The 220,779-nt window shown below is 64.7% G+C and carries 236 protein-coding genes, 3 tRNA genes and 2 pseudogenes (1 of these 241 only partly in view); 137 read left to right on the forward strand and 104 right to left on the reverse strand.

What is annotated here, in order from left to right; genetic code table 11:
* Both map and sfsA read right to left on the reverse strand, forming a co-directional pair.
* Positions 1-121, reverse strand: the start of a protein-coding gene (map, locus tag BOO69_RS01105; RefSeq protein ID WP_071969532.1) for a type I methionyl aminopeptidase. Its footprint begins 707 nt before the window's first position; the window shows 121 of its 828 coding nt (coding positions 1-121); it begins with the start codon at positions 119-121; its stop codon lies off the left edge, out of view.
* Positions 122-149: 28 nt separating this feature from the next.
* Positions 150-863, reverse strand: a complete 714-nt coding sequence (gene sfsA, locus BOO69_RS01110; protein WP_071969534.1) for a DNA/RNA nuclease SfsA — start codon at positions 861-863, stop codon at positions 150-152.
* A 46-nt stretch (positions 864-909) separates the two neighbouring features.
* Here sfsA and BOO69_RS01115 point away from each other — a divergent pair, with 46 nt between their 5' ends.
* Genes BOO69_RS01115 through BOO69_RS01130 form a run of 4 tightly spaced genes read left to right on the forward strand, consistent with a single transcriptional unit; the run spans position 910 to position 3,849 of the window.
* Positions 910-1,629, forward strand: a complete 720-nt coding sequence (locus BOO69_RS01115) for a competence/damage-inducible protein A (protein ID WP_071969536.1) — start codon at positions 910-912, stop codon at positions 1,627-1,629.
* Complete coding sequence (locus tag BOO69_RS01120; RefSeq protein ID WP_083545417.1) at positions 1,626-2,345, forward strand: GNAT family N-acetyltransferase; 720 nt, start codon at positions 1,626-1,628, stop codon at positions 2,343-2,345. Before BOO69_RS01115 ends, BOO69_RS01120 begins: the two co-directional genes overlap by 4 nt.
* An 11-nt stretch (positions 2,346-2,356) precedes the next feature.
* On the forward strand, positions 2,357-2,926 hold the full coding sequence (locus BOO69_RS01125) for a peroxidase-related enzyme (protein WP_418361299.1): 570 nt from the start codon (positions 2,357-2,359) through the stop codon (positions 2,924-2,926).
* Positions 2,923-3,849, forward strand: coding sequence for an OmpA family protein (locus tag BOO69_RS01130; protein ID WP_071969538.1), 927 nt, complete (start codon positions 2,923-2,925; stop codon positions 3,847-3,849). Before BOO69_RS01125 ends, BOO69_RS01130 begins: the two co-directional genes overlap by 4 nt.
* An 82-nt stretch (positions 3,850-3,931) precedes the next feature.
* On the opposite strand, the gene BOO69_RS01135 is transcribed toward BOO69_RS01130, so the two are convergent.
* From BOO69_RS01135 to BOO69_RS01145, 3 genes are all read right to left on the reverse strand, one after another.
* Entirely contained in the window at positions 3,932-4,837 is a 906-nt protein-coding gene (locus BOO69_RS01135) for a LysR family transcriptional regulator (protein WP_071969540.1), read from the reverse strand.
* A 146-nt stretch (positions 4,838-4,983) separates the two neighbouring features.
* Positions 4,984-5,925, reverse strand: coding sequence for a zinc transporter ZntB (locus BOO69_RS01140; protein WP_071969542.1), 942 nt, complete (start codon positions 5,923-5,925; stop codon positions 4,984-4,986).
* A gap of 85 nt (positions 5,926-6,010) precedes the next feature.
* On the reverse strand, positions 6,011-8,038 hold the full coding sequence (locus BOO69_RS01145) for an NADPH-dependent 2,4-dienoyl-CoA reductase (protein WP_071969544.1): 2,028 nt from the start codon (positions 8,036-8,038) through the stop codon (positions 6,011-6,013).
* Positions 8,039-8,156: 118 nt separating this feature from the next.
* Between BOO69_RS01145 and BOO69_RS01150 the strand changes: the two genes are divergently transcribed.
* The 3 genes from BOO69_RS01150 to BOO69_RS01160 are packed head-to-tail and all read left to right on the forward strand — an operon-like array spanning position 8,157 to position 9,573.
* Positions 8,157-8,618, forward strand: a complete 462-nt coding sequence (locus BOO69_RS01150; RefSeq protein ID WP_071969546.1) for a GNAT family N-acetyltransferase — start codon at positions 8,157-8,159, stop codon at positions 8,616-8,618.
* Positions 8,615-9,097: an RNA pyrophosphohydrolase gene (locus BOO69_RS01155; protein WP_071969548.1), complete on the forward strand. Its 483-nt coding sequence runs from the start codon at positions 8,615-8,617 to the stop codon at positions 9,095-9,097. The genes BOO69_RS01150 and BOO69_RS01155 overlap by 4 nt, the downstream gene beginning before the upstream one ends.
* Positions 9,097-9,573: a hypothetical protein gene (locus tag BOO69_RS01160; protein WP_083545419.1), complete on the forward strand. Its 477-nt coding sequence runs from the start codon at positions 9,097-9,099 to the stop codon at positions 9,571-9,573. Before BOO69_RS01155 ends, BOO69_RS01160 begins: the two co-directional genes overlap by 1 nt.
* Before the next feature lie 13 nt (positions 9,574-9,586).
* On the opposite strand, the gene BOO69_RS01165 is transcribed toward BOO69_RS01160, so the two are convergent.
* The 3 genes from BOO69_RS01165 to nth are packed head-to-tail and all read right to left on the reverse strand — an operon-like array spanning position 9,587 to position 11,817.
* Positions 9,587-10,183 carry a GNAT family N-acetyltransferase gene (locus BOO69_RS01165; protein WP_071969550.1) on the reverse strand — a complete coding sequence of 199 codons (597 nt, stop codon included), beginning with the start codon at positions 10,181-10,183 and terminating at the stop codon, positions 9,587-9,589.
* 3 nt (positions 10,184-10,186) lie between these two features.
* On the reverse strand, positions 10,187-11,176 hold the full coding sequence (locus BOO69_RS01170; RefSeq protein WP_071969552.1) for an adenosine kinase: 990 nt from the start codon (positions 11,174-11,176) through the stop codon (positions 10,187-10,189).
* Complete coding sequence (nth, locus tag BOO69_RS01175; protein ID WP_071973577.1) at positions 11,173-11,817, reverse strand: endonuclease III; 645 nt, start codon at positions 11,815-11,817, stop codon at positions 11,173-11,175. Before nth ends, BOO69_RS01170 begins: the two co-directional genes overlap by 4 nt.
* A 101-nt stretch (positions 11,818-11,918) precedes the next feature.
* Between nth and BOO69_RS01180 the strand changes: the two genes are divergently transcribed.
* From BOO69_RS01180 to BOO69_RS01195, 4 genes are all read left to right on the forward strand, one after another.
* Complete coding sequence (locus BOO69_RS01180) at positions 11,919-12,779, forward strand: methylated-DNA--[protein]-cysteine S-methyltransferase (RefSeq protein WP_071969554.1); 861 nt, start codon at positions 11,919-11,921, stop codon at positions 12,777-12,779.
* Positions 12,780-12,908: 129 nt separating this feature from the next.
* Entirely contained in the window at positions 12,909-13,580 is a 672-nt protein-coding gene (locus tag BOO69_RS01185; protein WP_071969556.1) for a YiaD family glycine zipper/OmpA-like lipoprotein, read from the forward strand.
* 137 nt (positions 13,581-13,717) lie between these two features.
* A complete protein-coding gene (locus tag BOO69_RS01190; RefSeq protein ID WP_071969558.1) occupies positions 13,718-14,254 on the forward strand; it encodes an NADPH-dependent FMN reductase in 537 nt (178 codons plus the stop codon).
* 50 nt (positions 14,255-14,304) lie between these two features.
* Positions 14,305-15,111 carry an HTD2 family dehydratase gene (locus tag BOO69_RS01195; RefSeq protein ID WP_071969560.1) on the forward strand — a complete coding sequence of 269 codons (807 nt, stop codon included), beginning with the start codon at positions 14,305-14,307 and terminating at the stop codon, positions 15,109-15,111.
* On the opposite strand, the gene BOO69_RS01200 is transcribed toward BOO69_RS01195, so the two are convergent.
* Positions 15,108-16,145 carry an NAD(P)/FAD-dependent oxidoreductase gene (locus BOO69_RS01200; protein ID WP_172839478.1) on the reverse strand — a complete coding sequence of 346 codons (1,038 nt, stop codon included), beginning with the start codon at positions 16,143-16,145 and terminating at the stop codon, positions 15,108-15,110. The genes BOO69_RS01195 and BOO69_RS01200 overlap by 4 nt on opposite strands.
* A gap of 51 nt (positions 16,146-16,196) precedes the next feature.
* Between BOO69_RS01200 and mnmC2 the strand changes: the two genes are divergently transcribed.
* Both mnmC2 and BOO69_RS01210 read left to right on the forward strand, forming a co-directional pair.
* Positions 16,197-16,871 carry a tRNA (5-methylaminomethyl-2-thiouridine)(34)-methyltransferase MnmC2 gene (mnmC2, locus tag BOO69_RS01205; protein WP_071969562.1) on the forward strand — a complete coding sequence of 225 codons (675 nt, stop codon included), beginning with the start codon at positions 16,197-16,199 and terminating at the stop codon, positions 16,869-16,871.
* Complete coding sequence (locus tag BOO69_RS01210; RefSeq protein ID WP_071969563.1) at positions 16,868-17,755, forward strand: DMT family transporter; 888 nt, start codon at positions 16,868-16,870, stop codon at positions 17,753-17,755. The genes mnmC2 and BOO69_RS01210 overlap by 4 nt, the downstream gene beginning before the upstream one ends.
* Here BOO69_RS01210 and BOO69_RS01215 read toward each other — a convergent pair.
* Positions 17,702-19,669, reverse strand: a complete 1,968-nt coding sequence (locus tag BOO69_RS01215) for a lytic transglycosylase domain-containing protein (protein ID WP_071969565.1) — start codon at positions 19,667-19,669, stop codon at positions 17,702-17,704. The two genes, BOO69_RS01210 and BOO69_RS01215, sit on opposite strands and share 54 nt — an antisense overlap.
* Positions 19,670-19,806: 137 nt before the next feature.
* Between BOO69_RS01215 and dapA the strand changes: the two genes are divergently transcribed.
* Positions 19,807-20,682, forward strand: coding sequence for a 4-hydroxy-tetrahydrodipicolinate synthase (gene dapA, locus BOO69_RS01220; protein WP_071969568.1), 876 nt, complete (start codon positions 19,807-19,809; stop codon positions 20,680-20,682).
* Positions 20,683-20,772: 90 nt separating this feature from the next.
* The gene (locus tag BOO69_RS01225) at positions 20,773-21,942 is read left to right on the forward strand and encodes a M20 aminoacylase family protein (RefSeq protein WP_071969570.1); all 1,170 of its coding nucleotides are present in this window, start codon (positions 20,773-20,775) and stop codon (positions 21,940-21,942) included.
* 15 nt (positions 21,943-21,957) lie between these two features.
* On the opposite strand, the gene BOO69_RS01230 is transcribed toward BOO69_RS01225, so the two are convergent.
* The 11 genes from BOO69_RS01230 to BOO69_RS22925 all read right to left on the reverse strand — a co-directional run bounded on the left by BOO69_RS01230 (position 21,958) and on the right by BOO69_RS22925 (position 35,607).
* The gene (locus tag BOO69_RS01230) at positions 21,958-22,830 is read right to left on the reverse strand and encodes a dimethyl sulfoxide reductase anchor subunit family protein (RefSeq protein ID WP_071969572.1); all 873 of its coding nucleotides are present in this window, start codon (positions 22,828-22,830) and stop codon (positions 21,958-21,960) included.
* Positions 22,830-23,576 carry a 4Fe-4S dicluster domain-containing protein gene (locus tag BOO69_RS01235; protein WP_071969574.1) on the reverse strand — a complete coding sequence of 249 codons (747 nt, stop codon included), beginning with the start codon at positions 23,574-23,576 and terminating at the stop codon, positions 22,830-22,832. Before BOO69_RS01235 ends, BOO69_RS01230 begins: the two co-directional genes overlap by 1 nt.
* 73 nt (positions 23,577-23,649) lie before the next feature.
* Positions 23,650-26,463: a molybdopterin oxidoreductase family protein gene (locus BOO69_RS01240; RefSeq protein ID WP_071969576.1), complete on the reverse strand. Its 2,814-nt coding sequence runs from the start codon at positions 26,461-26,463 to the stop codon at positions 23,650-23,652.
* A 19-nt stretch (positions 26,464-26,482) separates the two neighbouring features.
* Entirely contained in the window at positions 26,483-27,241 is a 759-nt protein-coding gene (locus tag BOO69_RS01245; protein WP_237267534.1) for a sulfite exporter TauE/SafE family protein, read from the reverse strand.
* Positions 27,234-28,238, reverse strand: a complete 1,005-nt coding sequence (gene pta / locus BOO69_RS01250; RefSeq protein WP_071969578.1) for a phosphate acetyltransferase — start codon at positions 28,236-28,238, stop codon at positions 27,234-27,236. The genes BOO69_RS01245 and pta overlap by 8 nt, the downstream gene beginning before the upstream one ends.
* A gap of 37 nt (positions 28,239-28,275) precedes the next feature.
* Entirely contained in the window at positions 28,276-30,057 is a 1,782-nt protein-coding gene (gene xsc, locus BOO69_RS01255; protein WP_071969580.1) for a sulfoacetaldehyde acetyltransferase, read from the reverse strand.
* Positions 30,058-30,170: 113 nt separating this feature from the next.
* Entirely contained in the window at positions 30,171-31,634 is a 1,464-nt protein-coding gene (pdxR, locus tag BOO69_RS01260; protein WP_071969582.1) for a MocR-like pyridoxine biosynthesis transcription factor PdxR, read from the reverse strand.
* A gap of 253 nt (positions 31,635-31,887) precedes the next feature.
* Positions 31,888-32,151 (reverse strand): glycine zipper 2TM domain-containing protein, encoded by a 264-nt coding sequence (locus BOO69_RS01265; protein WP_071969584.1) that lies wholly within the window; start codon positions 32,149-32,151, stop codon positions 31,888-31,890.
* Between the two features lie 214 nt (positions 32,152-32,365).
* On the reverse strand, positions 32,366-33,757 hold the full coding sequence (locus tag BOO69_RS01270) for an aminotransferase family protein (RefSeq protein WP_071969586.1): 1,392 nt from the start codon (positions 33,755-33,757) through the stop codon (positions 32,366-32,368).
* A gap of 154 nt (positions 33,758-33,911) precedes the next feature.
* Entirely contained in the window at positions 33,912-35,255 is a 1,344-nt protein-coding gene (locus BOO69_RS01275) for a calcium-binding protein (protein WP_071969588.1), read from the reverse strand.
* 112 nt (positions 35,256-35,367) lie between these two features.
* On the reverse strand, positions 35,368-35,607 hold the full coding sequence (locus tag BOO69_RS22925; RefSeq protein ID WP_156874838.1) for a hypothetical protein: 240 nt from the start codon (positions 35,605-35,607) through the stop codon (positions 35,368-35,370).
* Positions 35,608-35,685: 78 nt separating this feature from the next.
* On the opposite strand from BOO69_RS22925, the gene BOO69_RS01280 reads away from it, so the two are divergent.
* The 3 genes from BOO69_RS01280 (at position 35,686) to BOO69_RS01290 (ending at position 38,898) form a co-directional block, all read left to right on the forward strand.
* Entirely contained in the window at positions 35,686-36,705 is a 1,020-nt protein-coding gene (locus BOO69_RS01280; protein WP_071969590.1) for a taurine ABC transporter substrate-binding protein, read from the forward strand.
* A gap of 115 nt (positions 36,706-36,820) precedes the next feature.
* Entirely contained in the window at positions 36,821-37,627 is an 807-nt protein-coding gene (locus BOO69_RS01285; protein ID WP_071969592.1) for a taurine ABC transporter ATP-binding protein, read from the forward strand.
* A 5-nt stretch (positions 37,628-37,632) separates the two neighbouring features.
* Complete coding sequence (locus BOO69_RS01290; protein WP_156874972.1) at positions 37,633-38,898, forward strand: ABC transporter permease; 1,266 nt, start codon at positions 37,633-37,635, stop codon at positions 38,896-38,898.
* 141 nt (positions 38,899-39,039) lie between these two features.
* Here the strand turns inward: BOO69_RS01290 and BOO69_RS01295 are convergent, their stop codons facing one another.
* Both BOO69_RS01295 and BOO69_RS01300 read right to left on the reverse strand, forming a co-directional pair.
* Positions 39,040-40,836 (reverse strand): c-type cytochrome, encoded by a 1,797-nt coding sequence (locus tag BOO69_RS01295; protein WP_071969596.1) that lies wholly within the window; start codon positions 40,834-40,836, stop codon positions 39,040-39,042.
* A gap of 111 nt (positions 40,837-40,947) precedes the next feature.
* Complete coding sequence (locus BOO69_RS01300; RefSeq protein ID WP_071969598.1) at positions 40,948-43,065, reverse strand: DEAD/DEAH box helicase; 2,118 nt, start codon at positions 43,063-43,065, stop codon at positions 40,948-40,950.
* 198 nt (positions 43,066-43,263) lie between these two features.
* Between BOO69_RS01300 and BOO69_RS01305 the strand changes: the two genes are divergently transcribed.
* The 5 genes from BOO69_RS01305 to selD all read left to right on the forward strand — a co-directional run bounded on the left by BOO69_RS01305 (position 43,264) and on the right by selD (position 51,811).
* Positions 43,264-43,785 carry a MarR family winged helix-turn-helix transcriptional regulator gene (locus BOO69_RS01305; RefSeq protein ID WP_071969600.1) on the forward strand — a complete coding sequence of 174 codons (522 nt, stop codon included), beginning with the start codon at positions 43,264-43,266 and terminating at the stop codon, positions 43,783-43,785.
* 97 nt (positions 43,786-43,882) lie between these two features.
* Entirely contained in the window at positions 43,883-44,617 is a 735-nt protein-coding gene (locus BOO69_RS01310; RefSeq protein WP_071973580.1) for an ImuA family protein, read from the forward strand.
* Entirely contained in the window at positions 44,508-46,052 is a 1,545-nt protein-coding gene (locus BOO69_RS01315) for a Y-family DNA polymerase (RefSeq protein ID WP_071969602.1), read from the forward strand. Before BOO69_RS01310 ends, BOO69_RS01315 begins: the two co-directional genes overlap by 110 nt.
* A 155-nt stretch (positions 46,053-46,207) precedes the next feature.
* Positions 46,208-49,519: an error-prone DNA polymerase gene (locus tag BOO69_RS01320; RefSeq protein ID WP_071969604.1), complete on the forward strand. Its 3,312-nt coding sequence runs from the start codon at positions 46,208-46,210 to the stop codon at positions 49,517-49,519.
* Positions 49,520-49,648: 129 nt separating this feature from the next.
* Positions 49,649-51,811, forward strand: a complete 2,163-nt coding sequence (gene selD / locus BOO69_RS01325; protein ID WP_071969606.1) for a selenide, water dikinase SelD — start codon at positions 49,649-49,651, stop codon at positions 51,809-51,811.
* Here selD and mnmH read toward each other — a convergent pair.
* From mnmH to BOO69_RS01345, 4 genes are all read right to left on the reverse strand, one after another.
* Positions 51,804-52,850: a tRNA 2-selenouridine(34) synthase MnmH gene (mnmH, locus tag BOO69_RS01330; RefSeq protein WP_071969607.1), complete on the reverse strand. Its 1,047-nt coding sequence runs from the start codon at positions 52,848-52,850 to the stop codon at positions 51,804-51,806. The genes selD and mnmH overlap by 8 nt on opposite strands.
* A 75-nt stretch (positions 52,851-52,925) precedes the next feature.
* Positions 52,926-53,558, reverse strand: coding sequence for a LysE family translocator (locus BOO69_RS01335; protein ID WP_071973581.1), 633 nt, complete (start codon positions 53,556-53,558; stop codon positions 52,926-52,928).
* A gap of 192 nt (positions 53,559-53,750) precedes the next feature.
* A tRNA-Ala gene (locus BOO69_RS01340) sits at positions 53,751-53,826 on the reverse strand.
* Positions 53,827-53,927: 101 nt separating this feature from the next.
* Positions 53,928-54,254, reverse strand: coding sequence for a TIGR02300 family protein (locus BOO69_RS01345; protein WP_071969609.1), 327 nt, complete (start codon positions 54,252-54,254; stop codon positions 53,928-53,930).
* Positions 54,255-54,365: 111 nt separating this feature from the next.
* On the opposite strand from BOO69_RS01345, the gene BOO69_RS01350 reads away from it, so the two are divergent.
* The 4 genes from BOO69_RS01350 (at position 54,366) to BOO69_RS01365 (ending at position 56,766) form a co-directional block, all read left to right on the forward strand.
* Positions 54,366-55,058, forward strand: a complete 693-nt coding sequence (locus tag BOO69_RS01350; protein WP_071969610.1) for a M48 family metallopeptidase — start codon at positions 54,366-54,368, stop codon at positions 55,056-55,058.
* 46 nt (positions 55,059-55,104) lie between these two features.
* On the forward strand, positions 55,105-55,446 hold the full coding sequence (locus tag BOO69_RS01355) for a DUF3140 domain-containing protein (RefSeq protein WP_071969612.1): 342 nt from the start codon (positions 55,105-55,107) through the stop codon (positions 55,444-55,446).
* 43 nt (positions 55,447-55,489) lie between these two features.
* Positions 55,490-56,140 carry a GntR family transcriptional regulator gene (locus BOO69_RS01360; RefSeq protein ID WP_071969614.1) on the forward strand — a complete coding sequence of 217 codons (651 nt, stop codon included), beginning with the start codon at positions 55,490-55,492 and terminating at the stop codon, positions 56,138-56,140.
* A 179-nt stretch (positions 56,141-56,319) separates the two neighbouring features.
* Complete coding sequence (locus BOO69_RS01365) at positions 56,320-56,766, forward strand: GNAT family N-acetyltransferase (RefSeq protein WP_071969616.1); 447 nt, start codon at positions 56,320-56,322, stop codon at positions 56,764-56,766.
* Positions 56,767-56,772: 6 nt separating this feature from the next.
* Here the strand turns inward: BOO69_RS01365 and BOO69_RS01370 are convergent, their stop codons facing one another.
* Entirely contained in the window at positions 56,773-57,735 is a 963-nt protein-coding gene (locus BOO69_RS01370) for an acetyl-CoA carboxylase carboxyltransferase subunit alpha (protein WP_071969618.1), read from the reverse strand.
* A 248-nt stretch (positions 57,736-57,983) separates the two neighbouring features.
* Between BOO69_RS01370 and BOO69_RS23535 the strand changes: the two genes are divergently transcribed.
* Positions 57,984-58,115 (forward strand): hypothetical protein, encoded by a 132-nt coding sequence (locus tag BOO69_RS23535; RefSeq protein WP_257786724.1) that lies wholly within the window; start codon positions 57,984-57,986, stop codon positions 58,113-58,115.
* 34 nt (positions 58,116-58,149) lie between these two features.
* Here BOO69_RS23535 and BOO69_RS01375 read toward each other — a convergent pair whose 3' ends face one another.
* On the reverse strand, positions 58,150-59,109 hold the full coding sequence (locus BOO69_RS01375; RefSeq protein ID WP_071969620.1) for an L-malyl-CoA/beta-methylmalyl-CoA lyase: 960 nt from the start codon (positions 59,107-59,109) through the stop codon (positions 58,150-58,152).
* Between the two features lie 251 nt (positions 59,110-59,360).
* On the opposite strand from BOO69_RS01375, the gene dgcN reads away from it, so the two are divergent.
* From dgcN to BOO69_RS01395, 4 genes are read left to right on the forward strand one after another with little or no spacing between them, the layout of a single operon-like run.
* Positions 59,361-60,362 carry an N-acetyltransferase DgcN gene (gene dgcN / locus BOO69_RS01380; RefSeq protein ID WP_071969622.1) on the forward strand — a complete coding sequence of 334 codons (1,002 nt, stop codon included), beginning with the start codon at positions 59,361-59,363 and terminating at the stop codon, positions 60,360-60,362.
* Between the two features lie 44 nt (positions 60,363-60,406).
* Positions 60,407-61,372 (forward strand): N-acetyl-D-Glu racemase DgcA, encoded by a 966-nt coding sequence (gene dgcA, locus BOO69_RS01385; protein WP_071969624.1) that lies wholly within the window; start codon positions 60,407-60,409, stop codon positions 61,370-61,372.
* Between the two features lie 2 nt (positions 61,373-61,374).
* Positions 61,375-62,001, forward strand: coding sequence for a 3'-5' exonuclease family protein (locus BOO69_RS01390; protein WP_071969626.1), 627 nt, complete (start codon positions 61,375-61,377; stop codon positions 61,999-62,001).
* Positions 62,002-62,012: 11 nt separating this feature from the next.
* Positions 62,013-62,873, forward strand: a complete 861-nt coding sequence (locus tag BOO69_RS01395; protein WP_071969627.1) for a D-amino-acid transaminase — start codon at positions 62,013-62,015, stop codon at positions 62,871-62,873.
* A gap of 7 nt (positions 62,874-62,880) precedes the next feature.
* Here BOO69_RS01395 and BOO69_RS01400 read toward each other — a convergent pair whose 3' ends face one another.
* Together BOO69_RS01400 and BOO69_RS01405 are read right to left on the reverse strand one after the other, a co-directional pair.
* Positions 62,881-63,945 (reverse strand): calcium-binding protein, encoded by a 1,065-nt coding sequence (locus BOO69_RS01400; protein ID WP_071969630.1) that lies wholly within the window; start codon positions 63,943-63,945, stop codon positions 62,881-62,883.
* 203 nt (positions 63,946-64,148) lie between these two features.
* Positions 64,149-65,831 carry an ABC transporter substrate-binding protein gene (locus BOO69_RS01405; RefSeq protein WP_071969631.1) on the reverse strand — a complete coding sequence of 561 codons (1,683 nt, stop codon included), beginning with the start codon at positions 65,829-65,831 and terminating at the stop codon, positions 64,149-64,151.
* A gap of 545 nt (positions 65,832-66,376) precedes the next feature.
* Here BOO69_RS01405 and BOO69_RS01410 point away from each other — a divergent pair.
* From BOO69_RS01410 to BOO69_RS01425, 4 genes are all read left to right on the forward strand, one after another.
* Entirely contained in the window at positions 66,377-67,276 is a 900-nt protein-coding gene (locus BOO69_RS01410; protein ID WP_071969633.1) for a DMT family transporter, read from the forward strand.
* Positions 67,277-67,525: 249 nt separating this feature from the next.
* Positions 67,526-67,912: a 50S ribosomal protein L19 gene (gene rplS, locus BOO69_RS01415; protein ID WP_071969635.1), complete on the forward strand. Its 387-nt coding sequence runs from the start codon at positions 67,526-67,528 to the stop codon at positions 67,910-67,912.
* Between the two features lie 11 nt (positions 67,913-67,923).
* A complete protein-coding gene (rpmE, locus tag BOO69_RS01420; RefSeq protein ID WP_071969636.1) occupies positions 67,924-68,145 on the forward strand; it encodes a 50S ribosomal protein L31 in 222 nt (73 codons plus the stop codon).
* Between the two features lie 193 nt (positions 68,146-68,338).
* Positions 68,339-69,160, forward strand: a complete 822-nt coding sequence (locus tag BOO69_RS01425) for a hypothetical protein (RefSeq protein ID WP_071969639.1) — start codon at positions 68,339-68,341, stop codon at positions 69,158-69,160.
* A gap of 9 nt (positions 69,161-69,169) precedes the next feature.
* On the opposite strand, the gene BOO69_RS01430 is transcribed toward BOO69_RS01425, so the two are convergent.
* Positions 69,170-69,850, reverse strand: a complete 681-nt coding sequence (locus BOO69_RS01430) for a hypothetical protein (protein ID WP_071969641.1) — start codon at positions 69,848-69,850, stop codon at positions 69,170-69,172.
* A gap of 237 nt (positions 69,851-70,087) precedes the next feature.
* Here BOO69_RS01430 and BOO69_RS01435 point away from each other — a divergent pair, with 237 nt between their 5' ends.
* Positions 70,088-70,897, forward strand: a complete 810-nt coding sequence (locus BOO69_RS01435) for a division plane positioning ATPase MipZ (protein WP_071969643.1) — start codon at positions 70,088-70,090, stop codon at positions 70,895-70,897.
* Here the strand turns inward: BOO69_RS01435 and trmD are convergent.
* The 10 genes from trmD to BOO69_RS01480 form a co-directional block, all read right to left on the reverse strand.
* Positions 70,894-71,679 (reverse strand): tRNA (guanosine(37)-N1)-methyltransferase TrmD, encoded by a 786-nt coding sequence (gene trmD, locus BOO69_RS01440; protein WP_071969645.1) that lies wholly within the window; start codon positions 71,677-71,679, stop codon positions 70,894-70,896. The genes BOO69_RS01435 and trmD overlap by 4 nt on opposite strands.
* Positions 71,676-72,458: a hypothetical protein gene (locus BOO69_RS01445; RefSeq protein WP_071969647.1), complete on the reverse strand. Its 783-nt coding sequence runs from the start codon at positions 72,456-72,458 to the stop codon at positions 71,676-71,678. The genes trmD and BOO69_RS01445 overlap by 4 nt, the downstream gene beginning before the upstream one ends.
* Entirely contained in the window at positions 72,458-72,976 is a 519-nt protein-coding gene (gene rimM / locus BOO69_RS01450; protein ID WP_071969649.1) for a ribosome maturation factor RimM, read from the reverse strand. Before rimM ends, BOO69_RS01445 begins: the two co-directional genes overlap by 1 nt.
* The gene (locus tag BOO69_RS23165) at positions 72,973-73,122 is read right to left on the reverse strand and encodes a hypothetical protein (protein ID WP_172839479.1); all 150 of its coding nucleotides are present in this window, start codon (positions 73,120-73,122) and stop codon (positions 72,973-72,975) included. The genes rimM and BOO69_RS23165 overlap by 4 nt, the downstream gene beginning before the upstream one ends.
* Complete coding sequence (bluB, locus tag BOO69_RS01455; protein WP_071969650.1) at positions 73,122-73,751, reverse strand: 5,6-dimethylbenzimidazole synthase; 630 nt, start codon at positions 73,749-73,751, stop codon at positions 73,122-73,124. The genes BOO69_RS23165 and bluB overlap by 1 nt, the downstream gene beginning before the upstream one ends.
* Before the next feature lie 15 nt (positions 73,752-73,766).
* A complete protein-coding gene (rpsP, locus tag BOO69_RS01460) occupies positions 73,767-74,171 on the reverse strand; it encodes a 30S ribosomal protein S16 (protein ID WP_071969652.1) in 405 nt (134 codons plus the stop codon).
* 47 nt (positions 74,172-74,218) lie between these two features.
* Positions 74,219-74,515: a chorismate mutase gene (locus BOO69_RS01465; RefSeq protein ID WP_071969654.1), complete on the reverse strand. Its 297-nt coding sequence runs from the start codon at positions 74,513-74,515 to the stop codon at positions 74,219-74,221.
* Positions 74,516-74,636: 121 nt separating this feature from the next.
* Positions 74,637-76,133 (reverse strand): signal recognition particle protein, encoded by a 1,497-nt coding sequence (gene ffh / locus BOO69_RS01470; RefSeq protein ID WP_071969656.1) that lies wholly within the window; start codon positions 76,131-76,133, stop codon positions 74,637-74,639.
* Positions 76,134-76,322: 189 nt separating this feature from the next.
* On the reverse strand, positions 76,323-78,110 hold the full coding sequence (locus tag BOO69_RS01475) for an SLC13 family permease (protein WP_071969658.1): 1,788 nt from the start codon (positions 78,108-78,110) through the stop codon (positions 76,323-76,325).
* 160 nt (positions 78,111-78,270) lie between these two features.
* Complete coding sequence (locus BOO69_RS01480; RefSeq protein WP_071969660.1) at positions 78,271-78,849, reverse strand: FMN-dependent NADH-azoreductase; 579 nt, start codon at positions 78,847-78,849, stop codon at positions 78,271-78,273.
* Between the two features lie 119 nt (positions 78,850-78,968).
* Between BOO69_RS01480 and BOO69_RS01485 the strand changes: the two genes are divergently transcribed.
* Both BOO69_RS01485 and BOO69_RS01490 read left to right on the forward strand, forming a co-directional pair.
* Positions 78,969-79,847: a LysR family transcriptional regulator gene (locus BOO69_RS01485; protein ID WP_071969663.1), complete on the forward strand. Its 879-nt coding sequence runs from the start codon at positions 78,969-78,971 to the stop codon at positions 79,845-79,847.
* Complete coding sequence (locus BOO69_RS01490; RefSeq protein ID WP_237267536.1) at positions 79,844-80,737, forward strand: DMT family transporter; 894 nt, start codon at positions 79,844-79,846, stop codon at positions 80,735-80,737. Before BOO69_RS01485 ends, BOO69_RS01490 begins: the two co-directional genes overlap by 4 nt.
* A gap of 245 nt (positions 80,738-80,982) precedes the next feature.
* Here BOO69_RS01490 and BOO69_RS01495 read toward each other — a convergent pair whose 3' ends face one another.
* Both BOO69_RS01495 and BOO69_RS01500 read right to left on the reverse strand, forming a co-directional pair.
* Positions 80,983-81,336: an ArsR/SmtB family transcription factor gene (locus BOO69_RS01495; RefSeq protein WP_071969666.1), complete on the reverse strand. Its 354-nt coding sequence runs from the start codon at positions 81,334-81,336 to the stop codon at positions 80,983-80,985.
* A gap of 40 nt (positions 81,337-81,376) precedes the next feature.
* Positions 81,377-81,607, reverse strand: coding sequence for a hypothetical protein (locus BOO69_RS01500; protein ID WP_071969667.1), 231 nt, complete (start codon positions 81,605-81,607; stop codon positions 81,377-81,379).
* A gap of 101 nt (positions 81,608-81,708) precedes the next feature.
* Between BOO69_RS01500 and BOO69_RS01505 the strand changes: the two genes are divergently transcribed.
* From BOO69_RS01505 to BOO69_RS01530, 6 genes are all read left to right on the forward strand, one after another.
* Entirely contained in the window at positions 81,709-82,620 is a 912-nt protein-coding gene (locus BOO69_RS01505) for a LysR substrate-binding domain-containing protein (protein ID WP_071969669.1), read from the forward strand.
* 174 nt (positions 82,621-82,794) lie between these two features.
* Positions 82,795-83,145: an AtpZ/AtpI family protein gene (locus tag BOO69_RS01510; protein ID WP_071969671.1), complete on the forward strand. Its 351-nt coding sequence runs from the start codon at positions 82,795-82,797 to the stop codon at positions 83,143-83,145.
* Between the two features lies 1 nt (position 83,146).
* Complete coding sequence (locus BOO69_RS01515; RefSeq protein WP_071969674.1) at positions 83,147-83,905, forward strand: F0F1 ATP synthase subunit A; 759 nt, start codon at positions 83,147-83,149, stop codon at positions 83,903-83,905.
* 68 nt (positions 83,906-83,973) lie between these two features.
* Positions 83,974-84,198, forward strand: coding sequence for a F0F1 ATP synthase subunit C (locus tag BOO69_RS01520; protein ID WP_011567586.1), 225 nt, complete (start codon positions 83,974-83,976; stop codon positions 84,196-84,198).
* A gap of 84 nt (positions 84,199-84,282) precedes the next feature.
* On the forward strand, positions 84,283-84,834 hold the full coding sequence (locus BOO69_RS01525) for a F0F1 ATP synthase subunit B' (RefSeq protein WP_071969676.1): 552 nt from the start codon (positions 84,283-84,285) through the stop codon (positions 84,832-84,834).
* Positions 84,835-84,837: 3 nt separating this feature from the next.
* Positions 84,838-85,401: a F0F1 ATP synthase subunit B gene (locus BOO69_RS01530; RefSeq protein ID WP_071969678.1), complete on the forward strand. Its 564-nt coding sequence runs from the start codon at positions 84,838-84,840 to the stop codon at positions 85,399-85,401.
* A gap of 69 nt (positions 85,402-85,470) precedes the next feature.
* Here the strand turns inward: BOO69_RS01530 and BOO69_RS01535 are convergent, their stop codons facing one another.
* A complete protein-coding gene (locus BOO69_RS01535) occupies positions 85,471-86,238 on the reverse strand; it encodes an FCD domain-containing protein (RefSeq protein ID WP_071969680.1) in 768 nt (255 codons plus the stop codon).
* 127 nt (positions 86,239-86,365) lie between these two features.
* Between BOO69_RS01535 and BOO69_RS01540 the strand changes: the two genes are divergently transcribed.
* A complete protein-coding gene (locus tag BOO69_RS01540; RefSeq protein ID WP_071969682.1) occupies positions 86,366-86,770 on the forward strand; it encodes a hypothetical protein in 405 nt (134 codons plus the stop codon).
* A gap of 118 nt (positions 86,771-86,888) precedes the next feature.
* On the forward strand, positions 86,889-90,344 hold the full coding sequence (gene smc / locus BOO69_RS01545; RefSeq protein ID WP_071969684.1) for a chromosome segregation protein SMC: 3,456 nt from the start codon (positions 86,889-86,891) through the stop codon (positions 90,342-90,344).
* Positions 90,345-90,424: 80 nt separating this feature from the next.
* Here the strand turns inward: smc and BOO69_RS01550 are convergent, their stop codons facing one another.
* From BOO69_RS01550 to BOO69_RS01565, 4 genes are read right to left on the reverse strand one after another with little or no spacing between them, the layout of a single operon-like run.
* A complete protein-coding gene (locus BOO69_RS01550; protein ID WP_071969686.1) occupies positions 90,425-90,820 on the reverse strand; it encodes a rhodanese-like domain-containing protein in 396 nt (131 codons plus the stop codon).
* 16 nt (positions 90,821-90,836) lie between these two features.
* Positions 90,837-92,009, reverse strand: coding sequence for a lytic murein transglycosylase (locus BOO69_RS01555; RefSeq protein WP_071969688.1), 1,173 nt, complete (start codon positions 92,007-92,009; stop codon positions 90,837-90,839).
* A 9-nt stretch (positions 92,010-92,018) separates the two neighbouring features.
* Positions 92,019-92,930 carry an adenosylcobinamide-phosphate synthase CbiB gene (cbiB, locus tag BOO69_RS01560; protein ID WP_071969690.1) on the reverse strand — a complete coding sequence of 304 codons (912 nt, stop codon included), beginning with the start codon at positions 92,928-92,930 and terminating at the stop codon, positions 92,019-92,021.
* The gene (locus tag BOO69_RS01565) at positions 92,927-93,883 is read right to left on the reverse strand and encodes a threonine-phosphate decarboxylase (protein WP_071969692.1); all 957 of its coding nucleotides are present in this window, start codon (positions 93,881-93,883) and stop codon (positions 92,927-92,929) included. The genes cbiB and BOO69_RS01565 overlap by 4 nt, the downstream gene beginning before the upstream one ends.
* A 172-nt stretch (positions 93,884-94,055) precedes the next feature.
* Here BOO69_RS01565 and BOO69_RS01570 point away from each other — a divergent pair, with 172 nt between their 5' ends.
* Positions 94,056-94,427 (forward strand): response regulator transcription factor, encoded by a 372-nt coding sequence (locus BOO69_RS01570; protein ID WP_071969694.1) that lies wholly within the window; start codon positions 94,056-94,058, stop codon positions 94,425-94,427.
* Positions 94,428-94,435: 8 nt separating this feature from the next.
* On the opposite strand, the gene BOO69_RS01575 is transcribed toward BOO69_RS01570, so the two are convergent.
* Complete coding sequence (locus tag BOO69_RS01575; protein WP_071969695.1) at positions 94,436-95,410, reverse strand: glutathione S-transferase family protein; 975 nt, start codon at positions 95,408-95,410, stop codon at positions 94,436-94,438.
* A 175-nt stretch (positions 95,411-95,585) separates the two neighbouring features.
* Between BOO69_RS01575 and BOO69_RS01580 the strand changes: the two genes are divergently transcribed.
* Positions 95,586-95,942 carry a hypothetical protein gene (locus tag BOO69_RS01580; RefSeq protein WP_071969697.1) on the forward strand — a complete coding sequence of 119 codons (357 nt, stop codon included), beginning with the start codon at positions 95,586-95,588 and terminating at the stop codon, positions 95,940-95,942.
* Between the two features lie 9 nt (positions 95,943-95,951).
* On the opposite strand, the gene BOO69_RS01585 is transcribed toward BOO69_RS01580, so the two are convergent.
* Positions 95,952-97,121, reverse strand: coding sequence for a MalY/PatB family protein (locus tag BOO69_RS01585; RefSeq protein WP_071969699.1), 1,170 nt, complete (start codon positions 97,119-97,121; stop codon positions 95,952-95,954).
* 96 nt (positions 97,122-97,217) lie between these two features.
* Between BOO69_RS01585 and def (BOO69_RS01590) the strand changes: the two genes are divergently transcribed.
* The 5 genes from def (BOO69_RS01590) to BOO69_RS01610 are packed head-to-tail and all read left to right on the forward strand — an operon-like array spanning position 97,218 to position 99,893.
* The gene (gene def, locus BOO69_RS01590) at positions 97,218-97,736 is read left to right on the forward strand and encodes a peptide deformylase (RefSeq protein WP_071969701.1); all 519 of its coding nucleotides are present in this window, start codon (positions 97,218-97,220) and stop codon (positions 97,734-97,736) included.
* Positions 97,733-98,230, forward strand: coding sequence for a peptide deformylase (gene def / locus BOO69_RS01595; protein ID WP_071969703.1), 498 nt, complete (start codon positions 97,733-97,735; stop codon positions 98,228-98,230). The genes def (BOO69_RS01590) and def (BOO69_RS01595) overlap by 4 nt, the downstream gene beginning before the upstream one ends.
* Positions 98,227-98,724 carry a peptide deformylase gene (gene def / locus BOO69_RS01600; RefSeq protein ID WP_071969705.1) on the forward strand — a complete coding sequence of 166 codons (498 nt, stop codon included), beginning with the start codon at positions 98,227-98,229 and terminating at the stop codon, positions 98,722-98,724. Before def (BOO69_RS01595) ends, def (BOO69_RS01600) begins: the two co-directional genes overlap by 4 nt.
* Positions 98,725-98,738: 14 nt before the next feature.
* A complete protein-coding gene (gene fmt / locus BOO69_RS01605) occupies positions 98,739-99,653 on the forward strand; it encodes a methionyl-tRNA formyltransferase (protein WP_071969707.1) in 915 nt (304 codons plus the stop codon).
* 3 nt (positions 99,654-99,656) lie between these two features.
* Positions 99,657-99,893: a hypothetical protein gene (locus BOO69_RS01610; RefSeq protein WP_071969709.1), complete on the forward strand. Its 237-nt coding sequence runs from the start codon at positions 99,657-99,659 to the stop codon at positions 99,891-99,893.
* A 7-nt stretch (positions 99,894-99,900) separates the two neighbouring features.
* Here the strand turns inward: BOO69_RS01610 and BOO69_RS01615 are convergent, their stop codons facing one another.
* From BOO69_RS01615 to BOO69_RS01650, 8 genes are all read right to left on the reverse strand, one after another.
* Positions 99,901-100,524, reverse strand: coding sequence for a trimeric intracellular cation channel family protein (locus tag BOO69_RS01615; RefSeq protein ID WP_071969711.1), 624 nt, complete (start codon positions 100,522-100,524; stop codon positions 99,901-99,903).
* Positions 100,521-100,973, reverse strand: a complete 453-nt coding sequence (gene rnhA, locus BOO69_RS01620; RefSeq protein WP_071969713.1) for a ribonuclease HI — start codon at positions 100,971-100,973, stop codon at positions 100,521-100,523. The genes BOO69_RS01615 and rnhA overlap by 4 nt, the downstream gene beginning before the upstream one ends.
* The gene (locus BOO69_RS01625; protein ID WP_071969715.1) at positions 100,966-101,559 is read right to left on the reverse strand and encodes a class I SAM-dependent methyltransferase; all 594 of its coding nucleotides are present in this window, start codon (positions 101,557-101,559) and stop codon (positions 100,966-100,968) included. Before BOO69_RS01625 ends, rnhA begins: the two co-directional genes overlap by 8 nt.
* On the reverse strand, positions 101,556-102,008 hold the full coding sequence (locus BOO69_RS01630) for a DUF3429 domain-containing protein (protein ID WP_071969717.1): 453 nt from the start codon (positions 102,006-102,008) through the stop codon (positions 101,556-101,558). Before BOO69_RS01630 ends, BOO69_RS01625 begins: the two co-directional genes overlap by 4 nt.
* Before the next feature lie 21 nt (positions 102,009-102,029).
* Complete coding sequence (locus BOO69_RS01635) at positions 102,030-102,644, reverse strand: LysE family translocator (protein WP_071969718.1); 615 nt, start codon at positions 102,642-102,644, stop codon at positions 102,030-102,032.
* 64 nt (positions 102,645-102,708) lie between these two features.
* A complete protein-coding gene (gene ispH / locus BOO69_RS01640; protein WP_071969720.1) occupies positions 102,709-103,659 on the reverse strand; it encodes a 4-hydroxy-3-methylbut-2-enyl diphosphate reductase in 951 nt (316 codons plus the stop codon).
* A gap of 66 nt (positions 103,660-103,725) precedes the next feature.
* Positions 103,726-104,487: a helix-turn-helix transcriptional regulator gene (locus BOO69_RS01645; protein WP_071969722.1), complete on the reverse strand. Its 762-nt coding sequence runs from the start codon at positions 104,485-104,487 to the stop codon at positions 103,726-103,728.
* Positions 104,488-104,651: 164 nt separating this feature from the next.
* Positions 104,652-105,197 carry a LabA-like NYN domain-containing protein gene (locus BOO69_RS01650; RefSeq protein ID WP_071969724.1) on the reverse strand — a complete coding sequence of 182 codons (546 nt, stop codon included), beginning with the start codon at positions 105,195-105,197 and terminating at the stop codon, positions 104,652-104,654.
* A gap of 129 nt (positions 105,198-105,326) precedes the next feature.
* Here BOO69_RS01650 and folK point away from each other — a divergent pair, with 129 nt between their 5' ends.
* From folK to recO, 12 genes are all read left to right on the forward strand, one after another.
* Positions 105,327-105,938 carry a 2-amino-4-hydroxy-6-hydroxymethyldihydropteridine diphosphokinase gene (folK, locus tag BOO69_RS01655; protein ID WP_237267537.1) on the forward strand — a complete coding sequence of 204 codons (612 nt, stop codon included), beginning with the start codon at positions 105,327-105,329 and terminating at the stop codon, positions 105,936-105,938.
* Between the two features lie 71 nt (positions 105,939-106,009).
* Positions 106,010-106,363, forward strand: coding sequence for a DNA-directed RNA polymerase subunit omega (rpoZ, locus tag BOO69_RS01660; RefSeq protein WP_071969726.1), 354 nt, complete (start codon positions 106,010-106,012; stop codon positions 106,361-106,363).
* 29 nt (positions 106,364-106,392) lie between these two features.
* Positions 106,393-108,564, forward strand: a complete 2,172-nt coding sequence (locus BOO69_RS01665; RefSeq protein ID WP_071969728.1) for a RelA/SpoT family protein — start codon at positions 106,393-106,395, stop codon at positions 108,562-108,564.
* Positions 108,565-108,592: 28 nt separating this feature from the next.
* Positions 108,593-109,249 carry a DUF2062 domain-containing protein gene (locus BOO69_RS01670; RefSeq protein ID WP_071969730.1) on the forward strand — a complete coding sequence of 219 codons (657 nt, stop codon included), beginning with the start codon at positions 108,593-108,595 and terminating at the stop codon, positions 109,247-109,249.
* A gap of 31 nt (positions 109,250-109,280) precedes the next feature.
* Positions 109,281-110,030 carry a pyridoxine 5'-phosphate synthase gene (locus BOO69_RS01675; protein WP_071969732.1) on the forward strand — a complete coding sequence of 250 codons (750 nt, stop codon included), beginning with the start codon at positions 109,281-109,283 and terminating at the stop codon, positions 110,028-110,030.
* Positions 110,027-110,482 (forward strand): hypothetical protein, encoded by a 456-nt coding sequence (locus BOO69_RS01680; RefSeq protein ID WP_083545420.1) that lies wholly within the window; start codon positions 110,027-110,029, stop codon positions 110,480-110,482. The genes BOO69_RS01675 and BOO69_RS01680 overlap by 4 nt, the downstream gene beginning before the upstream one ends.
* 12 nt (positions 110,483-110,494) lie before the next feature.
* Complete coding sequence (gene acpS, locus BOO69_RS01685) at positions 110,495-110,896, forward strand: holo-ACP synthase (protein ID WP_071969734.1); 402 nt, start codon at positions 110,495-110,497, stop codon at positions 110,894-110,896.
* 88 nt (positions 110,897-110,984) lie between these two features.
* Positions 110,985-111,821, forward strand: coding sequence for a signal peptidase I (gene lepB, locus BOO69_RS01690; protein ID WP_071969736.1), 837 nt, complete (start codon positions 110,985-110,987; stop codon positions 111,819-111,821).
* Complete coding sequence (rnc, locus tag BOO69_RS01695; protein WP_071969738.1) at positions 111,818-112,504, forward strand: ribonuclease III; 687 nt, start codon at positions 111,818-111,820, stop codon at positions 112,502-112,504. The genes lepB and rnc overlap by 4 nt, the downstream gene beginning before the upstream one ends.
* The gene (gene era, locus BOO69_RS01700; protein ID WP_071969740.1) at positions 112,501-113,409 is read left to right on the forward strand and encodes a GTPase Era; all 909 of its coding nucleotides are present in this window, start codon (positions 112,501-112,503) and stop codon (positions 113,407-113,409) included. Before rnc ends, era begins: the two co-directional genes overlap by 4 nt.
* Before the next feature lie 60 nt (positions 113,410-113,469).
* Positions 113,470-113,799 carry a DUF1491 family protein gene (locus BOO69_RS01705; protein WP_071969742.1) on the forward strand — a complete coding sequence of 110 codons (330 nt, stop codon included), beginning with the start codon at positions 113,470-113,472 and terminating at the stop codon, positions 113,797-113,799.
* A complete protein-coding gene (gene recO, locus BOO69_RS01710; RefSeq protein ID WP_071969744.1) occupies positions 113,799-114,524 on the forward strand; it encodes a DNA repair protein RecO in 726 nt (241 codons plus the stop codon). The genes BOO69_RS01705 and recO overlap by 1 nt, the downstream gene beginning before the upstream one ends.
* Here the strand turns inward: recO and BOO69_RS01715 are convergent.
* Both BOO69_RS01715 and BOO69_RS01720 read right to left on the reverse strand, forming a co-directional pair.
* Entirely contained in the window at positions 114,508-114,906 is a 399-nt protein-coding gene (locus BOO69_RS01715) for an META domain-containing protein (protein WP_071969746.1), read from the reverse strand. The two genes, recO and BOO69_RS01715, sit on opposite strands and share 17 nt — an antisense overlap.
* Complete coding sequence (locus BOO69_RS01720) at positions 114,903-115,430, reverse strand: TetR/AcrR family transcriptional regulator (RefSeq protein ID WP_071969748.1); 528 nt, start codon at positions 115,428-115,430, stop codon at positions 114,903-114,905. The genes BOO69_RS01715 and BOO69_RS01720 overlap by 4 nt, the downstream gene beginning before the upstream one ends.
* A 142-nt stretch (positions 115,431-115,572) precedes the next feature.
* On the opposite strand from BOO69_RS01720, the gene BOO69_RS23355 reads away from it, so the two are divergent.
* Together BOO69_RS23355 and BOO69_RS23360 are read left to right on the forward strand one after the other, a co-directional pair.
* The gene (locus BOO69_RS23355; protein WP_237267539.1) at positions 115,573-116,208 is read left to right on the forward strand and encodes an MFS transporter; all 636 of its coding nucleotides are present in this window, start codon (positions 115,573-115,575) and stop codon (positions 116,206-116,208) included.
* A 44-nt stretch (positions 116,209-116,252) separates the two neighbouring features.
* Entirely contained in the window at positions 116,253-116,765 is a 513-nt protein-coding gene (locus tag BOO69_RS23360) for a hypothetical protein (RefSeq protein ID WP_237267540.1), read from the forward strand.
* Positions 116,766-116,783: 18 nt separating this feature from the next.
* Here BOO69_RS23360 and BOO69_RS01730 read toward each other — a convergent pair whose 3' ends face one another.
* Together BOO69_RS01730 and BOO69_RS01735 are read right to left on the reverse strand one after the other, a co-directional pair.
* Positions 116,784-118,472: an acyl-CoA dehydrogenase family protein gene (locus tag BOO69_RS01730; RefSeq protein ID WP_071969750.1), complete on the reverse strand. Its 1,689-nt coding sequence runs from the start codon at positions 118,470-118,472 to the stop codon at positions 116,784-116,786.
* Positions 118,473-118,744: 272 nt separating this feature from the next.
* A complete protein-coding gene (locus tag BOO69_RS01735; protein ID WP_257786725.1) occupies positions 118,745-119,128 on the reverse strand; it encodes a helix-turn-helix domain-containing protein in 384 nt (127 codons plus the stop codon).
* Between the two features lie 102 nt (positions 119,129-119,230).
* Between BOO69_RS01735 and BOO69_RS01740 the strand changes: the two genes are divergently transcribed.
* Both BOO69_RS01740 and BOO69_RS01745 read left to right on the forward strand, forming a co-directional pair.
* Complete coding sequence (locus tag BOO69_RS01740) at positions 119,231-120,211, forward strand: helix-turn-helix domain-containing protein (protein ID WP_237267542.1); 981 nt, start codon at positions 119,231-119,233, stop codon at positions 120,209-120,211.
* Positions 120,212-120,312: 101 nt separating this feature from the next.
* Positions 120,313-121,020 (forward strand): hypothetical protein, encoded by a 708-nt coding sequence (locus tag BOO69_RS01745; protein ID WP_071969754.1) that lies wholly within the window; start codon positions 120,313-120,315, stop codon positions 121,018-121,020.
* A 107-nt stretch (positions 121,021-121,127) separates the two neighbouring features.
* Here BOO69_RS01745 and BOO69_RS01750 read toward each other — a convergent pair whose 3' ends face one another.
* Positions 121,128-122,726 carry a phosphoenolpyruvate carboxykinase gene (locus tag BOO69_RS01750; RefSeq protein WP_071969756.1) on the reverse strand — a complete coding sequence of 533 codons (1,599 nt, stop codon included), beginning with the start codon at positions 122,724-122,726 and terminating at the stop codon, positions 121,128-121,130.
* 381 nt (positions 122,727-123,107) lie between these two features.
* On the opposite strand from BOO69_RS01750, the gene BOO69_RS01755 reads away from it, so the two are divergent.
* The 7 genes from BOO69_RS01755 to BOO69_RS01785 all read left to right on the forward strand — a co-directional run bounded on the left by BOO69_RS01755 (position 123,108) and on the right by BOO69_RS01785 (position 128,484).
* A complete protein-coding gene (locus tag BOO69_RS01755; protein ID WP_071969758.1) occupies positions 123,108-123,809 on the forward strand; it encodes a response regulator transcription factor in 702 nt (233 codons plus the stop codon).
* A 33-nt stretch (positions 123,810-123,842) separates the two neighbouring features.
* Positions 123,843-125,534 carry a sensor histidine kinase gene (locus BOO69_RS01760; protein ID WP_071973585.1) on the forward strand — a complete coding sequence of 564 codons (1,692 nt, stop codon included), beginning with the start codon at positions 123,843-123,845 and terminating at the stop codon, positions 125,532-125,534.
* A gap of 38 nt (positions 125,535-125,572) precedes the next feature.
* The gene (locus tag BOO69_RS01765) at positions 125,573-125,962 is read left to right on the forward strand and encodes an HPr kinase/phosphorylase (RefSeq protein WP_237267543.1); all 390 of its coding nucleotides are present in this window, start codon (positions 125,573-125,575) and stop codon (positions 125,960-125,962) included.
* The gene (gene rapZ / locus BOO69_RS01770) at positions 125,959-126,876 is read left to right on the forward strand and encodes an RNase adapter RapZ (RefSeq protein ID WP_071969762.1); all 918 of its coding nucleotides are present in this window, start codon (positions 125,959-125,961) and stop codon (positions 126,874-126,876) included. The genes BOO69_RS01765 and rapZ overlap by 4 nt, the downstream gene beginning before the upstream one ends.
* Positions 126,873-127,265, forward strand: a complete 393-nt coding sequence (locus BOO69_RS01775) for a PTS sugar transporter subunit IIA (protein WP_071969764.1) — start codon at positions 126,873-126,875, stop codon at positions 127,263-127,265. The genes rapZ and BOO69_RS01775 overlap by 4 nt, the downstream gene beginning before the upstream one ends.
* Positions 127,266-127,282: 17 nt before the next feature.
* On the forward strand, positions 127,283-127,552 hold the full coding sequence (locus BOO69_RS01780) for an HPr family phosphocarrier protein (RefSeq protein WP_071969766.1): 270 nt from the start codon (positions 127,283-127,285) through the stop codon (positions 127,550-127,552).
* A 77-nt stretch (positions 127,553-127,629) separates the two neighbouring features.
* Positions 127,630-128,484, forward strand: a complete 855-nt coding sequence (locus tag BOO69_RS01785) for a lysophospholipid acyltransferase family protein (RefSeq protein WP_335743930.1) — start codon at positions 127,630-127,632, stop codon at positions 128,482-128,484.
* A 45-nt stretch (positions 128,485-128,529) separates the two neighbouring features.
* Here the strand turns inward: BOO69_RS01785 and BOO69_RS01790 are convergent, their stop codons facing one another.
* On the reverse strand, positions 128,530-129,405 hold the full coding sequence (locus tag BOO69_RS01790; RefSeq protein ID WP_071969770.1) for a 3-hydroxybutyryl-CoA dehydrogenase: 876 nt from the start codon (positions 129,403-129,405) through the stop codon (positions 128,530-128,532).
* A gap of 159 nt (positions 129,406-129,564) precedes the next feature.
* On the opposite strand from BOO69_RS01790, the gene BOO69_RS01795 reads away from it, so the two are divergent.
* Positions 129,565-130,395 (forward strand): DUF6473 family protein, encoded by an 831-nt coding sequence (locus BOO69_RS01795; protein WP_071973586.1) that lies wholly within the window; start codon positions 129,565-129,567, stop codon positions 130,393-130,395.
* A gap of 68 nt (positions 130,396-130,463) precedes the next feature.
* Here BOO69_RS01795 and BOO69_RS01800 read toward each other — a convergent pair whose 3' ends face one another.
* The 6 genes from BOO69_RS01800 to BOO69_RS01825 all read right to left on the reverse strand — a co-directional run bounded on the left by BOO69_RS01800 (position 130,464) and on the right by BOO69_RS01825 (position 134,722).
* Complete coding sequence (locus tag BOO69_RS01800; protein WP_071969772.1) at positions 130,464-131,390, reverse strand: electron transfer flavoprotein subunit alpha/FixB family protein; 927 nt, start codon at positions 131,388-131,390, stop codon at positions 130,464-130,466.
* Complete coding sequence (locus BOO69_RS01805) at positions 131,390-132,148, reverse strand: electron transfer flavoprotein subunit beta/FixA family protein (protein ID WP_071969774.1); 759 nt, start codon at positions 132,146-132,148, stop codon at positions 131,390-131,392. The genes BOO69_RS01800 and BOO69_RS01805 overlap by 1 nt, the downstream gene beginning before the upstream one ends.
* Before the next feature lie 167 nt (positions 132,149-132,315).
* Complete coding sequence (locus BOO69_RS01810) at positions 132,316-132,891, reverse strand: cob(I)yrinic acid a,c-diamide adenosyltransferase (RefSeq protein WP_071969776.1); 576 nt, start codon at positions 132,889-132,891, stop codon at positions 132,316-132,318.
* Positions 132,891-133,097: a twin transmembrane helix small protein gene (locus BOO69_RS01815; protein WP_071969778.1), complete on the reverse strand. Its 207-nt coding sequence runs from the start codon at positions 133,095-133,097 to the stop codon at positions 132,891-132,893. The genes BOO69_RS01810 and BOO69_RS01815 overlap by 1 nt, the downstream gene beginning before the upstream one ends.
* A complete protein-coding gene (locus tag BOO69_RS01820; protein WP_071973587.1) occupies positions 133,090-133,983 on the reverse strand; it encodes an SDR family oxidoreductase in 894 nt (297 codons plus the stop codon). Before BOO69_RS01820 ends, BOO69_RS01815 begins: the two co-directional genes overlap by 8 nt.
* 61 nt (positions 133,984-134,044) lie before the next feature.
* The gene (locus BOO69_RS01825) at positions 134,045-134,722 is read right to left on the reverse strand and encodes an SH3 domain-containing protein (protein WP_071969780.1); all 678 of its coding nucleotides are present in this window, start codon (positions 134,720-134,722) and stop codon (positions 134,045-134,047) included.
* A 181-nt stretch (positions 134,723-134,903) separates the two neighbouring features.
* Here BOO69_RS01825 and BOO69_RS01830 point away from each other — a divergent pair, with 181 nt between their 5' ends.
* The 3 genes from BOO69_RS01830 to BOO69_RS01840 all read left to right on the forward strand — a co-directional run bounded on the left by BOO69_RS01830 (position 134,904) and on the right by BOO69_RS01840 (position 139,660).
* A complete protein-coding gene (locus tag BOO69_RS01830; RefSeq protein WP_071969782.1) occupies positions 134,904-137,222 on the forward strand; it encodes a DNA topoisomerase IV subunit A in 2,319 nt (772 codons plus the stop codon).
* 93 nt (positions 137,223-137,315) lie between these two features.
* The gene (locus BOO69_RS01835) at positions 137,316-138,569 is read left to right on the forward strand and encodes a DUF898 family protein (RefSeq protein ID WP_071973588.1); all 1,254 of its coding nucleotides are present in this window, start codon (positions 137,316-137,318) and stop codon (positions 138,567-138,569) included.
* On the forward strand, positions 138,566-139,660 hold the full coding sequence (locus tag BOO69_RS01840) for a M48 family metallopeptidase (protein ID WP_071969784.1): 1,095 nt from the start codon (positions 138,566-138,568) through the stop codon (positions 139,658-139,660). The genes BOO69_RS01835 and BOO69_RS01840 overlap by 4 nt, the downstream gene beginning before the upstream one ends.
* 13 nt (positions 139,661-139,673) lie before the next feature.
* On the opposite strand, the gene BOO69_RS01845 is transcribed toward BOO69_RS01840, so the two are convergent.
* Both BOO69_RS01845 and BOO69_RS01850 read right to left on the reverse strand, forming a co-directional pair.
* Positions 139,674-142,163 (reverse strand): tetratricopeptide repeat protein, encoded by a 2,490-nt coding sequence (locus BOO69_RS01845; RefSeq protein WP_071969786.1) that lies wholly within the window; start codon positions 142,161-142,163, stop codon positions 139,674-139,676.
* Positions 142,164-142,239: 76 nt separating this feature from the next.
* The gene (locus BOO69_RS01850) at positions 142,240-143,607 is read right to left on the reverse strand and encodes a cytochrome P450 (protein WP_071969788.1); all 1,368 of its coding nucleotides are present in this window, start codon (positions 143,605-143,607) and stop codon (positions 142,240-142,242) included.
* A 130-nt stretch (positions 143,608-143,737) separates the two neighbouring features.
* Here BOO69_RS01850 and BOO69_RS01855 point away from each other — a divergent pair, with 130 nt between their 5' ends.
* The 3 genes from BOO69_RS01855 (at position 143,738) to BOO69_RS01865 (ending at position 146,503) form a co-directional block, all read left to right on the forward strand.
* On the forward strand, positions 143,738-144,316 hold the full coding sequence (locus BOO69_RS01855; RefSeq protein WP_237267545.1) for a hypothetical protein: 579 nt from the start codon (positions 143,738-143,740) through the stop codon (positions 144,314-144,316).
* Positions 144,317-144,432: 116 nt separating this feature from the next.
* Positions 144,433-145,608 carry an elongation factor Tu gene (tuf, locus tag BOO69_RS01860; RefSeq protein WP_071969790.1) on the forward strand — a complete coding sequence of 392 codons (1,176 nt, stop codon included), beginning with the start codon at positions 144,433-144,435 and terminating at the stop codon, positions 145,606-145,608.
* A gap of 214 nt (positions 145,609-145,822) precedes the next feature.
* Positions 145,823-146,503, forward strand: a complete 681-nt coding sequence (locus tag BOO69_RS01865; protein WP_083545421.1) for a CatB-related O-acetyltransferase — start codon at positions 145,823-145,825, stop codon at positions 146,501-146,503.
* Positions 146,504-146,509: 6 nt separating this feature from the next.
* Here BOO69_RS01865 and BOO69_RS01870 read toward each other — a convergent pair whose 3' ends face one another.
* Positions 146,510-147,007: a DUF892 family protein gene (locus BOO69_RS01870; RefSeq protein ID WP_071969792.1), complete on the reverse strand. Its 498-nt coding sequence runs from the start codon at positions 147,005-147,007 to the stop codon at positions 146,510-146,512.
* A gap of 143 nt (positions 147,008-147,150) precedes the next feature.
* Here BOO69_RS01870 and BOO69_RS01875 point away from each other — a divergent pair.
* The 13 genes from BOO69_RS01875 to BOO69_RS01935 all read left to right on the forward strand — a co-directional run bounded on the left by BOO69_RS01875 (position 147,151) and on the right by BOO69_RS01935 (position 163,860).
* Positions 147,151-147,226 (forward strand) — tRNA-Trp (locus BOO69_RS01875).
* A gap of 116 nt (positions 147,227-147,342) precedes the next feature.
* A complete protein-coding gene (locus BOO69_RS01880; protein ID WP_156874841.1) occupies positions 147,343-148,092 on the forward strand; it encodes a hypothetical protein in 750 nt (249 codons plus the stop codon).
* 86 nt (positions 148,093-148,178) lie between these two features.
* Positions 148,179-148,376 carry a preprotein translocase subunit SecE gene (secE, locus tag BOO69_RS01885; protein WP_071969797.1) on the forward strand — a complete coding sequence of 66 codons (198 nt, stop codon included), beginning with the start codon at positions 148,179-148,181 and terminating at the stop codon, positions 148,374-148,376.
* 216 nt (positions 148,377-148,592) lie between these two features.
* A complete protein-coding gene (gene nusG, locus BOO69_RS01890) occupies positions 148,593-149,126 on the forward strand; it encodes a transcription termination/antitermination protein NusG (protein ID WP_071969799.1) in 534 nt (177 codons plus the stop codon).
* Complete coding sequence (locus BOO69_RS01895) at positions 149,123-150,337, forward strand: hypothetical protein (RefSeq protein ID WP_071969801.1); 1,215 nt, start codon at positions 149,123-149,125, stop codon at positions 150,335-150,337. Before nusG ends, BOO69_RS01895 begins: the two co-directional genes overlap by 4 nt.
* 159 nt (positions 150,338-150,496) lie before the next feature.
* Positions 150,497-150,922 (forward strand): 50S ribosomal protein L11, encoded by a 426-nt coding sequence (gene rplK / locus BOO69_RS01900; protein WP_067267940.1) that lies wholly within the window; start codon positions 150,497-150,499, stop codon positions 150,920-150,922.
* Position 150,923: 1 nt separating this feature from the next.
* Complete coding sequence (rplA, locus tag BOO69_RS01905; RefSeq protein WP_071969803.1) at positions 150,924-151,628, forward strand: 50S ribosomal protein L1; 705 nt, start codon at positions 150,924-150,926, stop codon at positions 151,626-151,628.
* Between the two features lie 200 nt (positions 151,629-151,828).
* A complete protein-coding gene (locus BOO69_RS01910) occupies positions 151,829-152,770 on the forward strand; it encodes a glycosyltransferase family 2 protein (protein ID WP_071969805.1) in 942 nt (313 codons plus the stop codon).
* Positions 152,771-153,118: 348 nt separating this feature from the next.
* The gene (gene rplJ, locus BOO69_RS01915; RefSeq protein ID WP_071969807.1) at positions 153,119-153,631 is read left to right on the forward strand and encodes a 50S ribosomal protein L10; all 513 of its coding nucleotides are present in this window, start codon (positions 153,119-153,121) and stop codon (positions 153,629-153,631) included.
* A gap of 74 nt (positions 153,632-153,705) precedes the next feature.
* The gene (gene rplL / locus BOO69_RS01920) at positions 153,706-154,080 is read left to right on the forward strand and encodes a 50S ribosomal protein L7/L12 (protein WP_071969810.1); all 375 of its coding nucleotides are present in this window, start codon (positions 153,706-153,708) and stop codon (positions 154,078-154,080) included.
* Between the two features lie 285 nt (positions 154,081-154,365).
* On the forward strand, positions 154,366-158,505 hold the full coding sequence (gene rpoB, locus BOO69_RS01925) for a DNA-directed RNA polymerase subunit beta (protein ID WP_071969812.1): 4,140 nt from the start codon (positions 154,366-154,368) through the stop codon (positions 158,503-158,505).
* A 94-nt stretch (positions 158,506-158,599) separates the two neighbouring features.
* Positions 158,600-162,844, forward strand: coding sequence for a DNA-directed RNA polymerase subunit beta' (gene rpoC / locus BOO69_RS01930; RefSeq protein WP_071969814.1), 4,245 nt, complete (start codon positions 158,600-158,602; stop codon positions 162,842-162,844).
* A 149-nt stretch (positions 162,845-162,993) separates the two neighbouring features.
* Positions 162,994-163,860 carry a DMT family transporter gene (locus tag BOO69_RS01935; RefSeq protein WP_071969816.1) on the forward strand — a complete coding sequence of 289 codons (867 nt, stop codon included), beginning with the start codon at positions 162,994-162,996 and terminating at the stop codon, positions 163,858-163,860.
* Here BOO69_RS01935 and BOO69_RS01940 read toward each other — a convergent pair.
* On the reverse strand, positions 163,849-164,655 hold the full coding sequence (locus BOO69_RS01940) for a putative rhamnosyl transferase (RefSeq protein WP_071969817.1): 807 nt from the start codon (positions 164,653-164,655) through the stop codon (positions 163,849-163,851). The two genes, BOO69_RS01935 and BOO69_RS01940, sit on opposite strands and share 12 nt — an antisense overlap.
* A 354-nt stretch (positions 164,656-165,009) precedes the next feature.
* Here BOO69_RS01940 and rpsL point away from each other — a divergent pair, with 354 nt between their 5' ends.
* From rpsL to tuf (BOO69_RS01960), 4 genes are all read left to right on the forward strand, one after another.
* Positions 165,010-165,381 carry a 30S ribosomal protein S12 gene (gene rpsL / locus BOO69_RS01945; protein WP_025063456.1) on the forward strand — a complete coding sequence of 124 codons (372 nt, stop codon included), beginning with the start codon at positions 165,010-165,012 and terminating at the stop codon, positions 165,379-165,381.
* A gap of 93 nt (positions 165,382-165,474) precedes the next feature.
* Positions 165,475-165,945 (forward strand): 30S ribosomal protein S7, encoded by a 471-nt coding sequence (gene rpsG / locus BOO69_RS01950; RefSeq protein WP_067928015.1) that lies wholly within the window; start codon positions 165,475-165,477, stop codon positions 165,943-165,945.
* Between the two features lie 76 nt (positions 165,946-166,021).
* The gene (fusA, locus tag BOO69_RS01955) at positions 166,022-168,145 is read left to right on the forward strand and encodes an elongation factor G (protein WP_071969819.1); all 2,124 of its coding nucleotides are present in this window, start codon (positions 166,022-166,024) and stop codon (positions 168,143-168,145) included.
* A gap of 96 nt (positions 168,146-168,241) precedes the next feature.
* Positions 168,242-169,417, forward strand: a complete 1,176-nt coding sequence (gene tuf, locus BOO69_RS01960) for an elongation factor Tu (RefSeq protein WP_071969790.1) — start codon at positions 168,242-168,244, stop codon at positions 169,415-169,417.
* Between the two features lie 219 nt (positions 169,418-169,636).
* On the opposite strand, the gene BOO69_RS01965 is transcribed toward tuf (BOO69_RS01960), so the two are convergent.
* The 11 genes from BOO69_RS01965 to BOO69_RS02015 form a co-directional block, all read right to left on the reverse strand.
* The gene (locus BOO69_RS01965) at positions 169,637-169,981 is read right to left on the reverse strand and encodes a type II toxin-antitoxin system death-on-curing family toxin (RefSeq protein WP_071969821.1); all 345 of its coding nucleotides are present in this window, start codon (positions 169,979-169,981) and stop codon (positions 169,637-169,639) included.
* 365 nt (positions 169,982-170,346) lie between these two features.
* Positions 170,347-170,760, reverse strand: a complete 414-nt coding sequence (rplP, locus tag BOO69_RS01970) for a 50S ribosomal protein L16 (RefSeq protein ID WP_071969823.1) — start codon at positions 170,758-170,760, stop codon at positions 170,347-170,349.
* 11 nt (positions 170,761-170,771) lie between these two features.
* Positions 170,772-171,479 carry a 30S ribosomal protein S3 gene (gene rpsC / locus BOO69_RS01975; RefSeq protein ID WP_071969825.1) on the reverse strand — a complete coding sequence of 236 codons (708 nt, stop codon included), beginning with the start codon at positions 171,477-171,479 and terminating at the stop codon, positions 170,772-170,774.
* Positions 171,479-171,859: a 50S ribosomal protein L22 gene (gene rplV / locus BOO69_RS01980; protein WP_071969827.1), complete on the reverse strand. Its 381-nt coding sequence runs from the start codon at positions 171,857-171,859 to the stop codon at positions 171,479-171,481. The genes rpsC and rplV overlap by 1 nt, the downstream gene beginning before the upstream one ends.
* 3 nt (positions 171,860-171,862) lie before the next feature.
* The gene (gene rpsS, locus BOO69_RS01985) at positions 171,863-172,141 is read right to left on the reverse strand and encodes a 30S ribosomal protein S19 (RefSeq protein ID WP_071969830.1); all 279 of its coding nucleotides are present in this window, start codon (positions 172,139-172,141) and stop codon (positions 171,863-171,865) included.
* 2 nt (positions 172,142-172,143) lie between these two features.
* Positions 172,144-172,986 carry a 50S ribosomal protein L2 gene (gene rplB / locus BOO69_RS01990; RefSeq protein ID WP_071969832.1) on the reverse strand — a complete coding sequence of 281 codons (843 nt, stop codon included), beginning with the start codon at positions 172,984-172,986 and terminating at the stop codon, positions 172,144-172,146.
* Between the two features lie 364 nt (positions 172,987-173,350).
* Complete coding sequence (locus BOO69_RS01995; protein WP_071969834.1) at positions 173,351-173,647, reverse strand: 50S ribosomal protein L23; 297 nt, start codon at positions 173,645-173,647, stop codon at positions 173,351-173,353.
* Positions 173,644-174,261 (reverse strand): 50S ribosomal protein L4, encoded by a 618-nt coding sequence (gene rplD, locus BOO69_RS02000; protein ID WP_071969835.1) that lies wholly within the window; start codon positions 174,259-174,261, stop codon positions 173,644-173,646. The genes BOO69_RS01995 and rplD overlap by 4 nt, the downstream gene beginning before the upstream one ends.
* Positions 174,258-175,130: a 50S ribosomal protein L3 gene (rplC, locus tag BOO69_RS02005; protein WP_083545422.1), complete on the reverse strand. Its 873-nt coding sequence runs from the start codon at positions 175,128-175,130 to the stop codon at positions 174,258-174,260. The genes rplD and rplC overlap by 4 nt, the downstream gene beginning before the upstream one ends.
* Before the next feature lie 13 nt (positions 175,131-175,143).
* On the reverse strand, positions 175,144-175,461 hold the full coding sequence (gene rpsJ / locus BOO69_RS02010) for a 30S ribosomal protein S10 (RefSeq protein WP_025050499.1): 318 nt from the start codon (positions 175,459-175,461) through the stop codon (positions 175,144-175,146).
* Positions 175,462-175,659: 198 nt separating this feature from the next.
* Positions 175,660-176,229 (reverse strand): hypothetical protein, encoded by a 570-nt coding sequence (locus BOO69_RS02015; protein WP_237267546.1) that lies wholly within the window; start codon positions 176,227-176,229, stop codon positions 175,660-175,662.
* Between the two features lie 211 nt (positions 176,230-176,440).
* On the opposite strand from BOO69_RS02015, the gene BOO69_RS02020 reads away from it, so the two are divergent.
* Positions 176,441-178,114: a coiled-coil domain-containing protein gene (locus BOO69_RS02020; protein WP_071969838.1), complete on the forward strand. Its 1,674-nt coding sequence runs from the start codon at positions 176,441-176,443 to the stop codon at positions 178,112-178,114.
* Positions 178,115-178,189: 75 nt separating this feature from the next.
* On the opposite strand, the gene BOO69_RS02025 is transcribed toward BOO69_RS02020, so the two are convergent.
* Positions 178,190-178,810 (reverse strand): 2OG-Fe(II) oxygenase family protein, encoded by a 621-nt coding sequence (locus BOO69_RS02025; protein WP_071969839.1) that lies wholly within the window; start codon positions 178,808-178,810, stop codon positions 178,190-178,192.
* 182 nt (positions 178,811-178,992) lie between these two features.
* On the opposite strand from BOO69_RS02025, the gene rpmC reads away from it, so the two are divergent.
* The 11 genes from rpmC (at position 178,993) to rpmD (ending at position 183,333) form a co-directional block, all read left to right on the forward strand.
* Positions 178,993-179,196, forward strand: coding sequence for a 50S ribosomal protein L29 (gene rpmC / locus BOO69_RS02030; protein ID WP_071969841.1), 204 nt, complete (start codon positions 178,993-178,995; stop codon positions 179,194-179,196).
* A gap of 11 nt (positions 179,197-179,207) precedes the next feature.
* The gene (rpsQ, locus tag BOO69_RS02035; protein WP_071969843.1) at positions 179,208-179,447 is read left to right on the forward strand and encodes a 30S ribosomal protein S17; all 240 of its coding nucleotides are present in this window, start codon (positions 179,208-179,210) and stop codon (positions 179,445-179,447) included.
* Between the two features lie 69 nt (positions 179,448-179,516).
* A complete protein-coding gene (gene rplN / locus BOO69_RS02040) occupies positions 179,517-179,885 on the forward strand; it encodes a 50S ribosomal protein L14 (protein WP_067296687.1) in 369 nt (122 codons plus the stop codon).
* Positions 179,885-180,196, forward strand: coding sequence for a 50S ribosomal protein L24 (rplX, locus tag BOO69_RS02045; protein ID WP_071969845.1), 312 nt, complete (start codon positions 179,885-179,887; stop codon positions 180,194-180,196). The genes rplN and rplX overlap by 1 nt, the downstream gene beginning before the upstream one ends.
* Positions 180,189-180,752, forward strand: a complete 564-nt coding sequence (gene rplE, locus BOO69_RS02050) for a 50S ribosomal protein L5 (protein WP_071969847.1) — start codon at positions 180,189-180,191, stop codon at positions 180,750-180,752. The genes rplX and rplE overlap by 8 nt, the downstream gene beginning before the upstream one ends.
* 19 nt (positions 180,753-180,771) lie before the next feature.
* Positions 180,772-181,077 carry a 30S ribosomal protein S14 gene (gene rpsN, locus BOO69_RS02055; RefSeq protein WP_071969849.1) on the forward strand — a complete coding sequence of 102 codons (306 nt, stop codon included), beginning with the start codon at positions 180,772-180,774 and terminating at the stop codon, positions 181,075-181,077.
* 12 nt (positions 181,078-181,089) lie between these two features.
* Positions 181,090-181,482 carry a 30S ribosomal protein S8 gene (rpsH, locus tag BOO69_RS02060; RefSeq protein ID WP_071969851.1) on the forward strand — a complete coding sequence of 131 codons (393 nt, stop codon included), beginning with the start codon at positions 181,090-181,092 and terminating at the stop codon, positions 181,480-181,482.
* A gap of 10 nt (positions 181,483-181,492) precedes the next feature.
* Positions 181,493-182,026, forward strand: coding sequence for a 50S ribosomal protein L6 (gene rplF / locus BOO69_RS02065; RefSeq protein WP_071969853.1), 534 nt, complete (start codon positions 181,493-181,495; stop codon positions 182,024-182,026).
* A gap of 11 nt (positions 182,027-182,037) precedes the next feature.
* Positions 182,038-182,397 (forward strand): 50S ribosomal protein L18, encoded by a 360-nt coding sequence (rplR, locus tag BOO69_RS02070; RefSeq protein WP_071969855.1) that lies wholly within the window; start codon positions 182,038-182,040, stop codon positions 182,395-182,397.
* 162 nt (positions 182,398-182,559) lie between these two features.
* Positions 182,560-183,141 carry a 30S ribosomal protein S5 gene (gene rpsE, locus BOO69_RS02075; protein WP_071969857.1) on the forward strand — a complete coding sequence of 194 codons (582 nt, stop codon included), beginning with the start codon at positions 182,560-182,562 and terminating at the stop codon, positions 183,139-183,141.
* Positions 183,142-183,144: 3 nt separating this feature from the next.
* Positions 183,145-183,333, forward strand: a complete 189-nt coding sequence (gene rpmD, locus BOO69_RS02080) for a 50S ribosomal protein L30 (RefSeq protein ID WP_067296706.1) — start codon at positions 183,145-183,147, stop codon at positions 183,331-183,333.
* Positions 183,334-183,445: 112 nt separating this feature from the next.
* On the opposite strand, the pseudogene BOO69_RS02085 reads toward rpmD, so the two are convergent.
* Positions 183,446-184,896: pseudogene (locus tag BOO69_RS02085) on the reverse strand (aldehyde dehydrogenase family protein).
* 66 nt (positions 184,897-184,962) lie between these two features.
* Positions 184,963-185,853: a LysR family transcriptional regulator gene (locus BOO69_RS02090; RefSeq protein ID WP_071969859.1), complete on the reverse strand. Its 891-nt coding sequence runs from the start codon at positions 185,851-185,853 to the stop codon at positions 184,963-184,965.
* Positions 185,854-185,946: 93 nt separating this feature from the next.
* Between BOO69_RS02090 and BOO69_RS02095 the strand changes: the two genes are divergently transcribed.
* The 18 genes and pseudogenes from BOO69_RS02095 (at position 185,947) to BOO69_RS02180 (ending at position 202,413) form a co-directional block, all read left to right on the forward strand.
* On the forward strand, positions 185,947-186,570 hold the full coding sequence (locus tag BOO69_RS02095) for a class I SAM-dependent methyltransferase (protein ID WP_071969861.1): 624 nt from the start codon (positions 185,947-185,949) through the stop codon (positions 186,568-186,570).
* A 157-nt stretch (positions 186,571-186,727) separates the two neighbouring features.
* A complete protein-coding gene (gene rplO, locus BOO69_RS02100; RefSeq protein WP_071969863.1) occupies positions 186,728-187,210 on the forward strand; it encodes a 50S ribosomal protein L15 in 483 nt (160 codons plus the stop codon).
* 122 nt (positions 187,211-187,332) lie between these two features.
* Positions 187,333-188,706, forward strand: a complete 1,374-nt coding sequence (secY, locus tag BOO69_RS02105; protein WP_071969865.1) for a preprotein translocase subunit SecY — start codon at positions 187,333-187,335, stop codon at positions 188,704-188,706.
* Positions 188,703-189,281 (forward strand): adenylate kinase, encoded by a 579-nt coding sequence (locus tag BOO69_RS02110; protein WP_071969867.1) that lies wholly within the window; start codon positions 188,703-188,705, stop codon positions 189,279-189,281. The genes secY and BOO69_RS02110 overlap by 4 nt, the downstream gene beginning before the upstream one ends.
* A gap of 264 nt (positions 189,282-189,545) precedes the next feature.
* Entirely contained in the window at positions 189,546-189,914 is a 369-nt protein-coding gene (gene rpsM, locus BOO69_RS02115) for a 30S ribosomal protein S13 (RefSeq protein WP_071969869.1), read from the forward strand.
* Positions 189,915-189,929: 15 nt separating this feature from the next.
* On the forward strand, positions 189,930-190,319 hold the full coding sequence (gene rpsK, locus BOO69_RS02120; protein WP_071969871.1) for a 30S ribosomal protein S11: 390 nt from the start codon (positions 189,930-189,932) through the stop codon (positions 190,317-190,319).
* A 112-nt stretch (positions 190,320-190,431) separates the two neighbouring features.
* Positions 190,432-191,448 (forward strand): DNA-directed RNA polymerase subunit alpha, encoded by a 1,017-nt coding sequence (locus tag BOO69_RS02125; RefSeq protein ID WP_071969872.1) that lies wholly within the window; start codon positions 190,432-190,434, stop codon positions 191,446-191,448.
* A gap of 157 nt (positions 191,449-191,605) precedes the next feature.
* Positions 191,606-192,022 (forward strand): 50S ribosomal protein L17, encoded by a 417-nt coding sequence (rplQ, locus tag BOO69_RS02130; RefSeq protein WP_071969874.1) that lies wholly within the window; start codon positions 191,606-191,608, stop codon positions 192,020-192,022.
* A gap of 130 nt (positions 192,023-192,152) precedes the next feature.
* Positions 192,153-193,529 (forward strand): trypsin-like peptidase domain-containing protein, encoded by a 1,377-nt coding sequence (locus BOO69_RS02135; protein WP_071969876.1) that lies wholly within the window; start codon positions 192,153-192,155, stop codon positions 193,527-193,529.
* A 2-nt stretch (positions 193,530-193,531) separates the two neighbouring features.
* Positions 193,532-194,851, forward strand: a complete 1,320-nt coding sequence (locus BOO69_RS02140) for a replication-associated recombination protein A (RefSeq protein ID WP_071969878.1) — start codon at positions 193,532-193,534, stop codon at positions 194,849-194,851.
* A gap of 90 nt (positions 194,852-194,941) precedes the next feature.
* Positions 194,942-195,322 (forward strand): fluoride efflux transporter CrcB, encoded by a 381-nt coding sequence (gene crcB / locus BOO69_RS02145; protein ID WP_071969880.1) that lies wholly within the window; start codon positions 194,942-194,944, stop codon positions 195,320-195,322.
* Positions 195,319-196,368, forward strand: coding sequence for an RluA family pseudouridine synthase (locus BOO69_RS02150; protein WP_071969882.1), 1,050 nt, complete (start codon positions 195,319-195,321; stop codon positions 196,366-196,368). The genes crcB and BOO69_RS02150 overlap by 4 nt, the downstream gene beginning before the upstream one ends.
* Positions 196,365-197,051: an HAD-IA family hydrolase gene (locus tag BOO69_RS02155; RefSeq protein WP_071969884.1), complete on the forward strand. Its 687-nt coding sequence runs from the start codon at positions 196,365-196,367 to the stop codon at positions 197,049-197,051. The genes BOO69_RS02150 and BOO69_RS02155 overlap by 4 nt, the downstream gene beginning before the upstream one ends.
* Entirely contained in the window at positions 197,048-197,761 is a 714-nt protein-coding gene (locus BOO69_RS02160; protein WP_071969886.1) for an ATP12 family chaperone protein, read from the forward strand. Before BOO69_RS02155 ends, BOO69_RS02160 begins: the two co-directional genes overlap by 4 nt.
* Before the next feature lie 195 nt (positions 197,762-197,956).
* On the forward strand, positions 197,957-198,973 hold the full coding sequence (locus BOO69_RS02165) for an amino acid ABC transporter substrate-binding protein (protein WP_071969888.1): 1,017 nt from the start codon (positions 197,957-197,959) through the stop codon (positions 198,971-198,973).
* A gap of 144 nt (positions 198,974-199,117) precedes the next feature.
* Complete coding sequence (locus BOO69_RS02170; protein ID WP_071969889.1) at positions 199,118-200,332, forward strand: amino acid ABC transporter permease; 1,215 nt, start codon at positions 199,118-199,120, stop codon at positions 200,330-200,332.
* 1 nt (position 200,333) lies between these two features.
* Positions 200,334-201,631, forward strand: a pseudogene (locus tag BOO69_RS02175) (amino acid ABC transporter permease).
* 14 nt (positions 201,632-201,645) lie between these two features.
* Positions 201,646-202,413: an amino acid ABC transporter ATP-binding protein gene (locus tag BOO69_RS02180; RefSeq protein ID WP_071969891.1), complete on the forward strand. Its 768-nt coding sequence runs from the start codon at positions 201,646-201,648 to the stop codon at positions 202,411-202,413.
* Positions 202,414-202,470: 57 nt separating this feature from the next.
* On the opposite strand, the gene BOO69_RS02185 is transcribed toward BOO69_RS02180, so the two are convergent.
* The 8 genes from BOO69_RS02185 to ttcA all read right to left on the reverse strand — a co-directional run bounded on the left by BOO69_RS02185 (position 202,471) and on the right by ttcA (position 210,385).
* Entirely contained in the window at positions 202,471-202,962 is a 492-nt protein-coding gene (locus BOO69_RS02185; protein ID WP_071969893.1) for a SixA phosphatase family protein, read from the reverse strand.
* Between the two features lies 1 nt (position 202,963).
* The gene (locus BOO69_RS02190) at positions 202,964-203,617 is read right to left on the reverse strand and encodes a ferredoxin (protein ID WP_071969895.1); all 654 of its coding nucleotides are present in this window, start codon (positions 203,615-203,617) and stop codon (positions 202,964-202,966) included.
* A complete protein-coding gene (gene argB / locus BOO69_RS02195; RefSeq protein ID WP_172839481.1) occupies positions 203,614-204,477 on the reverse strand; it encodes an acetylglutamate kinase in 864 nt (287 codons plus the stop codon). Before argB ends, BOO69_RS02190 begins: the two co-directional genes overlap by 4 nt.
* A 28-nt stretch (positions 204,478-204,505) precedes the next feature.
* Positions 204,506-205,156, reverse strand: coding sequence for a ribosome biogenesis GTP-binding protein YihA/YsxC (gene yihA / locus BOO69_RS02200; protein ID WP_071969899.1), 651 nt, complete (start codon positions 205,154-205,156; stop codon positions 204,506-204,508).
* A complete protein-coding gene (locus tag BOO69_RS02205; protein ID WP_071969901.1) occupies positions 205,156-205,896 on the reverse strand; it encodes an MOSC domain-containing protein in 741 nt (246 codons plus the stop codon). The genes yihA and BOO69_RS02205 overlap by 1 nt, the downstream gene beginning before the upstream one ends.
* Positions 205,893-207,722 carry a membrane protein insertase YidC gene (yidC, locus tag BOO69_RS02210; protein ID WP_071969903.1) on the reverse strand — a complete coding sequence of 610 codons (1,830 nt, stop codon included), beginning with the start codon at positions 207,720-207,722 and terminating at the stop codon, positions 205,893-205,895. Before yidC ends, BOO69_RS02205 begins: the two co-directional genes overlap by 4 nt.
* Before the next feature lie 160 nt (positions 207,723-207,882).
* Positions 207,883-209,421, reverse strand: coding sequence for a putative bifunctional diguanylate cyclase/phosphodiesterase (locus BOO69_RS02215; protein ID WP_071969905.1), 1,539 nt, complete (start codon positions 209,419-209,421; stop codon positions 207,883-207,885).
* 100 nt (positions 209,422-209,521) lie between these two features.
* Entirely contained in the window at positions 209,522-210,385 is an 864-nt protein-coding gene (gene ttcA / locus BOO69_RS02220) for a tRNA 2-thiocytidine(32) synthetase TtcA (RefSeq protein ID WP_071973593.1), read from the reverse strand.
* Between the two features lie 133 nt (positions 210,386-210,518).
* Between ttcA and BOO69_RS02225 the strand changes: the two genes are divergently transcribed.
* The gene (locus tag BOO69_RS02225; RefSeq protein ID WP_071969908.1) at positions 210,519-211,421 is read left to right on the forward strand and encodes an alpha/beta fold hydrolase; all 903 of its coding nucleotides are present in this window, start codon (positions 210,519-210,521) and stop codon (positions 211,419-211,421) included.
* A gap of 28 nt (positions 211,422-211,449) precedes the next feature.
* Here the strand turns inward: BOO69_RS02225 and yidD are convergent, their stop codons facing one another.
* From yidD to rpmH, 3 genes are read right to left on the reverse strand one after another with little or no spacing between them, the layout of a single operon-like run.
* Complete coding sequence (gene yidD, locus BOO69_RS02230) at positions 211,450-211,674, reverse strand: membrane protein insertion efficiency factor YidD (protein WP_071969911.1); 225 nt, start codon at positions 211,672-211,674, stop codon at positions 211,450-211,452.
* On the reverse strand, positions 211,671-212,096 hold the full coding sequence (rnpA, locus tag BOO69_RS02235) for a ribonuclease P protein component (RefSeq protein WP_071969913.1): 426 nt from the start codon (positions 212,094-212,096) through the stop codon (positions 211,671-211,673). The genes yidD and rnpA overlap by 4 nt, the downstream gene beginning before the upstream one ends.
* 21 nt (positions 212,097-212,117) lie before the next feature.
* A complete protein-coding gene (gene rpmH / locus BOO69_RS02240) occupies positions 212,118-212,252 on the reverse strand; it encodes a 50S ribosomal protein L34 (protein WP_037911188.1) in 135 nt (44 codons plus the stop codon).
* 304 nt (positions 212,253-212,556) lie between these two features.
* Between rpmH and BOO69_RS02245 the strand changes: the two genes are divergently transcribed.
* The 4 genes from BOO69_RS02245 (at position 212,557) to BOO69_RS02260 (ending at position 216,306) form a co-directional block, all read left to right on the forward strand.
* Positions 212,557-213,288 (forward strand): TVP38/TMEM64 family protein, encoded by a 732-nt coding sequence (locus tag BOO69_RS02245; RefSeq protein WP_172839482.1) that lies wholly within the window; start codon positions 212,557-212,559, stop codon positions 213,286-213,288.
* The gene (locus tag BOO69_RS02250) at positions 213,285-214,703 is read left to right on the forward strand and encodes a dihydrolipoyl dehydrogenase family protein (RefSeq protein WP_071969915.1); all 1,419 of its coding nucleotides are present in this window, start codon (positions 213,285-213,287) and stop codon (positions 214,701-214,703) included. The genes BOO69_RS02245 and BOO69_RS02250 overlap by 4 nt, the downstream gene beginning before the upstream one ends.
* Positions 214,704-214,766: 63 nt before the next feature.
* Entirely contained in the window at positions 214,767-216,152 is a 1,386-nt protein-coding gene (locus tag BOO69_RS02255) for a sensor histidine kinase (RefSeq protein ID WP_071969917.1), read from the forward strand.
* 77 nt (positions 216,153-216,229) lie between these two features.
* Positions 216,230-216,306 (forward strand) — tRNA-Arg (locus tag BOO69_RS02260).
* Positions 216,307-216,701: 395 nt separating this feature from the next.
* Here the strand turns inward: BOO69_RS02260 and BOO69_RS02265 are convergent.
* Genes BOO69_RS02265 through BOO69_RS22935 form a run of 4 tightly spaced genes read right to left on the reverse strand, consistent with a single transcriptional unit; the run spans position 216,702 to position 220,244 of the window.
* Entirely contained in the window at positions 216,702-217,454 is a 753-nt protein-coding gene (locus BOO69_RS02265; protein WP_071969919.1) for an iron ABC transporter ATP-binding protein, read from the reverse strand.
* The gene (locus BOO69_RS02270) at positions 217,451-218,395 is read right to left on the reverse strand and encodes an iron chelate uptake ABC transporter family permease subunit (RefSeq protein ID WP_071969921.1); all 945 of its coding nucleotides are present in this window, start codon (positions 218,393-218,395) and stop codon (positions 217,451-217,453) included. Before BOO69_RS02270 ends, BOO69_RS02265 begins: the two co-directional genes overlap by 4 nt.
* The gene (locus tag BOO69_RS22930; RefSeq protein ID WP_071973595.1) at positions 218,385-219,335 is read right to left on the reverse strand and encodes an ABC transporter permease; all 951 of its coding nucleotides are present in this window, start codon (positions 219,333-219,335) and stop codon (positions 218,385-218,387) included. The genes BOO69_RS02270 and BOO69_RS22930 overlap by 11 nt, the downstream gene beginning before the upstream one ends.
* An 18-nt stretch (positions 219,336-219,353) precedes the next feature.
* On the reverse strand, positions 219,354-220,244 hold the full coding sequence (locus BOO69_RS22935; RefSeq protein WP_071969923.1) for a siderophore ABC transporter substrate-binding protein: 891 nt from the start codon (positions 220,242-220,244) through the stop codon (positions 219,354-219,356).
* 124 nt (positions 220,245-220,368) lie between these two features.
* Between BOO69_RS22935 and BOO69_RS02285 the strand changes: the two genes are divergently transcribed.
* The gene (locus tag BOO69_RS02285) at positions 220,369-220,650 is read left to right on the forward strand and encodes a DUF2218 domain-containing protein (RefSeq protein WP_071969925.1); all 282 of its coding nucleotides are present in this window, start codon (positions 220,369-220,371) and stop codon (positions 220,648-220,650) included.
* Positions 220,651-220,779: the final 129 nt, after the last annotated feature.

A 220,779-nucleotide genomic window follows, 5' to 3' on the forward strand; every position in this document is an offset into this window, starting at 1 on the left:
CGAGGATCGTCGCGGCCAGCCGGCCAGCCGCGTGCATTCCCGCAAAATCGGACGGGTCGTAGATGCGGATGCCGTCCTTGGTTACGCGGCCACGGTGCTGTTCGTTCACCGGCTTCTCCATGAATTCACCATATCGTTCAGGCGGATGTTTAGCGCGGGGTGCCCTGCAATGCCAGAGGGGCGGCCAAAGTGACGCATTCAGGTGTTATATGGGTGCCCAGACAGCGGGTTTCCACCCCGGCGTCGGTTGCCGCCGCATGTGCCTCCGCATAGGCGGGATCGATGTCGCGGGCCATGGCGACAGAGGTGCAGTCGGTTCGTTGAACGAGATAGAGCAGAACGGCGCGATGTCCCGCCTGTGCCATCCGCATCAGGTCGCGCAGGTGGCGCGCGCCCCGAGCGGTCACGCTGTCGGGAAACTCGGCCAGTCCGGGTGCACGGCAGAGGGTCACCGATTTCACTTCGACATAGCAATCGGGCCGGTCCGACCCGGACAGGAGAAAATCGACGCGGGATTTCTCGGCATAGCGCACTTCGGCCCGCACCGTGTCGTACCCCCTCAGCGCCGCGATCTCGCCGGCCTCGAGCGCCGACCCGATCAGCCGGTTCGGCAGGGCGGTATCGACGCCCGTTAAATGGCCGTTCTCGTGATCCACGAGGCGCCAGCCGAACTTGAGCTTCTTCCTGGGGTCGTCGTTGGGTTCCAGCCACACCAGCGTGCCGGGTTCGGCCAGCCCCATCATCGAGCCGGGGTTGGCACAATGCGCCGTCACCTCGCGCCCGTCCGACAGCCTGCAATCGGCGAGGAACCTCTTGTATCGGCGGATCAGCCGGGCGGGAACAAGTTGGGTTTGAAAGCGCATGGGCCGCGGCCTATACCGAACGTCGGAATGCCTCAAGGAGAACCCGATGCCAAATCCTACCGCCGCCATGATTGTCATCGGAGACGAAATTCTGTCGGGCCGCACCCGTGACAGCAACATGCACCACCTCGCAGGCAAGCTGGCGGAGGTGGGGATCGATCTGAAGGAAGCCCGCATGATCAGCGACGATCGGGACGCGATCATCGACGCCGTGCGGGAGCTGTCGCGGCGCCACGATCACGTCTTTACCAGCGGCGGTATCGGCCCCACGCACGATGACATCACCGCCGACAGCATCGCCGCTGCGTTCGATCGCAGCATCGACGTCCGGAAAGATGCCCGCGCGCTGCTTGTCGCGCACTATGCCAAAACCGGCACCGAGCTCAATCCGTCACGCCTGCGGATGGCGCGTATCCCGGAAGGTGCCGAACTGATCGAAAACCCGGTTTCCGCCGCGCCGGGTTTCCGGGTGGAAAACGTCCATGTCATGGCCGGTGTACCCAGCGTTTTTCACGCAATGGTCGCCTCCGTCCTGCCCGGACTGACCGGAGGCGCGCCGCTGTACAGCAAGACGCTGCGCATCGACCGGGGCGAAGGGGATATCGCCGAACCTCTGGGCACCTTGGCCAAGGCCTATCCGGCGCTGTCCATGGGATCGTATCCCTTTCAGAAAGACGGCCGATACGGGGCGCACGTGGTGATCCGGGGCAGTGACGCCGCCGCCGTGGACGCGGCGCTGGCGGAACTGCAGGTGGCATTTTCGTGAGTATTGCAGCCACACGGCTTTACGAGGTCTGCGACCGGACATGGCCGGCCGCGCGTCGCTTCGAACACGGTACGTGGACACTCCGCGAGGGTCAGGGCGGCGGCAAACGCGTGTCGGCTGCGACCGCGAGCGGCCCCGTGGACAGTGCCGATATCGATCTCGCGGAACAGGAGATGCGTGCGCTGGGTCAGACGCCGTTGTTCATGATCCGCGAGGGCGATGAGGCGCTCGACGCCTTGCTGGAGGCACGCGGCTACGACATCGTCGATCCGGTCGTCATGTATACCATCCCGACCGATCGGCTGACCGACCGGCCGATCCCACGTGTGACGGCCTTCGAGATCTGGGAGCCGCTGGCGATCATGCGCGAGATCTGGGCGCAAGGCGGTGTCGGTCCCGCGCGGATCGCGGTGATGGAACGGGCCGCTGAAAAGACGGCGATCCTCTCGCGCTGGAAGGAAAAGCCGGGTGGCGTCGCCTTTGCCGCCCTGCACGACAGGATCTGCATGGTCCACGCCGTCGAAGTGCTGCCGCACCAGCGCCGCCAGGGCGTGGCCGGTTGGATGATGCGGCGGGCGGCCTTCTGGGCGCAGGCGAGGGGCGCAACCCATCTTGCGGTTCTCTGCGTGGAACAGAATGCGGCGGCGAATGCGCTGTACCAGGCTATGGGCTTCACCGAACAGGGGCGCTACCATTATCGACAAATTCCGACCTAGAGGAGACCTTCGTGACCGACGATTCCCCCACCGCCCTTGATCTGCCGATGGTCGATCCGCTGCCCGAACCGACGCAAAAGTATTTCGATGTCTGCATGGACAAGCTGGGCATGATCCCCAACGTCCTGCGGGCCTATGCGTTTGACATCGACAAGCTGAACGCCTTCACCGCCATGTACAACGACCTGATGCTGGGGGACAGCGCGCTCAGCAAGCTCGAGCGCGAAATGATCGCGGTGGCCGTGTCTTCGGTGAACAAATGCTACTATTGCCTCGTGGCCCACGGGGCGGCGGTGCGCCAGTTGTCAGGCGATCCGCAACTGGGCGAGGCTCTCGTGATGAATTACAAGGTCGCCAAGATCGACGCGCGGCAGATGGCGATGCTGGATTTCGCGGTCAAGCTGACCCGCGAAAGTGCCGCGGTGGTCGAAGCCGACCGCGAGGCCCTTCGACAGCACGGCTTCACGGATCGCGACATCTTCGACATCGCCAGTGTCGCGGGCTTTTTCAACATGACCAACCGGGTGGCAAGCGGCACCGACATGCGGCCCAACACCGAATATCACGCACAGGCCAGATGATCCTGCGGGCGCTGGTTCTGGGGTGCGTGCTGGCCACACCCGCGGCCGCGTTGGACCTGTTGCTTCCCGCCGCCGCGCGGCTCACGGCGGAACGCAACACCGGGCCCGACAGGTACTCCGCACCGGCCGGTGTCTTTCGCAACGGTCAGGTGGTCACCCTTGAAGTCGAGGGGCAGGTGCGCCGCGCGGCGTGGCGGTTGAGCCAGCAGGGGCTGACCCCCCTGCAACTGATCCGCCCCCTCCGCCGCCAGCTTGTGGATGCCGGGTTCGAAATCCTGCTGGACTGCGCCGCGGAAAGCTGCGGCGGTTTCGATTTCCGGTTCGCGACCGAAACGCTGCCGGGCCCCAACATGTACGTGAACATCCGCGCCTACCATTTCATCACCGCTGTCCGGCCTTCCGTGACGGCGCCACAGGAAGTCCTGACGATCCTCGCGAGTACGGCCGCCAATTCGGCTTTCATCCAGGTGATCCAGGCCGGCGAAGTGACCGAGAACCAGGTGGTGACAGAGGCACCGGTGCCGATCTCTCCGGCGACCCAGGTAGAGGGTGGGATCGGCACCCGACTGATACAGCAGGGGCACGCGGTGCTACGCGATCTCGAATTCGAGACCGGCGCCTCGGAACTGAGCGACGGCAGCTACGAGTCCCTGCGGAGCCTTGCGGAAGTGCTGGAAGCCCGCCCCGATCTGCGAATTGCCCTGGTCGGTCATACGGACACGGTCGGCGCGCTGGAGGGCAACATCACCCTCAGTCGGCGGCGGGCGCAGTCCGTGCGCCAGCGCATGATCGACAGTTACGGTATCGACGGCACCCGTATGGAGGCCGACGGCATGGGATACCTCGCCCCGATTGCCAGCAACCTCGAAGCGGCAGGGCGCGAAGAGAACCGCCGGGTCGAGGTGGTCGTTCTGGCGGAATGACGGGCACGAAAAGACCCCGGTACCTGAAAGGCACCGGGGGAAGGTCACCGAGGGAGGTTGGTGATCTCGAAGCAGGCAGGCCCTACCAGTCGTTCGGGCCCTTGTCGGCAAAGGCATGAACCAGGAAGTCGATGAAGGCGCGCACCTTGGGCTGGGTGAAACGGCCCGGCGGATAGACCGCGTAGATGCCCTGGGTTTCCAGCGGAAGATCGGGGATCGCGTCTTCGATCAAACCCTTTTCCATCGCGTCCGCATAAAGGAAGCTGGGCAGGTAGGCGATACCGAGGCCCGAGATCGCGGCGTTCAGCAGGCTTTGTCCATCGTTTACGGACAGCCATCCAGCCGTGCGGACCTGGCGCTTCTCACCCGACGGGGCGGTCAGCTTCCACACGTTGCCGCTTGACTGGTTGGAGTAGTGCAGCAGCTTGTGATCGTTCAGGTCGTCGATCTTTTCGGGGCGGCCGTAAAGCTCGAAGTACTTCGGGCTCGCGATCATGCGCTTCGTGGTTTCGGTCAGCTTGCGGGCGCGCAGGGTACTGTCTTCCAGTTCGCCGATACGCACGGCCATGTCAAAGCCTTCGCTGATCAGTTCCACGTACCGGTTGTTGAGAACCATGTTCACGGTGATGTCCGGGAAATCCTTCAGGAAATCGGAAAGCGCCGGCGACAGGTGGTTCACGCCAAAGTCGGTGGCCACGGAAATGCGCAGGAGGCCCGAAGGTGCGGATTGCATGGAGGTGACCAGCGCGTCCGCTTCGCCCGCGTCGTTCAGCACCCGGCGGGCCCGGTCGTAGTAGGCGAGGCCGATTTCCGTGGGCGACACGCGGCGGGTCGTGCGATTCAGCAGGCGCGCGCCCAGCCGGGCTTCCAGCGAGGACACGTGTTTGGAAACCGCGGACTTGGAAATGCCCATCTTCTTGGCGGCATCGGTAAACCCACCCTGATCCACCACGGTGGCGAATGCTTCCATCTCTGTTAGGCGGTCCATGCGGGTCCCTCGTCAACTTTGTGTTTCGAGGTCCGGATATGATCTTCAAATTAGGCGAGATCGCGGCAGGGATTGGACAGTTGCAAGGTCTTTGCATGAATCGTTGAAAATCGCGAAACGGCGGAAGGCGCCGTTGCGACCGCCGTCTAGAGCCAGCGCACCAGCTTGAGCAGGATCACCATCAGCGCGCTCAGGCCCAACATGGACAGGCACAGGACGGCGAAGGCATTGGGAGAGTCCACGCCCGGCATGCCGGCGACGTTGACGCCGAAAAGGCCGGTCAGGAAGCCAAGGGGCAAGAAGATGGCAGCGGCAAGCGACAGGACGTAACCGTGTCGCGCCTGCCGCTGCGCGATGTTGGCGTCGTGTTCTTCCTGGACCGAGATCAGCCGCCCCTGAAGCTCGTCCAGTTCCTCCACGTCGATGGCCGCGCGGTTGGCGAGTTCGCGCAAGGACAGCGCGACGGCCTCGGGGATCATGGGCAGGTCCAGCGTGGAAAGCTTGCTCAGGGCGGCGCGCTGCGGCTCGAGGTATCGGCGCAGGCGGATCACGGCGCGACGATTGTCGGGCAGGTCGCGCGGCATCGGGGTGTCCTTGTCCTCCAGCGCGATTTCGTAGTGATCCGTGCGCTCGTCGATGGTGGCCACGTGCTGGTCCACCCGATCGGTCAGCCCCGTGATCAGATGTTCCAGAAATTCCGCGGTGCTCGGGGGGGCGGAGCCCGCTTCTGCCAGGCGGCGTATCGCGTCGATGGCGAAGACCTTGTTGCGCCGCACGGTCACCAGCACGTCCTCGTCCGCATAGATCCGGACGGAGATCATCTCGTCCGCGTCCTCTCCCACGTTGAGGTTGATGCCGCGAAGGTTCAGGATCAGCCCGCCTTCGAAACGGTCGCACCGCGGCCGGGTCTTGGGCTGGACCAAGGCACCGCCGGCGATCGGATGCAGATGCTGCTCGGCCCACGGGACCAGCATCGGGTCGGCGAGGTCGAAATGCCACCATCGGTAGACCCCGTCACCGGTCAAGTTGGTGTCGTTCGGAACGGATGTCGTCCCGTCCCCGGCAACATCGAAAACGCAAATCGGCATGGGCAGGCCCCTCGTTACTCGCCGCGAAGTCTGCACGCCGCAGCCATCCGCCGCAAGCGGTTCTCTTGGCTCCTGGACCTGTGGATCAGAGGGTTGCGGCCAGCCGCGTCCCCTGGTTGATCGCGCGTTTTGCGTCCAGCTCGGCGGCGACATCGGCCCCGCCGATGACGTGGCAGGTCTTGCCCTTTGCCTCCAGCGCGTCGGCCAGCGACCGCTCCGACAACTGCCCGGCGCAAAGCACGATCGTGTCCGCCTCGATCACGGTCGGATTCGCGCGTGCCTCTCCGAAGGTGATGTGCAGGCCATCGTCGTCGATCTTCTCGTAATTCACGCCGGCGATCATCTCGACCTCCTTCATGGTGAGAGAGGCGCGGTGGATCCAGCCGGTGGTCTTGCCCAGCCCCTTGCCCGGCTTGCTCGTCTTGCGTTGCAGCATGGTGACCTTGCGGGCGGGGGCGTGCGGCTGCGGCCCCTCCGGTGCGAGGCCGGACCGGTGCGCCTCGGGGTCGGTGACGCCCCATTCGCGCATCCATTCGGGCAGGTTCAGCGTCGTGCTGTCGCCGTCGTGAACGAGGTGTTCGGAGACGTCGAAGCCGATTCCGCCCGCACCGATGACCGCAACCCGCTTGCCCACTTGCGCCGTGCCGTTCAGGGCATCGATGTAGCTGATCACGTTGTCGCGGTTCTGGCCCGGAATCTGCGGATCGCGCGGAACGACGCCGGTGGCGATGATGACCTCGTCGAAATCATCCAGATCGTTGGCCGATACCTCGGTCTCCAGCTTCACGGTGATGTCATGAACCGCCAGCATCGTGCGGTACCAGTCCACGAAACCCCAGAACTCTTCCTTGCCGGCGACCTGCTTGGCGAGGTTCAGCTGGCCCCCGATCTCCGATGCGCGGTCGAACACCGTGACGCGGTGCCCGCGTTCCGCCGCCGCGATCGCGGCGGAAAGGCCCGCCGGACCGGCGCCGACGACGGCGATCGCCTTGGGCGTCTCGACCGGCTCCAGCGTCAGCTCGGTCTCGTAACAGGCGCGGGGATTGACGAGGCAGCTCGAAATCTTGCCGCCGAAGGTATGGTCAAGACAGGCCTGGTTGCAGGCGATGCAGGGGGCGATACGGTCCGACTGACCGTCCATCGCCTTCCTGACGAAATCCGCATCCGCCAGCATCGGGCGCGCGAGGCTGACCATGTCCGCGCAGCCGTCCGCCAGCACCTGCTCGGCGACCTCGGGCGTGTTGATGCGGTTGGAGGTGATGAGAGGGATACCCACCTTGCCCATCAGCTTGCGGGTCACCCAGGCAAAGGCGGCCCGTGGCACGGAGGTCGCGATGGTGGGAATCCGCGCTTCGTGCCAGCCGATGCCGGTGTTGATGATCGTGGCCCCGGCCCGTTCGATTTCCTGCGCCAGCTGCACCACTTCCCCGTAGGTCGACCCATTGGGAACGAGGTCGATCATCGACAGTCGGTAAATCAGGATGAAGTCCGGCCCGACAGCTTCCCGCACACGTTTCACCACCTCGATGGGCAGGCGCATCCGGTTCTCGTAGGAGCCGCCCCAGCGGTCGGTCCGCTTGTTGGTATGCGTGACAAGGAACTGGTTCAGGAAATAGCCCTCTGATCCCATGACCTCGACACCGTCGTACCCGGCTTCCTTCGCGCGGGCGGCACAGGCGGCGATGTCGCCGATCTGTTTCTCGATGCCTTCCTCGTCCAGTTCCTTGGGCTGGAACATGGAAATCGGCGACTTGATCGCCGATGGCGCGACGCAATCGGGAGAAAACGCATAGCGCCCCGCGTGCAGGATCTGCATGGCGATCTTGCCGCCCGCCGCGTGCACGCGGTCCGTCACGATGGCGTGGTTCGCGACATCCTTGTCGCTGACCATCATCGCCGCGCCGTGCGCAACCGCTCCTTCGGGGTTCGGACCGATCCCGCCGGTGACCATCAGCCCCACCTCGCCCCGCGCCCGGGTGGCATAGAATTCCGCCACGCGGTTCCAGTCGCCGGTCTCTTCCAGCCCGGTGTGCATGGACCCCATGAGCACGCGGTTCTTCAGCGTGGTGAAGCCAAGGTCGAGAGGGGCGAGCAGATGAGGGTAGCTGGACATGGGAAACCTTTCTGGCTGGCGGCGTTCGGCCCCGACAAAATACGATCCGGCGCCTTGTGTCACGGCGAACCCCGCGTCATTTTGTTCATTGGTAATCATCGCGGCGACGGAGGCAAGGATGCAGGTGCGCCCACGTCGACAGGACGGCAGGGATGACGCCGCGCTGGGGCAGCTGATGTTCGATGCGATCCGCCGCGGGACAAGCCGGTATACCGAAGCCCAGCGCGCAGCGTGGCTGCCTGCGCCGAACACCGGCCCGGACTGGACCGCCCGGCTGGCGGCGCAGCGTGTCTGGGTCGCTGTCGCAAATGGTGTCCCGGCGGGTTTCATCACCCTTGCAGGCGAGGATTACATCGACCTCGCCTTTGTCGCGCCCCGGTCGCAGGGCAAAGGCGTGTTTCGCGCGCTTTATGCGCCGCTGGAAGCGGCGGCGCGGGGCCAGCCGCGGCTGCGGACCCATGCGAGCCTGATGGCGCAACCCGCCTTTCTGGCGCTGGGTTTCCATGTTATCCGTCATGAAAGCGTGTGCCGCGCGGGCGAGGTGCTGCGGCGGGCAGAGATGGAGAAGCTGCTGTTATGACTCCCGAAGACATCGCGAGGTTGCCCTATCGTCCCTGCGTCGGCGTGATGCTCGTCAACGCGCGGGGCGAAGCCTTTGTCGGCCAGCGGATGGACCGCGACCAGACGGCCTGGCAGATGCCGCAGGGGGGAATCGAAAAGGGGGAGGAACCCCGCGAAGCCGCCCTGCGGGAACTGGAGGAGGAAACCGGGGTTTCCCGTGATCTTGTCACGGTGATGGCGGAAACGCGCACCTGGGTACCCTACGACCTGCCACACGATGTCGTCCCCCGCATCTGGAAGGGCCGCTTCAGGGGGCAGGAACAGAAGTGGTTCCTGATGCGTTTCCGGGGCACGGACGATCAGGTGAACATCGACACCGCGCATCCGGAGTTTTCGCGCTGGCGGTGGATGCCGGTGGACCAGTTGGTGCCCAACATCGTTCCCTTCAAACAGGCGGTCTACGAAGCCGTCGTTTCCGAGTTCGAGGAGTATCTCTGATGCGTATCGCCGTTTTCCTGCTGGCACTTTGTGCCCCGCTTCCGGCCCTGGCGCTCTCCTGCATCGCGCCGTCGGTGGAGCGCACCTATCAGGAGGTGAACGAAGCCAAGGAAGAGTACATCGTCGTGCACGGTCGGCTGACCCTCGACCAAAGCAAGCTGCCGAGCGACGGGACACTGGATTCGAACCCGCCGAAAATGACGATGGTGCCGGCCACGCTGAACGGCCTTTCGCTTGGCAAATCCGGCTTTCACGTGCCCTTCGATCAGAACATTCGGCTGGAAGTGGCCTGTTTCGGTCCCTGGTGCGGATCCGTCGCGAATGGTGCCGACGTTCTCGCCTTCCTGCGCCGGGACGAAGGCACTTACGCGCTGCACGTGAACCCCTGTGGCGGGCATGTCTTCGCGCCCGCCAAGCAGGCCCAGCTCAAGCAGGTGCGTCAGTGCTTCTCCGGAGGGCCCTGCAAGGTCAAATGAGGCCGCCGCCCGATCAGGGGGCGCGGAACAGCGGAACGTGGGGCGCAGCATCCACGGGAAGATCGCCGGTCAGTCGCGGATCGTTCTCGACCTCGATCTGCTGCCTGTAGGGGACGAAACCGCTTCGGATGTAGAATGGCAGCGCCTGCGGGCTGTCCAGTGTGCAGGTGTGGACGTGCAGGCGGGCGATTGGTTCGCGCCACGCCAGATCGATGGCTTGGTTCATCAGGTAACGGCCCGCGCCCGCGCCGATGAGTTCCGGCGCCAGGCCGAAGTAGGCCAGCTCGCATTCCCCCTCTTTCCGGAAGTCCAGTTCCAGAAGCGCCATGTCCTGTCCGGCCATGCGCAGCGTATGGAAGGTCACACGGGGATCCGTCAGGATTTCCGCCAGCTCCGTCTCGGGCATGACGCGGCGCGCGAACCACAACCAGTCACGCCCGACCCTGTCGAACAACGCCCTGTACCGCGCCACGTCCGGTTCGATCCGCTCGAATGTGACGCCATCCCGCAGCTCGGCGGGGCGGAAGGAGGCCGGGGCGCGCATTTCCAGATGGGTGACCACCATCGCCACCTTGCCGGGTGGTACGTCGTGCAGCCCGTCCTCGATCATCGTTCAGATCAGGCCTTCGCTGCGGAACCTCGCCAGCATGTCTTCCTGCGGGCGCGGGCCGATATGGCTGATCACTTCGCCTGCGCACAGGTTTCCCATTCGGCCGCAGGTTTCCAGGTCGGCGCCCCTTGCAAGTCCGAAGAGGAACCCGGCGGCAAACTGGTCGCCCGCGCCGGTGGCATCGACGGGGGTGATCTTCTTGACCGGTACGTCGCACCGCTCGCCATCGCGGACCAGCGTCACGCCGTCACCCGACCGGGTGCAGACGACGATCGAACAGATCGCGGCGGTCCGGGCGATAGCGTCTTCGAGGTCGTCCGTCTCGAACAGGGCCATCAGTTCGGCCTCGTTGCCGATGACGTAATCGAGGTCGTTCTCGATCAGGGAAAGGAAGTCGGCGCGGTGACGCTCCACGCAGAAAGGATCGGAAATCGCGATTCCGGCCATGCCGCCACCGGCCTTGGTCGCGCGGGCGGCCTCGCGAAACGCCGTCTTGCCGGCATCCTGATCGAACAGGTAGCCTTCGAGGAACATCATCTTCGCGTTTCCGGCCACGTCGCCCGGCACATCGCCTGAACCCAGCCCGGTGGAAATGCCCAGGTAGGTATTCATCGACCTTTCCCCGTCGGGCGTGACGAAGATCATGCTGCGGGATGTCGGCATCTCGCCCGATGTCACCGGCGGGTTGACGAAGTCGATGCCGTGGTCCGACATGGCGCTGGCGTAGAACCGGCCGAGCGCATCGTCGCGGACCCGCCCGATGAACGCGGTCTGCATCCCCAGCGCACCGGCACCTGCGATGGTATTGGCCACCGATCCGCCGGGTGTCTGCACCCGTTCGGTCATGGCGCCGTAGAGGGTTTCTCCGCGTTCGCGTTCCACCAGCTGCATGATCCCCTTCTCAATGCCCATGTGGTCGAGAAAGCTGTCATCGCATTGGGTGATCACGTCCACAACGGCGTTGCCGATGCCGACCAGGTCGTAGGTTTTCATAGTGTCTTTTCCTCGAATGGGCAGAGATCGCGGATGATGCAGGTCCTGCACAGCGGCTTGCGCGCCTTGCAGTGATAGCGGCCGTGCAGGATCATCCAGTGGTGGGCATGAAGCTGGAAGTCGGCGGGAATGTGATCTTCGATGGCACGCTCCACGACATCCACGGTCCGGCCCGGTGCGATGCCGGTTCGGTTCCCGACGCGAAAGATGTGTGTATCCACCGCCTGTGCCGGTTGCTTCCACCACATGTTGAGCACGACGTTGGCCGTCTTGCGTCCCACGCCGGGCAGACCTTGCAGCGCCGCGCGCGAATTGGGCACCTCGCCGCCGTAGTCATCGACAAGGATCTGGCTCATTTTCATGACATTCTTGGCCTTCTGACGGAAAAGGCCGATGGTCTTGATATGGTCGATCAGCCCCTCGAGACCGAGGTCGACCATCTTCTGCGGCGTATCCGCGACCTTGAACAGGCTGCGCGTCGCCTTGTTCACACCGGCGTCGGTGGCCTGCGCGCTCAGGGCGACGGCCACCAGCAGCGTATAGGCATTAACGTGCTCCAGCTCCCCCTCCGGTTCGGGGTCCGCTGCCTGGAAGCGCAGGAAAATCTCGCGGATCGTGTGATAGTCGAGCTGTTTCGCCATGTCGGGCATATGACGCAGAAAGGGGGGCGGGGGCAAGTCGTGGCGATACAAGGCGCATGTTTCGGGTCGTCTGGGCGCCGGATGCTGCGTAGATTGGCGGCATGACACAGGCACACCCCCCTTTCGCCGAAGACGGCTACCATTACGGCGTCATGCGCCGGGCCATCGACATCATCGATGCATCCGAAGATCCCCTTGCGCTGGATGAATTGGCCGCGCAGATGGCCATGTCGCCCGCACATTTCCAGCGCGTGTTCTCGCGCTGGGTCGGCGTTTCACCCAAGCGCTACCAGCAATACCTGATGCTGGGCCAGGCCAAGCGCATGCTGCGCGAGAATGCCACGACCCTCGATGCCGCGAACGGCATCGGCCTTTCCGGTACGGGGCGCCTGCACGACATGTTCCTGCGCTGGGAAGCCATGAGCCCCGGCGAGTTCGCCCGGCGCGGTGCGGGGCTGACGATCCGGTGGGGCTGGTTCGACAGCCCGTTCGGCCCGGCCCTCGTGATGGGGACGGAAAAGGGGATCTGCGGGCTCGCCCTTTCCGCTGAGGTCGGGGGAGACGCGGCAATGGCGGATATGACCGGGCGCTGGCCCTTGGCCGACTTCGTCGAGGATCCCGTCCTGCTGCAGCCCTGGGTCAGTGCGGCTTTCGGCGCGCAGGGGGCGACACCGGACAAGGCGCCGCTCTACCTGATCGGAGCGCCCTTCCAGATCAAGGTCTGGGAAGCGCTCCTGAGCATTCCCTCCGGCCAGGTCACGACCTATTCCGACATCGCGGATGCGGTGGGCCATCCCCGTGCCGTGCGCGCGGTCGGCACGGCGGTCGGGCGCAATCCGGTCAGCTGGCTGATCCCCTGCCACCGGGCCCTGCGCAAATCCGGCGGGTTGGGCGGGTACCACTGGGGCCTGCCGGTCAAGCGGGCGATACTGGCATTCGAGGCGGCCCGCGCGGACGCGTGACGCCGCGCCGCTTCGGCGGGATACTGCCGATGCGAAATTCACCCTGAACGCCGGTCCTGTGCGCACTATATAAGCGCTGCATCACGATGCCGCGCCCGAACGCGGCGCTCAACACCAAAGGCAGTAGATATGATTTCTTCCAAAATTTCCGTCGCAGCGCTGATCGCGGGTGCAATGACCCTCGGTGCGTGTACAGAAACCGGCCAGTTCGGTGCGGGGCCGAACGATCCCAACCAGAGAACCAAGAACGGCGCGCTGATCGGAGCCGCTTCGGGCGCGGTGCTCGGCGCGTTGACCGGGGACGACGGCAACCGTGGTGATCGCGCCCTGGCAGGGGCGATTCTGGGTGGTGCCGCCGGTGCCGGCATCGGCTACTCCCTCGACCAGCAGGAAGCCGAACTGCGGCGGCAGATGGACAGCCGTGTCGTCATCACCAACACCGGCGACCGCCTGATCGTGACCTTGCCGCAGGACATCACCTTCGCGACCGACAGCACTGCCGTTCAGCCCAGCATCCAGGACGACCTGCGCGCGCTTGCGCAAAACGTGCAGTTGTATGCGAATTCCACCCTCCAGATCATCGGTCACACGGACAGCGACGGCGACGCCGCCTACAACCAGACCCTGTCGGAAGGCCGTGCGCGGGCCGTTGCCCAGGTTCTCTATGCCAACGGCGTCCCGGCAAGCCGGGTTCAGACATACGGCCGTGGCGAAAGCCAGCCTGTCGCGAGCAACCTCACGCCGCAGGGCAAGCAGCAGAACCGCCGGGTGGAAATCGTCATTCTTCCCAACGCCCGCTAAGCGCGACGCTCCCGCCGGGGGCGTGTCCGATTGCCGCACTACCGCTCGAAGCCTCCGCAAATCGCGGGGGCTTCTTGCTTTTCGCGTCGCGCGGCCAAGGTTATGAACGACTTCGATCGAGAAAGGGCATTCAAGCGATGAGCACGCCGAAACTGTTGGGGATTTCCGGATCGCTCCGGGCCGACGCGACCAATACGCGCCTTCTGCGCGAAGCCGCACGCCTGTTTGGAGATGCGGAATACGAAGAGGCCGACATCCGTTTTCCGCTCTACGATGCGGATGAGGAAGCCGAGCACGGTGTGCCCGAAATGGTGGCCAAGGTCGCCCGGCAGATCGACGCGGCGGATGCGGTCATCATCTCGACCCCCGAGTACAACAAGGGGCCGTCGGGCGTGATCAAGAATGCGCTCGACTGGATCAGCCGGGCCGAGGTGAAGCCCTGGAACGGCAAGCCGGTCGCCGTCATGTCCGCCACGTCTGGCCGTGCGGGTGGGGAGCGGGCGCAGATGATACTCCGCGGGTTCATGGTGCCCTTCCGCCCCCGCATTCTCCAGGGCCCCGAGATCCATCTGGCCGGGGCGCGCGATCAGTTCGACGAAACGGACCGCCTGACAGGCGAGATGTACGTCAAGGAACTGACCGAACTCATGAAGAGCCTGCGCGCGATGATCTGAAAAGGGGGGCGCCACCTTGCCCGGCGGCGCGACCTGTCCTACCAAGGCTGATGGCAGTGGAACCAAAAGACACCCAGCGGCAATCTGACGTGATGGACCCGGCGCGTGCATGTGCGCTGCAGGTCGCGCTGGGCGAGACGCCGAGCATCGCCGCGGGCGACGCCCTGCCGCCGTTCTTCCACCAGCTCTACTTCTGGACATTGCAGCCGCCTGCCGCGCTGGGCCGGGACGGGCATCCAAAGGTCGGCGGCCTGATCCCCGACATGGGCCTGCCACGCCGGATGTGGGCAGGCGGACGGCTGCGGTTCGATGCACCGTTGCGGGCCGGCATTCCGGCTGAACGCCGGTCCACCTGCGAGGCTCAGGTTCACAAGCAGGGCCGCAGTGGCCCCCTCGGTTTTGTCACGCTGCGCCACGAGATCTGGCAGGCGGACACCCTCTGCGTGACCGAATGGCAGGATCTGGTCTACCGCGAGGGCGCCAACGACGAAACACAGGCTCCGCCCGCACCGATGGCCCGCGAGGACGCGGAATGCACGCGGGAGGCGACGTTCTCGGAAACCCTGCTTTTTCGATACTCGGCCCTGACCTTCAACGGGCATCGCATCCACTACGATCAGGATTACGCGCGCGATGTGGAAGGGTACCGCGGCCTCGTCGTGCATGGTCCCCTGCTGGCGCAGCTGCTGATGCTGATGGCGCAGGATTCCTTGGGTCCGTTGAAGACCTTCGGTTTTCGCGCCACCGCGCCACTGATGCATCACGAGGCATCGACCCTGTGCCGGACCGGGGGTGACCTTTGGGTGCGCGGACCCGGCGGGCGGCAGTGCATGGTCGCTTCGGCCGAGGCGGCCTAGAAACTGTCCTCCACGCGGAAACCTTCGGGGATCGTGTCGACATCCTCCAGCATCAGGTCCGCCATGACATCCGCAACCTTCGGGGCCATGCCGAAGCCGATCTTGAAGCCGCCGTTCGCGATGAAGTGTCCCGCTCGGTCGGGCCAGGGGCCCAGCATCGGCGCCCGACTGCGGCTGCGGGGTCTGACCCCGGCCCACCGGGCGATGACCGGCGCCTCGGCAAGCGCCGGAACTGCCGCGCGCGCACGGGCGATGACCGCGTCCAATTGCGCGTCCGTGGTTTCGGGGTCGTCGAACTCGCGCTCGGTCGTGGACCCGACGGCGACGGTCCCATCAGCGTGGGGGATGATATGCAGCCCGACCGCGAACAGTTGCGGCGCACCGGCGGCGGCGTAGTCCAGCAGGGCGGCCTGGCCCTTGATCCCGGCACCGACCTGCCGGTGATGCGCGGTGTTCAACGCCTCGAGCCCCGATACCCCCGTGGCCCAGAGCGTGCGGCCCTCGTCGGCCCCCTCGGTGACAACGGTGACCCCTCGGGAGGCGAGCGCCCTGACCAGCGCGGCGCACCCCTTGCGCGGATGGACGTGCGCGCTCAGCGTGTCGCGGACCAGCTGGCCTGTCGGACTGGCGGGTTCCCACGCTGCCCCGGTGGCGGGCACGACTTCCCAGATCGCGCTGTTCCCCCAAAGGCCGCTTGCCGAACCGGCCCGCTCCTGTGCGAGGGCCAGTTGGTGATCGTCCGCGATCGGTTGCAGGCGGCCGTCCCGGGCGTATCCGCTTGACCCGCCGCCCGCGCTGTCCACCTCGCGCCAGAACGCTTCGGCCATCAGCAGGCTGTCGAGCTGGAAGGCCTTCTTCGGGTTCCAGTTTTCCGGCACGTGGGGGGCTAGCGCGCCGACCACGCCGCCGCTGCTGCCCGCGGCCGGCCCGTGAGGGTCGATCACCTGAACCCGTGCGCCGCGCCGGACACAGGCCCATGCGATCGAAAGGCCGAAGATGCCCGCGCCACGGATGGTGATATCATGCATTGCCATTTCCCGCCTGTTATCGCACATCTGGCGCAACTCTCCCCAGCGGGCAACCCCATGCAGCAGCAGTCCGACCCGATCACATGGCGCGACGGCGACGTGCCGGTTTCGACCCGTTTCGACGACCCGTTCTTCAGCCTGAATGACGGGGTGGCCGAGACCCGGCATGTGTTCATGGCGGGCAATGACCTGCCCGCACGGTTCCGCGAGGGTTTTGCCATCGCCGAACTGGGCTTCGGCACCGGACTGAACCTGCTGGTGGCCTGGGAGGCCTTTGCCAGGGCCTGCCCCGGAGGCACGCTCGATTTCACGAGTTTCGAGGCCTTTCCGCTGTCGCGCGCCGACATGGTCCGGGCCCACCGCGCCTTTCCCGACTTCGGCGGCAAACGGGAGGCGCTCTCGGACTGCTGGACGGGAACAGGCGGCGCAATGACGCTGCCGGGGCTGCGGCTGAATGTCATCACCGGTGACGCACGCCAAACGCTGCCCGGCTGGCAAGGGGCCGCGGATGCCTGGTTTCTCGATGGCTTCGCCCCGGCCAAGAACCCCGAACTGTGGTCCGCCGATCTGATGGCCGAGGTCGGTGCCCATACGGCCGCGGGCGGCACCGCCGCGACCTATACAGCCGCGGGCGACGTCCGCCGGGCGCTGGCCGCGGCAGGCTTTGCCGTCGAGCGGGTCAAGGGCCACGGGCGCAAACGGCACATGACACGGGCAAGGTTGGCAGGATGAGCCAGGGAAACAACACGCCTCTGGGCATCGGGCTGATGATTGCCACGACCTTCATCTTCGCGGTACAGGACGGGCTGTCGAGGCATCTGGCGTCGGAATACAACGTGCTGATGGTGGTGATGATCCGCTATTGGTTCTTCGCTGCCTTCGTGATGGCTGTGGCCTCGCGGCGCGCGGGCGGCATCCGGGCGGCGGCACAGACCACGCAGCCCGTCCTGCAGGCGTTCCGAGGCATTCTCCTCGCGTCGGAGATCTGCGTGATGGTGCTGGCCTTCACGATCCTCGGGCTGGTGGAAAGCCATGCGGTCTTTACCTGCTATCCGCTGCTGGTCGCGGCGCTGTCGGGGCCGATCCTGGGCGAAAGTGTCGGGTGGCGGCGCTGGGCCGCCATCGCGGTGGGGTTCGTCGGCGTGCTGATCATCCTGCAGCCGGGGATGGGCGTCTTCGACCCGGCTGCCCTTATCCCGCTGCTGGCGGCTGCCATGTTCGCGGTCTATGGCCTGCTGACCCGCTATGCCGCCAAGGCGGACAACACCGCCACCAGTTTCTTCTGGACCGGCGTGGCCGGGGCGGTGACGATGACCCTTGCGGGCATCTGGTTCTGGGAGCCGATGACCGGACCGGACTGGCTTGTCATGGCCTGTCTCTGCGTCACGGGCATCTCGGGCCATTGGCTGCTGATCCGCGTCTACGAGGTGGCGGAGGCCAGCGCGGTTCAGCCCTTCGCCTATTTCCAGCTCGCCTTCGCGTCGGTGATCGGGCTCAGCTTCTTTGGCGAGGAGGTCCGCGCCAACGTGATCGCGGGCGCGGCCATCATCGTGGCGGCAGGCCTATTCACCTTTTGGCGCGAACGCCTTCAGCGTCGATCCCGTCAGCTCCTCTGAGAACGGCACGGGCAGGGGGTCTTTCCCCAGCCGCGCGCGGTAGACCGGCAGGCTTTCGGTGACGCGCATGATATAGTTCTGCGTCTCGCGAAAGGGGACCATCTCGATCCAGTCGACGATGTCGATCTCGCCCTTGCGGGGATCGCCGTACAGCGTCATCCAGCGCGGCGGCCGCGCCGGCCCCGCGTTGTAGGCCGCCGACATCATGACGACATTTCCGTCGAAACGGCCCGCCATCTGGCTGAGGTAGGTCGCCCCCAGCCGCGCGTTGTAATCCGGGTCGGCGATCATCCGGTCGGTGGTGTGCAGATTGCTGATCCCGAGGTCGCGGGCGATGTCCCTGCCTGTCGCGGGCATGATCTGCATCAGTCCGCGCGCGCCCACCGCACTTTGCACGACCGGGTCGAATTCGCTTTCCCGGCGGGCGATGGACAAGGTCATCTCAGGTGCCATGGGCAGGTCCATCTCGACCAGCGAATGCAGCGGATAGTAGGGTGCCGCGATGGTCAGACCGCGCTGCGCGGCGCGTTTGCCGATCATGACCGCCAGGTGCGGTTGGCCGATGTCGATGGCGGCCTGGCCCAGCAGGTGCAGGTCTTCCTCGACCAGTTGCTCGGCGAGATGGGTCCAGAAGCGTTCGGCGAGACTCAACTCGCCCGAGGCCTGCAGGAGCAATCCTGCCTCGAACAGCGGTGCCTTTGCCAGCGCCGAGGTGCGCCAGTCTTCTTCAGGGGCCGGGCCCGCGAGGCTGGCATCGAACGGCAGGCCGCCCCGTTCCGCCGCGAGCAACCCGTAAAAGGCGGTCTGGTACTGCGCCCCCTTGGCATACGCCTTGGCCGCCCCTTCCGTGTCGCCCATGGCTTCCAGCGCGCGTCCCTGCCAATAGCCGGCGCGCCCCTGGGAGATCGGCGATTCCACCGCGTCGTCATGGTTGCTGAAATGCCCGTAGGCGGTCTCGGGATCATCGAGAAACCTCAGCGCGATGTAGCCGGACAGCCATTCCAGATCGGCGTAATCGGATCCGGGCATGAGATAATGCTGCGAGGCCATGCGATAGGCCCGCTCCGGATCGCCAGAGCGCATCTCGCCCCGCGCCAACGCGCGGCGGCGGTTGCCCCATTTGTCGGGTCGGCCCAGGGCGGCGACCGAGGTGGAACGCTCCAGCATCAGATCCTTGGCGTCGTCCACAAGGTTCTTGCGGATCCGCCACTCGAACCGGTCGTGCTGCAGCCCGGCATCCCCCTTCTTCGAGGCGGGCAGGGCGTCGATCATGGCGTTCACGTTGCCTTCGAGGCGCTGAAGCGCGATGCGGGTCTCGGCCAAGGCGATGTCGTCCTTGCCGACCAGGTCGAACATCTGCCGGACCTCCGCGTGTTCGCGTTCCCACAGCATGTGCTCCATCCGGGCGACATGGTGCGGTTTCAAAAGGTCCTCGTGATCCTTCAGGAACATCGCTTGCGACGTGGGGTTCATCGGCATGCTGCGCCAGGCCATCACGAGGTTTGCCTGCGCGTCACCCAGTTTGCCCGCGGCTTTCAGCGCGGCCGCATGTGCGAGAACCCCGCGCGGGGTCTGCGCCGGAACCTGGCCGAAAAACGCGAGCACGGCCTCATCCCCGGCCTCGATCACCGCTTCCTCGCTCTGTCGACGCAGGTAGTCCTCTCCGGGCCAGTCCGACCGCCGGGCGAGGAATTCGCGGACATCCTCGTAGGTGCCCCGCCCCGCTCTCAGCCGGTGCCATTCGATCACGTCGGCGGCCACGGGCCCGTCCCGCGCGGCGATCATCGTCGCCGTGTTCCAGTTGCCGTTCCGCATGGCGTCCATGGCCCAGCCAAGCGGGCGGGGGCGCTGTTCGGCCTGCGCCGCAACGGCAAGGGAGAAAACAAGCATCAGGGCGGTCAGAAGTCGTGTCATCGCTTGAGTTTCCATGGGTCAGAGGCTAGAGGCTTGCACCATATGGCATGAGTCAACGAGTGCAAATCACGTGGCTGTGCCCTGCATTTGATTTCCAGTCCGGCAGTCCGCCGGCCAGCACAAAAAGGAGCGTGCACATGTTCAAAGGCTCTCTGCCTGCCCTCGTCACGCCGTTCAGGAACGGCGAGCTGGATCTGGAAACGCTCAAGAAACTCGTGGAATGGCATATCGGTGAAGGCTCCAATGGCCTTGTCCCCGTGGGCACCACGGGCGAATCCCCCACGCTGACCCACCGCGAGCATGAGCAGGTGATCGAAGAGGTCGTGAAAGCCGCCGACGGTCGCATTCCGGTCATCGCAGGTGCCGGTTCGAACAGCACCGTCGAGGCGATCCGCCTGGCGCGGCATGCAGAGGAAGTCGGCGCCGATGCGCTGCTGGTGGTGACACCCTACTACAACAAGCCGACGCAACGGGGATTGATCGCGCATTTCACCGCGGTGCACGATTGCTGCGAACTGCCCATCATCATCTACAACATCCCGCCGCGTTCCGTGGTCGACATGTCCCCGGACACGATGGGCGAACTCGCCCGCCTGCCACGGATCATCGGGGTCAAGGACGCGACCGGCGATCTGGCGCGCGTCAGCGCGCAGCGCATCACCTGCGGCAAGGATTTCATCCAGCTGTCCGGCGAGGACGGTACCGCGCACGGTTTCAACGCGCAGGGCGGGGTGGGCTGCATCTCGGTCACGGCCAATGTCGCGCCCCGGATGATCAGCGAGATGCAGGCGGCCTGCGCCGATTGGGATTACGCCAGGGCACTGGAAATCCAGGATCGGCTGATGCCGCTGCACCGGGCGATCTTTACCGAGCCGGGCCTCGTCGGCGTGAAATACGCGATGTCCAGGCTCGACCTGTGCAGCGAGGAGGTGCGCCTGCCGCTGACCGGTCTTTCGGACAGCACCAAGGCGCTGGTGGATGATGGTCTGCGTCACGCGGGCCTGCTGAACTGACCGCATGTGGGGTGGGCGATGCTCACCCTACACTTCCCTCGCAAGCGGGCGTAGGGTGCTTCCGATATCAACGCGCACCGGAGCACCCCCATGAACATCCTGCCCACCATCGCCGAAAGCCGGGACGAACTGGACGCGATCTTTCGCGACCTGCATGCCCACCCGGAAATCGGTTTCACCGAGGTGCGCACCAGCGGCATCGTGGCTGACAAGCTGCGCGAATACGGGGTGGACGAGGTGCATACCGGGCTTGGCAAGACCGGGGTGGTCGGGCTGATCCGGGGCAAGGGGCAGGGGAACCGCCGCGTGGGCCTGCGGGCCGACATGGATGCGCTGCCGATCCACGAGGAAACGGATCTCGGCTATGCGTCGACCGTGCCGGGGGTCATGCACGCCTGCGGCCACGACAGCCATACCACGATGCTGCTGGGGGCCGCGAAACATCTTGCGGCGACCCGCGACTTTGACGGGACTGCGGTGGTCGTGTTCCAACCCGCCGAAGAGGGTCTGGGCGGTGCGCGGCAGATGCTGGCGGACGGTCTGTTCGAGCAGTTCCCCTGCGACGAGATTTTCGGCATGCACAACACGCCGAACGGCAAGCCCGGCAAAGTCGGCATCTGCAAGGGGGCCGCGATGGCCGGTGCGGCCTTCTTCGATATCGCGATCAAGGGCAAGGGCAGCCACGCCGCACGGCCCAGTGACAGCAAGGACAGCCTGGTCATCGGGGCCTCGCTGGCCTGCGAACTGCAAACCATCCTGAGCCGCAACATTCCACCGCACGAGGTGCTGGTCCTTTCGGTGACGGAACTGCACGCGGGGTCGGCCTACAATATCGTGCCGGACACGGCGCGTCTCGCGGGGACGATCCGGTATTTCAACGACGAGATGTACCGGCTGGCGGCCGACCGGATGCAGGCGATCTGCGACGGCATGGCCGTGATGCACGGGGTCGAGGTCGCGCTGGATCTCCGCAATGTCTTTGACGTGTTGATGAATGACGATGAACTGTCGGACGTCTACATGCAGGCGGCAGGCGACATCGTGGGCGAAGACAATCTCGACCGCGAGGCGCCACCGGTGACCGGCTCCGAGGATTTCGCGGACATGCTGCGGGTCATTCCCGGTGCCTATTGCACCGTCGGTCACGCTGGAACCGTGGGGCTGCACAATCCCGGCTACGTGCTGGACACTTCCATCCTGCCTGTGGGCGCGTCGATCATGGCCCGCGTGGTGGAGCGTCGGCTGCCCCTGACAGCCTGAAGCGGAAGCCGTGCCTCAGCGCTTGCCGTAGTAGAGGCCGACGACATGCTCGGCCTCGGCAAAGAAGAGCCACCGGGATGCCAGCACACCCGCGACATGCGCCAGCACTGCGATCACCGCAAGAAAGTGGCTGAACGGCAGCAACAGCAGCAGCACGGGCAGAACGATCATCAGTCCGAAGGAGATCACGCGCAGCTTTTGTGCGTGCTTGCGTCCGATCTGGAAGACGAACTCGCGAAGCAGATAGTTGGTGCCGGTGTGCGGCGGCTCGAAGGCGCGGACCTTGCCGATGTTGCCGAGCCGGGTGGCGCTGGCCATGTCGGTCCCGGACGCCGCCAGCGCCCTGTCGCCCAACAGCCATGTCGCGATCTGGATGATGCCTGACAGGATCAGCAGCACGATGCCCCAGGTGATCTGACCCGCCAGCAGCGCACCGCCCGCCAGCGCCAGCGACAGGAAGTACGCGGGTGTGACCGGCAGGTGCCAGCGCGGAACAGCCTTGATCTGGGTGTAGATCATCGCGGTCGTGAAGACCGTCACCAGCGAAAGGATCGCGCCGACGATCCCGACCGGCTGCCAGGCGGAATCGAAGAACACCAGACCCGCGCCATAGATCGCCATGACGATCAGCGCGGCGACGGAGCAGACACCTTCGCGGCTGAGCCAGCTTGAGCGCCATTGGCGGAACGCCTTGAGCGCGCGTTCCGGCCGCCCGAGGTGAAAGGTGGACGCGATGAGCCCGCCCACAGCGAGCAGGTACGCAACCGTGAAGAAGGCGAAGGCAGACCAGCCACTGACAGCGGGAACCCCGAAGCCCAGCCAGAACAGGAGCCCGAAACCCAGGCCCGAGAAAGTCGAAAACGCGATGACGGAGGGTGCGGGATGCATCAGAGTTTCTCCAGTGCCTTGTCAAGCCAGCCCAGAAAGCCTTTCGGCTCTTCCGCGACAGGCTCCAGATAGGGGGCGAGAATGTCGATCTCGGGCATCTTGTCCTTGGGCCGGGGCGGCAGGTACTTGTTCACGGGCTTGGTGCCCTGTTCCGGCATCAGATCGACGCCACCGCGTTCGGCAACGAGCCGGCTGACCGCGCTTTCCGGATCACCGAGGTCGCCGAAGTGGCGCGCGCCCGCCGGGCAGGTGCGCACGCAGGCGGGGGTACGATCCACTTCCGGGAGGTTCTCGTTGTAGATCCGGTCGACGCAGAGCGTGCACTTCTTCATGACCTTTTCTTCCGCGTCCATTTCCCGCGCGCCATAGGGGCAGGCCCAGGCGCACAGACCGCAGCCGATACAGTCGCTTTCGTTCACCAGAACGATCCCGTCCTCGACACGCTTGTAGCTGGCGCCGGTGGGGCAGACGGTGACGCAGGGCGCGTCCTCGCAATGCAGGCAAGACTTGGGAAAATGGATCAGCTGGGCATGACCTTCCTCGGGCTGCACCTCGTAGCTGTGGACCCGGTTGAGGAACGTGCCCGACGGATCGCCGCCATAGGCGTCCTGATCGCTCAGCGGGGCGCCGTAGTTCTCGGTGTTCCAGCCCTTGCAGGAAATCACGCAGGCGTGGCAGCCGACGCAGGTATCGAGGTCGATGACAAGGCCGAGCTTCTTCTCGGTGCGTTCGGGGAGAGACGTCATGCGATGCCCTTTCTGTGTCGTGCCGGAACCGGCGTATGGCTCCGGCTGGATGTCTGTCGCGGCTTGCGTTCCGTCATTTGCCCACCTTCCAGGCCAGGTTCTCTGGCGCTTCCGGGACCGGAGATTTCAGCGGGGGATATTCCGGTTTTGCCTCCGCGGGGGCGGCGGCTTTCTCGATCTTCACCTTGAGATCGAACCATGCGGCCTGTCCCGTGATCGGGTCGGAATTGGCCCAGCGCAGTCCGTCGCCCTTGGGCGGCAGAAGCTCGTGGATCAGGTGGTTCAGCAAGAAGCCTCTGGTCGCCTCCGGCGCGTCCTTGTCGAGGGCCCAGGCCCCCTTTCGCTTGCCGATGGCGTTCCAGGTCCAGACGGTATTCTCGTTCAGCGCCGCCATCTCCATGACCGGCACCGTGATCGCGCCATGCGGGGAACTGACCCTTGCCCAATCGCCGTCCGCAAGGTCGTGCCGCCGCATCAGCTTGGTCGGCAGGTACAGCGGGTTGTGCCCATGCAACTGGCGCAGCCACGCGTTCTGGCTGCCCCAGGAATGGTACATGGCCATGGGCCTCTGGGTCAGCGCATTGATGGTATAGCCATCATTGCCTTGCTGATCGGTCTCGTACCAGATCGGCAGTGGCGACATGGTCGCCTTGATCCGCTCGCGCAGATGTTCGGGCGGCTGCCTTTCGCCGTGACCTTCGGCGGCAAGCTGGAATTTTCGCAGCGGTTCGACATAGAGCGAGAAGAGGTAGGGCTGCGGACTGTCGTAGAGGCCCATCTCGACCGCCCACTGCTGGTAGGCCCGGTTCCACGGCTTGTAGTAGTTGGCGCCGTCGGGGATGTGCGCGGCAAAGAAACCGCCGTTCTTGATATAGCTGTCAAGCTGGCCTTCGTTCGGTCCGCCGCGGCCGTGCTGCAGACCGCGATCCCCCATCCGCCATCCGGCCAGCGGCCCGATGCCCGGCCGGCGTTCGTGGTTGACGATGTAATCCGCATAATCCGCGTATTTCTGGCTGCCATCCTCGTTCACGAAGCCGGGCAAACCCAGCTTTGCGCCGAGATCGCACAGCGCGGACTGGAACCCCTTCACGTTCCGGTCCGGTGTCACGACCGGCCAGCGGATGGCATCGGCTGCCGCGTCCGCCTCGCAGATGGGCCGATCCAGCAGCGAGATGCAGTCGTGGCGTTCAAGGTAGGTCGTATCGGGCAGGATCAGGTCGGCATAGGCCACCATTTCCGAGCTGTAGGCGTCCGAGTAGATGATATGCGGGATCACGTAGTCGCCGTTCTCATCGGTGTCGGTCAGCATCTCCATGACGCCACCGGTGTTCATCGACGAATTCCAGGACATGTTGGCCATGTACATGAAGAGCGTGTCGATCTTGTAGGGATCGCCTGCATAAGCGTTGGAAATCACCATGTGCATCAGCCCGTGGGCAGACATTGGGTTTTCCCACGTGAACGCCTTGTCGATGCGGGCGGGCGTACCGTCAGGCTTGAGCGCCAGATCGGCAGGGCCGTGGACGAAACCCAGGTGCGGACCGTTCAGGGGGCCGCCCGGTGTCATGCCGACGTGCGGCTTGGGGTGTGCCGTCGCCGGCTTGGGATAGGGGGGCTTGAACCGGAAGCCGCCGGGCACCTCGACCGTGCCCAGGATGATCTGAAGCACGTGAAGCGCGCGGCAGGTCTGGAAGCCGTTGGCGTGGGCCGAGATGCCACGCATCGCGTGAAAACTGACCGGGCGGCCCACCATCTTGTCGTGGGTCTCGCCCCGGAAGTCCGTCCACTGGTGGTCCAGTTCGAAGGCCTCGTCAAAGGCAACGCGTGCCAGTTCGGCGGCAATCGCGCGAATACGCTTCGCAGGGATGCCGCAGCGCTCCGCCACCTTTTCGGGGGCGTATTCATCGCCGAGATACATCTCGGCCATCTTGTGGAAAACGGGTCTGTGGGTGACCCCCTTGGCCCGGTGCGTCGCGGATAGGTCGGGCTTCACGCCCGGCTGATCGAAAGGCGTCAGTTTCTTGGTGACCCGATCGATGACCAGCTGCTTGCCGTCCTCGTCGCGCAGGTAGAGACCGTATTCGGGTGATTTTTCGTCACCGTTCACCAGCACCGGGGCGTCGGTATATTGCGCGAGGTATGTCAGGTCGATCTTGCCGGCCTTCATCAGGCAGTGGATCATCGACAGAATGAACAGCCCGTCTGTGCCCGGCGTGATTCCGACCCAGTCGTCGGCCACGGCATTGTACCCGGTGCGGATCGGGTTGACCCCGATCACCCGCGCGCCGCGCCCCTTGATCTTTCCGATGCCCATCTTGATCGGATTGCTATCGTGATCCTCGGCCACGCCGAACAGCATGAAAAGCTTGGTGTGGTCCCAGTCGGGCTGCCCGAATTCCCAGAAGGCGCCCCCCATCGTGTAGATTCCCGCCGCCGCCATGTTGACCGAACAGAAACCGCCGTGCGCGGCGTAGTTCGGTGTCCCGAAGGCCTGCGCCCAGAGCGAGGTGAAGCTTTGCGACTGGTCGCGGCCCGTGAAGAAGGCCAGCTTCTCGGGGTTCTTCTCGCGGATCGGGCGGAGCCATGTCGCGGCGATCTCGTAGGCTTCGTCCCACGAGATCTCCTCGAACTCGCCCGAGCCGCGGGGGCCGACGCGCTTCAGCGGGGCGCGCAGGCGCGACGGTGCGTTGTGCTGCATGATCCCCGCCGATCCCTTGGCGCACAGCACGCCCTGGTTGACCGGGTGATCGCGGTTGCCCTCGATGTAGGCGACCTTTCCCTCCTTGAGGTGAACATTGATGCCGCAGCGGCAGGCGCACATGTAGCAGGTCGTCTTGCGGACCTCATCCGACACTTTCGGGCTCAGGTTCAGCTTGGGCTGGTTCATCACTGGGGTCCTTTCGGGGTCAGATCAGGCTGCGTATCAGCGACAGCGCCGCCAGCCCGATCAACAGGCTGAGGCAGAAGGGCTTGTAGTAGGGTTCCCATCGTGGGTTGAAGAGCTTCGATCCCAGCCAGACACCCAGCAGCGTCACGGGAAGGAGAAACAACGCCCCCTTCGCGGCGGCAGGGGTCATCACCCCGAAGCCCAGCAGGTACACGAGCGACCCCAGCGAGCCGAGAAACAGGTAGAGCACCAGCGTTCCGCGCATCGACCGCGCGGTGTCGTTCTGGCTGAGAACGTAGAGCGCGACGACCATGCCGCCCACATGGGCAACGCCCGACGCGATGCCCGCAACCACGCCGGCCATCAGCGTGCCCCAGCGTGTCGCAAGCGCGGGAATGTTGACGCGCAGAAGCTGCAGCGCGGCCAGGACGAGGATCAACACCAGCGCGATCCGGGCAGACGTGGTCGCAGGCAGGCTGACGGTCAGCCACAGGCCGAGCGGCCAGCCGGCCCAGTTGCCTGCCACGAGAAGACCGGCGCGCAGCCTGTTCGCCTCCCTCCAGCCGCCTCGGGCCATCAGCAGGCTTGCCGCCATTTCCTGAAACCACAGGATCGGAATCAGCAACACGGGCGCGATGAAGCTCGCTGCTGCCGCCATGACAAGCGCCGACAGCGCGAACCCCGCAAAGCCGCGCACCAGCCCGGCCGCCAGCACGATGGCGAACAGCAGGACCGTATCGGTCGGGGAGAGCGGAAGGGCGGACCACAGGTCAGGCACCTGCCGCACCGGCTTGCAGCACGGTGACGGCGATCATGTCGGTCACATCCTGTGCGGTGCAGCCGCGCGACAGGTCGTTGGCTGGCTTGGCGAGGCCCTGAAGAACCGGGCCGATGGCATCGCAGCCGCCGATGCGCTGCGCGATCTTGTAGCCGATATTGCCCGCGTCGAGATCGGGAAAGACCATCACGTTGGCCTGGCCCGCAACGGCCGACTCCGGTGCCTTGGACGCCGCGACCTGCGGCACGAATGCCGCGTCGAACTGCAGTTCTCCGTCCGCGTCGAGGTCCGGATGATCGCGTTTGAGGATCTCGAGAGCATCGGTCACCTTGGTCACCGCCGCATGCCGCGCGCTGCCCATCGTGGAAAACGACAACAGCGCGACCTTGGGACTTTCACCCAGAAGCTGCTGGCAGGAGTCCGCGGAGGCCGCCGCGATGGCGGCAAGCTCTGCGGCGTCCGGCTCGATCACGAGGCCGCAGTCGGCAAAGATCATCCCGCGTCGTCCCGAGGGGTGATCCTTTGGCAGTGCCATCACGAAGAAACTGGACACGATGGGGGCGTCAGCGGCCTTGCCGATGACCTGAAGTGCCGCGCGCACGGTGTCCGAAGTGGTGGCGACGGCACCACCGACGGAGCCGTCGGCGCGCCCTGCACGCACCATCAGGGCGGCAAAGATCAGGGGGTCGCGGGCTTGGATGCGCGCCACGTCCTCGCTGATGTTCTTGTGCTTTCGCAGGTCGAAATAGTTCTGCGCGAAGTCCTCGGTCATCGGCGATGTGGCCGGATCGGCGATTTCGATCCCGTCGGGCCGCGAACCGGCCCCGGCCAGCATTTCCTCGACCTGCGCTGTCGGGCCCACCAGCGTGACCCGCGCGATGCCGGCTTCGACAGCGGCAATGGCGCCGGCCACGATCCGGGGATCGTGGCCTTCGCTCAGGACGATGTGGGCGGGGCGGGCCGCGGCGCGCTGCCGCAGTTCTTGCAGCAGGCTCACGTTCCGCCCTCCGGGTTATGCGGCATGTACACCGTGATCAGGCACCCGCCTGCGGGACCATGTCGTCCTTGCTGATCCCGGCGACCGACACGGGCTTCTTCATGGCGTCGCGGCGGAAAGGTTCGCCCAGTTCCTGGTTGAGCATGACCTCGATCAACGTGGTCTTGCCGTTGTTCATCTGATCGTCGATCGCCTTGTTCAGCGCCGCTGTCAGCTCGTCCATGGTGCGCACCGCGACACCCTCGAGCCCGCAAGCCTTCGCGATGCCCGCGTAGGACACCTCGGTATCCAGTTCGGTGCCGACGAAGTTGTCGTCGAACCACAGGGTCGAGTTCCGCTTCTCCGCACCCCACTGGTAGTTGCGGAAGACGATCTGCGTCACCGCCGGCCACTCGCCGCGGCCGATGGCGGTCAGTTCGTTGACCGCGATGCCAAAGGCGCCATCACCCGCAAAGCCGACGACCGGGACATCGGGGCAGCCGATCTTGGCGCCCACGATGGCGGGCAGGCCGTATCCGCAGGGGCCGAACAGGCCGGGCGCCAGGTACTTGCGACCCGCGTCAAAGTCCGGATAGGCGTTGCCGATGGCGCAGTTGTTGCCGATGTCGGAACTGATGATCGCCTCGCGCGGCAGGGCCTGCTGGATCGCGCGCCACGCCATGCGGGGCGACATCCAGTCCGGCTTGTCCTTGCGCGCACGCTCGTTCCAGGTGGTGCCGGGATCGTCTTCCTCGTGGTCCATCGACGACAGCTGCTGCGCCCATGTGGACTTGGCCTTGGCGATGCGCGCCTTGCGGTCCTCGCGGCCTGCGTCCCCCGCATCGTCCGACAGCTGGTTCAGGATGCCCTTTGCCACCTTCGCGGCATCGCCCACGATGCCGACCGTTACCTTCTTGGTCAAACCGATGCGATCGGCGTTGATGTCCACCTGGATGATCTTGGCGTCCTTGGGCCAGTATTCCATGCCGTAGCCGGGCAGGGTGGAGAAGGGGTTCAGCCGGGTGCCGAGGCACAGAACGACGTCGGCGTCCTTGATCAGTTCCATGCCGGCTTTCGACCCGTTGTAGCCCAGCGGACCCGCGAACAGCGGGTGCGATCCGGGGAAGGCGTCGTTGTGCTGGTAGCCGACGCAGACCGGCGCATCCAGCCGTTCGGCCAGGGCCTTGGATGCCTCGATGCCGCCGGCCGACAGGACAACGCCCGCGCCGTTCAGGATCACGGGGTTCTTGGCTTCGGACAGCAGCTTGGCCGCTGCGGCGACCGAGCTTTCGCCGCCGGGAGACTGTTCGAATTCCACCGGTTCGGGAATCTCGATATCGACGACCTGGGTCCAGAAATCGCGCGGGATGTTCAGTTGCGCCGGGCCCGACAGGCGCTTTGCCTTGGCGATGACGCGGGTCAGCACCTCTGCCACGCGGGACGGATCGCGCACCTCTTCCTGGTAGGCGACCATGTCTTCGAACAGCTTCATCTGTTCGACTTCCTGAAAGCCGCCCTGGCCGATGGTCTTGTTGGCGGCCTGCGGCGTGACCAGCAGCAGCGGCGTGTGGTTCCAGTACGCGGTTTTCACCGCCGTGACGAAGTTGGTGATCCCGGGACCGTTCTGCGCGATCATCATCGACATTTTTCCGGTCGCGCGGGTGTAGCCGTCGGCCATCATCCCGGCGGACCCTTCGTGGGCACAATCCCAGAACATGATCCCGGCCTTCGGGAAAAGGTCGGAGATCGGCATCATCGCGGAGCCGATGATCCCGAACGCGTTGTCGATACCATGACGCTGGAGAACTTTTACGAATGCTTCTTCGGTCGTCATTTTCATGAGCGGAGATCCTTAATATCTGTTGAGCCCGACGATTCTCGGGCTTTGACGTCACAGTAGGGGGCCGGGGTCGGGACTGTTAGGGCCAAAATCCACAGCCTCCTAATGCCAATTCATCCGAAGTCGCGGATTTCCCTTGCGATCAGGCCAACCCCGTCCGCGATCCTGCTGCTGGGGATCGAGGAATAGGCAAGGCGATAGTAGTTGGTCGGCTGGTGAGAGCCTGCGAAGAACGGGCGTCCCGGTTCGATCAGCACGCCCTTGCCGTGCAGCCGGCGGGCCAGAGCATCGGTGTCGACCCCGTCGGGTGCGCGCATCCAGAACGACGATCCGCCGTAATACCCCCGGCCGGAAATCCGCAGATCGTGGGCGGCCAGGGCCTTTTCCATCACGGCACGCCTGTCCTGCAGGGCGCTGCCCATGCGTCGGATCAGGGCGTCGTAGTGGCCGAGTGACAGGAAATAGGCGGCAGTCCGCTGGATGTGTCCGGGCGGATGCCGCAGGACGGAGGCGCGAAGGGCGCGCGCTTCCTTGATGAACGGTTCCGACCCCACGAGGTAGCCGAGCCGGAGCCCCGGAAACAGCGACTTGGAGAAGCTGCCGACGTAAATCACCCTGCCGTCGGTATCGAGCGATTTCAGCGCGGGCGAGGGCGACTTCAGGAACGACATCTCGAATTCGTAGTCGTCTTCGACGATCAGCGCGTTCATTTCCCCCGCCCTGTTCAGCAGGGCGTGACGCCGTTCCATCGGCATCGTCGCATTGGTGGGGCATTGGTGGCTCGGCGTCGTGAAGATGACGTCGGTATCCGGCGGGATAGACTCGGGTGGGATGCCGTCCGCGTCCACCCGGACCGGCGTCATGTGACAGCGTGACTGGGACAGGATGTCGCGCAGTGCGGGATAGCAGGGATCTTCGAGCGCGGCCCTTCTGCGCTGGGTCAGCAGAACCTGCGTTGTCAGCCAAAGCGCGTTCTGTGCGCCCAGCGTGATCAGGATCTGTTCGGGTCGGGCGTTGATGCCGCGACGGGGCAACGTGTGCCGCGCGATGAATTCGATCAGTTGCGGGTCGTCCCGGTCGAAATAGTCGGTCGTCAGCGCCGAGAAATCCCGCTGACCCAATGCCTGCAAGGCGCAAAGTCGCCAGTTGGCGTGGTCGAAAAGTGTCGGGTCCGCCTGGCCATAGATGAAGGGGTAGCGGAACTTGGCCCAGTCCTGCGGCTTGGACATGGCCGCGCCGCCGCTGAACCTCTGCCCTATGGCGCGGGACCAGTCGACCGCATCCTGTCGCTCGGTCAGCGGTTCGAAACTGGGCGGCGTGGGCGCGTTGGCCGAAACGAAATAGCCCGACCGCCCCTTCGACGAGAGGTAGTCGTTCGCCAGCAGTTCGGTGTAGGCGATTGTCACGGTGATCCGGCTGACGCCGAGATGGGCCGCCAGCCTGCGGGTGGAGGGAAGCTTTTCCCCCTGACGGAAGCGGCCAGAAAGGATGCCTTGGGCAATCATCTGCTGTATCTGCTGTTGCAGCGTGCCCTGCGCGTCGGGGTGCAGGAAGAAGGTTTCGACCGGAAGAGCCATGAAGGCACCTTAGATTGGACTTAATGTGCAATCAATCTGGAGTTATGGCGGTGCGAAATGAAAAATTAAGCCCCTGTATGCTAGGGAGCAAGCCCTCCAATGTAAACTTAAAAATGAGACTTCTGGTTTCGTTTATCGATTTCCGGTGTAATTTCCGGCGTCCGGTCATCCGCCAGGGCGCTCGCCGCGCACAAGAAAAAGGCCCCGTCCTGAGAGGACGAGGCCATCGCGATCCTTGGAGGGGTGTCGCGGTTTACGGGCAGGCTGCGGTGTAGCGCGAACCGTCGGGACGCTGGTACACGCAGGCACCGGCCTGGGTACGGCCGATATAGTTGCCGGCCGCTGCGCCGACAGCGCCGCCGATCAGGGCGCCGGCCACACGGTCGTCGCCGCCGGACACGGCTGCGCCGGTTGCTGCGCCAAGTGCAGCGCCGGTCAGCGCGCCCTGATTGGGTCCGCCCGGTTCGCATGCGGCCAGTGCGGCGATCATGGGGATGGCGATAAGAAGCTTTTTCATGGTAGTCTCCCGAATTGTCGTTCGTGGGTTAACGCAGCCAAATCGCAAAAGGTTCAGACAAATTTCTGCCGATCTGCTGATCGGCGAAAGTCAGCCATTTTGCAGGCCACGCATCTTGTTCGGGCAAGACATCCAATGGGTCGGACAAACGAAAGGCCGGGTCAAGCCCGGCCTTCTGAAGATGTTGGCGGGAAAGCGCCGAAGCGCGGCCCGATCAGGCGAAAACGCGTCCCAGCGCACCATCGACCGCGTCGACGATCTGGTCGATATCGTCCTTCTTCGCGATCAGCGCGGGCGAGAAGCACAGCGTGTTGTTCTTGCCGGGCAGCGAACGGTTGGTCGCGCCGATGATGACACCTTGTCCCATGCAGTCGGCCACCACCTGCTGCACCAGCTTTTCCGCCACCGGTTCGCGGCTGCTACGGTCGGCGACCAGTTCGGCACCAAGGAACAGCCCCTTGCCGCGGACCTGTCCGATCACGGCGTGCTTGTCGGCGAGCGCGTGCAGCGCGTCCAGCATGTAGTGCCCCATGTCGGTCGTGTTCTGCAGCAGGTTCTCTTCCTCGATGATCTTCATGTTCTCGATGCCGGCGGTCGGCCCGGCGGTGCAGCCGCCGAAGGTCGAGATGTCGCGGAAGTAGTTCAGCGGATCGGTGGCATCGTCCTTGAACATGTCGAACACCTCCTCGGTGGTGACAAGGCAGGCAATCGCCGCGTAGCCAGACGCGACGCCCTTGGCCATGGTCACCATGTCCGGCTTGATGCCGTAGTGCTGGTAGCCGAACCAGGTGCCGGTGCGCCCGACGCCGCAGACCACTTCGTCGATGTGCAGCAGCACGTCATACTTCTTGCAGATCTCCTGAACACGCTCCCAATAGCCTTCGGGGGGCGTGATCACGCCGCCTCCGGCGGTCACCGGCTCCAGACACAGGCCGCCCACGGTGTCCGGGCCCTCGGCCAGGATCACCTTTTCGATCTGGTCGGCTGCCCAGACGCCGTAGTTCTCCTGCGGTGCGCCATCCTGTTCAAAGCTGCGATACTCGAGGCAATGCGGCACACGCACGAACCCGTCCGTGAAGGGGCCGTACTGCGCATTGCGTTCGTCCTGACCGCCGGCGGACAGGCAGCTGATCGTCGTACCGTGATAGTCGCGATCACGGTACAGGATCTTGTGCTTCTTGCCGCCATAGCGCTTGTGCGCGATCTGGCGCACCATCTTGAAGCCCTTCTCGTTCGCTTCCGAGCCGGAGTTGCAGTAATAGACGCGGCTCATGCCGGGCATCTTGTCGATCAGCATCTCGGCAAAATTCGAGCCGGGGATCGACCCGGCGGAGCCGGCGAAGTAGTTGAGCTTGATCAGTTGGTCACGGACCGCATTGGCGATGCGTTCGCGGCCATAGCCCACGTTGACGGTCCAGACGCCGCCCGACACGGCATCGATATGTTCCTTGCCCTTCTGGTCCCAGACGCGCATCCCCTTGCCTTCGACGATGATCCGGGGGTCGGTCGTCTCGTAGGGCTTGTGCTGGCTCAGGTGGTGCCAGATGTGCGCGCGGTCCGCTTCGACAACGCGGGAGATATCGTTTTCGTTGAAATTGCCGTCCATGGGTCAGACCTTTCGTCGCTGGGAGAGCGGAATGAAATCGCGGCGGTTCACGCCACGTCTGCCCAACTCTCTGCGGCTTGAGCGCAGAATCAAGTAGGGCCAGAACCTCTCCATTGGTAGCGCCAGAATTTCGGCGTGTCTAATGGGGCAGAGGTCAGAAGATGAAATCCGAGGCGTCCAGGTCGCCGAGGTCGGTGCCGGTGAGGGTAATGGTGCTGCCCTCGCCGGTGTCGATCACCGCGTCCGTGCCAACCTGGAAAAGGTGATTGTCGTGCAGATCCGCGAAACTGGTGATGGCAGTAACGCCACTGAGGTCGATGCGCTCGAAAGGGTTCAGAGCCTCGAAATCGGCGATCGTGTCCTGCCCGAAACCGTCTGCAAAGATAAAGGTGTCGGCATTGTATCCGCCGATCAGGCTGTCGTTCCCAAGCCCTCCGTCAAGCCTGTCGAACCCCGCATCGCCGGAAAGAAAATCGTTCCCGTCATTGCCTTCCAACGTATCGTGACCGGTGCCGCCAAAAATGCGGTCATTGCCATCATTCCCGGACACCAGATCATTGCCCTGCTGGCCGAACAGCGCGTCGTCAGAACCGAGCCCCTCGATGCTGTCCTCGCCGGTGCCACCGTACAGACGGTCAGAACCGACGGATCCTTCGAGGACGTCATTCCCGTCCTCGCCAAAAAGCCAATCGGCGTTGCCCCCGCCACGCAGGGTGTCGTTGCCGGTGCCGCCGTACAGGGTGTCGAAACCGAAAGCGCCTGTCAGAATGTCGTTGCCTGCACCGCCATGCAGCCGGTCATTCCCGGAACCGCCGCTCAACCCGTCATGGTCATTTCCGCCGTGCAGGACATCGTTGCCACTTCCGCCCTGAAGGTTGTCGCGCCAGTGGCCGCCGAAAAGCACATCGTCCCCGCTGAAGCCGCGCAGGTAATCGTTGTTGGCGCCGCCGTAGAGCGTGTCGTCGCCGTTAGAGCCATCAAGCCTGTCGACGCCACCGTTGCCGTAGATCACCGTTCCAGTCTGATAGCCCCAGATTATTTCGCCGTACATGCCGCCCATGATCGTGATGGACTGTGGGTCGGGGAGGTGGTCGTAAAGCGCCCCCTGATATCTGATGTAGTCCATCGAGGCATTCAGAACGATATCCTCAACCCGCAGCAGGTCTACAAGCCCGTCGAAGCGGGCATCGCCTGTCAGGGTAAGTGCGTCATCCAGCGCCTGTGCGACCTCTGCCGCATCCCAATTCATGCCTGTCATGTTCGAGGCGACAGCAGAAAGATCGGTCTCGAGATAGTCAATTTGGGTGACGGTTCCTGAAACCGGCCAGCCGGCATCATCGAAAACCAGATCTGTTCCGATGACGCGGATCGCCCGTTCCCCCTCCATCGTCGGCAGGAACATGAACTGATCGGGCGTATCGGGGTCTGACACCAGCTGGTGCCCGCCTGGTATCCAGTCGCTGAACTGGTGATAGCTGTTGCCGGAGAATATGACCATTTTTCTGGCCTTTCAGGCTGCGGAGCAGTTCTGTTGAACGAGATCAGGTTAAGAGGTGCGTCCTCCGAGGTCAAATCAAGCGGTCGCGTGCGACAAGATGTGCAATCTGGACTCATGCAGTGCCGGCGGTTGGACGTTTGATCTGGCGGTTTTCGCCCACAGGATCATCGCCCATGACACGGGGGTTTCCGAAATTGCGAATGGCGAAATCGAGTTTGCTGAATTGATTGCCCGGTTTCGCCCAAGCAAAAGTCACCTGCCGTGGAAGAGAAACGGAAGAGGCGGGAAAACAAGCAAAAATTCCGTTTTGAAGCGATGCATCCCTTGCATTTTTCCGCAGGATGACGCCCAAATCGGACCTGCTAGCCAATTCCACACACGCCAAAGACGGGCAGCCAATGTCCGCTTCGGATACCAAAGGGAGACTACAATGATCCATAAGACCACAACCAGCTTTGTCGCTGCCGCCGTCATGGCGATGACCGGCCAGGCCGCTCTGGCCGATGCGCATTCCGGCGAGATCACGGTCGCCTACTTCCTCGAATGGCCGATGCCGATGCTGGCGGCCAAGGCGTCCGGCGCCTACGAGGAAGCGCTGGGCAAGAAGATTAACTGGGTGTCGTTCGAGACCGGCACCGCGATGTCCGCCGCGATGGCGTCGGGTGACGTGCAGATCTCGGTCAGCCAGGGCGTGCCCCCCTTCGTGGTCGCGGCCTCCGGCGGGCAGGACATCCAGGTGGTCGATGTCGCCGTGTCCTATTCCGACAATGACAACTGCGTGGTGAAGTCCGATCTGGAAATCACCAAGGACAGCGCCTCCGAACTCGCCGGCAAGAAGGTCGCGGTGCCGCTTGGCACGGCCGCGCATTACGGCTTCCTGCGCCAGATGGACCACTTCGGCGTGCCGCTGGACAGCCTGCAGATCGTCGACATGGCGCCGCCGGAAGGTGCCGCCGCGCTGAGCCAGGGTGCCGTGGACTTCGCCTGCGGCTACGGCGGTGGCCTGACCCGCATGAAGGAATACGGCAACGTGCTGCTGACAGGCGACGAGAAGGAAGAACTGGGCATCCTGGTGTTCGACGTGACCTCGGTGCCTGCGTCCTATGCCGCTGAAAACGGCGAGGAACTGGCGAAGTTCCTGCAGGTCACCGCGGAAGCCAACGCGCAATGGGCGGCGGATCCCAGTGACGAGATGCTGGGCCAGATCGCCGAGCAGTCGGGCATGGACCTTGAGGCGGCCCGCGCGGCGATCTCGACCTTCAAGTTCCCGACCGTCGAAGAGCAGCTTTCCGAGCGCTGGCTGGGCGGCAACGCGGCCACCTTCATGAAAGGCGTTGCCGAAGTCTTCGTAGAGGCGGGTTCGATCGACTCCGCGCTGGACAGCTACGAAGGTGCCGTCAACACCGCCCCGCTCGAAGCGGCGCAGGAAATGATGAACAGCGGTTCCTGATCCACAAGAGCCGGCGCGGTACAGGATGTGCCGCGCCGGCCTGCGCTTGAATTCATGTAACTGAGGCGGGCGCCGACCCGCCCCATTGCCCCGACGTGGGCAGAAGGCCGATACCATGAGCGGACTTTCCATCGAAAACCTTTCCATGCGCTTCGACCTGCCGGGCGGCGGTCATGTCCAGGCGCTCCAGGACGTGTCTCTCGAGCTCCAGGAGGGTGAGCTGCTGAGCGTGCTGGGCCCCTCGGGCTGCGGAAAGACCACCCTGCTGAACATCGTGGCAGGGTTTCTCGCCCCGACGGGCGGCAAGATGACCCTGAACGGGCACAAGATCACCGGACCGGATGCCGAGCGCGGCATGGTGTTCCAGCAGGGGGCCTTGTTCGAATGGATGTCGGTGCGCGAAAACGTCGGCTTTGGCCCGTCGATGAAGGGGATGCCGAAAAAGGAGAAGGCCGAGACGGTGAACCACCTGCTCGACGTCGTCGGCCTCAAGGATTTCAAGGAAAAGGCGGTCTACGAGCTGTCGGGCGGGATGCAGCAGCGCGTTGCGCTGGCACGGTGCCTTGCCAACGACCCGGATGTCATCCTGATGGACGAACCATTGGGCGCGCTTGACGCCCTGACCCGTGAAAAGATGCAGAGCCTCGTGCTCAAGCTGTGGAAGGAAACCGGCAAGACCATCATCCTCATCACCCACTCCGTCGAGGAAGCCCTGCTGTTGGGAGAGCGGTTGATCGTCATGGCGCCACGGCCCGGTCGGATCCACAAGGAATATCGCCTGCCCTTTGCCGAGCTGGGTGTGAATGCCGACCTCCGGCAGGTCAAGAAACACGAGGAGTTCGCGCCCCGTCGCGAAGAGATCCTCAACATGATCTGGGACATGGAAGAAGAGATCATGGGCACCAAGGAGAACGCGGCATGAGCGGTATCTTCTTCCTGCTGATCTACATCGCCATCTTCGTCGTCAGTGCGTTGCTGGTGACAAAGGTGCTGCACAAGGCAACCAGCGATTACACGTCGCTCAAGACCGTGAAATTCGGCGACGAAAGCGCGGTCCGGCCGAACCGCATCGCCGGTGTCGTATCGGTTCTGACCATCTTCGTGATGTGGGGTGTCTTCACCGGGTCCAACCTGCTGCCGTCCTTCCTGCACGCGCCCGGCCCCTTCGTCGGCACCACCACCTTCACCTATACGGCGCAGGCGCCGGGACAGGGGACGGACGATGCGACCGTGACCGTCGTGGTCCACCCGCGCGGCGAACCCGCGGACACGCCCGAGGTCGAACCGGGCGACGGTTTCGCCAAGAACGATGCCACGACCATCGCGCAATGGCGCAGCGGGCTGATCCGCGTCGATGCCAACGACGAGATCAGCAAGAGCGACGGCGCCGAGGTGATCGCCATCGATGGTCAGGAAATCGCCCCCGGCGGTACGGTGCAGACGGCGAACGGGTCGGTCACCCTGTCCGACAAGGGCACGCCGAACTTCCAGCCGTCTCGCGGCTGGCAGATGGAACCGCTGTACCTACCGGCGCCGGAAGAAGTCTGGACCCGGACCTTGCAGATCATGGACGAGGGGTTCCGCAACTTCACCCTGCTGGAACACCTCGGTTATTCCCTGTTCCGCGTCATCGTCGGCTTCCTGCTGGGGGCGCTGGTCGGCATCCCGCTGGGCTACGCCATGGGGCTGAGCAACTGGTTCCGCGGCTGGTTCGATCCGATCGTGGAATTCATGCGCCCCGTGCCGCCGCTGGCCCTGATCCCGCTGGTCATCATCTGGGCGGGGATCGGCGAGGCGGGCAAGATCATCCTTCTGTTCCTCGCGGCGCTCTGGATCATGGCGATCGCGGCGCGGTCGGGGGTTTCCGGCGTCAAGATATCCAAGGTGCACGCCGCCTATTCGCTGGGCGCGAGCAAATGGCAGGTCATGCGACATGTGATCATTCCGAATTCCCTGCCCGAGATATTCACCGGCGCACGGGTCGCCATGGGGGTCTGCTGGGGCACCGTCGTCGCGGCGGAACTCGTCGCTGCAGAACAGGGTGCGGGGATGATGATCATGACGGCATCCAAGTTCCAGAACACCGACATCGTCATCATGGGGATCATCCTGATCGGCGTGATTGGCTTTGGCATCGACATGCTGATGCGTGCGGCCGAACGCTTTCTCGTGCCTTGGAAGGGCAAGGGCTGAGCCGAACCGGCCATCCACTTTTGCCACAGAAAAAGGGCCGGAGACTGCCAGTCTCCGGCCCTTCTTGTACGTTTGGCTCAGGTCAGGCTGTCGAGGGCGCACCCGTTTCGACACACATCAGATCAGGCACACCCGGTGGCTTCACTTCGGCAAGGGCGGCTGCGACGCGAACCAGGCCGCGACGTCGGCGCGCTGGTCTTCGGTCATCGCCTTGGCGTAGCGATGCATCGGGTTGAGACCCGGCAGCGGCAGGCTGGAGTCGCGCGCGAAGTAATCCAGACGGCTGTTCAGGTAACCGACGTTCTGGCCCTGAAGGCGGGGCGCCAGCGGCAATCCATCCCGGCCGGGCCTGCCGTGACAGGTGACGCAGGCGGGGACTCCTGCCAGTTCCAGACCGTTCCGGGCGATCTCCGCGCCGGCAGCGGCGCGGCCTGCATCCACGTCTCCGGGCGACGGGATCGGGGGCAGGGTTTCGAAATAGGCGGCCAGATCCGCCATGTCGTCATAGTCCAGCCGCTGGGTGACCTGAAACATCTTGTCGTTCTTGCGTGTCTGCGTGTGGAACGCCTCGAGCTGGTGATGGACGTAGCGCGACGTCTGAAGCGTGAGGTTCGGGGTCTGCCCCGAACTGCTGCCCGTCGCCGCATCGCCGTGACATTCGCTGCAAACCTGCGCAACCAGCCCGCGCGCGTTGTCGAGGTCGGCCTCGCGTGCCGGCGGGGCGGGGATCTGGCCGGACGGCAGGCTGGCGAGGTAGGTGGCGACCGCAGTCCGTTCTTCTTCGCTCAGTCCGCTCGCCTCGTGCGGCATCGGATTGTAGAGCCCCGAAGCGCCGCGTTCGGACATGGCGAAGGCGTCGAGCTGCTGTTTCAGGTAGGGCGCATTCTGGCCGGTCAGAGCCGGGATTTCAAAGACGCCTTTCTCCGTCCGCGGAGTCTGGTGGCAGACGAAGCAAGGGGCGACCGCCAGCTCGGGGTGCCCGCCCTCCACGATCTTCTTGCCGGTCTCCAGAAGCGCGGTCTGCAGCGTTTCGGGGCGGGTGCCTTCCTTGTCGGGCAGCCCGTCGTAATAGCGACCCAGTGCGGTGATCTGGTCCCCGGTGAGACCCGATGCGACGACCTTCATGATACCGCTGTGCCTGCGACCGCTGGCATAGGCGCGCAAGCTGTCCGAGATGTAATTTGCCGACAGCACCGTGAGGTTGGGCGCGCGGCCTTCGGTCGGGCTGCCGCTGCCGTCCACACCATGGCAGGCGGCGCAGCGTTCCACCGGCACACCGGTTGCGGCAATGTCGGCCCATTCGGTCGCGGGCGTTGCGTAAAGGTACTCGTCCATCGGCGGGGCCTTGATCCCCGTGTCGCTTTCCAACAGCGGACCTTCCGCCACGTAGGGCATGCGCGGGGCCTCGACGTCCGGTCCGGCAACGAGGCGGGTGTAGGTGGCGCCGTCCATCCCGGGAAGTTGCCGCAGAAACGCGACAACCGACCAGATTTCATCGAGATTGCGGTCGGATGGCCACGCCGGCATCGCGCTGAAACGCACGCCGTTGCGCAGGATGACGTAAAGCTCGGCGTCGCTGAACTGGCCCACCACCGCTGGAAGGTGCTGTGGCCGGGGCCGCATGGACAGCGCCACAGGGCTTTGTCCCAGTTCCGGTCCGCCGTGGCATTTCGAACAGACGTTTTCGTAGTGCTGCGCCCCGAGGGCGATGCGACCGGGGCTGTCGAGATCCGCCGGCGGCTCCTGGTCCGCGCGGGTCGCGACTGCGCGCTTGAAGACGGTGTGCAAAAGATCGGTGGTGATCGCCCAGTGCGGAGGACGGGCGGAAACGGTCGGCAGCCCCAGTGCGATGACCACCGCCGCGATGGCCGCGCCGGCAGCGGCAAGACCGACCAGTGCCAGGATCAGTTTCTTGACGGATATCTTTGAACTCAACATGGCAACCACCCATCACAACCCGATGACGAAGGTTGAGCTAGAACGATCGCCACCGTTGCACAGGGCGCTGCCGGAAAATCGTGCCTCGGCCCGGTGCGCCGGACCCGGCGGTCACTTGGGCCGAAAGCTGTTCTTGCCCCGCTTGGGGCCCGAGTCACCGCTGCGCGGTTTGCCCCGTGACGCCGGTTTTCCGCCCTGCTTGCCGATCTTGTGGGGCGGGGTGAACCGCTTGGACGGATCGGCGGCGCGCCGATAGCTCTTGCCGTCCGCCTGTTCCTCCGGCGCCCGGTCCCGTGCCGGTTTTGCGCTTTTCCCCTTCCGGGGGGCATCCGCATCCTTCTTCCATACCGCCTTTGCCTTGGGCTTGGAGGTGCCGTCGGATTTGGGTTTCGGCGTTGCGCCGGGCTTCATGGGGCTGCGCTCGGTCTTGTGCGACTTCGGCGGCCGTTCGCCCTTGGGCTTCGCGGGCTTGTCGAACTTCGGTTTCTGCGGTTTCGGCTTGTCGGTGCGCGGTGCGGCGGTTTCGACCGGGGGTTCCCGGCGGTCGCCGGCCCGCGCCGATGGCGCATCCGGGTCGAACGCGGGCCTGCGCGGCGGTTTGGGTCCACCGGGCCGGGGGCCGCGTGCGCCGGCCGGTTTCGGCCCGCCTTTCGGCAGATCGGGCGCCTTGTCGAGCTGGGTGACCACCGCACCGTCCTCGGCGATACGATCCGGGCCGATGGCATTCAGGAACTTCGGTGCGGAACTGGCGAGGATCTCGACGAAGCTGTGGCTGTCCTGCACCCGGATCGCGCCGATGTCGTCCTTGGTCAGGTCACCCGCACGGCAAAGCATCGGCAGCAGCGTGCGCGGCTCGGCCCCGTCCTGCCGGCCGCGGCTGACGGAGAACCACACCGACGGTCCGAAGGCCGGACGCTTGGTGTCGTCCCGCGCGCCCGGGTCCGCCAAGTCTTCCGGTGCTGAGGCCCTTGCGCGGTAGAGGTTGACGAAGGCGGTCGCGAGTTGTTCGGCACTGTAGCTTTCGACCAGCCGGGCGACGAATTCGGCGGCATCCTCGGGTACGGGGGTCTCCCACGCGGGATCCGACAGCAGCCGCGCTTCATCGGCGGCATTGACCTCGTCCGCCGAGGGGGCGCTGGCCCACTCCGCCTTGAGCTTGGCCCAGCCCAGAAGCCGGTTGGCCTTGGTCTTCATTTTCGGCGGCACGATCAGGGCAGAGACGCCCTTGCGCCCCGCGCGCCCGGTCCGGCCCGACCGGTGCAGCAGCGTATCGGCATTGCTTGGCAGGTCCGCGTGGATCACCAGTTCGAGGTTGGGCAGGTCGATGCCGCGCGCGGCCACATCCGTGGCGATGCAGACCCGGGCACGTCCGTCCCGCAGGGCCTGGAGGGCATTCGTCCGCTCGGACTGGGTCAGTTCGCCCGACAGGGCAACGACCGAGAAACCGCGATTGGTGAACTTGGTGGTCAGCCGTGCCACGGCGGCGCGGGTATTGCAGAAGACGATGGCGTTCTTGGCTTCGTAGAACCGCAGCACGTTGATGATGGCGTTTTCCGTGTCCCGCGGGTGCACGTTCAGCGCGCGGTACTCGATATCCGCGTGCTGGCGGGCCTCGCCGGTGGTGGTGATGCGCTGGGCATCCCGCTGGTAGGACGCCGCCAGTTTGGCGATTGCCGCAGGTACGGTCGCCGAGAACAGGAGCGTGCGGCGATCCTCGGGCGCTTCGGACAGGATGAACTCGAGCTCTTCACGAAAGCCGAGATCCAGCATCTCGTCCGCTTCGTCCAGTACCACGGCGCGCAGGGCCGAGAGGTCGATGTTGCCGCGCTTTATGTGATCGCACAGGCGTCCCGGGGTGGCCACCACGACGTGCGCGCCCCGGTCGAGGGCGCGGCGTTCGGTGCGCTGGTCCATGCCGCCGACGCAGGTTGTGACGATCGCCCCGGTTTGTCCATAAAGCCAGCCCAGTTCGCGCGCGACCTGCATCGCAAGCTCGCGCGTGGGGGCGATGACCAGCGCCAGCGGGGTCCCCGCCGGCCCAAAACGGGGCTGATCGCCCAGCAGGGTTGGTGCGATTGCAAGGCCGAAACCCACTGTCTTGCCCGATCCGGTCTGAGCCGAGACGAGCAGGTCCGCCTCTTCCAGCGCGGGATCGGTAACGGCCTCCTGCACGGGAGTAAGGGTATCGTAGCCTTGGGCGGCAAGGGCGTCGGCGATGGTCTGAATCACGAAAGAAGTCGTCCTGTTGATGAGGTCGCCGTGCGGCGCACGGGAGAGGCCCGGATGGGGTAGGGCAGGCCTTAGGGGGTTCGGGTCCTTTTGTACATGGGGTTCTTCGGGGTTGAAAACGAGGGCGCTGCCCCAATTTAGACTTGAGTTTGCTGGATTGCGTCAATTACCTCTGGACGCGTGGTGGGGAGGCAGGTGATGTCGAATGACTTTGACACCTCGGGCGCGTTCGAGGACCGGCAGGGCAAGCATCCGGCGGTTGCCGGTATCGAAGACGTCATAACCTTCAAGCTGCACACGCTGGGGGTGATCGGTGAACGGTCCGGAAGCCACTGGTCCGAAACCATGTTCGACTTCACCCTCACCAACTGGCGGGTTTTGGCGGTCATTCGGGCGCATCAGCCCACGCGGGCCGGCGATGTGGCCGAGATCCTGCTGATGGACAAGAGCCAGCTCAGCCGCGTGATCAAGCAGCTGAAGGCGGCGCGGCTCATCGTCGACACCACCGATCCCGATGACGGGCGGGCAGTGGCGCTGAAACTGACGGCAAAGGGCACGACGCTCTATCACCGGATCATGGAACACGTGATGGAACGCAACGAACTGGTACTGGCGCCGCTGACGTCCCAGGAGGCGGAGACCCTCTCGCGTCTTCTCGACAAGCTGATCGCGCAGTCGCGCGTCCTGCTGGAATCGCGAAACCAGAGCCACGGCAAATAGGTCTCTTACAGTCCTTTCCGCCGGTGCCCGGGCACAAAGACCGCTGGCGTTCGGAGGTCTTTTCAATTAGAACAAAACATGAACAATGGAGGAATGCATGCCACCCGATTCTTCTCTTGGGCAGGTGATTGCCCTGTCGGACAAACACCTGGTTCAACCCGTCGCGACACCGGGACAGACCGGTGCGGCGGATGCCCCCGTCTTGCGCGACGTGCTGGCCGGCGGACCCTTCGACGCGGCCGTGACGGGTTTCGTGCTGGCCGCGCTGCCCGACAGTGCGGACCCGGTTCTATGGGTCAGCGACCGGATGTCGCGACGCGAGAACGGGCAGCTCTACGGCCCCGCCTTGCCCGGCTTCGGGGTGCGTGCGCCGGTCCTGCGGGTCGAGGTGAGCCATCCCCGCGATGTGCTCTGGGCGATGGAGGAAGCGGCGGGATGCGCGGGTCTTTCCGCCGTGGTGGGGGAAATACACGGCGCGCCCGAGGTGCTGAGTTTTACCGCGACCAAGCGACTGGCCCTGCGTGCCGAGGCTTCGGGCGTTCCGATCTGGCTGATCCGCTCGGGCGACCACGGGGCGCTGTCGGCGGCGCGGGAACGCTGGCGGCTGCACTCGTTACCCTCCGCGCGGAACCCGTGGAATTGCCATGCTCCGGGTACCCCCCTGTGGGAGGCCGACCTGTTTCGAGCGCGCGGACGGCCACCGGGGGTGTGGGAGGCCTCCTATGACCCCGGCGCCGCAGCGGGCGCGGATCGTCTCCGCCTGGTTTCCCGATCTGGCGATGGACCGCTGGCGCAGGACCACGGCACAGCAGCGTACTCTGCCGGGGGATGAGGTGCCGGTGGTGCTGGCCACCCAAGGCAGCCATGGGCCGATCATCCACGCGGTAAACGCCAGCGGTACGGCGCGCGGTATCCAATGTGGCGCGCGGGTGGTGGATGTGCAGGCGATCCATCCGGACCTGCACGTGGAACAGGCCGATCCGCAGGGCGACGTGGCCCTGCTGGACCGGGTGGCGCAATGGGCGCGGCGCTGGTGCCCCTGGACCGTCCGTGACGGCACCACGGGAATCCTGATGGACGTGACCGGGGCGGCACATCTCTTTGGCGGGGAGGCCGCGCTGCTGCGCGACATGACGGTCCGTTTCCGGATGCAGGGGCTTTCGGCAAGGGTGGCGCTGGCCCCGACACGAGGTGCTGCAAGGATGTTCGCGCGTTACGGCACGGGGCAGGTAATCTGCGCACCGGACGATCTGGAGGTGGCGCTGGCGCCCCTGCCGGTGGCGGCCCTGCCGCTCGATGCGGAAACGTTGCGCCTGCTGACCCGGCTGGGGCTCAAGACCCTCGGCGCGCTGATGCAGGTGCCCCGCATGGCCCTGATGCGGCGGTTCGACCGACTGCCTGTCGACACCAATCCGCTGATCCTGCTGGACCGCGCCCTGGGGCGGCAGAGCGATCCGCTGAATGCCCCGCCGGAGACGCGGCGCTGGCTGGCGCGCGCACGGCTGGCGGAACCCGTGATCGACCCCGTGCCGCATCTCGACGCGCTGGCCAGGGATCTTTGCGGGCAGTTGGCGCGGGCCGAGTGCGGGGCGCGGCGGCTGCGGCTGACGATCTACCGGGTGGATGGCGAATGGCGCAGCCGCGACATGGCACTGGCGCAGGCCAGCCGCGACCCGGCGCATCTTTTGCGCCTTCTGAGCGGCAAGACCGAAGGCATCGATCCGGGTTTCGGTTTCGACCTGCTGACGCTGGAGGCCCTGGCGGTGGAGCCGCTGGCGCTGCACCAGGACAGCCTTGACGGGCAGCGTGATGCGGCCCGCGATGTGGCGGCGCTGCTGGATAGGCTGACCTCCCGGCTCGGTCCCGGCAAGGTCACCTGGTCGGCATGGCGCGAAAGCCATCTGCCGGAACGGGTGGAAGCGCAGGTGCCCGCGCTGGGATCGGTGGTATGCGCCCCCCCGTCCGTGACCCGTGCACGTCCCCTGCGTCTGCTGGTCCCCCCCGAGGAGATCGCGGTGCTCTACGCCGTGCCCGAGGGGCCGCCGGCGCGGTTCCGCTGGCGGCGCGTGGCCTACCTGACCGCGCGGCACGAGGGCCCCGAACGGATCGCGCCGGAATGGTGGCGCGACCGGCCCGGCACCCGGCTGCGGGATTACTACAAGGTCGAAGTGACCGACGGGCGGCGCTTCTGGCTGTTTCGCGAGGGAATCCTGGGGGACGGGCGCGGCGGCGACCCGCATTGGTTCCTGCACGGGATCTTCGCGTGATGCCGGTGACGCGCGCGTTCCGCGGCGCCCCACCCGCCATCCCTTCGGGGGCCTCCCGCCACGGGCGGTTCGCGCGTGCCATGTGGCAGCGTGCGGAGGGTCATGTCCCGAAACAAGGGACGTCCCCGCACCCCGGTCCGGCCCGGTGCACGTGAATGCCGCAGCAGGATGGAAACAAGCGGCGCACGCTGGAGGTGGAAGACCCGTTCCGCCGGCATGACCCCGCGCCTTTCGTGGAACTGGGGCTGGCGAGCTGCTTTTCCTTCCTGCGGGCGGCATCGGACGCGGTGGACCTGACGGCCACGGCGAACCTGCTGGGCTATGACGCGATGGGTGTGGCAGATCACAACACGCTTGCGGGCGTGGTGCGGGTTCATACGGAAGCCAAGAAAGCCATGGTGCGCCCGGTGATCGGTGTCCGGCTGGTGCTGATGTGCGGCACACATCTGCTGGCCTATCCACGGGACCGCGCGGCCTATGCCCGGCTTTCCACCCTTCTCAGCAAGGGCAAGATGGCCGACGTGGCCGGAAACTGGCAGGAGAAGGGCGAGACCCACCTGACACTGGAAATGCTGTCCGCCCACGCCGAGGGGGTGGAGCTGATCGTGATGCCGCCAGAGCGGCTGGCGCTGTTCGAGGCGGGGCTGCCGCGGCTGGTGCGGGCCCTGCCGGGCATGCGCTACGTGGGGGCAGCCTATCTCTATCGCGGTGACGACGTGGCGCGGATCACCCGGCTGGAGGGGATCGCGCGGGCCCACGGTCTGGGCCTGCTGGCAACCAACGACGTGCTCTACCACGCGCCGCAACGCAGGCCCCTGCAGGACGTGATGACCTGCATCCGCGAGGGCACCACGATCGCCGAGGCGGGATTCGCGCTGGAACCCAACGCCGAGCGGCACCTGAAATCCCCGGGCGAGATGTGCCGTCTCTTCGCCGCCTGGCCCGAGGCGATCCGCGCCACGCGGCGGGTGGCGGATGCCTGTACCTTTTCACTGGACGACCTGCATTACGAATACCCCCACGAGATCGAGATACCGGGGATGACCGCGCAGGAGGCGCTGGAGAAGCTGACCTGGGAGGGGGCCGCGCGACGTTATCCCGGCGGAGTGTCGCCGCGGGTCCGGGCGGTGATCGAGAAGGAGTTCGCGCTGATCCGGTCCAAGAAGATCGCCCGCTATTTCCTGACCATCAACGACATCGTGCGTTTCGCCCGTGAAGAGGCGCAGCCGCCGATCCTGTGCCAGGGGCGGGGGTCGGCGGCGAATTCCGCGGTGTGCTTCTGCCTCGGGATCACCGCGGTGGACCCGGAGGAGCATGACGTGCTGTTCGAGCGCTTCCTGAGCGAGGAGCGCGACGAACCCCCCGACATCGACGTGGATTTCGAGCACGCGCGGCGCGAGGAGGTGATCCAGTACATGTATGCCAAGTACGGGCGCGAGCGGGCCGGGCTCTGCGCTACCGTCATCCACTATCGCCCCCGTTCGGCCATCCGCGAGGTCGGCAAGGCGATGGGGCTGAGCGAGGACGTGACGGCGCGGCTGGCGGGCACCGTCTGGGGCAGTTTCGAGGCCGAGATGGCCGAGGGCCGCGTGAAGGAGGCCGGGTTGGACCTGTCGGACCCCTACCTGCGCAAGGTGATCGCGCTGGCACGGGAGATGACGGGCATGCCCCGGCACCTGAGCCAGCATGTGGGCGGTTTCATCCTGACCGAACGGCCCCTGACCGAGATCGTGCCGATCGGCAACGGGGCAATGCCGGAGCGGTCCTTCATCGAGTGGGACAAGGACGACATCGACGCGTTGGGAATCTTCAAGGTGGATATCCTTGCACTGGGCATGCTGACCTGCATTTCCAAGTGCTTCGACCTGATGCGCGCGCATTACGGGGACGACCGCGAACTGGCGACCGTGCCCCCCGACGACGCGGCGACCTACGACATGCTTTGTGCCGGAGATTCCCTGGGGGTCTTCCAGGTGGAGAGCCGGGCGCAGATGGCGATGCTGCCCAAGCTGCGGCCCCGCCGGTTCTACGATCTGGTGATCGAGGTGGCGATCGTGCGTCCCGGTCCGATCCAGGGTGACATGGTGCATCCCTTCCTGCGGCGGCGCCAGGGGCTTGAGGGGGTCAGCTACCCCGCACCCGGGCCGGAACACCCGCAGGACGAGCTGCTGAATATCCTTGGCCGCACGCTGGGGGTGCCGATCTTTCAGGAGCAGGCGATGAAGATCGCCATCGACGCGGCGGAATTCACGGCAAAGGAAGCGAACGAACTGCGCAAGGCGATGGCGACCTTCCGGTCACGCGGTACCATCGAGACCCTGCAGAACAAGATGATAGGCCGGATGGTGAGGCGCGGTTACGACGAGGACTTCGCCCGGCGCTGCTTTGACCAGATCAAGGGGTTCGGCGACTACGGCTTTCCCGAAAGCCACGCGGCCAGCTTTGCCAAGCTGGTCTATATCTCGTCCTGGATGAAGTGCCATTACCCGGCGGCCTTTGCCTGCGCGCTGCTGAACAGCCAGCCGATGGGGTTCTACGCCCCCGCGCAGATCGTGCGGGATGCGCGGGAACACGGGGTGGAGGTGCGCGGGGTGGATGTGAACTATTCCGAGTGGGACTGCACGCTTGAACCCTGCAGAGACGGGTTTGCCCTGCGACTGGGATTCCGCCAGGTCGACGGCATGCGCGAGGAGGCGGGCCTGCGGATCGGGGCGGTGCGCGATGCGCCCTTCGAGGATCTGGCCGGGTTGAAACGCCGCGCGCGCCTTGACCGGGGGACCGTGCGGCGGCTGGCGGCGGCGGACGCGATGCGTTCGATGGGGATCGACCGGCGGCAGGCGCTGTGGCAGGCACAGGGCCTGAAGGATGCGCCCGATCTGCCGATCTTTGCACACGCGGCGGCGGGCGACGAGGGGCCCGAACCGGTGGTGGAGTTGCCGGCCATGCCCAGTGCGGAGCACGTTGTGGCGGATTACCAGACGCTGCGTCTGTCTCTCAAGGCGCATCCGATGTCCTTTTTCCGTGCGAGCCTCTCGCGGCAGGGGGCCCGCCGCACGGACGACCTGCCGCGGATGCGGCACGGACAGCGGGTGTCGCTGGCGGGGCTGGTGCTGGTGCGGCAGAAGCCGGGCAGCGCAAAGGGCGTCTGCTTCATCACGCTCGAGGACGAGGCGGGAGTGGCCAACCTCGTGATCTGGCCCAAGCTGTTCGAGACGTTCCGCCCGGTGATCATGTCGGCGCGGCTGATGATGGTGCACGGCCGGGTCCAGACCGACGGGCGGGTGATCCACGTGGTGGCGGACCGGCTGGAAGACCGGACGGTACGGCTGGACGGGCTGGCGGAGGAAAAGGTGCCGCCGTCCTTCGCCCGCGGAGACGAGGTCACGCACCCGATCCCGGGGCAGGTCGGCGGGCGGCGCCACCCCCGCGATGTGCGGGTGATCCCGAAATCCCGGGATTTCCATTAGCGGCGCGCAGCTTGCCCTGATACGAACAGGAGCGGATGCGCCGCAACCGACTATTTCTGCTGACCACGGGCACGGGCCCCCGCGATTCCCGGGTACATTCATGACGCACAAAGAGAAACCCCAGAGGTGTTGAAGCCGGTTCCCCTGACACGTGATCTCGTGCTGGTGGGGGGCGGACATGCCCATGCGCTGGTGCTGCGGTCCTGGGGGATGAAACCCCTGCCGGGGGTGCGGCTGACGGTGATCAATCCCGGTCCGACCGCCCCCTATACCGGCATGCTGCCCGGTCACGTGGCGGGGCACTACACGCGCGACGAGCTCGAGATCGACCTGGGCAGATTGTGCCGCCACGCCGGGGCACGCCTGATCCTCGGCCGGGCGGAGAGACTGGACCGGGAGGCCCGGCAGTTCCACGTAACCGGCCGCGGACCCGTGGGATACGACGTGGCCAGCATCGACGTGGGCATCACCGCGCAAATGGATCTGCCGGGTTTCGCGGAACATGCGGTCGGCGCCAAGCCGCTGGACGACTACGCCGAGAAATGGCGCGAGTTCCTTTCCCGCGCGACGCAGGGGAGCATCGCCCCACAGGTGGCGGTGATCGGCGGTGGTGTCGCGGGATGCGAGCTGTCGATGGCCATGGCTCATGCGTTGAGCGAAGCCGGTGTCCGCCCGCAGATCACGGTGATCGAGGCAGGGCCGGAGCTATCCGGTGTCGGGCCCACGGCGCGCAAGCGATTGCGGGCGTCCATGGCGGCGCTGGGCGTCACGCTGCGGCGGAACGCGCGGGTCGCGCGGGTCGAAGCGGACCGGATCGTTCTCGAACAGGGCGAGGACGTGCCCACGAGGTTCACCGTCGGGGCCGCAGGGGCCGTGCCGCATGCCTGGATCGGCCGGACGGATCTGCCCCTGCAGCAGGGCTTCATCTCGGTCGGACCGGACCTTGGGGTAAAGGGGGACGACAGGCTCTTCGCGGTTGGCGATTGCGCCGCGCTGACCCACGCTCCAAGACCCAAGGCCGGAGTCTTTGCGGTAAGGGCGGCGCCGGTCCTGCATCATAACCTTCGGGCGGCGCTGGGCGGTGGCCGGCGGCGCGTGTTCCGCCCGCAGAAACACTATCTCAAGCTGGTTTCGCTCGGTGAGCGCGCGGCGCTCGGCGAGAAGTTCGGCATCGCGGTATCGGGCCGGTGGCTGTGGCGCTGGAAGGACCGGATCGACCGTAAGTTCATGGACAAGCTGGGCGACCTGCCGCCGATGACCCCGCCGCCGATCTCGGGGCCGTTGGCGGAGGGCGTGGCCGAGGCCCTCGCCGCAAAGCCGCTGTGCGGTGGGTGCGGTGCCAAGGTCGATGGCGGTATTCTTGGCGGGGCGCTCGCCGGGCTCGGCGCGGTGCGCGACGACGTCGTCGCCGGGGCGGGGGACGATGCGGCGATCATCCGGCAGCCGGACGGCGGTTTCCAAGTGGTGAGCACCGATCACCTCAGGGGCTTCGTCGAAGACCCGTACCTGATGGCGCGGATTGCGGCAGTGCATGCGCTGGGCGATGTCTGGGCCATGGGGGCCGCCCCCCAGGCGGTGCTGTCCACGATCATCCTGCCGCAGATGTCGCCGGCCCTGCAGGCCCGGAGCCTCGCGGAGATCACCCGCGCCACGCAGGAGGTGATGGCCGAGGTCGGCGCGCAGCTGGTCGGCGGCCACACCACGCTGGGTGCCGAACTGACGCTGGGGTTCACCGTCACCGGGCTGCGCGCGCAGATGCCGTTGACGCAGGCCGGGGCGCAGGGGGGCGATGGTCTAATCCTCACGCGGCCTGTGGGGTCGGGTGTCCTGCTGGCGGCCGACATGGCGGGGCAGGCCGACGGGCGCGACATCGCCGCGGCGCTGTCGGTCATGGCCCGGCCGCAGGTCCGCGAGGCGGCGGTGCTTTCCAGGGTCGCGCATGCCATGACCGATGTCACCGGCTTCGGGCTGGCCGGGCACCTGTCGGCTATGGCAAGGGCCTCGGGGCTCGATGCGGAGATCGACGGCGGTTCCATTCCCTTCTACGCCGGCGCGCAGAGGTTGTCGGACGCGGGGGTGGCGTCCTCCCTCATGGCGGCGAACCGGGTCCATGCGCCGGTCGGCGGTGCGGCGCACCCGCTGCTGTTCGATCCGCAGACCGCCGGCGGGTTGCTGGCAGCCGTACCGGCCCGGGCCGTGGATGACACCTTGGCAGCCCTCGCGGAGGAGGGATGCGAGGGACATCTGATCGGCTGGCTGGCCCCCGGCGAGGGTGCCCTTCGGGTCAGGTAAATTCCGCGGAAAGCGCCCTGGCCGTGGCGCGCAGCGTCTCTTCCTCGAGGTCGTCCAGCGACAGGCGCCGCACCGGCGTCACGGCGCCCTGGGCCGCCTTAGAATAGCGCGGATCGTAGTGTGCGGCGACGAGCCCTTCGGCAAGCCCGACGAAATCGCCCGTTTCGGCCTGCTCCTGCCATGCGTCGATCTGCTTTCCCGCGTGGTAGGGGCGCAAGTGGTCGATCTGTTCGCGCAGGCGGGCCGGTTCTTCGGTCAGGTCGGCGTAGGCCCGGCACAGGTATGTGGCGCGTGCCTGCAGCGGGGCCGCGATCTCCACCCGGGGGGCCTCCAGCATCGCCGACCAGAGCGCGGGCGGCACGATGCGGTCACCGACCTTGCTGCTCTCGGCCTCTACCCATGTCACCCGCGCCGGGTCCAGTCGCCCGAGTGCTGCGGCAAGCCGGCTTTCGAAGAGTTTCTGCGCAGGCTGCGGCGCCCCTGTCCCGCCGAACAGGGAACCGCGATGTTCCGCCAGCCCTTCGAGGTCCAGCGCCTGTGCGCCCGCCGCCTCGAGGTGGCGCAGCATTTCCGTCTTGGCGGTGCCCGTGCCACCCGCGATCAGGATCAGCCGGTGTGGCAGCGGCGTATCGTAGAGCGTCCGGACGACCAACCGGCGGTAGCTTCGGTAGCCGCCCTGCAGCAACTGCACCCGCCAGCCGACCTGGTCGAGGATGGTCGCGAAAGCGTCCGAGCGTTGGCCTCCCCGCCAGCAGTAGACCAGCGGCTGCCATCCGCCTTCCTTGTCGGCCAGCGGACCGTCGAGATGGGCGGCGGTATTGCGCGCCACCAGCGCCCCGCCAAGCTTGCGCGCCGAAAACGGCGAGTCGCGCTTGTACATGGTCCCGACTTCCGCCCGTTCGGCATCGCTCAGCACGGGCAGGTTGATGGCACCCGGCAGATGGTCCTCGGCAAATTCGGCAGGAGAGCGCACGTCGATGACGGTATCGACCGCGAGGTCGGCCAGATCGGCGAGCGCGCTGAGGGTGAGGTGTTTCATCGGATGCCTTGCTTTGGGACAGGCCCATGTAACTGGCTTACCGCGGTGCGCGCAATCTGGCAGCCGGTGGCTGCGCTATTGCCGCTGAGGTTGAAAGTCCTTGCTCGCCAGCAACGCCGCTGCGCCGATCATCAGCGCGCCGCAAACCTTGTTCACCAGGCCGAAGGAGAATCGCTTCAGCACCGTCGCCGCCCGGATCCCGAGCCATCCCCACAGCAGAAGGATCGCGCCATCGACCACCAGATACGTCACGCCCAGGATGAGAAGCTGAGGCAGCACCGGCGTGACCGGGTCGATGAACTGCGGAAAAAGCGCGCCGAAGAACACGACGGCAAACGGGTTCGCCATGGACGTGACAAAGCCTTGACGGAACAAACGGAACGATTGGCCGGATGCAGTGGCGGCAACGTTGTCTGTCTGATCTTTCGTGAGGATGAGCTGTACGCCAATCCAGACCAGATAGGCCACCCCGAGCCATTTGATCCAGATGAACGCACTTGCCGAGGTGGCAATGATCGCTGCAAGACCGAAAGCCGCAGCGGTCATTTGCAAGCCGTTGGCTGTCAGGTCACCGGCAATCGTGTAGGCGCTCCGTCTCAGCCCGTGCCTGACACTGTTCGAGATGATGAGAAGCTGACTGGTGTCCGGTGGTGTCGCAAAGAAGACGGCAACCGCTGCCAAATAGATCAGATACGTTTCCATCGGCATCATCGCGTTCCTTGAGTCCCCACTACGGCAGGTTAAGGTCCGAAGATCAATTCGGTCAAACGCTCATTGCGACCGTCTGCAGCCGGTCCGTGGATGGCAGCCTTGTCCTGACCTGCCGACGCGAAGGCCGCCAGGGCAGGGCAAAGTACCTGTCGAAAAGGCAGATCGCCGTGATGTCGCGGGAAGGGAGTTTGGTGGAGCATAGCGGGATCGAACCGCTGACCTCCTGCATGCCATGCAGGCGCTCTCCCAGCTGAGCTAATGCCCCATCTGGTCCGCGTATCGGATGCGGACCGTTTGGTGGTGCGTGATTAGGCGCAAGCGGAGGCGGGATCAAGTGGAAAATCCACTCCCGCCACCGCAATCGGTTCAGTCTTCGTCGTTGGACGCCACGTCGGCCAGATCGTCCAGCGGGACGGTGTCGTCGTCATCGTCGTCATCGTCCAGGATATCGTCATCCAGGTCCACATCGACGTCATCGTCATCGTCCAGGATCGCGTCATCCTCGACCTCGGATTTCTTGGCCTTGGCTGTTTCGGCATCCTCCGCGTCGGCGGCGATCATCCGCGACTTCGACGCGTCGATCTCGAGCACCTCACCCGTGTAGGGGCTGACGATCGGATCCTTGTTGAGGTCGTAGAAGCGCTTGCCCGTTGTGGGGCACAGGCGCTTGGTTCCCCATTCTTCCTTGGGCATGAAACACCCCTCTTGAAAATTGCGTTAGCGTGTAGATGATTCAGGGCAAGTGCCATATGAGGGGAAGACTGTCAAAGGCTTTAGCCCCGCGCCCCCAGTCGAGTCCGTCCGATGACCAAACCCGTCCTCACCGGCGATCCACCCATTCCCCTGATCCTGCGCCGTTCCGCCCGCGCCAAACGCATTTCGTTGCGAATTTCGCAACTCGACGGGCGCGTCACCCTGACGCTGCCAAAGCGGCTGGCGGAGCGCGAGGCGCTGGAGTTCGCGCGCAGCAAGGAGGGATGGATTCGCAAGCATCTGGATGCAAGGGGGACGGACCTTGACGTGTCGCTGGGTGCTGAGGTTCCAGTGGGCGGTCACCTGCTGCGACTGGTGCCGGGACAGGGGCGGCGGGTGGTGATCGGGCCCGACAGTATCGCGGTGCCCGGCCCGGCGGACCGGGCCGGCGTGCGGCTTGCCGGCCACCTCAAGGAACTGGCACGCGACCGGCTCGCGGCGGCCTCGGACACATACGCCGCCCGGCTGGGCAAGACCTATTACCGCATCACCCTGCGCGACACCCGATCGCGCTGGGGGTCGTGTACCAGCGACGGCGGGCTGATGTTTTCGTGGCGGCTCATCATGACACCGCCAGACGTGCTGAACTATGTCGCCGCGCACGAGGTCGCCCACCTTGCGCAGATGAATCATTCGCCCGCATTCTGGGCCGAGGTCAGCCGCATCTACGGCGACTACGAGCCTCCCCGCCGCTGGTTACGGGCCCACGGTGGCAGCCTCCACCGCTATCGTTTCTCGAACTGATCGGCCGCTGGCGCGTTGTCCGTCCGAGCAAGGGAAAGGGCACGAAATGTCATCATCGAAATCGCGGGACGAGATCTGGGACGAATGGCGTGAACTGGTCAACATGGCGCCAAAGGAGCTGGAGGACTGGCTCGACACGGAAGAATCGAAGCAGGTCGGCGACAGCGATGGCGGCGAATCCACCGGCCACCGGTCCGGCAGGCGGATCGTCACGATCAAGCGCACGAACAAGGACGACCTGACCGCCGACCAGTGGGATCACATGGCCACCGTCGTCGGGTACGTCAAACGGCACCTGTCCCAAGGCGGGCCGGATGACGACGTCGAACATTCCGACTGGCGCTATTCACTGATGAACTGGGGGCACGACCCGCTCAAGAACGACTGAAGCCCCGCTTGACGGGGTCGCCAATTGTGATCACATCGCGGGCATGAACCTGACTCCACGCCCCGCCGAGGCCACCCCGCTGGCCCATGATCGCGTCTATCGCCGGATGCGCAGCCGAATCATGCACGGAGACCTGCCCCCCGGACAGGCACTGACGCTGCGGGGCATCGGAAAGGAATACGGCGTCTCGATGACCCCCGCGCGCGAAGCCGTACGGCGCCTTGCGGCCGAGGGCGCGCTGACGATGTCCACGTCGGGCCGGATCTCCACGCCCGAACTCTCCAGCGACCGGATCGAGGAACTTGCGGCCCTGCGCGCGCTGATCGAAGTCGAACTCGCCAGTCGCGCGCTGCCGCGTGCGCACCTGGCGTTGATCGAGCGGTTGCAGACGATCAACAACGCGGTGGCTGAGGCCGTCGCCCAGCGGGACGCGGTGCGGTACATCCGCACGAACCTCGAATTTCACCGCACGCTCTATCTGCGGGCACAGGCCCCCGCGATGCTGGCCATGGCAGAAACGGTCTGGCTGCAGATGGGGCCGACCATGCGGGCGCTCTACGGGCGGTTGCGCCGGACGGAGCCGCCCCAGTTCCACCGTCTGATCATTGCCGCGCTGAGGGCCGGGGACGAGCCCGGACTGCGCCTCGCCGTGCGGTCGGATGTGACACAGGGGCTACGGATGCTCGCGCGCTGACACCGTTACGGTTGACCGGTGCCGGCCACCCGGACAGTATCGTCCGCATGACCCATCTGTCGCCGCTCATCCGCCGCTATCGTCCCGCGTCCTGACCGCGACCCTTTTCGCCTATTCGAAAAATCAATGGTCGCCCTGCGCGCGGCCTCTCCGTGCGGGTGGCCGGAACGGAGTTCTCCATGACCCATATCAGACCGATGAACGAATCCGACGTTGCACAGGTGCATGCCATGGTCTGCGCACTTGCCGCGCACCATGGCGACACCGCCACGCTCAGCCCGGCCGACCTGGCCCGCGATGCGCTGGGCCGCGACCCCTGGCTCAGCCTGCTGGTGGCGGAAGACGCGCGGGGGCTGTCGGGCTATGCCGCCCTGTTCCCGCTGGCCCAGTTACAGTTCGGCGTGCGGGGCATGGATCTGCATCATCTCTTCGTCCGCGAGGAGAGGCGAGGGCAGGGGGTGGCGAAGGCGCTGGTGGCAGGCGCGATCACGCTGTCACGCGCACGTGGGTGCCGTTTTCTGGCGGTCGGCACCGACCCGGACAACATTCCGGCGCAACAGACCTACGGCGCGCTTGGCTTTGACCGGGCGCCGCAGGCGGGGCCGCGGTTTCGGATCAAGTGGTAGGACAGCTCAGGCCGCCAGCCCCTTGGACCCCATGTCGAGGTATTTCTTGCGCCGGTCCGCGATCAGGGCCTTGGCATCCTTGCCGTCCAGTTCCGACAGCATCGACTCGATGGCGCTGCGCACCGCCGCAATCGCGGCGGGCGCGTCGCGGTGCGCGCCGCCCTTCGGTTCCGGAATGATCCGGTCGGTCACGCCCAGCTTGCGCAGATCGTCGGCGGTCAGGCGCATGGCCTCCGCCGCTTCGCGCATCTTCTCGGAATCCTTCCAGAGGATCGAGGCGCAGCCCTCGGGCGTGATGACGGAATAGACAGCGTGTTCCAGCATCGCGACCCTGTTGGCGGTGGCAAAGGCCACGGCCCCGCCGGAACCGCCTTCGCCGATGATGACGCTGACCAGCGGAACCCCGATCTGGAGACATTTCTCGGTCGAGCGCGCAATCGCTTCGGACTGGCCCCGTTCCTCGGCGCCCTTTCCGGGATAGGCGCCGGGCGTGTCGACCAGCGTGATGACCGGCAGGCCGAACTTGCCCGCCAGTTCCATCAGGCGCACCGCCTTGCGATACCCTTCGGGCCGGGCCATGCCGAAATTGCGTTCGATCCGCGATTTGGTGTCGTTGCCCTTTTCGTGGCCGATCACCATGACCGGCCGGTCGTTGAACCGGGCCAGCCCGCCCATCACCGCAAGGTCGTCGGCAAAGTTGCGGTCCCCCGCCAGCGGCGTGAATTCGGTGAACATGGCATCGACGTAGTCCTTGCAGTGCGGGCGTTCGGGGTGCCGTGCGACCTGGCACTTGCGCCAGGGCGTCAACGATCCATAGATTTCGTCCAGAAGGCTTGCCGCCTTGGCATCCAGCGCCTTGGCTTCGGCGGTGATGTCCATCTCGTCGTTCGCCCGCGCCATCGCGCGCAATTCTTCTGCCTTGCCTTCGATCTCGGCGAGGGGTTTTTCGAAATCCAGGTACTGCGTCATGTCATGCTCCGCCTTGTTGCGCGATATATGACCTTACAAGCGACGGTTTGCAACGTGACCGGCGCGGCTGCCCCGGTTCAAGGCAGGCTCGCCCTTGTTTCAATCTTGCGGACAGTCTCGGAAAAGCGGCGGAATTGCGGCAGGCGGAGTGGTCAAAACACTCTGTTTCCCGCGTTTTTCTTGTGGAGTGGGCGGCCTGGGGAAAGCATGCTGCCAATAGGGGCGAGAAAGAGGCGAGGGAGGTCGCGATGGCGCTGGTGAATTACATTCTTGCCGGAATGCTGGGCACGGTGGTGGCGATGGCGCTCTACCAGCACCGCGTGAGTTTCGAGGGCGGCTTCGTTCCGCGCCCGCACACGGAAGAACGACGCGCAGGCTGAACGGCCCGGACCAGCCGGGCCGCCCCGCCGCCGTTCAGCGGTTCGCGATCATCTCGGACTGACGGACAATCACTTCGGCCTGCTTGATGCTCGCGATGTCCACGAGCCGCCCCTTGTAGACGGTCGCCCCTTCGCCATTGGCCTTGGCCTTTTCCATCGCCTCAAGGATCTCGCGCGCCTCTGCCACGGCCTCGTCGGACGGGGTGAAGACCTCGTTCGAAATGGCGATCTGCTTGGGGTGGATCGCCCACTTGCCGACCATGCCCAGCGTTGCGGAACGGCGCGCCTGCGCGCGGCAACCCTCGTCGTCGGAAAAGTCGCCGAAGGGGCCGTCGACAGGCAGGATGCCGTGGGTCCGGCAGGCGGCGACGATGGCGGCCTGTGCCCAGTGCCACGGATCGGACCAGTGCTTCTGCCCGTCCCGCAGCATATAGTAGTTTTCCTGCGTGCCGCCGATGCCGGTCGTCTGCATGCCCATCGACGCGGCGAAATCGGCCGCGCCGAGGCTCATCGCTTCGAGTCGGGGAGACGACGCGGCGATCTCCTCGACGTGGGCGATACCGGCGGCGGATTCGATGATGACCTCCAGCGCGATCGGCTTGCTTCGCCCCTTGGCGCGCTCCACCGCGGTCACGAGCGCATCGACCGCGTAGACGTCCGCAGCGCACCCCACCTTGGGAATCATGATCATGTCGAGCCGTTCCGACGCCTGCTCGAGCAGATCGACAACGTCGCGGTACCAGTAGGGGGTGTCGAGGCTGTTGATCCGCACCGACAGCGTCTTGTTGCCCCAGTCGACGGAATTGATCGCCTCGATCACGTTGGCGCGGGCCATCTCCTTGTCATTCGGGCCGACCGAATCCTCGAGGTCGAGGTTGATCACGTCCGCCTCGGACGCCGCCATTTTCTCGAACAGCTTCTTGTTCGATCCGGGTCCGAAAAGCTGGCAGCGGTTCGGGCGGGCGGGCGGCGTGGGCTGAATGCGGAAAGACATGATGGTGCTCCCTCGTGGCGAAACAATATTGCGGTTTTTCTCCGTTTGCAGATATGAAATTACGCAATGTGCTGCAAGCAGGATTTCGCAGGTGCAGCATCGGGCGCGGGGCCGCTTTGCAATAATATTGCGCATGTCGGACAGTTGGCGCTGGATACTTGTCGCCTCGCTGCTATTCCTACTGGAATTGCAATCGCGTTGCGTGCGGGATAGCGCAACATGCGTAAAATCGAACCGAACGGAGAGCTGCCATGATCGAGACCCCCTATCTGTTGTTCCTGGGCGATGCCCCCGACCAGCTCGCCGCCAAGGTGGCGCAGGGGATCAAGGACTGGCGTCCTGACAACGCGGTGGGCCAGTTCCGCATGGATGGCTGCAAGGCCGATGTGGGCCTCAAGGACATGACGCTCGCCGAAGCCAAGGAAGCGGGTGCCAAGACGCTGGTGATCGGTGTGGCGAACCGCGGCGGCGTCATCTCCGCCGCCTGGAAGGAAGTCCTGGTCGAAGCGTTGAACATGGGCTTCGACCTTGCATCGGGCCTGCACAACCTGCTCTCCAAGGAAAAGGTGCTCGTCGCGGCGGCAGAACAGAACGGCCGTGCCCTGCATGACGTGCGCGTGCCCAACGTCGAGTATCCCATCGCGAACGGCAAGAAGCGGACCGGCAAGCGCGTGCTGGCCGTCGGCACCGACTGCTCCGTCGGCAAGATGTATACCGCGCTCGCACTGGATGCCGCGATGAAGAAGCGTGGCATGAAATCCAGCTTCCGCGCCACCGGCCAGACCGGGATCCTGATCACCGGCGAGGGCGTGCCGCTTGACGCCGTCATCGCCGACTTCATGGCCGGTTCGATCGAATATCTCACGCCCGACAACGATCCCGATCACTGGGACATCATCGAGGGGCAAGGCAGCCTCTTCCACGTCAGCTATTCCGGCGTCACGCTGGCGCTGATCCACGGCGGGCAACCCGATGCCCTGATCCTCTGCCATGAACCCACGCGTCCGCACATGCGGGGCCTGCCGGATTACACGCCGCCCACGCTCGAAGCCGTGCGCGACCTGTCCCTGACCATGGCGCGGGTCGCCAATCCCGACTGCAAGGTGGTCGGCATCTCGGTCAACACGCAGCATCTGTCGGAACAGGAGGCAAAGGATTACCTCGCCAAGGTCGAGGCCGAAATGGGCCTGCCTGCCGTCGATCCCTTCCGTCATGGCGCTGACCGCCTTGCAGAGGCGCTAGAGGCGATCTGAACCGCGCACCCGCGCGGTGCACACGACCAGATAAAGGAGCGATCATGCGCATTGAAGTGAGCCGGGACGTCTTTCCGCTGGCGCAGGTCTTCACCATTTCCCGCGGTTCCCGGACGGAGGCGCAGGTGCTGACCGTCCGCGTGCAGGCGGATGACGTCACCGGCTGGGGCGAATGTGTGCCCTACGCCCGATATGACGAGACACTGGACAGCGTGGCGGCGCAAATCGAAGCGTTGAGCGGTGATATCACGCGCGACCGGCTGTACGATCTGCTGCCCGCCGGCGCGGCGCGGAACGCGGTCGACTGCGCCCTGTGGGATCTCGAGGCGAAACGCGCGGGCAAGCGTGTCTGGGAACTGGCCGGGCTCGCTGCGCCCAAGCCCGAGATCACGGCCTACACCCTGTCGCTGGCCGACCCTGCCGAGATGCAGGCACAGGCCGCCAAGAACGCGCACCGCCCCCTTCTCAAGATCAAGCTGGGCACACCCGACGACATGCCGCGGCTCGAAGCCGTGCGCGCCGGCGCGCCGAATTCGACCATCATCGTGGACGCCAATGAAGGCTGGTCGGCGGCGGTCTATGCCGACCTCGCGCCGCATCTGGTGCGCCTTGGCGTGGCGCTCGTGGAACAGCCCCTCCCCGCAGGCGAGGACGAGGCGCTGATCGGCATGGACCGGCCCGTGCCGGTCTGCGCGGACGAAAGCGCGCACGACTGTGCCAGTCTGCCGAAACTGAAGGGCAAGTACGACGTCGTGAACATCAAGCTCGACAAGACCGGCGGGCTGACCGAGGCATTGCGCCTGCGCGAAGCGGCGCTGGCAGAGGGCTACGACGTGATGGTCGGCTGCATGGTGGGCTCGTCGCTCGCGATGGCGCCCGCGACGCTGGTGGCGCAGGGGGCAAGGGTCGTCGACCTCGACGGACCGCTGCTGCTGGCAGAGGATCGCGAAACGCCGCTGGTCTTCGACGACAGGGGCGTGCATCCGCCGGACGCGGCGCTCTGGGGATAAGCATGGATTTCGCGACGGTCTACGACTGCGAATTCCTGACCGCCCCCGGCGCACCGACCCGGTTCTGGTGTGGGCCGCATGATCCCGACCCGCTGTGCATCCAGATCGGCGCGGTACGGCTGGGACTGACCGCGCCTTTCGCGGTGTCGGAACCGGTGGGCTGGTTTGTCGAACCCCGAGACCGGGACGGTGCCATCGCCGCGGTGGACCCGCTGGTGACGCGGCTGTGCGGGATCGACGACGCGCTGCTGGCGCGCGAAGGCATCGCGCTCGTCGACGCGCTCGGCCATCTTTCGGAATTCGCCCGGGACGGCCTTCTGCTGGCCTGGGGCAAGGACGACCTGCTTGGCCTCGCCCCGTCGCTTTTCGTGCAGGGCCTGACCTGTCCGATCCCGCCAGCCCGGTTTCGCAATGCAACCGCGCTTCTGATCGCGGCCGGCGAAAGCGCGGAGACCGTTCACGGCTTGCGCAGCAATACGATTTGTGACCACTACGGCCTGAAGGCACCGGGCCCGGCCCACGATGCCCGCGCCGATGCCGCCGGCGTGGCCACCGCGCTGAGCCACCTTTTGCAGACCGGGCGACTGCGGCCCGCAGATATCACCGGGCTTGCCCCGGCACGAGGTTGAGAGGAAACGAGATGACCCGTACCGTCTATGTCAACGGCCAGTACCTGCCCGAAACCGAAGCTACCGTGTCCATCTTCGACCGCGGTTTCCTGATGGCCGATGGCGTCTACGAGGTCACGTCCGTACTGGATGGCAAGCTGATCGACTTTGACGGCCATGCCATCCGTCTCAGCCGGTCGCTCAACGAGCTCGAGATGAAGAACCCGATCAGCAAGGCCGACCTGCTTGAGGTACACCGCGAGCTGGTGCGCCTCAACGAGATCGAGGAAGGGCTGGTCTATCTCCAGATCACCCGAGGGTCCGACGGAGACCGCGATTTTGCCTATCCCGCGCCCGAGACCGAGCCGACCATCGTCCTGTTCACGCAGAACAAGCCGGGGCTGGCCGACAATCCCGCCGCGCGCAAGGGGGCCAAGGTCATCAGCATCGAGGACATCCGCTGGGGTCGCCGCGACATCAAGACGGTGCAGCTGCTCTATCCGTCCATGGGCAAGATGATGGCCAAGAAGGCCGGCTGCGACGACGCCTGGATGGTCCAGGACGGCTACGTGACCGAGGGCACGTCGAACAACGCCTATATCGTGAAGGGCAACAAGATCATCACCCGCGCCCTCGGCAACGAGATCCTGCACGGCATCACACGTGCCGCGGTGCTGCGCTTCGCCCGCGAGGCGCAGATGGAAATCGAAGAGCGCAATTTCACCATCGACGAGGCCAAGGAGGCGGATGAAGCCTTTACCACGTCGGCCTCGGCGTTCGTCATGCCTGTGGTGGAAATCGACGGCGTGGCGCTGGGCGACGGTACGCCGGGCCGCGTGGCCCCGCGCCTGCGCGAGATCTACCTCGACGAGATGCGCAAGAAGGCAGTCTGACCCACGGTTAGGCAGCGGTCACGACAGTTGCCTGCGGCGGGGCGACGATGTCTACGTCGTCGATATCCGCCTCTTGCAGGCCCTGGAGGATGGCCAGCGCCTCGCCGCCCCGGCTGACGATTACGCTATCCAGCGTTCGGTTGTACCTCAGGTCAATGTCAAAGGACGCGCCGGGTTCGGGACGGGGGGAAAAGCTGACTTCCAGCACGTCTTCTGCGGTGTCGAAATCCGTGATTTGTATGGCATCCTGGTCGCCGTGGCCGTAAGACCGGCGGACGTCGATCAGGTCCGCACCAGCGCCCCCAGTCACGACATCGCCGTTGTCGGCGGAGATGGCGTCATCGCCGTTGCCGCCGAAGATGGTGTCGCCGATCGGCTGGGTCGGATCGTCGGGCCGTCTGTCAATGGCGGACAGGGTGTCGTCGCCATCGTCCCCGTACAGCACGTCAGCGCCGTAGCCATCACGAATCTCGTCGTTTCCGGCGCCCCCGTAAATCGTATCGTCGCCAAAGGTGCGACCGCTGTAGGATACAGCGTCATCGTCGCCGGCGCCCAATAGGATCAGGTCGTCGCCCGAGCTGCCATCGACCGAGTCGTCGCCGGAGCCGGCATAAACCGTGTCGTCACCCGCTCCCGCGTTGATGTTATCATTGCCCCCGCGCGCGCGGATCAGGTCATCGCCGCCGTCGCCCACGGGGTTGTCATTGCCTTCGCCGGTGTCGATCGTGTCGTTCCCGTCGCCACCCAGCACCTGATCGTCGCCGTCAAAGCTGATCACGCTGTCGTCGCCCGGCCCGCCGGAAAGCGTATCGGCTGCATCGCTGCCGACCAGCGTATCGTCGCCGCCCCAGCCGCGTACGATCCCGCCCTCATCGCGGCTGTAGATCACTTCGTCGTTTCTCGTGCCAGTGAAATTGCCGTCATCCTCGGGGACCACGATCTGGTCCGGGCCGGTCTCGTCGGATGGTGTAGGTGTCGGGCCTGCATCGTTCTGTTCGGCCTCGTCGTCATTGTCGGTCAGGCCGATGAACAGTCCGAGGCCAAGCAGCGCGGGAAGCAGGTAGAGCAGCATGAAGATCCAATCGTTGACATTTGAAGCGTCGAAAACATGGGCAGGTCTCGGGCCGTAGTCAACAAACGCCGCCCTTGCTCCCTGTCTTGCGAAACAATGCGGTGCAAGGAGGCGGGATCGTATCTGATCAGTGTTCAATGCGCGGGTCCAAAAAAAAGGGGCCGCGTCGCGCGCGGCCCCCCGGTTCAGCGATGGATCGGCGCCTAGGCGTCGCCTGTCCAAGCCATCCGCGCCGGGTGGTATTCGAACCCGATGTGGTGCGCCGCGCCGACCAGGCCTTCCTTGGTGTGGTTGTACAGCGACCGCCAGTAGGGCTGGATCGTCACGCCATCCTCCTGCAGCATCGCCTCGCCCTTGGCCATCAGCTCGCGGCGCTTGTCCACGTCCGCCGTCGCCAGCGCCTCGGACAGCAATGCGTCGAACTCGGGGTTGGAATAGCCGAACTCGTTCCACGCCTCGCCCGTGCGATAGGCCAGCGCCCAGATTTGCACACCCAGCGGACGCGCGTTCCAGTTGGTCGAGCTGAACGGATACTTGGTCCAGTCGTTCCAGAAGGTCGAACCGGGAAGGATGGTCCGCTTGACGTTGATGCCGGCGTCCCGCAACTGCGCCGCCACCGCATCGGTGGTGTCCTTGCGCCATGCATCGTCGATCGAGAACAACTCGTGCTCGAAGTCGCCGTAGCCCGCTTCTTCCATCAGCGCCTTGGCGGCGGCGGGGTCGACCTTGAGCGGCGGCAGTTCCGCGTATTCGGGGTGCATCGGGCCGACGTGGTGGTTCGCGGCGACGATGCCGCGACCGGCATAGCCCAGTTCAAGCAGGATCTCGTTGTCCACGGCCATCGAAATGGCCTGGCGCACGCGCTTGTCCTCGTAAGGGCGCTTGCCATCGACTTCGGCCAGCTGGTTCGGCCGGATGACGATGGTCGCGGCGGTTGCGATCTCGTTCTGCACCCAGCCGTCCAGGGTGTTCATGATGTCGATGTATTCGCCTTCCATGGAGTAGAACGCGTCCACTTCCTCGGCTTCGGCGGCGGCGATCCACGCCGACGGGTCGGTGCCGTAGTCGATGTACTCCAGCCGGTCGATATAGGGCCCGCCATAGACATCCGTTCCCCACCACGTGTGATCGGGGTTCTTGACCAGCACACCCTTCACGCCGACTTCGAGCGATTCAGGCAGGTAGGGGCCGGTGCCGACCGGGTTGTCGACCATGTTGTTCGCATCGAAGTCCGCCGGGACGATGGCGGCGGGATAGTCGGCCATGCCAGGGATCAGCGTGATGTCCGACACCGGCAGCTTCAGCTTGACGGTGTGGCTGTCCACCACTTCGATCGCACCTTCGATGGCCTGACCGGTTTCCTCGTCGATGAGCGATGCAAAGCGTCCCGCCATCGAGTTGCCTTCGAGCGACTTGTCGCACCAGCCGGTGATGTTGCGCGCGACGTCTTCGGCAGTGAAATCGTCACCGTTGTTCCATTTCACGCCCTGACGGACATTCAGCGTATATTCGGTCGCGTCGTCGTTGATTTCCCAGCTTTCCAGCAGGGCGGGGGTGAATGTCCCGTCGTTCTCCCAGATCGCGAGATACTCCAGCCACCCGCGCGAGAAGTTGGCGATCTGTGACCAGTCGTAGGTGCGCGGATCCTTCAGCGCGCGGACCTCCATCTGCATCCGGACGGTGCCGCCTTCCTTCATGTTGGCGTGGGCGTCCGCATAGGCGGGCGGGGCCATGCCGATCATGCCGTAGGCGGTCGCCGCGGTCGCGCCGAATGCGCTGGCGAGCGCCAGGAATTCCCGCCGGTTCACCGGGTTCTTCCGCGCGGATTCCGCGGATTCCAGAATGGATTGCGGAAGCGGTCTCCCGGTACGTGTCAAATATTCCATATTCTTCCTCTCTGTTGTCGGAGACCCTTTGGGGGCCGCCGTTGCGGTGCCCCGATCGGACACCGGGTAGCGCAGTTGATCTGCATCTGTGTGTTCACGGCCCGGTGGGCGCGCGCGAAGTGTCACGCAGTCCGACCTTCGAGGTCAAGCCCGACGCGCCATTTTGGCAGGTCGGGATCCTCAGGCCCAAGGCCGCCAAGCAGGGTCCGGCACGCGATGAACAATGCGGTTCTTCCTCTCGCGGTGACGGGCCGGAAGGGAACCGGCGGGTGCATCGACACGAAAACCGGCATTTCGGCGGCGCGATCTGTCGCCCCCGACAAAGCGGCAAGCGGCGAAATCACGTTCTCGGGGTTCGCGTCCCATCGGGAGGCCCCCCGGCATCGACCCCGGTCGCGGCGTGCTACGTTCCCAAAAAAATGTCGCTTTCCCGCCGGTGCTGACAGCCAGACCTGGCGGAGGGGGCGGCGCCCTGTCGAATCTTCCGCGCCCGATGCGGCGCGCAAGGCCTTTACCCGGCCGGAAAATTCGGTCACCGATGCGGCATGAACGACCAACTCAAGGGCCTGCTCATCACGCTGTTCGGCGTGCTTTGCATCGTTCCCGACTCCCTTTTTGTCAGGCTGATCGACGCGCCGGCGCTCGCCATCGCGTTCTGGCGCGCACTGCTGGTGGGCCTGATGATCGCGGTCGGGCTGATGGCGTGGCAGGGCACCGCGCCTTTCCGGACCTTCCTGCGCACGGGCTGGCCGGGCCTGATATACGTCGTCGCCATGGGGACGACCGGCGTGCTCTTCGTGCTGGCGGTCAGCCTGACATCGGTGGCCAACGTGGTCTTCATCATCGCGTCCCTGCCGGTGTTCGCCGCGCTCTTCAGCCGCATCGCGCTGGGAGAGCGGCTGAGCCCGCGGATGTACCTGACGATGGCGGCGGTGCTGCCGGGGCTGGCGGTGATTGCCTACGGGTCGGGCGAAACGGCGAACGCCTCGCTGGCGGGGGATCTTCTGGCGCTTGCGATTTCCGCGCTATTCGCCGCGGGCCTGACGGCCGTGCGGCTGGTCCGTCAGGTCTCCATGGTGCCGGGGGTGGCGATGGGGTACGTGCTCGGGGCGCTGGTGATCCTGCCCTGGGCACAGCCCCTCGCGATGCCGGTCGATCAGGCGCCGCTGGTGGCGATGCATGCGGCGCTGATCCTGGGCAGTTCCGTGCTGCTGGCGCTCGGGCCGCGCTACATCACCTCTGCCGAGGTGGGGCTTCTGATCCTGCTGGAATCCGTTTTCGCCCCCCTGCTGGCATGGTACTTCGTCGGCGAAGATCCCGGCGCCTACGCGCTCCTTGGTGGGTCCATCGTGGTCGGGGCGCTGTTCGCGTCGAATCTCGTTGTGCTGGCACGGCGCAAGCGGCGCCGCCCGGTGACACACCCGGACCGGCCGACCCTGCACTGAAACATGCGGTACTGGGCCGCCATGGCACTTGATCCCCGCCGCCAACCCTCCTATACCGCGCCCATCCGGAATCGCGCCACAGCGGCTCCGGTGCTTTGCGTTATGCGCAGGCGACAAGGAATATGATGCTACCTCCGGTGGGCCACCTCCCTTGCGGGAACACGGTGTAGACCCGACAGACAGACCGAAGCTCTTGGATCGGAAAATCAACTTCGTGGCATACCACGAGCATTTTTAGGAGAATGGTCAATGGACCTGATCGCACAAATCGAGGCGGAACAGATCGCCGAACTGGGCAAGGAAATCCCCGATTTCCGCGCCGGTGACACCATCCGCGTCGGCTTCAAGGTGACTGAAGGCACGCGCACCCGCGTGCAGAACTACGAAGGCGTCTGCATCTCGCGCAAGAACGGCCACGGCGTTGCCGGCTCGTTCACCGTTCGCAAGATCAGCTTCGGCGAAGGCGTGGAACGCGTGTTCCCCCTGCACTCCACCAACATCGACAGCATCACCGTCGTGCGCCGCGGTCGCGTGCGCCGCGCCAAGCTGTATTACCTGCGGTCGCGCCGGGGCAAATCCGCGCGCATCAGCGAAAACTCAAACTACAAGCCGCTCTCCTCGGGCGCCGACGCGTAAGGACCAGTTCGATGAAAGCAGATACACATCCCGACTACCACATGATCAACGTCAAGATGACGGATGGCACCGTGGTGGAAATGCGCTCCACCTGGGGCAAGGAAGGCGACCAGCTGTCGCTCGACATCGATCCCTCGGTGCATCCGGCGTGGACCGGCGGCTCCAGCCGCCTGATGGACACCGGCGGTCGCGTTTCCAAGTTCAAGAACAAGTACGCAGGGCTCGGCTTCTGAGCCGTCCCGCGATACAGCGGTCAAAGGCGCGTTCCCGGCGGGGACGCGCCTTTTTCTTTGGCGATCTCGGCATATCGTGTGGGTGCGCGTCGTCACGGTGCGGAAAGGCGCCGGTGTGCCGCATGGCCGGATGCGGTCTGGCAGGACCGACGGAAATCCCAATGCCCCCAGTTTCCTGCAAAGGCATGTGACTATGGACGCAGCAAAGGGTATCGCGCCCGTCTGGATAATCGGAGACAGCCATGTCTCGGCCTTTGTCGTGAATGGCAGCATGATCCCGGAATATCCGGCGGTTCAGGAAGGGCCATTTCCGCAGGTTCGCGCCTGCCGGCTCGGCCCCCAGTTGGCCGGAACGCTGCACCGCGAAACCTCGCGCACCGGCGGTCGGGCAAAGGCCATGGCGCTGATCGGGCAAATTCCCGAAGGCGCCAGCGTGTTCTTCATGTTCGGGGAAATCGACTGCCGTGCCCATATCGTCCGGCGCGCCGATCACCTCGATGCGCGGATCGATGCCAGCGTTGCCGAAGCGATCGACCACTACATGACCTTCGTCGAGGATTTCATTCGCGCGGCCGGGGCAGGGCGGTTCCGCCTTGGCGTGGTCGCGCCGCCGCCCACCTCGGCCAGTCTCGACCCGGCTTACGGCCACCCCGCAAATGATGTGCTGCGCCGACTTTCTGCCAGACCCAAGGGGCATCGCGCCCTGCGCATCGGGCGAAATTTCCTGCGCCGCCATTCCGGCTTGCGGCAGGCCATCGGGCTGACGCTGAACTACGCCGGCACGGAACAACAGCGCCGCAGGGCCGGGCAGGCTTTCGCTGAGCAGTTGCGCAAGGCTGCGGTCCATCGCGACCTAATGTTCATCGACATGCATGATCCCTTCCTCACCCCCGCTGCGGAGGTGCGCGCCGACTGCTACTGGGACGCCATCCACCTGAAGCAATCCGCCGTGACGGAGATCGCCCCGCAGTTCGAGGCGCTGGGGATCATGAATTTCTCCGGTACGGTCGGCTGAACCGCCCTGCTATCGGGGCAACGGCTGTCGCTCTCCGAACCGTTCCTGAAAGGACGCGACGGCCCCATGCGCGAGCAGGAGGTATCCCAGCAGTTCCAGACCTTCCTGAACGGCGGCCTTGACCTCCGGGGTATAGGCCGCGCCCATCACACCTTGCCAGACCGCGCCAGTCCCGAACAGGCGGCTGAACACGATCAACAGGAGCAGGCCCAGCGTGAAATAGGCACCTGATCTCGTGCCGAGGTGGTCGGCAAAGGCGGCGCGCAATCCAAAACGGTGCTTCCACGTGAAAACGCCCCCGATCCCCAGCGCCACGACAGCGGGGACCAGCCAGAAACCGTGATAGACAAGGTCGAACACTGAATCGTTCTCGCGGATCGCCATGCACGCCAGAAGCGTTGTCACGGCACTGAGGTAACCGGCATGCCCCAGCCGCAGGACAGCCCCGGTGGCGAAGATCAGCGTGGACACGATGATCAGACCAACCTGAAGCTTTTCCGTCAGGGTGTTCTCGGACATGGGCTGTCCGGCCACGGTCGTGTCGAGGAAAAGCACCAGCGGCGTCGCGACAAAGATGCACAGCAGCACGGCGATATCGACCAGCGCCGCCTGCAACTGGCTCTTCGATCCGATCTGGGAATTCGGAAAGTCGACCGTTTGCGATGGTTCCGCGTGTCTGAATGTGCGCATGTCTGTCTTTCGTTCGAGGGATGCGATCCACGGATCCGCATATTCCGGACAAACACCGCGGCTGGCGCAATGGTTGCGCGGAACGGTCAGTTAATTGCGTCAGGCGCGGTCATTCCGTCAAAGCCAGAACTTTGCGTCGAAAGGACACCGGCACTTTCCAAACTGGCATACCCCACATATAGTGTCGCACAACAATAACCTGCGTATCAAAGGCAGGTGCGGCAGAAGGGCAGCAGCATGGCGCATATCATCGTCGTCGGGAACGAAAAGGGCGGCGCGGGCAAGTCGACGGTGTCGATGCACGTGGCGACCGCTTTGGTTCGGATGGGGCACAAGGTCAGCGGTCTGGACCTGGACCTGAGACAGCGCACCTTCGGACGGTACGTCGAAAACCGGCGCGGTTTTCTCGCACAGGCGGAGCTGGACCTGCCCAGCCCCGAACTGCACGAACTCCCCGAGATCGAGGCAAGCACGCTGCGGCCCGGCGAAAACGTGTACGATCATCGTCTCAGCGCCGCCGTCGCGGCGATGGAGCCGGACAGCGACTTCATCCTGATCGACTGCCCCGGCTCGCATACCCGGCTGAGCCAGGTGGCGCATTCGCTGGCCGATACGCTGATCACGCCGCTCAACGACAGTTTCATCGATTTCGACCTGCTGGCCCATACAGACGCCAGCGGGGACAAGATCACCGGCCCCTCGGTCTATTCCGAGATGGTCTGGAACGCCCGGCAGCTTCGGGCGCAGGCGGGGCTGGCCCCGATCGACTGGGTCGTGGTGCGCAACCGCTTGGGGGCGCAGCGCATGGTGAACAAGGAAAAGATGGAGCGGGCGGTTGCCAATCTGGCCAAGCGCATCGGCTTCCGCGTCGCTCCGGGTTTCAGCGAGCGCGTGATCTTTCGCGAATTGTTCCCGCGTGGTTTGACACTGCTGGATCTCAAGGACATCGGGGTCAAGCAGCTGAATATTTCCAACGTCGCCGCGCGTCAGGAACTGCGCGACCTCATCAAGGCACTCAAGCTGCCGAACGTCACCGCCGACTTCTAGGTCTTCGTGCGGCGGGCCCACAGGTCCGGGCGCCGGGCCTCGGTCAGCGCTTCGGACTGCGCCCGCCGCCATTTCGCGATCTCGGCATGGTTGCCCGACATCAGGACCGGCGGGATATCCCGCCCTTGCCATGTCGCGGGCCGGGTGTACTGCGGATGCTCCAGCAGGCCACCCGAATGGCTTTCCTCCACCGCGCTGTCGGCGTTGCCCAGCACGCCCGGCAGCAGCCGGACGGTAGCGTCTATCATCGCCTGCGCGGCCAGTTCTCCGCCGGTCATGACGAAGTCACCCAGCGAAACCTCGGTCACGCCGTAGTGTTCCAGAACCCTCTCGTCGACACCCTCGAACCGGCCGCAAAGCATCGTCACCCCCGCGCAGGCCGCGAGGTCACTGGCCATGGCCTGATCGAAGGGCCTGCCGCGGGGCGACATGTAGAGGATCGGCCATCTTCCCCGCGCCTGACCCTGCGCCTCTTCGATCGCGGGGCCGACCACATCCGCGCGCATCACCATGCCGGCGCCTCCCCCGGCGGGGGTGTCGTCCACGTTGCGATGCTTGCCGATGCCATGGGCGCGCAGGTCGTGCGTGTGCAACTGCCAGATACCGTCCTTCAGGGCGCGGCCGGTCAGGCTTGCGCCCAGCACGCCCGGAAAAAGCTCGGGGAACAGCGTGATGACCCGCGCCTGCCAGATGTCGGCGTAATCCGGTGCGTCGCGCAGCAGCTCCCGCGGTTTCAGGCTGGCGCGGACGGACTGTCGCGCGTGGGACCGGGCGGGCTTCATCGCGCGTCCTTCAGGAGTTGTGCCTTGGCCGCGTTGCGCGCCTCCGCGGTATCCTGCGTCCGGTTGGCTTCCAGCATGGCCTGCAGGATCTCGGGCTTCAGCCGGGTGTTGGCAGGTGCCACCGGGACCAACCCGGCCCGGAGCGCGGCCGGCAGATCGCACAGGTCGAGCAGCGGATCGGCCGGGCCTAGCGGCAGGTCCAGGCAGCTTTCCAGCGCGCGATGGTGGACCGGCACCGGTACCCGGCTGGCAATTTCCGCGACCATGGCATCAAGGTTCGCCGCGCCGTGGTAACGGGCGGCGAAGTCCTCGAAGGGCAGTGTCATGTTCGACGCCTTGACGTGCTCTGCCCAGGCCGACTCCAGCCACGGTCCGGGCGCGCGGGTGGACAGGTAGATGAGGATCTCGGCCTCGGGATAGCGGGCACGGGCGATTTCCCAGAAGGCATAAAGAAGGATGGGGGCCGCCGAATAGTCCGCCAGCTCACCACGGCCGGGCAGGTGGCCCGACAGTTCCTCGGCAGAGATCACGAGCGTCCGGCGGGGCATGCCCGGCAGGTCATCCATCAGCCGCGTGAACCTGTCCTGCACTTTGATCAGCGTCAGCGGATCGCGCCAGGTCGAATAGCCGCGCGTGGCCGCAACGAGGTCTTTCATATGCCAGCGCAGGCGGAGTGCCACATGCTTCTTCAACGCCACGCGGTTCTCGCGCAGGACCGACTGGATCGTGCTTGTGCCGGTCTTGTGAAAGCCCGCGTGCAGGATGATCCGGCGTGGCATCAGGCGCGCGGATCCGGCAGCACGCCCTCGGGCGGATCCGCGACGATCCGGCCCGACGCGAGATCGACAGTGGGGACGGCCCGCTTGGTGAAGGGCAGGAAGGTGGTTGCCGAATTGCCGGCCAGCTGCAGCTCGAGCAGGTCGTCCGCACCGTGGTTCTGCACCGTCTTGACCCGACCCAGCAAAACCCCGCCGGTATCGTAGACCTCCAACCCGATCAGGTCGGCATGATAGAATTCGTCATCCGGAAGGCCGGGAAGCTGCGACCGTTCCGCATAGAGAGCGGTGCCGCGCAGGGCATCGGCGTCTTCCTTGGTCGCCACTTCGGGTATGCGCGCGGCAAAGCCGTTCTTGATCGGCCGCAGGATCGCCAGGGCAAAGCGGCGGCTGCCGTCCTCGGACCAGAGGGGGCTGTAGGATTCGATGTCCTCGGGGACCGCGCAGTAGCTCTTGACGCGAAGCTCGCCGCGTACCCCGTAAGCGCCGGCGATGGCGCCGACGCAAATCAGGTCGGTCATTGCAGCAGCTCCGAATTGACGCAGATCGTTCCCGTCCATCCGCCTTCTCCGGCGGCACATTCCTTGCGCATCTGCCAGCGGTCGTAAGCGACCCCAAGGGCGAAACCGATCGCGAGCGTGAGGATGAATGAAATCAGGCGAAACATCAGCGTTCCTCGATATGCAGGGCCGGGGCGCGGGTTTCCCAGCCCCTTGTTTCCAGTTCAGGCGTCAGGCTTTCCTCTTCGGGCCAACCGAGGCAGAGATAGGCCACCAGTGTCCAGTCCGCCGGTACCTCAAGATCGCGGCAGAGCCGTTCGGGGTCAAGGATGGACACCCAGCCGATACCCAGCCCGAGACTGCGGGCGGTCAGCCACATCATGGCGATGGCCCCGACCACCGAGTAGCGGCGCATCTCGGGCATGCTGGCGGCGCCCAGTCCGGCGCCCTTCGGCGTTGAGTCGTCACAGAAGATCGCGAGGTGCTCGGGCGCGTCGGCCATTCCCGACAGCTTGAGCGACGCGTAGAGCGCGGCCTTGTCACCGCTGTAGCCCCGCAGGGCATCGGCATTGGCAGTCTTGAAATTGTCGATGGCATGGCTGCGCGCGGCGTCTGACGTGACCCGGCAGATACGCCAGGGTTCACTGAGCCCGACGGAGGGCGCGAGGCCAAAGGTGTCGAGGCAGCGCTGCAGAAGATCCGCCTCGACCGGGGTGCGGCGAAAGCGGCGCACGTCGCGCCGCAAACGCATCAGATCAACGAGCCCGGCACGGAAATCGTCTGAAAACTGGTCCATGCCGGGCGTGTCGCCTTATTCTTCAGCGGCTGCTTCTTCTGCCGGTGCTTCCTCGGCAGGTGCGTTCGCGGCTTCGGCAGCGGCGGCAGCCTTGTCGGCCTTCTCCTGCGCGCGCTCCTGTGCCTTCTTGCCCGGCGTGCCCTTGTTGGGGTTGTTGCGCTCGGTCTTGGGCAGGGCGCCGGCAGCTTCGAGCATGCGCTTCACGCGGTCGGTGGGCTGCGCGCCTTTCGACATCCATTCCTGGATGCGCTCGACGTTCATCTTGACCCGGTCCTCGCTGTCCTTGGGCAGCAGCGGATTGTAGGTGCCCAGCTTCTCGATGAAGCGGCCGTCGCGCGGCATGCGGCTGTCGGCGGCGACGATGGAGTAGTGCGGACGCTTCTTGGAGCCGCCGCGGGCGAGACGAACTTTCATGGCCATGGTCTGTTTTCCTTTGTCTTTGGGAAGATGCGCCGTGATGACGCAGCTTACGATTGGTGCTGTTGATGGTGCCGAATGACTTCGGCGATGATGAAGTTCAGGAACTTCTTGGCGAATTCGGGATCGAGGTCGGCCTCTTTCGCCAAATCTTCGAGCCGGGCGATCTGTTTCGCTTCGCGATCCGGATCGGACGGGGGAAGGTCGTGTGCGGCCTTGAGCCGACCCACGGCCTGGGTGTGCTTGAAACGCTCACCCAAGGTGTAGACCAGTATCGCATCCAGCCTGTCGATGCTGGCGCGGTGGTCCTTGAGAAGCTCTGCGGCGCGCGCTGCGGTATCTGTCATGGCATGACCCCATTGCCGCGCTGACGCGCGATTACATCATTGTCGGCGCCCGCGGGCTCCTGCCCGCAGCGCGGTCCGTGACACCGGCAGGCGCCACGGTTCGTATGACGGACGGGCGCGGTCATTTCTTCTTGCCAAAGCCCGAAAGGCCGGGCGGGAGGCCCATGCCACCGGGCATGCCACCCATGCCGGGCATCTTGCCGCCCATCGCCTTGGCCGCGGCTTCCAGTTGCTTGGGGTCCATCTGACTGGGGTCCATGCCGCCCTTGCCGCCCATCATGCCTTTCATCGCCTGCTTGAGCATCCCGCCTTTGCCCATCTTGCCCATCTTCTTCATCATGTCGGACATCTGGCGATGCATCTTCATCAGCCGGTTCAGGTCGCTGACCTCGAGCCCGGCACCCGCGGCGATGCGTTTCTTGCGGCTGGCCTGCAACAGGGCGGGGTTGGCGCGTTCCTTCTTGGTCATCGACTGGATAAGCGCGATCTGCTGCTTGAGAATGCTGTCGTCGAGGCCCGCGCTTTCGACCTGCTTGGCCATCTTTCCCATGCCGGGCATCATGCCCATCATGCCCTGCATGCCGCCCATCTTGATCATCTGTTCGAGCTGCATCCTGAGGTCGTTCATGTTGAACTGACCCTTGGCCATGCGCTTCATCATCTTTTCGGCCTGTTCGGCCTCGATGGTTTCCTGCGCCTTTTCCACCAGCGCGACGATGTCGCCCATCCCGAGGATGCGTCCCGCGATGCGCTCCGGCTCGAAGGTCTCGAGCGCGTCCATCTTCTCGCCCAGGCCGACAAAGCGGATCGGCTTGCCCGTGACCGCGCGCATCGACAGGGCGGCCCCGCCGCGGCCGTCGCCGTCCATCCGGGTCAGGACCACGCCGGTGATGCCGATCCGGTCGTCGAAGTTCTGGGCCGTGTTCACCGCGTCCTGGCCGGTCAGGCCGTCGACCACCAGCAGGGTCTCGCGCGGGTTGGCGACGTCGCGCACCGCCTCGACCTGCGCCATCAGCTCTTCGTCGATGGAAAGCCGGCCCGCGGTGTCGAGCATGTACACATCGTAGCCGCCCAGCCCCGCCTGCGTCTTGGCGCGTTTCGCAATGGCGACGGGGTTCTCGCCCTTGACGATGGGCAGCGTGTCGACGCCGATCTGCGTACCCAGAATCGCGAGCTGCTCCATCGCCGCGGGGCGGTTCACGTCCAGCGATGCCATCAGCACCTTCTTGCCGTCGCGTTCCTTCAGCCGCTTGGCCAGCTTCGCGGTGGTCGTGGTCTTGCCGCCGCCCTGAAGGCCGACCATCAGGATGGGTGCCGGCGGATTGTCCACCTTGAGCGCGCCGGGCTCGGCCTCGCCCTTCAGCACGTCGACCAGCGCGTCATGGACGATCTTGACGACCTGCTGCCCCGGTGTGACGGATTTCGTCACCGCCTGGCCTGTCGCCTTGTCCTGCACCGTCTTGACGAAATCGCGAGCCACGGGCAGCGACACGTCCGCTTCGAGCAGGGCGACCCGCACCTCCCGCAGGGCGGTCTTCACGTCCTCTTCTGACAGCGACCCCTGCTTGGTCAGTCGGTCGAAGACGCCGGAAAGGCGCTCGCTGAGGTTCTCGAACATGGGCACAGCCCCCTATCGTCGGTTGCGGGATGCCCCTGATGTAGGGATCTCGCGCTGAATACACAAATGCCCCCACGGGCGTAACACGCTGGTGGAGGGCGATCCCTGCACGCCGCAGGGACCGGAAGGCACGGCTTCCGGGAGTTGCCCGGGCTTTAGCCGTGCCGCCAGACGGAGTCAAGCACGGGGTCAGCCCAGTGGAAAGAAGACCGCGATCGCCAGCACCGCCGCCGCGCCGACCACGAGGTTCATCGGCACACCGATCATCAGGAAGTCTCGGAACTGGTAGTTGCCCGCACCGTAGACCAGCGTGTTGGTCTGGTATCCGATGGGCGTGGCGAAACTGGCCGAGGCGCCGAACATCACCGCCACGACAAGGGCGCGGGCATCCACACCCAGTTGCCCCGCCAGGCTGATGACGACCGGAGTGAGGATCACGGCGACGGCGTTGTTGGTGACCAGTTCGGTCAGCACGGACGCGGTCAGGTACACGGCCGCCAGCAACAGGACGGGTGGCAGCATTTCCAGGAGCGGGACCAGCGCGGTGACGATGGTTTCCACGGCGCCGCTGTTCTCCAGCCCCGTGCCGATGACCAGCATGGCGAAGATCAGGATCAGGATGCTCGCGTCGATGGATCCCCATGCCTCGTCATTGTCGATGCAGCGCAGCAGCAGGATCAGCGCGACGGCGAGGATGGACAGCAGGGTGATGCTCGCCGCACCGATCGCGGCAAGCGCCACGACGCCCAGCAATGCCGCGATGGCGATAGGCGCCTGCCGGCGGCGGTAGGCGCGTCCGGAGGGCCGCGACACGGAGACGATGGTGCCTCCCCGCGCCAGGGCGTCCAGCCCCTCGGCGGTGCCCTGCAACAGAAGACGGTCCGCCGGGCGCAGCTTGACGGACCACAGGTCGGGGCCGGGAATGTGGCGGTGGCGGTTCGCCCCGAGGATACGCACGCCGTAATCCGCGCCAAGGCCGGTCTCTCCCAGCATGCTCCGCCCCTCGGCAAGGCCGGGTGGCACGATGGCTTCGGCGATCAGGCGGTCCTCGTCCTCGCGCGGGCGGCCCGGGCGGCGCAGACCCACCCGCAGCCCCGTCATGTCGTGCAGCGTCAGCAGTTCCGAGGTGGGCAGCGACAGGATCAGCGTGTCGCCCTTGGCCAGAACCGTGTCCGGCAGGTCGCTGCGCTGGATGGTACCGCCCCGGCGCAGGCCGGTGATGCGGATCGCCGCACGGTTGAACTCGGGGGTGTCTGCCAGCCTCTGACCGATCATCGGTGCCTCCGGCAGGATCGCGACCTCGGTCAGGAAAGTCGTCTCGGTGAGCATCGAGGTGGCCCCCCGGTCCGGTCGGTTCGGCAGCAGGAACCGTCCTGCGGCCATCATGAAGACCAGCCCCGTCAGCGCCGCGACGATGCCCACCGGGGCGATCTCGAAGATCCCGAAGGCGTCGATGCCGTTCTGCCGCGCGACACCGTCCACGAGCAGGTTGGTGGAGGTGCCGATCATGGTGCAGGTGCCGCCGAGGATCGACACGTAGGACAGCGGGATCAGCAGCCGGGTGGAAACGATGCCCACGGCATGGCTCAGCCGCAGGACCAGCGGGATCAGGATCAGGACGATGGGCGTGTTGTTGACAAAGGCCGAGGCCGTCAGCGCGGCAAGGAAGAAGGTCGTCAGGGCCAGCACGGGCCGGGTTTTCGCGCGGTCCACGATGAAACCCGCGATGGCATCCAGCACGCCTGTTCTGACCAGCGCGCCCGAGACGACGAACATCGCCGCGATGGTGATCGGCGCGGGGTTCGAGAAAACCGCCATCACGTCGTCCGGGCTGACGAGCCCCAGAAGGATGAACGCGGCAGCGCCCACCACCGCCGTTGTGTCCGGAGGGTATCGTTCAACGATGAAGGCGATGAAGACACATGCCAGCAGGCCAAGGGCGACAATATCCTCGGACCCCGCGAACCAGCTACTCATTCGAAATGCCCCTCTGCGCCGATGTCCGGCGATCCGTCAGGAACGCGGCATCGGGCTGCGCGGTTCCAGCGTCACGGGAGGGGGATACAGAAAAATTGGCGCCGGGCCCTTGGGCGGGGTCCGGTGCCGTCGCTTCCGCAACCGGCGCGGAAGGGGGAGATCAGGCTGCGAGCTTCTCGATCGCGTCGTTGGCGCGGGCGACCGTCCCGTCGGCATCCGTGGCCAGTGCATCGGCCGCGACCACGGACACGTCGGTCATGCCCATGAACCCGAGGACGAATTTCAGGTATCCGCTGACGAAATCGGCAGAGGATCCGACGGGGGTTCCGCCCGAGGCCATGGCGATGATGACGCGTTTGCCCTTGACCAGACCTTCGGGGCCATTTTCGGTGTAGCGGAAGGTCACGCCGACCCGCGCGACAAGGTCGATCCAGGCTTTCAGCGACGCGGGCACGCCGAAATTGTAGACCGGCGCGCCGATCACGATAGTGTCGGCGGCCATCAGTTCCGCCACCAGCTTGTCGGATTCCTTCAGCGCCTCTACCTGCTCGGGCGCGCGGTCGGATTCCGGGGTGGTCCGGGCAACGGCCCAGGTATGCGTGATCTGCGGCAGCGGTTCGAGCGCGAGGTCGCGCACGACCACGTCGGCATCGCCAAGCCGCGCGATGATGCGGTCTGTCAGGTCCCGGGTCACCGAAGTCTCGGTATTGGCGGAAGAGTCGATGCGAAGTATGGACATGGTGTCATTTCCTGTCTTGAGTGGTTCGGGACAGAAATCGGCATTTGCAGATTCAAACACAACTGGCGGAATTGCACTCGCTTTGTTCAGCATTGCACAAGTCTGACGACGGGGTGGAGATGGACAACTGGGACGAGATCAGAACGGCGTTTCAGGTAGCCCGGCTGGGAACGGTCAGCGGTGCGGCCGAAGTGCTGGGGGTGCATCATGCCACCGTCATCCGGCACATCGACGCGCTCGAAGGGCGGCTCGGGGTCAAGCTGTTCCAGCGCCACGCCCGAGGGTACACCGCCACAGAGGCGGGCGCGGACCTGCTGCGCGTGGCGCAGGCCACCGATGACCAGTTCAACCAGCTGGTCGGGCGGATCAGGGGGCAGGGGGCCGAGGTGTCGGGCGACCTCGTGGTGACGTCGCTCGCCAGCCTGTCGTCAAGCGTCGCACCGATGCTGGTGGCGTTTCAGCGGCAGTATCCGCAGGTGAAAGTGCGCTACCTGACCGGCGACAGGCTGTTCCGGCTGGAATACGGCGAGGCGCACGTGGCCATCCGTGCCGGCACCGTGCCGGATCAGCCCGACAACGTGGTGCAGCCGCTGATCTCCAGTGCCATCGGCGCCTACGCAAGCCGCGCCTACGTCGAGGCGTTCGGCCTGCCCGAAGGCCCGCAGGACTACGGCAACCATCGCTTCATCGGACCGGAGAACAAGGACAGCCGCGCGCCCTTCTACATCTGGCTTCGCGAAAACGTCCCGCCCGATGCCGTCCGGTTCCGTTGCACCGACTCGCACGCGGCCGATGCCGCCCTGCTGGCCGGCGCCGGGATCGGTTTCATGGATGCGTCCGAGGCGGCGCGGCATCCCGACCTGGTCGAGGTTCATGCGCCGCAGCCGGAATGGGCCAGCCCGCTCTGGCTGGTGACGCATGTGGGCCTGCACCGCACGACGAAGGTTCAGGCGCTGCTGTCGTTCATCAAGAAGCGCGTGAGCGAGGGGGGGCTGTGAGCCCCGGCGCACAGGGCCATCTTGCAATGCTCGCCTTCTCGGCCCTTGTGGCCGGGTCGTTTTCCCTCGGGGCGCTGGTGGCGAACGACATTGCGCCGTCGGCGTTCAACGCGGCGCGCTTCTGCCTGGCCGCGGTGGTGGTGGGGGCGCTGGCCTGGCAGCGCGGATCGTTGTCGCGGGCCAGCTTTGCCGCGCCTTGGCGCTACGGGCTGCTGGGCGGTTTCTTCGCGGTCTACTTCGTCCTGATGTTCGAGGGGCTCAAGACCGCGCCGCCGGTCAGCGCCGCCGCGGTGTTCACCCTCGTACCGGTGATGGCCGCCGGGATCGCCTGGTTCATGTTGCGCCAGGTGCTGACCCCCCGCATGGCGCTGGCGCTGCTGGTCGGTGGCGCGGGGGCGCTCTGGGTGATCTTCCGTGCGGACCTAAGCGCCCTGATGGCCTTCGACGTGGGCCGCGGGGAGGCGATCTATTTCGTCGGCTGCGTCAGCCACGCGATCTACACGCCGCTGGTGCGGCGGCTGAACCGGGGCGAAGGGCCGGTGACCTTCACGTTCGGAACGCTGCTGGCGGGCGCGGCGCTGCTGGTGGTCTATGCCTGGCCCCGGATCGCCGCCACGGATTGGCTCGCCCTGCCGCCGCTGGTCTGGGTGACGCTGGCCTACGTGACCTTCTGCGCGACCGCGATCACGGTTGTGCTGTTGTCTTTCGCCGCGCTGCGCCTGCCCTCGGCCAAGGTCATGGCGTACACCTATCTGACACCGTCGTGGGTCATCGTTTGGGAGATCTTCCTGGGCAATCCGGTGCCGTCGCCGCTCGTGCTCGGGGGCGTGGCGCTCACGATCATCGCGTTGCTGCTGCTGCTTCAGGACGACGGCGCAAAGAATGTCTGAGCCCAGCGGAACCAACCGAGCCGATCACGCGTTTGTCATCCAATCTGAATTAGAAGGAGCGACAACGTGCGCAGCATCATCTATCTCATTGGCCTTGTGGTCGTCGTACTTGCTATCCTGCGTCTTCTTGGCCTGATCTAGAGGCTGCCATGCGAAATCTCATCTATATCGTCGGCCTCGTTGTTGTTGTTCTGGTGGTTATCCAGTTGGCCTTCTGAAAAATCCGAAACCGGGCGCGTGATCTGTCACGCGCCTTTTTCGTCCTGCCGGTCTTCCGGTTCCGGCAGCTCAAGCGCCAGGAACCGCTCGAACGCGTCCAGATGGACTGGTTCGAACTGGCCGAAGCCCTGCATCCAGGTGGACGCGGCCTTCATCGCTTCCGGTTCCAGCTTGCACCACTTCACCCTTCCCCTCTTTTCCTGAGAGATCAGACCGGCGGCGGTCAGCACGTTCAGGTGTTTGGAAATCGCCGCGAGGGACATGTCGAACGGGTCGGCGACATCGGTCACCGCCATGTCGTCTTCCAGCAGCATGGCCAGAATGGCCCGGCGCGTGGGGTCCGCCAGCGCGGAAAATACCTGGTCGAGCGTGGGTGTCATGCACGGTAGATAGCCGAGCGACCGGGCCGGGAAAAGCGTCTCAAAGCATCGGGTGCCGGGTTTCGCGTATTTCCGGGGCGGTCTCCCGCCGCGCTGTGCCGCCATGGGAAAGGCCCGCGTCCCGCATCAGGCGCACGTCCAGATCGCCCACGTGCGGATGATCCCGCTGTCGCCAGCGGTGGGCGAGGGGGCTCAGGCCGGCCGCCACAGTTCTGAAAAACGCACGTATGCGCGCCGTCCGGCGCTGCGAAGATATGCTGTAATCGGTCATTGCGGACTGCCTTCGCTTGTCTCTACCGATATGGCTGCCCGGGCACTACGGGGCAAAGACATTTGCTTGACGCCAGTTGTGCGGAAAATGCACAAAAGGGCATGAGCCGTATCCTGCCCCCGCTGAACGCCCTGCGCGCCTTCGAGGCGGCGGGCAGACACCAGAGCTTCTCGCGCGCGGCGGAGGAGCTTCGGGTCAGTCACTCCTCCGTCAGCCGTCACGTGCGTGGACTGGAAGACCGGCTCGGGGTCCAGCTTTTCCGCGAATTGTCCCGTGGTCTGACGCTGAAAGAGGACGGCCGCGCCTATCTCGCGCAGGTCTCGCCCGCGCTTGACGCGATCGCGGAGGCGACGGAGGGGCTGACCGGCGTCGTCGCGGGGCGGGTCAGCGTCAACAGCGAGCCGCTGTTCGCCGCCAAGTTCCTGATCCCCCGCCTGCCACTGTTTCAGGACCGCCATCCGGATGTCGAATTGCAGCTGGAGGCGTCGACCGCGTTGGCCGATGTCGCGCGCTACGAGGCCGATCTGGCGATCCGCTTCGTGCCGCCGGGGGCGTTCTATCTCGGTGCCGAGCGGATCAGCGATGCCCCGCTGCATCCCTATGCCGCCGCCTCGCTCGTGCCGTCGGGAATGCTGGACCCGCAGGCGATGCTGGCGCTGCCGTTGCTCAAGGACCGGGCCGGGGACACCTGGGGCCGCTGGTTCTCCTTGGCCGGTGGTGTCCCGCCGGATGCGGTGCCCGGCGCGTCATGGCGGCGCAGCACCCTGCTCGAGGTCGAGGCGGCGCTGGCGGGGCACGGCGTTCTGCTCGTCTCGGACGAAGTGGTCGCGCAGGAGGTGGCGTCGGGCCGATTGCGCCGGGTGTCGGACATCGGCTTTCGTGAGGGCGACTACCAGATCCTCGGCGGCGAGGGGGTGTTCCGGCGCAAGGCCGTGCGGGCCTTTCGCGACTGGCTGATGGAGCAGACGGCCCCCTGGCGCAGTGGGGGCGACCAAGATCAACCGAAAGGTTGAATATGATTGGCCGTCCGGTTTTTCCCCGCAATGGCCAGGGGGCAGGTGCCGAGCGCGGCAAGGGGACAAAAATTATAAATTAATATCAGTAATTTAGCTCAGGACCGATCATAGTTGACTCTAACAGCCCTGCCCAGTACCTAACGGCCCAAGTCATCCCACGGGGCATGCGGCATGAGCGATCCGGACCAGCAACAGCGGCTCGAACAGCTCGAGGCACGGATCAACGCCGTCAAGGGGCGCAACACGCCCAAGCCCATTCAGGATGAAAGCCACACTCAGGCGCAGCTTGCCTGGCGTATGGTGATCGAACTCGTGGCCGGTCTCGGGATCGGTTTCGGCATCGGATACGGCCTGGACGTGCTGTTTGGCACCCTGCCGATCTTCATGGTGCTGTTTACATTTCTGGGCCTTGCGGCCGGGGTAAAGACGATGCTCCGCTCCGCGCAGGAATTCCAGGCAAGACAGATGGTCGAACCGACCGAGGACGCGTCCGGCAAGGACGACAGGAACGAAGGAGCCTGAGATGGCGACAGAAGCGCATGGTGCAGAAGAAGGCGGCCTGGTTTTTCACCCGATGGACCAGTTCATCGTCGAACCCCTGTTCGGCGAAGGCGCGGTGTCCTGGTACACGGTGACCAACGCGACTCTCTGGATGTTCCTTGCGGTTGTGGCCACTTTCGCGTTGCTGGTGCTGGGCAGCTCCAAGCGGGCTCTCGTCCCCTCGCGGATGCAGTCCGTGGCCGAACTGGCCTATGGTTTCGTCTACAAGATGGTCGAGGACATCTGCGGCAAGGAAGGGGTGAAGTTCTTCCCCTACATCATGACGCTGTTCATGTTCATCGTCTGCGCCAACTTCCTCGGGCTCATCCCGACGGCCTTCACGCCCACCTCGCATTTCGCCGTCACGGTGCTTCTGGCGATGGCGGTGTTCCTGACCGTCACGATCCTGGGCTTCGTCAAGAACGGCGCAGGGTTCCTCAGCCTCTTCTGGGTCGCCTCGGCCCCGCTGGCGCTGCGTCCGATCCTGGCGATCATCGAACTGATTTCCTATTTCGTGCGCCCCGTCAGCCACTCCATTCGTCTGGCGGGCAACGTCATGGCGGGTCACGCGGTGATCAAGGTCTTCGCCGGCTTTGCCGCGATCACCCTGATCAGCCCCGTCTCCGTGGTCGCAATTACCGCGATGTACGGTCTCGAGGTCCTGGTGTCCTTTATCCAGGCCTATGTCTTTACCATCCTGACGTGTGTCTATCTCAAGGACGCGCTTCACCCGCACCACTAACCCGCGGGATCAAGACAACGGCGGGGTTTCCCGCCACCACGCAACTTCCAATCGTAAGGAGAATTCACATGGAAGGCGAACTCGCACACATCGGCGCAGGTCTGGCAGCAATCGGTTCCGGCGCAGCCGCGATCGGGGTCGGCAACGTGGCCGGCAACTACCTGGCAGGCGCTCTGCGCAACCCCTCCGCTGCGGCATCGCAGACGGCCACCCTCTTCATCGGCATCGCATTCGCGGAAGCGCTGGGCATCTTCGCCTTCCTCGTCGCGCTGCTGCTGATGTTCGCCGTTTAACTTCCCGGTTACGACATCCTTACGAACGGGCGGGTGTCGCTGACATCCGCCCAAGCGTAAAGAAAAGTTTCCAAGGAGGCCCTGATGGCAACTGAACCAATCGACGTCGAACTCGCCGGCACCTGCGTAGGGCCCAACGGCTCTGCCATCGGGATGCCGCAGCTGTGCTTCGACTGGTGGGGCAACCAGATTTTCTGGCTGATCCTGGCGCTTATCGCGACGTACCTTATCCTGTCCCGCGTGGCGCTCCCACGCATCGGGGCCGTGCTCGCCGAACGGCAGGGCACGATCAGCAACGATATCGCCGCCGCCGAGGACCTCAAGTCGAAAGCCGAGCAGGCAGAGGAAGCCTACAACAAGGCTCTGGTCGATGCCCGCGCCGAGGCGCAGCGCATCATCGCAGAGGCAAAGGCCGACATGCAGGCCGACCTGAATGCCGCGATGGCCAAGGCGGACGAGGAAATCGCCGCAAAGACCGCGGAGTCCGAAAAGGAAATCGCGAAGATCCGCGAAAGCGCGATGGAAAACGTCGAAGCCGTTGCCAAGGACACCGCGAAGGAAATCGTGGCGGTCATGGGCGGCAAGGCCGACGACAGCACCGTGAACGCGGCCGTCGAAGCCCGGATGAAAGGATAACCCATGCGTCTGATTTTGACCGCAGCAACCGCATCCGTCCTTGCCGCGTCGCCGGCCTTCGCGGCGGGGGATGTCTTCTTCTCGCTGACCAACACCGACTTCGTCGTCCTTCTGGCCTTCCTGCTGTTCCTTGCCGTACTGGTCTACTTCAAGGTGCCGGGCATGATGGGCAAGATGCTGGACAAGCGCGCGTCCGACATCCGGTCCGAACTGGAAGAGGCACGCGCCCTGCGTGAAGAGGCACAGACCCTTCTGGCCAGCTACGAGCGCAAGCAGAAGGAAGTGCAGGAGCAGGCAGACCGCATCGTCGCCACTGCCAAGGAAGAAGCCCAGCGGTCCGCGGAACAGGCGCGCGAGGAATTGTCCCGCTCGGTCGAACGCCGGCTGGCCGCCGCCGAAGACCAGATCGCCTCGGCCGAGGCCGCCGCGATCAAGGACGTGCGTGATCGGGCCGTGGCCGTCGCGATCGCTGCCGCGCGCGAGGTCATCGCCAAGCAGATGTCCGCTGCCGAGGGCAACAAGCTGATCGACGATGCCATCGCGCAGGTCGACACCAAGCTGCACTGATCCACGACCGATAACCATATCAAGCCCCGGCTCCGCCGGGGCTTTTTCGTTTCAGGGGCCGTTCTCGTTTCAGCCTTCGGTTTCGTGCTGAAGGCGCTGGCGCGCGATTTCTTCGTTGCGGTCTGCCTTTTTCTGGTTCGTCAGCGCGGTTTCGACGTAGTCGAGATGTGCCTCAACAGCCGACCGCGCCCGCGCCGGATCGCGGGCCTGCAACGCCGTGTTGATCGCGCGGTGCTGGTCCAGCAGGGCCGCCCGCGTGGTGCGTTGCCTGAACATGACCTGCCGGTTGTAAAAGACCCCGCCGCGCAGCAGTTCGTACATCGAACGCATCATGTGGAGCATGACCACGTTGTGGCTCGCCTCGATGATCGCCATGTGGAACTGCGCATCCAGCTGCGCCTCCTCTTCCCCGCTGCGCTTGCCGTGGGCCGCCTCCATCTTGTCGAATACCGCCTGCACTACCGCGAGATCGGTGTCCGAGCCAAAGGTTGCGGCCCGTTCCGCGGCCAGGCCCTCCATGTCACGACGGAACGACAGGTAGTCGAATACCGCCTCGTCATGGCGGGCAAACAGTTCGACCAGCGCGGGGGCAAAGGCGCTGCCCAGGACATCGGCCACGTATACGCCGGCGCCTGCCTTGGCTGTGAGCAACCCGGCCTGTTGCAACCGACCGATGGCATCCCTCAGCGAGGGGCGCGACACGTTCAGCCGCTCCGCCAGATCCCGTTCGGGCGGCAGGCGCTCGCCCGGGCGCAGGATGCCCCGAAGGATCAGCTCTTCGATCTGGCCGATCACCGCCTGCGACAGTTTCTCGGGTGTGACAGGTTGGAACGGCATTTCGACCCCTTGGAATTGGTCAGATCATATGACCGGAGCGGGACGCTCGCAATGGTTCACCATCGGGTCCCGGAGCGCGTTGCCGGGTAGAAACGAAATCTTAACGATTGTCGCGCTCAGTTGTCCCATGAGGTACGTGATCGCCCTTTTCGCCGTTCTGGCGCTTTGCGCCTGCAACACGCCGGCGCCCGAGTTCGGGGGGCTCGCGCCGACGCGCGTCAGCGTCGAGGGCTCCACCTTTGACGTGCGGCTGCGCGATGGCCGGGCGGAGGCGATCCGCGTCAACACGCAATACGCGCCGCGGTTCGGTCCGATCCAAGCGCGTGCGGGCAAGGCGATGGCGATGGTCAGCGGGTGCAGGGTCGTCGAAGTCACGGGCGACCAGGCACAGGCATTCGGCAGGCTCGACTGTGGCGATGGCCCGCCGCCAAAGCGGGCCAGACCGCCGCGCGTCGCCTGCGCGCCCCTTGCCGGCAGCAACCCGTTGACCGGGGGTGTCCCCAGCGATCAGGTGGCCTGCACCGCCGACTGAACTCGCAATATCTTGTGGATAAGAGCCCGCCGGACGCTCGCTGTGGTGGGTCGCGGTTGACATGCGGCACCCGTGGGCCGCATTTTCGTCGGACGCGGAATCAACGGGGCCCTCTCAGGTGCGCTTTTCGAAACTCAGGCTGACGGGCTTCAAAAGCTTCGTCGATCCGACGGATCTGATCATCGCCGATGGTCTGACCGGGGTCGTCGGTCCGAACGGGTGCGGCAAGTCGAACCTGCTGGAAGCGCTGCGCTGGGTCATGGGCGAGAACCGCCCCACGGCCATGCGCGGCGGCGGCATGGAGGACGTGATCTTTGCGGGTGCGGCCACACGTCCGGCCCGCAACTTTGCCGAGGTCGCGCTGCACATCGACAACAGCGAACGGCTGGCCCCGGCGGGCTTCAACGACCAAGATGCGCTGGAAATCGTCCGCCGCATCACCCGCGACGTGGGCAGCGCCTACAAGGCGGGTGGTAAGGACGTGCGGGCGCGTGATGTGCAGATGCTGTTCGCGGACGCGTCTACCGGGGCGCACAGCCCCGCGCTGGTCCGGCAGGGCCAGATCAGCGAACTGATCAATGCCAAGCCGAAGAACCGCCGCCGCATCCTCGAGGAAGCCGCTGGGATCTCTGGCCTTTACCAGAGGCGGCACGAGGCGGAACTGAAGCTGAACAGCGCGGAGACGAACCTGTCGCGGGTCGATGACGTGATCGAACAGCTTGCCAGCCAGTTGGCGCAACTGGCGAGGCAAGCCCGTCAGGCGGCCCGTTACCGCGAGATCGGGGACCATCTGCGCCGGACCGAGGGAATGCTGCTGTACCGTCGATGGCGCGAAGCGGACGACGCCCGCGCCAAGGCGGACGAAGACCTGCGCGCGCGCGTGACCGCAACGGTGCAGGCCCAGAACCTGGTGCAGCAGGCCATCAAGGCCCGCAGCGCCGCGGAAGAGGCCCTGCCCCCGTTGCGCGACGAAGAGGCCATCGCGGCCGCGGTGCTGCAGCGTCTGGTGGTGCAGCGGGATACGCTTGCGGATCAGGAAACACGCGCCCAGACGGCGATCGAGACCTTGACCAGCCGGATCGCGCAGCTGACCCGTGACATCGAACGCGAGGGCGGGTTGAACCGCGATGCGGGTGAGACCATCGACCGGCTGGAATGGGAGCAGCGCGAACTTGCCAAGGCGGGCGAGGGGCATGAAGCCGCGCTGGAAGCGGCGGCGGAGGCCGCACGCGAGGCGGCGACGGTGTTGCAGGCCCGCGAGGGCGATCTGGCTCAGTTGACCGAGGACGTGGCCCGGCTGGCCGCGCGCCACGGGTCGGCGGAGCGCCTGCTCGAGGACAGCCGCAAGACCCAGGCGAAGTCCGAGGCGGAGGCCCGGAAGGCGCAGGAGGCGGTCGACCAAAGCCGCGCGGCGCTGTCCAAGGCCGCGACGGATTTCGAGGCGGCGAAAGCTGCCGAGACGGCGGCGGTGGCCGCCGCTGCGACCGCGGACGAGGCGCTGCACGCGGCGGAGGAGGCCCGCGCCGAGACACAGGGCAGGGAGGCCGACGCCCGGGCGGAACGGTCAGAGGCGGAAGGCGAGATGAACGCGCTGCGGGCGGAGACCTCGGCGCTTGCCAAGCTGGTGGAACGGGACACGGCAGAGGGTGGCCAGATCCTTGACCGGTTGCAGGTCGAGCATGGCTTTGAAAAGGCGCTGGGGGCCGCATTGGCCGACGACCTGCGCGCGCCCGAGGTAGAGAGCGACGGCCCCTCGGGCTGGGCCGTCCTGCCGGCCTACGAGACCGAACAGCCACTTCCCGCCGGCGTCACGCCGCTTACACAGCACGTGTCGGTGCCGGATGTGCTTGTCCGGCGGATGGGCCAGATCGGGCTGGTGGACCCCGACGATGGGCCGCGCCTTCAGGCGGCGTTGCTGCCGGGTCAGCGGCTGGTCTCGCCCGAGGGAGACCTGTGGCGGTGGGACGGCTACCGCGCCTGGGCGGAGGATGCGCCTTCTGCCGCGGCGTTGCGCCTGCAGCAGTTGAACCGGCTCGAAGTGCTCAAGCAGTCGTTGGAGCAGGCGAGCCAGCGGGCGGAAGGCGCGCGCGCTGCGCATGACAGCCTGACGCGTTTGCTGGTCGAGCAGACGGAGGCCGACAAGCGTGCGCGCGAGGCCCGCCGCGACGCCGACCGCATGGTTGCCGATGCCGGACGCGCCCTGAGCCGGTCCGAAGCGGATCGCAACTTGGCGGAAGGGCGTCTGGAAAGCCTGGGTCTTGCCGTGAAACGTCACGAGGAGGAGGCGATGGCCGCCCGGGGGCGGGTGACCGAGGCCGAGCGCGCGCTTGCCGAGCTTGGCGATCTGTCGGACGCCCGCGCGGGGGTCGATGATATCCGCATGACGGTGGAAGCCGCGCGGATCACGATGATGTCCCGCCGGTCCGCCCACGACGAGCTGCGCCGCGAGGGCGAGGCGCGCACCAAGCGGTCGCAGGAAGTGGTCAAGGAACTCAGCGGTTGGAAACACCGGCTGGAGACCGCCGAGAAACGGACGGCGGAACTGGTGGAGCGCAAGTCCGCGTCGGAGGCCGACCTGAAGCAGGCCAGCGCCGTGCCCGCCGAGCTGGCTGCCGAACGCGAGACGCTGAGCGCCGAGATCACGGGGGCCGAGACGCGCCGGACCGATGCGGCGGAGGCACTGGCACAGGCCGAGGCCACGTTGCGCGCGGCGGCGGTGGCCGAACGCGAGGCGGAACGGGATGCATCGGAAGCGCGCGAGGCCCGCGCGCGGTCGGAAGCGCGCGCAGAAGCCGCCCGCGAGAGCGTTTCATCCGCCGCCGAGCGGATCGCGGAAGACAGCCAGCTGACCCCGAACCAGCTGCTGACCCGGCTGGACGTCAATCCCGACCAGATGCCCGGTGCGGATGCGCTCGAAGCGGATGTGAACCGTCTGAAACGCCAGCGGGATGCGCTGGGTGCGGTGAACCTTCGGGCGGAGGAAGACGCCAAGGCCGTGCAGGAAGAGCACGACACGCTGATTACCGAGAAGACCGACCTGGAAGAGGCGATCAAGACGCTGCGCTCCGGCATCGCCAGCCTGAACCGCGAGGGGCGCGAACGGCTGCTGACCGCCTTCGAGCAGGTGAACAGCAACTTTGCCATGTTGTTCCGCCACCTGTTCAACGGTGGCGAGGCAAACCTCGTGATGGTGGAATCCGATGACCCGCTGGAAGCGGGGCTGGAGATCATGTGCCAGCCGCCGGGCAAGAAACTGAGCACGCTGAGCCTGCTGTCGGGGGGCGAGCAGACGCTGACCGCGATGGCGTTGATCTTTGCGGTGTTCCTTGCCAACCCCGCGCCGATCTGCGTGCTGGACGAGGTCGACGCGCCGCTCGACGACGCCAACGTGACGCGGTTCTGCGACCTTCTGGACGAAATGTGCCGCCAGACGGATACGCGGTTCCTGATCATCACGCACCATGCGGTGACGATGAGCCGGATGGACCGGCTGTTTGGCGTGACGATGGCCGAGCAGGGCGTGAGCCAGCTTGTCTCCGTCGACCTGAAGAAGGCGGAGGCGCTGGTCGCCTGACCGGGGGCTTGGCCGCCTGATCCGGATACGTTCAGGCTTTGACCTTATCAATGTAGTGTCAGCGCCGGTGAGTCCGGGCCTTACTTTTCGGTCTTGTGCTCCACCGGGCCGCCCGCCTTTTCCCAGCCGCCGAAGCCGTCGCGCAGGTGCGCGGCCTCGAATCCCATGTCCTGCAGCGTGGCGACGGAGATGGCCGAGCGCCAGCCGGATGCGCAGTGAAAGACGAATTTCTTGTCCTGGGCGAAGACCTCCTTGAAATAGGGGCTGTCCGGATCGACCCAGAATTCGAGCATGCCGCGCGGGCAGTGGAAGGCGCCGGGGATGAAGCCCGTGCGATCCCGTTCGCGCGGGTCGCGCAGATCGACGAACTGGACGTTCGGATCGTCCAGCATGGCAATGGCGACCGCGCTGTCGATCTCCTCGATCCGGGCGCGGGCGTCGGCGACCATCTGGGCGGCGGTTTTCGTGAGGGGCATGAAGTGGCTCCTTCGGTCAGAGTTTCGAGAGAAGTTCGGGCGTGGGCCAGCCATCGACGGTCAGGCCCAGCCGCGCCTGTTCGGCGCGCACGGCGGCGCGGGTGCCCGCGCCCAATATGCCGTCGACACCGCCGACGTCATGCCCGCGCGCCTGGAGTTTCGTTTGCAGGTCTTTCATCTGCGGTCCGTCCAGGCCCGTGGCGGGATTGCCCGCGTCGAATATCCCGGCGCCCTCAAGCCGCGTGGCGAAATAGGCGGCGGTCAGGACGTAGGTGAAACTCTGGTTCCAGTCGAAGTAGACGCGGAAGTTGGGGTAGGCTAGAAATGCGGGCCCGCCCTTGCCCTGCGGCAGCAGAACGGAGCCGGTCAGCCCTTCGGCGAGCGGCCCGTTGCGGGGGACGACACCCATGTCCTGCCACGCGCTGACCGGCTTGACGGTTTCAAGGCCGGTCTGCGACCAGTCGAAGTCGGCCGGGAGGGTCACCTCGGCCAGCCAGGGTTCGTTCGCGCGCCAGCCAAGGTGCTGCAGCATCTTGGCCCCGGACAGTAAGGCGTCGGGCACCGACGTCTTGAGCGACACCACGCCGTCGCCGTCACCGTCGACCCCGTTGTCGAGAATGTCGCGGGGCAGCATCTGCACCATGCCGATCTCGCCCGCCCAGGCGCCGGTCGTGCGGCGCGGGTCCATGCCGCCCTCGGCGTAGAGTTCCACGGCGGCGAGGACCTGCGGACGGAACAGTTCGGGCCTGCGGCAGTCGTGGGCGAGGGTGACCAGCGCGTCGGCGGTGTTGAAATCGCCCTGGAATGCGCCGTAGTCCGTCTCGAACGCCCAGAACGCCAGCAGCACGCCGCGGTCGACCCCGTATTCAGCTTCGATCCGGTCGAACACGGCGTCGTGTTCCTGCGCCATCGCCCGTCCCCGGTTCAGCCGGTCGGACGAGATCAGGCGGCGGGCGAAGTCGGTGAAGGGCATCTGGAAGACGCCCTGCTTGCGGTCGGCTGCCAGCACCGCGGGATCCTGCCGCACGCCCGAGAAGAACGTGGCGGCCGTGTCGGGCGCGATACCGGAGGCGATGGCTTCGGCCTCGAGGTCGGCGACGAAGGCCGCGAAGTCGCCGCCGCAGGGGGTCTCGGCGTGGAGGGGCTGGGACAGGAGCCCAAGAGCGAGGATGTGGATCAGGTGGCGCATCGGGTACCTTCAGAACGAGATCAGGAACAGGAGAACGGAGGTGGCCAGCATCACGCCCCAGGCCTGCCACAGGCGGGTGATGGCGGCGTCGACGTCGGCGGCGTTCAGGGTGCGCCGCCCGGCGGGGTTGACCCAGGCGAAATCCTGCATCCGGCCATCATAGGCGCGTGGCCCGGCCAAGGCCACACCCAGCGCGCGGGACATGGCCGCCTCGGGCCAGCCGGCGTTGGGCGACTTGTGCCGGCGGGCGTCGGCGGCGATGGCGCGCCATTCGCCGGTCACCCCTGCCGGCACGGCGATCAGCAGCGCGGTCAGCCGGGCGGGAACGAGGTTGAGCAGGTCATCGAGCCGGGCGGCGGCCCATCCGAATTCCAGGTGGCGCGGCGTGCGGTAGCCGATCATGCTGTCGGCGGTGTTCACCATCTTGTAGACGAGGATGCCGGGCAGCCCTCCGACCAAGAACCAGAAGGCGGGTGCGATGACCCCGTCGCTGAGGTTTTCCGACGCGCTTTCGATGGCGGATCGGGCGACGGAGGCGGGCGGCATGTCGGCGGTATCGCGGCTGACGATCATCGCGACGGCACGCCGGCCGGCGGGCAGCGACAGGCGCAATCCGTCGGCGACCGCCCGCAGGTGATCCACGAGGGAGCGTTGCGCAAGCAGGATCGCGGCCAGCAGCACCTCGACCACCGGGCCGAGCGCGGCGAGCAGGTTGCCCAGTATGAACGCCGCGGTCACGAGAATGAAGACGGTCAGCACCCCTTTGGTCCGGCGCAGGGTGCCCCGGTTGAACCGGGTATCGCACCAGCCGATGGCGCGGCCCATCAGCACGGCCGGGTGGGGCAACCGCCGCCACAGCCAGCCGGGTTCACCGAGGGCGGCATCCAGCAGCAAGGCAAGGCAGAGCATCAGCGCCGTCATTCGAGGGCCTGTTCGAGCTTCGGCCAGCTTTCCGCGGCGGGCAGCCCCAGCCGCAGCCACCGATCGCTGTAGGGGAAGATGCGGGACCAGATGTGGTGCCGGGCGAGCCGGTCCTGCCACTGGGCGGCGTTGCCGACCTCGTAGAGCCGGAAGAGATCGGTCCCGCCCAGTGCCGCCGCGCCCGCCCCGGTCATCAGGCGGTCGAGGCGCGTGGCGTCAGCGCCGAGGCGCGCGCGCGCGGCGACGGTCCATTCGTGATCGCCAAGTGCCTGCGCGCCGATGCGCAAGGCGGGGCCGGAAACCGCCCAGGGGCCGAGCATGGTCGCCAGACGGTCGATCAGGGCCGGGTCTCCGATGACGAAACCGAGCCTGAGACCCGCCAGCCCCCAGAACTTGCCAAAGCTCTTGAGGATCAGCGTGCCGGGCTGCGTGGCGAGCGGCATCAGCGTCGCGTCCGGGGTCACGTCGCAGAAACTTTCGTCGATGATCCGCAGCGCGCCATCGGGGTCGGTGCCCTGCCAGTGCCGGCCATCGGGATTGTTGGGGTTGACCAGCACGCTTGCCTGTCCTGCCGCCGTGCCGATCTGCCAGCCCGCCGCGGCAAAGCTGGCGGCGTGTTCGTTGTAGGTCGGGCCCTGGATGCGCACGCGGCTCGGCGGGGCCAGCATCGGGATACGGGCAATGGCCGCCGAGGCGCCGGGAACGGGCAACAGTGCCGCACCCGCCGGGACGTTCCAGAACGCACGGGCCGCCGCTTCGAGCCGCTGGCGCGCGTTCTCGTCCGGCAGATCGGTCCAGTCGGCGCGGGGCAGATCGGGAATCGGGTAGGGCTGGGGGTTGATCCCGGTGGACAGATCGAGCCAGCCGCAACGTGTTCCGCCGAAGCGGCGTACAGCGGCATCGACACCGCCGCCATGATCCCGCGCGGCAGGTTCCGGCGCTTTATGCTCCATCGATATCACTTCCAGATCCTACCCGGTCTGCGCTGTCAAAGCGCAAAAACTGTGCTGCATCAAGAAAAGTATCGGCCGTTAAGCAAATTCGGCAGCAATTAACCAATTGTTAATTTCTGAGGCAGACCACGGAGCATGTCGCGGTCGAGCCAACCGCGGTCGAGGGGCCTGCATGAACATACTGATTGTTGAAAGCTGCGCCGAGCTGGGCGAGATCTGGAAACGCCATCTGGAAAGGTTGGGCATGGATGTGGTCCTGCGGCATGGGCAGCAGGAGGCCATTTCCTACCTCTCCGGCAACGCGCCGCAGATCATCATCCTCAACCTCGTCCTTGAGGAGGGTTCGGCGCTGGCGGTGGCGGATTATGCCAGTTACCGTCTGCCGGACGCGCGGGTGATCTGCGTGACCAACACGTCCTTCTTTTCGGACGGGTCGATCTTTGCCCACATCGGCAACGCCAGTACGCTGGTCCCGATGGGCACGCCACCGGAGGACATTGCCGCGATGGTCGAATATTACGGCACGCAGACCAACGGCGGCTGACCCGCCGGTCAGCCGCGCCCGTGGGGCGCGTCGAAGTCCGGCTGCGGGTTGATCGGAATGATCCGGTAAGGATTTATCGACTCGTGGCTGTAGTGGTAGTGGCGCACGATGTGATCGAAGTTGACCGTGTCGGAGACGCCGGGCCACTGGTACAGTTCGCGCGTGTAGGCCCAGAGATTCGGATAGTCGATGATCCTGTGGCGGTTGCACTTGAAGTGGGTGTGATAGGCCTTGTCGAAGCGGAGCAGGGTCGGCAGCAGCCGCCAGTCGGCCTCGGTCACCCGGTCACCGGTGAGGTAGCGGTTGTCCGCGAGGATGCCTTCGAGCCAGTCCAGCGTGTCGAACAGGGGGTAGACCGCGTCTTCGTAGGCGTCCTGCGTGGTGGCGAAACCGGATTTGTAGACGCCGTTGTTGAACGTGTCGTAGATGCGGTCGTTCAGTTCCTCGATCCTGTCGCGCAGCGGCTCGGGATAGTAATCGTTGGTGTTCCCGGTGATCCCGTCGAACGCGCTGTTGAACATACGGATGATCTCGGCGCTTTCGTTTGACACGATGGTGTCCTGCGCCTTGTCCCACAGGATCGGCACCGTCACGCGCCCGCTGAACTTGGGGTCCGCCCGGAGGTAGATGTCGCGGGCGAAGGGGAGGTCGAACAGGTTGTCGCCGGTCGCGCCGGGAAAATCGGTGTCAAAGGTCCAGCCCTCTCCCAGCATGTCGGGGTGCACGACCGAGATGGCGATGTGGTCGGCCAGATCCTTGATCTGGCGAAAGATCAGAGTGCGATGCGCCCAAGGGCAGGCGAAACTGACATAGAGATGATAGCGCCCGGTTTCCGCCTTGAACCCGCCGTCGCCAGAGGGGCCGGCGCTGCCGTCGGCCGTGATCCAGTTCCGAAACTGCGCGGCGGAGCGTTCGAACTTGCCGCCCGTTTCGCTGGTATCGTACCACTTGTCATGCCATTCGCCGTCGATCAGAAGGCCCATCTTGTTCTCCTCTCATTTCGCTGAACCATATCTAGGGCCGGCAGACGGACCTGCACAGGAAAATGCATGCGCAGCCGGTCTGCGGTGCTGCACATGCGAGAACTGTAATCAAATATTTACTTGATTTTGTTTGGATTTCGACCAGTTTCAAATGGCAGCTGAGTGGGGGTGGATCATGGAAACGGTCTTTTCGAAAGAGATCCAGGCAGGGCTGGATGCCGCGCGCACGGCGAGCCTGAAGAAGGCGTCGCGGCTGCGGATCGAGGCGGATGGCGTGGTCCATCCGGTTCTGAGAATGTGGAAGACGGGGTTCGCCATCGCGATCGAGGATGCGCCGAAGCTGCGCGGGCTGGTCGATATCTTTGACGGGGCGAAGCACCAGTTCCAGTGCCTGATCGTCGCCACCGAAGAGGCGGTGCCGGGCGAAATGCACTATGAGTTCAAGCGCGCCACTGCGGTGGCGGATCGTGCCGCGCTGGATTTCGAGGTGCCCGAGGGGGCCCCCGCCGGCCTGATCACCGGCGGCGACTGAGCTTGCGGCCTATTGCAGGTCGCCGAAGGCCGATTTGAGGCGCGCGCAGGCTTCCTCGATGTTGGCGCGGGGGGTGGCGATGTTGAACCGCATGAAGGTTTCGCCGCCCTTGCCGAAGGTTTCGCCGTGGTTGGCCGCGATGTGCGCGTCCTGCTGGACGCGGCGGATCGCTTCGGACATCTCCATCCCGGTGCCTTCGAAGTTCACCCATGACAGGTACGTCGCCTCCAGAGGCATCGACGACAGGCCGGGGATGTCGGCGATGGCCGCGTCGAAGACCTGCCGGTTGCCGTCGAGATAGGTCACGAGGTCGTCCACCCATGCGGCGCCCTCGGGCGAATAGGCGGCGGTCGCCATGAACAGCCCGAAGGAGTTTGGCGACAGTCCCAGCCCCATCATCCGTTCCGCGAAGGTGGCGCGCAGCTTGTCGTCCTCGATGATGACGTTGCCGATGTGGGCCCCTGCGATGTTGAACGTCTTGGTTGTGGCGGTCATCATCACCAGCCGGTCCGCGATGCCGTCGATCAGGGCCATCGGGATATGCGTATTGCCGGGCATCACGAGGTCGTGGTGAATTTCGTCCGACACCAGGATCAGGTCGTGCCGCTTGGCGAAATCGGCCACGCCCTGCAGTTCCTCGCGGGTCCAGACGCGGCCGCCGGGGTTGTGGGGCGAGCAGAGGATCAGCATCTTTTCGGTGCCGGTCATCTGCGCATCCCAGCGGTCGAAGTCGAGCTCGTACCGGCCATTGTCTTCGATCATCTCGCATTCCACGACCTCGCGGCCCGCGGCGGTGATCACGCGGGCGAAGGCGTGGTATACGGGCGTGAAGAGGATCACGCCGTCGCCGGGGTTGGTGTAGGCGTCGACGCACATGGCGGTGCCGTTGACGAGCCCGTGGGTGGTGAAGATCCAGGATGGATCGACCTTCCAGCCGTGGCGGTTTTCCATCCACCACTGGATCGCGGAAAGATATCTTGAATCGTCCCCGAAGTAGCCAAAGACGCCATGATCGACCTGGGCCTGCAGCGCGTCACGCACGACCTGCGGCGGGCGGAAATCCATGTCGGCCACCCACATCGCGATGCCGGTGTCGCGCGGCACGCCATAGATGGCTTCCATCTTGTCCCATTTCGCGCAGTGGCTGCCGCGGCGGTCGATGATCTCGTCAAAACTCATGAGGGGCTCCTTTGGAATTGCGTGCAGGCTAACGGCAAACCCGGCGGCTGCAAGCCCCCGGTTGCAGTGGCGCGGGCGTTGCCCTAAATCGTGGTCATGAAACGCCCGATCCTCCTGCACCCCGACCCGCGCCTCAAGAAACCGGCCGATCCCGTCGACGACATGTCCGACGAGTTGCGCGCGCTGGCCGATGACATGCTGCACACCATGTACGACGCGCCCGGCATCGGGCTGGCCGCGCCGCAGATCGGCGTGATGAGCCGGCTGATCGTGCTGGATTGCGTCAAGGAGGAGGGCACGACGCCCCGCCCGCTGGTGATGTTCAATCCCGAGGTCATTTCGGCCTCGGATACGCTCAACACCTACGAGGAAGGCTGCCTGTCCATCCCGGATCAATACGCGGACGTGACGCGGCCCGCGGAGGTCGAAGTGCGCTGGATGGATCGCGACGGCGTCGAGCGGACGGAGGTGTTCGACAAGCTTTGGGCGACCTGCGTGCAGCACGAGATCGACCATTTGGACGGCAAGCTCTTCATCGATTACCTCAAGCCGCTCAAACGTCAGATGATCACCCGCAAGATGGTCAAGCTCAAGCGCGAGCTGGCGCGGGCATGAGCGTCCTGCCGATACTCAAGTGGCCCGATCCGCGCCTGCAGGAGGTCTGCGCCCCGGTGGCGGAGATCACGCCGGAGATCGAGACGCTCGCGGCGGACATGCTTGAAACGATGTACGATGCACCCGGCCGGGGGCTGGCGGCGCCGCAGGTCGGCGTGCTGCTGCGGCTCTTTGTCATGGATGTGACCTGGAAAGAGGGCAGGCCCGATCCCGTGGTGTGCATCAACCCCATGCTGCAGGAAGTGGGCAAGACGCGCGCCGAGACGGATGAAGGATGTCTGAGCATTCCGGGCGTGACGGCCCGCGTCAGCCGGCCCACGCAGGTGCAGATGGTCTGGACCGGCCTGAACGGCGGCCGGTTCGTTCAGAGCTTGGACGGATTCGCGGCTGTCTGTGCGCAGCACGAACTGGATCACCTCGACGGTGTCGTGACCTTTGACCATCTGGCGCCGGACGCGCGCGCTGCCCTTCTGGCGGAATACGCCGCCGCATGACGATGCGGGCCTGCATTCCGTGGCCTGACAAGCGCCTGCGCACCGCCGCGGCGCCGGTGCAGGAGATCACCGACGAGATCCGCGCGATCTGGGAGGACATGATCGAAACCATGGACGCCATGCCCGGTGTGGGGCTGGCCGCGCCCCAGATCGGGGTGATGCTGCAGCTTGCCGTCGTCGATGCGTCGAAGGATCGCAAGAAACGTATCCGGATGGCCAACCCCACGATCCTCGAAGCGTCGGCCAGGATGAACGAGCACGAGGAAGCCTCGCCCAACCTGCCCGGCGTGTCGGCGCGGATCAGCAGACCCCGTGCCGTCAGCGTGCGCTACATGGACGAGACCGGGACGATCCGGCGGGGAGAGTTCGTCGGGCTCGAGGCGACATCGGTCCAGCACCAGATCGAACATCTGGCGGGGCGGATGTATTTCGACAATCTCAGCAAGGTCAAACGTGACATGCTGTTGCGTCGCGCGAAGAAGTTGAACGGCTAGACCCGGAGGTCGCCATGCGTATCGTTTTCATGGGCACGCCCGAATTCTCGGTTCCGGTGTTGGAGGCGCTGGTCACGGCGGGCCACGAGATCGCCGCCGTCTATTGCCAGCCGCCCCGTCCCGCCGGACGCGGCAAGAAGGACCGTCCGACCCCTGTCCACCAGCGTGCCGAGGATCTGGGGCTGGAAGTACGCCACCCCACATCGCTCAGGACGGCCGAGGCGCAGGCGGATTTCGCGGCGCTGGGCGCGGATGTGGCCGTGGTGGTCGCCTACGGCCTGATCCTGCCGCAGGCGGTGCTGGACGCCCCGGCGCGGGGATGCCTGAACATCCACGCCAGCCTGCTGCCGCGATGGCGGGGGGCCGCTCCGATACATCGTGCCATCATGGCGGGGGACACCCGGACCGGTGTCTGCATCATGCAGATGGAGGCCGGGCTGGACACCGGGCCGGTGTTGCTGCGCCGGACTGTGGAGATCGGTGCGGAAGAGACCACGGCCGGGCTGCACGATCGGCTGAGCGCGCTGGGCGCGGAGGCCATCGTGGAGGCGCTGGAGAACCTGGACAGGCTGGTGCCGGAGCCGCAGCCCGAGGCGGGCGTCACCTATGCCGCCAAGATCGACAAGGCCGAAGCCCGGATCGACTGGACCAAGCCGGCGGTCGAGGTCGACCGCCTGATCCGGGGGCTGTCGCCCTTTCCGGGCGCGTGGTTCGACCTGGGCGGTACGCGCGTCAAGGTTCTGGGGTCGCGTCTGGCCGAAGGGGAGGGCCGGGCCGGCGAAGTGCTGGACGAAAGGCTGCGGGTGGCCTGCGGCACCGGCGCGGTCGCATTGACGCGCCTGCAGAAGGCGGGCAAGGCTGCGCAGGACGCGGAGGTGTTTCAAGGCGGCGCGCGCATCGCGCCCGGCACCCTGCTGGGAGAGGGTTAGGCGATGTTCCTTGCATTGTTCGGCACCGTCGTGATCGCAGGTATCGTCGGCTATGTCTCGGAAAAGACGGGATGGACCCATAACGGCATCCTGCAAAGCATCATCATCTGCATCGGCGGGGCGTTCCTGTTCTACTTCGTGCGGATCATGTTCGGCGTGGGCTTCTCCAGCCCCGGGGTGAACGCGATCGTCTCGTCCATCGGGGCGCTGATCATCGTGCCGTTCCACTGGCGGCGCTAGGCCTGCGTCAGGACTTGGGCGGGGTGCTCTTGTACACCGGCAGGTGCCACCCGAAGCCGAGCGATCCGGCGCGCAGGATCCAGGTGACCACGGCACAGCCCGGCAGCGTGACAAGGGGATCGAAGCCGTAGTGCCGGGCCAGCGCCGCGGTGGCGGATCCCGCGAAGGCCGCCGTGACATAGAGTTCGCCCTGCTTCAGCACCACCGGCACATCGCCGACCACCACGTCCCGCATCAGCCCGCCCATGCAGCCCGTGATCATGCCCATCAGCACCACGATGACCGCCGTCTGGTCCAGCGCCATCGCCACACCGGCCCCGGCGGCGACCGCGATGGACAGCGCGAGGCTGTCGAGCCAGAGCAGCGCGCGCCTGCGGCTTTCCAGCAGGTGCGCGGTAAAGAACACCGCCAATGCCGCGGCCACGGCGACGGCGAGGTAGGTGGGATCGGCGATCCAGAAGATCGGGTCGCGGTCCAGCAGCAGGTCGCGGATCGTGCCGCCCCCAAGGGCTGTCAGGCTGGCAATGAAGGCGAATCCGACAAGGTCGAGCTGCGCGCGGCTGGCCACCAGGGCGCCGGTGATGGCAAAGACCAGAACCGACCCGTAGTCCAGGACCGCCAGCAGGTTCATTTCTTGAACGGCGCCATGCCCGCGCGCGCCAAGGCGTCGGCGCGTTCGTTCTCGGGATGTCCCGCATGGCCCTTGACCCATTGCCACGTGACCCTGTGCCGGGCGTTGGCGGCATCCAGCCGCTGCCAGAGCTCGGCGTTCTTGACCGGCTTCTTCGCGGCGTTCTTCCAGCCGTTCTTTTTCCAGCCGTGAATCCAGCCGGTGATGCCGTTCTTGACGTAGTTGCTGTCGGTGACGACCGTGATCTCGGTGTCGCGCTCCAGCGCCTCGAGCGCGTTGATCGCGGCCAGCAGTTCCATTCGGTTGTTCGTGGTCGCCGCCTCGCCGCCCTTGAGTTCGCGTTCCTTGACCACGCGGTCGCCGTCGCGCGCCTGCATCAGGGCGCCCCAGCCGCCGGGGCCGGGATTACCCGAACAGGCCCCATCGGTATATGCGTACAGTTTAGCCATCCGCGTGGATCACGATCCAGCCGTCATATTGCCCGGCCAGGCCCTTGCCGTAGCCGGTCCAGTGCTGTTTCGGCACGCACCCGGCGTCCCGAAGCAGTGTCTCCAGTTCTTCGCGGCTGTAGTATTCATAGTGCCTCCCGAGGTCGTCCCGCCCGCCGCCGGTGCCGGTTTTCATGCCGATGAAAAAGGTGCCGCCCGGTTTCAGCGCCTTGCGGAGGCGGGCCAGGTGGCCCGGCAGGTCGGCGCGCGGGGCGTGCAGGAGGGAGAAACTGGCCCAGATGCCGTCGTAGGCGTCCTGTTCCGTGACATCCTCGAAATACCCGTGGCGTGCTGTCACGCCCGGGATGGCCGCGGCGCGGCCTGCCATTTCCGCCGAGGCGTCGATGGCGGTGACCTTCAGCCCCGCCTTCGCAAGGATGCGGGCGTAGTTGCCGGGCCCGCAGCCGAGGTCGAGCACGCTGGCCCCTTCGGGCAAAGCGGCGATGAAATGGTGCACGCGCGGATCCGCCGTCGCCTCCGCCTGCATCATGGCATCGTAGTCGTCGGCCTGCGCGTCGTAGACGGCAAGGGTCTGAGGATCGCTCATGCCCAGATCCCGATGCCGATGCACGCGAGGACCACGATGGTCAACTGGATGCGGAAGGCGAGCCACCAGGGCGGGGTCAGTTCCCACCGATCGAAGGCGACTTCGATCAGCAGCAGCGCGGCAAAGCCGATGGCCATGTTGATCAGCGCGGTTTCGGCGGTGGTGCCGGGCATGAAGAACCACCACAGGGCAGGCGCGACGGAGGCGGTGTAGGCCGCGAAGGCCAGCCCGCCTGTCGCGCGGGTGGCGAACCCCCAGAGCGTGCCCGCCATGAAGGGCAGTATGATCCCGCCGTAGCGGACCATGAGCAGGCGGCCATCGCCCCCCAGTACGGCGGGCAGGTTCCAGTCCGCGGCGGAGGTCAGCCCGAGCGCCGTGAGCGCAGCCCACAGAAAGGGAATCAGTCCGGCGACGGCCAGCAGCAGGGCGGGGGCGGGTATGCGGTTCATCGGTGGTCAGCTTTCCGTGGTTCAGGCGCGTTCCAGTGCCAGACGGCCCGCCAGCGCCGCGAAGATCGCAGCGAAGGAGCGGTTGAGCCAGCGCATCACCGCCTCGGACCCCAGGAGCCAGCGGCGCGCGGCGGCGGCGAAACAACCGTAAAGCACGAAGACACCAAAGGTCATGGCCATGAAGATACCACCGAGCAGCGCCATCTCGACCGTGGCGGAGGCCGGGTTCCCGGAGAGGAACGGCGGCAGCAGGGCGAGAAAGAAGATCGAGAGTTTCGGATTCAGGACATTGATAAGCGCCCCGCGCCGCGCGATGCGCCAGCCCGGTTCAAAGGCCGCGTCCGCCTGGACCGAGAGCGCGCCGCCTTCCTTGAGGCTCTGCCACGCTAGGTAGAGCAGGTAAGCGACACCGGCGACTTTCACGGCGGTGAACAGGAGCGCGGAGGTGTGAAGGATCGCGGCCAGCCCGAGGGTCGCCGCCGCCAGATGCGGCACGATCCCCACGGTGCAGCCGAACGCTGCCCAGAGCGCCGCGCGGGGACCGCGGCCAAGTCCCAGCGCAAGCGTGTAGATCACGCCGGTGCCGGGGGCCAGCACGACCACAAGAGCCGTCAGCAGGAATTGGAGGGAGATCATGCGGTATCCTTCTAGCCTTCGCCGGAACGGTATTACAGGCGGGGCAGGGGGTAAAGCCGCCGCGTCAGACCGCCTCGCGCAAAACCCGCGGCACCTTGAACTCCACGTTCTCGACCGCGGTTTCGACCAGTTCACGGGTGACGTCGAAGCGGGCGCCGAACGCGTCGATCACCTCGTTGATGAGGACTTCGGGCGCGGAGGCGCCAGCGGTGATGCCGATGCTTCTGATGCCGTCGAGAGCCCGCCAGTCGATGTCTTCCGACCGTTGGACAAGCTGGGAATAGGCGCAGCCCGCGCGCGCGCCGACCTCGACCAGTCGCTTCGAGTTGGAGGAGTTCGGCGCGCCCACGACCAGCATGGCATCGCACTTGGGAGCCATCGCCTTGACGGCTTCCTGCCGGTTGGTGGTCGCGTAACAGATGTCTTCCTTGTGCGGGCCGACGATGTCCGGAAAACGTGCCCGGAGTGCCGCAACGATCCCGGCGGTGTCGTCCACGCTGAGAGTCGTCTGGGTCACGTAGGCCAGTTTGCCGGGGTCGCGGACTTTGATCGTGGCGACGTCCTCGGGCGTTTCGACAAGAAGCACCTCGCCCGGCGGCAGCTGGCCCATCGTGCCCACGGTCTCGGGGTGGCCCGCGTGGCCGATCATGATCATCTGCAAACCGTTGTCGGCGTGGCGTTGCGCCTCGATATGGACCTTGCTGACAAGCGGGCAGGTGGCATCGACGTAAATCATGTTGCGTGCCTGCGCCGCGCTGGGCACCGACTTGGGCACGCCGTGCGCGGAAAAGATCACCGGGCGGTCGTCGGGACATTCCGACAGTTCCTCGACGAACACGGCGCCCTTGTCGCGCAGGCCGTCCACGACGAACTTGTTGTGGACGATCTCGTGGCGCACGTAGACGGGTGCACCCCATTTCTCGAGCGCCATTTCCACGATCTTGATCGCGCGATCCACGCCCGCGCAGAAGCCGCGCGGTGCGGCGAGGTAGAGCGTGAGCGGCGGCTTGGTCATCGGAGTCTCCTGGGTCATGCCCCAGACTTAGGCATTCGCGCGCGGCAGGTCCAGTGACGCCGGGGATCAGGGTGCCGCATCGCCGTGATAGATCAGCGCGGCCACCTGGGCCCGGTTGTGGACGCCAAGCTTGCGATAGGCGGATTTGGCGTAGTCGGACACGGTGTGGACGGAAATGGTACAGATGGCCGCGGTTTCCTGCCTGCTGTGTCCCTGTGCCAGCAGATAGACGACCTCGCGCTCCCGGGGGGTGAGCGCCTCGAAAGTGTCGGGCAGATCGGGCGCAACGAGGTGACGGCCGAACGCGACCTCGCCTTGTGTCACCGGCGTGGCGGCTGTCAGTTCCTCCAGCCGTCGATGGATGAGCAGGCAGAACAGGCGGATCTCTTCGGCGCGGGGAAAGACCTTTTCCATGAAGCTGGACTTGACCCGCGCGGTGCCCACGATGAAACCCCCGAAGCGTTCCGATCCGCGCAGCCGCATCGGAATGCCGAGGCAGGAGCGCATACCCGCCTCTGCCGCGCGCCTGACGAAGGCGCGCTCTTCTTCGGTCACGTAGGGGTGTGCGTCGATGAATTCGGCACCCAGCGGCAGGATGCGATAGGAGTCGCAGGCGTAGCGCAGGAAGGGGTCTTTTTCGGGCGGATGGTGTGCATAAACCGCGGGTGCGGTGCACCGCAGGAAGGGGGCGGTGAAGTCATGGTCGACTGTCAGGTAGATGGCGTGATCGAAACCGGCGCTGGCCAGCGTTTCGACGGCGTCGGTCCAGAGCCTTTCCGGATCGTCGAGTTGTTCCAGCAGCGCAGCCCGGTTCACCAACATCGTCATCTTCCCCCCCTTTTCGGGGGATCGCGAAAAGTTAACAGTACTGTAGGATGATGCTGGGGAACACGGAAGCCCGTGCGGTATATTACCCCGCTGGATTTTAGAACATTGCACGCTGAGGGCTCCGAGAGCTCTCGGCGTGCCATTTCAGGTAGAAAAACTTCCCGTCAGTCGGACGAATTATCCCGCGGCGGGCGCCCGATGACCTCTCGCAGGTCTTCCAGTTCGATGAAGTTGTCGGCTTGCCGGCGCAGATCGTCCGAGATCATCGGCGGCTGGCTGCGGATGGTCGAGACGACCGAGACCCGGACGCCCTGCCGTTGCAGGCTTTCCACCAGCGGGCGGAAATCGCCGTCGCCCGAGAAGATCACGATATGGTCCACGCGGGGCGCCAGTTCCATGGCATCGACGGCCAGTTCGATGTCCATGTTGCCCTTGACCTTACGCCGACCCATGCTGTCGGTGTATTCCTTGGCCGGTTTCGTGACCATCGAGAATCCGTTGTAGTTCAGCCAGTCGACAAGAGGGCGGATCGGAGAATACTCATCGTTTTCAAGCAAGGCCGTGTAGTAGAACGCGCGCAGCAGCTTGCCGCGGCGCATGAACTCGGCCCGGAGCAGTTTGTAGTCTATGTCGAATCCAAGCGTCTTTGCTGCGGCGTAGAGATTCGAGCCGTCGATGAACAGCGCCAGACGCTCATCTTTATAAAACATCCCAGGGTCCTTTCGGCGAAGTCTTCGCCAAGCAATGAATTGTGCTTTAACGTGCTGCGAGGCTCAAATTGCAACTATGACCAGAAGAGCGCCCGTCACCTTACCGCGCATAACTAAGGGTTTTTGAACATGCTGCAAGGCACCACAGACGGGGAAAAGGGCGATCCTCCGCTTATGGGGCGGGCGACAGCGCTTCTGGCGCTCGGTGCTAACCTCGGATCAGCCGCCGGGTCGCCCCTGCAAACGCTGCACGCCGCCCTTAAGGAACTGGAAGTGTGGGGCGCGATGATTCGTTCTGTATCATCGTTTTACGCCACGCCGGCCTTCCCGGCCGGAGCCGGGCCCGACTATGTGAACGCGGCGGCCAAAGTGGATTTTTCGGGCACCGCACCGGAATTGCTCAAGGTGCTGCATGACGTCGAGGCAGGCATGGGGCGCGCGCGGGAGGTGCGCTGGGGGCAGCGGACGCTCGACATCGACCTGCTGGGCATGGGCGACCGGGTATTGCCGGACGTGCCCACCTACCGCGCGTGGCTCGAGTTGCCGCTGGCAGAGCAGATGGTCCGGGCGCCGGACCGGCTGATCCTTCCGCACCCGCGGCTTCAGGAGCGCGCATTCGTCCTCGTGCCGCTGTCTGAGATCGCGGGGGACTGGAGGCACCCCGTGCTGGGGAAGACGATACGACAGCTTTTGTCGGCCTTGCCCGGGGAAGATGTGGCGGCGGTGAAGCGCCTCGAATAGTTGCTTGTAAATCAGTGAAAACGGGCCTAGGTAAGCCCTTTCTGACTGCCTCTATCAAATGGAGCATCCCGATGGCCCGCGTTACCGTAGAAGATTGTGTCGACAAGGTTCCGAATCGTTTCGAGCTTGTCATGCTTGCCGCCCACCGGGCGCGTGAAATCTCTGCCGGGTCCGCCGTGACCGTGGATCGCGACAACGACAAGAACCCGGTCGTGTCCCTGCGCGAGATCGCGGAAGAGACGCAATCGGCCGACGATCTGCGCGAGCGCCTGATCGAAAGCAACCAGAGCCAGATCGAGGTCGACGAGCCCGAAGATGATGCCATGGCATTGCTGATGGGGCAGGAGCAGGACAAGCCGGAAGAGGACAGCATGTCCGAAGAGATGCTGCTCCGGCAGTTGATGGCGGCCCAGGGGCAGGGGTAACCCGGCACCGGGCTCATAGGGCGGATGGCATGGAAAGCGCCGAAACGACCGCCGACGATCTGATTCGCCTGGTCAAAGTCTACAACCCGAAAACAAACGAAGAGCTGATCCGCGCCGCCTTTGCCTTCGGCGCGGAGATGCACGAAGGCCAGTTCCGTCATTCCGGGCAGCCTTATTTCACGCACCCTGTCGCGGTTGCAGCGATCCTGACGGAACAGCAACTCGACGATGCGACCCTCATCACCGCGCTGCTGCACGACACGATCGAGGACACCAAGGCATCCTATGCAGACGTGGAGACGCGGTTCGGCACCGAGATCGCCGAACTGGTCGATGGCGTCACCAAGCTGACGAACCTGCAACTGAATTCCTCGGAAACCAAGCAGGCCGAGAATTTCCGCAAGCTGTTCATGGCAATGTCCAAGGACCTGCGGGTGATTCTGGTCAAGCTCGCGGACCGGCTGCACAACATGCGCACGATCAAGGCGATGCGGCCCGCCAAGCAAGGCCAGAAGGCGCGCGAGACCATGGACATCTACGCGCCGCTGGCCGGGCGCATGGGGATGCAGTGGATGCGTGAAGAGCTGGAGGACCTGGCGTTTCGTGTGCTGAACCCGGAAGGGCGCGCCAGCATCATCCGCCGTTTCATCACCCTTCAGCGAGAGACCGGCGACGTCATCCAGCGGATCACCGGCGACATGCGGATCGAACTGGCCAAGGCCGGGGTCGAGGCAGATGTGTTCGGACGCGCGAAGAAGCCCTATTCCATCTGGCGCAAGATGGAGGAGAAGGAGCAGAGCTTCGGCCGGTTGTCCGACATCTACGGCTTCCGGGTGATCGTGGACAACGAGGAAGACTGCTATCGCGCGCTGGGCGCGATCCACCAGCGGTGGCGTGCGGTGCCGGGACGGTTCAAGGATTATATCAGCCAGCCGAAGTCGAACGGGTATCGCAGCATCCACACCACGGTGTCGGGCCGCGACGGCAAGCGGGTGGAGGTCCAGATCCGCACCAGCCAGATGCACGACGTCGCCGAGACCGGGGTGGCGGCGCACTGGTCCTATCGCGACGGGGTCCGGTCCAAGAACCCCTTTGCGGTGGACCCGGCCAAATGGATTGCGCAGCTGACCGAACAATTCGACGCCGAGGAGAACCACGAGGATTTTCTCGAGGCGGTGAAGCTGGAGATGTATGCCGACAAGGTATTCTGCTTCACGCCAAAGGGCGACGTGGTGAAGCTGCCGCGCGGGGCCACGCCGATCGACTTTGCCTATGCCATCCACACGCGGATCGGCAATGCCGTGGTGGGGGCAAAGGTGGATCACATGCGCGTCCCGCTGTGGACGCGGATCAAGAACGGTCAGTCGGTCGAGATCATCACCGCGCAGGGGCAGACGCCGCAGGTGACATGGCTGGACATCGCGACCACGGGCAAGGCCAAGACCGCGATCCGGCGCTCCCTGCGCGAAGTGGATCGCGCGCGGTTCATCAAGCTGGGGCAGGAGCTGGCGCGCTCCGCCTTTGCGCATGTGGGCAAGCGGGTGACCGACAAGGTGCTGCGGACCGCGGCCAAGAACATGCGTCTCGACAGCGCCGAGGAAGTGCTGGCGCGGCTGGGCAGTTCCGAGCTTTCGGGGCGCGAGGTGGTGCGCGCCGTCTATGCCGACCTCGCGCCGCGCAAGGGCGAACATATCGACAAGGCGCGGGCCGTGGTCGGGCTGGAGCCGGGCCAGTCCTTTGACCGGGCGCCCTGCTGCAACCCGTTGCCCGGAGAGCGGATCGTCGGCATCACCTTCCGCGGGCAGGGGGTGACCGTTCACGCCATCGATTGCGACCGGCTGTCGATCTACGAGGACCAGCCGGAGCGCTGGCTCGACCTGCGGTGGCACGAGGGCAACCATCCGGCGGTCTACGAGGCCGTGCTGGACATGACCCTCGGCAACGGCGCCGGCGCATTGGGCCGCATCTGCACCCTGATCGGAGAGGCCGCGGCGAACATTTCGGACCTCACATTTCTGGAACGCAGGCCTGACTTTTACCGCCTGTTGATCTATGTGGAATTGAGAGACATCGCGCATCTTCATTCGTTGATGCTGACGCTGGAGGCGGAAAGCGAAGTGGCGCAGATCAGCCGCTACCGCAACAAGAACCTGCCCGAGAAAGCAGAGGCGCAGGGATCGCAAAAAAGCCCGGACCACTGAGCGATCAAAGAGAAACTGGAACCTGGATTTGATTTTCAAACGCCGTGATCCGAAGCCGACATTGCGCGCGATGGCCGAGTTTCTCTGGCCGCGCGGCGGCTGGACACGCGCGTTTCACTATGTCCGGCACCGGATGAAGCGGTTGCCCGACAGCCCCGAGCGCATCGCGCGGGGGATCTGGGCGGGGGTGTTCACGTCGTTCACGCCGTTCTACGGGCTGCATTTCGTCATTGCCGCGCTGCTGGCCAAGCTGATGAAGGGGAACGTGCTTGCCGCGCTGATGGGCACGTTTTTCGGCAATCCGCTGACCTATGTGCCGATCGGGGTGATGGCGCTTCAGACAGGTCATTTCGTGCTTGGTTCGCGCTTTACCGAGGGCGATCACCGGTCCTTCGGGGGCAAGTTCGCGGATGCCGGCGCAGACCTCTGGTGGAACCTGCGCGCCATCTTTACCGATGCGCACATGGACTGGTCGGGGATCGTGGTGTTCATCGAACAGGTCTTCTACCCCTACCTGATCGGGGGGATTCTGCCGGGTATCTTCTTCGCCTCGCTGTCCTACTACGTGATGGTGCCGCTGCTGAGGGCCTACCAGAAACGGCGCAAGGGCATGATCAAGGCCAAGTTCGAGGCATTGAAGCAAAAAACGGCGCACAAGGCTGACGCCAAGCGCAAAGTGGACTAGCGTCCGGGCGAACATACCGAGAGGACCAGAGATGGCAGACCCGCAAAAGCTCAGACTGGGCGTGAACATCGACCACGTGGCAACTGTCAGAAACGCGCGTGGCGGCCAGTATCCCGATCCGCTGCGCGCGGCAAAGATCGCGGAAAAGGCGGGCGCTGACGGGATCACCGCGCACTTGCGCGAGGACCGTCGCCATATCTCGGACAGCGATATCGAAGGCTTGATGGACGTTCTGACGGTCCCGCTGAACTTTGAAATGGCGGCCACCGAAGAGATGCAGAATATCGCCCTGCGGCACCGCCCCCATGCAGTCTGCATCGTTCCGGAAAAGCGCGAGGAGCGCACGACCGAAGGCGGGCTGGAAGTCGCGCGCGAGGAGAACCGCCTGGCGCATTTCATCGCGCCCCTGCGTGAAGCCGGCTGCCGGGTGTCGATCTTCATCGCGGCGGACAAGCGGCAGATCGATGCGGCGCACCGGATCGGCGCCGAGGTGATCGAACTGCATACCGGCGCCTATTGCGACGCCTACGCGGAAGGACGGTTCGACGCGGCGCAGGCGGAGCTGCGCGGTCTGGAGGAGATGGCGCGCTACGCACACGGCCTCGGGCTGGAGGTGCACGCGGGCCACGGGCTGACCTACGACACGGTGTCGCCGGTTGCGGCCTTCCCCGAGGTGCGCGAGCTCAACATCGGGCATTTCCTGATCGGCGAGGCGATCTTTCTCGGGCTGGAACCGGCGATCGCCGAAATGCGCCGCCTGATGGACGAGGCGAGATCGTGAAGCGGTGGCTGCTGGCCCTTGCGCTGGGCGCGGTCGCCGCCGCGCCGCTGGCCGCGCAGCAGGTTGAGGTGCGTGACTGCGCGGGCCGGATGTCGCCGCTGGGGATCGTCGAGCCGTGGGAGGACTATTCCCGGACCTATTCCAACGGCAAGGTACGTGTCGCCCTGATGGACCTGCTGGAACCTGCGGGCGGACCTGTCTACCTGATGCTCCTGTCCCCGCCCTATAACGAGATCGGGGACCGGCAGTGCAAGACCATCGGTGTGGACGGCATCGGTTTCTGGAATGCCGATTTCCCGACCCTCGACGCCAGCTACGACCCGGCCACGGGCCTGCGGTTCACCATGGCGGTGGAGCTTTACGATCCGCAAAGCGGGGGCGGCCGTGCCGCGCTGTTGACCGCGACCCTGAACCAGGCAACCGGCGCTATCGACGCGCGGCTCTCGCGGTAGGGCAGGGCGACCATGATCCTCGGCATCGGGACCGACCTGGCCAATATCGAACGCATTCAGGGCACGCTGGACCGGTTCGGCACGCGGTTCCGCAACCGCGTCTTCACCGAGGTCGAACAGGCCAAATCGGAGCGCCGCCGCGATGTGGCCGGGACCTATGCCAAGCGGTGGGCCGCGAAGGAGGCCTGCTCAAAGGCGCTGGGCACCGGGTTGCGCATGGGGATCAACTGGCGTGACATGGCTGTCAGCAATATCTCGACCGGGCAGCCGGTGATGTCGGTGACGGGCTGGGCGGCGAAGCGCCTGCAGGAGATGACGCCACCGGGCCACGAAGCCGTCATCCACGTGACCTTGACCGACGATCACCCCTGGGCGCAGGCCTTTGTCGTGATCGAGGCACGGGTCCTGCCGTGATCGGCGGGGCCGCGCCGCGCGGCTTCCCTTGACAGTCGCGCCCCGCCTGCGCATGTAGCCCCCAACCCGAGCAGAAGGAAAACGCGGCATGGCCGAGAAGGAAAAGACAGGCAACGCCTTTGTCGAAACGGTCAAGACGATCGTCTATGCGCTGCTGATCGCGGGCGTGTTCCGCACCCTTTTCTTCCAACCTTTCTGGATCCCCTCGGGGTCGATGAAGGAAACCCTGCTGATCGGGGATTTCCTGTTCGTGAACAAGATGGCCTACGGCTATTCCTACGCCTCCTGCCCGAGCCTCATGCTGCCGCGTTTCGGGATCGAGATCGACGCCATGGATGTCTGCGGCGTGTTCGACGGCGACAACACCCGGCTGTTCGGCAGCGAGCCGGAGCGCGGCGACGTGGTGGTGTTCCGCCATCCGGTTTCGGGCCGCGACTACATCAAGCGGCTGATCGGCCTGCCGGGAGACACCATTCAGGTGAAGGCCGGGGTGCTGAACATCAACGGCACGCCCGTCGAACTGCGCGATGACGGCACCTTCGAGGAAGAGATGACCGCGCAGGGGCCGCAGCGGCTGCGCCCGCGGTGCGAGAACGGCCCTGTGGGCGAAGGCGGCACGTGTATCAAGAGCCGCCAGATCGAAACCCTGCCGAACGGCGTGTCCCACGCGATCCTGAACATCGGCGATCAGCAATCCGACCGCACCGGTGTCTACACGGTGCCGGAAGGGCATTACTTCTTCATGGGCGACAACCGCGACAATTCCGCCGACAGCCGCCTGGCACAGCAGGCGGGGGGTGTCGGCTTCGTCCCCTACGAGAACCTGATCGGTCGCGCCGACCGTATCATGTTCAGCTCGGCCGGGCGGTCGATGCTGTTCTTCTGGACCTGGCGTGGCGACCGGTTCTTCAAAGCGGTGAAATGAAACTGAGCGGCGATCTCAAGGCGTTCCAGGAGCGTCTCGGGCATCGGTTCGCCGACCCTGCGCTGCTGGTCCGTGCGGTCACCCATGCCTCCATGTCGTCGGCAAACAGGGACGACAACCAGCGGCTGGAGTTTCTTGGCGACCGGGTGCTGGGCCTCGTGATGGCGGAGGCGCTTCTGGCGCTGGACACCGGTGCGACGGAAGGGCAGCTTGCGCCGCGGTTCAATGCTCTTGTCCGTAAGGAAGCCTGCGCCGACGTGGCTCGCGAGATCGACCTGGGCAAGGTGCTCAAGCTGGGCCGGTCCGAGATGATCTCGGGCGGGCGGCGCAAGATGGCGCTTCTGGGTGACGGGATCGAGGCGGTCATCGCGGCTGTCTATCTCGACGGCGGGTTCGATGCCGCCAAGGCGATGATCCTCCGGCTGTGGGGCAATCGGCTGACAACGGTGGAGGATGACGCGCGGGACGCCAAGACGGCCTTGCAGGAATGGGCGCAGGCGCGCAAGCTGTCGCCACCGAAGTACGTGCAGACCGACCGGAGCGGCCCGGATCACGCCCCGTTGTTCACCATCGAGGCGCGGCTGGAGAACGGTGAGACATCCCGCGCGAGCGCGCCGTCCAAACGCGCGGCCGAGCAGGAGGCCGCCAGCACGCTGCTCCGGCAACTGGAGACAGACACATGACCACCCGCGCCGGATTCGTCGCCCTGATCGGAGAGCCCAACGCGGGCAAGTCCACCCTGCTCAACCGCATGGTCGGCGCAAAGGTGTCGATCGTCACTCACAAGGTGCAGACCACCCGTGCGCGCATCCGCGGGGTGGCGATGGAAGGGGACGCGCAGATCGTCTTTGTCGATACGCCAGGCCTGTTCCAGCCGCGCCGCAGGCTTGACCGGGCGATGGTCGCCGCGGCCTGGGGCGGGGCGGCGGATGCGGATGTCGTGGTGTTGCTGGTTGAAGCGCATCGCGGTCTCACCGAAGGGGTCGCGCGGATACTCGACGGGCTGGGCGAGATCGGCAAGGGACGCAAGATTGCCCTGGCGATCAACAAGATCGACCGGGTCGAGCCGCCCGTGCTGCTCGGGCTCAGCAAGGCTTTGAACGAGCGTCATGCCTTTGCCGAGACCTTCATGATCTCGGCCGAACGCGGTTACGGCGTGGAGGCTTTGCGCCGGTGGCTGGCGACCGAACTGCCCGAGGGCCCGTGGCTCTACCCCGAGGACCAGATCGCGGATCTGCCGATGCGGATGATCGCCGCCGAGATGACACGCGAGAAGCTGACGTTGCGACTGCACCAGGAGTTGCCCTACCAGCTGACCGTCGAGACCGAGAACTGGGAAGAGCGCAAGGACGGATCGGCGCGGATCGATCAGCTGATCTATGTCGTGCGCGACGGGCACAAGGGCATCGTGCTGGGCAACAAGGGCGAGACCATCAAGCAGGTCAGCAAGGCGGCGCGGGAGGAGCTGGAGGAGTTCCTTGGCCGCCGCGTGCACCTGTTCCTTCAGGTGAAGGTCCGGGCGAACTGGCTGGAAGAGGCCGAACGCTACACCGAGATGGGGCTCGATTTCAAAGATGGCAACGGTTGATCCTGACCGCGATGTCGCGCCGGAAGCGTGTATTTTTGGAACAATGAACCCGGAGGTCCCGTGCCTCGGCTGACCGCGCGCTTCTGGGTCGACGCCTATCTGACGCGTTTGCGGCTGCACGACATCCCGGCGTTCGTCGTGGCGCACGGTGACGACACGGGCGGTGCAGTTCTGATCAAGCTGGCGACATTGGACGGGGCGGCGGTGCTGTTCCAGCGGTCCTTCGACCTTGCGACCGGCGAACGGCGGTGGGTCGAGCTGGCCAGCGGCCCGGAGGTCGACGTGGATGCGACCGTGTCGCGCCAGCGTGGTTTCGACCCGGACATCTGGGTGATCGAGGTGGAGGACCGGCAGGGTCGTCACCTGCTTGACGAGGAAGGGCTGGGTTGATGGAATGGCGTGACCGGGGTATCCTGCTGGGCCTGCGCCGCCACGGAGAGACCTCGGCCATCATCGAGATGTTCACCCCGACCCAGGGGCGGCACCTGGGTGTCGTGCGCGGCGGGACCAGTCGCAAGATCGCCCCGCACCTGCAGCCCGGTGCGCAGCTCGACGTGGCGTGGCGCGCCCGGCTGGAAGACCATATCGGTGCCTTCACCGTGGAGCCGGTGCGCAGCCGTGCGGCGCTGGTGATGTCCGACCGGCTGGCCCTGGCCGGGCTGAACGCGGTGACCGCGATCCTCGCCTTTTGCCTGCCCGAGCGGGAGGCGCACCCGGCGCTATATACCCGGACCGAAAGACTGCTGGATCTTCTGGGGCAGAACGACATCTGGCCGCTGGCCTACCTTCAGTGGGAGGTGGGGCTGCTGGAAGAGATGGGATACGGGCTGGACCTGTCCGCCTGCGCCGTGACCGGGGCAACCGAGGATCTGATCTATGTCTCGCCGCGGACGGGACGCGCGGTTTCGGCGAAGGGGGCGGGCGACTGGGCCGACCGGTTGCTGCCGTTGCCCGACGTCCTGCGCGGCGAGGGCGCGGCGGAGGATGTCGAGATCGCCGTGGCCCTGCGAACCACCGGTCATTTCCTCGAGGCGCATCTGGCGCGCGCACTGGGCGACAAGCCCCTGCCGGAGGCGCGCGCGCGCTTCATCGACGCGTTCAGCCGTCAGCTTTGAAGGTCAGCAGCGCGCCGTCCTCGTCCGACAGGATCAGCGTGTCGCCGGTCACCTCGGACAGCGTCGCTGCCTCCAGCATCGTGAAGAACGCGCTTTCTGCGGCAAGATCTGGGCAGGCGCGGCGGGTGCTGGCGATCGGCCCGGCATCGAATCCGGGGTAGGGCGCGATATTCGAGGTGGAGTAGCTGTTGCACGGACCTTCGCCGGCGATCCTGCCCTCCTCGGGAAAGCTGAGCGTCGCGCGTGCGTCGAAGGGAGCGCCCTGAAGGGTCACGAGCCGCCATTCACGGTCCGCGCCACCGTGCCCGCGCACCGTTTCGTCACGGTCGCAGGCCCCGAGGATCAGAAGGGCGGTCAGGGGAAGGAGAAAACGCAGGATCATTCGAGTGCCAGAACCGTATCGACGAGTATTTCATATGCATCCGCCGCGCTGTCCGCGTCCGGGGCGGCGACCTGCGGCAGGCCCACGAGGGCGGCAAGCAGCGCGCGCGCGAAGTCGGGGTTACCGAGGCCGAGTTGCCGCAGGAGGGTTTCCAGATAGGACAGGCGCGCGTCGTCCACCCGCGCCAGCGCGCGACCGACTTCGGGCAGGGACTGCGCCCAGAGCCGCAGGGAAGGTTCGGTCGGATCCGCCAGCATGCCCCGGCCGAAGTCGCGCAGGCGGCGGTCGGCGGCGCCATCCTGTCCGGTCAGCGCATCGAGCCGGCGCAGTGCGTCGTGTTGCCAGCGCGCGAGAAGTTCCGCGTGATAGGCGGGAACGTCCTTGAAATGCCAGTAGAACGACCCCTTGGTGGTGCCCAGCCTGCGGGCCAGCGGTTCGGCGGCCAGCGCCTGCGGGCCCGCCTGCCGCAGGGCATCGAACCCTGCCGCGATCCAGCTGTCGGAATTGAGTCGGGTCGTGGACATATGCAATTGGATAGGCGCGTGCCGGCCCAGAGACAAGCGGCGCCCGGACACATTGTTTCCGACACGCGATTTGTCGCGTAATGCCGCGACACCACGGTCCGCCGGTGATCAATAGCTGGGCATGATATCGCCCAAAGCCCCCTTGCCGCTGACCCACCTGCCGCTGCCGCAGGTCCGGGATTTTGCCATTCTCTCCGGTCTGGAGGCCGGTGTGCGGGGCATGTTGCTTTCGGTCATGCCACTGGTGATCTACCGCTCCTACCCGGACGCGGCCCTCGTCAGCTGGATCTACCTGGGGGTGGGGATCGTGTCCTTGCTGTTCGGGTTGCTTGTGCCATCGCTGGCCGCGCGCTGGTCGCGGCGGTGGATGTACACGCTGGGAACAGGTTTCTACCTGCTGGGCATCGCGCTTGCGTTGACCGGGGTGCCGGTGCTGACCGCGCTCGCACTGGGGACGCTGAGCCTTGCGACCGTCACCTGCGCGGTCTGTCTCAATGCCTACGTGCTGGACTACGTGGGGCGCACCAGCCTCGGGCGGTCCGAGTCCATGCGGTTGCTGTTCAGCGCGCCAAGCTGGGTGATCGGGCCGATCACGGGGGTTTGGCTGCTGAACTGGTGGGCGCCCGCGCCCTTCATCGCGGCGGGCGTCTTCGCGCTGTGCCAGGTCACGATTTTCTGGAGGCTGCGGCTGGGTAACGGCAAGATGATCGTCCGGGCGCGATCGCAGGCCCCCAGCCTCTCGCCTATCTCGGCAGGTTCCTGCAACAGCCGCGGCTGATCGCGGGATGGCTGTTCGCGGTGATCCGGTCCTGCGGTTGGTGGGTGTATATCGTCTATTTGCCGATCTATTGCGTGGAAAACGGGTTGGGCAATGCCGTGGGCGCGGCGGCGCTGTCGGCGTCGAACATGACCCTTTTCGCCGCCCCTCTGCTGATGGTGCTGGTGCGGCGGATCGGGGTTCGGAACGCGGTCAGCGGTGCCTTTGCGGTCGGCGGTGCCTTCTTCATCGGAGGATGGGCGCTGACGGTGTCGCCCTGGATGGTGGTGGCGAGTCTTTACCTGGCTTCGGTCCTGCTGATCATGCTGGATGTCTGCGGATCGCTGCCCTTTCTGATGGCGGTGAAACCATCGGAGCGCACGGAGATGTCGGCGGTCTATTCGAGCTATCGGGATGCATCGGGCATCGTCACCCCGGCGGTGGCCGGGGTGGTGCTTATCGCGATGCCGATCGCCGGTCTGTTCGCGGTGTGCGGCGGCGGTATGCTGTGGGCTGCATGGCTGGCGCGGGGATTGCACCCGCGCCTTGGTCAGGTTCGGCCGCAGTTCGCGGCCTGAGGGGCTGTCGCGCCCCGATCAGCCAAGAAGACGGCGCGCGATGACCTGGGCCTGGATCTCTGCCGCCCCCTCGAAGATGTTCAGAATGCGGGCATCGCAGAGAACCCGGCTGATCTTGTACTCGAGCGCGAAACCGTTGCCGCCATGGATCTGAAGACCGTTGTCGGCGGCAGCCCAGGCGACGCGCGCGCCGAGCAGCTTGGCCATGCCCGCTTCGACATCGCAGCGCCGGCCCTCGTCCTTTTCGAAGGCGGAAAAATAGGTGAGCTGTCGTGCCACCATGATCTCGACCGCCATCATCGCCAGCTTCGAGGAGACGCGGGGGAAATTGATCAGGGCCTTGCCGAACTGCTTGCGGTCCTGGGCGTACTGCATGGAAATGTCGAGCGCCGACTGGGCCACGCCAATGGCGCGTGCGGCGGTTTGGATGCGTGCGGATTCGAAGGTCTCCATCAACTGCTTGAAGCCCTTGCCCTCTTCGCCGCCGAGGAGGTTCTCGCCCTTGACGTGGAAGTTGTCGAAGCCCAGTTCGTATTCCTTCATGCCGCGGTATCCCAGGACCTCGATGTCGCCGCCGGTCATGCCGTCGGTCGGGAAGGGGTCGGCATCCGTGCCGGGGGTCTTTTCCGCCAAAAACATGGAAAGACCGCGATAGTCGGTGGTCGACGGATCGGTCCGTGCCAGAAGGGTCATCACATGGGTGCGCGCGGCGTGGGTGATCCAGGTCTTGTTGCCCGTGATCCTGTAGTCGTCGCCATCCCTGGTCGCGCGGGTGCGCAGGCTGCCCAGATCGGAACCGGTATTCGGTTCGGTGAAGACCGCCGTCGGCAGCGTTTCGGCCGAGGCGATGCGGGGCAGCCATTTCTCCTTCTGCTCCGCAGTGCCGCCGGCGATGATCAGTTCCGCTGCGATCTCGGAGCGGGTGCCGAGGGAGCCCACGCCGATATAGCCGCGCGACAGTTCCTCGGAGACGACGCACATGGATGCCTTGGACAGACCCAGCCCGCCGTATTCCTCGGGGATGGTCAGGCCGAAGACACCCATCTCCGCCAGTTCGGTGATGACCTCCATCGGGATCAGTTCGTCCTTCAGGTGCCAGTCGTGGGCGTGGGGTTCGACCTTGTCTACGGCGTAGCGGCGGAACTGTTCGCGAATCATTTCGAGTTCGTCGTCGAGCCCGGTTGCGCCGACGGTGATGTTTGCGGAGTGTTCCTGCATCAGGGCGACCAGCCGCGTGCGCGCGGCCTGCGTGTTGCCGCCCTGTGTCAGGGTCATGATCTCGGTCGCCATCAGGCCGCGGGCGTCTTCCTGCGACAGGCCAAGATCCTGAAGGCGCAGGATCTCGCCCTGGTTCATCTGGATGCCGCCGTAGACCTGCCAGAGGTATTCCCCGAAGGCGATCTGGTGGATCAGCTGTTCGGTCTCGCCGAACTTGCCGTCGCTCTCGAGCGCCTCGGCCCACTTCTGCATCTGGCGCAGGGACTGGGCATATGTCGCCAGCCATGCCAGCCCGTGGGCGGCCGTCTGGTTTTCCTCGATCAGGCTGGCGGAGACGCGGCCATCACTGGTGACCATGTCGCGCACCGCCGTGCGCGCCTTCTCGAGGATATCGTCGACCGGGGCGATCGCGGCGGCGGTAAGCGCCAGCAGGTCCTCGAGTATCACCGGTGCGTTCATAGCTTTCATGTCCTGACCGTCGTGTGGCATATCCGTCGTCCCTTTTCTGCTGGATAGCCACTTAGCGCCTTCGCAGGCGCAGCACAACAAAGATGCAATTTCCTGCGTCAATTTGTTCTAAAATTGCGCGGTCAACTTCCGTGGCCCGCGGGCGGGCTGGCCGTCTGACGGCGAACAATGGATCGGGTGCGCGCAGTCTGGCGCGCCGCCGCCCGGCAGACCTGGGCGCGAAGGTGCGGAAAATGTGACGATGCTTCAGAAAAGTTTTCGAGCAGGGTCTGCCGGGGGGGGGCGGTTGGGAATCAACCTTGCCGTGCGACGGTGACGCCAGCGATGTCTTCGATGAAGGTGACGATCCGGGTCTTGACCGCGTCGTCCTTGATGGCAGCAAGGGCTGACACGATTTCCATGCCGGGATCGGTCTTGGGGGCCGTGTTGGAATTGTCGTGAAGGCCGTCGAAGAAATAGGACGGCGGCACATCGAGGATCTGCGCCAGTTCGAACAGACGGCTGGCCGCGACCCGGTTCGACCCGATCTCGTATTTCTGGATTTGCTGGAACGACAGGTTGAGCTTGCGCGCAACGTCGGTTTGGGAAAGGCGGCGCAATGTGCGTATCTGTTTCAATTTCTTACCAACGTGCGCATCTACTGGATGGGTCATAATTTGGAACCTCTGGTTGAACATACACTTTAATCGCGAGATTCAGGATTCCGTTCAATTGAATAGATTCTGTTATTTTCTGTTCACAAATCTTCAGTGAATGGGTGATAATTGTTGCATTGATGGATGATCCGTTTACGGTTTCCGTTCATGAATGTACCTATGAGCCCCCAGATTCCCGGAAGCGCGCTGGATCTCCCGGAAAATGCGGTCGACGCGCCTCCGCCGGCGCTGCTGTTCGAAATGGTTCGGTCGTTCGTGACCCTTGCCCGCACCCTGAACCTGAGCCACGCGGTGAAGGAGCTGGGGTCGACCCGCCAGACACTGCGACGGCATATTGCGTCGCTCGAAGCGGAGTTGGGCGGCCCCCTCTTCGCGGTGGACGACCGGCGTTACCAGTTGACCGAAAAGGGGGAAGCGAGCCTTGCCGGCGCCAAGGACATCCTCGCGCGGGGCAAGACGTGGCTGCGCGGCGCGTCGTCGGCGCATGGCAACCTGCAGTTCCTGCAGGCCCAGGTGGGCGAGTGGGATTTCTACCAGGAGCAGAAGCCGATGGGCCTGATCTGGGAGGACTCTTCGGTTTTGCTCAGGGAAACCTTCCGGGCCTGGACCATGTCATCCGGTCAAATCGAGAGCCCCAATCTCGCCCATGTGCGGCCATATCTTCTCGTTTACCGCGAATCAGGTGCGGAGTGGATCTGCGTCGAATTCGGGGAACTGTCGGCCTATGTCGGGTGGTTCGGACTGGATTATGCCCGGTCGAGCATCGGCAGACCCATCGCCATGCTACCTGCGGGCGAAGAATTTGGGCACATGCTGAACCAGGCCTTCCACGACGTCCAGGCGACCCAGCTTGCAAGGCTGGATCACGTGTTCACCCGGATGCCCCTGCCGGATGGGTCGGGGTGGGCCCCCATAGCATACCAACGCCTTATGATGTCAGGGTTTTTTCCTGATGGATCGCCCTCCGTGCTGACCCTTGTCGTACCCAGCAAAGAGGTCTCGATCCGCAATCTGGCGCCTGAAAAACTGGCTGATTTGACGGCGCTGGAGACACCGAAATTCGGCAAAAGTGAGGCACGTTTCGAGGAGGAAATCATGACTTGAACGAACCTCGGACATAATTTTGACAAAATCGATTCAATTTACGGGTGTTTTTCTACTTCTTGGCGTATCCTGTGCTCAGGCGGCCAAGGAGACCAATAGACATGACTGTTCAATTCCCGAGCAATGCGGCACCCTTCATTGCGACCAGCGGTAGCATTCTCGACGCGCACAAGATCGAGATCACGATCGGCAGCGACTTTGACATCTACAGCACAGTCATCGAGGAAGAGCGCCCGGCGCAAAAGCTGGGCGATCCGTTCAATCCCGAACTCCACGATCTGAATGCGGAAAACGGGTTTTGGCTGATCGGTCGCAACCAGTTCGGCGAGTTGATTCACACCCAGGCGTTCAAGACCATCAGCCTCTCCGACGTCGCGCTCAGTTCCTATCTGATGCGCAACTTCCAGAAATTCCCGCCCCCCATTCCCGGTGTCGATCTGGGCCGGTCGCGGTACCGCGCCTCGCCCGGGGCGCATCGTATCAGCGGCGAGGCGGTCTATCATGGCGAGGTGTGGATGGCGCCCGACGAGGGCCTGTATCGCGGCACCGGGCTCTCCAGTGTGCTGACCCGCGCGGGTATCCTCGAGGCTGTCGATCGCTGGGATCCGGACTGGATCTTCGGCTTCATGCTGCGCGCCGTGGCCTTCAAGGGGTTCTCGGAGCGGGTGGGCTACATGCACACCGAACCCGGCGCGTTGAAGTGGGCCGTGCACGGCCGCGAACAGCTTCTCGAGGCATTCATGGTCTATCTCAGCCGTGAGGACGCCAAGTTCATGCTGGATATCCCGGTCGAAGAACTGGTCGCCTGATCCGATACCACCTGCCCGAAAGGGCGGGTCCGTCTCTCTCCGCCAAACGAAAAACGCCCTCGCATGAATTGCGGGGGCGTTTCGCTTTCCGTTCCGGTCTGCCGGTGTCAGCCTATGGCCGCCGCCTTCACGTCGTCGTCGATGTGCGCCATGTACTGCTCGAAGTTCTCCGAGAACATGGCGACCAGCTTGGCCGCCTGACGGTCATAGCTTTCGGGATCGTCCCAGGTGCGGCGGGGGTCCAGCAGGATGTCCGGCACACCATCCACCGCCACCGGCACTTCGAAGCCGAAGTTCGGATCCTTGCGATATTTCACGTCCGCAAGGGAGCCTTCGAGCGCGGCGGTAAGGAGATTGCGTGTTGCCTTGATCGGCATCCGGCTGCCGGTACCGTAGGCGCCGCCGGTCCAGCCGGTGTTCACAAGCCAGCATGTCGCGCCGTGCTCGGCGATCTTTTCGCGCAGCAGGCTGCCGTAGACCTCGGGGCGGCGCGGCATGAAGGGCGCGCCGAAGCAGGTGGAGAAGGTCGGTTCGGGTTCCGTCACGCCACGTTCCGTTCCCGCGACCTTGGAGGTGAAGCCGGAGAGGAAGTGGTACATGGCCTGCGCCGGCGTCAGCCGGGCGATCGGTGGCAGAACACCGAAGGCGTCGCAGGTCAGCATGATGATGTTCTTGGGATGGCCGCCTACGGCCTTCTTGCTGGCATTCGAGATGTAATGCAGAGGATAGGCGCAGCGCATGTTCGCGGTCAGGCTGTCATCCTCGAAGTCCAGCTCCTTGGTCTCTTCGTCGTAGACCATGTTCTCGATCACGGTGCCGAATTTCGTCGTGGTGGCATAGATCTCCGGCTCTGCCTCGGGCGAGAGGTTGATCGTCTTGGCGTAGCAGCCGCCTTCGAAGTTGAAGGTGCCGTGATCCGACCAGCCGTGCTCGTCATCGCCGATCAGCGTGCGCTGCGGGTCGGCGGACAGGGTGGTCTTGCCGGTGCCGGACAGGCCGAAGAACACCGCCGTGTCCACCGGATTGCCGGTTGCATGGTTGGCGGAGCAGTGCATCGGCATGATGTTCTTTTCCGGCAGCAGATAGTTGAGCAGGGTGAACACCGACTTCTTGTTCTCGCCTGCGTATTCCGTCCCGCCGATGAGGATCATCTTGCGGTCGAAGTTCATCGCGATGACGGTTTCCGACCGGCAGTCGTGCTTCTTGGGGTCGGCCTGAAAGGTCGGGCAGTTGATGACGGTGAAGTCGGCGATGAAATCGTCGAGGTCGGCACGGTCGGGGCGGCGCAGCATGGTGCGGATGAACAGCCCGTGCCAGGCGAGTTCCGTGATCATGCGCACGTTGATGGCGTGACGGGGGTCCGCGCCGCCGACGAGATCCTGGACGAAGTAGTCCTTCCCCTGCATGTGCGCGATCATGTCGTCATAGAGCGCGTCGAAACCTTCGGGCGACATGGCGGCGTTGTTTTCCCACCAGATCTTGTCCGCCACGCTGTCGGTCTTGACCACGTGCTTGTCCTTGGGCGACCGGCCGGTGAACTTGCCGGTCGTCACCAGGAACGAGCCGCCCTGGCCCAGTGTTCCCTCTTCGCGCTTCAGCGCGGTTTCGATCAGGGCCGGTTCCATCAGGTTGTAATAGACATTGCCCAGGCCCGTGATCTGCTGATCTTCAAGGCGGAACTGCGGGTTTACCCGTCCAAATGTCATGTAATTTCTCCTGCAGGCGCGTTGGGAGTGCGCAAATCAAGGTTGGTCAGGCGGTCTGCCCGCGACCATCTGGGGTCATGCAGCGCCTCTTAGCACGAGGTCTTGAGATATGAACAGGCGGGTTAGGCGACGTTAGCGCCACCATGGCAAACTTTGCCACGAAGCGGGCGGCTGCCCCCCGGACAGGTCGCTTTGGTGGCGGTCTGCGATCGGCGCAACTGCAGGAAAAAGTGCGGCAATTTAGTCATCCCTAACCAAATTGTGGCCGAATTGGGTGAGGAAATGCGGTGATTCGTAGTTAGAGATTGATTCGACCGCCACAATCGGGGTTTTATGGTCGAAAATCAAAAACGAATATTGAGCAGCACAAGGAAGCAGGCAATGTCTAAAATTGCATTGGTTGACGACGACAGGAACATCCTGACGTCCGTCTCGATGACCCTTGAGGCCGAAGGCTTCGAGGTGGAGACCTACAACGACGGGCAAGCGGCGCTGGACGCCTTCAACAAGAAGCTGCCGGACATGGCAGTGCTCGACATCAAGATGCCGCGCATGGACGGGATGGACCTGCTGCAGCGGCTGCGCCAGAAAACCGCGATGCCGGTCATCTTTCTGACGTCCAAGGACGACGAGATCGACGAGGTGCTCGGCCTGCGGATGGGCGCCGACGACTACGTCAAGAAGCCGTTCTCGCAGCGGCTGCTGGTCGAACGCATCCGCGCGCTGCTGCGCCGCCAGGATGCCGTCGAAACCGGCGAGGTCGGCGATACCGAGGAAACCAAGGTGATGGAGCGGGGCGATCTGCGCATGGACCCGCTGCGCCATGCCGTCAGCTGGAAAGGCAAGGAAGTGTCGCTGACCGTGACCGAGTTCCTGCTGCTTCAGGCGCTGGCCCAACGCCCCGGTTTCGTCAAGTCGCGCGATCAGCTGATGGATGTGGCCTATGACGATCAGGTCTACGTCGACGACCGCACCATCGACAGCCATATCAAGCGCCTGCGCAAGAAGATGCGCTCCGCCGACGAGGACTTCTCGGCGATTGAGACACTTTACGGCATCGGCTACAGATACAACGAAGAATAGGGCGGGCCCTTGGCGATCGCCGAAAGGAACTTTGTGCGCGATACGACCACATCCTCGCGGGACGGTGACATCGTTCTGGGCGACGACTGGATCGCGCCGGGCAACGATGCGCCGGAAGAGATGCGGGCGCGGCGGGAACGGCGTGGGCTGTTCTCGCTGCGGTCGTCGCCGTTGACCCGCAAGATCATCACGTTCAACCTGATTGCGCTGAACGTGCTGGTCGCGGGAATTCTCTATCTCAACTCCTCGCGCGACAGCCTTGCCGTGCAGCGCGGCTCGGCGCTCGTATCGGAAAGCGAACTGATCGCGGACGTGTTCGAAGCCCAGCTGCCCGCCAACGCCCCCGTGAACCTGGCAACGGGAGACGGGGTGGATGTCGCCGCGACATTGGCCGCGCTGGATTTGCGCAGCGGCGTGGATGTCTACGTGTACGACACGACCGAAGCCCTGGTGTCGCAGGCCGAGGGTGCGATGGAGACCATCGAAGGCGCCGGCGCCGACGGCGAGCGAACGCTGCTGACAGACGCGCTGAGCTGGTTGTGGGGCAAGCTGTCGGCGCCGTTCGGCAGCCGGGAGAATGCGGAAATCCCGATCGAGGACCGGCTGAAATCCATGATCCCGGCGGTCGCGGAAGGCGGCACGCGGATCGAGAACAACTTCGATGCCGATGGCGGCACCCTGTTCACCGTGATGACGCCGATCCTGCAAAACGGCGAGCCCGTCGGCTATGTTGCTATCGCGTCGGCCGCCGGCGAGATCGACCGGCTTGTCCGCGGGGAGCGCGAGCGCGTTCTGCAGATGTTCGTGATCGCCACGGTGGTTTCCATCGGGCTGAGCCTCGTTCTCGCATCGACCATCGCCAACCCCCTTGCGGACCTGTCCGCGGCAGCGGAGCTCGGGCGCGACCGGAACGCGCGCAAGATGAACCCGGGACGCATCCGCATTCCGGATCTGACCGCCCGGCCGGACGAGATCGGGCGGCTGTCAGGCGCGCTGCGCGGCATGGTTTCGGCGCTCTACAACCGGATCGACAGTAACGAACAATTCGCCGCCGACGTGGCGCACGAGATCAAGAATCCCTTGGCGTCGCTGCGGTCTGCCGTGGGTACACTGCGCATGGTCAAGCGGGACGACCAGCGCGAGAAGCTTCTAGACGTCATCGACCACGACGTGCGGCGGCTGGACCGGCTGGTCAGCGATATCTCCAACGCCTCGCGGCTGGATTCGGAACTGGTCAAGGAGGAGGAAGAACAGTTCAACCTGCTCAAGATGATCGGCAACCTCGGCGAATATCTGGGCGAGGAGGCCAGGAGCAAGGGAATCGACTTCATCACCGACCTGCCGCCCGACCCGATCCTAGTGCACGGGCTCGAGCCGCGGCTGGCACAGGTCTTCGTGAACCTGATCACCAACGCCATTTCCTTCTGCGAGGACGGTGACGCGATCCGGGTCTGGGCGCGCAAGCGCGAGAACCGCGTGCTCGTGGTCGTGGAAGATACCGGCCCCGGCATCCCCGAGCAGGCGCTTTCCAAGATATTCACGCGCTTCTATTCCCAGCGGCCGGAAGAGCATTTCGGCAACAACTCGGGCCTCGGCCTCGCGATTTCCAAGCAGATCGTGGAAGCGCACGGCGGCGTCATCTGGGCCGAGAACATCCGCCCGACCGAAGCCGACATCACCTCTGATCCGCTGGGCGCGCGGTTCGTCGTCGGTCTGCCGACCTGACCCGAAACGACGATATCCTGCACGCCAGCACCGTCCGTGTGGGCGACCTTGGTGTCCTCATCATCGGTCCCTCGGGGGCGGGCAAATCCGCACTGGCGCTGCAGCTGGTCGCGCTTGGCGCGTCGTTGGTGGCAGACGACAGGACACGGCTGTCGCGGCAGGATGGCACGGTCATGGCGGATGTCCCCGAGACGATCGCGGGCCTGATCGAGGCGAGAGGCGTGGGCATATTGCGCCTGCCCCCTGCCGGCCCGACTCCGCTGGCGCTGGTGGTCGACCTCGGCCAGACCGAGCGCGAGAGGATCCCACCGCCACGGTCGCATGATGTGCTCGGACTGGAATTGCCCTGCCTCTACCGCGTCGAGGGGCCGCACTTCGCCGCCGCCATCTTGCTTTATCTGCGGTGCAGCATAAATTCTGCGCCATGAGCGACAGTGATTCAGTCGGGCCCACCGATCCGCGCACCACGCGACCGCATATCGTGCTGGTAACGGGGCAGGCCGGTGCTGGCCGTTCGACAGCCCTCAACGTTCTCGAGGACGCGGGTTTCGAAGCGATCGACAACCTGCCCCTGCGCCTGATGCCGGCCCTTCTGTCCGCGCCGGCCCGTGAAAGCCCGATGGCGCTGGGAATCGACCCGCGCAACCGCGATTTCTCGCTCGATGCGATGATGGACCTGCTGCGCCAGTTGGCGGCGACCCCGGATGTGACCTCTGAGCTGCTTTACCTCGACTGTTCCACCGAAGTGCTCTTGCAGCGGTTTTCCGAAACCCGGCGCCGTCACCCGCTTGCACCGGCAGACAGGCCGGAAGAGGGGATCCGGCGCGAGCGTGACCTGCTTGCGCCGATCCGCAACCGGGCCGACGTTCTGATCGACACCACGTCCTACAGCATTCACCGCCTGCGCGAGGATATCGAGAAGTGGTTCGTGCCCGGCGGCCAGCACCTTCTTGCGGTATCCGTGCAGTCATTTTCCTACAAGCGGGGCGTGCCGCGGGGCGTGGACATCGTCTATGACTGCCGGTTCCTGCGCAATCCGCACTACGACAAGTCACTGAAGGCGCTGAACGGAACCAACGCGGCGGTCGCCGACTACGTCAAGGAGGATGCGCGGTTCGACGGCTTCGCGCAGAAGGTGCTGGACCTGAGCCTTTTCCTGCTGCCGGCCTACCGCGAGGAAGGCAAGTCTCATATCTCCATCGCCTTTGGCTGCACGGGCGGGCAACACCGTTCCGTGACGATGGCCGAAGATCATGCTTTGCGGCTTGCAGAGGCCGGATGGCCGGTGTCAATTAGGCATCGCGAATTGGACCGCCAAAGGATAGCGGAGGCCCCGACTTGATTGGTATCGTGATCGTTGCCCATGGAGGACTGGCACAGGAATACCTGTCTGCCATAGAACATGTCGTCGGGTCGCAGAATGGCGTCCGCGCGATCGCGATCCATGCCGATCACGACCGCGAGGCAAAGCAGAACGAGATCTGCGTCGCCGCGGACGAGGTCGATCAGGGTACGGGTGTCGTGGTGGTGACCGACCTGTTCGGCGGGTCGCCTTCCAACCTGTCGCTGCTGGCCTGCAAGCAGGCCAACCGCCGGATTCTATACGGCGCGAACCTGCCCATGCTCATCAAACTGGCCAAATCCCGCCATTTGGATGTACCGGATGCCGTGCGCGCGGCGCTTGAAGCTGGTAAGAAGTACATCGACAGCCAGAACGTGAGCGCGCATTAGAAAGCCCTACTATTCAGATGACAGAAATATCCCTCAAGATCGTGAACGAAAAGGGGCTGCATGCCCGCGCCTCGGCCAAGCTGGTCGAGGTCGTCGAAGCATTCGACGCGCGCGCCGAAGTGAGCAAGGACGGTCTGTCCGCCTCGGGCGACAGCATCATGGGCCTTTTGATGTTGGCCGCTTCCCGTGGTAGCACTATTGACATCCAGACTTCGGGCCCCGATGCAGATGCACTGGCCGAGGCGCTGACCGCACTGGTTGCGGACAAGTTCGGGGAAGGCTACTGACACCGCCGGTGTCCCGATGACAGAGGTGATGTTGCTTGGTGGATGAATCCCAATCTTTGAGGAACGGGAATGCGGGGGTGAACGCGCCCCGCGGCGAAACGGTTTCGTTCACCAAGTATGACCGGCGCAGCCTTTCGTATGCGTCCACGTTCGACGATCCGTGGAAGTCCCGCGTGATCAGCGCGATGGAGCTGTTTACCGGCAAGCTGTCGATCCTGCGCATGATCCGCCAGTTCGAGAAGCGCGGCGCGCCCTCGGGTCAGGCCTTCTGGCGCGCGGCGCTCGACACCATGGGAATCGACCTGACGACACCTCAGGAACAACTGGAGCGGATACCGCGCCAAGGGCCCGTGGTCGTGGTGGCGAACCACCCGCACGGCATGGTCGACGGCATGATCTTTGCCGACCTGATCGGACGGGTCCGGTCCGACTATCGCATCCTGACGCGGTCGCTGCTGACCTCGATCGACGAGGTGGCGGGCAGCTTCATGATCCCGGTGCCGTTCCCGCACGACCCGGACGCGCAGCGCAAGGGGGTCGAGATGCGGGCCAAGGCGATGGCGCACCTCAGGGACGGCGGCGTGGTGGCGCTGTTTCCATCCGGGGTCGTCGCCGCGTCGGAGACGTGGTGGGGACCGGCGGTTGAGGCGGAGTGGAACGTGTTCACCGCCAAGATGATCCGCCGTTCGGGCGCGGCGGTGGTGCCGATGATGTTTCCGGGCCAGAACAGCCGTGCCTACCAGATCGCCAACCAGATCAGCCCGATGCTGCGTCAGGGATTGCTGCTGCACGAGATCGTGCACGCCTGCAACAAGCCGCAGGCACCCATCGTGGGGCACCCGATCGACCAGGCGCAGATTGACCGCTTCGCCGACGACCCGCGCGGGTTCATGGCATGGCTGCGCGCGCATACCCTTGCACTGAAGGACTGATCCCGCGGCGCGCCCGAAGAAGCTGCGACCGCGCCGCGCTGGCCGTCAGCGTGTCGGAACTGGTTCGTCCCCGCGGTAGTCGTAGAAGCCGCGCTGCGTCTTGCGGCCCAGCCACCCCGCTTCAACATACTTGGTCAAAAGCGGGCAGGGGCGGTACTTGGTATCCGCCAGCCCGTCGTGCAGGACGTTCATGATCGCGAGGCAGGTGTCGAGGCCGATGAAATCGGCGAGCTCTAGCGGACCCATGGGGTGGTTCGCCCCCAGCTTCATCGAACTGTCGATGGATTTTACCGAACCGACGCCTTCGTAAAGCGTATAGACGGCCTCGTTGATCATCGGCATCAGGATCCGGTTCACAATGAAGGCGGGAAAATCCTCTGCCGAGGCGGCGGTCTTGTTCAGCTTTTCCACGACCTCGGCGCAGGCCTTGAAGGTTTCCTCGTTGGTCGCGATCCCCCGGATCAGTTCGACCAGTTGCATCACCGGCACCGGGTTCATGAAGTGGAACCCCATGAACTTCTCGGGCCTGTCGGTCCGGCTGGCCAGCCGGGTGATCGAGATCGACGAGGTGTTGGAGGTCAGGATCGTCTCGGGTTTGAGATGCGGAATCAGATCTTCGAAGATCGCCTGCTTGACGGTTTCGCGTTCCGTCGCCGCCTCGATGATGAGGTCGCTCGGCCCGAGATCGGACAAGGTTGTCGTGGTCTGGATGCGGCCCATCGCCGCCGCCTTGTCCTCGGCCGAGATCTTCTCGCGTTTGACCTGACGCTCCAGATTGCCATCGATGATCTCGATCGCCTTGCGCAGCGCATCGTCCGAGACATCGGTGAGTTTGACGTCATACCCCGCGAGCGCCATCACATGAGCGATGCCATTGCCCATCTGCCCCGCGCCCACGATACCGATTGTCTGGATGTCCATGGCCCGTCCTTTTCCTGTGTTCAGGTCACATTAAGGCCTGCGGGCCCGTGGCCGCAAGGGCCGCCGCCGCCTAAAAGGCCGGGCAAATTCTACCATTTACGGAATCGCAAGCGGGCCTGCGCCATCTTGCCCGCGGGTGATTTTGTTGAGGTGGGTTCGATGACCTATGACGTGCTGGGGCCGGGGGCCCTCGACTATTTTCCGTGCCGTTACGGGCGGTCAAAACTGATGTTCCGGGGGCCGCAGCGCGACCTCGCCGAGCCCTATATCGCGTTTCTCGGGGGCACGCGCACCTATGGAAAGTTCATCGAAATGCCGTTTCCGGCGTTGGTGGAGCAGCGGATCGGCATGCCTTGCGTGAACCTGGGACAGCCCAACGCCGGTATCGACGCGTTCGTGCATGATCGTTTCGTGACGGAGGCCGCCGCGCGCGCCGAAAAGGTCGTGCTGCAGGTCATGGGCGCGCAGAACATGTCGAACCGGTTCTACACGGTGCATCCGCGTCGCAACGACCGGTTCGTCGCTCCGTCGAAACTGCTTCAGGCCATCTTTCCGGAGGTGGACTTCGCCGATTTTCACTTCACCGGGCACCTGCTTCAACGGCTGGAAAAGGTGTCTCCCGAGCGGTTCGCGGCTGTCCGGACGGAATTGCAACGGGCCTGGGTCGCACGGATGAAGCTGTTGCTGGGCCAGATCGGGAAGCCCTGCCTGCTCTTGTGGGTCTCGGATCGCCGGCCTGACGCGGTGGCGGAGCAGGGTTTGAAGGGGGCGGGTTTCGGCCCGCTTTTCGTGACCCGCAAGATGCTGGACAGTCTGCGCGACCATGCCGCCGGCCTTGTCGAGGTCGTGGTGTCGCTGGCGGCGGTGGCGGCGGGGACCGAAGGCATGGTCTTCACCCCGCTGGAAGAACTGGCCGCGCAGCAGATGCTGGGGCCCATGGCCCATGCCGAATGCGCCGCTGCGCTCTCCCACGAACTGCAAGGTGCCTGAAATGAACAAGGCCCGCCGTGCGGGCGGGCCTTGAACCATGTTCCGGATCGCGTCCGATGTCGGGCGGATCAGAGTTTCTCCATCAACTCCGGCACCGCCTCGAAGAGGTCGGCGACGAGGCCATAGTCGGCCACCTGGAAGATCGGCGCTTCCTCGTCCTTGTTGATCGCCACGATGACCTTGGAATCCTTCATGCCCGCAAGGTGCTGGATCGCGCCGGAGATGCCGACGGCGACGTAGAGATCCGGTGCCACGACTTTGCCGGTCTGGCCGACCTGCCAGTCGTTCGGTGCATAGCCACTGTCGACCGCAGCACGGGACGCGCCGACGGCGGCGCCCAGCTTGTCCGCCAGTTTCTCGATGAGGGCGAAGTCTTCTTCGGAGCCGACGCCACGGCCACCGGACACGACCACGCCGGCCGAGGTCAGTTCGGGACGGTCGCTTTCGGCGACCTTGTCCTCGATCCAGCTCGACAGGCCGGGGTCTTCTGCCGCGCCAACGGTCTCGACCGAGGCGGAGCCTCCTTCACCAGCCGCGTCGAATGTCGAGGTGCGGAAGGTGATGACCTTTTTCGCGTCCGAGGACTTGACGGTCTGGATCGCGTTGCCCGCGTAGATCGGACGCTCGAAGGTGTCGGCATCCACCACGCCCGAGGCGTCGGAGATGATCATCACGTCCAGCAAGGCCGCGACACGGGGCATCACGTTCTTTGCGTCCGTGGTGGCGGGGGCGACGATGTGGTCGTAATCACCGGCAAGGCTGACGATCAGCGCCGCGGTGGATTCCGCAAGGCGGTGACCCAGCGTCGCGTCCTCGGCCACGAGTACCTTTGCCACGCCGTCGATCTTGGCCGCGGCTTCGCCTGCCGCCGCGGCGGATCCGCCCGCGCAAAGAACGGTCACGTCACCCAGCGACTTGGCGGCGGTCACGGCCTTGGCCGTTGCATCCATCGACAGTTCGCCGTCGGTGACTTCTGCGAGAAGAAGAACAGCCATTACACAACTCCCTTTTCTTTGAGTTTCGCCACCAGCGTGTCCACGTCGGGCACCATTTCACCCGCGGCGCGGGCTTCGGGTTCCGCTGTCTTGACGATCTCCAGACGGTTGGAGACTTCGACGCCGTAATCGGCGGGTGTCTTTTCGTCCAGCGGCTTCTTCTTGGCCTTCATGATGTTCGGCAGCGAGGCATAGCGCGGCTCGTTCAGGCGCAGGTCCACGGTAACGACGGTGGGCATGGAGACCTCGATGGTCTGCAGGCCGCCATCGACTTCGCGCGTGACCTTGGCCTTGTCGCCCTCGATCTCGACCTTGGAGGCGAATGTCGCCTGCGACCAGCCCATCAGGGCTGCCAGCATCTGGCCGGTGGCGTTCATGTCGTTGTCGATCGCCTGCTTGCCGCAGAGCACGAGGCCCGGCTGTTCCTCTTCCACGACGGCTTTGAGGATCTTGGCGACGGTCAGCGGTTCGATATCGTTGTGCACATCGTCGGCGGCAACCACGAGGATCGCGCGGTCCGCGCCCATGGCCAGCGCGGTGCGCAGGGTTTCCTGCGCCTGCTTCACGCCGATGGAGACCGCGACGACCTCGTCGGCCTGGCCCGCTTCCTTCAGGCGGATGGCCTGCTCGACGGAAATCTCGTCGAAGGGGTTCATCGACATCTTGACGTTGGCAAGATCGACACCCGATCCGTCCGCCTTGACGCGAACCTTCACGTTGTAGTCGATCACGCGTTTGACAGGCACCAATACCTTCATGTGCGTTCTTCTCCTTGGTTGCTGCCCGGCCGGATGGCGCAGGCGATGGAATTGTCTTGTGCCGGTTTAGCGAAAGCTTTCGCGGCGAAACAGGGCAAAATCGGCAAAAGCTGGCGACGGAACGCCGCGTTTCGCTGTGTTAGCGCTGGCATTTCCCCGGCGCCGCCTCAGTCGCGGTTCGCGCCGGGGACCCAGAGCACGTCATCCTTTCCCCCGTTGTTCGCCATCCGTGCCGCGACGAAGAACCAGTCGCTCAGGCGATTGAGGTACTTCACCGCCGCCTCGTTCACGTCTTCCTGCCCGGCGAGATGGACCGTGAGACGTTCCGCCCGGCGCGCGACGGTGCGGCAGACGTGCAGTTGCGCGGCCAGCGCGCTGCCACCCGGAAGCACGAAGCTGCGCAAGGGCTCGAGTTCGGCGTTCATCAGGTCGATCTCGTCCTCCAGCCGCTTCACCTGCGCTACGGTCATCCGCAGGGGCGGGTATTCCGCCTTGTCATCCGCCGCCATGTCCGGGCGGCAGAGGTCCGCGCCAAGGTCGAAGAGATCGTTCTGGATGCGGCTGAGCGCCGCGTCGGTCTCGCGCTTTGCCTCGAGGCGGGCCACGCCGACGAAGCAATTCAGTTCGTCGCAGGTGCCATAGGCCTCGACCCTCAGGTCGTGCTTTGCCACGCGGTCACCGTTGCCGAGCGCGGTGGTGCCGGAATCGCCCGTGCGGGTATAGATCTTGTTCAGGACGACCATCAGCCCGCCCCCCCGCGCAACCAGATGAACCCGAGGATCAGCAGCACCGCGATGAACTGCGCGATGATGCGCCAGCGCATCAGCTTGTTCGCGTTGCGCTTGTTGAACTCGCCGCCTCCGGCAAAGCCGCCCAGGCCGATCAGCAGGATCACGGCCACGGCGAGGACGGCCAGCAGCACGACAATGAAAAGAGGGTCTTCAAACATGATCTTTCCCTTCCGTTGGATCGGGATGTAGCGGAGACGGGTCGCTGCGCAACCCCTGACCTGCGCCGGTGACCCGGTCGAGAAGGCGCGTGGGCAACAGCCGACGCAGCGTTCCGGCCAGGTAAGTCGGCGTCGTGACGTAATAGCGCGGGCGCGGTCTGGACGCCTCGCAGGCATGGACGAGGCGTTTCAGAACGGCTTCGGGCCCCAGTTCGAATCGGTCGGGGCCGGACGATTCGTACAGCCGCTTGCGCAACTGGGCACGGTACTGGGCCGCGCGCGGCGACGCTTCCCAATCGATCCAGCGTTCGAAATGGGGAATGGAATTGACCCTGATCCGCGAGGTGACCGGCCCCGGCTCTATCAGGCAGATGTGCAGCCCGGTGCCCCGCATCTCGATCCGCAGGGTATCCGTCAGCCCCTCGAGCGCGAACTTCGTCGCGCTGTAGGCGCCGCGCCATGGCATCGTGACCATCCCGAGAACCGATGAACACTGCACGATTCGTCCGTGACCTTGGGCGCGCATCACCGGAATGACGGCGCGGGTCAGCGTGTGCCAGCCGAAGAAGTTCGTCTCGAAGATGCTGCGCAGGGCACCCGTCGGCAAATCCTCGACAGCGCCCGGCAGGGCGAAGGCGCCATTGTTGAACAGTGCATCCAGCCGCCCGCCTGTCGCGGCAAGCACCTCTTCCAGAGCCTTGTGGATGCTGTCCTCGTCCGCGTAGTCGAGGCGCGGCGCGTCGAACCCCTCGGCGCGCAGGCGGTCGCAGTCTTCCTGCTTGCGGCAACTGGCGAAGACCCGCCAGCCCCGCGCGCGCATCCCCCGTGCGCAGGCCAGTCCGATGCCGCTGGAACAGCCGGTGATCAGGATGGAACGTGCAGACATGAAAAAGGCCCCCGCATGGAGGGCCTTCATCGCGCGCCCGAGGCGCTTTGGCAAGTCGGGCTCAGCCGCCGGTGAGCAGCCAGTCCGCCATCCAGCCTTCGGGGCTGCCGTCAAGCGGCTGCATCTTGACCCAGCCATCGCCATTGTCCAGCACGACGCGCACTTCGTCGCCTTCGGACAGCTTGGTGACCACGCCATAGTCGGTGCCCGGCCCGCCGCGCACGTTGACGCGGGTGCCCGACACGATGCGAATGTCGCTGCCGGCGGTCGCCGAAGACGCCACGGTCATGCCGTCGTTGGGGTCGATCAGGCTGGGAATGATGGCCGGCGTGTCGGCGCTCGCGGTCAGGACGCCGAAGTTCTGCGGGACGCCCGCGTCGTTGAGCGGTGCCGCCGCAGCGGCGGTGATGACCTGCGCCGCGGGTTGCTCGGCCACGGGGGCGTCCGTCTGTTTCAGCACGTCATCGAGCGTCGTGAGGTTGAGGGACACGCGCGTCACTTCATTGTCGGCCGCAGCATCTTTGAGCGGCGGATCCGTATCGACGAAGGCGGTCTGCGTGTTCGATCCTTTCGCGGTGTCGACGTTCGTGATGACGGTCGGCTGCGCCTGCTGCTCCGCCTGAGGGGCAGAAGACATCCGGGCCATCTGCGCGCTGCGCGGCTCGAAATCCGCACCGCCGCTCATTTCGTAGAAAGCCCAGCCGAGAAAGCCGAAACTCAGCAGGATAAAGCGTTTCATGACGTCCCCCAGTTGCACTTTTCAGGATAGTAACACATCTCGGACCGGTTTCGGTTCCATACTCCAGAAATTTTCCGGCGCTACATGGAAAATGCACGGGGCCGCCCGATAGTCGAATAAGGGTGCGCCGACCGCATTCCGATGCTTGCCGCGCCAGCGGTGCTTGGATAGAAAGTCCTCCATGTCTGATGTTACCGATCCTCCCGCGGCGGACCCGCACAACATGTCCGAACCGCTGCGCCGTGCGCTTGGCGACAGGTACCTGACCTATGCGCTGAGCACGATCATGCACCGCGCACTGCCGGACGCCCGCGACGGGCTGAAACCGGTCCATCGCCGGATCCTCTTTGCGATGCGGGAACTGCGCCTGTCCTCGACGGGCGGGTTCCGTAAGTCGGCCAAGATCTCGGGCGACGTGATGGGCAATTACCACCCGCACGGCGATGCCGCGATCTACGATGCGATGGCGCGGCTCGCGCAGGATTTCAACGTCCGGTATCCGCTGGTGGACGGGCAGGGCAACTTCGGCAACATCGACGGCGACAACCCCGCCGCCAGCCGTTACACCGAGGCGCGGATGACCGCCGTGGCCGAGGCCATGCTGGAAGGTCTGAACGAGAACGCCGTCGATTTCCGCGAGAATTACGACGGTACCCTGACCGAACCGGCGGTGTTGCCTGCGCAGTTCCCCAACCTGCTGGCCAACGGGTCGAGCGGCATCGCGGTGGGCATGGCCACCAACATTCCGCCGCACAACATCGCTGAGCTTTGCGATGCCTGCATCCATCTGATCAAGACGCCGGATGCGCGGGACGATACGCTGCTGAAATATGTGCCGGGGCCTGACTTTCCGACCGGCGGCGTCATCGTCGAACCGCCCGAGAACATCGCGCAGGCCTACCGAACCGGCAAGGGCGGCTTCCGTCTGCGCTGCCGCTGGCAGGTCGAGGATCTGGGCCGGGGCCAGTGGCAGATCGTCGTCACTGAAATTCCCTACCAGGTGCAGAAGTCCAAGCTGATCGAAAAGATCGCCGAACTGATCCAGACCAAGAAGATCCCGATCCTCGGGGATGTGCGCGACGAATCCGCCGACGACGTGCGCATGATCATCGAGCCGCGTTCGCGGTCGGTGGATCCCGAAGTGCTGATGGGCATGCTCTTCCGCAACTCCGACCTCGAAGTGCGGTTCTCGCTCAACATGAACGTGCTGATCGACGGCGTGACCCCCAAGGTCTGCAGCATGAAGGAAGTGCTGCGCGCCTTTCTCGATCACCGGCGCGAAGTGCTGCAGCGCCGGTCGCGTCACAGGATGGACAAGATCGACAGCCGGCTCGAAGTGCTGGAAGGCTTCATCGTCGCGTTCCTGAACCTCGACCGCGTGATCGACATCATCCGTTACGACGACGATCCCAAGGCGGCGCTGATGCGCGAGGACTGGGGCAAGACCCATGTGCGCGCCATGGACGAGAAGGATTACGTCTCGCCCCCACCGGGAGAGGGCGAACTGTCGGAGGTACAGGTCGACGCGATCCTGAACATGCGGCTGCGTTCGCTGCGCCGCCTTGAAGAGATGGAGCTGCTGCGCGAGCAGTCCGAACTGATGGAGGAACGCGCGGGGCTGGAGGATTTGCTGGAAAGCGAAGACCTGCAATGGGACAGCATCACCGAGCAGCTGCGTGCCACCAAGAAGCAGTTCGGCAAGGACTGGATCATCGACGGGGTGGACTGCGGCAAGCGGCGCACCGATTTTGCCGAGGCTGGCGTGGTCGAGGATGTGCCGATCGAGGCCATGATCGACCGGGAGCCGATCACCGTGGTCTGTTCCGAGATGGGGTGGATCCGCGCCATGACCGGCCATATCGATCTGAACCGCGAGTTGAAGTTCAAGGACGGTGACGGCCCCCGGTTCATATTCCACGCCGAAACGACCGACCGGCTGTTGGTGTTCGGCTCGAACGGGCGCTTCTACACGATTTCGGCGGCGAACCTGCCCGGCGGCCGGGGCATGGGCGAACCGCTGCGACTGATGGTGGATTTGCCGAACGAGGTCCGGATCGTGGACCTGTTCATTCACCAGCCGGACCGCAAGCTGCTGGTGGCATCGACCGCCGGGGACGGATTCGTCGTCCCCGAGACCGAGGTGGTGGCACAGACACGCAGCGGCAAGCAGGTCCTGAACGTGCGGGGCGATGCCAGGGCGCTGGTCTGTCGGCCGGTCCAGGGCGACCGCGTCGCGGTTGTGGGCGAGAACCGGAAGGTGCTGGTCTTCGGCCTGGACGAGCTGCCCGAAATGGGCAGGGGCAAGGGCGTGCGGCTGCAAAAATACAAGGACGGCGGCATGTCCGACGCCACGACCTTCGACAGCGCGACCGGCCTGACCTGGCTGGACCCGGCAGGCCGCACGCGGACGGAGATCGACCTGACGGAATGGACCGGCAAGCGCGCTTCGGCCGGTCGCATGGCGCCGCGCGGCTTTCCCCGTGACAACAAGTTCACCTGACCGGGCCCGCCGGGCATGAGCGACAGCACCGCGCCCGACAGCCCTTGGGCAGCGCCTCCTGCGGCGGTCGAAACCGGCAGCGCCCCCGCGGGTATGCAGGTGGCCTTTACCGGCAAGAGAGGCGCGCTGTTCTGGCTCGCCCTCAAGACGGGGTTCTTTACCATTCTGACCTTGGGCTTCTACCGGTTCTGGATGAAGACGCGCCTGCGCCGCTGGTACTGGTCGGCGATCCGGCCCGGCGGGCATCCGCTGGAATACGTGGGCGATCCGCTGGAAAAACTGCTTGGTTTCTTCATCGCGGTGGTCGTCCTGACCTTCTACATCGGAATCGTGAACCTGCTGCTGATGTTCGTCAGTTTCTCGGTCTTCAATTCATCCTGGCTGGGATACATCGCCAGTTTCGCCGGCGTCATCCCGATCTGGTTCTACGCCCGCTACCGCGCCCGCCGCTACGTGCTGGGCCGGACCCGTTGGCGCGGCGTGCGCTTCGGCCTCGAACGGGGAGCGTGGGGATATGCCGGTCGGGCGTTGATGCACTGGACGATCACCCTTCTGACATTGGGCCTCCTTTGGCCCCGGATGACCTTTGCGCTCGAGAAGTACCGGACCGACCGGACCTACTTCGGATCGGCCCGGCTGGTGCAGCAGGGGCGTTGGCAGATGCTTTACCGTGCGGCGATCCCGCTGGCGGTGGCGGTGGTTGCCAGCGTGTCGTTCGCCGTCTGGGTCGGGCTGATCCAACCCCTTGTGCCGCCGGCTCTTTCGCGGATCGACGACATGCCGGGTGAATTCGTCTTTGCGGTGCGATACGGCTACTGGCCGCCGTCGTGGCAAAATCCGGAACGTCTGTGGGCGGTGCCGGTTCTTATGTCTGGGCTGCTCTACGGTGCGATCCACTACAGGTGGGTGGCCAAGCGGATCATGGCGAACCACAAGGCAGCCTACGGCGTCACCTTCGCCTCGCGGTTGCAGGGCCCCCGCATCGCGATGATCTACACCCTTGGGATCTTCATTTCCTACATGGTGCTGTTGCTGGGCGTCAGCCTGATCGTCATGCTGGGCCTCGCGCTCTACGGGCCGCAGGAATGGGCGTTGCGCATGGGCGGTTTCGGCGATCTGCCGCGGTGGCTGTCGCTCGGCATCATCGGCGTTCTCTACCTGTCCGTATTCCTGCTGTGGGGGGTGTTGCACAACACCTTCGTCACCTTCCCGATCATGCGGCACATGGCCCGCACGACGAGTCTGCCGACCACGGGCGGCCTGCACGCGATCAGCCAGCGGGACCGCGATGCCTTTGCCGAGGCCGAAGGCTTTGCCGAGGCGCTGGACCTCGGGGCGGCGATATGAGCATCGGGTTCGACGGCATGGGGGCCGCTTTCTTCGAAGGCGACCGGCCGGTGGCCGAGGAGGTCAGCCTGCACATCGCGTCGGGCATCCTCCAGATCGGTCTGGACGACGGGCGCATCCTGCGCTGGCCCGTGGGCGAAGTCCGGCAACTGCCGGACATGGCGGGCAGGAAAGGCGCCGTTCTGCGGCGCATCGGCGACCCGCTGGCCCGGCTTTACATCACCGATGCGAGCCTGCTGGCGCACTTGCCGAACAGGTTCCGCCGCAACCCGCCCGAGGGGCGCGGACGGCTGCTGGCCTGGGCCGTGGCTGCCATCGCCGCGGTGGCGTTGCAGATCGGCGTCCTGATCCCGCTGCTTGCGGACAACATGGCGGTCTATATTCCCCCCGCGGGCGAACGCGCCCTTGGCGAGGCGACCTTCGGCCACATTCGGGAGGCGCTGGACGAAACGGGCCTCAACCCGGTGCCGGTATGCGACGTCCCCGAGGGCAGGGCGGCGCTGGACGGTCTGATCGGCCGCTTGGACCCGCAGATGGCGGAAGGGCAGCAGGTCACCGTCGCGGTGCTGGACCACGACATGGTGAACGCCTTTGCCCTGCCGGGCGGGTTCGTGGTGCTGTTCCGTGGATTGATCGACGCGGCGGAAGGCCCCGACGAGGTCGCGGCGGTGCTGGCGCACGAGATCGGTCACGTGGTCAGCCGCGACCCTACCCGGCACGCCCTGCGCTCTGCCGGGTCCATCGGGGTGCTGGGGCTGCTCTTTGGCGACTTCGCCGGGGGTGCCGCCGTGCTGTTTCTGGCGGAACGCCTGATCGCCGCCCAGTATTCGCAGGAGGCGGAGGCAGGGGCGGACCGGTTTGCACATGCCCTGCTGGATCGTGCGGCCATCAGCCCCGGCGCCCTGGGAGACATGTTCGAGGGCATGCGCAGGCGGTTCGGGGACAGCGAAGGGGTGACCGCGCATTTCCTCAGCCATCCCCGGCTGGGAGAGCGGATCGACGCGGCGCGCGCGGCAGCCGATGCCGAGGCCGACTATCGCCCGGCCCTGACCCCGCCGGAGTGGGACGCGCTGCGCAACATCTGCCGGTAGCGCGGTCCGCCGGTCAGAAAGCCGTTTCCACGTCGGCCATCAGGGGGTGGTCGAGACCGACCTTGCGAAACGTCTCGAAATCCTGCCGCACGACGGTTTCCCAAGGCTCCCCGTCGATCTCGGACTCGCGGTGGGCAAGAAAGATCTCCCTCGCCTCGGCGTCCTGCCCCCCGAACATCAGCGCATAGGCTAGGTGCGCGGCGACCCTGTGATTGTCGGGGGCTGCCGCAAGCGCGGCACGGGTCAATTCCTCGGCCTTGTCCAGCCGGCCAAAGATAACATCCCCGAACGACACGATGGCCGCCTGTTTGGCGAAGAGGTCACCCGCCACGCGCAGGTCGTCGGCAAGCGGCGGCTCCTGCGGGAACCGGTCGACCAGTGCACGGGCGTGATCGAACATCTCGCGGTAGCCTTCGAGGGCGGCGTCGTAGTCCCGGCGCGCTTCGAGCAGGGCGGCGCTGTCCATCAGGCCCAGGGTGACGGCGCGCTGGACGCCGGGATCGTTCGGTTGCAGTTCCGCGGCCTTCCTGCGCCAGTCCAGCGCCTGCGCGAAGTACCCTGCCGCCGTCTCCGCATCGTCACGCTGCTGGAGCAGCGCGCCCAGTCGGGCGAAAACCGTGCCGAGATCCGTGGCGTAGGCCGATGCTTCCGGCTGCTCCTTGGCGAGCGTCTCGAGCCGGTCGGCCGCGCTCTGCAAATGCGTCTCCGCCGCGTCCGGGTTTTCGGTCAGCTGCGCGAGGTCGGCCATCCTCATGTCGGACCGGGCAAGCGTGTAGCGCGCCCGAACGTTGGAGGGGTCGATGAGTGCCAGTCGCTGCGCCACCTCGCGTGCGCCGTTCAGGCTGGCCTGCGCGCCGGAATAGTCGCCCTCGGCCTGCTCGAGCCGGGCGATTTCGCCCAGGGTGTCCGCCAGCGCCGCCTGCCAATCGAGTTTCGCGGGATCGGATGCCGTCATCTCCCGCAGGAGCGAAAGCTGTCGGTCAAGGTAGCGACGTGCCTCGGCACCATCTCCCTGCAGGGCGGCGAGATCGGCCAGATCGCCCAGCACCCGCGCGGCATCTTGCTGGAAGGTGGAATCGTCGGGGACCTGCGCGAGGACTTTTTCGTGATGCGCAAGGGCATCGGTCAGCAACGTGCGCGCACCGTCGCCGTCGCCCCGCGCGCGGGCCACAAGGGCAAGGCGGCGCAGGCTGCCCGCCAAGGCATTGCGATTTGCGGGATCGTCAGGGGCGCGCTGCAAGAGGGCGGCACGAAGGGCGCGGGCGCTGGCGAACCTGTCCTGCGCGGTCTCCCAGTCGCCCTTGTCGAGTGCGACCTGGCCAAGCCGGTCGAAGGTTTCCGCCGTATCGGTACCGTGGCGGGTCAACGCCGGGTCCGTTTCTTCGATTGCCTGAAACAGGTTCAGCGCCGCCTCGTAGTGCGTTTGCGCTTCCTGCGCAGACCCGCGGGCCGTCGCCGCATCACCGAGGTGGCGCAGCGTGGTCGCCAGTGCATGCTGGCGGCCTAAATGGTCGGGCGTTTCCGACAACAGAATTTCCAGTTCCGACCGCGCATCGTCAAGCACGCGGCGGGCCGTCAACGGATCGCCTGCGCCAAGAATGGCGGCGCCGATACGGTTGTCCAGCAGTGCGGCCTCAGTCCGCGCGGCGCGGTCGGTCGGAAGACTGGCGTTCAGCCGGGCAGAGAGATCACGAACCTGCATCAGGGACGGCACGGAAACCGCGGTGGGCGAGGCGGCCATTTCATCGGTCAATCGGCTCAATAGCCTTGCGGCATCCTCCTGGGCCGATGCGAGGCTGGCGATTGCCGCGTCCCCGCTCTGGTTCGCGGTCGTGCCCCGGATCCACGCCGTCGCGGCGAGGCCGGTGGCAAAGACCAGTGCGGCGATCAGCGCTCCGGTAATGCGCCGCTGCCGGCGCCCCGCGGCCTCCCGGCTCGCGAGGATGAAGCGCCGGTGCAGGGCGGTGGGCGGCGGCGCTCTGTCGGGCTGGTCCGCCAGCCATGTCTCGGCTTCGCGAAGCGCCCTGCCTCGCAGCAGGGATGCGCGTGCCAGTGACGCCTTTTCCCAGTCTTCCGCCCTTGTTGCGAGCGCCCGATGGGTGGTGACCCAGCCCTGATCCGCCCTGATCGCGGCGAGAAGGGCGGTTCTCGCCTGCTCGGGGTCGTGATGTGGGGTTGCCGGAATGGGGACCGCCGTCGCGATCGGGCCGGGCAGGCGACCGCCGTGGTGTTCCAGCATCACGGTCACGATGCGTTTGTTCAATGTCGCCGCAAGGGCCAGATCGCGCGCGCAGTGATCCGACATGGTCGAGCGCGGGGTCATCGCGACGACCACGGTATCGCAGGCGTGGATCAGGCGATCGGCATCGCCGTCCGGCCCCGCGTCGGAGGTTTCGCCGGTGACATCCATCTCCGCCGCTGTGGCCAGCCAGCCCCGCAGCCTGTCGGTCCCGTGCCGGTCCTCCGGCGAATGCGCGATGAAGATCCTGATCCTGTCCGCCATGTCGTTGCATCCGCCTGCCCACCGGTATCTTGCGCCCTGGCAGGGCCGAATGCCAGCCTCGTTCGGATGGCTACGCTCAACCGGCCGCTGTCCGCTGCACCGGCTTTGCGGTCATCCAGACCCCGCCTTCCGGCCGCAGCGTCAGGATCATCACGGGCTTCGGTTCCTTGCCGGGTACCGGTGCGAATTCGAACTTCGACAGCAGCGTGGCCAGGATGATGACCGCCTCCTGCAGGGCAAAGGACGCGCCGATGCAGATGCGGGGGCCGTCGCCGAAAGGCAGGTAGGCATAACGGTCGATCGACTTGCGGTCGGCAAAGCGGTCCGGGTCGAAGCGGTCCGGATCGTCCCAGAGCAGCTTGTTCCGCCCCAGCGCGTAAATGGGGATCATCACCGTATCGCCGGGCCGGATTTCGCGGCCGCAAAGGGTGTCGTGCTTCTGCGCGGTGCGCGAGATGATGCCGGCAGCCGGATACAGCCGCAGCGTTTCGTCGATGATCATGCGGATGTAGGGCAGTTTTTCGACATCATCTCCGGTACATGCGCGGCCCTGCAGGACGTCCTGCACTTCCGCGCGGGCCCGTGCCTGCACCGCCGGATCGAAGCCGAGCAGGTACATCGCCCACGAGAGCGTCAGGGCCGTCGTCTCGTGCCCTGCGACGATGAAGGTCAGCAGGTTGTCCCGAAGCTCCGCCGTCGACATCTGGCGCTTCGTCTTGGGGTCGACCCCTTCAAGCAGCAGATCCAGCAGGTCCGGCACGCCGTCGTGCCCCCGCTCGGCCCGCGCCTCGATCGCGCTGTCGGCCATCGATTTCATCTCCTTCAGCGCGGCACCCGACATCAGCCGCCCGGGCCGCGGCACCCAGTCCGGAAAGCCGAGGACGTCGAAAAGGCTGATCTTGCCCGCCTCGGAGATGTAATCGTCGATGGCGCCATGCACCTTGTCCCGGTCGAAGGTATCCCCGCCGGAAAAGGTCACGTCTCCGATCACGTCGAAGGTCGTCGTCACCATCTCGTCGAGCATGTTGACCGCGCGCGGACCCGCGGCCTCGATCCTCGCCACGGTCCGCTCCGCAGCGGCGGTCATGATCGGCGACAGGTTCATCACGTTGCGGTGCGAGAAAACCGGCGCAGCCGCCCGGCGCTGCCAACGCCAATGCGCGCCCTCGGCGATGAACAGGCTTTCGCCGATCGCGGGTTTCAGCAGGTTCTTCGTCACCAGCGACTTCGGATAGTCGTCCAGCCGGTCGAGCAGCACCTCGCGGATGGCCTGCGGATCCATGACCATGTGCCAGCGCTTGCCGGTCTTGCCCGAAACCATGGGCTGCCGCGTCGCGATGTCCGGAATGATGCTGAGCACGTTGCGCCGGGCTTCGGCGAGGCTCTTGAGGATCCCCCAGGGCTCTGTGACCAGCGGCACGCGGACGGGCAGGGTTGTGGACATGCGGAACTCCTTCGGGCAACTCCCCCGATAGATAGGAGGCCGGGGCCGCTTCGCCAACGCGGCAATTGATTGCACCCGTGCCATGCATCGGGTATCGCCTTTGAAAGGTTGGTGCCGAAGGGGGACAGTGATGATCCGCGTGATTTCCGTATTGATGACCGTGGCGTTCCTTGCTGCCTGCAACGGCGCGGCGGACCTCGACAAGGCGCCGGTCCCGTTGGGAGATTTCAACCTCGTGCACAATATCGCGGTCGCGCCGAAGGCCGTGAAGGGCCCCCTCAGCAGGGAGGTCAGCAAGGAGCAACTGACCAAGGCGCTGACGGACGCGACAGCCGAACGGTTCGACCGCTACAACGGCAGTCGCGACTATCATTTCGGGATGAGCGTCGAAGGGTACGTGCTGGCGCAACCGGGCATACCGGTGGTTTTCGCGCCCAAATCCATCCTCATCATCAACCTGACCGTCTGGGACGATGCGAAGAACCTCAAGTTGACGGAAAGGCCACACCAGATCACGGTCTTCGAATCTCTCGACCAGGGGCCGGTGGTGGGCTCGGGCTATACCAAGTCCGCCGAGGAGCAGCTCAAGAACCTCAGCCAGAACGCGGCCAAGGCGATCGAATCCTACCTTGTGAAGATGAACAAGGAAAAAGGCTGGTTCCGGGGCAACGGCGCCACGGCGGCCGTGGCGGCGGAAACAGACGCCTGAAACCGGGGCATAGACGTGCGAAGTCGCGCTTGATTTTACCGTCCAGACCCAATACATCGCCCGCCAGATAGGACCGGGCCGATGCGGCCCCTCAATTCAAAAAGGGTGCTACCACCATGGCAAAGGCAAAGTTTGAACGTACGAAACCGCACGTGAACATCGGCACGATCGGTCACGTCGACCACGGCAAGACGACGCTGACGGCGGCGATCACGAAGTACTTCGGCGATTTCCGGGCGTATGACCAGATCGACGGTGCGCCGGAAGAGAAGGCGCGCGGGATCACGATCTCGACCGCGCACGTGGAATACGAGACGGAGAACCGTCACTACGCGCACGTCGACTGCCCGGGCCACGCGGACTACGTCAAGAACATGATCACGGGTGCGGCGCAGATGGACGGCGCGATCCTGGTGGTGAACGCGGCCGACGGCCCGATGCCGCAGACGCGCGAGCACATCCTGCTGGGCCGCCAGGTGGGCATCCCGGCGATGGTCGTCTACATGAACAAGGTCGACCAGGTGGACGACGAGGAGCTGCTGGAGCTGGTGGAGATGGAGATCCGCGAGCTGCTGTCGTCCTACGAGTATCCCGGCGACGACATCCCGGTGATCCCGGGCTCCGCGCTGGCGGCGATGAACGGCGAGAACCCGGAAATCGGCGAGGAGTCGATCAAGAAGCTGATGGCGGCCGTGGACGAGTACATCCCGACGCCGGAGCGTGCGGTTGACCAGCCGTTCCTGATGCCGGTCGAGGACGTGTTCTCGATCTCCGGCCGTGGTACGGTTGTGACCGGCCGCGTGGAGCGTGGTGTGATCAACGTGGGCGACGAGATCGAGATCGTCGGCATCCGCGACACCAAGAAGACGACCTGCACGGGCGTCGAGATGTTCCGCAAGCTGCTGGACCGCGGTGAAGCGGGCGACAACATCGGCGCGCTGCTGCGCGGGATCGAGCGTGAAGGCGTGGAGCGCGGCCAGGTGCTGTGCAAGCCCGGTTCGGTGACGCCGCACACCAAGTTCGAGGCGGAAGCCTACATCCTGACCAAGGAAGAGGGTGGCCGTCACACGCCGTTCTTCGCGAACTACCGTCCGCAGTTCTACTTCCGCACGACGGACGTGACCGGCACGGTGAACCTGAACGAAGGCACCGAGATGGTGATGCCGGGCGACAACGTGAGCTTCAACGTCGAGCTGATCGCGCCGATCGCGATGGAGCAGGGCCTGCGCTTTGCCATCCGTGAAGGCGGCCGGACCGTCGGCGCGGGCGTCGTGTCGAAGATCACCGACTGATACCGTGGCGCGCCCGCAAGGGCGCACCGCCGCGTGCAGAAACAAGCAAGGGCCGCCCTAGGGGCGGCCCTTCGCGTTGGGGGGCTGCTGTGTCCGCACGGGGGCAGCTTGATTTTCCCGCCCCCTCTGGTATCACCTCCACACCATAGATGGAGGCACCGATGACACTGACCGCGATCTGACTTCGAATTCCTTTCAGATCACAGGAGCTGTCATGCCCGACTCACGCCCTTTCCCCGCCGCCGATACGCTGCATCCCGTGCCTTTGCCCGATGGCAGCGTGCACGCCGGCACCGTCTTTCTTGCCGCCGCCGTCGATCATCCGCGCATGTCGATTGGCGATTACACCTACGCCAGTGCGCACGAGCCGCCCGCCGACTGGGCGGCGCGGCTGGCGCCCTATCTCTATGAGTTCAGCCCCGAAAGGCTGGTCATCGGCAAGTTCTGCCAGATTGCTGACGGGGTCACCTTCATCACCGCCTCGGCGAACCACCGGTATGACGGGATATCCAGCTTTCCCTTCGCCGTTTTCGGGGGCGGGCCGGTTGCAGGCCGGCCCTCCATGCCCGATGCCGGGCCGGATACGATTATCGGAAATGACGTCTGGATCGGGCAGGGGGCGCGTGTCCTGCCGGGGGCGCGGATCGGCGATGGTGTCATCATCGGGGCCGGTGCCGTGGTGTCGGGCCATGTTCCGGCCTATTCCGTCGTGGCCGGGAACCCTGCCAAGGTGATGCGCAGTCGGTTTGATCCGGCAGACGTGACGACACTGTTGGAAATCGCGTGGTGGTCGTGGCCCATCGACCAAGTCCTCGCACACGAGCATCTTATCGTGGGCGGGGATGTCGCGGGGCTGGCCGCCGTGGCGCGGGACGAGCCCGTGCCACGGCAGTGATCGGGGTCAGGCCGCAGCCTTGTTGACGCCGCCGTTCATGGCGATGTCTGTCATGCGACGGTCGCCGTCATAGGTTTCATCCAGCAGTTTCTGCAGGATCGCGCCTTCCTCGTCCAGTTCCAGACGGTTGGCAAAGGCCACGACGGCGCCGTATCCGGCCAGCGCGTAATGCACCATGCGCTGATACTGCGTGATGATGACCGCGTCCCGCGTCTCGTCGTTGTCGAAGTCGGCCTTGAGCGCGTGCGCCCGTGCCTCGGTGACAAGGCCCGCCATGCCCTTGCAGTGCTCCCCTTCGGGATCGATGTCGTGTTCCGCGCAGATCGATTTGATCTGGTCCATGCCGGCGCTGATGCCGTTCGTCCCCGCGATCAACGCCTCGCTCAGCTCCTTGTCCTTGGCGGCGCGGCCAAGTTCGGTGGTGGCTTCGAGGGATTGCTTGCAGGCGCTGTAAAGGTCCTGAAGCTGGTCGTGGTAGACTTCATGCAGGTTCTTGAGGGTCATGGTGGGCTCCTTGGATTCGGTGTTTCAGCGGCACAACGCGCCTGCACCGAGGCCGGGTTCCACACGAAGGGGCGAAATTCCGGTCAATCCGCGCGATGCCTCTTGATCGTGGTCGAAATTGCGACTAGTCCGAGGCTCGGCATAGGGGTTTAGCTCAGTTGGTAGAGCATCGGTCTCCAAAACCGAGGGTCGTGGGTTCGAGTCCCTCAGCCCCTGCCACTTTCCGGAAATGACGTTCGCATCGCAGGGCCGCCGCCCTGTTTTTGCCTTTTTTGCGCCAAGGAAGGGCCGGATTGATTTCGTATCGACAGGTCGACTGGTTGAGAGATGCGATGATGACGACCGCCAAAGAACAATCCAAGGACACACTGTCGGAAACGGTTGAGGCCCAGGCAGCGGGAGAAACGGCCGAACTCGACCCGGCCTCCCTTGCAGCGATCCGGGAATTGCTGGCCTGCGAGGTCGCGGAACCTCAGCCGCCCGCGACGGGGCGACCCGAAGCTGCGGCACAGGCGGAACCCGCCGCGGTCGCGCCTGCCCCCCGGATGACGAGCAAGCGTGAACTGCTGGAACAGCAGGCGATCGCGCCGCAGGAACCTCTCGCGGCACCGACCCCCGTCTGGCCCCGCCGTGGTACGCGGAACCGGGCAGACGCCCCAGCCTCCCGCGGGCGTGTCGGGCGCCTGAAGGCGGCGGTGACAGGGTATCGTCCGACACCGCGGCACATCGTGATCGGAGCGTGTGCGCTGATCGTGGTGCTGCGACCCTGGCTGGTGCTTGGGCTTGCCCTTCTGGGCCTCTTCGTGATGACGGGCGTGTTCCTGATCCTGGGATACGACGGCTTCTGGCGGCGGGCGATGGGCCTGGCGCGTTGGTATGCCCGCAGGCATCCATCCCGGGCGGTCGAGTTGCATCGCAAGCTGGACAGTTTCGCGATGAAGTGGGACGCGATCCTCGACCGGTTTCCCGAAGGCACGGTCGATGGTCTTTACCTTCCTGATTTCGGTGACCTGGCAGAAGCCGACAGCCGCCATGACGCAGCGATGGACCGCCGCCTGTCGGAGATGCGCGAGCGCGGAGCCTGAGCGGATCGGGCGCGGGCCGGTTACGGCTTGAATCCGCGGTCGGCACCCTTTAGATGCTTCGGGCAGACAAGCTTAGGATCGTGTAGATGGCCACCACCAATCCCCTTCAGTTCATCCAGCAGGTGCGTACCGAAGTCGGCAAGGTCGTCTGGCCGACCCGGCGCGAGGTATTGCTGACGACGGTGATGGTGTTCATTCTCGCTGCGCTGACGGCGGTTTTCTTTGCCATCGTCGACATCCTGATCCGGGGCGGGTTGCAGGGTATCCTCGGGATGTTCAGCTAGGCGCGCGATTGCTGGTATCCGCCTGCATATTTCTCGATCCTCCCTTGAAAGACTTCAACGAGCGCGGTATTGCGCAGGCCTGACCTGAAACGGGCGCGCGGCGATTCGAGTTGCGCGCCGATTTTTTATTCAGGCCGCAGCAGGCGCGCCCTTGGCGACGCGACGGATTTACGCAGACGGCGGCATGTGCCGCGCAAGACAGGGACCAGAGTTCAGATGGCAAAACGGTGGTATTCGGTCAGTGTCCTGTCGAACTTCGAGAAGAAGATCGCAGAACAGATTCGCACCTCTGCCGAAGAGCAGGGCCTTCAGGACCAGATCGATGAAGTCCTGGTGCCGACCGAAGAAGTGATCGAGGTACGCCGCGGCAAGAAGGTGACGGCGGAGCGGCGTTTCATGCCCGGCTACGTGCTGGTGCACATGGAGATGTCCGACAAGGGCTACCACCTGATCAACTCGATCAACCGGGTGACCGGATTCCTTGGTCCGCAGGGGCGCCCGATGCCCATGCGCGATGCGGAAGTACAGGCCATCCTGGGCCGGGTTCAGGAGGGCGAAGAGGCGCCGCGCACGCTCATCCACTTCGAGGTGGGAGAGAAGGTCAAGGTTGCCGACGGCCCGTTCGAGGATTTCGATGGCATGATCGAAGAGGTCGACGACGAGAACCAGCGCCTGAAGGTGTCGGTGTCGATCTTCGGGCGTGAGACCCCGGTCGAACTGGAATTCACTCAGGTCAACAAGCAGGCGTGACGACGCGGGTCGGTCATCTCCCTGCCCAGGGAGATTCGATCCGGTTCGAGGAAACGCTGGCCGCGCTGGAGCGGGCGTGCGAACGCCCGCCGATTTTTCCCGATACGGTTCTCGACGGTTTGCGCAGACTGGCCGAGGCCCGCCCGGTACAGCTCCCCTCGGACGTCCTTTCGCGTTACCTTACGCTGCTCTATCGGCTGTGGGGCCTGAACGACCCTGTCGACATCGCCTACCGGGAGGAGGGCGCGATCTCGCCGCAGCGGATAGGCTGGAGCTGCGAGACGCAGATTTTCGATTGCTTTCACGACAGTCGGGCAGAGGTCCGCGATCACATCCTGCGGTCGGTAGATCACGCCCGCGTATTGCACCCCGAGGAGGTCGCCGAGCGTGGCGCGCATTTCCGGCCCCAGCCTTGGGTTCCGCTGGATATCGACGCGGCGCGCTGCTTTCTTACGCCTTATCTGGATCATCTGGCCAAGCGGGCCGAGGGTGCCGAGCTGCGGCACCTGAAGCCGTGCTGGGACGCCGTGACCTTGCCGTTGCCGCCGTTCGAAGGCCTGTTCTGGGAGTGGCTGGACCTTGTCGGGCAGGGCGAGGATTTCCGCCTTGCCCTTGCGCTTCACGGTCTGACCGACCGTGCGCGCCAGCGTGTGAGCGGACAGAGCCTGCGGGATACGCTGCTACCCTTGCTGCAATCCGACCACCCGCTGGTCGCCGCCCATGCGGCAAGATTCATCGGCAGCCTGATGGCCGACTTCGAAGAACGGGTGATGGCGCCGGACGATTGGACGCCGGCACGGATTGTCGAGCACCTGCGACATTTGCAGAAGCATCGGCGTTCGGTGGCGGGCGCTTTCCTGAATGGGATCGACGCGATGGATCCCGACCCCTTTGCCGAGCTTGTCCGGATCGCGCCGGACCTCGATGTGGAACAGTGGGTGATGGACGTCTTGCGGGGACCGGCGGAGGCGGCGTTTCTGCCCGGAACACAGGCTTTCTGGTTCTACCTGCACGAACACTACGACCGCGATCCCGCCATGGTTTTGCGCTTTGTCCGGGCGGGTCACCTCGATGTTGCCTGGATGTGCATCACCGAAAATTCGCCGCCCGCGGATGGGATGGAGCCGGCGCTCGAGGCGATGGCCCTGCAAGACCCGGAAGGTTACGGGACGGCGGCGCGCGACTTGCTGCGCCGGATGGGCGGCGGCTGAGGCGACCCTTGCCAAGGGCGGGCATCTCGGTTATCTCCCGCGCGTTGCCCGCAAGGGCGATTCATACGTGGGAGGCGACGGTTTCGCGAAACCCGGACCGCACCACGCGACATCCACCCCCTGCGGCGCGCTGCAGGGTTGTTCGAAAGGAGGCCTGACATGGCCAAGAAACTCGTCGGTACGATGAAGTTGCAAGTGAAGGCGGGGCAAGCGAACCCGTCCCCACCCGTGGGCCCCGCACTGGGTCAGCGCGGCATCAACATCATGGAATTCTGCAAGGCGTTCAACGCCAAGACGGCTGACATGGAGCCCGGCGCACCGTGCCCGACCGTCATCAGCTACTATCAGGACAAGTCCTTCACCATGGACATCAAGACGCCCCCGGCGTCCTACTACCTGAAGAAGGCGGCCAAGGTGAACTCCGGCGCGAAAACGCCGTCGCGCGAAACCGTCGGCACCGTCACCACCAAGCAGCTGCGCGAGATCGCCGAGGCGAAAGCCGCCGACCTGAGCGCGAACGACGTCGAAGCGGCGATGAAGATCATTCTGGGCTCGGCGAAGTCCATGGGCATCGAGGTGAAGTAAGATGGCAAAGCTTGCAAAACGTACTGTCGCCGCCCGCGAAGCATTCGCCGGCAAGGAAGACGTGACCGTCGAAGAGGCCGTCGCGCTGATCAAGAGTAATTCCAAGGTCAAGTTTGACGAGACCATGGAGATCGCCATGAACCTCGGCGTCGACCCCCGCCACGCGGACCAGATGGTGCGCGGCGTTGTCGGCCTGCCCAACGGCACCGGCAAGACCATGCGCGTCGCCGTGTTCGCACGCGGTCCCAAGGCCGAGGAAGCCGAGAAGGCCGGTGCGGACATCGTTGGTGCCGAAGACCTGATGGAAACCGTGCAGTCCGGCAAGATCGAATTCGATCGCTGCATCGCGACGCCCGACATGATGCCGATCGTCGGCCGTCTGGGCAAGGTGCTGGGCCCGCGCAACCTGATGCCGAACCCCAAGGTCGGAACCGTGACCATGGACATCAAGGAGGCCGTCGAGGCCGCCAAGGGTGGTCAGGTGCAGTTCAAGGCCGAGAAGGGCGGCGTCGTGCACGCCGGCGTCGGCAAGCTGAGCTTCGACGAAGCCAAGCTGGCCGAGAACATTCGTGCCTTCGTCGGTGCGGTCGCCAAGGCCAAGCCGGCAGGCGCCAAGGGCACCTACATGAAGAAGATCAACCTGAGCTCCACCATGGGCCCGGGTATCTCGGTCGCGGTCGATGACGCGATGACCGGCCAGGCCTGATTTCCGGGCACTGGTAAAGGATCGAAGGGGCGGTGGCGATGTCACCGCCCCTTTCGAATTCCGGATCCTTCACATGCTGCTGTGGCGCGAACGCCGCGCTTGAGGCAGGAGTGGCGAGACCGCCCAATTGTCGCCACATTTCCAGCCAAGGCTGATCTCGAACCAATCAAGAGGCCGCGCAAAGCGGCGATCGAGGCAGTATGGCAGCAGGCAAGTGGTCGATCGTGACCATCCTTCGCGAACCCCGCGAAGTCCTTGAGCGTTTCGTGGCGTGGCATCTTCACCAAGGCGCGGACCGCATCCACCTTTACTTCGATGATCCGCAGGATCCGGGTATCGACGCGATGCGCCAGTTCGGGGAAAGGGTCATCGCCACCCCCTGCACCGATGCCTTCTGGGAAGAGCTGGGCGTGCTGGAGGTCGCGAATTTCACGAAACGCCAGAACGCCGCGATCATGCATGCCTACCGGCAGATCGAGGACGGCTGGGTCGCGGTCGTCGATGGCGACGAACTGCTGTGGTCGAACGACCGCCCGATCTCCGAGATGCTGAAGGCGCTGCCCGAAACGCAGAGGTCGGTGGTGATCCGCCCCGTCGAATACGTGAACTATCCGCAGGAACCCGAAAAGCTGCTGTTCCGTCGTTTCATCGACGGCGACATGCTGGACCAGGTCTTCGGGAATTTTGCCGTCTTCATGAACCGCAACCGCGGGTTTGCCGGCCATGTCACCGGCAAGACATTGACCCGCGCCGGTCTGGAAGTCTCCCGCGCGCATCCGCACTGGTTCGTCGATGCGGACGGGAAACGGATCACCGATGGGGCGCTTGCGCTGGACGACGGATGCGCCCTGCTGCACTTCTATTTCCTGAACTACGCCGATTGGCGGCGCAAGGCGGACTTCCGGCTGAAGGCGTTCCGCAACGGGCGGCGCGACATGCTGCTGGCGCGGATGCACCGGCTGGTGAAGCTGGGCCGGGAACGCAAGCTGCGTTTCCTGTGGAGCGGCCTGCACCAGATCACCCCAAGTCAGCATGACCTGATGAAGACGAACGGGCTCCTTCTCGATCTTGACGTAGACATGGCCGGGATCGTCGGCCGGTATTTCGCTCCGGTCGAAGAACCCTTGCGCCTTGCGGGCTGATCCGGAATACTGCCTTCACGGCGCGACAGGGGGCGCCACGACAAAGACCGCCATTCTTTCGGCGCAGGTCGTTTGGGGGTTGGAAATCCCCGGTCAAGCGTTTATCCACCGGCTCAGGCACAAAGCGCGATTCGTCGCGCTTTTGTGCTTTTCGTCCGAGACGGTGGGTGCCGGAGATTTATCCGGCATAATTCCTGCCTGAGACGGGAAACGGCAGATTTTCTTCGGACAGCCCCTCTGGGCCTCCGCGGCAACCCGTCCGGCCCCCGTAAGGACCCGAAAGTCGGGGCCCAACAGTCCCGGCAAAACTGAGCCGGAGGGGCAACCCTCCCTTACTGGAGTGAAACTGTGGATAGAGCACAAAAAGAACAGTTGGTCGACGAACTCGGCCAGATCTTTGAAAGCTCTGGCGTTGTCGTGGTCGCCCACTACACCGGTCTGACAGTTGCTGAAATGCAGGACCTTCGCGCGCGTGCTCGTAACGCTGGCGGGGCCGTGCGTGTTGCCAAGAACAGGCTCGCCAAGATCGCCCTTGAAGGAAAGCCCTGCGCAAGCATCACCGACCTTCTGACGGGCATGACCGTTCTGACCTATTCTGAGGATCCCGTGGCCGCGGCCAAGGTTGCTCAGGATTTCGCCAAGGAGAACCAAAAGTTCGTGATCCTTGGCGGTGCGATGGGTGAGAACGCACTCGACGTGGCCGGTGTGGAATCCGTGTCCAAGATGCCTTCGCGGGAGGAGCTTATCTCCACCGTCGCGGGCATGCTGGGCGCACCTGCATCGAACATCGCCGGGGCCATTGGCGCACCTGCAAGCAACATCGCATCCATCCTGTCCACCATCGAGGACAAGGCTGCGTAAGCAATTCGTCTTATCGGCGTGCTGGTTGAAACAACACGTTGGAACACACATATCGTTAACGGAAAGAGCTGAACATGGCTGATCTGAAGAAACTGGCAGAAGAGATCGTTGGTCTGACCCTGCTGGAAGCACAAGAACTGAAAACCATCCTCAAGGACGAATACGGCATCGAGCCCGCAGCAGGCGGCGCAGTGATGATGGCCGGTCCTGCTGACGGTGGTGGCGCTGCCGAAGAAGAGAAAACCGAATTCGACGTCGTTCTGAAGAACGCGGGCGCATCCAAGATCAACGTGATCAAGGAAGTGCGCGGCATCACCGGTCTGGGCCTGAAAGAAGCCAAGGACCTGGTCGAAGCCGGCGGCAAGATCAAGGAAGGTGTCGACAAAGCGGAAGCAGAAGACATCAAGAGCAAGCTGGAAGCCGCAGGCGCGGAAGTCGAGCTGGCCTGATAGGTCATTGCGGGCGCCGGTCCTGTTTGCAGGATCGGGCCGGAATCTTCGCGGATTTCGGCAAGTCCCGGAAAAATGGTGGCTGGACGGGGCATTTGTCCTGTCCAGCCAAACCTGTCTTGAAGGATGCTTTCGCCGAAAGCCTCCTTCTGGAGAGGTACATAGGTCGGAAGGGGTGCGGTGGGACGCATCCCAGCATTGACCGGAACGCTCCGCTCTTAGAGCAGCGCCTCACGGCCCCGGTGAGGTCGCGCTCGGTGAGAGAATCGAAAGGTGACACGACACATGGCACAATCCTTCCTTGGCCAGAAACGTCTGCGTAAATATTATGGCAAAATCCGCGAAGTGCTGGAAATGCCGAACCTGATCGAGGTTCAGAAATCTTCTTATGACCTTTTCCTGAATTCCGGCGATGCCGAGACCCCCACCGACGGTGAGGGGATCATGGGTGTTTTCCAGTCGGTCTTTCCAATCAAGGATTTCAACGAGACTTCCGTTCTCGAATACGTGAAGTACGAGCTCGAAAAGCCCAAGTACGACGTCGAGGAATGCCAGCAGCGCGACATGACCTATTCCGCGCCGCTGAAGGTGACGCTGCGCCTGATCGTTTTCGATGTGGACGAGGACACCGGCGCCAAGTCCGTCAAGGACATCAAGGAACAGGACGTCTTCATGGGCGACATGCCCCTGATGACCCCGAACGGCACGTTCATCGTGAACGGGACCGAGCGCGTGATCGTCTCCCAGATGCATCGCTCGCCGGGCGTGTTCTTTGACCACGACAAGGGCAAGACCCATTCCTCGGGCAAGCTGCTGTTCGCCTGCCGCATCATTCCCTACCGCGGCTCCTGGCTCGACTTCGAATTCGATGCCAAGGACATCGTGTTTGCGCGCATCGACCGTCGCCGCAAGCTGCCTGTGACCACCCTGCTTTACGCGCTTGGGCTGGACCAGGAAGGCATCATGAATGCTTATTACAACACGATCACCTACTCCCTGCAGAAGAACAAGGGCTGGGTTGCGCCGTTCTTCCCCGAGCGCGTGCGCGGTACCCGGCCGACATACGACATCGTGGACGCCGCATCGGGCGAAGTCCTGTTCGAAGCGGGCAAGAAGGTCACGCCGCGCGCCGTGAAGAAGCTGATCGACGAGGGCACCGTCAAGGAGCTGCTGCTGCCCTTCGATCACATCAACGGCAAGTTCGTGGCCAAGGACATCATCAACGAAGAGACCGGCGCGATCTATGTCGAGGCCGGTGACGAACTGTCCCTGGAATACGACAAGGACGGCACGCTGATCGGCGGCACCGCGAAAGAGCTGATCGACGCGGGCATCACCGAGATTCCGCTGCTGGACATCGACAACATCAATGTCGGCCCGTACATGCGAAACACCATGGCGCAGGACAAGAACATGAACCGCGACACCGCGCTCATGGACATCTACCGCGTCATGCGTCCCGGCGAGCCTCCCACCGTGGAAGCCGCAAGCGCGCTGTTCGACACGCTGTTCTTCGACTCAGAGCGGTATGACCTCAGCGCCGTGGGCCGGGTCAAGATGAACATGCGTCTCAACCTCGACGCGGAAGACACCGTGCGCACGCTACGCCGCGAGGATATCGTGGCCTGCATCAAGGCGCTGGTGGACCTGCGCGACGGGCGCGGCGACATCGACGATATCGACCACCTCGGCAACCGCCGGGTGCGTTCGGTCGGCGAGCTGATGGAGAACCAGTATCGCGTCGGCCTGCTGCGGATGGAGCGCGCGATCAAGGAGCGCATGTCCTCGGTCGAGATCGACACCGTCATGCCGCAGGACCTGATCAACGCGAAACCGGCCGCGGCGGCCGTGCGCGAATTCTTCGGTTCTTCGCAGCTGTCGCAGTTCATGGACCAGACCAACCCGCTGTCCGAAGTGACGCACAAGCGTCGCCTGTCGGCGCTCGGGCCGGGCGGTCTGACGCGCGAACGCGCGGGCTTCGAGGTGCGCGACGTGCACCCGACCCACTATGGTCGCATGTGCCCGATCGAAACGCCGGAAGGTCCGAACATCGGTCTGATCAACTCGCTGGCCACCTTTGCCCGCGTGAACAAGTACGGCTTCATCGAGACCCCGTACCGGGTCGTGAAGGACAGCAAGGTGACCGACGAGGTCCACTACATGTCCGCGACAGAGGAAATGCGCCACACCGTGGCACAGGCCAACGCCTCGCTGGACGATGAGGGCCGGTTCACGAACGAGATGGTGAACACCCGCCAGTCCGGCGACTACACCCTTGCGCCGACCGAAAGCGTCGATCTGATCGACGTGTCGCCCAAGCAGCTGGTCTCGGTTGCGGCGTCGCTGATCCCGTTCCTGGAAAACGACGACGCCAACCGCGCCCTGATGGGTTCGAACATGCAGCGTCAGGCCGTGCCGCTGCTGCAGGCCGAGGCGCCGCTGGTCGGCACCGGGATCGAAGAGGTCGTGGCGCGGGACTCCGGTGCCGCCTACATGGCCCGTCGCGCAGGCATCATTGACCAGGTCGATGCAAGCCGGATCGTGATCCGCGCCACGGAAGACCTCGAGTTGGGCGATGCCGGCGTGGACATCTACCGGATGCGCAAGTTCCAGCGGTCGAACCAGAACACCTGCATCAACCAGCGTCCGCTGGTGAAGGTGGGCGAGACGGTCACCAAGGGCCAGGTCATCGCGGACGGTCCGTCCACCGACATGGGTGAACTGGCGCTCGGCAAGAACGTGGTCGTCGCCTTCATGCCGTGGAACGGCTACAACTACGAGGACTCGATCCTGATTTCCGAGCGGATTTCCCGCGACGACGTCTTCACCTCGATCCACATCGAGGAATTCGAAGTCGCCGCGCGTGACACTAAGCTCGGGCCGGAAGAGATCACCCGCGACATCCCCAACGTCGGCGAGGAAGCCCTGCGCAACCTCGACGAGGCGGGCATCGTGTACATCGGCGCGGACGTCGAGCCGGGCGACATCCTTGTGGGCAAGATCACGCCCAAGGGCGAAAGCCCGATGACGCCCGAGGAGAAACTGCTGCGCGCGATCTTCGGCGAGAAGGCTTCGGACGTGCGCGACACGTCGCTGCGGGTCAAGCCGGGCGACTTCGGCACGGTCGTCGAGGTGCGCGTCTTCAACCGCCACGGCGTCGAGAAGGACGAGCGCGCCCTGCAGATCGAGCGCGAGGAAGTCGAACGTCTGGCCCGTGACCGGGACGACGAGCTGGCGATCCTTGACCGGAACATCTATGCGCGCTTGCGCGAGATGATCCTTGGCAAGGTCGCGGTGAAGGGTCCGAAGGGCGTGAAGGCGAACAGCCAGATCACCGAGGAGCTGCTGGACGACCAGCTGACCCGTGGTCAGTGGTGGCAGCTTGCGCTGGAGGACGAGGACGACGCCAAGATCGTGGAAGCCCTGAACGAGCAGTACGAGATCCAGAAACGGGCCTTGGACGCGCGGTTCGAGGACAAGGTCGAAAAGGTCCGTCGCGGCGACGACCTGCCCCCGGGCGTGATGAAGATGGTCAAGGTCTTCGTCGCGGTGAAGCGCAAGCTGCAGCCGGGCGACAAGATGGCCGGGCGCCACGGCAACAAGGGCGTGATCTCCAAGGTGGTCCCGATGGAGGACATGCCGTTCCTTGCGGACGGGACGCCGGTCGACTTCTGCCTCAACCCGCTGGGCGTGCCGTCGCGCATGAACGTCGGCCAGATCCTCGAGACGCACATGGGCTGGGCCGCACGCGGTCTGGGTCTGAACATCGACGAGGCGCTGCAGGAGTACCGCCGGTCCGGAGACCTGACCCCGGTGCGCGAGGCGATGAGCCACGCCTACGGCGAGGACGTGTATGCCGAGGGTATCGAAGGCATGGACGAGGAGACGCTGATCGAAGCGGCGGGCAACGTGACACGCGGTGTGCCGATCGCGACGCCGGTCTTCGACGGGGCCAAGGAAGCTGACGTCAACGACTCGCTCGCGCGGGCCGGTTTCGACACTTCCGGGCAGTCGATCCTGTTCGACGGCCGCACCGGCGAGCAGTTCGCCCGCCCCGTGACCGTCGGCGTCAAGTACCTGCTGAAACTGCACCACCTCGTGGACGACAAGATCCACGCGCGGTCGACCGGGCCTTACAGCCTCGTGACCCAGCAGCCGCTGGGCGGCAAGGCGCAGTTCGGCGGCCAGCGTTTCGGCGAGATGGAGGTCTGGGCGCTGGAAGCCTACGGTGCCGCCTACACCCTGCAGGAAATGCTGACGGTGAAGTCGGACGACGTCGCGGGCCGGACCAAGGTCTATGAAAGCATCGTCAAGGGCGAGGACAATTTCGAAGCGGGCATTCCGGAGAGCTTCAACGTGCTCGTCAAGGAAGTGCGCGGCCTCGGCCTGAATATGGAACTCCTGGATGCGGAGGAGGATGAGTGAGGCGTAACCGGACTTTCCAAAAAGTCCGGGCCGATCTTTTCGAAAAGATCGGCGCCTCCGTCACCCCCAAAGCACCCCTTTCAAGGATTTGAAAATGAACCAGGAACTGACAAACAACCCGTTCAACCCGCTGACTCCCCCCAAGGTGTTCGACGAGATCAAGGTCTCTCTGGCGTCGCCGGAGCGGATCCTGTCGTGGTCCTTCGGTGAGATCAAGAAGCCCGAGACGATCAACTACCGCACGTTCAAGCCCGAGCGTGACGGCCTGTTCTGCGCGCGCATTTTCGGCCCGATCAAGGACTACGAGTGCCTGTGCGGCAAGTACAAGCGCATGAAGTATCGCGGCGTCGTCTGCGAGAAATGCGGCGTGGAAGTCACGCTGCAGAAGGTCCGCCGCGAGCGGATGGGTCACATCGAGCTGGCCAGCCCCGTCGCGCATATCTGGTTCCTGAAATCGCTGCCGTCCCGCATCGGCCTGATGCTGGACATGACGCTGCGTGATCTGGAGCGCGTGCTCTACTTCGAGAACTACGTGGTGATCGAACCGGGCCTGACGGACCTCACCTACGGTCAGATGATGACCGAGGAAGAGTTCATGGACGCCCAGGACGCCTATGGCATGGACGCCTTCACCGCCAACATCGGTGCGGAAGCCATCCGCGAGATGCTGGCCGCGATCGACCTCGAGGCAGAGGCCGACCAGCTCCGTGAGGAGCTGAAGGAAGCCACCGGCGAGCTGAAGCCCAAGAAGATCATCAAGCGCCTGAAGGTCGTGGAATCCTTCCTCGAATCCGGCAACCGCCCGGAGTGGATGGTCCTGACCGTGATCCCGGTCATCCCGCCGGAACTGCGCCCGCTGGTGCCGCTGGACGGTGGCCGCTTCGCGACCTCCGACCTCAACGACCTGTATCGCCGGGTCATCAATCGGAACAACCGCCTGAAGCGGCTGATCGAGCTGCGTGCGCCGGACATCATCGTGCGCAACGAGAAGCGGATGCTGCAGGAGTCCGTCGACGCCCTGTTCGACAACGGCCGTCGCGGCCGCGTCATCACGGGTGCGAACAAGCGCCCGCTGAAGTCGCTGTCGGACATGCTGAAAGGCAAGCAGGGCCGCTTCCGCCAGAACCTTCTGGGCAAGCGGGTCGACTTCTCGGGCCGTTCGGTCATCGTGACCGGGCCGGAACTCAAGCTGCACCAGTGCGGCCTGCCCAAGAAGATGGCGCTCGAGCTGTTCAAGCCGTTCATCTATTCGCGGCTGGAGGCCAAGGGGCTGTCCAGCACCGTGAAACAGGCCAAGAAGCTGGTGGAAAAGGAACGTCCCGAGGTCTGGGATATTCTGGATGAAGTCATCCGCGAGCACCCCGTCATGCTGAACCGTGCGCCGACGCTGCACCGCCTGGGTATCCAGGCGTTCGAGCCCGTGCTGATCGAAGGCAAGGCGATCCAGCTTCACCCGCTGGTCTGCTCGGCCTTCAACGCGGACTTCGACGGCGACCAGATGGCCGTGCACGTCCCGCTGTCGCTCGAAGCGCAGCTGGAAGCGCGTGTTCTGATGATGTCGACGAACAACGTCCTGTCGCCCGCCAACGGTGCGCCGATCATCGTGCCGTCGCAGGACATGATCCTCGGTCTTTACTACACCACTCTGGAACGCGCGGGCATGAAGGGCGAAGGCAAGGTCTTTGGCACCGTGGACGAGGTGCAGCACGCGCTCGACGCGGGCGAGGTTCACCTGCACTCCAAGATCAAGGCCCGGATCAAGCAGATCGACAACGAGGGCAACGAGATCATGGTCCGCTATGACACGACCCCCGGTCGCGTCAGGCTGGGCGCGCTGCTGCCGCTGAACGCGAAGGCACCGTTCGACCTCGTGAACCGTCTGCTGCGCAAGAAGGAAGTGCAGCAGGTCATCGACACCGTCTATCGCTACTGCGGCCAGAAGGAGTCGGTCATCTTCTGCGACCAGATCATGTCCATGGGTTTCAAGGAAGCTTTCCGCGCCGGCATCAGCTTCGGCAAGGACGACATGCTGATCCCCGACAGCAAGTGGGGCCTCGTTGAGGAGACCCGCGAGCAGGTCAAGGATTTCGAGCAGCAGTACATGGACGGCCTGATCACCCAGGGCGAGAAGTACAACAAGGTTGTCGACGCCTGGTCGAAGTGTAACGACAAGGTGACCGAGGCCATGATGGGCTCGATCTCGGCCGAGCGGCTGGATGAAAACGGTGCCGTCATGGAACCGAATTCGGTCTACATGATGGCCCACTCCGGTGCGCGTGGCTCGGTCACGCAGATGAAGCAGCTGGGCGGGATGCGCGGCCTGATGGCGAAGCCGAACGGCGACATCATCGAGACCCCGATCATCTCGAACTTCAAGGAAGGTCTGACCGTTCTCGAGTACTTCAACTCGACCCACGGTGCGCGGAAAGGTCTGTCGGATACGGCGCTGAAAACCGCGAACTCGGGCTACCTGACGCGTCGTCTGGTGGACGTGGCGCAGGACTGCATCGTGCGCATGCACGATTGCGGTACCGAAGCTGCGATCACCGCCGAAGCGGCGGTCAATGATGGCGAGGTCGTGTCGTCGCTGGCCGAGCGCCTGCTGGGCCGTGTCGCCGCAGAGGATATCCTCAAGCCCGGCACGGACGAGGTGATCGTGGCCGCTGGTTCCATCGTGGACGAGCGGATGGCGGACCTGATCGACGAGGCGGCGGTTCAGTCCGCGCGCATCCGGTCCCCGCTGACGTGCGAGGCCGAGGAAGGCGTCTGCGCGATGTGCTACGGTCGTGACCTTGCACGCGGCACTCTTGTCAACCAGGGCGAGGCTGTCGGCATCATCGCGGCGCAATCCATTGGCGAACCGGGCACCCAGCTGACGATGCGGACATTCCACATCGGCGGCGTGGCGCAGGGCGGTCAGCAATCCTTCCTCGAGGCTTCCCAGGAGGGCAAGATCGTGTTCGAAGGGGCGCAGACGATCGAGAACGCCAACGGCGACGTGATCGTGATGGGCCGGAACATGAAGCTGCGTATCGTCGGTGATGACGACGTCGAGCGGGCCAGCCACAAGATCGGCTATGGCACCACCCTGTTCGTCAAGGACGGCCAGAAGGTGGTTCGCGGCGACAAGCTGATCGAGTGGGATCCCTACACGCTGCCGATCATCGCCGAGAAGTCGGGCACGGCCAAGTTCGTCGACCTTGTCAGCGGCATCGCCGTCAAGGACGAGACCGACGACGCGACCGGCATGACCCAGAAGATCGTGATCGATTGGCGCGCGGCGCCGAAAGGTAACGAGCTGAAGCCGGAAGTGATTCTGGTGGATGCCGACGGCGAGCCGGTCCGTACGGATGCGGGCAACCCGGTGACCTATCCGATGTCGGTGGACGCGATCCTGTCGGTCGAGGACGGCAACGAGGTGAAGGCCGGCGATGTCATCGCCCGTATCCCGCGCGAAGGCGCCAAGACCAAGGACATCACCGGTGGTCTGCCGCGTGTGGCCGAACTCTTCGAGGCACGCCGCCCGAAGGACCACGCCATCATCGCGGAAATCGACGGTTATGTCCGGTACGGCAAGGACTACAAGAACAAGCGCCGTATCGCGATCGAGTCCGCGGACGATCCGGATCACCGGGTCGAGTACATGGTGCCCAAGGGCAAGCACATTCCGGTTGCGGAAGGTGACTTCGTGCAGAAGGGCGACTACATCATGGACGGCAACCCGGCGCCTCATGACATCCTTGCGATCATGGGTGTCGAGGCCTTGGCAGACTACATGATCGACGAGGTGCAGGACGTCTACCGCCTGCAGGGCGTGAAGATCAACGACAAGCACATCGAGGTGATCGTGCGCCAGATGCTGCAGAAGTGGGAGGTCCAGGATTCGGGCGAAACCACGCTGCTGAAGGGCGAACACGTCGACAAGCAGGAGTTCGATCTGGCCAACGAGAAGGCGATCAAGAAGGGCGGTCGTCCGGCCAAGGGCGAACCGATCCTGCTGGGCATCACGAAAGCCTCGCTGCAGACCCGGTCGTTCATCTCGGCTGCGTCCTTCCAGGAAACCACGCGCGTGCTGACCGAGGCTTCGGTTCAGGGCAAGAAGGACAAGCTTGTCGGTCTGAAGGAGAACGTGATCGTGGGTCGCCTGATCCCGGCGGGTACGGGCGGTGCGACCATGCAGATGCGCAAGGTTGCACAGGACCGTGACAACGTGGTCATCGAAGCACGCCGCGAAGAGGCAGAGCAGGCCGCGCGCCTCGCCGCGCCCGAAGCGGACGACGACGTGGTCGGCGGAGATGTCTTCGACACCGTGATCGTGGACGACGAAAGCCGCGATTGACCTGATCGCACAAGTCGATGCATGGCCCCCGTTACCGCAGGTGACGGGGGCTTTTGCTTTGGGAAGGGGGGCAATCCGGCAGGGATTGTAACTGGCCCGAGGCGCGGCCTAATGTGCGGCAGTTGCACGTTGTCGAAGGTCGCCACAGTATGTCACCCACCCTGCTTGGCGCCCTCTTGATGACAGCCTCTATGGCCGCTTTCACGCTGAACGACACGATGCTCAAGCTGACGGCCGGCGACGTTCCTCTCGCGCAGCTGATCTTTCTCAGATCGTTTCTGACCTGTACCCTCATGCTGGCGACGAAAGGCCGGATCGGCACGATGCATTTCGATATCGCGCGCCGCGACTGGGTGCTGATCGGCGCGCGTGCCGTGTCGGAGGTGGTGGTGTCCTACTTCTTCCTCACGGCGCTGTTCCACATGCCGCTCGCCAATCTCAACGCGGTGATGCAGGTGGTCCCTCTGGCTGTCACGCTCGCCTCGGCGCTGTTCCTGCGCGAGGCCGTCGGCTGGCGGCGTTTCGCGGCGATCATCATCGGGTTCTTCGGGGTCTTGCTGATCGTGAAACCGGGCGCCGCGGGGTTCGACATCTGGTCGGCCTACGCGTTGCTAGCGATGATCGGGGTGACCGCGCGTGACCTGATCACCCGCCAGCTTTCGCCCACGGTGCCCTCCATGACCGTCGCGCTGAGCACGGCGGCCTCTGTGATGACGGCTTTCGGCCTCGTGTCGCTGACCGGGGCATGGGTCGCCGTTCCCTCGCACATCTGGTTCCTGATCGTCGGTTCGGCCGTGGCCGTCATGGCCGGATACTTCCTGTCGATCTGGGTGATGCGGGTGGGCGACGTGTCATTTACCGCGCCCTTTCGCTACACCGGGCTGGTCTGGGCGCTCATCATGGGCTGGTTCGTTTTCGGCGAGTGGCCGGGATGGCTCACGCTCCTCGGGGCGGGCATCGTCGTGGTGACCGGTGTCTTCACCTTCTACCGGGAACGCAAGGTGTCACGCGGCTGAGAACACCCGCCGCACGTGTTCCGCGTCGATGGCGAAGCGGTTGCGAAACATCTGCTCCTGCTTGGCTGTCAGCGGGGTGACGGGAATGGGTCTGACCTTCTTCTGCCGCGAATCGTTGAAGCCGTTGTGGCTGCGCACCCACATGTCGGGGTCCGAGAAACTGAGCGCCGGCATGAAGCGGGGAATCTTCTCGTGGGCGAAGTTCATGATGGTCTGGCTGCAGTTGCCCTTGATGTACATGCCCAGCGATGCGACGTAGAACTGTCGGAACATGTCGACTGCCGCGATGCCGTTCGGCCCGAACTCGGCCACGAACCCGCGGTTCCAGTCATAGGCGAAGGTACGGTTGCCGCCGATCAGCGCCGATCCGTCGGCCACCGCCCGCCGCAGCTTGGCGATGAAGTTGACGGCGACGGCGTCGTCATCGTCGTAGCGGAACTGGAGACAGGGCTCCGCCGGGTTGATCCGCGCGTCATTCAGGATCTCCTTCATCACCTCGCGCTGGTTGCGGGGCGGCTCCTTGTGAATCAGGGCCTGGGGAAGGTCGGCGATCAAGCCCTCGAGCCTTTTTTCGTGGTGTTTGGGAAACTGGTCACCGATGACGATGATAAGGCTGAAGTCGGGATCCGTCTGCGCGCGCAGGCAGGGGAGTGCCACGGTTTCGAGCAGTCGGAACCTTTCTTCCAGACGCGCGTCGGCGTAGAGATAGGCGATCCGATCGTCGATGTCCTCGTGCTCGACCTGAAACCCTCCGAGGGCGGGATAGGAGAAGCGGCAAAGTCCGATGGCCTGCATGGGGGTCTCCTCCAACTGGTGCGGGCGGTCCGGCTGAATATGCAGGCGCAGAGGCCGCGCTTGCAACCGCGCATGTGTCGCCCGGGATGCGCCCGGCCTGTTGACACCCCGCGCCCGACGCCATATACGCGCGCTATCCGGGACGTGGGCCACCCCCGCAATCCCGAATTCATAAGCCAAGTGGTCAAGACCCGGTCTAATGCTGATCCGGTCCTCTGTAGCCCCACCGCCTCGTTTACCTCGGTACGGGAACGTTGCGGTGTTTTTGCTTTGCCAAAGGCAAGGCGACGAAATCGAAACCGCATGGGGTGTTCCTCGTGCACCTGATGTGAGACAGAACGGGGATAATCCGGAATGCCAACGATCCAACAGCTGATCCGCAAGCCGCGGCAGCCAAAGCGTAAATACTCGAAATCCATGCACCTGCAGGAATGCCCGCAGAAGCGTGGCGTCTGTACCCGCGTGTACACCACCACACCGAAGAAGCCGAACTCGGCCATGCGTAAGGTTGCCAAGGTGCGCCTGACCAACGGCTTCGAGGTCATCAGCTACATTCCCGGTGAAAGCCACAACCTCCAGGAACACTCCGTCGTGCTGATCCGCGGCGGCCGGGTGAAAGACCTTCCGGGTGTGCGTTACCACATCCTGCGCGGTGTTCTGGACACGCAAGGCGTCAAGGACCGCAAGCAGCGCCGCTCCAAGTACGGTGCGAAGCGTCCGAAGTAACGCCCGCGTCGGTGCGCAGCCACTGCGCACCCAACCATCCCATCGTAGGGTGCGCACGAACTGCGCACCACCCGCATAAAGGAAGACAGAGACATGTCACGCCGCCACGCCGCTGAAAAACGCGAAGTCCTGCCAGACGCCAAGTACGGTGATCTGGTCCTGACCAAGTTCATGAACAACCTGATGATCGACGGCAAGAAATCCGTCGCCGAGCGGATCGTCTACAACGCGATGACCCGCGTCGAGGACAAGATCAAGCGTGCCCCCATCGAGGTGTTCCACGAAGCCCTGGACAACATCAAACCCTCCGTCGAAGTGCGTTCGCGCCGCGTCGGTGGTGCCACCTACCAGGTGCCGGTCGAAGTGCGCCCCGAGCGCCGTGAGGCCCTGGCGATCCGCTGGCTGATCAAGGCAAGCCGGGCCCGCAACGAGAACACCATGGAAGAGCGTCTTGCCGGTGAGCTTCTGGACGCCGTCCAGTCCCGCGGCACCGCCGTGAAAAAGCGCGAAGATACCCACAAGATGGCAGATGCCAACAAGGCCTTCAGCCACTACCGCTGGTAATACACCCGAAGATCGGGGCGCGGATCCGCCGTGCCCCTGACACTCCTTAACGCAAGACCTCTGAGGACACTTCCCAATGGCACGCGACTATCCGCTTCAACGCTACCGCAACTTCGGCATCATGGCGCACATCGACGCCGGCAAGACGACCTGCTCCGAGCGCATCCTGTTCTACACCGGCAAGAGCCACAACATCGGCGAAGTGCACGACGGTGCCGCCACGATGGACTGGATGGAGCAGGAGCAGGAACGCGGGATCACCATCACCTCCGCCGCGACCACGACCTTCTGGCAGTGGCAGGAAGACCCGACCAAGGAAGGGACCGACGACACCAAGTTCCGCATGAACATCATCGACACTCCCGGCCACGTGGACTTCACCATCGAAGTCGAGCGTTCGCTGGCTGTGCTTGACGGTGCCATCTGCGTGCTGGACGCCAACGCCGGTGTGGAGCCCCAGACCGAGACCGTCTGGCGTCAGGCCGACCGGTACAAGGTGCCGCGGATCGTGTTCGTCAACAAGATGGACAAGATCGGCGCCGACTTCTTCAACTGCGTCGCGATGATCGAAAGCCGGACCGGTGCCAAGGCCGTTCCGATCGCCATGCCGATCGGCGCCGAGAACGAGCTGGAAGGCATCATCGACCTGGTGACCATGGAAGAGTGGACCTGGAAAGGCGAGGACCTGGGTGCATCCTGGACCCGTCAGCCGATCCGCGACAGCCTGAAGGATCAGGCCGACGAATGGCGCGCCAAGCTGATCGAGAACGCCGTCGAAATGGACGACGACGCGATGATGGAATACCTGGAAGGCAACGAGCCCGACATCCCGACCCTGCGGAAACTGATCCGCAAGGGCACGCTGTCGCTGTCCTTCGTGCCGGTTCTCGGCGGTTCCGCGTTCAAGAACAAGGGCGTGCAGCCGCTGCTGAACGCCGTGGTTGACTATCTGCCCAGCCCGCTGGACGTTGTGGACTACATGGGCTTCGCGCCGGAAGATGAAACGGAAACCCGGAACATCCCGCGCCGCGCGGACGATTCCATGCCGTTCTCGGGCCTGGCGTTCAAGATCATGAACGACCCCTTCGTGGGTTCGCTGACCTTCACCCGCATCTATTCGGGCGTGCTGAAGAAGGGCGATACCATCCAGAACTCGACCAAGGGCAAGAAAGAGCGCATCGGCCGCATGATGATGATGCACTCGAACAACCGCGAGGAAATCGAAGAGGCTTTCGCCGGCGACATCATCGCGCTGGCCGGTCTGAAGGACACCACCACGGGGGACACGCTGTGCGACCCGAAAGAGCAGGTGGTTCTGGAAACGATGACCTTCCCCGATCCGGTGATCGAGATCGCGGTCGAGCCGAAGACCAAGAACGACCAGGAAAAGATGAGCCAGGGCCTGGCGCGTCTGGCAGCGGAAGACCCGTCCTTCCGGGTGGAGACCGACATCGAGAGCGGTCAGACCATCATGAAGGGCATGGGCGAACTGCACCTCGACATCCTCGTCGACCGCCTCAAGCGGGAGTTCAAGGTCGAGGCGAACATCGGTGCGCCGCAGGTTGCCTACCGCGAGACCGTCAGCCGCGAGGCCGAGATCACCTACACCCACAAGAAACAGTCGGGTGGATCGGGCCAGTTCGCCGAGGTGAAGATGATCATCACCCCGACCGAACCGGGCGAGGGCTTCTCCTTCGAGAGCCGCATCGTCGGCGGTGCCGTGCCCAAGGAATACATCCCGGGCGTCGAAAAGGGGATCAAGTCGGTCATGGACTCCGGTCCGCTGGCGGGCTTCCCGGTCATCGACTTCAAGGTGGCGCTGATCGACGGCAAGTTCCACGACGTGGACTCCTCGGTGCTGGCGTTCGAAATCGCCGCACGGATGGGGATGCGCGAAGGCATGAAGAAGGCGGGGGCGAAGCTGCTCGAGCCGATCATGAAGGTCGAAGTGGTGACGCCCGAGGAATATACCGGCGGCATCATCGGTGACCTGACCTCGCGTCGGGGCCAGGTGCAGGGGCAGGATACCCGTGGCAACGCGATCGCCATCGATGCCTTCGTGCCGCTGGCGAACATGTTCGGCTACATCAACACCCTGCGGTCCATGTCGTCGGGTCGGGCGAACTTCACCATGCAGTTCGACCACTACGAAGCCGTGCCGCAGAACATCTCGGACGAGATTCAATCCAAATTCGCCTGAGCCTTCGGGTTTGGGTCACCCCGGCCTCCGGGCCGGGACCTTCACTTCAAATGCGCCGGGGCTGCCCGGATAAAGACCACATAAAGGAGCCACACCATGGCAAAGGCAAAGTTTGAACGTACGAAACCGCACGTGAACATCGGCACGATCGGTCACGTCGACCACGGCAAGACGACGCTGACGGCGGCGATCACGAAGTACTTCGGCGATTTCCGGGCGTATGACCAGATCGACGGTGCGCCGGAAGAGAAGGCGCGCGGGATCACGATCTCGACCGCGCACGTTGAGTACGAGACGGAGAACCGTCACTACGCGCACGTCGACTGCCCCGGCCACGCGGACTACGTCAAGAACATGATCACGGGTGCGGCGCAGATGGACGGCGCGATCCTGGTGGTGAACGCGGCCGACGGCCCGATGCCGCAGACGCGCGAGCACATCCTGCTGGGCCGCCAGGTGGGCATCCCGGCGATGGTCGTCTACATGAACAAGGTCGACCAGGTGGACGACGAGGAGCTGCTGGAGCTGGTGGAGATGGAGATCCGCGAGCTGCTGTCGTCCTACGAGTATCCCGGCGACGACATCCCGGTGATCCCGGGCTCTGCGCTGGCGGCGATGAACGGCGAGAACCCGGAGATCGGCGAGGAGTCGATCAAGAAGCTGATGGCGGCCGTGGACGAGTACATCCCGACGCCGGAGCGTGCGGTTGACCAGCCGTTCCTGATGCCGGTCGAGGACGTGTTCTCGATCTCCGGCCGTGGCACGGTTGTGACCGGCCGCGTGGAGCGTGGTGTGATCAACGTGGGCGACGAGATCGAGATCGTCGGCATCCGCGACACCAAGAAGACGACCTGCACGGGCGTCGAGATGTTCCGCAAGCTGCTGGACCGCGGTGAAGCGGGCGACAACATCGGCGCGCTGCTGCGCGGGATCGAGCGTGAAGGCGTGGAGCGCGGCCAGGTGCTGTGCAAGCCCGGTTCGGTGACGCCGCACACCAAGTTCGAGGCCGAAGCCTACATCCTGACCAAGGAAGAGGGTGGCCGTCACACGCCGTTCTTCGCGAACTACCGTCCGCAGTTCTACTTCCGCACGACGGACGTGACCGGCACGGTGAACCTGAACGAAGGCACCGAGATGGTGATGCCCGGCGACAACGTGAGCTTCAACGTGGAGCTGATCGCGCCGATCGCGATGGAGCAGGGCCTGCGCTTTGCCATCCGTGAAGGCGGCCGGACCGTCGGCGCGGGCGTCGTGTCGAAGATCACCGACTGATACCGTGGCGCGCCCGCAAGGGCGCACCGCCGCGTGCAGAAACAAGCAAGGGCCGCCCCAGGGGCGGCCCTTCGCGTTTCGGGGGGAAGGTCTAGGGGCCATCCGCCAATCGGGCCTGATGGGGTCTATTGCAGGCCTGCGGGGCGGAGCAGACAGGGCAGGAGGGCAGGGGATTGGGCGGGAAAAGCGTGTAGATTGTAGTGGGCAATCAGTGGAACTTTAGCTTGCGGGGACTATTCGACTTTCTAACCAAAGCCTGATTTCTGGAAATCCAAGCGCATTACTTGCAACGGCGACGACGAAATCATCAACCGGTTCATCATCCGAAACATCAAGCGTATAGCCGCTTCGTTCAATCAGCAGCTCTACCAAAATCCAGGCTGTGCGCTTGTTGCCGTCTATGAACCCGTGATTGCCAACCATGCTTTCCAACAGCGCAGAAGCCTTTGCCGCGATGGAATGATGATATCCGGAGTAAGGCCTCGATATTGCTGACTGTATGAGGTGAAGACTGGAAACGCCATCACGACCACCATAGGTCAGTGCTTCATCGTGAGCGGTCAACGCGTCAGCGAGTGTTACCCGTAATGGCGTCTACCGATCCGCCAGTCGCTGCAACGCAACGCCTCGCTTGCTGGAGACCTCCTTGATCGTCTTAACCGTTTTCGGGTTACTTTTCGACGTATATGTGTTCGTCCCGACTGCAATCAACCTACCGTCTTTTGCGTCGCGGGAGATCCAGCCCCCTTTTACAACGGTTTTTTTGGTGTTGTTCGCCATGTTCTCCACTCACACACTAAGAGGCGCTCATTGCTATATATCATATGGGAGGTATCGCTGCGCAAGTGGCTGGAACGAAGGTAGGCAAATAGAAAGCCCCCGCTGTATCGACAGCGGGGGCTTCCTGTCTCTGGATCTTCAGAGAAGACTTACCAGTCTTCCCTGACAACAACGCGTGTCTTGATCGGCAGCTTCATCGCGGCGAGGCGGAGCGCCTCGCGGGCCACGTCGTCACCGACACCGTCGATTTCGAACATGATCCGGCCCGGCTTGACCTTGGCTGCCCAGAAGTCGACGGAGCCCTTACCCTTACCCATACGTACTTCGACGGGCTTGGAGGTCACCGGGACGTCCGGGAAGATACGGATCCAGACGCGGCCCTGACGCTTCATGTGGCGCGTCATGGCGCGGCGTGCCGCTTCGATCTGACGTGCTGTCACACGCTCGGGCTGCAGCGCCTTCAGGCCGTAGGTGCCAAAGTTCAGGTCGGACCCGCCCTTTGCCATGCCCTTGATCGAGCCCTTGAACTGCTTGCGGAATTTCGTCCGTTTTGGCTGTAGCATCTATCTGCTCCTTACCGGCGACCGCCGGCACCGCGAGGTGCTGGGCCGTCTTGAAGTTCCTGGTGCTTGCGGTCGCGGGCGCCCGGGTCATGCTCCATGATCTCGCCTTTGAAGATCCAGGTCTTGATCCCGATGATGCCGTAGGCGGTAGACGCCTCGACATGGGCGTAGTCGATGTCCGCGCGCAGGGTGTGCAGCGGCACGCGACCTTCGCGGTACCATTCCGTCCGGGCGATCTCGGCACCGCCGAGGCGGCCTGCGAGATTCACGCGGATACCCAGGGCACCCATGCGCATGGCGTTCTGAACCGCACGTTTCATGGCACGGCGGAAAGATACCCGGCGTTCCAGCTGTTGCGCGATGCTCTCACCCACAAGTGCGGCGTCCAGTTCGGGCTTGCGGACCTCAACGATGTTGAGGTGCAGTTCCGAGCTGGTCATCTTGGCGATCTTCTGGCGCAGACCTTCGATGTCCGCACCTTTCTTGCCGATGATGACACCGGGGCGTGCCGTGTGGATCGTCACGCGGCACTTCTTGTGCGGACGTTCGATGATCACGCGGGCCACGCCGGCCTGCTTGCACTCTTCCTTGATGAAGGCGCGGATGGCCAGGTCTTCCAGCAGCAGATCGCCGTAGTCCTTCGTATCGGCGTACCAGCGGCTGTCCCAGGTGCGGTTGACCTGCAGGCGCATGCCGATCGGGTTTACTTTGTTACCCATTATGCTTGCTCCTCAACTTGACGCACGACGATGGTGACTTCGGCAAACGGCTTCATGATCTTGCCGAACCGGCCACGGGCACGCGGGCGACCGCGCTTCATGGTCAGGTTCTTGCCGACATAGGCTTCGGCCACGATCAGCTCGTCCACGTCCAGGTTGTGGTTGTTCTCGGCGTTGGCGATGGCGGACTGAAGGCATTTCTTCACGTCCACTGCGATCCGCTTCTTGGAGAAGGTGAGGTCCGTGAGGGCCTTTTCCACCTTCTTGCCGCGGATCAGCGCGGCGACGAGGTTCAGTTTCTGCGGCGACGTCTTCAGCATGCGCAGCTTGGCGCGCGCTTCGTTGTCTGCCACGCGGCGGGGATTCTTATCCTTGCTCATGGCTTACTTCCGCTTTGCTTTTTTGTCTGCGGCATGACCGTAGTAGGTCCGTGTCGGGGAATATTCACCGAACTTCTGACCGATCATGTCTTCGCTGACGTTGACGGGAATGTGCTTGTGACCGTTGTAGACGCCGAACGTCAGGCCGACAAACTGCGGGAGAATCGTGGAACGGCGCGACCAGATCTTGATCACTTCGTTCCGGCCGCTTTCACGCGACGCTTCGGCCTTCTTGAGGACGTAAGAGTCGACAAACGGGCCTTTCCATACTGAACGAGCCATGCTTAACGCCCCTTCTTCCTGGCGTGCCGCGAGCGGATGATCAGCTTGCTGGACGCTTTGTTCCTGTTGCGGGTCTTGGCACCCTTGGTCGGCTTGCCCCACGGCGTCACCGGGTGACGACCACCAGAGGTCCGGCCTTCACCACCACCGTGCGGGTGGTCGATCGGGTTCATCACCACACCACGCACGGACGGGCGGATGCCCTTGTGACGCATGCGGCCCGCCTTGCCGTAGTTCTGGTTGGAGTTGTCGGGGTTCGACACGGCACCGACGGTGGCCATGCATTCCTGACGCACCAGGCGCAGTTCGCCGCTGCTCAGACGAATCTGGGCATAACCGCCATCGCGGCCGACGAATTGGGCGTAGGTGCCTGCGGCACGGGCGATCTGACCGCCTTTGCCGGGTTTCATCTCGATATTGTGGACGATCGTGCCGATGGGCATCCCAGCGAAGGGCATTGCGTTGCCGGGCTTGATGTCGACCTTCGCGCCTGCGATGACCTTGTCACCGATGGCCAGACGCTGGGGCGCTAGGATATAGGCCTGCTCGCCGTCTTCGTACTGGATCAGGGCGATGAAGGCTGTCCGGTTGGGGTCATATTCGATCCGCGCGACGACGGCGGACATGTCCAGCTTGTTGCGCTTGAAATCAACGATGCGGTAGAGGCGCTTTGCACCACCACCTGTACGACGCATTGTGATCCGTCCGGTGTTGTTCCGTCCGCCGGATTTTGTCAGACCCTCGGTGAGGGCTTTGACCGGGCGGCCTTTCCAAAGCTCCGAACGGTCGATCAGTACCAGCCCACGCTGGCCCGGCGTCGTCGGTTTGTACGACTTGAGTGCCATGTTGTCTGTCTTCCGTTTAGCTGTGCGCCACCCCGTGGGGCGGCTATGGTGTGAAGGGCCCCGAAGGTCCCCGATGGTGTGTCCAAGGCAGGTCTCGCAACCCGCTTTCGAACAAAGACAGAGCCCCGGACGAATCCGGGGCTTTGCCGATGGGCTCGTGTAGGGGATGGGAGGCGGGGGGTCAAGGGCAACCGCGTGAAACAGGGGCCAATAACAGATGCGTCTGGCACGGCGATGCGCCAGATGCGATCCGCCTGGATTATCGTCGGAGCGGATTGCAAGCGCGCCGTTCGGCAAGCCTGCCTCAATGGCAAAAGGCCCCCGCAATGCGAGGGCCTTTCGAATTCAGCTTGGACCGGGCGCTTTACAGACCCGTGGTCACGTCGATCGTGTTGCCTTCTTCCAGCGTCACGTAGGCCTTCTTGACGTCTTTGCGCGTGCCGATCTGGCCGCGGAAGCGCTTGACCTTGCCCTTGGTGATGGTCGTGTTCACGGCCTTCACCTTCACACCAAAGAGCGCCTCGACGGCTTCCTTGATCTGCGGCTTGTTGCTGTTCATCGCCACTTCGAAGACGACGGCGTTGCTTTCGGACGCCATGGTCGCCTTTTCGGTGATGATCGGCTTGCGGATCACGTCGTAGTGTTCGTGCTTGGCGCTCATTTCAAACGGGCCTCCAGTGCTTCGACACCCGCCTTCGTGATCACCAGGGTGTCACGCTTGAGGATGTCATAGACGTTAGCACCCATGGTCGGCAGCACATCGAGACCTTCGATGTTGCGGGCCGCCTGGGCGAAGTTTTCGTTGACCGATGCTCCGTCGATGACCAGCGCGCGCTTCCAGCCCAGAGAGCTGATCTGCTTGGCCAGTGCGGCGGTCTTGCCCTCGGCGATCGCCTCGTCGATGATGACCAGCGCACCCGCTTTCGCCTTGGCGGACAGCGCGTGGCGCAGGCCCAGCTTGCGGAATTTCTTGGTCAGCTCGTGACCGTGGCTGCGCGGCACGGGGCCCTTGTAGATACCACCCTTGCGGAAGATCGGCGCGCCGCGGTCGCCGTGGCGTGCGCCGCCGGTGCCCTTCTGGCGATAGATCTTCTTGGTCGAGTAGCTGACCTCGGAGCGACCCTTGGTCTTGTGGGTGCCCTGCTGCGCGTTGTTGCGCTGCCAGCGGACGACGCGGTGCAGGATGTCGGCGCGCGGCTCAAGGCCGAACAGGGCCTCGTCCAGGTCTACCGAACCGGCTTTGCCACCGTCGAGTTTGATGACATCGAGTTTCATGCGTCACCTTCTTTCTTGTCTTCGTCAGCGGCCGGTTGCTCGGACCCGTCGGCTGCGATTTCCTCTTCGGCTGCCTTCAGCGCTTCGGCTTCCTGAGCGGCCTGCTCTTCGGCAAGGCGCTTGGCTTCGGCCTCTGCTTCGGCTGCGGCGGCGGCTGCGGCTTCTTCGGCTGCCTTGGCGGCCTCGTCAGCGGCGGACTTCAGCGCGGCGGGCAGGATCGCGTCGTCGGGGAACGGCTTCTTGACCGCGTCCTTGACGGTGACCCAGCCACCCTTGGAGCCGGGGACGGCGCCCTTGACCATGATCAGGCCACGCGCGCTGTCGGTCTTGATGACCTCGAGGTTCTGCGTGGTGACACGGGCGGCACCCATGTGACCGGCCATCTTCTTGCCCTTGAACACCTTGCCGGGGTCTTGGCACTGACCGGTGGAACCGTGCGAACGGTGCGAGATCGACACGCCGTGCGAGGCGCGCAGACCGCCGAAGTTGTGGCGCTTCATCGCACCGGCAAAACCCTTACCGATCGAAGTGCCGGCAACGTCAACGTACTGACCGGCGAAGTAGTGGTCGGCGATGATTTCCTCGCCCACCGCGATCAGGTTCTCCGCGTCGACGCGGAATTCGGCAACCTTGCGCTTGGGTTCGACGGAAGCGGCGGCAAAGTGGCCGCGCATCGCCTTGGAGGTCCGCTTGACCTTCGCGGTGCCCGCGCCGAGTTGAACGGCGGTGTAGCCGTCCTTTTCAGCGGTGCGTTGTGCGACGACCTGCAGCTTGTCGAGTTGAAGTACGGTGACGGGAATCTGACGCCCGTCTTCCATGAACAGCCGGGTCATGCCGACTTTCTTAGCAATAACGCCTGAGCGCAACATGATCTTGCCCTCCTTACGATTGCAGCTTGATCTCGACGTCCACGCCAGCGGCGAGGTCGAGCTTCATCAGCGCGTCCACGGTCTGGGGGGTCGGATCGACGATATCCAGCAGACGCTTGTGCGTGCGGATCTCAAATTGGTCACGGGATTTCTTGTCGACGTGGGGGCCACGCAGAACGGTGAATTTCTCGATCTTGTTCGGCAGCGGAATGGGGCCGCGAACGGAAGCGCCCGTGCGTTTGGCGGTGTTAACGATTTCCTGGGTGGAGCTGTCAAGCACCCGGTAATCAAACGCCTTCAGGCGAATGCGGATGTTCTGGCTTTGAGCCATGTGCATATCCCTTGTCTCTGGGATGTCAACGGATTGGAGGACGGCGCTCATCGCTCGCCCTCGTCGCGTCTTGGTGTGTAAACGAAACGGGGCGCGTGTGGACGCCCCCCGACTCGGTGCGCGTGCTATAGGGGATGCGCGGAAACCACGCAAGGGGGGAGTTGGGCCGGCCCGGTGCGCGGCCCGCCCGGGGAAACGTCAGTCCTGACGCCGCAGCAGGGCGCTGATCTCCCGACTGACCTCGCCATCCCGGATCCGGCGGAACAGCAGGTCCAGCCCGCCTTCGGCCAGCGTGCGGTGGTATTCCTGAACCTCGTAGTCCCCGGTGGGATCGATGAACAATGAGAAGACCGACAGCGTGTCGTCCTCGATCCGCGCCCAGACGAATGGTTCGCCCTGCAGCGGGTCGAGCGGCGTGGCCTTGCCGAAAAGGTTCGTCTTCATCGCGGATTGATAGATGCCCTCACGCGCCGTCGGCACGAAGGCGATGGTGTAGGTCTTTTCCTTGCTCTGCCCGTCTTCGCGCAGGGTGGCGGTTGTCCAGCTCAGGACGAAGCCGTCGTCGTCTGCCGGCTGGATCGTCACGCTCAGATCCCGTTGCAGCACCTCGTCGCCCACCGTGATCTCCGTCTCGCCCTCGAACGCGCCGAGGAACGGGTCGATCTGCGCCGCCCGTCCGGCAGCCGGGAGCAGCACGATGCAGACACAGGTCAGAACCGCCAGCAACAGGGCAGGGGCGACTCGGTGGGGCAGGCGGAAATACATCATGACGTCATCATACAGTGATTGGCGCGGCGCTGTCAGGAGGCATTCTTTCACACGCTGACCGCGTCGCGCCGTCCGCGGGAGGCACTGCCGCCGAACGCCCGACTTTTCCGCGACGCCCGGAATTCGGTGGAACCGTTCCCGCCACTTTGGCGTTCCACAGATTATATTGGCATCATTTCATGGCCCGACGGGGCCGACAGGGGGCTCAAACATGGCTGACAGCAAATCATCGTGGAACAAGGAACTGGTGGCGGTCGGTGCGGTGGCCGTTCTGGGGTGGGGGACGGCACTGTATTTCGTGACCGAAAATTCCCAATCCGACCGGACCATCCAGCGGCTGGAGAGCGACATCACCCAGCGGGAAAACGCCGAAAGCACGATGGAAGATCTGCGTGCGCAGATTGCCAGCCTCGAACCCGAGGTGGAGACCCTGCAGGGCGAACGCGATTCGGTTCAGGGCGAGATCGACACGTTGCAGCCGCAGCTTGAAGAGCTTCAGGCGCAGCAGGCGCAGGTCGAAAACGACGTCGCCACCCAGCAGCAGCGCGCGGACGAGTTGCAGGCCCAGCTTGACCCGATGCGCGAAGAGATCGCCAGTTTCGAAGAGCGCCGCAGCGAACTCACCTCGGAAATCGATTCCCAGTCGCAGGAACTGAACGACGTCAACGCCCGGCTCGAGGAGGCCCGGGCTGAGGAAGCAAAGGTTCGTGAGACACTGGCGTCGCTGACCGACGACAGCGCGCGGATTTCCGAAGAAGTCGCGAACGCGGAAGCCAAGATGCAGGAACTGACCCAGCAGGAGAACGAACTGCGGGATCAGGTCGCGTCGATGGAGAGCAACATTGCCGAGATGGAGCAGCGTCAGCAATCCCTGACCTCCGAGATCGATCGCATGACGCAGGAACGCACCGCGCTCAGCTCCGATGTGGAGAAAGCCGAGGCGCAGCGGCAGGAGATCCAGAAGGTCGTCACCGAGCTGACATCGAACGTCGAGGAGCGGTCGAACGCGTTGCTCGAGATTGAACAGCGCATCAGCGACCTGCAGGGGCAGGACGTTGCGACCAGCGGTGAAGGCGGGGCCGACGCGAAGGTGGCCGAAGGCGAAGATGCCGCCAGTGGCCAGTCCGGTGAGGAAACAGATCGGCAGACGGCGAGCGAGGAACAGCAAGGCGACGCGGCAGCCGGTGATGCACAAGCCGAAGCTGGCTCGGACCAGCAGGGCGATGCGCAAGACGGCTCGGAACAGCAGGGCGACGCGCAGGCCGATCAGCAGGGCACGCAAGGCGACGCCGCTTCAGCTTCTGCTAATGACGCCCAAGGTACAAGCGACGCCGACGCGGCTGCGGAGTCGGAAGGCGCAAGCGACAACGCCGCTGCCGACGAGAGTGCGCAGACCGAGGACGACACGGCGCGCCAGAGCGGCCAGACCGAAGGTGAGGACGACGCAGCGGCAACCGAAGGTCAGAACGACGCAGCGACAGCTTCAGGTGCCGAAGGCGAGAACCAATCGTCCGATACGACCGAGGCAAGCGAGGGGTCCAGCCAGACCGGCAACCAGAACGCGGAAACCGGCGAAGGCGACGAAACCCAAGCTGCATCCGGAGCGGACGGTCAGACCGACAGCATGACCGAAGGTGAAGCCGACACGTCGGAAGCATCGCAGGATGACGCGGCCAATACGGATGCAGCGCCTGCGGGCGAAAACGCGACTTCCGGCGCCGACGCCGGCGCGACCGACAACGCAGAGCAGTCCGAGGCGAACGCCGATGGCTCCGACCAGAGCGAAACCGCGGAAGGTGACGAAGCCGACGCCGAAACGCAGGAGGAAGACGCCGACGCGCAGACGGAGTCGTCGGGCGAAACGCAGCGTCAGACCGATAACTGATCCTGCCGCCAGTCTGTCAGGAAACCAGAAGATCGCCCCGTCGGTACCGGACCGGCGGGGCGTTTTCGCGTCCGGTCAGCCCCAGCTGTAGTTGAAGCTGACGGAAATGCGGTCTTCTTCGGACATGTTCATCGGCACCTCGTGCCGCAGCCAGCTTTCCCACAGAAGCACGTCGCCCACCTTGGGGGCGACATAGGCGAAGGTGCGCATCTCCGGCCGGGCGTCCTTTATCCGTCCGGGGGCGGCCATCATCATCGACAGGCGCGGGTCTTCGAACCTGATCGCGCTGGCCCCGTCCGGCATGGCGACATAGGTCGTGCCGGAAATCACCGAATGGGGGTGCAGGTGGCCGGTGTGGATGCCGCCCTCCGGCAGGATGTTGATCCACAGGTCTTCCAGCTTGAGCGTCTTGCCATCGAGGTCGAATTGCAGATCCTCGGCAAAGGCGGCGACATGTTTGTCCAGCGCCGTGACCAGATCCTTGAAGATCGGAAAGCGGTAGGGCAGGTCGGTCAGGGACGCGTAGGAGGTGTAGCCGGGATAGCCGTTGTCCTCCGACCACTGCTGCCCCGCCTCGTCATCCTCGGCGATGGAATAGCACGAGGCCTCCATCTCGTTCGGGTCGATGGCGGGCCCATGCGCCGACAGGGCGGCATGGTATAGGCGGGTCACAAAAAGGGATCTGATGTCTGTCATGCGCGCTGGTTATCCCACCGCGACGCCCAAGGCGAGGGGATATGACCGCGAAACCCTTGGAATCCGACAAGGGGGGTTGCGTTACGAAGGCTGCCGGCGTATTGGCACCCCTCATCATGAACTCCACCAGAATCATGGTAACCCCCCTGGGGCCTACTGGTGATGTTGAAAGGAGCGCGTCAATGAACGCCAAGGAACTGCATGACAAGACGCCGGATCAGCTCCGGGACGAGCTTGTCACCCTGAAGAAAGAAGCCTTCAACCTGCGTTTCCAGCAGGCCACCGGCCAGCTGGAAAACCCCGCGCGGCTGCGCAGCGTCAAGCGTGACGTCGCCCGCGTGAAAACCGTGTTGAACCAAAAGGCCCAAGCGGCCGCTGCGGAATAAGGAGAGCACCCATGCCCAAGCGTATCTTGTCCGGTGTCGTGACCTCCGACGCAAACGAACAGACCGTCACCGTTTCCGTGGAGCGCCGCTTTACGCATCCGGTTCTGAAGAAGACCATCCGCAAGTCCAAGAAGTACCGGGCCCACGATGAGAACAACACATACAAGGTGGGCGACTCCGTGCGCATCATCGAATGTGCGCCGAAGTCCAAGACCAAACGCTGGGAGGTGCTGCAGGTCGCTGACGCCTGACGCGCCAACCGTTAATCGAAACCCTGGGGACAAGGCACGCATCGCCCCCCAAAGGTCGGGAGAAACCAAATGATCCAGATGCAGACCAACCTGGATGTTGCTGACAACAGCGGCGCGCGCCGCGTTCAGTGCATCAAGGTTCTGGGTGGTTCCAAGCGCAAGTATGCGTCCGTGGGCGACATCATCGTCGTCTCGGTCAAGGAAGCCATCCCCCGCGGTCGTGTGAAGAAGGGCGACGTCCGCAAGGCCGTCGTCGTGCGCACGGCCAAGGAAGTGCGACGCGACGATGGCACCGCCATCCGCTTCGACCGCAACGCCGCCGTCATTCTCAACAACAACAACGAGCCGATCGGTACCCGGATCTTCGGGCCGGTGGTTCGCGAGCTGCGCGGCAAGAACTTCATGAAGATCATCTCGCTCGCGCCGGAGGTGCTGTAATGGCTGCCAAACTTCGCAAAGGTGACAAGGTCATCGTTCTGGCCGGCAAGGACAAGGGCAAGACGGGCAACATCCAGTCCGTCGATCCGAAGTCCGGCAAGGCCGTCGTGGAAGGCATCAACATCGCCATCCGCGCCACACGCCAATCCCAGGAAAGCCAGGGCGGCCGCATCCCCAAGGCGATGCCGATCGACCTGAGCAACCTCGCCATCGTCGATGCCAACGGCAAGGCGACACGCGTTGGCTTCAAGATGGAAGGCGACAAGAAAGTGCGCTTTGCCAAAACCACGGGGGACGTGATCGATGCTTGATACCGCAAACTACACACCCCGTCTGCTGAGCGTTTACCGCGACGAGGTCCGGGCAAAGCTGAAGGAAGAATTCGGCTACAAGAACGACATGATGATTCCGCGCCTCGACAAGATCGTGCTGAACATCGGGTGCGGTGCCGAAGCCGTGCGTGACAGCAAGAAGGCCAAGAGCGCGCAGGAAGACCTGACACGCATCGCCGGCCAGAAGGCGCTGACGACGGTGGCCAAGAAATCCATCGCCGGCTTCCGGGTGCGCGAAGACATGCCGCTGGGTGCGAAAGTGACCCTGCGCGGCGAGCGCATGTACGAATTCCTGGATCGTCTGATCACGATCGCAATGCCCCGTATCCGCGACTTCCGCGGCATCTCGGGCAAGTCTTTCGATGGCCGTGGCAACTATGCCATGGGTCTGAAAGAGCACATCGTGTTCCCCGAGATCGACTTCGACAAGGTCGATGAGACCTGGGGTATGGACATCGTCATCGCCACCACGGCGAAAACCGACGCAGAAGCGAAAGCATTGTTGAAGCACTTCAACATGCCTTTCAATTCGTAAGCGCGGGGAAGGATTAGATATGGCTAAGAAATCCATGATCGAGCGCGAGAAGAAGCGCGAAGCACTGGTCAAGAAATACGCAGCGAAGCGTGCCGCGCTGAAGGACATCATCAGCGACGAGAGCAAGCCGATGGAAGAGCGTTTCCGCGCCTCCCTGAAGCTGGCGAAACTGCCCCGCAACTCCAGCGCCGTGCGCCTGCACAACCGCTGCCAGCTGACGGGCCGTCCGCACGCCTATTACCGTAAACTGAAAATCTCGCGTATCGCGCTGCGTGATCTCGGCTCCTCGGGCCAGATCCCCGGCATGGTCAAGTCGAGCTGGTAAGGAGCGCATGCAATGAACGATCCTATCGCAGATATGCTGACCCGCATCCGCAACAGCCAGCTGCGTGGCAAGTCCACGGTGATGACGCCGGCATCCAAGCTGCGCGCCTGGGTTCTGGATGTGCTGGCCGACGAAGGCTACATTCGCGGCTACGAAAAGGTGACGGGTCCGGATGGACACCCCGCCATCGAGATCAGCCTCAAGTACTACGAGGGTGAGCCCGTGATCCGCGAGCTCAAGCGGATCTCGAAGCCCGGCCGCCGCGTCTACATGGGCGCACAAGACCTCCCGTCGGTCCGTCAGGGCCTGGGTGTGTCGATTGTCTCCACCCCCAAGGGTGTGATGTCGGATGCCGCAGCACGGTCCGCCAACGTTGGCGGCGAAGTGCTCTGCACCGTATTCTAAGGAGAACTCGATGTCTCGTATTGGTAAGAAACCGGTTTCGCTGCCGAACGGCGTGTCCGCGTCCGTCTCGGGCCAGACCATCGAGGTGAAGGGCCCCAAGGGGACCCGGACCTTCAAGGCGACCGACGACGTCACACTGGCGGTCGAGGACAACGCCGTCACCGTGACGCCGCGCGGCAAGTCCAAGCGTGCGCGCCAGCAGTGGGGCATGTCCCGCACGATGGTGGCGAACCTCGTCACCGGCGTGACCGACGGCTTCAAGAAAGAGCTGGAAATCCAGGGTGTTGGTTATCGTGCCGCGATGGCCGGCAACACGCTGAAACTGAACCTCGGTCTGTCGCATGACGTGGACTATGTCGCGCCCGAAGGCGTGACGGTCACCGCCCCCAAGCAGACCGAAATCGTTGTGGAAGGCATTGACGAACAACTTGTTGGTCAGGTCGCTTCGAACATCCGCGCGTGGCGCAAGCCCGAGCCCTACAAGGGCAAGGGCATCCGCTACAAGGGTGAGTTCATCTTCCGCAAAGAAGGCAAGAAGAAGTAAGGAACGCAAAGATGGCAAACACGAAAAGACAGTTGTTCATCAAACGCCGCCTGCGCGTTCGGAACAAGCTTCGCCGCGTCAATGCGGGCCGGATGCGCCTTTCCGTCCACCGTTCGTCCAAGAACATCAGCGTCCAGCTGATCGACGACGTGGCGGGCAAGACGATCGCTTCCGCTTCGACGCTGGAGAAGGATCTTGGCATGGTGGGCAAGAACAACATCGAGGCCGCGACCAAGGTCGGTGCCACGATCGCAGAGCGCGCCAAGAAAGCCGGTGTGGAAGAAGCATACTTCGACCGCGGTGGTTTCCTGTACCACGGGAAGGTCAAGGCGCTTGCCGATGCGGCCCGTGAAGGTGGTCTGAAACTGTAATGCCGGAAGGTGCGCATGTTGTGCGCGCCTTCTGCATGCGACGGACGGAACAGAAGATGCAGGGCGCGCAGTTGCAGCGCGCCTTCGATGATCCGGGAGCCTTGCTGCTCACCGCGATTGGAATAACAGGGCGCTTGCGTCCGCAGATCAAGGAGGCCGCAGATGGCCAGAGACGACAACCGTGGGGGCAACCGCCGCAACCAGCGCGACGAGACTCCCGAATTCGCAGACCGCCTCGTGGCGATCAACCGCGTTTCCAAGACCGTCAAGGGGGGTAAGCGCTTCGGCTTTGCCGCGCTGGTCGTCGTGGGCGATCAGAAAGGCCGCGTCGGCTTCGGCAAGGGCAAGGCCAAGGAGGTCCCCGAGGCGATCCGCAAGGCGACCGAGCAGGCCAAGCGCCAGATGATCCGCGTGCAGCTGCGCGAGGGTCGCACCCTGCACCACGACATGTTCGGCCGCCACGGCGCCGGCAAGGTGGTGATGCGTACCGCTCCGGAAGGTACCGGGATCATCGCCGGTGGTCCGATGCGTGCCGTTTTCGAGATGCTCGGCGTCAAGGACGTTGTGTCCAAGTCGATCGGGTCGCAGAACCCCTACAACATGATCCGCGCCACCATGGACGGTCTGAAGAAAGAGCAGTCGCCCCGTGCCGTCGCGCAGCGTCGTGGCAAGAAGGTCGCGGACATCCTGCCCAAGCGTGATGACGTCAACGAAGCGTCTTCGCACGTCGCCGAGGAGGTCTAAACCATGGCAAAAACCATCGTCGTCAAGCAGATCGGTTCGCCGATCCGCCGCCCCGCAAAACAGCGTGCCACGCTGATCGGTCTGGGCCTGAACAAGATGAACCGCACCCGCGAACTGGAAGACACACCTTCGGTTCGTGGCATGATCAACTCGATCCCCCACATGGTCGAGATCGTGGAAGAAAAGGGCTGAGGGTGCCCGCCGGGATGGCGACGCCATCCCGGGCACCAGCCAACCGGCATGCGCCCCGCGGGAAACCGCGGGGCGTTTCGCTTTTGCCGCCTTTCCGCGCGCTATCGGGCTTCTAGCCGTGAAAGGCCGCGACGGTCTTGAGCGACGTGAAACCGTAGAGCGCCTCGAACCCTTTCTCTCTGCCGTGCCCGGACAGACCGGTGCCGCCGAAGGGCAGTTCCACGCCGCCTCCCGCGCCATAGTTGTTCAGGAAGACCTGCCCGGAGCGCAGCGCGCGGGCCAGCCGCATCTGTCGTGCGCCGTCCGCGGTCCAGACGGAGGCGACAAGCCCGTAATCCGTTCCGTTCGCAATGGCCAGTGCCTCGGCCTCGTCCTCGAAGGGGATGATGACCTGCACCGGGCCGAAGATCTCTTCCCGGGCGAGAGGGTGATCCGCCTTGACGTCGGCAAAGAGGGTCGGGGCCACGTAGGCCCCCCATCCGGCAGATCACCCAGACGCGCCTGGGCGGCGACCTCCAGATCGCTGCCGCGCTCGATGAACCTTTTCACGATGTCTTGCTGCCGGGTCGAGATCAGCGGCCCCACGTCGGGATCTTCGAGGGCGGGCCCCACCTGCAACGCGGCGTAGCGTTCGGCCATCGCGGCGACGACGCGGTCGTAGAGCCCGCGCTGGACGAGGATGCGGGACGAGGCGGAGCAGGTCTGTCCCGCGTTCTGGATTCCCGCGTTGACAAGGAATGGCAACGCCGCATCGACGTCGGCATCGTCAAAGACGATCTGCGGGGATTTCCCGCCCAGTTCCAAGGTGACGGGCACGACATTGTCACCCGCCGCTTTCTGGATCAGCTTGCCGACGTTCACGGACCCGGTGAACGAGACGTGGTGCACCCCCGGATGGCCGGCCAGTGCCGCGCCGGCCTCGGCCCCAAGGCCTGGCACCACGTTCAGCGCCCCGTCCGGCAAGCCGGCCCGCCGCGCCAGTTCACCGAACGCGAGGGCGGTCAGGCAGGCTTCTTCCGCCGGTTTCAGCACCGCGGCGTTCCCGGTGGCCAGTGCCGCACCGACCGACCGCCCGATGATCTGCATCGGGTAGTTCCAGGGAATGATGTGCCCCGTGACCCCGTGCGCTTCCCGCAGTGTATAGACGGTGTAGCCGTCGAGGTAGGGGATGGTCGTGCCGTGCAGCTTGTCCACGGCGCCGGCGTAGAATTCCATGTAACGGGCAAGCGCCATGACATCGGCACGCGCCTGTTTCAGGGGTTTGCCCACATCCTGTGCTTCGAGCCTTGCCAGTTCTTCGGCGTTTTCGGTGACCAGCGCGCCGATGCGCGACAGGATGCGCCCGCGCTCCACCGCCGTGGCGCGGCCCCAGTCGCCCCGGTGCGCTGCACCGGCGGCGGTCACCGCGCGGTCGATATCTTCCGCTGTGCCGCGCGCGATCTCGCAAAGCCCGCTGCCGTCGGATGGATTGACAAGCGAAAGCGTTCCGCCTGCCGCGGCGGCCCCCCATCGGCCGTCGATCAGGCAATGGGTGGGATTGATGTCGAGCGGACGTAGGTGCATCGGGAAGTCTCCGGAGGAATTCTGGTCAGCGCAGGATAGCCGCACGCCTCGCGGTGTCGAGGGGCGTCAACGGGGCAGGTGTTCTGCGAGGAAGTCGAAAACCAGCCGGATGCGGCGGTTGCTGTGCAGTTCGCGGTGCGCCACCAGCCAGGTGGGAAAGGTGATTTCCGGCACCTGATCGGGCAGCACCGGCACGACGTCGGCGGTGCGGGCCCCCAGGGTCTGCGACATGACGCCCAGGCCAAGCCCTTGCCGGACCATTTCCCAGCCCACGATGCCGCTTTCCGACCAGTGAACGATATTCCTCGGCGTCAGCGGCAGCCGGAAGGATGCGAGCTGCGGCAGCATCCGCGCCGGATCGCCGTAGCCGATGATCCGGGCATGCGCAAAGTCCGCGATGGTCCGGGGCAGGCCGTGTTCGGCGGCATAGCTTCTTGCCGCATAGAAGTGGGCCGGCGTGCGGAACAGGAGACGCGCGGTCAGATCCGCCTGGGCGGGACGCACGTGTCGTATGGCGATGTCCGCTTCCCTGCGGCGCAGATCGCTCAGCGCGTTTGAGGCGACGACTTCGATCGTGATGCCGGGGGCGGCCCTGTGCAGCTGTGACAGCACCTGCGGCAGAAGATAGGCCGCCGTCACGTCGCTGGCGCTGATCGACACCTGTCCCTCGACCGATGTGGCCTGACCCGACGCGGCCAGCGAGATCCGTTCGGCAGCAGCGCCCATGCGCCGAAAATGATCCAGCAGCTTGCGCCCTGCCTCCGTCAGGATCAGCGCCTTGCCCACCCGGTCGAACAGCAGGACGCCCAGTTCTTCCTCCAGCCCCGCGACCTGCCGGCCGAGGGTCGGCTGGGTCATCCCGAGCGCACGGGCGGCGGCGGAAAGCGACCCGTGTTCCGCCGTGGCCAGAAAGGCCCGGCCGCGGTTCCAGTCGAAACTCATGAGCGCGTGATCCATGCAATAACGTATATAGAGCCTGCAAAATTGGGCAATATCCGCGGATAATTGCATGGACTAAGAGGTGCGCATCGCATTTGGAGATGAAATGATATGAAACCGAGCAAGAAATTCTGGGACGATATTGCGGACAAATACGCCCGGCAGCCCATCAAGGATGAAGCTGCCTATGCGCAGACACTGGACCGGGTCCGCGCTCATCTGCGCCCCCAGGACAGGGTGCTTGAAGTCGGGTGCGGGACCGGGTCCACTGCGTTGAAACTGGCCGGGGACGCGGCGCATATCCACGCGACCGACCTGTCCCCGCGCATGATCGAGATCGCGCAGGCCAAGGCGCGAACGCAGGCGGTGGAGAATGTAACCTTCGCGTCCATGGCCGTCGGTCGCAGGGTGCAGGCGGACGGCCCCTTCGACGTGGTGATGGGGATGAACCTGCTGCATCTGGTCGAGGATCTGGAAGGCGTGCTGGCGGGACTGGCCGAGCAGACGGCCAAGGGTGGCTTGCTGATCACCAAGACGGCCTGCCTGGCCGAAATGGGCCGCTTCTGGCGTCTGCTTCTGCCGGTAATGCAGGCGATCGGCAAGGCGCCTCACGTGAGTTTCCTGTCCATTGCCGGGCTGGAAGGCGCGATCGAGGCGGCCGGTTTCGAGATTATCGAGACAGGAACCTATCCCGTTTCGCCGCCAAGCCGTTTCGTGGTGGCGCGCCGTTGCTGACAGGGCGCGGGGGGCGTGGTGGATGCCTGCTTGATCCTGCGGCGGGCCTCGTCTATACGCCCCCGGTGGACGCATGCCGCGTCCACCTGAGATTCGTGAACGCCGCGTTTGGCCGCTCCCGTCGCTGGGGGCCAATTCCGGCAAAAGGAGAAGCGACATGAAACTGAATGAACTTTCCGACAATCCCGGCGCAGCCAAGAAACGCATGCGCGTGGCCCGCGGCCCCGGCTCCGGCAAGGGCAAGATGGGTGGCCGTGGTATCAAGGGTCAGAAATCCCGTTCCGGCGTGGCGATCAACGGCTACGAAGGTGGCCAGATGCCGCTCTACCAGCGTCTGCCGAAGCGCGGCTTCAACAAGCCGAACCGTAAGAGCTATGCCGTCGTCAACCTGGGCCTGATCCAGAAGTTCATCGATGCCAAGAAGCTGGACGCGGGCAAGGCGATCGACTCCGAGGCGCTGGTCGCTTCCGGCCTCGTGCGGCGCAGCCTGGACGGCATCCGCGTTCTGGCCAAGGGCGACATCACGTCCAAGATCGATCTGCACGTTGCCGGTGCCTCCAAATCTGCCGTCGAGGCGATTGAAAAGGCTGGCGGATCCGTGACCGTCACAGCACCTGCGGCGGCGGCAGCGGCCGAGTAATCGGACCTCAAGGCTTGTGAGCGGGGCGCGACCCGCTTAGATGTCCATACGAGTTTTCCCAGAACGCCGCCCGCCGGAAAACGGCCGGGGCGGCGTTTGCATAACAATAAAAGAGACCCCTCATGGTATCAGCCGTCGAAAACATGGCCGCCAACACCAGCTGGTCCGCATTGGGCAAGGCCACAGACCTGCGCAACCGGATCCTGTTCACGCTGGGTTTGCTGATCGTCTACCGACTGGGCACCTTCATTCCGGTGCCGGGGATCGATGGCCAGGCGCTGCGCGACTTCATGGAAAGCGCGGGGCAGGGGATCGGCGGCATGGTGTCCATGTTCACCGGCGGCGCGTTGGGGCGCATGGGTATCTTTGCACTTGGCATCATGCCTTATATTTCCGCCTCGATCATCGTGCAGCTGATGACCTCGATGGTTCCCGCGCTCGAGCAGCTCAAGAAAGAAGGCGAGCAGGGCCGCAAGAAGATCAACCAGTATACCCGTTACGGCACGGTGGCGCTGGCGACATTGCAGGCCTACGGGCTGGCCGTCAGCCTCGAGGCGGGCGATATCGCCGCCGATCCGGGCCTCTACTTCCGCATCGCCTGCATGATCACCCTTGTCGGCGGCACCATGTTCCTGATGTGGCTGGGTGAGCAGATCACGTCGCGCGGGATCGGCAACGGTATCTCGTTGATCATCTTCGTGGGCATCATCGCCGAAGTCCCGGCGGCCATCGCCCAGTTCTTCGCCTCCGGCCGGTCCGGCGCGATCAGCCCGGCGGTCATCATCGGGGTGCTCCTGATGGTGGTGGTGACAATCATGTTCGTCGTCTTCATGGAACGTGCCTTGCGCAAGATCCATATCCAGTACCCCCGACGTCAGGTCGGGATGAAGATGTACGACGGCGGGTCCAGCCACCTCCCCGTCAAGGTGAACCCGGCGGGTGTGATCCCGGCGATCTTCGCCTCGTCGCTGCTGCTGTTGCCGGTCACCATCAGCACGTTCTCCGGCAATTCCACGGGCCCGGTCATGTCGGTCCTGCTGGCCAACTTCGGCCCCGGACAACCCCTGTACCTGTTGTTCTTCATCGCGATGATCGTCTTCTTCGCGTACTTCTACACGTTCAACGTCAGCTTCAAGCCTGACGACGTGGCCGAGAACCTGAAGAACCAGAATGGGTTCGTCCCCGGCATCCGCCCGGGCAAGAAGACGGCGGAGTACCTCGAATACGTCGTCAACAGGGTGCTCGTCCTCGGCTCTGCGTATCTGGCATTGGTCTGTGTCCTGCCGGAGGTGCTGCGCGGACAGTTCGCGATCCCCTTCTACTTCGGCGGCACGTCGGTTCTGATCGTCGTTTCCGTCACCATGGACACGATCCAACAGGTCCAGAGCCACCTTCTGGCGCACCAATACGAAGGTCTGCTGGAAAAATCGCAGTTGCGCGGTAAAGGTGCCGGCAAAGGAAAACCACGCAAGAAACGGAGCCCCGTACGTCGATGAACATCATTCTCCTTGGACCGCCCGGCGCCGGCAAAGGCACGCAAGCACGTCACCTGGTCGAAACCCGGAACATGGTACAGCTGTCCACCGGTGACATGCTGCGCGAGGCCAAGGATTCGGGCACCGAGATGGGCAAGATGGTCGCCGACGTGATGGCGCGGGGCGAACTGGTCACGGACGAGATCGTGATCGGCCTGATCCGCGAAAAGCTGGAAGGCGACAACAAGGGCGGGTTCATCTTCGACGGCTTCCCGCGCACACTCGAGCAGGCGGACGCCCTGAGCCGGCTGATGGCGGAGCAGGGTCAGACGATCGACCGGGTGATCGAGTTGCGGGTAAACGACGACGTGCTGGTCGACCGTATCGTCGGCCGCGCCGAACAGGCCCGTCAGGCAGGCGAGCAGGTGCGCGCGGATGACAACGCCGAAAGCCTCAGGATCCGGCTGCTGGCCTATTACAAGCAGACGTCGCCGCTGATCGGCTACTACTATGCCAAGGATATGCTGAGCGACGTGGACGGGCTGGGCAGCATCGAAGCCGTGCAGGCCGAGATCGCGAGCCTGCTCGACGCGTGAAACGCGGCGGGAATATCCGGATATTCCCGCTCGATTTCCCGGAAAGATCGACACCTGCCGCTGACCGCTTCGCATGGGTTGACGCCTCGGCCAAAACCCCATAGTCAGCGCTATCTCGAAAGAGAATCAATTTGCGGTTCCGGGTCGCGCCCGTGCCGCAAGATCACCTGATCAGCCAGGCCCGACGCGCCAGAAACGCTTCGGGCTTATGTTGTGAAAAAAGGGCCCGGCATGACGGGCTCGCAACGAAAAGGAATATGACACGTGGCACGTATTGCCGGCGTTAACATCCCGACTGCAAAGCGGGTTCCCATCGCCCTCACCTATATCACCGGTATCGGTAACACCTCCGCCCGCGCCATCTGCGAAGCGGTCGGCATCGACCTGACCCGCCGGGTCAACGAGCTAAGCGACGCCGAAGTGCTGAAGATCCGCGAGCACATCGACGAAAACTACACCGTCGAAGGCGACCTGCGCCGCGACGTGCAGATGAACATCAAGCGCCTGATGGATCTCGGCTGCTACCGTGGCCTGCGCCACCGCCGCAACCTGCCGGTTCGCGGTCAGCGTACCCATACCAACGCACGCACCCGCAAAGGCCCCGCGAAGGCCATTGCCGGCAAGAAGAAATAAGGGAGGTCTGTAATCATGGCACGCGATCGTACACGCACCAAGCGCAAGGTCTCCAAGAACATCGCCGCAGGTGTGGCGCATGTGAATTCGAGCTTCAACAACACCAAGATCCTGATTTCCGACGTCCAAGGCAACGCGATCAGCTGGTCGTCCGCCGGGACCTGCGGTTTCAAGGGGTCGCGGAAATCCACGCCCTACGCTGCCCAGATGGCCGCAGAGGACGCGGGCCGCAAGGCGCAGGAACACGGCGTCAAGACCCTCGAAGTCGAAGTGCAGGGCCCCGGTTCGGGCCGTGAAAGCGCGCTGCGCGCGCTGGCGGCCGCCGGTTTCAACATCACCTCTATCCGTGATGTGACACCGATGGCGCACAACGGCTGCCGTCCGCCCAAGCGTCGCCGGGTCTGAACACCCGCATTGTTTCGGGGCTGCGTGGTTTCGCGCGGCCCCCTATCTCTTTTTGAAACCTCGAGCGTATCGGCCGAACGGACATGCGGCAGATACAAGGATGGAGGGACACATGATCCACAAGAACTGGGCCGAACTGATCAAGCCGCAGCAGCTTGACGTCAAGCCGGGCAACGACCCCGCGCGCCAGGCCACCGTGGTCGCCGAACCGCTTGAGCGCGGCTTCGGCCTGACGATGGGCAACGCGCTGCGCCGCGTCCTGATGTCCTCCCTTCAGGGGGCGGCCATCACTTCCGTGCAGATCGACAACGTGCTGCACGAATTCTCCAGCGTTGCCGGCGTCCGCGAAGACGTGACAGACATCATCCTGAACCTCAAGGGTGTCTCGCTGCGCATGGAAGTCGAGGGACCGAAGCGCCTGTCGATCTCGGCCAAGGGTCCGGGCGTCGTCACCGCCGGTGACATCTCGGAATCCGCCGGCATCGAGATCCTGAACCGCGATCACGTCATCTGCCACCTCGACGACGGTGCCGACGTCTACATGGAACTGACCGTCAACACCGGCAAAGGCTACGTGTCGGCCGACAAGAACAAGCCGGAAGACGCGCCCATCGGCCTGATCCCGATCGACGCGATCTATTCGCCGGTCAAGAAGGTTAGCTATGACGTGCAGCCCACCCGCGAGGGCCAGGTGCTGGACTATGACAAGCTGACCATGAAGATCGAGACCGACGGGTCCATCACGCCGGATGACGCCGTGGCCTTCGCCGCCCGTATCCTGCAGGACCAGCTGGGCATCTTCGTCAACTTCGACGAGCCGGAATCGGCTTCCCGCCAGGACGACGACGACGGGCTGGAATTCAACCCGCTGCTGCTCAAGAAGGTCGACGAACTGGAGCTTTCCGTCCGTTCGGCGAACTGCCTGAAGAACGACAACATCGTCTACATCGGCGACCTGATCCAGAAGACCGAAGCCGAGATGCTGCGCACCCCGAACTTCGGCCGCAAGTCGCTGAACGAGATCAAGGAAGTCCTGTCCGGCATGGGTCTGCACCTCGGCATGGATGTCGAGGACTGGCCGCCCGACAACATCGAAGATCTGGCGAAGAAGTTCGAAGACAACTTCTGAACCATGGATGCGCATTCGATGCGCATCCTCAACCCCGGCCCGGCCGTTTCAACGAGGCGATCGGGCCACGGGCATCCCGCCCCAAGGAGAGTTGGCGCTACGCACGCCAGCCAGACAAAGCAAAATCGCCCGTAGAGGGCAAACCAGGAGAATAGACATGCGTCACGCACGTGGATACCGCCGCCTCAACCGCACACACGAGCACCGCAAGGCGCTCTGGGCGAACATGGCCGGCTCGCTCATCGAACATGAGCAGATCAAGACAACCCTGCCCAAGGCCAAGGAACTGCGCCCGATCATCGAAAAGATGATCACGTTGGCCAAGCGCGGCGATCTGCACGCCCGCCGTCAGGCCGCGTCCAAGCTCAAGCAGGACGCCCACGTGGCGAAACTGTTCGAAGTGCTCGGGCCCCGCTACAAGGACCGCCAGGGTGGCTATGTCCGCGTCCTCAAGGCCGGCTTCCGCTACGGCGACATGGCGCCGATGGCGATCATCGAATTCGTGGATCGTGACCGGGACGCGAAAGGCGCCGCCGACAAGGCCCGTCTCGCCGCCGAAGACGCCGCGGAATAAATTCATTCGCCACCGCGAATGCAAAGCCCTGCCATCCGGCGGGGCTTTTTCTTTTGCCGCCCCCGACGGGGCGTGGTTGCCGAACGACGGGGGAGTTGCGCATTCCGCTTGCGCCGCGCATATCAGGGGCATGAGATATGTCCTGATGATCCTCGCCCTCATGGCGGGCTCCGCGTTGGCACAGCAGGTGCCGCAGTCCGCCGCGCAGATGCAGCTCAGCTTCGTACCGCTTGTCAAAGAGGCGACCCCGGCGGTCGTGAACATCTATGCCAAGATCATGTCGGCGCCGCGGCGGACACCGCTGCAAAGCGATCCGTTCTTCGAGCGCTTCTTCCGCGATCCTTTTTCCGAACGGCCACGGGTTCAGAACTCGCTGGGGTCCGGGGTGATCCTGTCCGAGGACGGGATCGTGGTGTCGAATTATCATGTCGTCGGCATGGCGACCGAAATCCGCGTGGTGCTGAACGACCGGCGCGAATATTCGGCCCAGGTGCTCTTGGGTGATGCCGAGGCGGACCTCGCGATCCTCAAGATAGACGCCGACACGCCGCTGCCCTTCCTCGAGCTGCGTGACAGCGAGACGGTCGAGGTCGGCGAATTGGCGCTGGCCATCGGCAATCCCTTCGGCGTGGGGCAGACCGTCAGCAGCGGTATCGTTTCCGGGCTCGCGCGGTCCGGCGCGGGCGGCGGCAATTCGGGGCTGGGGTATTTCATCCAGACCGATGCGCCGATCAACCCCGGCAACTCGGGTGGTGCGCTGATCGACATGCAGGGGCGCCTTGTCGGGATCAATACCTCGATCCTGACCCGGTCGGGCGGGTCGAACGGTATCGGTTTCGCCATCCCGGCGGACCTTGTCGCGGCCTTTGTCGCCCAAGCCCGCGCGGGCGAAGTCACTTTTGCCAGACCGTGGGCCGGGATCAGCGGTCAACCGGTGGACAGCGACATGGCGGGCCCTCTCGGGCTGGACCGGCCCGTCGGGATCATCGTGTCGGGGCTGCATCCCGCGAGCCCCTTCCTTGATGCGGGCCTCGAGGTGGGTGACATCATCACCCACGTCGGCGGCGCCACCGTGCATACCCCGAACGAAATGATCTACCGGATGAGCGTTGCGGGTCTTGGCCGCAGCACGGCCGTCCGGTTCCGGCGCGATGGCGTGGACAAGGATGTCGATGTCGGCCTGATCGCTGCGCCCGATGATCCGCCCCGCGAAGAGACGGTCTTGGGCGCGCGCAGCATCCTGCCGGAGTTGCGGATCGCCCGCGTGAACCCGGCTATCATTTCCGAACTGAACCTGCCGCTGGAGGCCGCCGGCGTCGTCGTGCTGGATGCAGGAAGGTTCGGTCCGCGGGTCGGCCTGCGCAAGGGAGACCTGATCCTGGCCGTGAACGCGGTCGAGGTGTCGCATCCATCGGATCTCGAGGCACTCTTCGGTGGCGAGGTCCGCCGTTTCGAGATCGTGATCCAGCGTGGCGACAGGCGCAGCCTGTTGCGGTTCCGGGTGTAACGGTGGCGGACCTGTTCGACACCGGGGACCAGCCAGCGGACACGGGCGGCGGCCATCGCCCGCTGGCGGACCGGCTGCGCCCGCGCGCGCTTTCCGAGGTTATCGGCCAGCAGAAGGTGCTGGGAAACGATGCGCCGCTGACCGTGATGCTGGAATCCGGCGCGCTGTCGTCCCTGATCTTCTGGGGGCCGCCGGGCGTCGGCAAGACGACCATCGCGCGGCTTCTGGCTGACGAGACCGACCTGCACTTCGTCCAGATCAGCGCCATTTTCAGCGGGGTACCGGAACTGCGCAAGGTTTTCGAAGCCGCCAAGCTTCGGCGGCGGCAGGGTCAGGGGACGCTGCTGTTCGTGGACGAGATCCACCGATTCAACAAGGCGCAGCAGGACGGTTTCCTGCCCCACATGGAAGACGGCACGATCCTTCTGGTCGGCGCCACCACCGAGAACCCCAGTTTCGAGCTGAACGCGGCTGTGCTGTCCCGCGCGCAGGTTCTGGTGCTGGAAAGGCTGTCGGTCGAGGAGCTCGAACTGATGGCGCAACGGGCGGAGCATGAGCTGGGGCTCGAACTGCCGCTGCAGCCGGACGCCCGCGCGGCCCTGCTGGAGATGGCCGATGGCGACGGCAGGGCGCTGCTGAACCTCATCGAGCAACTGGTCGCCTGGAAGGTGGACGGCAAGCTGGACAAGGCATCGCTGGCGGCGCGGCTGATGCGCCGCGCGGCGCAATACGACAAGAGCGGAGATGCCCATTACAACCTGATCTCGGCATTGCACAAATCGGTGCGCGGGTCGGACCCGGATGCGGCGCTCTACTGGTTCGCACGCATGCTCGAAGGGGGCGAGGATCCGCGCTACCTCGCGCGGCGCATCACCCGCATGGCCGTGGAGGATATCGGACTGGCCGATCCGCAGGCCCAGGCGATCTGCCTGCAGTCGTGGGAAACCTTCGAGCGGCTTGGCAGCCCCGAGGGCGAGCTGGCGCTGGCACAGGCCGTTGCATACCTTGCCCTCGCGCCGAAATCCAATGCGGGATACGTGGCCTACAAGGGCGCGCGCCGCATGGCCAGGGAAACCGGATCGGCCCCGCCGCCCAAGCATATCCTGAACGCGCCCACCAAGATGATGAAGGAACAGGGGTATGGCGATGGCTATGCCTATGACCACGATGCCGAGGACGGGTTCTCGGGACAGGATTACTTTCCCGAAGGCCTGAAAAGGCAGGCGCTCTATGCGCCGGTGGAGCGCGGGTTCGAGCGGGAGCTGAAGAAGCGCATGGCATATTTCGAGAAACTCCGGGGCAAGCGCTCCGGCGGCAGCTAGACAGGTGCCGCCCGCTTCGCGCCCCCTCCGCCGTGTCCTGCGCGGCCTTGTATTCTTGACAATCGCCGCGCAAAGCGTGACAGACGCGCCATGATTTCAACCTTGTCCCTTGTCGCGCTCGGCGGTGCCATCGGTGCCGCGCTGCGGTTCCTGTCCGGCGCCGCGATCCTGCGCATTGCGGGTCCGCAGGACTTTCCGCTGGCCATCATCACGGTGAATGTGGCCGGATCTTTCCTGATGGGCGTCTTCGTGGTCCTTGCGGCGCAGAAGGGGCTGACCCATCTGTCTCCCTTCGTGATGACCGGTCTGCTGGGCGGCTTTACCACCTTTTCCGCCTTCTCGCTGGAGACTGCGACACTGATCGAACGACAGGCTTACGGGCTTGCGGGGCTCTATGTCGGGATGTCGGTGGTTCTGTCCATCGGCGCGCTGATGCTGGGGCTCTGGGCCGCACGGGGGGCTTTCGCATGAGCCGGGTACAAACCGTTACCGTCGAGGAAGGCGAGGGCGACCAGCGCCTCGACCGTTGGTTCAAGCGGCGGTTTCCGCAGATCTCGCAGGGGCGTGTCGAAAAGATGTGCCGCAAGGGCGAGATCCGCGTCGACGGTGGCCGGGTCAAGGGCGCGACGCGTCTCGAGGTGGGCCAGCAGGTGCGCATTCCGCCGTTGCCCGAGGGCGAAGCGCCACCGCCGCCCAAGCGAACCCGTGTCAGTGATGCGGATGCCAAGTTCATCCGCGCCTGCGTGATCTATCGCGACGACCACGTCATCGCGTTGAACAAGCCGCCCGGCCTGCCGGTGCAGGGTGGCTCCGGCCAGTCCGACCGCCATGTGGATGCGCTGTCCGAAGCGCTGATGTTCGAACTGGACGAAAAGCCGCGCCTTGTACACCGGCTTGACAAGGATACCTCCGGCGTCATGATCATGGCTCGTACCCGCGCCGTTGCCCAGGCGCTGACGGCCAATTTCCGGCACCGTGAAACGCGCAAGATCTATTGGGCCGCGGTGGCGGGCGTGCCTCATCCCAAGAACGGTCAGATCAAGTTCGGACTGGTCAAGGCAGGCGGCCATGGCGCGCGCGGCGAGGGTGAAAAGATGATCGCGGTCCATCCCGCCGATATCGACGCCACCGAAGGCGCCAAGCGTGCCACCACGGATTATGCCGTTCTGGCGCAGGCGGGTAGCCGGACCTGCTGGGCGGCGCTGATCCCGGTGACGGGCCGTACCCACCAGCTGCGCGCGCATATGGCGGAGATCGGTCATCCCATCGTGGGAGACGGGAAATACGGCGGATCGGGTCAGGAAAACCCCGGCGACGGCTGGGGCGCGCAACTGGGCGGCGACATTTCGAAGAAACTGCACCTGCATGCCCGCAGCCTGACGGTGGAGCATCCGGTGACCAAGGCGATCCTGAACCTGGTCGCGCCGCTGCCCGAGCATATGGCCCGGACGTGGGAAACCTTCCAGTGGTCGCCCGCCGACGTGCCGGACGATCCTTTCGAGGAAGGTTGGGGATGACGGTGGCCCCGCTTGGTCTGGTGATCTTCGACGTGGATGGCACGCTGGTCGACAGCCAGCACGATATCGTCGCCGCGATGGCTGCCGCCTTTGATGCGGTGCAGGTGCCGCCGCCGTCGAGAGCCGAAGTGCTTGGCATCGTGGGGCTGTCGCTCGACGTGGCGATGGCGACACTGGCGCCGACATTGGGCGCCGGCGATCATGCAAGGATGGTCGTGGCCTACAAGTCTGCCTACATGGACCTGCGCGCGCAGGCGGGCGTCGCGGAGTCCTCGCCGCTCTATCCCGGCGCACGGGCCGCGCTGGAGGCGCTGCGCGCCCGGGATGACGTCCTTCTGGGCGTGGCCACGGGGAAATCGAAGCGCGGTCTCGACAAGCTGGTGGAGGGCCACGGCCTGCACGGCATGTTCCAGACACTCCAGTGCGCGGATTTTCACCCGTCCAAGCCGCATCCATCGATGCTTCTGACGGCTCTGGCGGAAACCGGGGTCGACGCGGATCGGGCGGTGATGGTGGGCGACACCAGTTTCGACATGGACATGGCGCAAGCCGCGGGCATCGCCGGGATCGGCGTTGGCTGGGGCTATCATGACCGCTCTCGCCTGTCCGGTGCCCGTCACGTGATCGACCGGTTCGAAGCCCTGCCGGACGTGCTCGACGAGATCTGGGGAGTGCCCGCATGAGCGACTGGAAAGCCAAGAGGTTCTGGAAAGAGGCAAAGGCGGTGCCCGCAGGCGGCGGCCACGCCGTCGAACTGGATGGCCGTCCGGTCAAGACGCCGGCGAAACAGCCGTTGATCCTGCCGACGGAGGCCATGGCCAAGGCGGTCGCTGCGGAGTGGGACGCGCAGGAAGGGGTGATCAACCCGCACCTGATGCCGGTCACCAAGACAGCCAATTCCGCGATCGACAAGGTGGCGGCGCAACACGCCGAAGTGGCTGATATGTTGGCCGATTACGGCGACAGCGATCTGCTGTGCTACCGTGCCGATACCCCGGAGGAACTGGTGGCACGGCAGAAGGCGCATTGGGATCCCATGCTGGATTGGGCAGCAGAGGTTCTCGGCGCGCGGCTGGAGCCTCGGGTGGGCATCATGCACCGGCCCCAGGACCCGGCGGCACTGGAGGCCCTGCGCCGCCGGACACATGCGCTGAACGATTTCGAACTCGCTGCCTTTCACGACCTTGTCAGCCTCTCGGGATCTCTCGTACTCGGGTTCGCCGCCACGATGGGCGCACGCGACATCGAGGTCCTTTGGGATATTTCCCGGCTCGACGAAGCGTGGCAGGCGGAACAATGGGGCCGGGATGACGCTGCGGAAGCGCTGGCGGAAGTCAAGAAAGCTGCCTTTCTGCACGCCTGGCGCATGTTCGCCCTGTGCAGGGCCGGCTAGCCTCAAAGCCGGGCAAACACGGTCATTGTGATCATTTATCGGGCGAAAAGAGGGGGCCTGACCCTTGACCTTTAGAGCGGAATCCGAACACATTACCCTACACTGAGCACGGGGACCCCTGCACAGTATCGCCTCCGGCACTCGATCGCCGGATCAACCGTCCAGAACGTGGCGGAATATCAGGAAGAGGTAAAAATGAAAAAATCTGCAATTTTCGGTGCTTTGACCGTTGCGGGTCTGGCTGCCGGCGCTGCCGGTGCAGCCACGCTTGACGACGTCAAGGCACGTGGCAAGCTGAACTGTGGCGTGACGACCGGTCTGATCGGCTTCGCCGCTCCCGACGCCAACGGCGAGTGGAAGGGCTTTGACGTTGCTGTCTGCCGGGCCGTCGCGGCTGCCGTTCTCGGGGATGCGACCGCGGTCGAATTCATCCCGACCACCGGCAAGACCCGCTTCACCGCGCTGGCCTCCGGCGAGATCGACATGCTGGCACGCAACACCACATGGACCTTCTCGCGCGATGTCGACCTGAAGTTCGACTTCATCGGCGTGAACTACTACGACGGCCAAGGCTTCATGGTGCCCAAGGCGCTTGGCGTCTCCTCGGCCAAGGATCTCGACGGTGCGACCGTCTGCATCCAGACCGGGACCACGACCGAGCTGAACCTCGCGGACTTCTTCCGTGTGAACAACATCAGCTACGAGCCTGTTCCGATCGAAACTAACGCCGAAGCGCAGCAGCAGTACCTTGCCGGCGCCTGCGACGTCTACACCACGGACGCATCCGGCCTGGCCGCGACGCGCGCCGCGTTCGAGAACCCGGGCGATCACGTCCTGCTGCCCGAGATCGTTTCGAAAGAGCCGCTGGGCCCGCTGGTCCGTCACGGCGACAACGAATGGGGCGACGTGGTCCGCTGGACCCTGAACGCGCTGATCAGTGCCGAAGAGCTCGGCGTGTCCTCGGCCAACGTGAACGAAATGGCATCTTCGACCACCAACCCCGAAATCGCGCGCCTTCTGGGCACCGAGGGGACGCTTGGCGAAATGCTGGGCCTCGACGCGGACTGGGCCAAGCGCGCCATCGAATCCCAGGGTAACTACGGCGAGATCTTTGCCACCAACATCGGCGAGGAAACACCGATCGGCCTGGCACGCGGGCTGAACGCCCAGTGGACTGACGGCGGCCTGCTCTACAGCCCGCCCTTCCGGTAAGACAACAGACGAAGGGCGCGGATCATCTCCGCGCCCTTCGCACCTTTCGGCCCAAGGGCCGGCAGTACGACCAAAAATGACCCCGCCGACCGTGTCGCAAAGGCACATCAAAAAAATCAGGGCTGGGACACAGGGAAAAATCTAATGACAACACTCACCGACCCTCCGAAGGAGTCGTTCCGGCTCTCTATGCTGTTGAACGATACGCGCTATCGGTCGCTGACCCTGCAGGCTATCGCGGCGATTCTGCTGGCACTTGCAATCGTCTATCTCGGTAACAACCTGATCCAGAATCTCCGGGCCGCCGGTCTGAACTTTTCCTATGGTTTCCTTGGGGATCCGTCGAACTACGACATCAACCAGACGCTGATCGAATACACCAGCCGCTCCAGCCATCTGAGAGCCGCGATCGTCGGTATCCTGAACACCCTGCTGGTCGCCTTCCTGGCCTGCGTGACCGCGACGATCTTCGGCGTGATCGCCGGTGTTCTGCGCCTGTCGCCGAACTGGCTGGTGCGCAAGCTGATGGCGTTCTACGTGGAAATCTTCCGGAACATCCCGGTCCTGATCTGGATCATCATCATCTTCACGATCATGACCGCGTCCATGCCGGCTCCCAGCGCCTTTCGGGGGGACGATCCCGCCTCCACGATGCTGCTGGGCTCTTTCGCCTTTACCAATCGCGGCGTATATATTCCCGCCCCGGTCTGGGGGGCAGGGTCGCTTGTGGTTTTGGGTGTTTTCGTCCTGTCGATCCTCGGTGTGTTCGCCTACCGCCGCTATGCGACCAAGCTGCTGTACCAGACCGGCAAGCTGCTGCCGATGCTTTGGCCGTCCGTGGTCATCCTGCTTCTGCCGACGATCCTGGTCTACTTCCTGATGGGGTCGCCCATCGGGCTGGAATACCCCGAACTCAAGGGCTTCAACTTTGGCGGCGGCATCAAGATCGGGGCGCCGCTGATCGCGCTCTGGTTCGCGCTGTCGATCTACACCGGCGCCTTCATCGCGGAGAACGTCCGCGCGGGCATCCAGGCGGTGTCGAAGGGTCAGACAGAAGCGGCGGCGGCGCTGGGTCTGCGTCCCGGACGCATCATGAACCTGGTGGTGCTGCCACAGGCGCTGCGCGTCATCATCCCGCCGCTGATCTCGCAATACCTCAACATCACCAAGAACTCGTCGCTGGCCATCGCGGTAGGCTATGCGGACGTCACCGCGACGCTGGGGGGCATCACGCTCAACCAGACGGGCCGGGCGATCGAATGCGTGCTTCTGCTGATGCTGTTCTACCTGACGATCTCGCTCGTGATCTCGGCGTTCATGAACGTCTACAACAACGCCACCAAGCTGAAGGAGCGCTGAGATGTCGGACACACACGCCGAGTCTGTCGCCTTCGTACGCGAGACAGCCATTCCGCCTTCGGCGCCGCCTTCGACGGCAACGGGGCCGGTGAAATGGGTGCGCGACAACCTGTTTCCCACCTGGATGAACGCGCTGCTGACCATTGCCGCGATCTATTTCATCTGGCTCATCCTGTCATCGACGCTGCCCTGGGTGCTGGGTGGCATCTGGAACACCAACAGCCTCGCTGCCTGCCGCGAGATTCTGGATGGCCGGTCCGCCGCCTGTTTCTCTGTCCTGACGGAGCGCTGGCACCAGTTGCTCTACGGGTTCAAGTATCCGTCGGAACTCTACTGGCGGCCCAACCTGGCCCTCCTGCTGCTGTTCCTGGCGGCGGCGCCGGTGCTGTTCTTCGACCTGCCGCGCAAGCTGCTGATCTTTACCGCGCTCTATCCCTTCGTCGCCTACTGGCTGATCTGGGGGGGCACCGTTCTGGCGCCCCTGCTGGCGCTGGCGGGTTTCGTGGTGGGCTACCTCGTCTACGCGCGCTTCGTCCAGAGCAGTTTCGCCAAGGGGTTCTTCGGCGGCATCGCCGCCGCGCTGATCGTCTGGTTCGTCGGCGGCATGCTCATCCCGGAGGGCGCGTCGGAGACCGCCCTTCTTGAACCGATCCCGAGCCGGGACCTTGGCGGTTTCATGCTGAACCTGATGCTGGGTGTGACCTGCGTGTCGCTGTCGCTGCCCATCGGAATCGCGCTGGCGCTTGGACGGCAGTCGAACATGCCCCTCATCAAGGGCATCTGCGTCATCTTCATCGAGTTCATCCGCGGCGTGCCGCTGATCACCCTGCTGTTCGTGGCGAGCGTGATGCTGGCATATTTCTTTCCGCCGGAATCCAACGTCGATCTGTTCCTGCGCGTGGTGATCATGATCACGATGTTCTCTTCGGCCTACATCGCCGAGGTGATCCGGGGGGTCTCGCCGCCCTTCCGAAAGGACAGTACGAGGCGGCGGATTCGCTCGGGCTGGACTATGCCCAGTCCATCCGACTGATCATCCTGCCGCAGGCGCTGAAGATCTCGATCCCGGGCATCGTCAACATCGCGGTGGGCCTGTTCAAGGACACGACGCTGGTTTCGGTCATCTCGCTCTTCGACATCGTCGGCATGATCCGGGGACCGATCCTCGCATCGACCGACTGGAACGGGGTCTACTGGGAACTGTTCATGTTCGCGTCCGTCCTGTTTTTCGTCGTATGCTACGGCATCTCGCAGTATTCGCAGTGGCTGGAACGCCGCCTTGCGACAGATCATCGTTAAGAAAGGGCTGACACATGGCCACTGCAACACAAATGAAAGTGTCGGACGAGGTCGCGATCTCGATCCAGAACATGAACAAGTGGTACGGCACGTTCCACGTGCTGCGCGACATCGACCTGACGGTCTATCGTGGCGAGCGGATCGTGATCTGCGGACCGTCCGGGTCGGGCAAGTCCACACTGATCCGCTGCATCAACGCGCTCGAGGAACACCAGAAGGGCCGGATCGAGGTGGACGGGACCGTGCTGTCTTCGGATCTCAAGAACATCGACAAGATCCGATCCGAAGTCGGCATGTGCTTTCAGCACTTCAATCTGTTCCCGCATCTGACCATTCTGGAAAACTGCACGCTGGCGCCGATCTGGGTCCGCAAGACACCCAAGAAAGAGGCCGAGGAAACGGCAATGCACTTCCTCGAAAAGGTCAAGATCCCCGATCAGGCCGACAAGTATCCCGGCCAATTGTCGGGCGGACAGCAGCAACGGGTCGCCATTGCGCGCAGCCTGTGCATGCGCCCCCGGATCATGCTGTTCGACGAACCGACGTCGGCGCTCGACCCCGAGATGATCAAGGAGGTGCTGGACACCATGATCGAACTGGCCGAGGAAGGCATGACGATGCTGTGCGTGACCCACGAGATGGGTTTTGCCCGGCAGGTCGCGAACCGCGTGATCTTCATGGATCAGGGCCAGATCGTCGAACAGAACGAACCCGAAGAGTTCTTCAACAACCCGCAATCTCCGCGGACCCAGCTTTTCCTCAGCCAGATCCTGGGCCACTAGGAAACGACCCGCAGGCAGGCAGGTCGAAGGCGTCCGCATTCGCGGGCGCCTTTGCTGTCAGAGGTCCTTGGGAACGACGAAGTCTTCGGGGCTGCCCTTGTGCCATCTGGCAGCCGACCAATCGTCGATGTCGAAATCGGCGACCAGCGTTGCGCCGGTAGGATAGGCCATGAACTGCGGATGATCGGGCGGCGAGGTCACCAGCGCGTCCGCACACATCCCGATGCCCGGATTGTGCCCCAGCATCAGGACAACATCGCCCTGCGCCCGCTGCATCTGGCCAAGGATTTCGTCCATCGACGCGAGGTAGAGTTTGCGGGTGAAGGTTGTGCTGATCCCCTCCGGCAGGCCGAGCCCCGAAAGAGTTTCGCGTGTACGCACGGCCGAGGAACACAGCACCTCGTCCGGGATCAGGCGCTTCTGCCGCAGCCAGTCGCCCAAGGCATGTGCGCTGTTGCGGCCGCGCTGGTTCAGCTGGCGATCATGGTCGTTGAGGCTTTCGCCGGACCAGTCCGATTTGGCGTGACGCATCAGGATCAGGCGTTTCATGTCAGGCCCCCGTGAATTGGCGCATGTGATATTCCGATTGTGCCGGCAGCCGCCCGAAGCGTTGCGAGACGGGGCAGATGGTGCGGACCCGACAGCCACCGGTCAGACAGGCCGTTCCGGCACGGCTATCGAGATATGATTTGCAGGCAGGCACGTCGTATCCCTCTGCCGTCAGCGCGCCGACCGGGCAGGCGGTGAGGCAGGGCTGCGACGCGCAGGTATCGCAGGGCGGAGGGGGCGGCGCCGCCAACGCAACCTCTTCCGTCAGGGCCAGTGCCCCCCGGAAGGACACCATGAGCCCCGCCGTGTCATGAACGAGGAACTGCACCGGTGACGCGTGAACCCGGCCGCTGCGCAGCGCCCAGCTGTAGAAGGGAAGGAACGGTGGCCCCCCGAAGGGGTAGAGCGGTTGCGCATTCAGCGTCTCTGCCCAATCGCCGATGACCCGGCGCGACCATCTGTCCATCGGGTCCGGCGCCCCGTCGGTGGCTTCGGGGCTCGCCCGAAAGGCGGGCCAGAAGGCCGGCTCGTCAGGTCCGAGCAGCAGGATGGTCTTGCAATCCGTCGGCACATCGTCGGACGGGCGTGGGTGGAATCCCCCCAGGATACTCAGGTGTCGCGCGAGGGCGGCCTCCTGAAGTGCTGAATATATCATCCCTTGCGGATGATACTGCCGGCGCCATGCTCGGTGAACAGCTCAAGCAGGCAGGCGTTCGGGGCGCGGCCATCGAGGATGACCGCTGCACGTACACCGCCTTCCAAAGCCTCGAGCGCCGTTTCCGTCTTGGGGATCATGCCGCCCGCGATCGTGCCATCGACGACCATCTCGCGGATCTGCGCCGCCGTCAGTTCCGTCAGCACGTCACCTTCGGCATTCTTGACCCCCGCAACATCGGTCAGCAGCAGCAAGCGGTCGGCCTTCAGCGCGGCCGCGATGGCCCCGGCGGCGGTGTCCCCGTTGATGTTGAAGGTTTCTCCGCCGTCGCCCATGCCAAGGGGCGCGATCACCGGGATGATCCCCTTGTCGGCCATGTCACGCAGGATGCGCGGGTTCACGCGGGTGGGGCGCCCCACCAGTCCAAGGCGGGGATCTTCGTGTTCGCAGACGATCAGCCCGGAATCCTTGCCCGACAGACCAACCGCGCGCCCCCCCTGTTCGGAAATCGCCTGCACGATGCGGGCGTTCACAAGGCCGGAGAGCACCATCTCGACCACTTCCATCGTCTCCGCGTCCGTGACGCGCTTGCCGTCCACGAACTCAGACTGGATGTTCAGGCGCTCCAGCATCGAATTGATCATCGGACCGCCGCCGTGGACGATCACCGGGTTGACCCCGACCTGCCGCATCAGCGTGACGTCGCGGGCGAACTCGTCCATGGCCTCGTCACTGCCCATTGCGTGACCGCCCAGCTTGATGACGACGGTCGCATCGGCATAGCGCTGAAGATAGGGCAAAGCCTGGCTGAGTGTCTTGGCGGTGGCGATCCAGTCGCGATTCATGTCTTGTTTTCTCATGCCTTGTTTTCCGGGAACGGCGGGGGGATTATTCCAGCGTCGCGATGATGGCACGAAGCGTGGGGATGCCCCAGCCCTTTTCCGACGACGTCACGACGATTTCGGGATAGGCCGCGGGATGTCTGGAAAGGGCATCGCGCACCTGGTCCAGTACCTTTTCCCGGTCCTTTTCCTTGACCTTGTCCGCCTTCGTCAGAACCACCTGAAACGCCACGGCGGCGCTGTCCAGCAGGGACAGGATCTCGTCGTCCACTTTCTTGACGCCATGGCGCGCGTCGATCAGCACGAAGGCGCGCCGCAGGGTCTGGCGACCGCCAAGGTATTGTTTCAACAGGCGTTGCCATTTCTCGACCACGGGAAGCGGGGCGTTGGCATAGCCATAGCCGGGCAAATCGACGAGGTAATGCGTATCCCCCGCGGTGAAATAATTGATCTCCTGCGTGCGGCCGGGCGTGTTCGAGGCGCGCGCCAGCGCCTTGGTTCCCGTCAGTGCATTGATCAGGGTCGACTTGCCCACGTTGGACCGCCCGGCAAAGCAGACCTCCATCCGGTCGGCGGGCGGCAGGCCGTCCATCGCGACCACGCCTTTGACGAAAACGGTCTCGCCCGCGAACAGCAGGCGCCCCGCTTCGAGGCTGGGGCCCTCGGGTTCTTCAGCGACGGGAAAGCGCAGTTGCATCACGCCACCTCGACCCGGTCGCCGACGGCAACCGGACCCGACCGGATGACTTCGGCGTAGATGCCGAAATCCTGGTGATCCCAGGTGTTCAGGATGCCCAGAGTGTCCACGTCGCGTTCACCCGTGGCGGGATTGGCCGCGGTGTGCAGGCAGCGCCGGATCGGCTCGCGTACCCCAAGAACGGCCCCGCCGATGGCGATTTCCTTGCCGATCCAGTCCAGCTCCTCCCAGGGGAGGCCGGAATCGAACCAGATGTTTCCGCGCCAGCGCAGGTTCGACAGATCGGTGCCCGCCTTGCCCTCGACGGCGCGGTGGGAAGCTAGGTTGCACAGGCTGACCGAGGGGAAGTCCGTGTCCGTGAAACCGCGGCCCGCGAGGCGTAGCACCCGGTCCGGCATGGCCCGGTTCTGCGGGACCAGCGGCTGCACCCAGTCGATCAGCCTGTCGCCCTGGGTGTTGGGGCGAAAGCTCAGGTCCGGGCGTTCGGGGTGCGTCAGATGCAGTGTCTCGCCGTCCGGATCCAGCCTCGCGTCGATCGCGGCCAGTTTCGGGGCCTTTGTGCCGATGCTGAAGTTGACGCATTGCGCCCATTCCGTGCCATCCGCCTTTGATCGGTCGTGGGCCACGGCCCACTGACGGTCGAACGGCATCGACTGCCCCGCGGTCAGTGCCACGGTCCGCAGCTCTTCGCGCCCGTGACTCTTCAGCGGGTGGCGAAAGAGCTGTGTAACCGTTGTCATTTCCGGGCGTCCGGCTTGGGCTTCGGCTTGCGCTTGAACGATCCCTTGATGTTGCCCATCAGGTCCGGCTTGTACCCTTGGCTGCGCATGATCAGGTACTGCTGCGTAAAGGTGATCGTGTTGTTCGCGATCCAGTAGACCACCAGCCCGCTGGCAAAGCTGCCCAGCATGAACATGAAGACCCAGGGCATCCAGGCAAAGATCATCTGTTGCGTCGGATCTGTGGGCGCCGGGTTCAGCTTCTGCTGGAGCCACATCGAGATGCCCAGCAGCAGCGGCAGGATCCCGATGAAGATCAGCGCCATGATCGTGCCAGCCTCGGGGGGCGCCCAGGGCAGCAAGCCGTAGAGGTTGAACAACGACGTCGGGTCAGGCGCGCTGAGATCCTGGAAGGGGCCGAAGAAGGGGGCGTGCCTCAGTTCGATCGTGACGAAGATCACCTTGTAGAGGGAGAAGAAGATCGGGATCTGCAGCAGGATCGGCAGGCAGCCCGCCGCCGGGTTCACCTTTTCCTTGCGGTACAGTTCCATCATGCCTTGCTGCATCTTCTGCCGGTCGTCGCCCGCGTCCTTCTTGAGCTTCTCCATCTGCGGCTGAAGCTCTTTCATCTTGGCCATGGAGACGTAGGACTTGTAGGCGAGCGGGAACAGGATCGCCTTGATCAGCAGGGTCAGACCGATGATCGCGATACCCATGTTGCCGATCAGCTTGTTCAGCTCGTGCAGCAGCCAGAAAATCGGCTTGGTCAGGAAGAAGAACCAGCCCCAGTCGATGCTGTCGATGAATTTCGGCACACCCGCGTCCTCGTAGGCGCGCAACGTGGCCCATTCCTTGGCCCCGGCGAAAAGCTGTGTCGTCATGCTGGCCTGGCCGCCGGCTGCCACGGTCTGTGTGGGCTGGCGGGTGATGGCGCGGTAGACGTCCGTACGCGCGTCGTAGGTCAGCGCCTCGTCGAACGGCTGGCCCTGATCGGGGATCAGGATCGCCTGCCAGAAGTGGTCGGTGAACCCGACCCAGCCGGTCGTCACGCCTTCCTTGACGATCGCCTGGCGACCCCAGCGCGCGTTGGTTTCCGCCTCGGCGATGTTGTCCCAGTCGGTCTCGACCAGTTCTCCGTCGGAGATGGAAACCGCGCCTTCGTGAAGGATGAAGAAGTTCTCGAGGTCGTCGGGCTGGGTATGGTGGACGATCATCCCGTAGGGAGCGAGGTTCACCGGTCCTTCGGCGTTGTTGACCACGCTCTGACCGAGAGTGAACATGTAGTTGTCATCGACCGAGATCGTGCGTGTGAAGACCTGCCCGGCCCCGTTGTCCCACGTCAGGGTCACCGGGGAATCCACACCCAGGGTATCGCCTTCGCTGAGGGTCCATTCGGTGTCCGGGCCCGGTACGGCGGCGGGATCGAGCCCGCTGCCGGCGGCCCAGCCCTGCAGGGCGTAGTAGGCATCGTTCGTACCCTGCGGAGACAGCAGCGTGACGATCGGCGCATCGTCTTCGAGCGTCGTCCGGTAGTCCTTGAGCTTCAGGTCGTCGACCCGCCCGCCGATCAGCGAGATGGATCCGGTCAGGCGCGGTGTTTCGATGTTTACTCGCGGCGCGTCGGCCAGCGACACGGTGGCGCCGGAATCGCCGCTGTCCGTGACCGGTGCGGTCGCCGTATCCGCCGGTGCGACGGGCGGGGCTCCTTCGGTGGACTGCTGGGTCGTCGGCGCGGTGCCGTCCGCGGCGGTCTCGGGTTCGGGCGGTGGGAACAGGACGAACCATGCAAGGATCACGATAAAGCTGAGCGCTGTCGCGAGAATGAGATTCTTGTTCTGTTCGTCCATGGGGACCGCCACCTTCGGGATGCTTTCGATCTGGGTGGGTTGAACAGAGTTGAGGCCATGAGGTCAAGCGGATTCGGGGAAATCCGCGGGCCTGCGCGGTGATCCGACGCAGCCCGCGTCGGCCCGCTGCGCAGGGTTGCGGGCCGCCCGCGGAAGCGGCTCAGTGGCGTTTGCCATCCATGATCCGCGGCGTGTCCTCGAGCTTGGCGGCATGGCGCTTGACCCAGTCGATCGTCTGGTCGAACGGCATGGGCCGTCCGATGCCGTAGCCTTGCACATGGTCGCAGCCCAGTTGCGCCAGAAGGACGTGTTCGCCCACGGTCTCGACCCCCTCGGCCAGGGTTTCCACCTCGAGCCTTTCGGCCATGGTCAGGATCGCGCTGATCATGCGCTGTTGCTCGGGGTCGCGATCGGCCTTCATGACAAAGGATCGGTCGATCTTGATCCGGCTGACCGACAGCCTCCGGATCGCGGTGATCGCGGCATGGCCGGTGCCGAAATCGTCGAGATCGATGCGGCACCCCATCGCCCCCAGTGCATTCAGGTTGCGTGCGATGACGTCGTCGGTGATGCCGGCCACGACGGTTTCCAGCACCTCCACCGCCAGGCGCTCAGGCGACAGGTCGAAACGGTCCAGTTCCCATTTCACCTTTTCGTTCAGCTTCGGGTTGCGCAGCTCCGCGCCGGTGAAATTGACGCCCACCTGCGGCACGTTCAGGCCTGCACCGTCCCAGGCCTTGAGCGCGGCAAAGGTGTGATACATGATCACTTCGGTCAACCGGTCCAGCAGGCCGGCCCCCTCTATCGCGGGGAGGAAATCCTGCGGCAGCAGGATGCCCCGGCGCGGATGGTGCCAGCGTGCCAGCGCTTCGAAACCGGTAATCTCGCCCGTGTCGGTGGAGATCTGGGGCTGGAACCACGGCCGGATCTCTCCGGCCTCGAGCGCCCGTGCGACGTCTTCCCGTATTTCGTCGCGGGTTTCGATCGCGATGCGCATCTGGTCGGAAAAGGCGCGGATCGCCGATGGTCCCCGGTTCTGCGCTTCGCGCAGGGCGATCAGGGCACCGCGCATCCAGTCCTCTGGCCCGCTGCCCGGCGCGCGGGAAAGTTGGCAGAATCCGATGCTGGCGGAGACATAGACATTGATCCCGTCCACGGCGACCGGTTCCTCGATCGCCGTCTGCAATCGCGCGGCGAGTTGAATGCAGGTTTCGAGGTCGAGGTGCTCTACCGGGCCGGTACAGACCCCGAAACGGGTATCGCCCAATTGCGCCACCGCGTCCGCATTGCGCAAGACGGCCAGCAGCCGCTCCCCGGTGCGGCGGATCACGGTGTCGGCGGCCGCCTGTCCGTAGCGGTCCGACAGCGCCTCGAAACTGTCTAGGGCAAGGACATAGGTGACGGCATGCCTGGTTTCGGCCCGGGCGCGGGACAGGTGATCGGCGACCGCATCGGCAAAGGCGGCCCGGTCGAGGACGTTCTTCTTTTTCTTGTCGGACGCAGCCGACCGCAACCGCCGACCGAGGCACAGGTACAGGACCGGCAACGTCAGGCAGAACGCTGTCAGCCCGGCTTCACCTGCCGTGACATAGATGCCGAGCGTCAGCGCGGGCAGGACCAGCAGCCAACCCGGCCCGTCCAGGACCGACGCCAATCGCGATTGCCAGGTCTCAAGTCGCCCAACCGCATTGCGCGCCATCTGTGATCCTCCGCCGTTGGTGGGTTTCGCACGGTCGCGAGATACCTACCCCGCCCGGCATCAGGCGAGCGTTAACAGGACCGGGAAAAACGGCGGATTTTTAGGTAAAATTCTTCGGATTCAGGGAAAGCCCGGCGAAATCGAAGAGCTTTGGATCCAGAAGATGCGACGGCCGGGCGTTCATCAGCGCCCTGAACATCACCTGCCGCCGACCGGGGCTGTTGCGTTCCCAACCGTCGAGGATCTGCTTGACCTGCTGGCGCTGAAGCCCGTCCTGCGACCCGCAGAGATCGCATGGGATGATCGGATAGTTCATTGCGGCACTGAATTTCTCGCAGTCCGCTTCCGCCACGTGCGCAAGGGGGCGGTACACGAAAAGGTCGCCTTCCTCGTTCACCAGCTTGGGCGGCATGGTCGCCAGCCGTCCGCCGTGGAACAGGTTCATGAAGAAGGTTTCGAGGATGTCGTCACGGTGGTGCCCCAGGACGACGGCGGAACATCCTTCCTCCCGGGCGATCCGGTAAAGGTGCCCGCGCCGAAGCCGCGAACACAAGGCGCAGAAGGTGCGGTTTGCCGGCACCTTGTCCATCACGATGGAGTAGGTGTCCTGGTACTCGATCCGGTGGGGCACGCCCATCTTTTCAAGGAAAGCGGGCAGGACCGTCGCCGGAAAGCCGGGCTGCCCCTGATCGAGGTTGCAGGCCAGGATGTCGACGGGAAGCAGCCCGCGCCACTGCAATTCGTGCAGGACCGCAAGCAGGGTGTAGCTGTCCTTGCCGCCCGACAGGCACACCAGCCAGCGCGCGCGGGGGGCGTCCGGGTCATGCGCATCGGGGGCGATCATGCCGTACTGCTCGATGGCCTCCCTTGTCGCGCGCACGATCCGCTTGCGGAGCTTCTTGAACTCCGTCGTCTGCGGTGCGCCCTGGAACAGCGCGTGGATTTTTTCGGGTTGGTCGAGCATGCCGTCGCAGTAGTCCATTGCCCCGCCCCGATCAAGGACGCGATGCAGGGCGCCCGATAGCTTTCGCGCGAAACGCGCATGCGTGCTATCCTGCCGGGATATTACCGACCCCATTTGAAAAGGAATTTGACCCATGAGGCTCTTTGCGACGCGGCGCACCTACAATGCGCAAACCCACCGTTTCACCAACAACGCGGCCGCGCTCACGCGGTATGTCATGATGAACGAGACCGCCGGGCCGGTCGGCAGGGGCGGCATCATCTCTCGCGAGGACTGGCACCGCGAAGTGCTGCGCGCCGCGGACAGCCGGGAGATCCTGTTCTACGTGCACGGGTTCAATACCTCGCAGACGACGATGCTGGATCGGCAGGCCGCACTGGAGCGGGGGGTGCGCCGCCACGGATTCCGGGGTGCGGTGGTGGGGTTCGACTGGCCGAGCGATGGCAATGTGCTGGCCTACGATTCGGACCGTACCGATGCAAAGAAGGTCGCCCCCTACCTGGTCACTGAGGTGATCGGGCTGTTTCTCAACGAGACGCCCCGGTTCAAGATGCATGTCCTGGCCCATTCGATGGGGGCCTACCTCGCCCTGCGCGGGTTCTCGGGTGTCGGCGACGCGCCCGGCGCGCGTAAATGGGGCGTGGATCAGGTGGTGTTCGCCGCGGCTGACATCGACACGGAGTGGATGCGGCAGGGGGCGTGGGGGAGCCTCGTGATGGCGCGTCGGGCCAGCAGGCTCACCAACTATTACAACAACAATGACGCGGTGCTGCAGCTTTCCGGCGATTTCATCAACGGCGGGCGCCGGCGCGCGGGCCGAAAAGGGCTGCCCGATCTCGTCGCAACTGACCAGGTCGACGTGGATGCGACGCGACGGTATGCGGCCTTTCCGCAGAAAGGGGCGCAGATCTCGCACCGGTTCTATTTCGATGACGATACCTTCTTTCGCGATGTTGCCCTGACTGTGGCCGGGACGGCGGCGCAGGCGATGCCGACACGACAGATCACCGACGGTGACGCCGTGCTCATGTCGTGACCGGGTGTCTGCCGTGGGGCCGGCGGCCTCACTTCGGCGGCACGGGATCGTAGCCGCTGCCGCCCAACGGATGACATCGGCCGATCCGGCGCATCGCCAGCCAACCGCCCCTGAGACCGCCGTGAGTCCTGAGCGCTTCGAGCGCGTAGGCGCTGCAGGTCGGCTGGTAGCGGCAGTTGAAGCCGACCCAGGGGCTGAAGACCAGCCGGTAGCCCCTGACCGGCAGGGACAGCAGGCGGGCAAGGGGGGTCATGCCGAAGGTCCGTGGAGCCGGGAGAGCGCGCGATCCAGATCGGTCCGCAACCGGGAGAACGGAAGGTTGGCCGTGGCGTCGCGCCGTCCGATCAGCACGTAGTCGTGCCCGGCCCGGCCCTTTTCCGGCAGGTCGAGCCTCGCAATCTCCCTCAGGCGCCGCTTGGCGCGGTTGCGGGCCACCGCATTGCCGACCTTCTTGGAGCAGGTGAACCCGACGCGCACCGCCTCGGGGTCCGTCGTCTCGTCCGGCCTGCGCCTGCGCATCTGCAGGACGAAACCGGGCATCGCCACGTGGCTGCCGCGCGAGGCGCGCAGGAAGTCGGCGCGCTGTGTGAGGGTCTGCAAGCGCAAAGAAACCGCCGGAGGATGGTTCCCCGGACTGGCGATGCTGCCGTCCACGGGGGCCTCCGGCGGTGTCATGCAGTGCAAGACGCGGCGCGTTTAGGCGCTCAGCGACTTCCGGCCCTGGGCGCGGCGTGCGTTGATGATCTTGCGGCCGGCCTTGGTGGCCATGCGCGCACGAAAACCGTGACGACGCTTGCGGACAAGGTTCGAAGGTTGGTAGGTGCGTTTCATCGCGTCGATCTCCAATAGGTCATGAAGGCCGCAGATTCGGCCCGTCACGTCAATTCAGACCCGCTCTCTAGTCAGGAAGCGGATGCAAGTCAAACCCCGGGGGGCGGTTTTCCCGCGGCTTTGCAACAAATTTTCCGATCAGAGGGGCAAATATTTCAATTCCTTCCCTTCCGGCGCCGATGACGCCGCAAATGCCCGTTCCGGTTCAATGCCCCGTGATCGGGGTGGGCGGGGACCCGGTTCCGTATCATGTGTGGAAGGGCGGGGGCGACAGATCCGGGGCGATGGAATGGAAGTGAGCGACATGACCGACAAGAACAAGGGGTCCGGCTGGCTGCGCTATGCCCCCCTGATCGCCATCGCCTTGGTGGCGGCCGTCGGGGCGTTCACCCTGCGCGACTACCTGGGTTTCGACGCGCTGCGCGACAATCGCGAAGCGTTGATCGCCTTTCGCGACCAACATTACCTGGCAACCGTGATCTGTTTCCTGGCGGCCTACATTGCGATCGTGGCCTTTTCCCTTCCCGGCGCCACCGTCGCCACGCTGACGGGCGGCTTCCTGTTCGGCACGGTGATCGGCGCGGCGTTCAACGTGACGGCGGCGACCATCGGGGCGACGCTGATCTTTCTCGCCGCGCGCATGGGGCTGGGCGAGGCGCTGAGGGCGCGGATGGATGCCTCCGAAGGGCTGGTGGCGCGGATCCGCAAGGGTCTGGATGAAAACCAGTGGTCGATGCTGTTCCTGATCCGCCTGGTCCCCGCCGTGCCATTCTTCGTGGCAAACCTGATCCCGGCGTTTCTGGCTGTCCCGATCCACCGGTTCGTGATCTCGACCTTTATCGGGATCATGCCGGGGGCTGTCGTCTATACCTCCGTGGGCGCGGGGCTGGGCGCCGTCTTCGAACGCGGAGAGACGCCGGACCTTGGCATCATCTTCGAGCCGCATATCTTGTTGCCCATCCTCGGCCTTTGCGCCCTGTCGCTGCTGCCGGTCGGAATCAGATTGGCCACAGGCCGGAAGGACGTGATGAAATGAACCGGATCAAGACGGACATACTGGTGATCGGCGCAGGCTCGGGCGGGCTGTCGGTCGCGGCAGGCGCCGTTCAGATGGGGGCGGACGTCGTCCTTCTGGAAGCGAACGAGATGGGGGGCGACTGCCTGAATTACGGTTGCGTGCCGTCGAAGGCCCTGATCGCCAGCGCCAAGGCCGCCCACGCGCAGCGGAACGCGGCGCAGTATGGCGTCGAGGAGGCGCCGGGGGCCGTGGACTATGCGGCGGCAAAGGACCATGTGGCCGACGTGATCGCCCAGATTGCACCGGTGGACAGCCAGGAGCGTTTCGAGGGCCTTGGTGTGCGCGTCATCCGCGAATACGGGCGCTTCATCTCGCGCGACGAGGTGCAGGCGGGGGACACGATCATCAAGGCCCGTCGGATCGTGATCGCCACCGGTTCGTCCCCTTTCGTGCCGCCGATCCCGGGGCTGGACGAGGTGCCGTATCACACCAATGAAACCCTGTTCGACCTGCGCGAGAAGCCGGATCACATGCTGATCATCGGCGGCGGTCCCATCGGGATGGAAATGGCGCAGGCCCATGCCAGGCTGGGCTGCAAGGTCACGGTGATCGAGGGCGACAGGGCGCTGTCCCAGGATGATCCGGAGGCCACCGCAGTGGTGCTGCAGCGCCTGCGCGCGGAGGGCGTGACGATCGAGGAGAATACCAAGGCCGCGCGGGTCGGCGGCAGCGCAGGTTCCATCGAACTGGAGACCGAAGACGGCCGGGTGTTCAAGGGCTCTCACCTGCTGGTGGCCGCCGGCCGCCGCGCGAACACGGCAGAACTGGATCTCGAAAAGGCCGGGGTCCAGTCCGACGCGGAGGGGGTGACCGTCGACGCCGGCCTGCGCACCTCCAACCGTAAGGTACACGCCATCGGAGACGTGGCGGGCCGGCTGCAGTTTACCCATGTCGCAGGCTACCACGCCAATGTCATCATCCGTAGCATGCTGTTCGGTCTGCCGTCCAAGGTGCGCATGGTACAGATTCCATGGGTCACCTATACCGACCCGGAACTGGCGCAGGTCGGCCTGACCGAGGTGGAGGCCAAGAAGAAACACGGGCCCGGACTGGAAGTGGTGCGGGTCGATTACGAGGACAACGACCGGGCCCGTGCCGAACGGCGCACGACCGGCTTCATCAAGGTGATGGTCGTGCGGAACAAGCCCGTCGGCGCCACGATCGTCGGTTATCAGGCCGGGGAATTGATCGGCATCTGGGCGCTTGCGCTGGCCAACAACATCAAGATGGGCCAGATTGCCGGTATGGTGGCCCCCTATCCGACGATCGGCGAACTCAACAAGCGCGCGGCTGGCGCCTACTTCGCCCCGCGTCTGTTCGAAAGCGACATGGTGAAACGTGTCGTGCGCTTCGTGCAGCGGGTCCTGCCGTGACGGAAGCGGCCTGCGCGCCGGGGCGCGACAGCCCGCCCGCCGTCCCGCCGGGGTGACGCAGAGATGCTGAACTCCCTTTCCGGACGTCTGCTGGTCCTGACCACCGTCTTCGTCATGCTGGCCGAGGTGCTGATCTTCGTGCCGTCCATCGCGCGGTTCCGCGAGGATTACATGTTGCAACGGCTGGAGCGTGCGCAGATCGCCTCGCTGGCGCTTCTGGCCGATGACATGCTCGACCCGGAGCTGGAGGCGGAACTGCTGGAGAACGCAGAAGTCTTCAACGTCGTGCTGCGCCGGGATGCCGTGCGCCAGTTGATGCTGTCATCCGAAATGCCGCAGGCGATCTCGCAGACGTTCGACCTGCGCAGGGCGACCCCGCTGACGCTGATCGGCGACGCCTTGATGCGGCTCTTCAAACCCGAGAACGAGGTGATCCGTGTCATCGGTGCCCCGGTCAGGGACGCCGGGCTGCTGATCGAGATCACCATGGAAACCGCGCCGATGCGCATGGCGATGATCGACTACGGCATACGGATTCTCATCCTCTCCGCCGTCATTTCTGCGATCACGGCGACCCTGCTGTTCCTGACCATCCGGGCGATGTTCCTCAAACCCGTCAAGCGGGTGGTGGGACATATCCAGCGCTATGCCGAGGCCCCGGAAGACGCCCGTCGCATCATCGAACCGGAGGCCGGCGTCACCGAACTGCGCGAGGCGGAGGTGGCGCTGCGCACGCTCCAGACCGAACTGACGCAGGCGCTGAAGCAGAAGGAGCGTTTGGCGCAGCTCGGCTCCGCCGTGAGCAAGATCAGCCACGACCTGCGCAACATCCTCAGCACCGCACAGCTTTTCACCGACCGGATCGAAACCTCGGAGGATCCGGCGGTCAAGCGGCTGGCGCCAAAGCTGGTGGGCTCGATCACCCGGGCGGTGCACCTGTGCGAAAGCACGCTGGCCTTCGGCAAGGCCGAGGAACCGGGGCCGACCCTGACCGTCGTGCCGCTGGCCGATCTGCTGGAAGAGGTGATCGAGAATGAACGCCTTGCCGTGCAGGACCATGACATCACCCTTCGGTCCGAGATCGCGCCGGGTCTCAAGGTGCGCGCCGACCCGGAGCATCTCTACCGTATCCTCAGCAACCTGACACGCAATGCGCGGCAGGCGCTGATGGCGGTGGGGAAGGGCGGCGAGATCGTGCTGCGCGCGTCCGAGACCGACAGCAGCTGGAACATCGAGGTGATCGATACCGGCCCCGGACTTCCGCCCAAGGCCTTGACCCACCTCTACAAGCCATTCCAGGGCGGCACCCGAAAGGAAGGGTCCGGCCTGGGCCTTGCCATCGCGGCGGAACTGGTGCGCGGCCATGGAGGAGAACTGAAGCTCGTGGGGAGTGACGCTTCCGGCACCTGTTTCTCTGTCTGCCTGCCGAAAGGCGACAGCGCCCGCTGACGGAGAGCAGGAAATCTTCCACAGGTCGAAACAGGGGCTTGCAAACCCCCGCCGGGGCCACTAAACCGCCCGACAGTGGACCGATAGCTCAGCTGGATAGAGTACTTGACTACGAATCAAGGGGTCGGGGGTTCGAATCCTCCTCGGTCCGCCACTACCCAACTTACTTCGATATGAACGAGCCGCTTCGAGCGGCTTTTTCGTTTGGGTTAGCGGGATTCAGCGACCGCTTCCGTATCACCCGAGTGCCTTTCGATGACCTCTGCACATATTCCTTGGGTGGAGCAAAATGTGCAGGGACTTTGATTGTGTTGCCGGGGAAAGCTCACAGGATGACACTCTGGCCTGTCGGGTATTCTGAGTGCGGGTGGAACTCGCGCCTGTCTCTTTGCCGGCCCCTGAGAGGGCAGTTGACGCCCGATCGCATCCATGTCCTCTTCATCGGCCATCCAAGACTCCAAATGTCCTGAACGACCAGTTCATGACAATGTCGGGCCAGCACGTCGCAATTCAGCAACCGCAGCGCCGAACTCATATGCATTCTTCTTCTCAGACCTGGACGATTGCTTGGCCACCCTTGCGAAGCACGCCCGCATCCGTCCCGAAGACCTCGCGCAGGAGGGCCTCCGTCACGATCTCACCGGGCGCGCCGCAAGGGCCGAGCTGCCCGCCCGCCAGCGTGATCATCCGGTCGGCATAGGCGGCCGCGTAGTTGATGTCATGTAGCACGACGACGACCGTGCGTCCGTGGTCGTCGGCCAGCGCGCGCAGGGTCCGCATCAGCGACCGGCTGGCGGCGATGTCGAGGTTGTTCAGCGGCTCGTCCAGCAGGACCACCTCGGTATCCTGCGCAAAGACCATCGCCACGAAGGCGCGCTGCCGCTGTCCGCCGGACAGGCTGTCGAGCGACCGGTGGGCCAGTTCGCCGAGATCGAAGGTCTCGATGGCGCGTGCGACCTGGGCATGGTCCCCCGGCCCCGGCCGGCCAAGATGGTGCGGATAACGCCCGAAGCCGATGAGTTCGGTCACCGTCAGGCGCGGGGCGACCTCGGTGGTTTGAGGCAGGATCGCCAGCCGCCGGGCCAAGTCGCGGCTGGGGGTGCGGGTCACGTCGAACCCGGCGACTTCGATCCGGCCCATTTGCAACGGAACCAGGCGCGCGACGAGGCTCAGCAGGGTCGATTTCCCCGCCCCGTTCGGCCCTACCAGCGCCGTCACCCCGCCGGTTGGAACTTCCAGCGTCACGTCCGAAAGGATGGGCTGGTCGCCGTAGCTGTGTGACACGTCGCGGATCGAGATCATGGGCGCAGGCTCCGGAACAGCAGCAGGATGAAGACCGCGCCCCCGGCCACGTCGACGATAACGGACAGCGGTGTGGAGAGGTGCAGCACCCGCTCGAGAATGGCCTGACCGCCGACCAGCGTGATCATCGACACCAGCGCGGCAGAAGGCAGCAGGACGGCGTGGTAGGGCACCGGCGTCAGCACATGGGCGATGGCCGCGACGATCAACCCGAGGAACACGACCGGCCCCACGAAGGCGGTGGAGACCGAGACCAGCACGGCCACCACCACCAGCACCTGCAGGTAGCCGCGACGGGGGTCCTCGCCGAGGTTGATTGCCGCGTCGCGCCCCAGCGCCAGCACGTCCAGACGGTGCCGCATCCGCCAGGCGGCGGCGAGCCCCAGCAGGGTCAGCAGGGCCGCAACGGGGAGAATCTCGGTGTCGATCACATTGAAGCGCGCGTAGCTCGCCACCTGGATCACGGAGAATTCGTTGGGGTCGATCATCCGCTGCAGGAACCCGTTCCCGGCGCGGAACAGGCCCGACAGGATCACGCCTGTCAGGATCATTCGGATCAGGTCCTGACGCGCCTCCAGCAGCAGCGTGCCGAACAGCAGCAGCGAGGCGGCGACCATGATCAGGCTGGCAATTGCGAAGAATACCAGCGGCGGCAGGTCGGCCAGGGCGAAACCGCCGATCGTGTGCACCGCGACGGTAACCAGCAGCACGTAAAGCCAGTCGAACCCCATGATCGCCGGGGTCAAAATGCGGTTCCCGGTGATGGTCTGGAACAGCACGGTCGCCGTGCTGACCGACGCGCCGACCAACAGCAGCGCCGCCAGCTTGGGAGCACGGAAGGGCAGAATGAAGTCCCACCCCGCCCGCGCGCCAAGCGTGAGGTAGCCAAGGCAGCAGAGCACGAGCACGCCCGCAAGCAGGCCAAGGGTCCTAGCGTGCATGGCGCGGCCGCGAGTAGAGCAGGAACAGGAAGACCACCGCGCCCATCACGCCGAAGATCGTGCCCACCGGCACCTCGAAGGGATACCGCACCAGTCGCGCGAAGATGTCGGAGGCGAGCACCAGACCCGCCCCGGTGAGCGCCACCAGTGGCAGCGTCTGCCGCAGGTTGTCGCCGTAGCGGCGCGAGACGATGTTGGGCACCAGCAGCCCGACGAAGGGGATCATCCCCACAGTGACAACCGTCAACGACACGACAACCGCGACCGCCAGCAGGGCCAGCGCCATGACCTGTCCATAGTTCAGCCCCAGGCTGACCGCCATGCTGCGACCGAGCCCGATGATGGCAAGCTGGTCAGCGATCAGGTAGAGCGCGGCACCCACCGGGACGGCGATCCATAACAGCTCGTATCGCCCAAGCAGCACACCCGAGAACTCCCCCGACGTCCAGGTGTAGATATATTGCAGCATGTCGTATTGGTAGGCGATGAAGGTCATCCCGGCCTCCAGCAAACCGCCGTAGACCAGCCCGATCAGCGGCACCAGCAGCGGCTGGGTCGGCGGCAGGCGCCGCACGATGAGGAGGAACAGAAAGGTCGCCGCCAGCGCGGTGACGGTGGCGAAGACCATGCGCACCACCAGCGGCGCGCCGGGGATCAGGAAGCTCGCGAAGAGGATACCCAACGCCGCGCCCTGTCCGGTGCCGATGGTCATCGGCTCGACGAAGCGGTTGCGCAGGATCACCTGCATCACCGCGCCCGCGACGGCCAGCATCGCCCCGGTGATCAGCACCGCCAGCGTCCGCGGCGCGCGACTGATGCCGATGAGGGCGATGCCGCCGGGGTCAGTGACCGCCTGAGCGGGAGTCAGGTCAATGACACCGGTGAAGATCGACCAGACCGAGAGCGCCGCGACCAGGACAAGCCCGATCCGGAAGGCTATTTTGCGGGACGCCAAGCCTCAGCTGCCGGTCATGCCCGCGGCGATCTGGTCGAGGGTGATCGACATCGACTGGATCCCGCCCCCCGCGACATACAGCGGCGCGCTGTCGAGGTACATGACCGGGCCGTTCTTCCAAGCCCGTGTCTTGCGCACCAGCGCATTGTCCAACGTCGCCTTCGCGGCTTCGCCGCCCTGTCCGATGGCGGCCTGACGGTCGACGACGATCAGGATCTCGGGGTCGGCGTCGCGGATGAATTCGAAACTGATGGCTTTTCCGTGGGTCGCGTCCTCGACCGATTGCACCGCCTCGGGCAGGTCGAGCGCGTCGTGCAGCCAACCGAACCGCCCGCCCGATCCATAGGCCGAGACCTTGGGCCCGACCGTCATCACGATCAGCGCGCTGCCTTTGCCGGCCACCGCTGCACGGGTCGCCGCCAGCTTCTCCTCGAAACCTGCCGCCAGCGCCGCCGCCTCGTCCTGCTTGCCGAAGATTTCGCCGTAGGCCGCCAGCCGGTCCAGCCCCTGCGCCACCACGTCTTCCCAGATGGTCATGTCGATGGTCGGCGCGATCCGGGCGAGGTCCGGCACGGCTTCGTAGGATCGCCCGCCTGCCACGATCAGGTCGGGAGCGAGTGCCGCCACGGCCTCGAAATCGGGTTCGAACAGAGTGCCGACCTTCTCCGCACCCTTTGTCGCACCACCGAGATAGGTGACGTAAATGGGGTCTATCACCCCCGCCGGGGTCACCCCCAGCGCGGCAAGCGTGTCCAGCGCCGCGACGTCCAGGACCGCGATCCGTTTCGGCATTGTCTCGACCTCAACCGGGCCGCGATAGGTATCGACGGTCACGGTCTCGGCAGCCAGCGGGCCGCAGGACAAGGACAGGCAAAGCGCAAGTTTTCTCAGCATCGGGCACCTCGGAACTGGTCGCCTGGCTGTCACGGGTGGGTGGCTGAGCGGATTGACTTCGGCCGGAAACTACGGACTACATCCGCGACAGTCCAGAGGCAAAACCGAGAGAAAAGGACCAATCATGACCATATTGACCGGCACCTTCGAGACGCCAAATGCGTCGAAATACCTGCAACAACTCTGCAAGCACTTTGGCCACAAGATCGAGACGGAGTTCACCAAGACCGAGGGCACCTGCCACTTTGACATGGGCCCGGCCTACATGAAAGCGGATGACCGAGAGCTGAGAGTGAGCTTCGAACTTGACGGACCCCAGAGCGAAGATGCCGCGCGGGATGTCATTGATCGGCACCTCGAAAAGTTCGCTTTCCGCGAAGAGTTCAACGGCATGCAGTGGCGGTGACGACCGGGCTTCCGCACGTCGGCGCCAATCCGCTTGTCTAATCCAACCAATTCTGTCAGATACACCACCGAGGCAGCCGCGGACCCGTCCCAGCAACCCAGGAAGATCAATCTATCCGGGGAATCACGG

This window comes from Sulfitobacter alexandrii, assembly GCF_001886735.1.
In the GTDB taxonomy this organism is placed as follows: Bacteria; Pseudomonadota; Alphaproteobacteria; order Rhodobacterales; family Rhodobacteraceae; genus Sulfitobacter; species Sulfitobacter alexandrii.

Coding starts and splice junctions, on each gene's coding strand:
- BOO69_RS02125 (WP_071969872.1), top strand. CDS start 190,432: ATGATCCACAAGAACTGGGCCGAACTGATCAAGCCGCAGCAGCTTGAC.
- BOO69_RS01625 (WP_071969715.1), bottom strand. CDS start 101,559: ATGAGCGATCCTCAGACCCTTGCCGTCTACGACGCGCAGGCCGACGAC.
- BOO69_RS01755 (WP_071969758.1), top strand. CDS start 123,108: ATGTCTAAAATTGCATTGGTTGACGACGACAGGAACATCCTGACGTCC.
- BOO69_RS01180 (WP_071969554.1), top strand. CDS start 11,919: ATGACACAGGCACACCCCCCTTTCGCCGAAGACGGCTACCATTACGGC.
- rpoZ (WP_071969726.1), top strand. CDS start 106,010: ATGGCCCGCGTTACCGTAGAAGATTGTGTCGACAAGGTTCCGAATCGT.
- ffh (WP_071969656.1), bottom strand. CDS start 76,133: ATGTTCGAGAACCTCAGCGAGCGCCTTTCCGGCGTCTTCGACCGACTG.
- BOO69_RS02155 (WP_071969884.1), top strand. CDS start 196,365: ATGACGGTGGCCCCGCTTGGTCTGGTGATCTTCGACGTGGATGGCACG.
- rpmE (WP_071969636.1), top strand. CDS start 67,924: ATGAAAGCAGATACACATCCCGACTACCACATGATCAACGTCAAGATG.
- rplO (WP_071969863.1), top strand. CDS start 186,728: ATGAAACTGAATGAACTTTCCGACAATCCCGGCGCAGCCAAGAAACGC.
- BOO69_RS01715 (WP_071969746.1), bottom strand. CDS start 114,906: ATGATCCTGCGTTTTCTCCTTCCCCTGACCGCCCTTCTGATCCTCGGG.
- BOO69_RS02160 (WP_071969886.1), top strand. CDS start 197,048: ATGAGCGACTGGAAAGCCAAGAGGTTCTGGAAAGAGGCAAAGGCGGTG.
- BOO69_RS01430 (WP_071969641.1), bottom strand. CDS start 69,850: ATGCGCACATTCAGACACGCGGAACCATCGCAAACGGTCGACTTTCCG.
- BOO69_RS01650 (WP_071969724.1), bottom strand. CDS start 105,197: ATGTTTTATAAAGATGAGCGTCTGGCGCTGTTCATCGACGGCTCGAAT.
- BOO69_RS01320 (WP_071969604.1), top strand. CDS start 46,208: ATGCCGCAGCAGGATGGAAACAAGCGGCGCACGCTGGAGGTGGAAGAC.
- rplN (WP_067296687.1), top strand. CDS start 179,517: ATGATCCAGATGCAGACCAACCTGGATGTTGCTGACAACAGCGGCGCG.
- BOO69_RS01585 (WP_071969699.1), bottom strand. CDS start 97,121: ATGAGTTTTGACGAGATCATCGACCGCCGCGGCAGCCACTGCGCGAAA.
- BOO69_RS01525 (WP_071969676.1), top strand. CDS start 84,283: ATGGCAACTGAACCAATCGACGTCGAACTCGCCGGCACCTGCGTAGGG.
- BOO69_RS01405 (WP_071969631.1), bottom strand. CDS start 65,831: ATGGAATATTTGACACGTACCGGGAGACCGCTTCCGCAATCCATTCTG.
- BOO69_RS01575 (WP_071969695.1), bottom strand. CDS start 95,410: ATGGGCCTTCTGATCGACGGCGAATGGCATGACAAGTGGTACGATACC.
- BOO69_RS01820 (WP_071973587.1), bottom strand. CDS start 133,983: ATGTCTGCACGTTCCATCCTGATCACCGGCTGTTCCAGCGGCATCGGA.
- BOO69_RS01855 (WP_237267545.1), top strand. CDS start 143,738: ATGATCCGCGTGATTTCCGTATTGATGACCGTGGCGTTCCTTGCTGCC.
- BOO69_RS01750 (WP_071969756.1), bottom strand. CDS start 122,726: ATGACATTTGGACGGGTAAACCCGCAGTTCCGCCTTGAAGATCAGCAG.
- BOO69_RS01345 (WP_071969609.1), bottom strand. CDS start 54,254: ATGCCCAAGGAAGAATGGGGAACCAAGCGCCTGTGCCCCACAACGGGC.
- BOO69_RS01745 (WP_071969754.1), top strand. CDS start 120,313: ATGACTGTTCAATTCCCGAGCAATGCGGCACCCTTCATTGCGACCAGC.
- BOO69_RS01230 (WP_071969572.1), bottom strand. CDS start 22,830: ATGCATCCCGCACCCTCCGTCATCGCGTTTTCGACTTTCTCGGGCCTG.
- BOO69_RS01480 (WP_071969660.1), bottom strand. CDS start 78,849: ATGTCCATACTTCGCATCGACTCTTCCGCCAATACCGAGACTTCGGTG.
- BOO69_RS01170 (WP_071969552.1), bottom strand. CDS start 11,176: ATGAAAACCTACGACCTGGTCGGCATCGGCAACGCCGTTGTGGACGTG.
- BOO69_RS02020 (WP_071969838.1), top strand. CDS start 176,441: ATGGCTGACAGCAAATCATCGTGGAACAAGGAACTGGTGGCGGTCGGT.
- BOO69_RS01610 (WP_071969709.1), top strand. CDS start 99,657: ATGTTCCTTGCATTGTTCGGCACCGTCGTGATCGCAGGTATCGTCGGC.
- BOO69_RS01720 (WP_071969748.1), bottom strand. CDS start 115,430: ATGTCCACGACCCGACTCAATTCCGACAGCTGGATCGCGGCAGGGTTC.
- argB (WP_172839481.1), bottom strand. CDS start 204,477: ATGAGAAAACAAGACATGAATCGCGACTGGATCGCCACCGCCAAGACA.
- BOO69_RS02180 (WP_071969891.1), top strand. CDS start 201,646: ATGGCCACTGCAACACAAATGAAAGTGTCGGACGAGGTCGCGATCTCG.
- BOO69_RS01275 (WP_071969588.1), bottom strand. CDS start 35,255: ATGGTCATATTCTCCGGCAACAGCTATCACCAGTTCAGCGACTGGATA.
- BOO69_RS01155 (WP_071969548.1), top strand. CDS start 8,615: ATGACTCCCGAAGACATCGCGAGGTTGCCCTATCGTCCCTGCGTCGGC.
- BOO69_RS01730 (WP_071969750.1), bottom strand. CDS start 118,472: ATGCCACACGACGGTCAGGACATGAAAGCTATGAACGCACCGGTGATA.
- BOO69_RS01280 (WP_071969590.1), top strand. CDS start 35,686: ATGATCCATAAGACCACAACCAGCTTTGTCGCTGCCGCCGTCATGGCG.
- folK (WP_237267537.1), top strand. CDS start 105,327: ATGCTGCAAGGCACCACAGACGGGGAAAAGGGCGATCCTCCGCTTATG.
- BOO69_RS01335 (WP_071973581.1), bottom strand. CDS start 53,558: ATGCCGATGGAAACGTATCTGATCTATTTGGCAGCGGTTGCCGTCTTC.
- BOO69_RS01635 (WP_071969718.1), bottom strand. CDS start 102,644: ATGATCTCCCTCCAATTCCTGCTGACGGCTCTTGTGGTCGTGCTGGCC.
- BOO69_RS01285 (WP_071969592.1), top strand. CDS start 36,821: ATGAGCGGACTTTCCATCGAAAACCTTTCCATGCGCTTCGACCTGCCG.
- BOO69_RS23535 (WP_257786724.1), top strand. CDS start 57,984: ATGGCGCTGGTGAATTACATTCTTGCCGGAATGCTGGGCACGGTGGTG.
- BOO69_RS01140 (WP_071969542.1), bottom strand. CDS start 5,925: ATGCCGATTTGCGTTTTCGATGTTGCCGGGGACGGGACGACATCCGTT.
- BOO69_RS01840 (WP_071969784.1), top strand. CDS start 138,566: ATGAGCATCGGGTTCGACGGCATGGGGGCCGCTTTCTTCGAAGGCGAC.
- BOO69_RS02095 (WP_071969861.1), top strand. CDS start 185,947: ATGAAACCGAGCAAGAAATTCTGGGACGATATTGCGGACAAATACGCC.
- rpoC (WP_071969814.1), top strand. CDS start 158,600: ATGAACCAGGAACTGACAAACAACCCGTTCAACCCGCTGACTCCCCCC.
- rnpA (WP_071969913.1), bottom strand. CDS start 212,096: ATGACACCGCCGGAGGCCCCCGTGGACGGCAGCATCGCCAGTCCGGGG.
- rpsC (WP_071969825.1), bottom strand. CDS start 171,479: ATGGGTAACAAAGTAAACCCGATCGGCATGCGCCTGCAGGTCAACCGC.
- rplF (WP_071969853.1), top strand. CDS start 181,493: ATGTCTCGTATTGGTAAGAAACCGGTTTCGCTGCCGAACGGCGTGTCC.
- dgcN (WP_071969622.1), top strand. CDS start 59,361: ATGATCGAGACCCCCTATCTGTTGTTCCTGGGCGATGCCCCCGACCAG.
- ttcA (WP_071973593.1), bottom strand. CDS start 210,385: ATGCTCGACCAACCCGAAAAAATCCACGCGCTGTTCCAGGGCGCACCG.
- BOO69_RS02205 (WP_071969901.1), bottom strand. CDS start 205,896: ATGACAACGGTTACACAGCTCTTTCGCCACCCGCTGAAGAGTCACGGG.
- BOO69_RS01500 (WP_071969667.1), bottom strand. CDS start 81,607: ATGACCGATTACAGCATATCTTCGCAGCGCCGGACGGCGCGCATACGT.
- BOO69_RS01395 (WP_071969627.1), top strand. CDS start 62,013: ATGACCCGTACCGTCTATGTCAACGGCCAGTACCTGCCCGAAACCGAA.
- rpsJ (WP_025050499.1), bottom strand. CDS start 175,461: ATGGCTCAAAGCCAGAACATCCGCATTCGCCTGAAGGCGTTTGATTAC.
- BOO69_RS01810 (WP_071969776.1), bottom strand. CDS start 132,891: ATGGTCGTCCTGAACAAGATCTATACCCGCACGGGCGATTCCGGCACC.
- BOO69_RS02190 (WP_071969895.1), bottom strand. CDS start 203,617: ATGATATATTCAGCACTTCAGGAGGCCGCCCTCGCGCGACACCTGAGT.
- rpsK (WP_071969871.1), top strand. CDS start 189,930: ATGGCACGCGATCGTACACGCACCAAGCGCAAGGTCTCCAAGAACATC.
- BOO69_RS01350 (WP_071969610.1), top strand. CDS start 54,366: ATGACCAAACCCGTCCTCACCGGCGATCCACCCATTCCCCTGATCCTG.
- BOO69_RS02245 (WP_172839482.1), top strand. CDS start 212,557: ATGACCGACAAGAACAAGGGGTCCGGCTGGCTGCGCTATGCCCCCCTG.
- BOO69_RS01370 (WP_071969618.1), bottom strand. CDS start 57,735: ATGACGCAGTACCTGGATTTCGAAAAACCCCTCGCCGAGATCGAAGGC.
- BOO69_RS01825 (WP_071969780.1), bottom strand. CDS start 134,722: ATGAAACGCTTTATCCTGCTGAGTTTCGGCTTTCTCGGCTGGGCTTTC.
- sfsA (WP_071969534.1), bottom strand. CDS start 863: ATGCGCTTTCAAACCCAACTTGTTCCCGCCCGGCTGATCCGCCGATAC.
- nusG (WP_071969799.1), top strand. CDS start 148,593: ATGGCAAAACGGTGGTATTCGGTCAGTGTCCTGTCGAACTTCGAGAAG.
- BOO69_RS01390 (WP_071969626.1), top strand. CDS start 61,375: ATGGATTTCGCGACGGTCTACGACTGCGAATTCCTGACCGCCCCCGGC.
- yidD (WP_071969911.1), bottom strand. CDS start 211,674: ATGACCCCCCTTGCCCGCCTGCTGTCCCTGCCGGTCAGGGGCTACCGG.
- rplC (WP_083545422.1), bottom strand. CDS start 175,130: ATGTTGCGCTCAGGCGTTATTGCTAAGAAAGTCGGCATGACCCGGCTG.
- BOO69_RS01365 (WP_071969616.1), top strand. CDS start 56,320: ATGACCCATATCAGACCGATGAACGAATCCGACGTTGCACAGGTGCAT.
- BOO69_RS01845 (WP_071969786.1), bottom strand. CDS start 142,163: ATGGCGGACAGGATCAGGATCTTCATCGCGCATTCGCCGGAGGACCGG.
- BOO69_RS01200 (WP_172839478.1), bottom strand. CDS start 16,145: ATGGCAATGCATGATATCACCATCCGTGGCGCGGGCATCTTCGGCCTT.
- BOO69_RS01425 (WP_071969639.1), top strand. CDS start 68,339: ATGGACGCAGCAAAGGGTATCGCGCCCGTCTGGATAATCGGAGACAGC.
- BOO69_RS01195 (WP_071969560.1), top strand. CDS start 14,305: ATGGCAGTGGAACCAAAAGACACCCAGCGGCAATCTGACGTGATGGAC.
- BOO69_RS01630 (WP_071969717.1), bottom strand. CDS start 102,008: ATGAACCGCATACCCGCCCCCGCCCTGCTGCTGGCCGTCGCCGGACTG.
- rpsP (WP_071969652.1), bottom strand. CDS start 74,171: ATGGCCATGAAAGTTCGTCTCGCCCGCGGCGGCTCCAAGAAGCGTCCG.
- BOO69_RS01190 (WP_071969558.1), top strand. CDS start 13,718: ATGAGCACGCCGAAACTGTTGGGGATTTCCGGATCGCTCCGGGCCGAC.
- cbiB (WP_071969690.1), bottom strand. CDS start 92,930: ATGACGGCGCTGATGCTCTGCCTTGCCTTGCTGCTGGATGCCGCCCTC.
- lepB (WP_071969736.1), top strand. CDS start 110,985: ATGGCCGAGAAGGAAAAGACAGGCAACGCCTTTGTCGAAACGGTCAAG.
- nth (WP_071973577.1), bottom strand. CDS start 11,817: ATGGCGAAACAGCTCGACTATCACACGATCCGCGAGATTTTCCTGCGC.
- BOO69_RS01550 (WP_071969686.1), bottom strand. CDS start 90,820: ATGCCCCTCACGAAAACCGCCGCCCAGATGGTCGCCGACGCCCGCGCC.
- BOO69_RS02185 (WP_071969893.1), bottom strand. CDS start 202,962: ATGAAACGCCTGATCCTGATGCGTCACGCCAAATCGGACTGGTCCGGC.
- BOO69_RS01130 (WP_071969538.1), top strand. CDS start 2,923: ATGATCCTGCGGGCGCTGGTTCTGGGGTGCGTGCTGGCCACACCCGCG.
- rplL (WP_071969810.1), top strand. CDS start 153,706: ATGGCTGATCTGAAGAAACTGGCAGAAGAGATCGTTGGTCTGACCCTG.
- BOO69_RS01540 (WP_071969682.1), top strand. CDS start 86,366: ATGAGGTACGTGATCGCCCTTTTCGCCGTTCTGGCGCTTTGCGCCTGC.
- BOO69_RS01790 (WP_071969770.1), bottom strand. CDS start 129,405: ATGGACATCCAGACAATCGGTATCGTGGGCGCGGGGCAGATGGGCAAT.
- rplX (WP_071969845.1), top strand. CDS start 179,885: ATGGCTGCCAAACTTCGCAAAGGTGACAAGGTCATCGTTCTGGCCGGC.
- BOO69_RS01270 (WP_071969586.1), bottom strand. CDS start 33,757: ATGGACGGCAATTTCAACGAAAACGATATCTCCCGCGTTGTCGAAGCG.
- rplD (WP_071969835.1), bottom strand. CDS start 174,261: ATGAAACTCGATGTCATCAAACTCGACGGTGGCAAAGCCGGTTCGGTA.
- rapZ (WP_071969762.1), top strand. CDS start 125,959: ATGAGCGACAGTGATTCAGTCGGGCCCACCGATCCGCGCACCACGCGA.
- rpsL (WP_025063456.1), top strand. CDS start 165,010: ATGCCAACGATCCAACAGCTGATCCGCAAGCCGCGGCAGCCAAAGCGT.
- rpsE (WP_071969857.1), top strand. CDS start 182,560: ATGGCCAGAGACGACAACCGTGGGGGCAACCGCCGCAACCAGCGCGAC.
- BOO69_RS01145 (WP_071969544.1), bottom strand. CDS start 8,038: ATGTCCAGCTACCCTCATCTGCTCGCCCCTCTCGACCTTGGCTTCACC.
- BOO69_RS01355 (WP_071969612.1), top strand. CDS start 55,105: ATGTCATCATCGAAATCGCGGGACGAGATCTGGGACGAATGGCGTGAA.
- BOO69_RS01740 (WP_237267542.1), top strand. CDS start 119,231: ATGATCCGTTTACGGTTTCCGTTCATGAATGTACCTATGAGCCCCCAG.
- BOO69_RS02215 (WP_071969905.1), bottom strand. CDS start 209,421: ATGGCGCGCAATGCGGTTGGGCGACTTGAGACCTGGCAATCGCGATTG.
- BOO69_RS01530 (WP_071969678.1), top strand. CDS start 84,838: ATGCGTCTGATTTTGACCGCAGCAACCGCATCCGTCCTTGCCGCGTCG.
- BOO69_RS01505 (WP_071969669.1), top strand. CDS start 81,709: ATGAGCCGTATCCTGCCCCCGCTGAACGCCCTGCGCGCCTTCGAGGCG.
- BOO69_RS02015 (WP_237267546.1), bottom strand. CDS start 176,229: ATGATGTATTTCCGCCTGCCCCACCGAGTCGCCCCTGCCCTGTTGCTG.
- crcB (WP_071969880.1), top strand. CDS start 194,942: ATGATTTCAACCTTGTCCCTTGTCGCGCTCGGCGGTGCCATCGGTGCC.
- rplK (WP_067267940.1), top strand. CDS start 150,497: ATGGCCAAGAAACTCGTCGGTACGATGAAGTTGCAAGTGAAGGCGGGG.
- def (WP_071969701.1), top strand. CDS start 97,218: ATGAAACGCCCGATCCTCCTGCACCCCGACCCGCGCCTCAAGAAACCG.
- rpmC (WP_071969841.1), top strand. CDS start 178,993: ATGAACGCCAAGGAACTGCATGACAAGACGCCGGATCAGCTCCGGGAC.
- dapA (WP_071969568.1), top strand. CDS start 19,807: ATGTTCAAAGGCTCTCTGCCTGCCCTCGTCACGCCGTTCAGGAACGGC.
- BOO69_RS01465 (WP_071969654.1), bottom strand. CDS start 74,515: ATGACAGATACCGCAGCGCGCGCCGCAGAGCTTCTCAAGGACCACCGC.
- BOO69_RS01310 (WP_071973580.1), top strand. CDS start 43,883: ATGCCACCCGATTCTTCTCTTGGGCAGGTGATTGCCCTGTCGGACAAA.
- yihA (WP_071969899.1), bottom strand. CDS start 205,156: ATGCAACTGCGCTTTCCCGTCGCTGAAGAACCCGAGGGCCCCAGCCTC.
- rpmH (WP_037911188.1), bottom strand. CDS start 212,252: ATGAAACGCACCTACCAACCTTCGAACCTTGTCCGCAAGCGTCGTCAC.
- rplV (WP_071969827.1), bottom strand. CDS start 171,859: ATGAGCAAGGATAAGAATCCCCGCCGCGTGGCAGACAACGAAGCGCGC.
- rimM (WP_071969649.1), bottom strand. CDS start 72,976: ATGACCGACCTGATTTGCGTCGGCGCCATCGCCGGCGCTTACGGGGTA.
- rpoB (WP_071969812.1), top strand. CDS start 154,366: ATGGCACAATCCTTCCTTGGCCAGAAACGTCTGCGTAAATATTATGGC.
- BOO69_RS01160 (WP_083545419.1), top strand. CDS start 9,097: ATGCGTATCGCCGTTTTCCTGCTGGCACTTTGTGCCCCGCTTCCGGCC.
- BOO69_RS01940 (WP_071969817.1), bottom strand. CDS start 164,655: ATGCAGGCCATCGGACTTTGCCGCTTCTCCTATCCCGCCCTCGGAGGG.
- pdxR (WP_071969582.1), bottom strand. CDS start 31,634: ATGGCTCTTCCGGTCGAAACCTTCTTCCTGCACCCCGACGCGCAGGGC.
- BOO69_RS01935 (WP_071969816.1), top strand. CDS start 162,994: ATGTCACCCACCCTGCTTGGCGCCCTCTTGATGACAGCCTCTATGGCC.
- BOO69_RS01485 (WP_071969663.1), top strand. CDS start 78,969: ATGGACAACTGGGACGAGATCAGAACGGCGTTTCAGGTAGCCCGGCTG.
- rnc (WP_071969738.1), top strand. CDS start 111,818: ATGAAACTGAGCGGCGATCTCAAGGCGTTCCAGGAGCGTCTCGGGCAT.
- BOO69_RS01495 (WP_071969666.1), bottom strand. CDS start 81,336: ATGACACCCACGCTCGACCAGGTATTTTCCGCGCTGGCGGACCCCACG.
- BOO69_RS01150 (WP_071969546.1), top strand. CDS start 8,157: ATGCAGGTGCGCCCACGTCGACAGGACGGCAGGGATGACGCCGCGCTG.
- rpsS (WP_071969830.1), bottom strand. CDS start 172,141: ATGGCTCGTTCAGTATGGAAAGGCCCGTTTGTCGACTCTTACGTCCTC.
- rpsN (WP_071969849.1), top strand. CDS start 180,772: ATGGCTAAGAAATCCATGATCGAGCGCGAGAAGAAGCGCGAAGCACTG.
- BOO69_RS23165 (WP_172839479.1), bottom strand. CDS start 73,122: ATGTTTCGCCTGATTTCATTCATCCTCACGCTCGCGATCGGTTTCGCC.
- recO (WP_071969744.1), top strand. CDS start 113,799: ATGGAATGGCGTGACCGGGGTATCCTGCTGGGCCTGCGCCGCCACGGA.
- BOO69_RS02270 (WP_071969921.1), bottom strand. CDS start 218,395: ATGCACGCTAGGACCCTTGGCCTGCTTGCGGGCGTGCTCGTGCTCTGC.
- BOO69_RS01880 (WP_156874841.1), top strand. CDS start 147,343: ATGACGACCGCCAAAGAACAATCCAAGGACACACTGTCGGAAACGGTT.
- BOO69_RS02170 (WP_071969889.1), top strand. CDS start 199,118: ATGACAACACTCACCGACCCTCCGAAGGAGTCGTTCCGGCTCTCTATG.
- BOO69_RS01265 (WP_071969584.1), bottom strand. CDS start 32,151: ATGAAAAAGCTTCTTATCGCCATCCCCATGATCGCCGCACTGGCCGCA.
- BOO69_RS01795 (WP_071973586.1), top strand. CDS start 129,565: ATGACCTATGACGTGCTGGGGCCGGGGGCCCTCGACTATTTTCCGTGC.
- BOO69_RS01830 (WP_071969782.1), top strand. CDS start 134,904: ATGTCTGATGTTACCGATCCTCCCGCGGCGGACCCGCACAACATGTCC.
- BOO69_RS01475 (WP_071969658.1), bottom strand. CDS start 78,110: ATGAGTAGCTGGTTCGCGGGGTCCGAGGATATTGTCGCCCTTGGCCTG.
- BOO69_RS01850 (WP_071969788.1), bottom strand. CDS start 143,607: ATGTCCACAACCCTGCCCGTCCGCGTGCCGCTGGTCACAGAGCCCTGG.
- BOO69_RS01570 (WP_071969694.1), top strand. CDS start 94,056: ATGAACATACTGATTGTTGAAAGCTGCGCCGAGCTGGGCGAGATCTGG.
- BOO69_RS01410 (WP_071969633.1), top strand. CDS start 66,377: ATGAACGACCAACTCAAGGGCCTGCTCATCACGCTGTTCGGCGTGCTT.
- BOO69_RS22935 (WP_071969923.1), bottom strand. CDS start 220,244: ATGCTGAGAAAACTTGCGCTTTGCCTGTCCTTGTCCTGCGGCCCGCTG.
- ispH (WP_071969720.1), bottom strand. CDS start 103,659: ATGACCAAGCCGCCGCTCACGCTCTACCTCGCCGCACCGCGCGGCTTC.
- BOO69_RS01870 (WP_071969792.1), bottom strand. CDS start 147,007: ATGACCCTCAAGAACCTGCATGAAGTCTACCACGACCAGCTTCAGGAC.
- def (WP_071969705.1), top strand. CDS start 98,227: ATGACGATGCGGGCCTGCATTCCGTGGCCTGACAAGCGCCTGCGCACC.
- trmD (WP_071969645.1), bottom strand. CDS start 71,679: ATGAAGCCCGCCCGGTCCCACGCGCGACAGTCCGTCCGCGCCAGCCTG.
- rnhA (WP_071969713.1), bottom strand. CDS start 100,973: ATGGCTAAACTGTACGCATATACCGATGGGGCCTGTTCGGGTAATCCC.
- mnmH (WP_071969607.1), bottom strand. CDS start 52,850: ATGAAACACCTCACCCTCAGCGCGCTCGCCGATCTGGCCGACCTCGCG.
- BOO69_RS01665 (WP_071969728.1), top strand. CDS start 106,393: ATGGAAAGCGCCGAAACGACCGCCGACGATCTGATTCGCCTGGTCAAA.
- BOO69_RS01510 (WP_071969671.1), top strand. CDS start 82,795: ATGAGCGATCCGGACCAGCAACAGCGGCTCGAACAGCTCGAGGCACGG.
- tuf (WP_071969790.1), top strand. CDS start 144,433: ATGGCAAAGGCAAAGTTTGAACGTACGAAACCGCACGTGAACATCGGC.
- BOO69_RS01515 (WP_071969674.1), top strand. CDS start 83,147: ATGGCGACAGAAGCGCATGGTGCAGAAGAAGGCGGCCTGGTTTTTCAC.
- BOO69_RS01645 (WP_071969722.1), bottom strand. CDS start 104,487: ATGACGATGTTGGTGAACCGGGCTGCGCTGCTGGAACAACTCGACGAT.
- BOO69_RS01675 (WP_071969732.1), top strand. CDS start 109,281: ATGGCAGACCCGCAAAAGCTCAGACTGGGCGTGAACATCGACCACGTG.
- BOO69_RS01800 (WP_071969772.1), bottom strand. CDS start 131,390: ATGGCTGTTCTTCTTCTCGCAGAAGTCACCGACGGCGAACTGTCGATG.
- BOO69_RS01400 (WP_071969630.1), bottom strand. CDS start 63,945: ATGCTGCTCTACCTGCTTCCCGCGCTGCTTGGCCTCGGACTGTTCATC.
- BOO69_RS01805 (WP_071969774.1), bottom strand. CDS start 132,148: ATGAAGGTATTGGTGCCTGTCAAACGCGTGATCGACTACAACGTGAAG.
- BOO69_RS02285 (WP_071969925.1), top strand. CDS start 220,369: ATGACCATATTGACCGGCACCTTCGAGACGCCAAATGCGTCGAAATAC.
- BOO69_RS01865 (WP_083545421.1), top strand. CDS start 145,823: ATGCCCGACTCACGCCCTTTCCCCGCCGCCGATACGCTGCATCCCGTG.
- BOO69_RS01835 (WP_071973588.1), top strand. CDS start 137,316: ATGCAGGTGGCCTTTACCGGCAAGAGAGGCGCGCTGTTCTGGCTCGCC.
- BOO69_RS01555 (WP_071969688.1), bottom strand. CDS start 92,009: ATGCGCCACCTGATCCACATCCTCGCTCTTGGGCTCCTGTCCCAGCCC.
- BOO69_RS02135 (WP_071969876.1), top strand. CDS start 192,153: ATGAGATATGTCCTGATGATCCTCGCCCTCATGGCGGGCTCCGCGTTG.
- BOO69_RS01615 (WP_071969711.1), bottom strand. CDS start 100,524: ATGAACCTGCTGGCGGTCCTGGACTACGGGTCGGTTCTGGTCTTTGCC.
- BOO69_RS02255 (WP_071969917.1), top strand. CDS start 214,767: ATGCTGAACTCCCTTTCCGGACGTCTGCTGGTCCTGACCACCGTCTTC.
- BOO69_RS01315 (WP_071969602.1), top strand. CDS start 44,508: ATGACCCCGGCGCCGCAGCGGGCGCGGATCGTCTCCGCCTGGTTTCCC.
- BOO69_RS02250 (WP_071969915.1), top strand. CDS start 213,285: ATGAACCGGATCAAGACGGACATACTGGTGATCGGCGCAGGCTCGGGC.
- BOO69_RS01215 (WP_071969565.1), bottom strand. CDS start 19,669: ATGACACGACTTCTGACCGCCCTGATGCTTGTTTTCTCCCTTGCCGTT.
- BOO69_RS01210 (WP_071969563.1), top strand. CDS start 16,868: ATGAGCCAGGGAAACAACACGCCTCTGGGCATCGGGCTGATGATTGCC.
- BOO69_RS01445 (WP_071969647.1), bottom strand. CDS start 72,458: ATGCCACGCCGGATCATCCTGCACGCGGGCTTTCACAAGACCGGCACA.
- tuf (WP_071969790.1), top strand. CDS start 168,242: ATGGCAAAGGCAAAGTTTGAACGTACGAAACCGCACGTGAACATCGGC.
- BOO69_RS01435 (WP_071969643.1), top strand. CDS start 70,088: ATGGCGCATATCATCGTCGTCGGGAACGAAAAGGGCGGCGCGGGCAAG.
- secE (WP_071969797.1), top strand. CDS start 148,179: ATGGCCACCACCAATCCCCTTCAGTTCATCCAGCAGGTGCGTACCGAA.
- dgcA (WP_071969624.1), top strand. CDS start 60,407: ATGCGCATTGAAGTGAGCCGGGACGTCTTTCCGCTGGCGCAGGTCTTC.
- fmt (WP_071969707.1), top strand. CDS start 98,739: ATGCGTATCGTTTTCATGGGCACGCCCGAATTCTCGGTTCCGGTGTTG.
- BOO69_RS01580 (WP_071969697.1), top strand. CDS start 95,586: ATGGAAACGGTCTTTTCGAAAGAGATCCAGGCAGGGCTGGATGCCGCG.
- BOO69_RS02110 (WP_071969867.1), top strand. CDS start 188,703: ATGAACATCATTCTCCTTGGACCGCCCGGCGCCGGCAAAGGCACGCAA.
- rpsH (WP_071969851.1), top strand. CDS start 181,090: ATGAACGATCCTATCGCAGATATGCTGACCCGCATCCGCAACAGCCAG.
- rplA (WP_071969803.1), top strand. CDS start 150,924: ATGGCAAAGCTTGCAAAACGTACTGTCGCCGCCCGCGAAGCATTCGCC.
- bluB (WP_071969650.1), bottom strand. CDS start 73,751: ATGGACCAGTTTTCAGACGATTTCCGTGCCGGGCTCGTTGATCTGATG.
- secY (WP_071969865.1), top strand. CDS start 187,333: ATGGTATCAGCCGTCGAAAACATGGCCGCCAACACCAGCTGGTCCGCA.
- BOO69_RS01735 (WP_257786725.1), bottom strand. CDS start 119,128: ATGTTCAACCAGAGGTTCCAAATTATGACCCATCCAGTAGATGCGCAC.
- rpsQ (WP_071969843.1), top strand. CDS start 179,208: ATGCCCAAGCGTATCTTGTCCGGTGTCGTGACCTCCGACGCAAACGAA.
- BOO69_RS02025 (WP_071969839.1), bottom strand. CDS start 178,810: ATGACAGACATCAGATCCCTTTTTGTGACCCGCCTATACCATGCCGCC.
- BOO69_RS01185 (WP_071969556.1), top strand. CDS start 12,909: ATGATTTCTTCCAAAATTTCCGTCGCAGCGCTGATCGCGGGTGCAATG.
- yidC (WP_071969903.1), bottom strand. CDS start 207,722: ATGGACGAACAGAACAAGAATCTCATTCTCGCGACAGCGCTCAGCTTT.
- BOO69_RS01780 (WP_071969766.1), top strand. CDS start 127,283: ATGACAGAAATATCCCTCAAGATCGTGAACGAAAAGGGGCTGCATGCC.
- rpmD (WP_067296706.1), top strand. CDS start 183,145: ATGGCAAAAACCATCGTCGTCAAGCAGATCGGTTCGCCGATCCGCCGC.
- fusA (WP_071969819.1), top strand. CDS start 166,022: ATGGCACGCGACTATCCGCTTCAACGCTACCGCAACTTCGGCATCATG.
- BOO69_RS02150 (WP_071969882.1), top strand. CDS start 195,319: ATGAGCCGGGTACAAACCGTTACCGTCGAGGAAGGCGAGGGCGACCAG.
- mnmC2 (WP_071969562.1), top strand. CDS start 16,197: ATGCAGCAGCAGTCCGACCCGATCACATGGCGCGACGGCGACGTGCCG.
- xsc (WP_071969580.1), bottom strand. CDS start 30,057: ATGAAAATGACGACCGAAGAAGCATTCGTAAAAGTTCTCCAGCGTCAT.
- BOO69_RS01565 (WP_071969692.1), bottom strand. CDS start 93,883: ATGGAGCATAAAGCGCCGGAACCTGCCGCGCGGGATCATGGCGGCGGT.
- BOO69_RS01520 (WP_011567586.1), top strand. CDS start 83,974: ATGGAAGGCGAACTCGCACACATCGGCGCAGGTCTGGCAGCAATCGGT.
- BOO69_RS01815 (WP_071969778.1), bottom strand. CDS start 133,097: ATGTTTGAAGACCCTCTTTTCATTGTCGTGCTGCTGGCCGTCCTCGCC.
- BOO69_RS01375 (WP_071969620.1), bottom strand. CDS start 59,109: ATGTCTTTCCGCATTCAGCCCACGCCGCCCGCCCGCCCGAACCGCTGC.
- rplR (WP_071969855.1), top strand. CDS start 182,038: ATGGCAAACACGAAAAGACAGTTGTTCATCAAACGCCGCCTGCGCGTT.
- def (WP_071969703.1), top strand. CDS start 97,733: ATGAGCGTCCTGCCGATACTCAAGTGGCCCGATCCGCGCCTGCAGGAG.
- acpS (WP_071969734.1), top strand. CDS start 110,495: ATGATCCTCGGCATCGGGACCGACCTGGCCAATATCGAACGCATTCAG.
- BOO69_RS01305 (WP_071969600.1), top strand. CDS start 43,264: ATGTCGAATGACTTTGACACCTCGGGCGCGTTCGAGGACCGGCAGGGC.
- era (WP_071969740.1), top strand. CDS start 112,501: ATGACCACCCGCGCCGGATTCGTCGCCCTGATCGGAGAGCCCAACGCG.
- BOO69_RS01295 (WP_071969596.1), bottom strand. CDS start 40,836: ATGTTGAGTTCAAAGATATCCGTCAAGAAACTGATCCTGGCACTGGTC.
- BOO69_RS01225 (WP_071969570.1), top strand. CDS start 20,773: ATGAACATCCTGCCCACCATCGCCGAAAGCCGGGACGAACTGGACGCG.
- rplQ (WP_071969874.1), top strand. CDS start 191,606: ATGCGTCACGCACGTGGATACCGCCGCCTCAACCGCACACACGAGCAC.
- BOO69_RS01235 (WP_071969574.1), bottom strand. CDS start 23,576: ATGACGTCTCTCCCCGAACGCACCGAGAAGAAGCTCGGCCTTGTCATC.
- BOO69_RS02090 (WP_071969859.1), bottom strand. CDS start 185,853: ATGGATCACGCGCTCATGAGTTTCGACTGGAACCGCGGCCGGGCCTTT.
- rpsG (WP_067928015.1), top strand. CDS start 165,475: ATGTCACGCCGCCACGCCGCTGAAAAACGCGAAGTCCTGCCAGACGCC.
- BOO69_RS01240 (WP_071969576.1), bottom strand. CDS start 26,463: ATGAACCAGCCCAAGCTGAACCTGAGCCCGAAAGTGTCGGATGAGGTC.
- BOO69_RS02265 (WP_071969919.1), bottom strand. CDS start 217,454: ATGATCTCGATCCGCGACGTGTCACACAGCTACGGCGACCAGCCCATC.
- BOO69_RS01995 (WP_071969834.1), bottom strand. CDS start 173,647: ATGAGCGCCAAGCACGAACACTACGACGTGATCCGCAAGCCGATCATC.
- rplE (WP_071969847.1), top strand. CDS start 180,189: ATGCTTGATACCGCAAACTACACACCCCGTCTGCTGAGCGTTTACCGC.
- rplP (WP_071969823.1), bottom strand. CDS start 170,760: ATGCTACAGCCAAAACGGACGAAATTCCGCAAGCAGTTCAAGGGCTCG.
- rplB (WP_071969832.1), bottom strand. CDS start 172,986: ATGGCACTCAAGTCGTACAAACCGACGACGCCGGGCCAGCGTGGGCTG.
- BOO69_RS01360 (WP_071969614.1), top strand. CDS start 55,490: ATGAACCTGACTCCACGCCCCGCCGAGGCCACCCCGCTGGCCCATGAT.
- BOO69_RS01135 (WP_071969540.1), bottom strand. CDS start 4,837: ATGGACCGCCTAACAGAGATGGAAGCATTCGCCACCGTGGTGGATCAG.
- BOO69_RS02165 (WP_071969888.1), top strand. CDS start 197,957: ATGAAAAAATCTGCAATTTTCGGTGCTTTGACCGTTGCGGGTCTGGCT.
- BOO69_RS01165 (WP_071969550.1), bottom strand. CDS start 10,183: ATGATCGAGGACGGGCTGCACGACGTACCACCCGGCAAGGTGGCGATG.
- BOO69_RS01115 (WP_071969536.1), top strand. CDS start 910: ATGCCAAATCCTACCGCCGCCATGATTGTCATCGGAGACGAAATTCTG.
- BOO69_RS01535 (WP_071969680.1), bottom strand. CDS start 86,238: ATGCCGTTCCAACCTGTCACACCCGAGAAACTGTCGCAGGCGGTGATC.
- rplS (WP_071969635.1), top strand. CDS start 67,526: ATGGACCTGATCGCACAAATCGAGGCGGAACAGATCGCCGAACTGGGC.
- BOO69_RS01910 (WP_071969805.1), top strand. CDS start 151,829: ATGGCAGCAGGCAAGTGGTCGATCGTGACCATCCTTCGCGAACCCCGC.
- BOO69_RS02225 (WP_071969908.1), top strand. CDS start 210,519: ATGAGGCTCTTTGCGACGCGGCGCACCTACAATGCGCAAACCCACCGT.